Annotated in this window: 164 protein-coding genes, 2 tRNA genes and 1 other RNA gene (1 of these 167 cut by a window edge); 101 read left to right on the top strand and 66 right to left on the bottom strand. The window is 62.3% G+C overall.

What is annotated here, in order from left to right:
- Positions 1-215 precede the first annotated feature (215 nt).
- The 4 genes from mutT to K7H91_RS06735 all read right to left on the bottom strand — a co-directional run bounded on the left by mutT (position 216) and on the right by K7H91_RS06735 (position 3,675).
- Positions 216-629 carry an 8-oxo-dGTP diphosphatase MutT gene (gene mutT / locus K7H91_RS06750; protein WP_230719431.1) on the bottom strand — a complete coding sequence of 138 codons (414 nt, stop codon included), beginning with the start codon at positions 627-629 and terminating at the stop codon, positions 216-218.
- A complete protein-coding gene (locus K7H91_RS06745) occupies positions 626-1,378 on the bottom strand; it encodes a GNAT family N-acetyltransferase (RefSeq protein WP_230719430.1) in 753 nt (250 codons plus the stop codon). The genes mutT and K7H91_RS06745 overlap by 4 nt, the downstream gene beginning before the upstream one ends.
- A gap of 119 nt (positions 1,379-1,497) precedes the next feature.
- On the bottom strand, positions 1,498-2,733 hold the full coding sequence (gene argJ / locus K7H91_RS06740) for a bifunctional glutamate N-acetyltransferase/amino-acid acetyltransferase ArgJ (protein ID WP_230719429.1): 1,236 nt from the start codon (positions 2,731-2,733) through the stop codon (positions 1,498-1,500).
- Between the two features lie 78 nt (positions 2,734-2,811).
- A complete protein-coding gene (locus K7H91_RS06735) occupies positions 2,812-3,675 on the bottom strand; it encodes a peptidylprolyl isomerase (protein ID WP_230719428.1) in 864 nt (287 codons plus the stop codon).
- A gap of 335 nt (positions 3,676-4,010) precedes the next feature.
- Here K7H91_RS06735 and secA point away from each other — a divergent pair, with 335 nt between their 5' ends.
- From secA to K7H91_RS06720, 3 genes are all read left to right on the top strand, one after another.
- Positions 4,011-6,785, top strand: coding sequence for a preprotein translocase subunit SecA (gene secA / locus K7H91_RS06730; protein ID WP_230719427.1), 2,775 nt, complete (start codon positions 4,011-4,013; stop codon positions 6,783-6,785).
- A 281-nt stretch (positions 6,786-7,066) separates the two neighbouring features.
- On the top strand, positions 7,067-9,268 hold the full coding sequence (locus K7H91_RS06725; protein WP_230719426.1) for an anthranilate synthase: 2,202 nt from the start codon (positions 7,067-7,069) through the stop codon (positions 9,266-9,268).
- Between the two features lie 163 nt (positions 9,269-9,431).
- Entirely contained in the window at positions 9,432-10,346 is a 915-nt protein-coding gene (locus tag K7H91_RS06720; protein ID WP_230719425.1) for a cation diffusion facilitator family transporter, read from the top strand.
- Positions 10,347-10,398: 52 nt separating this feature from the next.
- On the opposite strand, the gene K7H91_RS06715 is transcribed toward K7H91_RS06720, so the two are convergent.
- On the bottom strand, positions 10,399-11,439 hold the full coding sequence (locus tag K7H91_RS06715; RefSeq protein WP_230719424.1) for an aldo/keto reductase: 1,041 nt from the start codon (positions 11,437-11,439) through the stop codon (positions 10,399-10,401).
- Between the two features lie 263 nt (positions 11,440-11,702).
- On the opposite strand from K7H91_RS06715, the gene K7H91_RS06710 reads away from it, so the two are divergent.
- Complete coding sequence (locus tag K7H91_RS06710; protein ID WP_230719423.1) at positions 11,703-12,284, top strand: ATP-dependent Clp protease proteolytic subunit; 582 nt, start codon at positions 11,703-11,705, stop codon at positions 12,282-12,284.
- A gap of 84 nt (positions 12,285-12,368) precedes the next feature.
- Here K7H91_RS06710 and K7H91_RS06705 read toward each other — a convergent pair whose 3' ends face one another.
- Positions 12,369-12,740: a winged helix-turn-helix transcriptional regulator gene (locus K7H91_RS06705; RefSeq protein WP_230719422.1), complete on the bottom strand. Its 372-nt coding sequence runs from the start codon at positions 12,738-12,740 to the stop codon at positions 12,369-12,371.
- Between the two features lie 54 nt (positions 12,741-12,794).
- Between K7H91_RS06705 and K7H91_RS06700 the strand changes: the two genes are divergently transcribed.
- The 3 genes from K7H91_RS06700 to K7H91_RS06690 all read left to right on the top strand — a co-directional run bounded on the left by K7H91_RS06700 (position 12,795) and on the right by K7H91_RS06690 (position 14,597).
- Positions 12,795-13,115 carry a nuclear transport factor 2 family protein gene (locus K7H91_RS06700; RefSeq protein WP_230719421.1) on the top strand — a complete coding sequence of 107 codons (321 nt, stop codon included), beginning with the start codon at positions 12,795-12,797 and terminating at the stop codon, positions 13,113-13,115.
- The gene (locus K7H91_RS06695; RefSeq protein WP_230719420.1) at positions 13,115-13,882 is read left to right on the top strand and encodes an SDR family oxidoreductase; all 768 of its coding nucleotides are present in this window, start codon (positions 13,115-13,117) and stop codon (positions 13,880-13,882) included. Before K7H91_RS06700 ends, K7H91_RS06695 begins: the two co-directional genes overlap by 1 nt.
- Before the next feature lie 166 nt (positions 13,883-14,048).
- The gene (locus K7H91_RS06690; protein ID WP_230719419.1) at positions 14,049-14,597 is read left to right on the top strand and encodes a BA14K family protein; all 549 of its coding nucleotides are present in this window, start codon (positions 14,049-14,051) and stop codon (positions 14,595-14,597) included.
- A gap of 50 nt (positions 14,598-14,647) precedes the next feature.
- Here the strand turns inward: K7H91_RS06690 and K7H91_RS06685 are convergent, their stop codons facing one another.
- The 5 genes from K7H91_RS06685 to K7H91_RS06665 all read right to left on the bottom strand — a co-directional run bounded on the left by K7H91_RS06685 (position 14,648) and on the right by K7H91_RS06665 (position 20,065).
- Entirely contained in the window at positions 14,648-15,904 is a 1,257-nt protein-coding gene (locus K7H91_RS06685) for a class I SAM-dependent RNA methyltransferase (protein ID WP_230719418.1), read from the bottom strand.
- Positions 15,905-15,910: 6 nt separating this feature from the next.
- Positions 15,911-16,678 (bottom strand): TlyA family RNA methyltransferase, encoded by a 768-nt coding sequence (locus K7H91_RS06680; RefSeq protein WP_230719417.1) that lies wholly within the window; start codon positions 16,676-16,678, stop codon positions 15,911-15,913.
- Between the two features lie 99 nt (positions 16,679-16,777).
- Positions 16,778-18,697: a 1-deoxy-D-xylulose-5-phosphate synthase gene (gene dxs / locus K7H91_RS06675; RefSeq protein ID WP_230719416.1), complete on the bottom strand. Its 1,920-nt coding sequence runs from the start codon at positions 18,695-18,697 to the stop codon at positions 16,778-16,780.
- A 149-nt stretch (positions 18,698-18,846) separates the two neighbouring features.
- On the bottom strand, positions 18,847-19,776 hold the full coding sequence (locus K7H91_RS06670; protein ID WP_230719415.1) for a pirin family protein: 930 nt from the start codon (positions 19,774-19,776) through the stop codon (positions 18,847-18,849).
- 34 nt (positions 19,777-19,810) lie between these two features.
- Entirely contained in the window at positions 19,811-20,065 is a 255-nt protein-coding gene (locus tag K7H91_RS06665; protein ID WP_018065432.1) for an exodeoxyribonuclease VII small subunit, read from the bottom strand.
- 234 nt (positions 20,066-20,299) lie between these two features.
- Between K7H91_RS06665 and K7H91_RS06660 the strand changes: the two genes are divergently transcribed.
- On the top strand, positions 20,300-20,698 hold the full coding sequence (locus K7H91_RS06660; RefSeq protein WP_018065431.1) for an acyl-CoA thioesterase: 399 nt from the start codon (positions 20,300-20,302) through the stop codon (positions 20,696-20,698).
- Between the two features lie 34 nt (positions 20,699-20,732).
- Here K7H91_RS06660 and K7H91_RS06655 read toward each other — a convergent pair whose 3' ends face one another.
- The 4 genes from K7H91_RS06655 to K7H91_RS06640 form a co-directional block, all read right to left on the bottom strand.
- Entirely contained in the window at positions 20,733-21,305 is a 573-nt protein-coding gene (locus K7H91_RS06655) for a biotin transporter BioY (protein ID WP_230719414.1), read from the bottom strand.
- Positions 21,302-21,922 carry an energy-coupling factor transporter transmembrane component T family protein gene (locus tag K7H91_RS06650; RefSeq protein ID WP_230719413.1) on the bottom strand — a complete coding sequence of 207 codons (621 nt, stop codon included), beginning with the start codon at positions 21,920-21,922 and terminating at the stop codon, positions 21,302-21,304. The genes K7H91_RS06655 and K7H91_RS06650 overlap by 4 nt, the downstream gene beginning before the upstream one ends.
- Complete coding sequence (locus K7H91_RS06645) at positions 21,922-22,599, bottom strand: energy-coupling factor ABC transporter ATP-binding protein (RefSeq protein WP_230719412.1); 678 nt, start codon at positions 22,597-22,599, stop codon at positions 21,922-21,924. Before K7H91_RS06645 ends, K7H91_RS06650 begins: the two co-directional genes overlap by 1 nt.
- 166 nt (positions 22,600-22,765) lie before the next feature.
- On the bottom strand, positions 22,766-23,287 hold the full coding sequence (locus K7H91_RS06640; RefSeq protein ID WP_230719411.1) for a hypothetical protein: 522 nt from the start codon (positions 23,285-23,287) through the stop codon (positions 22,766-22,768).
- Positions 23,288-23,325: 38 nt separating this feature from the next.
- Here K7H91_RS06640 and K7H91_RS06635 point away from each other — a divergent pair, with 38 nt between their 5' ends.
- Positions 23,326-24,525 carry a winged helix-turn-helix domain-containing protein gene (locus K7H91_RS06635; protein WP_230719410.1) on the top strand — a complete coding sequence of 400 codons (1,200 nt, stop codon included), beginning with the start codon at positions 23,326-23,328 and terminating at the stop codon, positions 24,523-24,525.
- Positions 24,526-24,640: 115 nt separating this feature from the next.
- On the opposite strand, the gene K7H91_RS06630 is transcribed toward K7H91_RS06635, so the two are convergent.
- The 5 genes from K7H91_RS06630 to K7H91_RS06610 are packed head-to-tail and all read right to left on the bottom strand — an operon-like array spanning position 24,641 to position 29,228.
- Positions 24,641-25,228, bottom strand: coding sequence for a glutathione S-transferase family protein (locus tag K7H91_RS06630; RefSeq protein WP_230719409.1), 588 nt, complete (start codon positions 25,226-25,228; stop codon positions 24,641-24,643).
- Positions 25,229-25,246: 18 nt separating this feature from the next.
- The gene (locus tag K7H91_RS06625) at positions 25,247-26,254 is read right to left on the bottom strand and encodes an MBL fold metallo-hydrolase (RefSeq protein ID WP_230719408.1); all 1,008 of its coding nucleotides are present in this window, start codon (positions 26,252-26,254) and stop codon (positions 25,247-25,249) included.
- Positions 26,255-26,264: 10 nt separating this feature from the next.
- The gene (locus K7H91_RS06620) at positions 26,265-27,578 is read right to left on the bottom strand and encodes a TRAP transporter large permease (RefSeq protein WP_230719407.1); all 1,314 of its coding nucleotides are present in this window, start codon (positions 27,576-27,578) and stop codon (positions 26,265-26,267) included.
- Positions 27,575-28,096, bottom strand: coding sequence for a TRAP transporter small permease subunit (locus K7H91_RS06615; protein WP_230719406.1), 522 nt, complete (start codon positions 28,094-28,096; stop codon positions 27,575-27,577). Before K7H91_RS06615 ends, K7H91_RS06620 begins: the two co-directional genes overlap by 4 nt.
- Positions 28,097-28,154: 58 nt before the next feature.
- Positions 28,155-29,228 (bottom strand): C4-dicarboxylate TRAP transporter substrate-binding protein, encoded by a 1,074-nt coding sequence (locus K7H91_RS06610; protein ID WP_230719405.1) that lies wholly within the window; start codon positions 29,226-29,228, stop codon positions 28,155-28,157.
- A gap of 113 nt (positions 29,229-29,341) precedes the next feature.
- On the opposite strand from K7H91_RS06610, the gene K7H91_RS06605 reads away from it, so the two are divergent.
- From K7H91_RS06605 to K7H91_RS06590, 4 genes are read left to right on the top strand one after another with little or no spacing between them, the layout of a single operon-like run.
- Complete coding sequence (locus K7H91_RS06605) at positions 29,342-30,010, top strand: TetR/AcrR family transcriptional regulator (protein ID WP_230719404.1); 669 nt, start codon at positions 29,342-29,344, stop codon at positions 30,008-30,010.
- Between the two features lie 26 nt (positions 30,011-30,036).
- Positions 30,037-31,005: a fumarylacetoacetate hydrolase family protein gene (locus K7H91_RS06600; protein WP_230719403.1), complete on the top strand. Its 969-nt coding sequence runs from the start codon at positions 30,037-30,039 to the stop codon at positions 31,003-31,005.
- 1 nt (position 31,006) lies between these two features.
- Positions 31,007-32,164, top strand: a complete 1,158-nt coding sequence (locus K7H91_RS06595; RefSeq protein WP_230719402.1) for a thiolase domain-containing protein — start codon at positions 31,007-31,009, stop codon at positions 32,162-32,164.
- Complete coding sequence (locus K7H91_RS06590; RefSeq protein ID WP_230719401.1) at positions 32,161-33,669, top strand: AMP-binding protein; 1,509 nt, start codon at positions 32,161-32,163, stop codon at positions 33,667-33,669. Before K7H91_RS06595 ends, K7H91_RS06590 begins: the two co-directional genes overlap by 4 nt.
- Positions 33,670-33,705: 36 nt before the next feature.
- On the opposite strand, the gene K7H91_RS06585 is transcribed toward K7H91_RS06590, so the two are convergent.
- Positions 33,706-34,179 carry a VOC family protein gene (locus tag K7H91_RS06585; RefSeq protein ID WP_230719400.1) on the bottom strand — a complete coding sequence of 158 codons (474 nt, stop codon included), beginning with the start codon at positions 34,177-34,179 and terminating at the stop codon, positions 33,706-33,708.
- A 115-nt stretch (positions 34,180-34,294) separates the two neighbouring features.
- Here K7H91_RS06585 and K7H91_RS06580 point away from each other — a divergent pair, with 115 nt between their 5' ends.
- Positions 34,295-35,131, top strand: a complete 837-nt coding sequence (locus K7H91_RS06580; protein WP_230719399.1) for a hypothetical protein — start codon at positions 34,295-34,297, stop codon at positions 35,129-35,131.
- Between the two features lie 44 nt (positions 35,132-35,175).
- Here K7H91_RS06580 and K7H91_RS06575 read toward each other — a convergent pair.
- Positions 35,176-35,252 (bottom strand) — tRNA-Arg (locus K7H91_RS06575).
- Positions 35,253-35,664: 412 nt separating this feature from the next.
- Between K7H91_RS06575 and chvE (K7H91_RS06570) the strand changes: the two genes are divergently transcribed.
- The 4 genes from chvE (K7H91_RS06570) to mmsB all read left to right on the top strand — a co-directional run bounded on the left by chvE (K7H91_RS06570) (position 35,665) and on the right by mmsB (position 40,833).
- Positions 35,665-36,735 carry a multiple monosaccharide ABC transporter substrate-binding protein gene (gene chvE, locus K7H91_RS06570; RefSeq protein ID WP_230719398.1) on the top strand — a complete coding sequence of 357 codons (1,071 nt, stop codon included), beginning with the start codon at positions 35,665-35,667 and terminating at the stop codon, positions 36,733-36,735.
- Between the two features lie 159 nt (positions 36,736-36,894).
- A complete protein-coding gene (gene chvE, locus K7H91_RS06565) occupies positions 36,895-37,968 on the top strand; it encodes a multiple monosaccharide ABC transporter substrate-binding protein (RefSeq protein WP_230719397.1) in 1,074 nt (357 codons plus the stop codon).
- A 140-nt stretch (positions 37,969-38,108) separates the two neighbouring features.
- A complete protein-coding gene (mmsA, locus tag K7H91_RS06560) occupies positions 38,109-39,629 on the top strand; it encodes a multiple monosaccharide ABC transporter ATP-binding protein (protein ID WP_230719396.1) in 1,521 nt (506 codons plus the stop codon).
- A gap of 7 nt (positions 39,630-39,636) precedes the next feature.
- Positions 39,637-40,833, top strand: coding sequence for a multiple monosaccharide ABC transporter permease (gene mmsB / locus K7H91_RS06555; protein ID WP_230719395.1), 1,197 nt, complete (start codon positions 39,637-39,639; stop codon positions 40,831-40,833).
- A 467-nt stretch (positions 40,834-41,300) separates the two neighbouring features.
- Here the strand turns inward: mmsB and K7H91_RS06550 are convergent, their stop codons facing one another.
- Together K7H91_RS06550 and K7H91_RS06545 are read right to left on the bottom strand one after the other, a co-directional pair.
- Entirely contained in the window at positions 41,301-42,200 is a 900-nt protein-coding gene (locus K7H91_RS06550; protein WP_230719394.1) for a ribokinase, read from the bottom strand.
- Positions 42,201-42,375: 175 nt separating this feature from the next.
- Positions 42,376-43,548 (bottom strand): DNA recombination protein RmuC, encoded by a 1,173-nt coding sequence (locus K7H91_RS06545; protein WP_230719393.1) that lies wholly within the window; start codon positions 43,546-43,548, stop codon positions 42,376-42,378.
- 156 nt (positions 43,549-43,704) lie between these two features.
- Here K7H91_RS06545 and def point away from each other — a divergent pair, with 156 nt between their 5' ends.
- From def to arsH (K7H91_RS06520), 5 genes are all read left to right on the top strand, one after another.
- The gene (gene def / locus K7H91_RS06540; protein WP_230719392.1) at positions 43,705-44,220 is read left to right on the top strand and encodes a peptide deformylase; all 516 of its coding nucleotides are present in this window, start codon (positions 43,705-43,707) and stop codon (positions 44,218-44,220) included.
- Between the two features lie 280 nt (positions 44,221-44,500).
- Positions 44,501-45,439 (top strand): methionyl-tRNA formyltransferase, encoded by a 939-nt coding sequence (fmt, locus tag K7H91_RS06535; RefSeq protein WP_230719391.1) that lies wholly within the window; start codon positions 44,501-44,503, stop codon positions 45,437-45,439.
- Positions 45,439-46,191 carry a tRNA pseudouridine(38-40) synthase TruA gene (truA, locus tag K7H91_RS06530; RefSeq protein WP_230719390.1) on the top strand — a complete coding sequence of 251 codons (753 nt, stop codon included), beginning with the start codon at positions 45,439-45,441 and terminating at the stop codon, positions 46,189-46,191. The genes fmt and truA overlap by 1 nt, the downstream gene beginning before the upstream one ends.
- 81 nt (positions 46,192-46,272) lie before the next feature.
- Complete coding sequence (arsC, locus tag K7H91_RS06525) at positions 46,273-46,686, top strand: arsenate reductase (glutaredoxin) (protein WP_230719389.1); 414 nt, start codon at positions 46,273-46,275, stop codon at positions 46,684-46,686.
- A gap of 20 nt (positions 46,687-46,706) precedes the next feature.
- The gene (gene arsH / locus K7H91_RS06520) at positions 46,707-47,399 is read left to right on the top strand and encodes an arsenical resistance protein ArsH (RefSeq protein WP_230719388.1); all 693 of its coding nucleotides are present in this window, start codon (positions 46,707-46,709) and stop codon (positions 47,397-47,399) included.
- 25 nt (positions 47,400-47,424) lie between these two features.
- On the opposite strand, the gene K7H91_RS06515 is transcribed toward arsH (K7H91_RS06520), so the two are convergent.
- The 6 genes from K7H91_RS06515 to K7H91_RS06490 form a co-directional block, all read right to left on the bottom strand.
- On the bottom strand, positions 47,425-47,889 hold the full coding sequence (locus tag K7H91_RS06515) for a hypothetical protein (RefSeq protein WP_230719387.1): 465 nt from the start codon (positions 47,887-47,889) through the stop codon (positions 47,425-47,427).
- 63 nt (positions 47,890-47,952) lie between these two features.
- Positions 47,953-48,537, bottom strand: coding sequence for a hypothetical protein (locus K7H91_RS06510; protein WP_230719386.1), 585 nt, complete (start codon positions 48,535-48,537; stop codon positions 47,953-47,955).
- Positions 48,521-49,705: a succinyl-diaminopimelate desuccinylase gene (gene dapE / locus K7H91_RS06505; RefSeq protein WP_230719441.1), complete on the bottom strand. Its 1,185-nt coding sequence runs from the start codon at positions 49,703-49,705 to the stop codon at positions 48,521-48,523. The genes K7H91_RS06510 and dapE overlap by 17 nt, the downstream gene beginning before the upstream one ends.
- A 38-nt stretch (positions 49,706-49,743) precedes the next feature.
- Positions 49,744-50,595, bottom strand: a complete 852-nt coding sequence (gene dapD / locus K7H91_RS06500) for a 2,3,4,5-tetrahydropyridine-2,6-dicarboxylate N-succinyltransferase (RefSeq protein WP_230719385.1) — start codon at positions 50,593-50,595, stop codon at positions 49,744-49,746.
- Between the two features lie 185 nt (positions 50,596-50,780).
- Positions 50,781-51,515 carry an EF-hand domain-containing protein gene (locus tag K7H91_RS06495; protein WP_230719384.1) on the bottom strand — a complete coding sequence of 245 codons (735 nt, stop codon included), beginning with the start codon at positions 51,513-51,515 and terminating at the stop codon, positions 50,781-50,783.
- Between the two features lie 112 nt (positions 51,516-51,627).
- Positions 51,628-52,320: a pyrimidine 5'-nucleotidase gene (locus K7H91_RS06490; protein ID WP_230719383.1), complete on the bottom strand. Its 693-nt coding sequence runs from the start codon at positions 52,318-52,320 to the stop codon at positions 51,628-51,630.
- A 275-nt stretch (positions 52,321-52,595) separates the two neighbouring features.
- On the opposite strand from K7H91_RS06490, the gene K7H91_RS06485 reads away from it, so the two are divergent.
- Positions 52,596-53,510: an EamA family transporter gene (locus K7H91_RS06485; RefSeq protein WP_230719382.1), complete on the top strand. Its 915-nt coding sequence runs from the start codon at positions 52,596-52,598 to the stop codon at positions 53,508-53,510.
- Between the two features lie 298 nt (positions 53,511-53,808).
- Here the strand turns inward: K7H91_RS06485 and gap are convergent, their stop codons facing one another.
- Together gap and tkt are read right to left on the bottom strand one after the other, a co-directional pair.
- A complete protein-coding gene (gene gap, locus K7H91_RS06480) occupies positions 53,809-54,810 on the bottom strand; it encodes a type I glyceraldehyde-3-phosphate dehydrogenase (protein WP_230719381.1) in 1,002 nt (333 codons plus the stop codon).
- A 212-nt stretch (positions 54,811-55,022) separates the two neighbouring features.
- Positions 55,023-57,005 (bottom strand): transketolase, encoded by a 1,983-nt coding sequence (gene tkt, locus K7H91_RS06475; RefSeq protein WP_230719380.1) that lies wholly within the window; start codon positions 57,003-57,005, stop codon positions 55,023-55,025.
- Positions 57,006-57,467: 462 nt separating this feature from the next.
- Between tkt and K7H91_RS06470 the strand changes: the two genes are divergently transcribed.
- The 5 genes from K7H91_RS06470 (at position 57,468) to K7H91_RS06450 (ending at position 59,932) form a co-directional block, all read left to right on the top strand.
- Complete coding sequence (locus K7H91_RS06470) at positions 57,468-57,749, top strand: DUF4164 domain-containing protein (protein ID WP_230719379.1); 282 nt, start codon at positions 57,468-57,470, stop codon at positions 57,747-57,749.
- 11 nt (positions 57,750-57,760) lie between these two features.
- A complete protein-coding gene (locus K7H91_RS06465) occupies positions 57,761-58,126 on the top strand; it encodes a cell division protein ZapA (protein ID WP_230719378.1) in 366 nt (121 codons plus the stop codon).
- Positions 58,127-58,223: 97 nt separating this feature from the next.
- Positions 58,224-58,385, top strand: a non-coding RNA gene (gene ssrS / locus K7H91_RS06460) — 6S RNA.
- Between the two features lie 22 nt (positions 58,386-58,407).
- Positions 58,408-59,001 carry a 5-formyltetrahydrofolate cyclo-ligase gene (locus tag K7H91_RS06455; RefSeq protein ID WP_230719377.1) on the top strand — a complete coding sequence of 198 codons (594 nt, stop codon included), beginning with the start codon at positions 58,408-58,410 and terminating at the stop codon, positions 58,999-59,001.
- A 106-nt stretch (positions 59,002-59,107) separates the two neighbouring features.
- Complete coding sequence (locus tag K7H91_RS06450; protein WP_230719376.1) at positions 59,108-59,932, top strand: TIGR00282 family metallophosphoesterase; 825 nt, start codon at positions 59,108-59,110, stop codon at positions 59,930-59,932.
- Positions 59,933-59,948: 16 nt separating this feature from the next.
- Here K7H91_RS06450 and K7H91_RS06445 read toward each other — a convergent pair whose 3' ends face one another.
- Positions 59,949-60,710 carry a glutaredoxin family protein gene (locus K7H91_RS06445; RefSeq protein WP_230719375.1) on the bottom strand — a complete coding sequence of 254 codons (762 nt, stop codon included), beginning with the start codon at positions 60,708-60,710 and terminating at the stop codon, positions 59,949-59,951.
- Positions 60,711-60,897: 187 nt separating this feature from the next.
- On the opposite strand from K7H91_RS06445, the gene K7H91_RS06440 reads away from it, so the two are divergent.
- Both K7H91_RS06440 and K7H91_RS06435 read left to right on the top strand, forming a co-directional pair.
- Positions 60,898-61,416 (top strand): DUF6790 family protein, encoded by a 519-nt coding sequence (locus tag K7H91_RS06440; RefSeq protein ID WP_230719374.1) that lies wholly within the window; start codon positions 60,898-60,900, stop codon positions 61,414-61,416.
- 163 nt (positions 61,417-61,579) lie between these two features.
- Positions 61,580-62,557: a LysR family transcriptional regulator gene (locus tag K7H91_RS06435; RefSeq protein WP_230719373.1), complete on the top strand. Its 978-nt coding sequence runs from the start codon at positions 61,580-61,582 to the stop codon at positions 62,555-62,557.
- A 27-nt stretch (positions 62,558-62,584) separates the two neighbouring features.
- Here the strand turns inward: K7H91_RS06435 and K7H91_RS06430 are convergent, their stop codons facing one another.
- Both K7H91_RS06430 and K7H91_RS06425 read right to left on the bottom strand, forming a co-directional pair.
- Positions 62,585-63,268, bottom strand: a complete 684-nt coding sequence (locus tag K7H91_RS06430; RefSeq protein ID WP_419197447.1) for a L,D-transpeptidase — start codon at positions 63,266-63,268, stop codon at positions 62,585-62,587.
- Between the two features lie 268 nt (positions 63,269-63,536).
- Positions 63,537-64,961 carry a DUF1254 domain-containing protein gene (locus K7H91_RS06425; RefSeq protein WP_230719371.1) on the bottom strand — a complete coding sequence of 475 codons (1,425 nt, stop codon included), beginning with the start codon at positions 64,959-64,961 and terminating at the stop codon, positions 63,537-63,539.
- 227 nt (positions 64,962-65,188) lie between these two features.
- Here K7H91_RS06425 and K7H91_RS06420 point away from each other — a divergent pair, with 227 nt between their 5' ends.
- Positions 65,189-66,310, top strand: coding sequence for a site-specific DNA-methyltransferase (locus K7H91_RS06420; protein ID WP_230719370.1), 1,122 nt, complete (start codon positions 65,189-65,191; stop codon positions 66,308-66,310).
- 160 nt (positions 66,311-66,470) lie between these two features.
- Here K7H91_RS06420 and K7H91_RS06415 read toward each other — a convergent pair whose 3' ends face one another.
- The gene (locus K7H91_RS06415; RefSeq protein ID WP_230719369.1) at positions 66,471-67,085 is read right to left on the bottom strand and encodes an HAD family hydrolase; all 615 of its coding nucleotides are present in this window, start codon (positions 67,083-67,085) and stop codon (positions 66,471-66,473) included.
- Positions 67,075-68,145, bottom strand: a complete 1,071-nt coding sequence (gene mutY / locus K7H91_RS06410; protein WP_230719368.1) for an A/G-specific adenine glycosylase — start codon at positions 68,143-68,145, stop codon at positions 67,075-67,077. The genes K7H91_RS06415 and mutY overlap by 11 nt, the downstream gene beginning before the upstream one ends.
- A gap of 101 nt (positions 68,146-68,246) precedes the next feature.
- Between mutY and K7H91_RS06405 the strand changes: the two genes are divergently transcribed.
- From K7H91_RS06405 to ppdK, 4 genes are all read left to right on the top strand, one after another.
- Entirely contained in the window at positions 68,247-68,756 is a 510-nt protein-coding gene (locus K7H91_RS06405) for a DUF721 domain-containing protein (RefSeq protein ID WP_230719367.1), read from the top strand.
- 120 nt (positions 68,757-68,876) lie between these two features.
- Entirely contained in the window at positions 68,877-69,539 is a 663-nt protein-coding gene (locus K7H91_RS06400) for a DsbA family protein (RefSeq protein WP_230719366.1), read from the top strand.
- A gap of 306 nt (positions 69,540-69,845) precedes the next feature.
- Positions 69,846-73,307, top strand: a complete 3,462-nt coding sequence (locus K7H91_RS06395; protein ID WP_230719365.1) for a chromosome segregation SMC family protein — start codon at positions 69,846-69,848, stop codon at positions 73,305-73,307.
- A gap of 169 nt (positions 73,308-73,476) precedes the next feature.
- Entirely contained in the window at positions 73,477-76,152 is a 2,676-nt protein-coding gene (gene ppdK, locus K7H91_RS06390) for a pyruvate, phosphate dikinase (RefSeq protein ID WP_230719364.1), read from the top strand.
- Here the strand turns inward: ppdK and K7H91_RS06385 are convergent.
- Entirely contained in the window at positions 76,134-77,036 is a 903-nt protein-coding gene (locus tag K7H91_RS06385) for an MBL fold metallo-hydrolase (RefSeq protein ID WP_230719363.1), read from the bottom strand. The genes ppdK and K7H91_RS06385 overlap by 19 nt on opposite strands.
- Positions 77,037-77,320: 284 nt before the next feature.
- Between K7H91_RS06385 and K7H91_RS06380 the strand changes: the two genes are divergently transcribed.
- The 4 genes from K7H91_RS06380 to arsH (K7H91_RS06365) all read left to right on the top strand — a co-directional run bounded on the left by K7H91_RS06380 (position 77,321) and on the right by arsH (K7H91_RS06365) (position 79,572).
- A tRNA-Gln gene (locus K7H91_RS06380) sits at positions 77,321-77,395 on the top strand.
- Between the two features lie 696 nt (positions 77,396-78,091).
- The gene (locus K7H91_RS06375) at positions 78,092-78,427 is read left to right on the top strand and encodes an ArsR/SmtB family transcription factor (protein ID WP_230719440.1); all 336 of its coding nucleotides are present in this window, start codon (positions 78,092-78,094) and stop codon (positions 78,425-78,427) included.
- 6 nt (positions 78,428-78,433) lie between these two features.
- The gene (gene arsC / locus K7H91_RS06370; RefSeq protein WP_230719362.1) at positions 78,434-78,847 is read left to right on the top strand and encodes an arsenate reductase (glutaredoxin); all 414 of its coding nucleotides are present in this window, start codon (positions 78,434-78,436) and stop codon (positions 78,845-78,847) included.
- Complete coding sequence (gene arsH / locus K7H91_RS06365) at positions 78,844-79,572, top strand: arsenical resistance protein ArsH (RefSeq protein WP_230719361.1); 729 nt, start codon at positions 78,844-78,846, stop codon at positions 79,570-79,572. The genes arsC (K7H91_RS06370) and arsH (K7H91_RS06365) overlap by 4 nt, the downstream gene beginning before the upstream one ends.
- A gap of 41 nt (positions 79,573-79,613) precedes the next feature.
- Here the strand turns inward: arsH (K7H91_RS06365) and K7H91_RS06360 are convergent, their stop codons facing one another.
- From K7H91_RS06360 to K7H91_RS06330, 7 genes are all read right to left on the bottom strand, one after another.
- Positions 79,614-80,423, bottom strand: a complete 810-nt coding sequence (locus K7H91_RS06360; protein ID WP_230719360.1) for a helix-turn-helix domain-containing protein — start codon at positions 80,421-80,423, stop codon at positions 79,614-79,616.
- Positions 80,424-80,520: 97 nt separating this feature from the next.
- Entirely contained in the window at positions 80,521-81,228 is a 708-nt protein-coding gene (locus K7H91_RS06355; RefSeq protein WP_230719359.1) for a winged helix-turn-helix domain-containing protein, read from the bottom strand.
- A 30-nt stretch (positions 81,229-81,258) separates the two neighbouring features.
- Positions 81,259-81,936 carry a phosphate signaling complex protein PhoU gene (gene phoU / locus K7H91_RS06350; RefSeq protein WP_018065832.1) on the bottom strand — a complete coding sequence of 226 codons (678 nt, stop codon included), beginning with the start codon at positions 81,934-81,936 and terminating at the stop codon, positions 81,259-81,261.
- Between the two features lie 21 nt (positions 81,937-81,957).
- On the bottom strand, positions 81,958-82,755 hold the full coding sequence (gene pstB, locus K7H91_RS06345) for a phosphate ABC transporter ATP-binding protein PstB (RefSeq protein ID WP_230719439.1): 798 nt from the start codon (positions 82,753-82,755) through the stop codon (positions 81,958-81,960).
- Positions 82,756-82,839: 84 nt separating this feature from the next.
- The gene (pstA, locus tag K7H91_RS06340) at positions 82,840-83,793 is read right to left on the bottom strand and encodes a phosphate ABC transporter permease PstA (protein ID WP_230719358.1); all 954 of its coding nucleotides are present in this window, start codon (positions 83,791-83,793) and stop codon (positions 82,840-82,842) included.
- A gap of 1 nt (position 83,794) precedes the next feature.
- Positions 83,795-84,646: a phosphate ABC transporter permease subunit PstC gene (pstC, locus tag K7H91_RS06335; RefSeq protein ID WP_230719357.1), complete on the bottom strand. Its 852-nt coding sequence runs from the start codon at positions 84,644-84,646 to the stop codon at positions 83,795-83,797.
- A 147-nt stretch (positions 84,647-84,793) separates the two neighbouring features.
- A complete protein-coding gene (locus K7H91_RS06330; RefSeq protein ID WP_230719356.1) occupies positions 84,794-85,780 on the bottom strand; it encodes a PstS family phosphate ABC transporter substrate-binding protein in 987 nt (328 codons plus the stop codon).
- Positions 85,781-86,134: 354 nt separating this feature from the next.
- Here K7H91_RS06330 and K7H91_RS06325 point away from each other — a divergent pair, with 354 nt between their 5' ends.
- The 6 genes from K7H91_RS06325 (at position 86,135) to K7H91_RS06300 (ending at position 90,562) form a co-directional block, all read left to right on the top strand.
- Positions 86,135-86,665: an arsenate reductase ArsC gene (locus tag K7H91_RS06325; RefSeq protein WP_230719355.1), complete on the top strand. Its 531-nt coding sequence runs from the start codon at positions 86,135-86,137 to the stop codon at positions 86,663-86,665.
- A 194-nt stretch (positions 86,666-86,859) separates the two neighbouring features.
- Positions 86,860-87,807, top strand: a complete 948-nt coding sequence (phnD, locus tag K7H91_RS06320; protein ID WP_230719354.1) for a phosphate/phosphite/phosphonate ABC transporter substrate-binding protein — start codon at positions 86,860-86,862, stop codon at positions 87,805-87,807.
- 64 nt (positions 87,808-87,871) lie between these two features.
- Entirely contained in the window at positions 87,872-88,693 is an 822-nt protein-coding gene (phnC, locus tag K7H91_RS06315; protein WP_230719353.1) for a phosphonate ABC transporter ATP-binding protein, read from the top strand.
- Entirely contained in the window at positions 88,690-89,490 is an 801-nt protein-coding gene (gene phnE / locus K7H91_RS06310) for a phosphonate ABC transporter, permease protein PhnE (RefSeq protein WP_230719352.1), read from the top strand. Before phnC ends, phnE (K7H91_RS06310) begins: the two co-directional genes overlap by 4 nt.
- Positions 89,487-90,296, top strand: coding sequence for a phosphonate ABC transporter, permease protein PhnE (phnE, locus tag K7H91_RS06305; protein ID WP_230719351.1), 810 nt, complete (start codon positions 89,487-89,489; stop codon positions 90,294-90,296). Before phnE (K7H91_RS06310) ends, phnE (K7H91_RS06305) begins: the two co-directional genes overlap by 4 nt.
- Positions 90,260-90,562, top strand: coding sequence for a hypothetical protein (locus K7H91_RS06300; RefSeq protein WP_230719350.1), 303 nt, complete (start codon positions 90,260-90,262; stop codon positions 90,560-90,562). The genes phnE (K7H91_RS06305) and K7H91_RS06300 overlap by 37 nt, the downstream gene beginning before the upstream one ends.
- Positions 90,563-90,946: 384 nt before the next feature.
- On the opposite strand, the gene K7H91_RS06295 is transcribed toward K7H91_RS06300, so the two are convergent.
- A complete protein-coding gene (locus tag K7H91_RS06295; RefSeq protein ID WP_230719349.1) occupies positions 90,947-92,176 on the bottom strand; it encodes an META domain-containing protein in 1,230 nt (409 codons plus the stop codon).
- A gap of 325 nt (positions 92,177-92,501) precedes the next feature.
- On the opposite strand from K7H91_RS06295, the gene clcA reads away from it, so the two are divergent.
- Positions 92,502-93,845 carry a H(+)/Cl(-) exchange transporter ClcA gene (gene clcA / locus K7H91_RS06290; protein ID WP_230719348.1) on the top strand — a complete coding sequence of 448 codons (1,344 nt, stop codon included), beginning with the start codon at positions 92,502-92,504 and terminating at the stop codon, positions 93,843-93,845.
- A gap of 24 nt (positions 93,846-93,869) precedes the next feature.
- Here clcA and K7H91_RS06285 read toward each other — a convergent pair whose 3' ends face one another.
- Both K7H91_RS06285 and K7H91_RS06280 read right to left on the bottom strand, forming a co-directional pair.
- Positions 93,870-95,558 carry a TrkA C-terminal domain-containing protein gene (locus tag K7H91_RS06285; protein WP_230719347.1) on the bottom strand — a complete coding sequence of 563 codons (1,689 nt, stop codon included), beginning with the start codon at positions 95,556-95,558 and terminating at the stop codon, positions 93,870-93,872.
- Positions 95,559-95,796: 238 nt separating this feature from the next.
- Entirely contained in the window at positions 95,797-96,750 is a 954-nt protein-coding gene (locus K7H91_RS06280) for an FUSC family protein (protein ID WP_230719346.1), read from the bottom strand.
- A 393-nt stretch (positions 96,751-97,143) separates the two neighbouring features.
- On the opposite strand from K7H91_RS06280, the gene K7H91_RS06275 reads away from it, so the two are divergent.
- From K7H91_RS06275 to K7H91_RS06225, 11 genes are all read left to right on the top strand, one after another.
- Positions 97,144-97,446: an urease subunit gamma gene (locus K7H91_RS06275; protein WP_026173120.1), complete on the top strand. Its 303-nt coding sequence runs from the start codon at positions 97,144-97,146 to the stop codon at positions 97,444-97,446.
- 10 nt (positions 97,447-97,456) lie between these two features.
- The gene (locus K7H91_RS06270) at positions 97,457-97,864 is read left to right on the top strand and encodes an urease subunit beta (protein WP_230719345.1); all 408 of its coding nucleotides are present in this window, start codon (positions 97,457-97,459) and stop codon (positions 97,862-97,864) included.
- Positions 97,865-97,900: 36 nt separating this feature from the next.
- Positions 97,901-99,619: an urease subunit alpha gene (locus K7H91_RS06265; RefSeq protein WP_230719344.1), complete on the top strand. Its 1,719-nt coding sequence runs from the start codon at positions 97,901-97,903 to the stop codon at positions 99,617-99,619.
- 147 nt (positions 99,620-99,766) lie between these two features.
- The gene (gene ureE / locus K7H91_RS06260; RefSeq protein ID WP_230719343.1) at positions 99,767-100,354 is read left to right on the top strand and encodes an urease accessory protein UreE; all 588 of its coding nucleotides are present in this window, start codon (positions 99,767-99,769) and stop codon (positions 100,352-100,354) included.
- 15 nt (positions 100,355-100,369) lie between these two features.
- The gene (locus K7H91_RS06255; RefSeq protein WP_230719342.1) at positions 100,370-101,092 is read left to right on the top strand and encodes an urease accessory protein UreF; all 723 of its coding nucleotides are present in this window, start codon (positions 100,370-100,372) and stop codon (positions 101,090-101,092) included.
- A gap of 25 nt (positions 101,093-101,117) precedes the next feature.
- Positions 101,118-101,762 (top strand): urease accessory protein UreG, encoded by a 645-nt coding sequence (gene ureG, locus K7H91_RS06250; protein WP_018062731.1) that lies wholly within the window; start codon positions 101,118-101,120, stop codon positions 101,760-101,762.
- A gap of 4 nt (positions 101,763-101,766) precedes the next feature.
- Positions 101,767-102,702, top strand: a complete 936-nt coding sequence (locus tag K7H91_RS06245; protein WP_230719341.1) for an urease accessory protein UreD — start codon at positions 101,767-101,769, stop codon at positions 102,700-102,702.
- A gap of 26 nt (positions 102,703-102,728) precedes the next feature.
- The gene (yut, locus tag K7H91_RS06240; protein WP_230719340.1) at positions 102,729-103,715 is read left to right on the top strand and encodes an urea transporter; all 987 of its coding nucleotides are present in this window, start codon (positions 102,729-102,731) and stop codon (positions 103,713-103,715) included.
- 57 nt (positions 103,716-103,772) lie between these two features.
- Entirely contained in the window at positions 103,773-105,014 is a 1,242-nt protein-coding gene (locus tag K7H91_RS06235; RefSeq protein WP_230719339.1) for an ammonium transporter, read from the top strand.
- A 470-nt stretch (positions 105,015-105,484) separates the two neighbouring features.
- Positions 105,485-107,008 carry a BCCT family transporter gene (locus K7H91_RS06230; RefSeq protein ID WP_330165990.1) on the top strand — a complete coding sequence of 508 codons (1,524 nt, stop codon included), beginning with the start codon at positions 105,485-105,487 and terminating at the stop codon, positions 107,006-107,008.
- Positions 107,005-108,849, top strand: a complete 1,845-nt coding sequence (locus K7H91_RS06225; RefSeq protein ID WP_230719337.1) for a glycine betaine ABC transporter substrate-binding protein — start codon at positions 107,005-107,007, stop codon at positions 108,847-108,849. The genes K7H91_RS06230 and K7H91_RS06225 overlap by 4 nt, the downstream gene beginning before the upstream one ends.
- A gap of 128 nt (positions 108,850-108,977) precedes the next feature.
- Here the strand turns inward: K7H91_RS06225 and K7H91_RS06220 are convergent, their stop codons facing one another.
- The 9 genes from K7H91_RS06220 to K7H91_RS06180 are packed head-to-tail and all read right to left on the bottom strand — an operon-like array spanning position 108,978 to position 116,956.
- Positions 108,978-109,715 (bottom strand): SDR family NAD(P)-dependent oxidoreductase, encoded by a 738-nt coding sequence (locus tag K7H91_RS06220; protein ID WP_230719336.1) that lies wholly within the window; start codon positions 109,713-109,715, stop codon positions 108,978-108,980.
- 12 nt (positions 109,716-109,727) lie between these two features.
- Positions 109,728-110,447, bottom strand: a complete 720-nt coding sequence (locus K7H91_RS06215; protein ID WP_230719335.1) for an NAD(P)H-dependent oxidoreductase — start codon at positions 110,445-110,447, stop codon at positions 109,728-109,730.
- 4 nt (positions 110,448-110,451) lie between these two features.
- Positions 110,452-111,384, bottom strand: coding sequence for a 3-keto-5-aminohexanoate cleavage protein (locus K7H91_RS06210; protein ID WP_230719334.1), 933 nt, complete (start codon positions 111,382-111,384; stop codon positions 110,452-110,454).
- A 17-nt stretch (positions 111,385-111,401) separates the two neighbouring features.
- Entirely contained in the window at positions 111,402-112,682 is a 1,281-nt protein-coding gene (locus tag K7H91_RS06205) for a TRAP transporter large permease (RefSeq protein WP_230719333.1), read from the bottom strand.
- Positions 112,683-113,276 carry a TRAP transporter small permease gene (locus K7H91_RS06200; protein WP_230719332.1) on the bottom strand — a complete coding sequence of 198 codons (594 nt, stop codon included), beginning with the start codon at positions 113,274-113,276 and terminating at the stop codon, positions 112,683-112,685.
- A gap of 24 nt (positions 113,277-113,300) precedes the next feature.
- Entirely contained in the window at positions 113,301-114,299 is a 999-nt protein-coding gene (locus K7H91_RS06195; RefSeq protein ID WP_230719331.1) for a TRAP transporter substrate-binding protein, read from the bottom strand.
- Positions 114,300-114,341: 42 nt separating this feature from the next.
- Positions 114,342-115,250, bottom strand: coding sequence for a DUF6282 family protein (locus tag K7H91_RS06190; RefSeq protein WP_230719330.1), 909 nt, complete (start codon positions 115,248-115,250; stop codon positions 114,342-114,344).
- A 10-nt stretch (positions 115,251-115,260) separates the two neighbouring features.
- Positions 115,261-116,166, bottom strand: a complete 906-nt coding sequence (locus tag K7H91_RS06185) for a hypothetical protein (RefSeq protein ID WP_230719329.1) — start codon at positions 116,164-116,166, stop codon at positions 115,261-115,263.
- 19 nt (positions 116,167-116,185) lie between these two features.
- Positions 116,186-116,956 carry an HpcH/HpaI aldolase family protein gene (locus K7H91_RS06180; protein ID WP_230719328.1) on the bottom strand — a complete coding sequence of 257 codons (771 nt, stop codon included), beginning with the start codon at positions 116,954-116,956 and terminating at the stop codon, positions 116,186-116,188.
- 131 nt (positions 116,957-117,087) lie between these two features.
- On the opposite strand from K7H91_RS06180, the gene K7H91_RS06175 reads away from it, so the two are divergent.
- The gene (locus tag K7H91_RS06175) at positions 117,088-117,915 is read left to right on the top strand and encodes an IclR family transcriptional regulator (RefSeq protein WP_230719327.1); all 828 of its coding nucleotides are present in this window, start codon (positions 117,088-117,090) and stop codon (positions 117,913-117,915) included.
- A 122-nt stretch (positions 117,916-118,037) separates the two neighbouring features.
- On the opposite strand, the gene K7H91_RS06170 is transcribed toward K7H91_RS06175, so the two are convergent.
- The 3 genes from K7H91_RS06170 to K7H91_RS06160 form a co-directional block, all read right to left on the bottom strand.
- Positions 118,038-119,543: a tripartite tricarboxylate transporter permease gene (locus K7H91_RS06170; protein WP_230719326.1), complete on the bottom strand. Its 1,506-nt coding sequence runs from the start codon at positions 119,541-119,543 to the stop codon at positions 118,038-118,040.
- 4 nt (positions 119,544-119,547) lie between these two features.
- A complete protein-coding gene (locus tag K7H91_RS06165; protein WP_230719325.1) occupies positions 119,548-120,063 on the bottom strand; it encodes a tripartite tricarboxylate transporter TctB family protein in 516 nt (171 codons plus the stop codon).
- A gap of 230 nt (positions 120,064-120,293) precedes the next feature.
- Positions 120,294-121,256 (bottom strand): Bug family tripartite tricarboxylate transporter substrate binding protein, encoded by a 963-nt coding sequence (locus tag K7H91_RS06160; protein ID WP_230719324.1) that lies wholly within the window; start codon positions 121,254-121,256, stop codon positions 120,294-120,296.
- Positions 121,257-121,465: 209 nt separating this feature from the next.
- Between K7H91_RS06160 and K7H91_RS06155 the strand changes: the two genes are divergently transcribed.
- From K7H91_RS06155 to K7H91_RS06085, 15 genes are all read left to right on the top strand, one after another.
- A complete protein-coding gene (locus K7H91_RS06155) occupies positions 121,466-122,689 on the top strand; it encodes an MFS transporter (protein ID WP_230719323.1) in 1,224 nt (407 codons plus the stop codon).
- Between the two features lie 104 nt (positions 122,690-122,793).
- Positions 122,794-123,699: a helix-turn-helix domain-containing protein gene (locus K7H91_RS06150; RefSeq protein WP_230719322.1), complete on the top strand. Its 906-nt coding sequence runs from the start codon at positions 122,794-122,796 to the stop codon at positions 123,697-123,699.
- A 14-nt stretch (positions 123,700-123,713) separates the two neighbouring features.
- Positions 123,714-124,604, top strand: coding sequence for a 3-keto-5-aminohexanoate cleavage protein (locus K7H91_RS06145; protein WP_230719321.1), 891 nt, complete (start codon positions 123,714-123,716; stop codon positions 124,602-124,604).
- Between the two features lie 11 nt (positions 124,605-124,615).
- A complete protein-coding gene (locus tag K7H91_RS06140; protein WP_230719320.1) occupies positions 124,616-125,065 on the top strand; it encodes a PaaI family thioesterase in 450 nt (149 codons plus the stop codon).
- Between the two features lie 87 nt (positions 125,066-125,152).
- Complete coding sequence (locus K7H91_RS06135) at positions 125,153-125,926, top strand: HpcH/HpaI aldolase family protein (protein WP_230719319.1); 774 nt, start codon at positions 125,153-125,155, stop codon at positions 125,924-125,926.
- 4 nt (positions 125,927-125,930) lie between these two features.
- The gene (locus K7H91_RS06130) at positions 125,931-126,830 is read left to right on the top strand and encodes a hypothetical protein (RefSeq protein WP_230719318.1); all 900 of its coding nucleotides are present in this window, start codon (positions 125,931-125,933) and stop codon (positions 126,828-126,830) included.
- Positions 126,831-126,858: 28 nt separating this feature from the next.
- On the top strand, positions 126,859-127,776 hold the full coding sequence (locus tag K7H91_RS06125) for a DUF6282 family protein (protein WP_230719317.1): 918 nt from the start codon (positions 126,859-126,861) through the stop codon (positions 127,774-127,776).
- 304 nt (positions 127,777-128,080) lie between these two features.
- Positions 128,081-128,650 (top strand): hypothetical protein, encoded by a 570-nt coding sequence (locus tag K7H91_RS06120; RefSeq protein ID WP_230719316.1) that lies wholly within the window; start codon positions 128,081-128,083, stop codon positions 128,648-128,650.
- Positions 128,651-128,892: 242 nt separating this feature from the next.
- A complete protein-coding gene (locus tag K7H91_RS06115; protein WP_230719315.1) occupies positions 128,893-129,849 on the top strand; it encodes a TAXI family TRAP transporter solute-binding subunit in 957 nt (318 codons plus the stop codon).
- Positions 129,850-129,925: 76 nt separating this feature from the next.
- Positions 129,926-132,043 (top strand): TRAP transporter permease, encoded by a 2,118-nt coding sequence (locus tag K7H91_RS06110; RefSeq protein WP_230719314.1) that lies wholly within the window; start codon positions 129,926-129,928, stop codon positions 132,041-132,043.
- Positions 132,040-132,417, top strand: a complete 378-nt coding sequence (locus K7H91_RS06105; protein WP_230719313.1) for a DUF1850 domain-containing protein — start codon at positions 132,040-132,042, stop codon at positions 132,415-132,417. Before K7H91_RS06110 ends, K7H91_RS06105 begins: the two co-directional genes overlap by 4 nt.
- Positions 132,418-132,451: 34 nt before the next feature.
- Complete coding sequence (locus tag K7H91_RS06100) at positions 132,452-134,029, top strand: sensor histidine kinase (RefSeq protein WP_230719312.1); 1,578 nt, start codon at positions 132,452-132,454, stop codon at positions 134,027-134,029.
- Positions 133,986-134,246: a sensor histidine kinase gene (locus K7H91_RS06095; RefSeq protein WP_230719311.1), complete on the top strand. Its 261-nt coding sequence runs from the start codon at positions 133,986-133,988 to the stop codon at positions 134,244-134,246. The genes K7H91_RS06100 and K7H91_RS06095 overlap by 44 nt, the downstream gene beginning before the upstream one ends.
- Complete coding sequence (locus K7H91_RS06090) at positions 134,243-135,571, top strand: sigma-54-dependent transcriptional regulator (protein WP_230719310.1); 1,329 nt, start codon at positions 134,243-134,245, stop codon at positions 135,569-135,571. Before K7H91_RS06095 ends, K7H91_RS06090 begins: the two co-directional genes overlap by 4 nt.
- A gap of 347 nt (positions 135,572-135,918) precedes the next feature.
- Positions 135,919-137,040 (top strand): Gfo/Idh/MocA family protein, encoded by a 1,122-nt coding sequence (locus K7H91_RS06085; protein ID WP_230719309.1) that lies wholly within the window; start codon positions 135,919-135,921, stop codon positions 137,038-137,040.
- Positions 137,041-137,324: 284 nt separating this feature from the next.
- On the opposite strand, the gene K7H91_RS06080 is transcribed toward K7H91_RS06085, so the two are convergent.
- Positions 137,325-138,029 (bottom strand): GntR family transcriptional regulator, encoded by a 705-nt coding sequence (locus tag K7H91_RS06080; RefSeq protein WP_230719308.1) that lies wholly within the window; start codon positions 138,027-138,029, stop codon positions 137,325-137,327.
- Between the two features lie 393 nt (positions 138,030-138,422).
- Between K7H91_RS06080 and K7H91_RS06075 the strand changes: the two genes are divergently transcribed.
- The 7 genes from K7H91_RS06075 (at position 138,423) to K7H91_RS25675 (ending at position 148,218) form a co-directional block, all read left to right on the top strand.
- The gene (locus K7H91_RS06075) at positions 138,423-139,442 is read left to right on the top strand and encodes a TRAP transporter substrate-binding protein (protein ID WP_230719307.1); all 1,020 of its coding nucleotides are present in this window, start codon (positions 138,423-138,425) and stop codon (positions 139,440-139,442) included.
- A gap of 147 nt (positions 139,443-139,589) precedes the next feature.
- Positions 139,590-140,354 (top strand): glucose 1-dehydrogenase, encoded by a 765-nt coding sequence (locus K7H91_RS06070; RefSeq protein WP_230719438.1) that lies wholly within the window; start codon positions 139,590-139,592, stop codon positions 140,352-140,354.
- A 70-nt stretch (positions 140,355-140,424) separates the two neighbouring features.
- Complete coding sequence (locus tag K7H91_RS06065) at positions 140,425-141,432, top strand: phosphoglycerate dehydrogenase (protein WP_230719306.1); 1,008 nt, start codon at positions 140,425-140,427, stop codon at positions 141,430-141,432.
- Positions 141,425-142,354, top strand: a complete 930-nt coding sequence (locus K7H91_RS06060; protein WP_230719305.1) for a dihydrodipicolinate synthase family protein — start codon at positions 141,425-141,427, stop codon at positions 142,352-142,354. Before K7H91_RS06065 ends, K7H91_RS06060 begins: the two co-directional genes overlap by 8 nt.
- A gap of 68 nt (positions 142,355-142,422) precedes the next feature.
- On the top strand, positions 142,423-142,923 hold the full coding sequence (locus tag K7H91_RS06055) for a TRAP transporter small permease (protein ID WP_230719304.1): 501 nt from the start codon (positions 142,423-142,425) through the stop codon (positions 142,921-142,923).
- Positions 142,923-144,203, top strand: a complete 1,281-nt coding sequence (locus K7H91_RS06050; protein WP_230719303.1) for a TRAP transporter large permease — start codon at positions 142,923-142,925, stop codon at positions 144,201-144,203. Before K7H91_RS06055 ends, K7H91_RS06050 begins: the two co-directional genes overlap by 1 nt.
- A 460-nt stretch (positions 144,204-144,663) precedes the next feature.
- On the top strand, positions 144,664-148,218 hold the full coding sequence (locus tag K7H91_RS25675) for a S8 family serine peptidase (RefSeq protein WP_330165989.1): 3,555 nt from the start codon (positions 144,664-144,666) through the stop codon (positions 148,216-148,218).
- Between the two features lie 236 nt (positions 148,219-148,454).
- Here the strand turns inward: K7H91_RS25675 and K7H91_RS06035 are convergent, their stop codons facing one another.
- Positions 148,455-149,843 (bottom strand): PLP-dependent aminotransferase family protein, encoded by a 1,389-nt coding sequence (locus K7H91_RS06035; protein ID WP_230719302.1) that lies wholly within the window; start codon positions 149,841-149,843, stop codon positions 148,455-148,457.
- A gap of 206 nt (positions 149,844-150,049) precedes the next feature.
- Here K7H91_RS06035 and K7H91_RS06030 point away from each other — a divergent pair, with 206 nt between their 5' ends.
- The 9 genes from K7H91_RS06030 to K7H91_RS05990 all read left to right on the top strand — a co-directional run bounded on the left by K7H91_RS06030 (position 150,050) and on the right by K7H91_RS05990 (position 161,124).
- Complete coding sequence (locus K7H91_RS06030; RefSeq protein WP_269066018.1) at positions 150,050-151,369, top strand: hydroxymethylglutaryl-CoA reductase, degradative; 1,320 nt, start codon at positions 150,050-150,052, stop codon at positions 151,367-151,369.
- 3 nt (positions 151,370-151,372) lie between these two features.
- Positions 151,373-152,386, top strand: a complete 1,014-nt coding sequence (locus K7H91_RS06025) for an ABC transporter permease (protein ID WP_230719301.1) — start codon at positions 151,373-151,375, stop codon at positions 152,384-152,386.
- 36 nt (positions 152,387-152,422) lie between these two features.
- On the top strand, positions 152,423-153,436 hold the full coding sequence (locus K7H91_RS06020) for a sugar ABC transporter substrate-binding protein (protein WP_230719300.1): 1,014 nt from the start codon (positions 152,423-152,425) through the stop codon (positions 153,434-153,436).
- Between the two features lie 11 nt (positions 153,437-153,447).
- Positions 153,448-155,562 carry an ABC transporter permease gene (locus K7H91_RS06015; RefSeq protein ID WP_230719299.1) on the top strand — a complete coding sequence of 705 codons (2,115 nt, stop codon included), beginning with the start codon at positions 153,448-153,450 and terminating at the stop codon, positions 155,560-155,562.
- Complete coding sequence (locus tag K7H91_RS06010; protein WP_230719298.1) at positions 155,559-156,641, top strand: hypothetical protein; 1,083 nt, start codon at positions 155,559-155,561, stop codon at positions 156,639-156,641. Before K7H91_RS06015 ends, K7H91_RS06010 begins: the two co-directional genes overlap by 4 nt.
- Positions 156,638-158,134: a sugar ABC transporter ATP-binding protein gene (locus K7H91_RS06005; protein ID WP_230719297.1), complete on the top strand. Its 1,497-nt coding sequence runs from the start codon at positions 156,638-156,640 to the stop codon at positions 158,132-158,134. Before K7H91_RS06010 ends, K7H91_RS06005 begins: the two co-directional genes overlap by 4 nt.
- Positions 158,134-159,003 (top strand): hydroxymethylglutaryl-CoA lyase, encoded by an 870-nt coding sequence (locus K7H91_RS06000; protein WP_230719296.1) that lies wholly within the window; start codon positions 158,134-158,136, stop codon positions 159,001-159,003. Before K7H91_RS06005 ends, K7H91_RS06000 begins: the two co-directional genes overlap by 1 nt.
- Before the next feature lie 227 nt (positions 159,004-159,230).
- Entirely contained in the window at positions 159,231-159,650 is a 420-nt protein-coding gene (locus K7H91_RS05995) for an RrF2 family transcriptional regulator (protein ID WP_230719295.1), read from the top strand.
- A gap of 16 nt (positions 159,651-159,666) precedes the next feature.
- Positions 159,667-161,124: a DUF305 domain-containing protein gene (locus K7H91_RS05990; protein ID WP_230719294.1), complete on the top strand. Its 1,458-nt coding sequence runs from the start codon at positions 159,667-159,669 to the stop codon at positions 161,122-161,124.
- Positions 161,125-161,477: 353 nt separating this feature from the next.
- Here the strand turns inward: K7H91_RS05990 and K7H91_RS05985 are convergent, their stop codons facing one another.
- A complete protein-coding gene (locus K7H91_RS05985) occupies positions 161,478-162,365 on the bottom strand; it encodes a LysR family transcriptional regulator (protein WP_230719293.1) in 888 nt (295 codons plus the stop codon).
- Positions 162,366-162,472: 107 nt separating this feature from the next.
- Between K7H91_RS05985 and K7H91_RS05980 the strand changes: the two genes are divergently transcribed.
- Positions 162,473-164,038 carry a proton-conducting transporter membrane subunit gene (locus tag K7H91_RS05980; RefSeq protein WP_230719292.1) on the top strand — a complete coding sequence of 522 codons (1,566 nt, stop codon included), beginning with the start codon at positions 162,473-162,475 and terminating at the stop codon, positions 164,036-164,038.
- A gap of 11 nt (positions 164,039-164,049) precedes the next feature.
- The gene (locus K7H91_RS05975) at positions 164,050-166,434 is read left to right on the top strand and encodes a YbcC family protein (protein ID WP_230719291.1); all 2,385 of its coding nucleotides are present in this window, start codon (positions 164,050-164,052) and stop codon (positions 166,432-166,434) included.
- Positions 166,435-166,452: 18 nt separating this feature from the next.
- Here K7H91_RS05975 and K7H91_RS05970 read toward each other — a convergent pair whose 3' ends face one another.
- The gene (locus K7H91_RS05970) at positions 166,453-167,406 is read right to left on the bottom strand and encodes an AraC family transcriptional regulator (protein WP_230719290.1); all 954 of its coding nucleotides are present in this window, start codon (positions 167,404-167,406) and stop codon (positions 166,453-166,455) included.
- Positions 167,407-167,591: 185 nt separating this feature from the next.
- Between K7H91_RS05970 and K7H91_RS05965 the strand changes: the two genes are divergently transcribed.
- From K7H91_RS05965 to K7H91_RS05930, 8 genes are all read left to right on the top strand, one after another.
- Positions 167,592-169,064: an alpha-glucosidase/alpha-galactosidase gene (locus K7H91_RS05965; RefSeq protein WP_230719289.1), complete on the top strand. Its 1,473-nt coding sequence runs from the start codon at positions 167,592-167,594 to the stop codon at positions 169,062-169,064.
- 144 nt (positions 169,065-169,208) lie between these two features.
- The gene (locus K7H91_RS05960; RefSeq protein ID WP_230719288.1) at positions 169,209-171,305 is read left to right on the top strand and encodes an ABC transporter substrate-binding protein; all 2,097 of its coding nucleotides are present in this window, start codon (positions 169,209-169,211) and stop codon (positions 171,303-171,305) included.
- A gap of 113 nt (positions 171,306-171,418) precedes the next feature.
- Entirely contained in the window at positions 171,419-172,432 is a 1,014-nt protein-coding gene (locus tag K7H91_RS05955; RefSeq protein ID WP_230719287.1) for an ABC transporter permease, read from the top strand.
- Positions 172,429-173,553, top strand: coding sequence for an ABC transporter permease (locus tag K7H91_RS05950; protein WP_230719286.1), 1,125 nt, complete (start codon positions 172,429-172,431; stop codon positions 173,551-173,553). The genes K7H91_RS05955 and K7H91_RS05950 overlap by 4 nt, the downstream gene beginning before the upstream one ends.
- A gap of 16 nt (positions 173,554-173,569) precedes the next feature.
- Complete coding sequence (locus tag K7H91_RS05945; protein WP_230719285.1) at positions 173,570-175,240, top strand: ABC transporter ATP-binding protein; 1,671 nt, start codon at positions 173,570-173,572, stop codon at positions 175,238-175,240.
- Positions 175,241-175,257: 17 nt separating this feature from the next.
- On the top strand, positions 175,258-176,631 hold the full coding sequence (locus tag K7H91_RS05940; RefSeq protein WP_230719284.1) for an alpha-glucosidase/alpha-galactosidase: 1,374 nt from the start codon (positions 175,258-175,260) through the stop codon (positions 176,629-176,631).
- A gap of 495 nt (positions 176,632-177,126) precedes the next feature.
- On the top strand, positions 177,127-177,888 hold the full coding sequence (locus K7H91_RS05935) for an electron transfer flavoprotein subunit beta/FixA family protein (protein WP_230719283.1): 762 nt from the start codon (positions 177,127-177,129) through the stop codon (positions 177,886-177,888).
- On the top strand, positions 177,888-178,814 hold the full coding sequence (locus tag K7H91_RS05930) for an electron transfer flavoprotein subunit alpha/FixB family protein (protein WP_230719282.1): 927 nt from the start codon (positions 177,888-177,890) through the stop codon (positions 178,812-178,814). The genes K7H91_RS05935 and K7H91_RS05930 overlap by 1 nt, the downstream gene beginning before the upstream one ends.
- A 62-nt stretch (positions 178,815-178,876) precedes the next feature.
- On the opposite strand, the gene K7H91_RS05925 is transcribed toward K7H91_RS05930, so the two are convergent.
- Together K7H91_RS05925 and K7H91_RS05920 are read right to left on the bottom strand one after the other, a co-directional pair.
- On the bottom strand, positions 178,877-179,797 hold the full coding sequence (locus K7H91_RS05925) for an NAD(P)H-dependent flavin oxidoreductase (protein ID WP_230719281.1): 921 nt from the start codon (positions 179,795-179,797) through the stop codon (positions 178,877-178,879).
- Positions 179,798-179,819: 22 nt separating this feature from the next.
- The gene (locus K7H91_RS05920) at positions 179,820-180,368 is read right to left on the bottom strand and encodes an acyl-CoA thioesterase (RefSeq protein ID WP_230719280.1); all 549 of its coding nucleotides are present in this window, start codon (positions 180,366-180,368) and stop codon (positions 179,820-179,822) included.
- A 214-nt stretch (positions 180,369-180,582) separates the two neighbouring features.
- On the opposite strand from K7H91_RS05920, the gene K7H91_RS05915 reads away from it, so the two are divergent.
- Positions 180,583-182,130, top strand: partial view of a long-chain-fatty-acid--CoA ligase gene (locus K7H91_RS05915; protein ID WP_230719279.1) — the 5' portion only. Its footprint extends 222 nt past the window's final position; 1,548 of the gene's 1,770 nt are visible here — the first part of the coding sequence; the start codon lies at positions 180,583-180,585; the stop codon falls past the right edge of the window.

The following is a 182,130-nucleotide window of genomic DNA, read 5'->3' as shown; positions in this document are numbered from 1 at the left end:
GTTTTCAACAAACAATCCTCGGGCTTGACCCGAGGATCCAATCACCTCTGACGCGAGAGAAGCTCGTAGGTTTGTCAGGCCGCGCGCTTGTCCGCCCGCTCCGCTCGTGGGGAGGCGTGCTTAGGTCCTCGGCACAAGGCCGAGGATGACGCCGAATGGGGCGATAGGCCGGTGGTTTAAGTGATATGCCGCGACAAGTGCCAAGCACGCGCCGTTCAAAGCAAATCCTGCAGGATCGGGATCAGCGGTTCGTCGGCGGGAGGCATGGGGTAGTCGCGCAGGTCCTTGGCGCGCACCCATTTGATCGCCTGTCCTTCCTGGCCTTTGGGAATGCCCTGATAGCGGCGGCAGACGAAGAGCGGCATCAGCAGGTGGAAATCGTCATAGGTGTGGCTGGCGAAGGTCAGCGGCGCGAGGCAGGCCGTCTTGGTGGCGATGCCGAGTTCCTCTTCCATTTCGCGGATCAGGCAGGCTTCGGGTGTCTCGCCCTGTTCGACCTTGCCGCCGGGAAATTCCCACAGCCCGGCAAGCGCCTTGCCTTCCGGCCGCTGCGCCAGCAATATCCGTCCGTCGGTGTCGATCAGCGCGCAGGCGGCGACCAGAAGCAGTCTTTTCGATCCATCCGTCATTGTTTCTCCCGCCAGTACCGGTAGCGATAGGCCTCGGCAAATCCGAGGCTCTTGTAAAGTGCGATTGCGGCCGCGTTTGTCGCCGTTACCTGAAGCCACGCCATGCGCGCGCCGCGTCCTTTGGCCCAGCGCAGCATGGCGGCGGCAAGCTTGCGGCCGTGGCCCTTTCCGCGGGCGTCTTCGGCAACGGCGAATGCCTCGATACCGGCCATGTCGAAATCATGCACCGCAAGGCCGACCGCATAGGGCTTGTCGTCCTCGCGGATGAACAGGCCGTGGGCGGGCTTGATGGCGGTCACAACCTCGGCAAGCCCGGCCTTTGTCAGGCCCTCGACCGGGTTGATCGCGAGCGAGGCGTCGACGAAACGCCCGACATCCTGGCTCGGCAGCAGCTCCACGGCGTCGGCGGTCTGAAATTCATTGAGGTCAAGGGTCATCACCACGCTCTCGTCGAAAGCCTCCGCGCCTTCGGCGACGAGATATGCGCCGATCTCCGGCGGCGTCAGCGGGGTTTCGCGGATCAACAGCGGGCGGCCGAAGGCGGCGTAATGGCGCTTTGCCTTTTCCAGCCGGATCTCCATGTCGGCGATATCCGATCGGTCGAGCACGGCCAGGCTGTTGAGCCGTTTCGACGGGTGTCCCGCCGTGACCCGAAGCTGCCACGCGCCGTCATAGAGCACGTTTTTTGCCGGCCAGGCGCGCAGGCCCATGGCTTCCAGTCTGCGGACAAGCGGAAGATCAACGTTCAAGACGATTCCGATTCAGTGACGATCCGTTTCGGTGGATGTAGTCGCGGGGAACCGGGCTGTAAACACAAAAGCCCGTTATGGGGTTGTCCGTGTTGCCTTGCGGCAACGCGGATGGGTTCTCAACTGCGGTAATCGCCGTTGATCGCGACATATTCCTTGGTCAGGTCGCAGGTATAGACCGTTGCCTGACCGTCCCCGATGCCGAGATCGGCGCGGATCGTGATCTCGTCCTGCCGCATCACGACGGAGGCGTGTTCTTCCGAATAGTCCGGATCGCGCTCGCCCTGAAAGGCGACGCGGATATCGCCGAACCAGATCGCCAGCCGGTCGCGGTCGGCCTTTTCGCCGGCCTTGCCGACGGCCATGACGACGCGGCCCCAATTGGCGTCCTCGCCGGCAACGGCGGTCTTGACCAGCGGCGAATTGGCGATCGATCGCGCGATCTCGAAGGCGGCGCGGTCGCTCTCGGCGCCGGTGACGTTGACGGTCACCATCTTGCGCGCGCCTTCGCCGTCGCGAACGATCTGGAGCGCGAGATCCTTCATCAGCGCGTGCAGCGCGGCGCGGAAATCATCGAGGCGGGGATCGGTCGGGTCGGTGACGGTATCCTGCCCCGGGGCCTTGCCGGTGGCGAACACCAGCACGGTGTCGGAGGTCGAGGTGTCGCTGTCGATGGTGATCGCGTTGAAGCTTTCGCCGACGCCTTCGGAAAGCACCGCCTGAAGGGCGGGCGCGGAGATCGCAGCGTCGGTGGCGATGAAGGAGAGCATGGTCGCCATGTCGGGCGCGATCATGCCGGCGCCCTTGGCCATGCCGTTCAACGTCACGGAAACGCCGTCGATCGTGGCGCCGCGGGTCGCGACCTTCGGATAGGTGTCGGTGGTCATGATCGCTTTTGCCGCGTCCTGCCAGAAATCCGGCTTTGCCTGTCCGGCCATATCCGCCAGAACGCCGGCGAATTTGGAGGCATCGAGCGGCTCGCCGATCACGCCGGTGGAGGCGAGGTAGACGTCACCCGTCGTGCATCCGGCCGCCTCGGCGGCGGTTTCCGCCGTCAGCGTGGTCGCCTCCTTGCCCTTCTTGCCGGTAAAGGCGTTGGCATTGCCGGAATTGACCACCAGCACCTTCGCCGTGCCGTTTGAAAGATTGGCCCGGCAGAAATCGACCGGGGCGGAGGGGCAGCGCGAGCGGGTGAACACGCCGGCGACGGCGGCGGGTTCATCGAAGATCATCATCATCACATCGGTGCGGCCCTTGTACTTGATCCCGGCGCTGGCGGTTGCCAGGCGTACGCCATCGATAACGGGCATGGGGGACAAGGATTTGGGCGCGAGCGGAGATACGGCAGTCGACATGATGACCCTCTCTTGGGCCGGGCGGAGACCGCCGCGGCCGGATAAGAAACCGGCCCGCAATGGCGGGCCGGAAACTGGTTATTGCTGCTGCATTTTATTGACGGCGTCGTAGCTGTCTTGCAAGTCCTTATCTTCGATAACGACGGTATCGCCCTTCTTCAGCGCGTTGACGGCTTCATTGTATTTCTCGCCGGCGACGAGTTGCTGAAGCTGCGGCTTGATCTGGTCGAAGGGAACCGGCGCCTTCTCGCGCCTGTCCTCGACTTCAATCACGTGATAGCCGAAATCGGTCTTGACCGGGGTTTCGGTGTATTTGCCGGGCTCCAGCGCGAAAGCCGCTTCCTCGAACGGCGGGACCATCTGACCCTTGGCGAAGTAGCCGAGATCGCCGCCCTCGGGACCGCTCGGGCCGGTGGAGTGCTCCTTGGCGAGCTCCGCGAAATCGGCGCCGTTGTCGAGTTCCTTGATGATTTCCTTGGCCTCGTCCTCGCTCTCGACGAGGATATGACGGGCATGGACTTCTTCCTGCTTCGGCGCCTTGGCGATCTCCTCGTCATAGCGCGCCTTCAGCATCTCGTCGGTGATCTGGGAATTGATCACCTGGTCGAAATAGGCGTTGTAGAGTTCCTGCTGTTCAAGCTGCTGCATGCGGGTCTTGAAGGCATCGGTCTGGTCCAGGCCCTCATCCTTTGCGGCATCCGCGATCAGCTTCATGTCCACAAGGCTGGACAGCGCGATCGCGCGCATCTGCTCTTCGGGCATCTGGCCGAACTGGCCCTTGAACTGATCGACGGTGCTCTGAAGCTCTTCCTCGGTGATCGGCGTGCCGTCGACGGTCGCGACCACGGTCTGGCCGGCATCGGTGTCCTGCGCGAACACCGGCGCTGCAAAGCTGACGGTCGTTGCGAGCAGCACTGCGGCTGCCAGGGTTCTTTTCTGCATAAGTTCACCTTTTCATTGTTTGAACGTAATCGTTGCGGCCCGTCGTGATGCGCCGATGATTGTGCGGGAATGTGGTCGCCGCATCTCTGTCCGTCAACGCAAAACGCTGCTTTCCGTTGCAACCTTTCCACTTTTTAATCTGAAGAGAAGCTGAACGCCGGCCGGTTTTCCTCCCGTTTGCGGTCCTTGCCGCGCGGCCTTCGACGTTGACATGGCGTGCCCCCCCTCTTATCTGTCTGCCAAGCCAGCGTCGATAGACGTCCGGGCGCGCAATGGATGCGAACAGGGCGCTACGTAGAGTTTAAATATGACAACTTTCGGAAAGAGCTATTGAAATGGTCTCACTCGGTGGCGTAGCCCGCAAATTGTTCGGTTCGGCCAACGAGCGCCGCGTCCGTGCCTACAGACCCCGCGTCGTCGCGATCAACGCGATGGAAGAGCAGATTTCGGCGCTTTCGGATGAGGCGCTGAAAGCCAAGACCGACCAATTCAAGAAGAAGCTCGAAGACGGCAAGACGCTCGACGATATTCTTGTTGAGGCCTTCGCAGTGGTGCGCGAGGCCTCCAAGCGGGTTCTCGGCATGCGGCCCTTCGATGTCCAGCTTATCGGCGGCATGATCCTGCATGAGAATTCGATCGCCGAAATGAAGACCGGCGAAGGCAAGACCCTGGTCGCGACCCTTCCGGTCTATCTCAACGCGCTCGCCGGCAAGGGCGTTCACGTCGTCACCGTCAACGATTATCTCGCCCGGCGCGACAGCGAGCATATGGGCAAGCTCTACGGCTTTCTCGGCATGACCACCGGCGTCATCCATCACGGGCTCGACGACCGTCAGCGCAAAGAGGCCTATAGCGCCGACATCACCTACGCCACCAATAACGAACTCGGCTTCGATTATCTCCGCGACAACATGAAGATGCAGCGCGCCGAGATGGTGCAGCGCGGCCACAATTACGCGATCGTCGACGAAGTGGACTCGATTCTGGTCGACGAGGCGCGCACGCCGCTGATCATCTCCGGCCCACTGGATGACCGCTCCGACCTTTATGTGTCGATGGACAAGATCATCCCGATGCTGGAAGAGGGCGATTACGAGCTCGATGAAAAGCAGCGCTCGGCCAATTTCTCCGAAGACGGGATGGAAAAGCTCGAAAAGCTTTTGACCGAAAACGGCATGATGAAGGGCGCCTCGCTCTACGACGTCGAAAACGTCGCCGTGGTCCATCATCTGAACAACGCGCTGAAGGCCCACAAGCTGTTCTCGCGCGACAAGGATTACATCGTCCGTGACGGCGAGGTCGTGATCATCGACGAATTCACCGGGCGGATGATGCCGGGCCGGCGTTATTCCGATGGCCAACACCAGGCGCTTGAGGCCAAGGAAAACGTCAAGATCCAGCCGGAAAACCAGACGCTCGCCTCGATCACCTTCCAGAACTATTTCCGCATGTACGACAAGCTCGCCGGCATGACCGGCACGGCGGCGACGGAAGCGGAGGAGTTTGCCAATATCTACGGTCTCGACGTGGTCGAGGTGCCGACCAATATGCCGATCGCGCGTATCGACGAAGACGACGAGGTCTACCTGACGGTGCAGGAGAAGTATCTTGCGATCGTCGAGGAGATCAAGGAGGCCAAGGCCAAGGGCCAGCCGGTTCTGGTGGGCACGACCTCGATCGAGAAATCCGAGCTTCTGGCCGCCGCTCTCAAGAAGGACGGCATCACCGATTTCAGCGTGCTCAACGCGCGCTACCATGAGCAGGAAGCCTTCATCATCTCGCAGGCCGGCGTGCCGGGCGCGCTGACCATTGCCACCAACATGGCCGGTCGCGGTACCGACATTCAGCTCGGCGGCAATCTGGAAATGCGCATCGAGGCCGAGCTTGGCGATACCGAGCCGGGCACCGACATCGTGACCAACGAGCAGGGCGAGCGGGTGGAAGTCGCCCGCAAGTTTACCCCGCCGGGTCCCGAACGCGACGCGAAGGAGCAGGCGATCCGCGAGGATGTGGCCCGGCTGAAGGCTGAGGCGCTGGCCGCCGGCGGCCTTTACGTCATCGCCACAGAACGCCATGAGAGCCGCCGCATCGACAACCAGCTGCGCGGTCGTTCTGGCCGTCAGGGCGACCCGGGCCGTTCGAAATTCTACCTGTCGCTGCAGGACGACCTGATGCGCATCTTCGGTTCCGACCGCATGGAGAGCATGCTCACCAAGCTCGGCCTGAAGGAAGGCGAGGCGATCGTCCATCCGTGGATCAACAAGGCGCTGGAGCGCGCGCAGAAGAAGGTCGAGGCCCGCAACTTCGACATCCGCAAGAACCTGCTGAAATACGATGACGTCATCAACGACCAGCGCAAGGTCGTGTTCGATCAGCGCAAGGAACTGATGGATTCGGAAGACATTTCCGAAATCGTCAGGGAAATGCGCGAGGACGTGGTCGAAAAGGCCGTCAAGGCCCGCATTCCCGAGCGCGCCTATGCCGAGCAGTGGGACGTCGCCGGCCTCAAGGAAGACTGCCTGCGCATTCTCAATCTCGATCTGCCGATCGAGAAATGGGCCGAGGAAGACGGCATTGCCGAGCCTGAAATCGAGGAGCGCATCAACGAGGCGGCCAAGCAGATCGAGGAAAACCGCGCCAAGCAGGCCGAGCAGTTTGGTCCCGACGTGCTGAAATATGTCGAGCGGCAGGTGACGATGCAGGCGCTGGATCACCTCTGGCGCGAGCATATCGTGAACCTTGATCATCTGCGCTCGGTCATCGGCTTCCGCGGCTATGCCCAGCGCGACCCGCTGCAGGAATACAAGGCCGAGGCGTTCGAACTGTTCCAGGCGTTGCTCGGCAATATGCGCGAGGTTGCGGTCTCGCAGCTCTCCCGCGTTCAGCTCGTGCGCGAGGCCCCGCCGCCGCGTCCGGAAATCAACCCGGCGCAGGTGCGCGCCAGCCATATCGATCCGGCAACCGGCGAGGACGAGATGGCCGGCGAGCAGGTCGCTTCCGGCGACGCCGCCACCATGCCGGAAGAGTGGAAGAACACCGGCCGCAACGAGCCGTGCCCGTGCGGCTCCGGCAAGAAGTTCAAGCATTGCCATGGCCAGCTGTTCGCCTGAGCGCGTGGCGGCATCTTAAGGATGGGCGGCGCGGAAGCCGGCCGCCCAATCCACGCTTGCCAGCGCTTTGGGGTTGCGCTACAAAACCAGCATGACGATCAAGACGAACAACGTTGCAAACTGGTGGTGGGCTCGCTAACGGCGGCCGCGATCACGCATGTTCAGTTGATCTGACGAAGCCGCCCTCCAACGAGGCGGCTTTTTTGTTACGGGCCGTCTTTGCAAGGGTTGAGAATGACCAGCATGCGGCAGCGCCGCATCACCGAGGTGGAGCAAGGAATATGAGCCTTCATGAGCGGCCCGATGGCGGCGAGAGCTATCTGACCAGAGGCGGCGTTGAGATTACGCGGACGCGGCGTTTCGTGCCCTATGACGACGCGATCTCCAGCTATATCGAGCGGCTGGATTCGCGCCGCGGGGCGGTGCTTTCCTCCAACTACGAATATCCCGGCCGCTATACCCGCTGGGACACCGCCGTGATCGATCCGCCGATGGCGATCTCGTGCAATGGCCGCAATGTCTGGCTCGAGGCCTTCAATGGTCGCGGTGAGGCGCTGCTCGAACTGATCCTGCCGGCGCTGGAAGGCCTCGAGGCCGTCACCATCCTTGCCCGCGAGGCCCGCCGCATAGATCTCAAGGTCGCCGAGCCCGACCGCCAGTTCACCGAGGAGGAGCGCTCCAAGGCGCCTACCGTCTTCACCGTGCTCAGGGCGATTACCGACCTGTTCTTCTCCGAGGAGGATGCCAGCCTCGGCCTTTACGGCGCGTTCGGCTACGACCTCGCCTTCCAGTTCGACGCAGTCCCGCTGAAGCTGGAGCGCCCGGCCGACCAGCGCGACATGGTGCTCTACCTCCCCGACGAGGTGCTGATGGTCGACAACCACGCCGCCAAGGCGTGGATCGACCGCTATGATTTCGAAAAGGACGGCATCGCGACCGAGGGTAGGGATGGCGCGATCGAGCCTGATCCGTTCCGTCCCTCCAACAGCGTTCCGCCGAAAGGCGATCACCACAAGGGCGAATATGCCGAACTGGTCACAAGGGCCAAGGAAAGCTTCGTGCGCGGCGACCTGTTCGAGGTGGTGCCGGGCCAGCAGTTCATGGAGCGCTGCGCAAGCCAACCATCGGCAATCTCCAAGCGGCTGAAGGCCACCAATCCGTCGCCCTATTCCTTCTTCATCAATCTCGGCAATCAGGAATATCTGATCGGCGCTTCCCCGGAAATGTTCGTGCGGGTCACCGGCCGCCGGGTCGAGACCTGCCCGATTTCCGGTACCATCAAGCGCGGCGAGGACCCGATCGCCGACAGCCAGCAGATCCTGAAACTGCTCAATTCGCATAAGGACGAGTCGGAACTCACCATGTGTTCCGATGTCGACCGCAACGACAAGAGCCGCGTCTGCGAGCCGGGCTCCGTCAAGGTCATCGGCCGGCGTCAGATCGAGATGTATTCGCGCCTGATCCACACCGTCGACCATATCGAGGGTCGGCTGCGGGCCGATATGGACGCCTTCGATGCGTTTCTGAGCCACGCCTGGGCGGTCACCGTCACCGGCGCGCCGAAGCTCTGGGCGATGCGCTTCATCGAAAACAACGAAAAGAGCCCGCGCGCCTGGTATGGCGGCGCGATCGGCATGGTCGGCTTCAACGGCGACATGAACACCGGCCTGACGCTGCGCACCATCCGGGTCAAGCAGGGCGTGGCCGAGGTGCGCGCAGGCGCGACACTGCTGTATGATTCCGATCCCCATGAAGAAGAAGCGGAGACCGAATTGAAGGCTTCAGCTATGCTGGCCGCGATCCGCGAGGCGGATGCGCAAACCCGCGCACCCGCCGTGCGCGCCGTCGAGAAGGTCGGCAACGGCCTGAAAATCCTGCTGGTCGATCACGAGGACAGCTTCGTCCACACGCTCGCCAATTATTTCCGCCAGACCGGGGCGGAGGTGGCGACCGTGCGGTCTCCCGTGGCCGACGAAACGTTCGACCGCGTTGCGCCCGATCTCGTGGTGCTTTCGCCCGGACCCGGTATGCCGAAGGATTTCGATTGCAAGGCGACGATCAAGAAGGCGCGCGAACGCGGACTGCCGATCTTCGGCGTCTGCCTGGGGCTGCAGGCGCTGGCGGAAGCCTATGGCGGCACGCTCCGGCAGTTGGCGGTGCCGATGCATGGCAAGCCGTCGCGCATCCGCATTCTCGAGCACGGCCGGCTTTTCGACGGCCTGCCCAATGAAATCACCGTCGGTCGCTATCATTCGATCTTCGCCGATGCGGTGGCGCTGCCGGCCGAGTTCACGATTTCGGCCGAGACCGATGACGGCATCGTCATGGGCATCGAACATGTCAGCGAGCCGGTCGCCGCCGTCCAGTTCCATCCCGAATCGATCATGACGCTCGGCGGCGATGCCGGCATGCGCATCATCGAGAATGTCGTCGGCAAGCTCGTTGGCCATGCCGATGTTTCGGGCAGGAAAGCCGTCGGCTGAGGCTTGCGGACGGGGGCGTGATTGAGTAGCAATGCGATGCGAGCCTTCTCCGGCCCGCTTTGCATTTGACCTTGGTGGTCTCGGAAAAAGTCTGCATTTTCACATCGTCATCGAGGAAACCTCCCGGTTTCCCGAACGATCGTGAACGCTATGGGAGCGCGCAATGAGCACAGGCCATGCCCATGGACAAAGCATGCCCCGCAAGCTTGCCATCGCCACGATCCCGCTCTCGCTCCTGGTGCTCGCGATCAAGCTTGCCGCCTGGCATCTGACCGGCTCGGTTGCCCTTCTGTCCGACGCGCTGGAATCGATCGTCAACGTCGTCGCCTCGGTCGCGGCCCTCGTCGCCATCATCTACGCCTCCAAGCCCGCCGATCACGATCACCAGTTCGGTCACCACAAGGCGGAATATATCTCGGCCGTTATCGAGGGCGTCGCGATCGTCGTGGCGGCGCTGCTGATCTTCAAGGAAGCCGCGGCCGAACTGCTTCACCCCACGATGCCGACCGATATCTATATCGGCCTCGGCGTCAATGTGGTGGCAAGCCTGATCAACGGCGTCTGGGCCTATGTGCTGATCAGTGCCGGGCGCGCGGCGCGTTCGCCGGCGCTGGTCGCCGATGGCAAGCATATCCGCACGGACGTGGTGACCTCGATCGGCGTGGTCATCGGGCTCGGGCTGGCGCTCGCCACCGGCTATCCGATCTTCGATCCGCTGATCGCGCTCGCGGTCGCCGCCCACATTCTCTATGCGGGCTGGGGGCTGATCAAGGATTCGCTCGGCGGGCTGATGGATACGGCGCTATCTGACGAAGAATCCGAAATGATCCGTCAGGCGATCATGGACAATGCCGCTGGTTCGTCCGGCGTCCACGATCTGCGCACCCGCAGGGCTGGGTCTGCGGCCTTCATCGATTTCCATCTGGTGGTCAGCGAGGACATGCCGGTGGGCGAGGCCCATGACATCTGCGACCGGCTGGAAGCGGCGATCAAGAAGGCGATCCCCGGCGCCTCGCTTGCCATTCATGTCGAGCCGGAAGGCGTAAAGCCGCACGGGGTGAGGGTGCGGCTTTCATGATGCCCGGTTCGATGCCGGGACGGCGTTTTGGCGACCGCCCCGCACGCAGAGACTATTTCAGCGAACGCGGCTCGGTCTTCACCTCGTTGCCGGACTGACGCTCCAGCATCCAGCCCGGATATTCGCGCGGCAGCGCCGAGACGGCATTGAGGCGCTCCATTTCCTCGGCGGTGAATTCCACCGCGGTCGATGCGATGTTGTCCTCAAGCTGTTCTCTGCGCTTGGCGCCGACGATGACGCTGGTGACGGCCGTCTGGTGCAGCAGCCAGGCAAGCGCGATCTGCGCCACCGAGACGCCCTTGGCGTTCGCGATCTCGCGCATCACGTCGATCGTCGCGAAGCCGCGTTCCTTGTCGACGGGCGGGAAGTCGAAGGCGACGCGGCGGCCTTCGCCGTCTGTCTGGTTGTTGCGGTCATACTTGCCCGACAGGAACCCGCCGGCAAGCGGCGACCAGACCATCAGCCCCACGCCTTCCGATTTCAGCATCGGCACGATCTCGCGCTCGAGGTCGCGGCCGGCAATCGTGTAATAGGCCTGCAGCGACTGGAACGAGGCGAGGCCCCTGCGTTCGGAGATACCGAGCGCCTTGGCGATCTGCCATGCCGCCCAGTTTGAGACGCCGATATAACGGACATGGCCGTGGCGGACGAGTGTGTCGAGCGCCTCCAGCGTTTCCTCGATCGGCGTCGTGTTGTCGAAACCGTGGAGCTGGTAGAGGTCGATATGGTCGGTCTGCAGCCGGGCGAGGCTTTTCTTGACCTGCTCCATAATGTGATAGCGCGAAGAACCCCGGCTGTTGGGCCCTTCGCCCATGCCGCCGAAGACCTTGGTGGCGATGACGATTTCGTCGCGGGGAACGTTCAGGGTCTTCAGCGCCTGACCGGTGATTTCCTCCGACAGGCCTTCGGAATAGACATTGGCGGTATCGAGAAAATTGATGCCGGCGTCGAGGGCGGCGGAGACGAGTTCTTCGGAGCTCTTCTGGTCGAGCTGGCCGATGGCCGTCCAGAAGCCTTTGCCACCGAAGGTCATGGTGCCGAGGCAGAGTTCGGAGACCTTGAGGCCGGAATTTCCAAGTCGATTGTAACGCAAGGGAGTGTCCTTTCGCGTATGCAGAGTGCAGCGAATGAGGGCGCGATGCTCGTCATGCGGCAGAATGGTTCAATGATGATTGGATTTGACAATGATGGCGTGGCCGTCGCCGGTCACCCCTTTGATGTGGGGTCGCGGAGGTCGTTTTTCAAGAGCCGTCGCCGAATACGGGCTTCATCGCGGCGTTTGAAGGCGGGGTCATTGTATTGCCGGTTCATTGGCATTAAGTCGGGAAGGAACAATCCTGATTCCCGGAGTTGCAGATGAACGACGAAGAAGACGACAAGAAGACCGAAATGCCCCTGGGCAAGGAAGCCGAAGCCAATCTGTTCAAGTCGCGGTCGATTTTCATTTACGGCCCGATTACCCAGGAATTGGCGCAGCGGGTCTGCTCGCAGCTTGTCGCGATGGCGGCGGTTTCCGACGAGGATATCCGCGTCTTCGTGAATTCGCCGGGCGGGCATGTGGAATCGGGCGATTCAATCCACGACCTGATCAAGTTCATCAAGCCGAGGGTGGTCATGATCGGTTCGGGCTGGGTCGCCTCCGCCGGCGCGCTGATCTATGCCGCCGCGCCCAAGGAAGATCGCATCTGCCTGCCGAATACCCGCTTCCTGCTGCACCAGCCCTCCGGCGGCACCCGCGGCCCGGCCTCAGATATCGAAATCCAGGCCCGCGAGATCATCAAGATGAACGAGCGGCTGATCAAGATCTTCTCGAAGGCCACCGGCCAGCCCGAGGAAAAGATCGCCAAGGATATCGACCGCGACTACTGGCTGTCGGCCGAGGAAGCGATCGAATACGGCCTGGTCTCGCGTATCGTGACGAGCCAGAGCGACATCTGAGCATTTTGCCAGTGATGACAAAAGAGCGGGTCCGCATTTGACCGAAATGCGGACCCGCTCTTTTTTGTGCTGATGCCGCTTGCCCTACTCAGGCAGTGTCTCGGGTTTCTGCTCCGCCCACGTCAACAGTGCGTCGAGCGCCGGACAAAGCGCCTGCCCCCAGTCGGTGAGGCGATATTCCACCTTGGGCGGCACCTCCGGGTAAACGACCCGGCGCACGATGCCGTCATTCTCCAGCGCGCGAAGCTGCTGGATCAGCATTTTCTGCGAGACGTCCGGGATCGCCCGTTCCAGCTCCGAAAATCGCATCACCCTGCCGCCGAACAGGTGGAACAGGATCACCAGTTTCCATCGCCCCTCCAGAAAGCGCAGCGCCGTCTCCACGCCTGCGGCGGCGGTCTGGCTCGTGTACTTACTTTTAGGTTCGTACCCCACTTTTTCGTCCGTACTTGTCATTTTTTCAGATTAGCCCACATTTTGCCGGTCCGCAACGAAACCAAGGAGACAATGATGCGCGACCTACCCAAGGCGATAGCAACCTATCTGGCTACCGATCCCGGCGATACCGATACGGTCGCCCACTGCTTCACGGAAGATGCCACTGTGCGTGACGAGGGCAAGACCCATACGGGACGGGCCGCGATCGGCGCATGGCGGGCGAGGACCGCGACGGAATATCAATACACCAGCACGCCGATTGCCGCCAGAAGCGAAGACGGCAGGCTCATCGTCACCGCCCATGTCGAAGGCAATTTCCCGGGCAGCCCCGTCGATCTGGACTATGCCTTTACTCTCAGGAATGACCTCATCCATACGCTGGAGATCAGCTGATGGGCGTGTTTGAGGGAAAGCGCGCGCTCGTCACCGGAGGCACGCGCGGTCTGGGCGCGGCAGTGGTCGCTCATCTGGCCGCGCGCGGTGCTGATGTGGTGACGACGGCCCGGTCGAAACCGGAGGGCGCGCCCGAAGGCGTCGCCTTTATAGCGGCCGATATCGCGACCGCCGAGGGCTGTGCAAAGGTGGCCGCCGAGACCATAAGTCTTCGCGGCGGCGTCGATATCATCGTGCATGTCGCCGGCGGTTCATCGGCGCCGGGCGGCGGCTTCGCCGCGCTGACCGACGATATCTGGAGAAGCGAAATCGACCTGAACCTGATGCCCGCGGTGCGGCTCGACCGGCAGCTTGCCCCGCAACTCAGCCAGGGCGGGGTCATCGTGCACGTCACCTCGATCCAGCGACAGCTGCCGCTGCCGGAATCGACTACGGCCTATGCCAGCGCCAAGGCCGCGCTTTCGACCTACAGCAAAAGCCTGTCGAAGGAGCTGGCGCCCAAGGGTGTCCGGGTCGTGCGGGTATCGCCGGGTTGGATCGAGACCGAGGCCTCGGTGGCCCTTGCCGAACGCATCGCCGAGAGTTCCGGCACGGACTACGAGGGCGCGAAGGCGATCATAATGAACGCGCTGGGCGGCATTCCACTCGGCCGTCCGGCCAGGCCCGAGGAGGTCGCCGATGTGATCGGTTTTCTTGCCTCGCCCGCGGCCTCGGCGATCACAGGCGTCGAATACGTCGTTGACGGCGGTACGGTGCCCACGGTCTGAATCGCGGTCGTCCGGCACTTTTTTTTGAACCTCCCGCATATTTCGCGCGTTTAGAGAAACCTAAACAAGCCGTTAATCCTGAGTTCAGGTGACAGGATTTATGGTCGTCACATAGCGTACGAGGCCAATCCGGGCTTCGGCTTTAAAGAAAGAACGGGAGATGCAGATGTTAGATCGGGCAAAGAAAATGGTGGCCGCAGCACTTGCCTCGATTGTCGTGGCGACAAGCGCCATACCTGCTCAGTCCATGCCGATTTCCGTAAACCCGGCCGGCGCGGATGCGAGAATCGAACGCGTCGATGGTCGCAATTGGAACGGCGACCGGGGCGGTCGCAACTGGGATCGCCGTCATGGCTATGATCGCCGCCCCGGCTATGATCGTCGTCATCAGGCCTATAATGGCAGGGGCGGCTACTACAATCGCGATCGCTATTACAGTTACCCGCCGGGCTACCGTCCGCCGCGTCCGGGGCCGAACTACCGTTGGGACAATGATGACAATGCATGGGTTCCGCTGGCCATTCTCGGCGCAGGTGCCCTGATCATCGGCGGTGCGATCGCGGCGGGAAACAACAACCTCCCGCAGCAGACCAATGGGCTGAACCCCAAGCATTATGCCTGGTGCGACAACCGTTATCGTTCCTACCGCAGCTACGATAACACCTTCCAGCCCTATAACGGGCCGCGCCAGCAGTGCCTGTCGCCCTACTACTGAGCGCGCGAGATGGCGTAATTTCGAACCCCGGCGGTTTTTCCGCCGGGGTTTTATTTTGCCCGGCTGAGAAGCGCTATCGCTTCGACATGATGGGACCAGAGGAACTGGTCGATCGGAATGACCCGCTCGATCCGATAGCCGCCATCCACGAGAAGCCGGAGATCCCGGACAAGCGTGGCGGGGTTGCAGGAGACCGCGGCGATCTTCGCGACTTTCGAGCGGGCCAGTTCCTCGGCCTGTTCGCGCGCGCCGGCGCGTGGCGGGTCGAACACCGCGCCGTCGAAGCCCGTCAGTTCGCGCGCAAGCAGCGGGCGGCGGAAAAGGTCGCGCCGTTCGCTCGTCACCGTCTTCAGCCCCTGGCGGTTGCGCACCGCGATATCGAGCGCGGCGAGCGCCTTCGCGTCGAACTCGACGGCATGCACCTTCGATCTCGCGGCCAGCCTCAAGGCAAATGTGCCAAACCCGCTGAAGAGATCGGCGACGTTCCGCGCGCTCTTCAGATGCTTGGTCACCAGCCCCGCCATCACCTCCTCGGCCTCTCGCGTCGCCTGGGCGAAACCGGAGGGCTGCGGGTTGACCGTGGTTCCGGCGATATTGAGGGCAGGGCGGACCGGCTCGACGATAATCTCGTCCTCATAGGTCAGGCGGGCGATGCCCTTCACCGCCATCACCGCGCGGGTTGCCGCCTGCCGGCGCTTTTCCGATGGCGGCTTGAGGCCCGAGAAACTGATGTCGAGGCCTGTTTCGGTTTCGAGGACGGCGATCCGGAACGGGTCGCTTCCGCTTGCCAGAATGCCGGCCAGAAGGCGCAGGACGGGCAGGCGGGAAAACAGCGCCGGCGAAAGCACCGGACATTCCTCGATCTCGACGATGTGATGGCTTTCCGGGCTCGAAAAGCCGAGCACGATTCCGGCCTCGGTCTTGCGCGCCGAAAAGGTCGCGCGGCGGCGCTGGCCAGGGGCGGCCGTGACCAGCGGTTCGACCGGACAGTCGAGGCCGTGGGCGGAAAGCGCGTCGATCACGACCTGTCGCTTGAAATCCTGATAGGGCGCGGGGGCCAGATGCTGGAGCGAACATCCCCCGCAGGTGCCGTTCTTGCCGTCCGGCCCGAAATGCCGACAGGCGGGCTCGACGCGCTCGGCCGCAGGCTCAAGAAGCGCGAGCATCGCGCCGGAGGACTTCTGTCGGGCGATCGTGATGCGCTCTCCGGGCAGGACGAACGGCACGAAGACCGGGCCCGCGGGTGTCTGTGCTACGCCATCGCCCTTGGCACCCAGCTTCTCAACGGTAACGGTTTCGGCCACCATGGGATTTTATTCCTTTTCTTTGCCGGGTTTACGCCCGGCGAGCAGAAATTCGCGATTGCCGTCACCGCCCTCGATCGGCGAGGGCGCGATGCCGAGGCTTTGCCAGCCCATCTCCCCGGTGAGCCATTGCTCAAGTTCGGCGGCGATGCGGGGACCAAGTGTTGCGTCCTTCAGCAGGCCCTTCTTGCCGATATTGTCCTTGCCCGCCTCGAATTGCGGCTTCACCAGCAGGACGCAGATCGCGCCGGGTTCGGCAAGTTCCAGCGCGGGCGGCAGAGCGAGTCTCAGCGAGATGAAGGAGACATCGGAGACGATCAAGTCCACCGGCCCTCCGGCAATATCGTCGCGGGTCAGGTGCCGGGCGTTCAGCCCCTCGATATTTGTGACGCGCGGATCGTCGGCGATCCGGCTTGCCATTTGGCCGTGGCCGACATCGATGGCGGTGACATGACGCGCGTCGCGCTCCAGCAGAACCTGCGTGAACCCGCCGGTCGAAGCGCCGATATCGAGCGCAAGCGCGCCTTCCGGTGACAATGCGAAATGATCAAGCGCCGCCGAAAGCTTCAGCGCAGCGCGGGAGACATAATGTTCGGCCGGGTCGTCAATCGCGATAACGGCATCCGGGCTTACCGTTGCGCCGGGCTTTGTTGCCGTTTTGCCGTTGACCGTCACCGCGCCGCGCGCGATCGCGTCGCGGGCCCGCGAACGGGTCTCGAAACGGTTCAGCGCGACCAGCAACTGGTCGAGGCGCATGGGGGTAGCGGGAGCGGTCATGGCCGCTCCATGGACGCTTTTGGCGGCCGGCGCAAGATAATCCATTGAAACGACGCATCGTGCTTTCCGAAAGTCGTACCGATTTTCGGGCCGTTGCGCTCAGCCGACCGTGCCGGTCGAAACGCCGTGACGGCCGAGTGCGCGGAACACGGTTTCCACGATGCCGTCGCGATCAAGGCCGGCCTTGGCATACATATCCTCGGGCTTGGCCTGTTCCATCCAGATATCCGGCAGCACCATCTGGCGCACGCGCAAGCCATGATCAAGCAGGCCCTCATTGGAAAGGAACTGGACCACATGGGCGCCGAAACCGCCGACGGCCCCTTCCTCGATCGTCACCAGCACTTCGTGATGGGCGGCGAGCTGACGGATCAGGTCGTGATCGAGCGGTTTGGCGAAACGGGCATCGGCAACCGTGGTTGAAAGGCCGGCGGCGTTCAGAACCGTCGCCGCCTCGCGACATTCCCCGAGCCGGGTGCCGAAAGACAGGAGCGCCACCTTGGAGCCTTCGGAAATGATCCGGCCCTTGCCGATTTCGAGTATCTCGCCGCGCTCCGGCAGTACCACGCCGGTGCCTTCGCCGCGCGGGTAGCGGAACGAGATCGGACCCTCGTCATAGGCGGCGGCGGTGCGCACCATATGCATCAGCTCCGCCTCGTCGCCGGCCGCCATCACCACGAAACCGGGCAGGGTGGCGAGATAGGTCGTGTCGAACGAGCCCGCATGGGTCGGCCCGTCGGCGCCGACGAAGCCGGCGCGGTCGATCGGGAAGCGCACCGGCAGGCCCTGGATCGCGACATCGTGGACCACCTGGTCATAGCCGCGCTGCAGGAAGGTGGAATAGAGCGCGCAGAACGGCTTGATGCCTTCGCTCGCAAGGCCTGCGGCAAAGGTCACGGCGTGCTGTTCGGCGATGCCGACATCGAAAATCCGGTTCGGATAGACTTCCTCGAATTTGTCGAGGCCGGTGCCGGACGGCATGGCGGCGGTGATCGCCACCACATCCTTGTCGTTGCGCGCTTCTTCGATCAGCGCCTTGGCGAACACGGACGTATAGCTCGGCGCGTTGGGCTTGGATTTCGCCTGATGGCCGGTGACGACATCGAACCGGCTGACGGCATGGCACTTGTCGGCGGCGGCTTCGGCGGGCGCATAGCCCTTGCCCTTCTGGGTCACGACATGAATCAGCACCGGGCCGCGGGCATTGTCGCGGGCATTGCGCAGCACCGGCAGGAGGTGATCGAAGGAGTGGCCGTCGATCGGACCGATATGGTAGAAGCCGAGCTCCTCGAACATGGTGCCGCCGGTGACATAGCCGCGCGCATGGCCGACGGCGCGCGAGATCGCGCTTTCGATCGACTTGCCGAGATAAGAGGTCAGCCGCTTGCCGAAATCGCGGACCTCGAGATAGGTCTTGCCGGAGGCAAGCCGCGCCAGATAGGCGCTCATCGCCCCGGTCGGGCGGGCAATCGACATGTCGTTGTCGTTGAGGATCACAATCTGTCGTGCGCCGAGCGCACCGGCATTATTGAGCGCCTCATAGGCCATGCCGGCCGACATCGCGCCGTCGCCGATCACGGAGATCACATTGCGGGGATGATCCTGCAGTTTCGAGGCGACCGCCATGCCGAGGCCGGCGGAAATCGAGGTGGAGGAGTGGCCGGCGCCGAAGGGGTCGTATTCGCTTTCTGCGCGCCGGGTGAAGCCGGAAATGCCGTTTTCCTGACGCAGCGTCGACATCCGCTCGCGCCGTCCCGTCAGGATCTTGTGCGGGTAGCACTGGTGGCCGACATCGAAGATCAGCCGGTCGTCCGGCGTGTTGAACACCTTGTGGATCGCGATCGTCAGCTCGACCACGCCAAGGCCTGCGCCGAGATGCCCGCCGGTGCGCGAGACGGATGAAATCATCTCAGCGCGGACTTCCTCGGCAAGCTGCGGGAGGTCGCGGTCGTGGATCTCGCGAAGGTCCTCGGGCAGCCTGATCCGGTCGAGAATGGAGGTTTTTGACGGTAGCGTCACTGTGGAGCCTCATACGCCCTGAAAGACGTTGTTCCTGCCTGAAGCATCTGCGGCACAAGCCGGAAATGCTCTCTTTTCTTGTTTTCACGCGTGACGGGCCGGAAAACCGGCAGCCATCTGGACGCGTCCTAAATCGTTTCTAGCGAATTTCAGCGTTCGGGCAAAGGAACAAATTCCTTCTCGTCGCCCGGCACCAGTCCGAACCGGCCCTGCCGCCAGTCTTCCTTTGCCTGTTCTATCCGTTCCTTCGAGGAAGACACGAAATTCCACCAGATATGGCGCGGTTTTTCCAACGCCTCTCCACCTAAAAGCATGAGGCGGCATCCGTGTTCCCCCGCTCCCTCGATTGTGATCGGATCGTTGGGGGCGAGCACCAGCAATTGCTCGGCATCGAACACGTCGCCGGCAACGCCCAACTGGCCTTCAAGGATATAGATCGCGCGTTCCTCATGCTCCGCCGGAAACGAGAGTCGGGCGCCGGGGGGCAGCGCGATATCGGCCAGAAGCGTATCGGTGTGGGTCTTCACATCGGCCTTCATGCCGCAGAAATGGCCGAGCACGAGGCGCCCGCTGACGCCGGTCTCCGAAATGATCGGAAGCGCGTTCTTCTCGGTATGGCCGAAGCTCGGGTCGATCTCCTCGTCGCGTTCCGGAAGGGCGAGCCAGGTCTGGACGCCGGACAGCGCATGCGGACGCAGGCGCAGGTCGTCGGGCGTGCGCTCGGAGTGGACGATGCCGCGCCCCGCCGTCATCAGGTTGACGTCGCCGGGACGAATGACGGTGTGGTTGCCAAGCGTGTCGCGATGGCCGATCTCGCCGGAGGTCAGGTAGGTGACGGTCGAAAGCCCGATATGGGGGTGCGGCTTGACGTCGAGCGCCTCGCCATGACCGCCGAAACGGGCCGGGCCCATGCGGTCGAAGAAGATGAACGGGCCGACGAGCCGGCGCTTGATTGTCGGCAGCGCGCGCCGCACTTCGAAGCCGCCGATATCGCTGGTGCGAGGAATGATGAGCTGTGTGACGGCATTGCAGCTTTCGGCATCGCCGAATTCGGGGTCCTTGCCGGGAAAAAACGACATGTCCGTTACTCCGGGCGCCGGTGCGCGCCGATCTCTATTGTGGGTCCAGCGGTTCAGTTCCCGCCGGCTTGCCATCGCGATCGAGGCGGATCTTCTCGACCCGGGCTTCCGCCGCGCTCAGCAGCTTTTCGCAATGCTTCTTCAGGGCCTCGCCGCGTTCATAGATCTTGATGGATTCTTCCAGTGCGACGTCGCCGCGCTCCAGCCGTGCGACGATCGATTCGAGTTCCTCGACGGCGCGCTCGAAGCTGAGGCCGGTCACATCGGTCGGTTTCGTTGCTTCCGTCATGGTCTGGCCTCTCCGATCATCGCGTTTTCGTTCCGGCAAGGTAATGCGCCCCGGCGCGATTGCAAGTCAAGCATGGTCGTCTCCGCTAACCATCAGATAACCATATCATGGCGTTTGACTTGGAAAGGTTCTATAGAGTGCTGAGCTTTTTCGCATTGCAGCGCATCTGCGTGCTTGCGAGGAGCCGGTGAAAACGTGCGTAACGGCGCCTCTTGCGCCGGGAAGGTGTGGCCGATGGATGAGCTTCATCCTGAAAGAACGGAACTTCGCGTTCCCTATCGCGATATCGACATGCATGGGCGCATGCACACCGCCGCCTATATCGAGCATGCCGAGGAAGCCCTTGCGCGGTTCTGGCAGTACCGTCCGGAAGTGGAGAACGAACCCGCCTATGTGGTGCGCAAGGTCGGCTGCACGTTTTATCGCGGGCTGAAGAACGGCGAGACGGCGGATCTGGTGGTGCGCGCGGCCAAGATCGGCGGCAAGTCGATCGGCTTCAATGTCGCGGTGCAGTCCGGTAATCACATCGCCGCCGAGGTCGAACTGCTGTGGACGGCCGTAAACCGCGTCAACGGCGAACCGGCCCCGCTGCCGGAAGCGACGCGGGACTGGCTGTTTTCGTTTCTCGACTGAAGCGGAACCGGCAGACGCCTCCGCGCTTGAGAAATCAGGCCTCGTGGGAGAGGCTTTTCGGCAGCAGCGGATAGCCGACCATCACCGCGCGCGCCGCCAGCGCCGCCAGCACCGCCTTGATGATATCGCCCGGAATGAAGCCCATCGAACCTGCGACGGCAGGGGAAATGCCCATGCCGACGCCATAGGCGAGCCAGGCGATGCCGAAGAAATAGACGACCACGATGCCGCCGGCGAACGCCGCGATGAAGAAGCCGAAGGTCTGGCGCAACGCATGATCGGTTTCCGCCGCATATTCGGCAAGCGCGCCCGCGACATAGGCAGCCGGCAGCCAGCCGATGAGGAAGCCTGCCGTCGGAGCCGCGAAACTGCCGAGGCCGCCGCGCCCGCCGGCAAGCACGGGAAGGCCGATCGCGACCAGCACGAACACCACGAGCACCGCGGCCGCGCCGCGCCTGCGCCCGAGGATCAGACCGGCGAGCATGACGCCGAGCGTCTGCGCGGTGATCGGTACGGGAATGAAGGCAAGCGGTATGGCCGGCAGCAGGCCGAGCGCCACGATGATGGCCGCGAAAAGCGACACCAGAACCAGATCACGCGAGTTCATTTGACGTTCCTTCTGTCTTCTCCGCGAATGCCGCGGGCATCGATGGCGTCGGCGATACTGTCGGCATCGCGCAGGGTCAAGATGATCAGTGGGACAATCGCGCCCCTCGGGCGAAACCGTATCCCCCGGGCCCGGTGGGCATCGCGGATCGCGCCGTAGCGGGAGAGAATATCCGGCACGAAGCGGATGACAAGCCCGACCGCAAGCCCGATATCGGCCGCGCGCACCAGCCCGGTCTTCTCGAGCGGCCGGGCGGCGCGCGTGATCGTGTCGATAAAGTCCGGCACGGAGGTCGCCGCCGTGATGGCGGCCGCCGCCAGCATCAGCGCCGAAAGCCTGAGAACGGAGACCAGCGCCTGCTCCCACGGGTTGAAGATCAGGCTGAAGCCGCCGACGAGCAGGACGGCAAACGCCATCGGCACCAGCCGGACCAGAGCCGGACGCAGTCTGATCGGCAGGGTGAAATAGACGAACGCCGCGAGGGCGGCGAAACCGGCCAGCCCCCACAGGTTTGCCGTGAAGAACACGGCGAGCGAAAAGACGACCAGCCCACCAAGCTTCACGCCCGGGGCCGCGCGATGGAGAATACTGTCTGCTTCGACATAGAGCGATTGCATCAGCGGTTCATCGCCTCGTATCGCGCGATCACGTCTTCCGGCGCGCCGTCTCCGGCAAGCCGGCCCTCGTGAAACAGCAGGACCCGCTCGTAACCACCCAGAATGGATAGGTCGTGGGAGATGATGATGACATCCTCGTCAAGCGCCGCGATCGTATCGGCGACGCGGCGACGGTTCTTGAGATCGAGCTGGTTGGTCGGCTCGTCGAGGATCACCAGCGAGGGCCGGGTGGCAAGCACGGCGGCAAGGGCTGCGAGCTGAAGCTCGCCGCCGGAAAGCTCATGGGCGCGGCGTCTGGCGAGGTGGGCGATGCCGAGCCGGGCGAGCGCGTCCTGCGCGCGTTTGGCGACCTCCGCCTTGGCAACGCCGCGCGCCTTCAACCCCAGTTCGATATCGTCCTGAAGGATTGGCAGGATGATCTGGTTCTGCGGCGACTGGAACACAAAGCCCGCATCCGCCATCACCGCTTGCGTTTCGGCAACCGTATCACGGCCATTGACCGCGACAGCGCCGGTCGTGGGCTGCGTCAGGCCGTTGATCAGCCGCGCGAAGGTGGTCTTGCCAGAGCCGTTGAGGCCGATAATACCGATACGATGCTCGGTCAGCGTCAATGTCAGCGGATGAAGCGCCGTGCGGCCCTCAAAGCGCACGCCGGCTTCGGTGAATTCGATCTTCAAGACTACGCCCCTGGTAAAGACCGCATCCTTATAACTATCGAATTCGTTTTCCGATAGGGCCTCAGAGGCTGGGCCGGAGGGCAGAGCTCAAGTGATCGTCTGTTGATGACTGCGATGACAGCGCAGGGCGCCGGATTGTGCCGGCACCCTGGAACTGCCTGTCTTCCTACGGCAAGATAAAGAGAGCGCTTGGTTGCGATGTGGCGCCGAGAGACCCCGCTGCATCGATCACAACTGCATTCGCGTAAGCCTCATCGCCCCGATAGGAAGGGATGGCCACCCTCCATGTGCCATCGCTGTTTACCTGAACGGGAGAGCCAAGCACTTCGTCTCGATCCTTATCCACGATAAGAACCTGGATGCTGTCGCCGCTCGGAAGACCGTTGAGATCCTCCACCCCGCTGATGATCGCCGCAGGCTGATTGAAGAAGGTGGTCGGCTGAATACTTGTGATTACCGGCGCGGCCGGCACGAATACGCTTGCCATTATCATGTCTCCTGATTGTTCTTGACGCGATTGATGATATGTAGATGCAATCTTAAGTTGCAATATCGCTTGTAACGCTTTTCGAGATTTTGCGCTGCTTAACCGTTCATGTAGTGCTTCAGGAGGCTTCTCGATTTTTGGGTGGAAACCGGGATCACGCCGGTCTCGATTCATTGCCCGTGAAAATCCGGCAATGAACATTTGTTCCTATTTTGTCCGAATCGTTCTACCGTTGCCTGATGGTAAGAACGATCTCCAACGCCGATGCCCGGCGCATTTTCCTCGCCCGACAGGGCCTGTCTGCGCCGCCCGGCAGGGCGATGGACAAGGCCGGGCTTCTCGATCTGATCGAGACGATCGGCTTCGTGCAGGTCGACTCGATCCGCACGGTCGAGCGCGCGCATGACCTAATCCTGTTTTCGCGCAACCAGACCTTTCGCCGCGCGCATCTGACGGCGCTTCTGGAACGCGACCGGGCGCTGTTCGAGCACTGGACCCACGATGCCTCCATCATTCCGGTGCGGTTCTATCCCTATTGGAAACACCGTTTCCGGCGCGAGGAGGAACGTCTGCAGGAGCGCTGGCGCAAATGGCACGGGGAGGACTTTGCCGCCGCGTTCGAGCACACCTATGAACAGGTGCGGGCGAACGGTCCGATCTTCGCGCGCGCGCTGAAGCAGGAAGATCACGTTTCCGGCGGCTGGTGGAACTGGCATCCCGCCAAGACCGCGCTGGAATATCACTGGCGCACCGGCCATTTCGCGATCTGCCACAGGCAGAATTTCCAGAAGGCCTACGATCTGGCTGAGCGGGTGATACCCGACCGGTATCGCCTTGGGGAGGTCGATCACGCGGAATTCGTCGACTGGGCCTGCCGCGCCGCGCTCACCCGCCTCGGCTTCGCGACCTCCGGCGAGATCGCCGCCTTTTTCGCGGTCGTCACGCCGCAGGAAGCAAAAGCCTGGGTGGATGCCAACACGGATCGGCTTGTCGAGGTGCAGGTCGAGACCGTCGATGGCGGCAGACCGCGCGCTGCGGTGGCGCTTGCCGAGGAGATGCCGGTTCTGTTCGATGTGCCGGACCCGCCCTCGCGGGTGCGCGTCTTGAGCCCGTTCGATCCGCTGCTGCGCGACCGGGCGCGGGCGGAACGGCTGTTCGGCTTTTTCTATCGCATCGAGGTCTTCGTGCCGGAGCCGAAGCGGCAATATGGCTATTACGTCTTTCCCCTGATCGAGGGCGACCGCATGATCGGACGGATCGACATGAAGGCCGACCGCAAGCGGAGCTCGCTCGATGTCCGCAGGCTGTGGCTGGAACCGGGCGTGCGGGCATCCGCCGGTCGCTTTGAAAAACTCGACGCCGAGCTTGCGCGCCTCGCCCGTTTCACCGGCGTGGACAAGGTCGACTACCTGCCGGGGTGGCGGGGTGAGGCTATTTGATCGCCGGGAGGCCTCGAGCCGAGGCGACTGAGGGATGCCTGCCGGCGGGATCATATTGACCGCGCCGGTCTCTTGCGCTTCAGCCTATGAATGCGCGCTCCGAGCCTTTTGACGCTCAGGCCGGAGAGAGCCTGGAAAGCCGCGCGTAGTAAGCCTCCAGCCGGTTTCCGAGCGGCACCTGGAATCGGGGCTGCCAGCCGAGCAGGTAATAGGCGGCCGCATCCGGCAGGGTGAAGCGCTCGCCCATCAGAAAGGGCCGGTCGCCGAGTTCCCGCTCAAGCTGGGCCAGACCTTTCTCGACCATTTGCCGGCCTGTCGCCTTGACCTCTTCCTGCGCCTCGGCGGAGGTAGCGAAGGCCGATGGCCGCATCACCAGCGCCGTGCCGCGCATGTGGAGCGAGGAGACGATGAAATCGAGGAGTTCCAGCGCTCTTGCCTCGTCGTCGGCGTCCGTCGGCAGCAGTTCGGCCTCGGGATATTTGCGGGCGAGCCAGAAGGCGATCGCCGGAAACTCGGTCAGAAGCCTGCCGTCGTCGCGCAGGAGCGCGGGAACCTTGCCCTTCGGGTTGATCGCCAGATAGTCGGGCTGGCGCTGATCGCCTTTCCTCACGTCGAGCTCGTGAATTTCGTATGGTACGCCGATGATGTCGAGGAGCAGAACGATCCCGTCGGAACAGGCGCCCGGCGCATGGAACAGCTTCATGGATATCTCCCGAATGGCTCAGTGATCGTGATGATCATGGCTGCAATATTCATGATGCACCGGCGGCTTGCCAAGGCTTTCGCGCATGTCCTTCATCTGTTCGAAGAAGGGAATGGGTACGCGGGTGGGCCGGACCGGGGCATTGTCGAAATCGTCATAGAGCGTTCGCAGCGTCACGACAACGCGTTCTGCGTCGTTCCAGTCGCGGTATTCGCCGAGATCGATCTTGTAGGCCGCATCGAGGTAGTCCACGCCCTGCTCGTAGAACGGCCGCGCCTTCTCCGTGATGTCGAGCAGGTAATCGCGCATCTTGCGCACGTCTTCCTTGGTGGAAAGCGGGCCGTGGCCGGCGACGATGATCTCGACATCCATGTCCAGCACCATATTGCAGACATTGATCCAGCGGGCGATCGGGCCGTACCAGGCGATCGGCGTGCCGGCCGAAAACAGGATGTCGCCGGTGTAGAGCACCTTGTCCTCCGGCACGTAGATCAGCGCGTCGCCCAGCGAATGCGACGGGCCGACCTCGATCAGCTCCACCGTTTTGTTGCCGACCTTGATGGTCATGCGATCCTTGAAGGTCTCGGTCGGCGGCGTCAGCTCAATGCCGGAAAAGTCGAACGGGCGGAAGCATTCGGCCATGAATTCGCCGGCGCGGCCGAATTGCGTCGGATCGTTTTGAACCGCGAGCAGAACCTTGGGGTCGAAGCGGTTGAAATCGCTGACCGTGCCCTCGGTGCCGATGATGCGCGCGCCCTTGACCAACTGGTTGCCGAAGGTGTGGTCGCCATCGGCGTGCGTATTGACCAGGATGCCGATCTTTTCCGACGCGGGCACGGCGTTGCGCATCTCGGCCAGCATGTCGCCGGTGCATTTGAGATCGAACAGCGTGTCGACGAGCAGGGTGGCCTCGCCATCGGCGATCAGCCCGGCATTGGACCAGCCCCATGAACCGTCCGGCACCAGATAGCCCCAGCAGCCATTGCCGAGATCGTGTAGACCCTTGGTATATTTCCATCTGGACATGTTTTTCTCCCTAAAGCAGTGCGGTGGCGATGGCCGGGAACAGGAACACCAGCGCGAGCACGAACAGCATCATCAGCGCGAAGGGGGCCGCGCCGCGGAAGATCTGCCCGAGCGTGATGTCGCTGTCCGGACCGAGCGTTGATTTGATGACGTAGACGGCGATGCCGAAGGGCGGCGTCAGGAGGCCGATCTCGACGGCAAGGATTGCGATCACGCCGAGCCAGATCAGGTCGACGCCGAGCCCGTTCAGGATCGGGACCGCGATCGGCAGAACCAGCAGCATGATCGAGGAGCTGTCGAGAATGGTGCCGAGCAACACCATGACAACGACCATGGCCAGCACCACGCCCTCGGTCGAGAACCCGGCTTCCAGCACCGTGCGGCCCAGCCAGCCCGGCATGCCGGTGAAGGCGAGCATGCGCGAATAGAGGCTGGCGCCGATGATCAGGAAACAGATCGATGCCGTTGTATGGCCGGTCTGGACCAGAACCTGCCAGAAATCGCGCCAGTTGAGGCGGCGCTTGACGATCGCGATCGCCAGCGCTCCGGCAGCGCCCGCGCCGCCCGCCTCCGTCGGGGTAAACAGGCCGCCATAGATGCCGCCGAGGACCAGCGCCACAAGGGCAGCGATCGGCAGCAGCTTGGCTGCGATCTCGCCCCAGCCCATATGCGGGGCGTCGAACTCGTCCGCCGCCTGGCCGCCGACGAAACCCGGCCTGAGATGCGCCATGGCGACGATGCCGATGCTGTAGGTGACCGCCAAGAGCAGGCCGGGCAGCACGCCGGCGATGAACAGCGAGCCGACCGATTGCTCCGTCAGTATGCCGTAGAGGATGAACAGCAGCGATGGCGGGATCAGCATGCCAAGCACCGAGGAGCCGGCAACCACGCCGACCGAGAATTCGGGCGTATAGCCCCTGGCGCGCATCTCCGGCACGGCGACCTTGGTGAATACGGCGGCAGATGCGATCGAGATGCCGGTGATCGCCGCGAACACGGCGTTCGCCGCCACGGTCGCGACCCCGAGCCCGCCGCGAATGCGCCGGAAGGCCTGTTGCGCGACATCGAACGTGTCGCGGCCCATGCCGGAGATCGAGACCACCAGCCCCATCAGCACGAACAGCGGCACCACGCCGAACAACTGGTCGGTGATCGAATCCTTGAAGGCGAGGACCAGCATGTTGGCGGCGAGATCGAAATTGTCCTTCAGCACCCAGACGCCGATAAAGCTGACGAGGATCAGGGCGATCGCGACATGCAGCCCGGCATAGATCAGCACCAGCATCAGGGCGACCGAGCCGAGCGCGATTTCCACGCCGCTCATACGTCTTCTCCCCTCAGGGCGGCGAGAGAGTTCGCCAGGAATTGCAGGATGGTCGCCGCCATGCCGATGCTCATCAGCCCGTAAAGCGGCCATGTTGGTATCTGGAAGAAGCCGGGATTGCCCATGAAGTGCCGTTCCGGCCTTTCCCATGCGCTGAGGAATGACGGCATGAAATGCCAGAGCGCGATCGCCAGGATGCCAGCGCCGGCTAGATTGTAGAGCGCCAGCAGGAAGCCTTTCAGCCGGGGGCTGTGGCGCTCGGCGACGATCAGCAGCAGGTCGGACCGGGTCAGCGATCCGCTGCGCAGCGTGTGGGCCAATTGCAGGAACACGATGCCGACGATGGAAAATGCCACCATTTCGGCAACGCCCGCGATCGGCGCGTTGAAGACGCCGCGCATGATGATGTCGGCGCAGATCAGCAGCATCAGGCCGAGGATCCAGACCGAGCCAAGGGCGTTGAGCCCGGCGACAACGGGGCCAAGCAGCAGGCCCGGCCGGCCGCGTGCATTTGCCATGATTTTCTCCAGATTGGTCTTTGGACGGGCCCGGCAATGCATGCCGGGCCGTGCCGGATTATTCGGCGAGATAGTCACGCGGGAAGGTGAAGCCGTCTTCGGCCAGCGTGTCGCGGTAGATTTCGAGCATCTCGTCCACCGGCTCGCCGCGGGCCAGCGCCGCCTCGCGCCATGCCGTCACCGGGTTGTCCATGCCATCGATCCAGGCCTGGCGTTCGGCGGGCTCCATCTTGATCTCCTCGCCGCCGCCCTCGAGCATGGTCTTTTCGTTCGCCGCGTATTTTGCCGACTGCTCCGCGAAGAAGGCCTCGGAATAGGCTTCCGCGCCCTTGCGGAAGGCGTCCTTGGTGTCGTCGGAGAATTCGTCCCAGACCCGTTCGGCGACGCCGAGCCCGCCGATATACATCGCGCCGAAATCGGTGCGGTTCCAGTAGGGCGCGACCTCGTAGATGCGGGCCGGAACATTGGCCGTCATCCAGCCGATATTGCCGTCATAAACGCCGGTCGAGATGTCGTTGTAGAAGGTGACGTAGCTGCCCTGGACGCCGACCGCGCCGGTGGAATTCAGCCAGGCAAGGTTGGGCCCGGCGCCGCCGATGCGCATGCCGTCCATGTCCGCGCGGGTCCGGATCGGGCGCTTGGCGGCAATATTATAGCCGTCGATCGCCACGCCGCCGCCGATATAGACGACGCCGGTTTCATCCGTGAGCTGGTCGATCAGGCCCTCGGTGCCGTAAAGCGCGTCTTCGACCGCCGAGGTGACCATCTCGGGATCGATCGGGCCGAAGGGCATGGCGTAGGTGATATTGAGGATGCCCATGCCGGCGGGATCGAACACCCCGGATGCCATCGCGACATCGGCAATGCCGGTCTCAAGCGCCTCCGCTTCCGAGCCGAGCTTCATCAGCGTGCCGCCATAGGCCTCGGTCCATTCGATCTGCAGGTCGCCCTTTTCGGCGAGCGCCGCATTGACCGTGGGAATGAAGGTCTCGTGCATGTGCTTGACCCAGAGGAATACCTCCGGGTGGCCGGACGCAATGGTGAGACGCAGCGTCTCCTGGGCCATCGCCGGCGAGAGCGCGGCGAGCGCGACGCCGCCTGAAAGCGCAAGTCTGGTGATAATTCGGTTCATGAAATCCTCCCTGATTGTCACCGTTGCCGGTGCCTCCACAAAAAAGGATAATAGGACTTGAACAACTGTTCAACCTTTTTTATTGTTTGTTCAATTCAGGACGGGAAAGCAGCGTGAACGAGCCAAAAAACCAAGAAAAACAGGGTGCGACGTCGAAAGAGAAAATCCTTTCGGCCGGCGAGGCCGTGTTCGGCAAATACGGCTATGACGCGACGACGGTGCGCAAGATCGCCGCTCGCGCCGATGTGCCGGTGGCGCTGATCAACTATCATTTCGGCTCCAAGGAAGGGCTTTACCGCGCCATTTTCGAAACCCGATCGCCGGCAATCCGCGGCCAGCGCGTGGTCGGGCTTCAACTGGCCCGGTCGGAGCCGGATTGGGACAAGCGGGTGGAACTCGTGGTCAAGGCGCTGATCGTGCCGATGTTCGGCCTGCGCGATAACGCCAATGACGGCGCATTCGGCCGTATCCTCGCCCGCGAGCTTTCCGATCCGAGTTCGGAGGGGCGTGGGATTTTCCGCGAAACCTTCGATCCGGTCGCCGAGATGATGCTCGACGCGCTTGCGGAATGTTTTCCGGACTGGACAAGGGCCGAGGTGAACTGGGCCTACCAGACCATGCTCGGCGCGATGATGATCGTGATGATGGACAATGGCCGCATGGCCCGCCTTTCCGGAGGCACCGCGGACTCGGCCGATACCGCTGCGGCGGCCACCCACATCGTCGCGATGCTGACCGCCGGTCTCAAACACCGCGACCGGAGCCAGACAGCCAATAGCTAAATCATGTTTTCTTGGGAGGAAATGCAATGAAACTGGTGACTTATGATCGCGGCGACGGCGTCGGCCGTCCCGGCGTGCTTCTCGGCGATGGCGAACGCATTCTCGATCTCGCCGCCGCCACCGACGGGGCCATCGCCTCGATCCAGGCGCTGATCGAGGGCGGTGACGCGACACTCGAACGCGCCCGGCAGGCGGAAGCCTCTGCCGCGAACGGCCATATGCTGGAGCGGAGCGCCGTCAGGCTGATGGCGCCGATCGAACCGCCGATCCAGATGCGCGACTGCCTGTGCTTCGAGACCCACCTGAAACAGGCCTTCCAGCAGGCCCGCAAGCTACGCGCCCGGCAGTTCGATAATCCGGAAGAGGCGGAGGCGGAGATGGCCCGCAAGGGCATTCTCTCGGTGCCGGAAACCTTTTACGAGCAGCCGATCTACTACAAGGCCAATCGCTTCTCCGTCGTCGGTCACGAAACCGATGTGATCTGGCCGCGCTATTCCAAATTCATGGATTTCGAGCTGGAGTTCGGGATCTACATCGGCAAGACCGCCAAGGACATCAAGGCCGCCGACGCCCGTCCCTATATCTTCGGCTACACGATCTTCAACGATTTCACCGCCCGCGATGCCCAGACCGCCGAAATGGGCGGTCAGCTCGGCCCCGCCAAGGGCAAGGATTTCGACACCGCCAACCCGATGGGCCCGTGCCTGGTGACGGCGGATGAATTCGGCAACCCCTATGACAAAACCATGATCTGCCGCGTCAATGGCGAGGAATGGGGTCGCGGCAATACCGGCACGATGTTCTGGAGCTTCGAACAGGTGATCGAACATGTCTCGGCCTCCGAAACGCTGAGGCCCGGCGAGTTCCTCGGCTCCGGCACGGTCGGCAATGGCTGCGGGCTGGAGCATATGCGCTTCCTGTCGCCGGGCGATGTCGTCGAGCTCGAGGTCGAGGGCATCGGCATCCTTCGCAACAGGCTGGTCAAGGTCGACTGAGATGGCGCGCATCATCGGTTGGGGGCATACGCCCTTTGGAAGGCTTGCCGAAACGCTGCCCGAACTCGTGGTTGCCGCCGGGCGGGAGGCGCTGGAGCATTCCGGCGTTGCCGCCGCCGAGATCGGCGGCATCTGGCTCGGACACTTCAACTCCGGCATGGTCGGCGATGCCTTCGCCTCCTCGCTGGCGCTCGACATCGATCCTGACCTGCGCTTCACGCCCGCGACCCGGCTTGAAAACGCCTGCGCCTCCGGCTCGGCGGCGCTCTGGGGCGCCATCGATGCGGTCGAGGCGGGCAGGGTGGATGCGGCGCTGGTGATCGGCGTGGAGAAGATGACCCATCTGACCACGCCGGAGGTGACCGCCGGGCTCGCCGGTGCGTCCGACCAGCGGGAGGAGGCCGGCGTCTCCTTCCCCGAAATCTTCGCCCGCTTCGCCAGGGCCTATGCCGCCCAATATGGCGACAGGACCGATGCGCTTGCCCGCATCGCGGTCAAGAACCACGCCAATGCCATGGCGAACCCGCTGGCGCAGATGCACAAGCCGCTCGATTTCGATTTCTGCCGGCAGGTGTCCGAGCGCAACCCGATGATCGCCGATCCGTTGAAGGTCACCGATTGCTCGCTGATTTCCGATGGCGCGGCCGCGCTCGTGGTCACCCGCGACGAGGCGGCGCGAGGAGCGGCGCGGGCGGTTGCCATCCGGGCGCGCTCCCAGGTCAGCGATTTTCTGCCGATGTCGCGCAGATCGTCGACGGAACTCACCGGGGCGACGATCGCGATCCGGCAGGCGCTTGAGGCGGCAGGGCTCGGCATTGCCGATATCGATGTGGCGGAGGTGCATGACTGCTTCACAATCGCCGAACTGATGGTCTACGAGGCGATGGGGCTTGCCGCACCGGGCGAGGGTCACCGGGCGATCGAAGAAGGCTGGGTCGCGCCGGACGGCATTCTGCCGGTCAATCTTTCCGGCGGGTTGAAGGCCAAGGGCCACCCGGTCGGCGCCACCGGCGTTTCGATGCATGTCATCGCCGCCCGGCAGGTTCTGGGCGAGGCGGGCGGCATGCAGCGCGCCGGCGCCGAGCGCGCGCTGGTCTTCAACATGGGCGGTTCCGGCGTCGCCAATTATGCCTCGGTGCTTGAGGCGGCGGCGACATGAATATCGCCCACTGGCTCGATCGCGCGTCCAAGCGCTGGCCCGCAGCGCCCGCCTTGCTGCTGGGCTCGGAAATGGTGGCCGATTACGCCGCGTTCAACGCGCGCGCCGGCGGCTTCGCGCGCTGGCTCGTAGAGGAGGCAGGCGTTGTTCTGGGCGATCGGGTCGTGCTGTTCATGAAGAACAGCCCGGAATATCTGATCGCTCTGTTCGGCATCTGGAAGGCGGGGGCGGCCGTGGTGCCGGTCAACGCCAAGCTGCATCCGAAGGAGGCCAACTGGATCATCGAACATTCCGGCGCGCGGCTGGCGCTGGTTTCCGAAAGCCTCGCTGCGGGTATCGAGGCCCCGGCGATACTGATCGCGCCGGGCGAGACATTCGCCCGCGCTACACAGATGCAGCCGATGACAACGGAGGAGCGCGGACCGCGCGAACTGGCCTGGCTGTTCTACACGTCCGGCACCACCGGCAGGCCCAAGGGCGTGATCATAACCCACGCCATGCTCGCCGACATGTCGCTCAGCTATCTCGCCGATGTCGATGAGGTGACGGAAAGGGATGTGGCGCTTTACGCCGCGCCGATGAGCCATGGCGCGGGCCTCTACGCGCTGGTACACGTGCTGCGCGGCGCGGGCCATATCTGCCCGCCCTCGGGCGGCTATGATGCCGATGAATTTCTGGCGATCGCCGCTGCCCACGGCTCCGTCAGCGCGTTTCTCGCCCCGACCATGGTTCACCGGCTCACCCATGCCGCCCGGGCATCCGGCAGCAGAGGGGAGGGGTTGCGCACCGTGGTCTATGGCGGCGGGCCGATGTACCGCGCCGATATCGAGGCGGCGCTTGATCATTTCGGCCCGAAATTCGTGCAGATTTATGGCCAAGGCGAATGCCCGATGGGCATCACCGCTCTGTCGCGCGCCGAGATCGCCGACCGGGATCATCCCGACTGGCCGATGCGGATTGCCTCTGTCGGGCGGGCGCAGTCGGCGGTGACGGTGAATATCCTGCGCGACGACGGCACGCCCGCCGAACCGGATGAGATCGGCGAGATCGCGGTGCAGGGCGCGCTCGTCATGCCCGGCTACTGGAACGCGCCGGAGGCGAGCGCCGAGGCCCTTGCCGATGGCTGGCTCAGAACCGGGGATCGCGGCGCGATGTCGGCCGATGGCTACGTCACCATGCATGACCGCTCCAAGGACGTGATCATCTCCGGCGGCACCAATATCTATCCGCGCGAGGTCGAGGAGGCGCTTCTGACCCACCCCGCCGTTGACGAGGTCGCAGTGATCGGCCGCCCCTCCGCCGAATGGGGCGAGGATGTCGTGGCCTTCGTGGTGACCGCGCCGGGCGCTGCCTTGAGCGCGGCCGAACTCGACGCCCACTGCCTCGCCTCGATCGCCCGCTTCAAGCGCCCGAAGGCCTATCGTTTCCTCGAGTCCCTGCCGAAGAATGCCTATGGCAAGGTTCTGAAAACCGAGTTGCGTCTGCGCGAGAGCGAGCTGGGCTGATCAGGGCTGTCTAGGTCTCCTGGCGGTGCGACCCGATCAGCCCTTGCGGGCCGCATCGATCGCCGCGACGTCGATCTTGTGCATCTGCATCATGGCCTCGAAAGCCCGCTTTGCCTCATCGCCGCCTGCCGCCAGCGCCTCCATTAGGGTCCGGGGCGTGATTTGCCAGGAGAGGCCCCATCTGTCCTTGCACCAGCCGCAGGCGCTCTCCTCGCCGCCATTGCCCACGATCGCGTTCCAGTAGCGATCGGTCTCCGCCTGGTCCTCTGTCGAAATCTGAAACGAAAAGGCCTCGCTGTGGCTGAAGGCCGGACCGCCATTGAGCCCGAGACAGGGAATGCCGCAGACGGTGAACTCGACGGTGAGCACGTCGCCCTTCTTGCCGGAGGGATAGTCGCCCGGGGCCCGGTTGACCCGCGTCACCGCGCTGTCGGGAAACACCTCAGCATAAAACCGCGCGGCCGCCTCGGCGTCCGTGTCATACCAGATGCAGATCGTGTTCTTGTGCAATGTTCTTCCTCCCGTATTTAAATAGGTTGATATCAACCTATTGGGAGATTGCCGAAATGCAAGCCCCATGGCAATACTGCTGTTGACGAAGTTCGGTGGCGCGGGGGACAGCGACATGCAGGCCGGTATTTTTCGTATTCTCTTCATTCTGACGATTGTTTTCCAGGCCGGCGCGGCATGGTCGAACTGGCTGGATTATCGCGAGGAACACGCGATCGTGCCCTATGGCGAGGTCAAGGGCTGGCGGGTTTATGCCATCGATCATTCGATGTCGGGTTTTCTGGGTTGCGGCGCTGTGAAGACCGAGCCTTCCGGGCCGCTGGTGCTCGAAAATTATCAGGATAACTGGCAACTCGTCGTGCCGACGGGGCGCGGCGATGCGGACCGCTATGACGGCGCGCTGATTTCCTTTGACGACCGCGATATCGACTCGCAGTTCGGCTTCGAGGGCGGACACGCGGTGTCCCATCTGACGCGTGACGAGATCGGATTCCTGATGCAGGCGGCTTCGCTGACGGTCGCGATCAACGATGAAAAACCGCTTCGCTTCAACCTTTCCGGCTCCACCGCCGCTGTGCTGAAGATCCGGGAATGTCTCGACCGGCAGGGCGCGTCGCCCTCCACCGGCGCGATGCCGGCCGCCGCGGACGACGAGACCGTCTATGTGCCCTCGGTCGAAGCCTGTCTCGGCGGCATCGCCACGGAAACCACCGGCGCGACGCGCAAGATCCGGTTCACCGCCGACCGCTCGCTCGATTTCCCGTTCGATCTCTACTGGATCGATTTTGACGGCAAACGGCAGCCTTACGCCCGTCTCGTCCCCGGCCAGTCGATCGACATGGAAACCTATATCGGCCACCAATGGGTCGCGGAACTGGACGATGATGCCTGCGCCTATGCCGAGATCACGCCCGGCCTTGAGACCGTGATCTTCAAATACGAGGATTTCTGAGGACCGCTGACCGCGTCGAGCGAACTATTCGAACAAAAGAAAAATGGCGCGCCCGACAGGATTCGAACCTGTGACCTTTGGAATCGGAATCCAACACTCTATCCAGCTGAGCTACGGGCGCTTCGGGCAGGCGTTAGTCGCCTGCGCGGACTGTTTAACCCAGCTTGCGGGCGGCATCAATCGCAAAAATCGCGCGATGTCAAAAACGATGCCGATCGAGGTTGCGCGGGGGAGGGAGGGCCTGGTGTCGGCGCCTGTTAGACCAAAGGATAAGGCGCCTCCGCTTCGGTCTCGTTTTCGCGCAGCCGGGCGGGCTGGAAATTCAACGGCTTAGATAATGTGCCGACCGCAAATATAGCAGAATTGGTATATCAGCTTCGTTGATCTCAATTTGACACTGACGTCGTTCTGATAACACCCTTGCGGCGCGATCTGCGTTTTGCAACCGCACGGGTTGCGAAGGGGAGGACCTGAGCGCCGGCACGCCGGCCGAGGCGCGGAGCGAACAGATATTCGCGAATTGGGAGAGAGATATGAAATTGTTAGTTTCCGCATTTGCCGTTGCGGCAGTGACGGTTGCGTCGTTTGCCGTGCCGAGCTTTGCGCAGGACAAGGGCACGATCGGGATCGCGATGCCGACCAAATCCTCGGCGCGCTGGATTTCGGACGGGGAGTCCATGGTCGAGCAGTTCCAGGAGGCGGGCTACGCCACCGATCTGCAATATGCAGAGGACAATATTCCCAACCAGCTGTCTCAGATCGAAAACATGATCACCAAGGGCGTCGATGCGCTGGTGATCGCCTCGATCGACGGCACTACGCTTTCCAACGCGCTGGCGAATGCCGCCGCCTCCGGCATCCCGGTGGTCGCCTATGACCGGCTGATCCGCGAAAGCCCGGATGTCGACTATTACGCCACCTTCGACAATTTCCAGGTCGGCGTGCTGCAGGCCGAAAGCCTGGTCGATGGCCTGGAACAGCGCTTTCCCGACACCAAGCCCTGGAATGTCGAGCTGTTTGGCGGTTCGCCGGACGATAACAACGCCTACTTCTTCTATGACGGCGCGATGTCGGTGCTGCAGCCGCTGATCGACTCCGGCGATATCGTGATCCCGTCGGGCCAGATGGGCATGAACCAGGTTGGCACGCTGCGCTGGGACGGCGCGGAGGCGCAGGCCCGCATGGACAACCTTCTGTCCGCCAACTACACCGACAAGCAGGTCCATGGCGTACTGTCGCCCTATGATGGCCTGTCGATCGGCATCCTGTCCTCGCTGAAGGGCGTGGGCTATGGCACCGGCGACCAGCAGATGCCGATCGTGACCGGCCAGGATGCCGAAATACCCTCGGTCAAGTCGATCATCGCCGATGAGCAGTATTCGACGGTGTTCAAGGATACGCGCGAGCTTGCCCGCGTGACCGTCGGCATGGTGGATGCCCTTCTTCAGGGCGGCGAGCCGGAAATTAACGACACCGAGACCTATGACAACGGCGTTAAGGTGGTTCCGTCCTACCTGCTGTCGCCGGTCTCGATCGACGCCTCCAACTGGGAGGAAATCCTGGTCGACCAGAGCGGCTACTATACTCTTGACCAGCTCAAGTAATCACCACGAGGGCGGGCGTTGCGGCGCCCGCCCTTTCCGGTGCGAAGGATTTTTCCTCGTTCTGTTTTGACTTACGTGCCTCAAATATCTCCGGCTGCGGCTGGGTGCAGAGGCGCCTTCATGGAAATGGGCCATATCGGCCTTCAACGGGAGAGAGACATGAAAAAGATTATCTCCATTTTCGCAGCCGCCTCTGTCGCGGCAATGGCTGTCGCCGCGCCGGCGATCGCCGCCGACAAGGGCTATGTCGGCATCGCCATGCCGACCAAGGGCCTTGACCGCTGGAACAAGGATGGCGCGTCCATGGTCGAGCAGTTCGAGGCGGCCGGCTACAAGACCGACCTGCAATATGCCGAGAACGAAATTCCCCAGCAGTTGTCGCAGATCGAGAACATGATCACCAAGGGCGTCACCGTTCTGGTGATCGCGGCGATTGATGGCGGCTCGCTCACCGGTCCGCTCGCCAATGCGGGCGCCGCCGGCATTCCGGTGATCGCCTATGACCGGCTGATCCTCAACACGCCCGATGTCGACTATTACGCGACCTTCGACAACTACAAGGTCGGCGTCTTGCAGGGCAACAGCCTGGTTGAGGGGCTGAAGGAGCGCTTCCCCGACACCAAACCCTGGAATGTCGAGCTCTTCGGCGGCTCGCCGGACGATAACAACGCCTATTTCTTCTATGACGGCGCGATGTCCGTGCTCCAGCCGCTGATCGATTCCGGCGATATCGTGATCCCGTCGGGCCAGATGGGCATGGACAAGATCGGCACGCTGAACTGGTCGAACGCCGCCGCCCAGGCGCGCATGGATAACCTGCTTTCGGCCTATTACACCGACAAGCCGCTGCACGGCGTCTACGCCTCCAATGACGACCTTGCCATGGGCTCCATCTCGTCACTGAAGGGCATCGGGTATGGCTCGGGCGACATGAAGATGCCGATCATCACCGGCCAGGATTCCAACCTGCCCAACGTCAAGGCGATCATCGACGGCGACCAGTATTCCTCGATCTTCAAGGATACCCGCAAGCTCGCCGGCGTCACAGTCGGCATGGTGGAAGCCATCGGCGAGGGCAAGGAACCTGAAGTCAACGACACCAGCACCTACAATAACGGCGAGAAGGACGTGCCGTCCTACCTGCTGGAGCCGGTGATCGTAACCCAGGACAACTGGAAGCAGATCCTGGTCGATGACAGCGGCTATTACACCATGCAGCAGATCGAGAATTGACCGTCTGAGGCCAGTTCAATGGGCCCGTCGCCGGCATTTCCGGCGGCGGGCTGACGCACGCGAGCCCCAGGGGCTTGTAACGCGTCGAAGGAATGGGTGGCGCTTGAGGCGCGATCCGGTGCCAAACGGTGACAGGTGTCATGACAACATTGCTCGAAATGCGAAAGATCACGAAGACCTTTCCCGGCGTGAAGGCGTTGAGCGACGTCGATCTGAAGGTCGAGGAAGGCGAGATCCACGCGCTGGTCGGCGAGAACGGCGCGGGCAAATCCACGCTGATGAAAGTGCTTTCCGGGGTCTATCCCCACGGCTCCTATGAGGGCGAAATCTACTATGCCGGTGAACTGGCGACCTTTTCCGGCATTGCCGACAGCGAAAAGAAGGGCGTCATCATCATCCACCAGGAGCTGGCGCTGGTGCCGCAATTGTCGATTGCCGAGAATATCTTCCTCGGCAACGAGGTGTCGCGGGCCGGCGTGATCGACTGGCCGGAGACCTTCGATCGCACCGAAAAACTGCTCCGGAAAGTGGGGCTGAAGGACCCTCCGGCGACGCTGGTGGAGAAGATCGGCGTTGGCAAGCAGCAGCTTGTCGAAATCGCGAAGGCGCTGTCCAAGGATGTCCGCCTTCTCATTCTCGACGAGCCGACGGCCGCGCTTTCGGAATCCGACAGCGCCAAGCTTCTCAAGCTGCTTCTGGATCTGAAGAAACAGGGCATTACCTCGATCCTGATCTCGCACAAGCTGAACGAGGTCGAGCAGGTCGCCGACAACATCACGGTGCTGCGCGATGGTTCGTCGGTCGCCGATATCGATTGCGCCGCCGAGGACGTGAGCGAAGCCCGGATCATCCAGGCCATGGTCGGCCGGACCATGGAGAACCGCTATCCCGACCGCGAGCGCAAGTTCGGCGAGGAGCTGATGGCGGTGAAGGACTGGACCGTCTGGCACCCCGAACAGGCCGACCGCAAGGTGATCAAGAATGTCGCCTTCAACGTACGCGCCGGCGAGATCGTCGGCATTGCCGGCGTGATGGGGGCAGGACGCACCGAGCTCGCCATGAGCATTTTCGGCCACAGCTATGGCCGCAATATCTCCGGCGAGGTCTGGCTCGGCGGCAACAAGGTGGATGTGTCCACCGTGCCGAGGGCCATCCATGCGGGGCTCGCCTACGTGACTGAAGACCGCAAGGGACTGGGGCTGATCCTGGACGAGCCGATCACACGGAATGTGACGCTCGCCCATCTTGGCGGGGTATCCAGATACGGCGTGCTGAACACCGCCGAGGAGACCAAGACCTCCGAGCATTACCGCAAGGCCATGAATATCCGTACGCCGACGGTGGCCCAGCGCGTTGTCAACCTTTCGGGCGGCAACCAGCAGAAGGTGGTGCTGTCGAAATGGCTGTTCACCCAGCCCGACGTGCTGATTCTGGATGAGCCGACGCGCGGCATCGATGTCGGCGCCAAATACGAGATCTATACGCTCATGAACGAACTCGCCGCAGAAGGCCGGGGCGTCGTGATGATCTCGTCGGAAATGCCGGAACTGCTCGGCATGTGCGACCGCATCTATATCATGAACGAGGGGGCATTGGTGGGCGAACTGAGCGCCGCAGAGGCGAGCCAGGAACGCATCATGTCCTTCATTGTCAGGAAATGAGAAAGCGATGAATACACCTGAGGAAACCACCGCAGACGAGCACAAGCCCTCGATCCGCTCCTATCTGACACTCAGGATGCGCGACTACGGCATCCTGCTCGCCCTGATCGTCATCATCGCATTTTTCCAAGTCGTCACCGACGGCGTGCTGATGCGGCCGGTCAACATCACCAACCTGTTCCTTCAGAACTCCTATGTGATCATCATGGCGCTGGGTATGCTGATGGTCATCGTTGCGGGGCATATCGACCTGTCGGTGGGCTCGATCGTGGGCTTCATCGGCGCGCTTGCCGCAGTGATGATCGTCCACTGGCAGGTGCCGGTCGTCGTCGCCTTCGTGGCCTGTATCTTTGCCGGCATGCTGATCGGAGCGTGGCAGGGATATTGGGTTGCCTACTGGCGCATACCATCCTTTATTGTCACGCTTGCCGGCATGCTGATCTTCCGTGGCTTGTCGCTCTGGCTCCTCAACGGCCAGTCGGTCGGACCGTTTCCCGGCTCCTTCCAGCTGCTGTCGACCGGCTTCGTGCCGGATCTCTTCGGGGTCGGGCGGCCCAACATGACGGCGCTTGTGGCCGGCATCATCGCAGCCGCCGCGATCGTCTATCTCGCCTGGCGGTCACGGGTGCGCAACGTCGCCTATGGCATCGAGGATGAGCCGCTGTCCTTCTTCCTGGGTCGCAACATCATCGTCGCCGGCGTGCTTGTGTTCGTGTCGTGGAAGCTCGCCTCGTTCCGCGGCCTGCCGAACGTGCTGATCTCGATGGCGATCCTGACGGTGATCTACACATTCATCACCGAAAGCACGACGTTTGGACGCAGGGTCTATGCGATCGGCGGCAACGAGAAGGCGGCAGCTCTTTCAGGCATCAACACCAAGCGGCTGAACTTCATCGTGTTCGTGAACATGGGCATGCTGGCCGCTCTCGCCGGCCTGGTGTTCGCCGCCCGCCTCAACATCGCCACGCCCAAGGCCGGCAACGGTTTCGAGCTTGATGTGATCGCGGCGGTGTTCATCGGCGGTGCATCGATGTCGGGCGGAGTCGGCAAGATCGTCGGCGCTGTGGTCGGCGCCTTCATCATGGGCATCATGAATAACGGCATGTCGATCATGGGCATCGGCATCGATTACCAGCAGGTGATCAAGGGCCTGGTGCTGCTCGCCGCCGTCGTCTTCGACGTCTACAACAAGAACAAGGCCTGAATTCCCACAGGAAAGGCAGGGCGGCATAGCCCTGCCGCTTCGCTCGCCATACGTGACCCCGACACGAAAAAACCCCGGCACATCGGGGGATGATGTGCCGGGGCACGGGGCGCACCCCCTTTTTCCAGACTGCCGGACGAGCCGGCACCTTGGCGCGTCTGGATAGGGCATTAACGCGTCATCTCGCAAAATGGATCAAAAGAAAAGTAAAAAATTTAACAATTGGGGTCCAGCGCACCAATATTCGGCTTCTTGCGCGCATGCCGAGCGGCAGCGACCGACAAGCGCAACCTCCTTTTGAAATAGGGCGCTGGCGCCGGGCGTCTACCTGAAAGACGAATGCGGATTTGCATTTCCGCCGTCCAGCAAGGTCAAAATGCCTCGCGCCGCCGGATCATCGGGCGGTTGGTATGAACCGCCCGATGATCTCCGGGAAATGGATGGCGTAATGCCAGGGGCCGATGATTTCAGGCCCGCGCGTCGACCGCGGCCTTTTCCGGGATCGACGGCTGGGCGCCGGGCTTGAGGCAGGCGAGCGCGCCGGCGACGGCGGCGCGGTGCGCGGCTTCCGCGAATGGCAGCCCCTGATCGAGCCCGCTTGCGAAATAGCCGCAGAAGGTGTCGCCGGCGCCGACGGTGTCGACCGGGTCGATCTTCAGAGCGTCGATGCGGTGGAAGTCGCCTTCATGCATGGCGACGACGCCCTCGGCCCCGAGCGTGATGACGATGGTCTGGCCGGTTTCGTCATGGCGGGTTTTCAGCATGGCGATCCGCCCTTCGCTGCCAAGCTCTTCGGCCCCGACAAGCCGTTCGAATTCGGTCTCGTTGGCTATCACGATATCGGCGAGTGCGCCGAGCTCGGCCGCTTCCGGCGTCAGCGGCGCGGTGTTGAGGATCGTGCGGATGCCTTTTTCGCGGGCGCTCTTGAGCGCGGTGCGGATGGCATTGGCCGGAATTTCGAGCTGCAGCACCAGCGTGTCGCCCGCCGCCATTGCGTTAACGGCGGCCTCGGCGTCCGCCTCGGTCACCTCGCCATTGGCGGCGGCGTTGATGACGATGACATTTTCCCCGTCGCCGCCGACAAGGATCATCGCCGTGCCAGTGGGGCCATCGGTGGTTTTCACGGCTGAAAGGTCGACGCCGGCCTCAGCAAGAAGGGCGGTTGCGGCGGAGGCGAACTCATCAGTGCCAACGGCGCCCGCCATGGCGACGGCGGAGCCGGCGCGACGCGCGGCAAGCGCCTGGTTTGCACCCTTGCCGCCTTGAGCCGTGGCAAAGGATGTGCCGGCCACAGTTTCGCCCGGCTTCGGCAGGCGCGGCGTGGTGGCGATGAGGTCCATATTGATGGAACCGAAAACCGTGATCATGGCATTACTCCCGTCAGCCTCGCTGGTCTACGCGAAGCCTTCCGCCGGCGGACGAGACCGTCTTCCACGCCCCGCCGATCCAGCACACTCAAACATCGCATCCAGTCAGCCGATCGCGAAACCGGCCGCCAATGCATTCCCTTGCGCTTTTATTGCGCGCAAGCGGCGATGGCAATCAGTCCTCGTCGACGACGCGCAGTTTCATGCGGCCTAGCCCCTGCTGTCCCTCATCAAGGGTGGAGGACGGCTCGGCCTCCTTTCGACCGGTCTCGAATTCCAGCGTCGCGATCCGCTCGCCGCGCTGGGCGATCTTGCCCGTCGATATCCGGATGGTCTCGACATCCTGGCGGGCCTGGTTGAAATGGCTTTCCAGCTTTGCCACGCGCTCGTTGAGGCGCGTCAGGTCCGCCAGAAGGTGGGCGACCTCGCCCTGTATCAGATGCGCCTGTTCGCGCATCCGCTGGTCCTTCATCACCGCCTGCACGACCTGGATCGACAACAGCAGCAGCGTCGGCGAGACGATCACCACGCGCATGGCATGGGCGCGCTGGACGACCGCTTCGTAATGCTCATGGATATCGGCGAAAATCGATTCGGAGGGCACGAACAGGAAGGCCGTATCCTGGGTTTCTCCGGGCAGCAGATATTTGCCGGCGATATCGCGGAGATGGGTTTCGAGATCGCGGCGGAAACGCTGGCTGGCGGCGCGCGTTGCCTCGTCGCTTTCCGCCGCGCGCATCGCGTTCCAGGATTCGAGCGGAAACTTGGCGTCGATGATCAGGGGCGGCGCGCCATTCGGCATGTCGACCACGCAGTCCGGGCGGGTCCCGTTCGACAGCGTCGCCTGGAACCGGTAGCTGCCGGCGGGCAGAGCATCGGCGATGATCGCCTCCATACGCCCCTGACCGAATGCGCCGCGGGTCTGCTTGTTGGAAAGGATTGCCTGCAGGCCGACCACGTCCTTGGCCAGCGACTGGATGTTGTTCTGCGCCGCGTCGATGACGGCGAGACGTTCCTGCAAGCGCCTGAGGTTCTCGTGGGTGGTCTGGTGCTGCTGGTGCAGCGTGGTGCCGATCCGCTGCGAAAGCCCGTCCAGGCGGGATCCGAGCGCGGCATTCAGCTCCGACTGGCGGCTGCCGAACAGTTCCGCCATCGTCGCCATGCGGCCCTGCATCTCGCTCTGCGCCTGTACCAGTTGCTGCAACTCGCGTTCGAGGCCCGTGTCCTGCCGCCCCCCGCCGCGACGGGTTATGAGAATGACGACAGCTGCAATCAGAATGCAAAGCGCGCTGGCCATGCCAAGCATCGCCGGATCCGCCGCCGCCAGTCGGGCCATCACTGCATCCATCACATCACCTCTCTTGTGGTGAGCCTAACGCAGATTCTTCTTGAAATAAAGATCAAAACGTGAACAAATTGATTTACGGAAATAATGGGAAGGGAGGTTTGAGGCAGAACGTATGAAAATATTTCCCCCGGCGCGAACTTGCGCTATGGGGAGGGCATGACCACGATGCCACTGATTATTTTGCCGGACCCTCTGCTGCGCACGGTCTCGAAACCGGTCGAGCGCATAGACGACGACCTGAAGAAATTTGCCGACGATATGCTGGAGACCATGTATGAGGCTCCGGGCATAGGCCTTGCCGCGATCCAGGTCGGCGTGCCGCGACGCATGCTGGTGCTCGATGTCGCCAACAGGGATGAGGGCGAAAAGCAGCCCATGGTGGTGATCAACCCCACCGTGCTACACACTTCCGACGAGCGCTCGGTCTATGAGGAGGGCTGCCTGTCGATACCGGAGTTTTATGCCGAGGTGGAACGTCCGGCGAACGTGCGGGTGCGTTATACCGACCTTGCCGGGAAGGAACAGGAGATCGAGGCCGACGGTCTGCTCGCCACCTGCCTGCAGCATGAGATCGACCATCTCGACGGCGCACTTTTCATCGATTATCTGTCGCGCCTGAAGCGCGATCGGGTGATCAAGAAGTTCACCAAGGCGGCCAAGCACAAGCTTTAGGGCGCGCCGCATCGAGGCGGCATGCCTGCGAAAACGCCTCGAAACGGCATGGTGAGAGCGGGCCCGCGCTTCCGTTGATTGGCGAACCCCTGATTGGCGAACCCTTGAAGGCCGGCTTGCGACATCGAAGCCCGTCGTTTCGGTCCGCCGGGAGGCCGTTGCGGTTCGGTGTATTTCCAGGTGCGGCAGATTTGTCTTTGGCAGCGCGGCGGTCGCGTTCTATCTATCCGGTTGCCGCGGTTTCGCGGTTGCCGCATTGCGTGGGCCGGAAGGAGTAATCATGACCCTCAGAATCATTTTTATGGGTACACCCGAATTCTCCGTTCCCACCCTCAGGGCGTTGAAGGAGGCGGGTCATGAGATTGCCTGCGTCTATACCCAGCCGCCGCGGGCGGCCGGCCGGCGCGGGCTGACGGAGGTCAAGTCACCGCTGCATCAGGCGGCCGAACTGCTCGGCCTGCCGGTGCGCACGCCGGAGAATTTTCGCGCTAACGAGGATCGCGCCGCCTTCGCCGCGCTTGATGCTGATGTCGCGGTGGTGGTCGCCTATGGTCTGCTGCTGCCGGAAGCGATCCTGAACGGGACGCGGCTTGGCGCCTATAATGGCCATGCTTCGCTGCTGCCCCGCTGGCGGGGCGCGGCACCCATCCAGCGCGCGATCATGGCCGGCGACAGCGAGACCGGCATGATGATCATGAAGATGGAAAAGGGGCTCGATACCGGGCCTGTGGCGCTGACCAAACGGGTCGCGATCGGCCCTGACATGACGGCGGGCGCGCTTCACGACCGGCTGATGCATGACGGCGCGCGGCTGATGGCGGAGGCGATGGCGAAGCTTGAGGCCGGCGACCTGACGCTGACGCCGCAGGCTGAAGACGGGGTCACCTACGCGAGGAAGATCGACAAGGGCGAGACCCGGATCGATTTCAGCCGGCCGGCCGCCGAGGTGCATAATCATATCCGGGGGCTCGCGCCGTTTCCGGGCGCCTGGATGGAGGTGCCGGCGGGCAAGCGGCTGGAGCGGGTCAAGGTGCATGAAAGCGCGCTCGGCGAAGGCGAGGGGGCGCCCGGCACGGTACTTGGCGGGACGGGCCTGACGATTGCCTGCGGGAATGGCGCGGTGCGGCTCCTCCGGCTGCAGAAGGCCGGCGGCAAACCGCTTTCGGCCGAGGATTTCCTGCGCGGCACGCCGCTTGCCCCGGCAACGGTGCTTGCCTGATGCCGCGTTATCGCCTGAAGGTCGAATATGACGGCACGGCCTTTGTCGGCTGGCAGCGCCAGGCCGAGGGCCGCTCGGTGCAGAGCGCGCTGGAGGAAGCGATAGCCGGGTTCTCAGGCGAGACCATTTCCATCCGCGGGGCGGGGCGGACGGATTCCGGCGTCCATGCCCGCGGCCAGGTGGTGCATCTCGATCTCGCCAAACCCTGGAGCCCGTTCACGATTCTGAATGCGGTCAATGCGCATCTGAGACTCGCCGGCGACGGTATTTCGGTGGTCGATGTGGTCGAGGCTGAACCCGATTTCGATGCCCGGTTTTCCGCACTTCGGCGGCATTATCTCTACCGCATCATCAACCGTCGCGCCCATCCGGCTCTGGAGTGGAAGCGTGGCTGGTGGGTGCCGAAACCGCTCGATCACGCGGCGATGCACGCGGCCGCACAGGTGCTTGTCGGCCGGCACGATTTCACCACCTTCCGCTCGGTTCAGTGCCAGGCGAAGTCGCCGGTGCGCACGCTCGACCGGCTCGATGTAACGCGCGACGGCGAAATCATCGAGATCCGCGCCACGGCGCAGAGCTTTCTGCACAACCAGATCCGCTCCTTCGCGGGCACGCTGAAGCTTGCCGGCGAGGGCAAGATGTCGGTGGAGAATGTGCGCGCGGCGCTGGAAGCGCGCGACCGCAAGGCTTGCGGGCCGGTGGCCCCGCCCGAAGGGCTTTATTTCATGCAGGTGGACTATCCCGGCGATTGAACGACATCCGGCCGGGGCTTGCGTCCTTCGTTCTTCCAATATATCTACATTTCCAGCTTTATGGATATGTTTGAGGTTCCGATGCCCGTCACCATCTACCACAATCCCGCCTGCGGAACGTCGCGCAATGTTCTGGCGATGATCCGGCAATCCGGCGAGGAGCCGGAGATCATCGAGTATCTGAAGACCCCGCCAACGCGCGAAAAGCTTCAGGAATTGATCGCGGCGATGGCAATTCCGGTGCGCGAACTGCTGCGCCGCAAGGGCACGCCCTATGACGAACTCGGCCTCGATGATCCGGCGCTGTCCGATGCCGAACTGCTCGGCGCCATGATGGCGCATCCGATCCTGATCAATCGCCCGATCGTGGTGACGGAAAAGGGCGTAAAGCTGTGCCGCCCGTCGGAGACCGTGCTTGAAATCCTGCCCAACCCGGCAATCGGCACCTTCACCAAGGAAGACGGCGAAGCTGTTTTGCCGCGGGGTGAAAATTGAACGCGCCGGACGCGGGGTCGATGCCTGCGCTGGATGAAACGGCCTTCCGCCCTGTCGATCCCGAACGCCTGTTTTCCGGCAACCGGATCTCGCATCCGCCAAGGGTGCTGATGCTGTACGGTTCGCTGCGCGAACGCTCCTATTCCCGGCTTTTGACCGAGGAGGCGGCGCGTTTGCTTGCGGCATTCGGCGCGGAGGTCCGGATTTTCGATCCGCATGGCCTGCCGCTGGTCGGCAGCACCGATGAGAATCATCCGAAGGTGCAGGAACTGCGGTCCGCTTCGATCTGGTCCGAGGCGCATGTCTGGTGCTCGCCCGAACGGCATGGCGCGATGAGTTCGGTCATGAAAACCCAGATCGACTGGCTGCCGCTTTCCGCGGGCGGCGTGCGACCGACACAGGGGCGCACGCTGGCGCTGATGCAGGTCTGCGGCGGATCGCAGAGCTTCAACACCGTCAATCAGATGCGTATTCTCGGCCGGTGGATGCGGATGTTCACGATCCCCAATCAATCCTCCGTTGCCAAGGCCTACAACGAATTCGACGAGAGCGGACGGATGAAGCCGTCACCCTATTATCGGCGCGTCGTCGATGTCATGGAGGAACTGGTCAAGTTCACCCTTCTGCTGCGCGGGCAGAGCGCATACCTCACGGAACGCTATTCCGAGCGGATCGAGGCGGCCGAGAAGCGCGCGCTCCAGACCGGCGCCTGACGCCGGAACGCGCGGCGACGCAGCTCTACTGTGTTGAAACGGTCTGGCCGGTGACGCAGGTGAGCTCGCCGAGCGGCGGCTGGGCGACCTGCATCTGATAGGCGGCGCGCTCTTCCTTGGTCTTGCAATAGGGTATCTCGACGCCGGAAAAGCCCTTCGCCTCCAGGCAGCGGTTGATCAGGCGCTTGCGCAGTTTTTCGTTGGTGTCGTAGCTGTAGCTTTCCACCGGCGTGGTGTAGCCGCCCACTTCGCCGCATATGGTGGTGTCGCCGTTGGTGTCGCAGCTCACAACGCCTGGATAGCTGTAGCCGCCGGTCACCTCGGTCACCATGTTCTGCGGAACATCCTTGAGCGCGGCGATGAAGCACTGGTCATAGGCTTCCTGCCGCTCTGCGCGGGTCGAGCCTTCCTTGTACAAAATCGAAACCGGCCCCGTCTGGCAGGCGACGAGCCCCAGCAGAACGGCGAGCGCCAGCGCTTTTCTGGTCATGACATATCCCCCGATGCATACAATCTTTGCGTGAGCGGCTGCGCCTGTCAAGTAAGGGCGCTCTCACCCACCCACGATATAGCGCGTGCCGATATCGGTGACCAGCAGCGCGGTGATCGCCGAGGCGATGATCGCCGCGGCGGTCGGCAGCACTTTTTCATCCATCAGCATGTAGACGATCCGGATTTCGAACAGGAAAGCGCCGAGCAGCACGGTCTGGAACACGATCAGCACGATGGTCGCCAGCGGCTGCAGCCCGGTCGCGATCAGGAAGATCGCGAGTGCCGCGAAGATGTTGATTGGCAGGCTCAGCCAGTTCGTGGCGACGATGATCTTGAGAAAGGCGCGCGGCAGGCCGGAGACCATGCAGACGACGCCGAGCACGACCAGCGGCGCCATCCAGCTCAGGCCCTGGATCAGAGTGGTGCGCAGAAGGGCGACGAGCGTGAGGTCGATCGGGGGCTGTACCAGACGGGTAAGGCTCACCAGCTCGCTCGCCACCATCAGCGGAAGGCAATAGGCGAGCGCCCAGAACGAGCGCGCCACGCCCCGTACGGTAAAATCGAGATAGCGCGCATGGGCCGGATCGGCCTTGAACAACAGCCAAAGTCCGCGCAGGTAGAAAAGGACCTCAGCAAGCAGCGGCAAGCGCGAACCACCTCCCTATGAAATGCCGGTAGATTTCGGTGAGCTTTTCGAGGTCGGCGACCGCCACCCGCTCATCCACCTTGTGCATGGTCTGGCCGACAAGACCGAACTCGACAACCGGGCAGTAATCCTTGATGAAGCGCGCATCGGACGTGCCGCCGGTGGTGGAAAGCTGCGGCGTTCTGCCGGTGACCGCCGCGATCGCTTCGGACAGGCTGCCGGCAAGCTGTTCGTCGCGGGTGAGAAACACCGGGCTGACGCGGCCGAGCCATTCGACCGTAAACCGGGTGGTGTTCTTTCCGCCGGTGCGCGCCGCGCGTCCGATCCGGTCGAGGAGTTCGGCTTTCAGCGTTTCCTCGGTCCAGAGATCGTTGAAACGGATGTTGAAGGTTGCCGTTGCCTTCTCCGGGATCACATTGGTCGCCGAGTTGCCGGTATCGACCGAGGTCACTTCCAGATTGGTCGGCGGAAACAGATCCGTGCCTTCATCCAGCGGCTTGCCCATCAGCGCATCGAGCGCGCCGGCCATGGTCCGCAGCGGGTTGTCTGCAAGGTGCGGATAGGCGACATGGCCCTGAACGCCGGTCACCGTCAACCGGCCGGTCAGCGAGCCTCTACGACCGACCTTGATCATGTCGCCGAGCGCATCCGGATTGGTCGGTTCACCCACAAGGGCCGCGTCCCAGCGCTCGCCGCGGGCCTTGGCCCATTGCAGCAGCTTGTCCGTGCCGTTCATGCCCGGGCCTTCCTCATCGCCGGTGATCAGCAGCGACACGGAGCCCGTGGGCTTTCCGTTATCGCCGATGAAGCGGGCGAGCGCGGCCACGAAACAGGCAATGCCGCCCTTCATGTCGACGGCGCCGCGACCGTAGAGAAGCCCGTTCTCGATCTCGGCGGCAAAGGGCGGATGGCTCCACGAGGCCGCGTCGCCGGGCGGAACCACATCGGTATGGCCCGCAAACATCAGATGCGGGCCGTCCGCGCCGAGCCGGGCATAGAGATTTTCCACGTCCGGCGTGCCGTCCCCGCTCGCCGTCATCCGCTCGACGGCAAAGCCGAGCGGGGCAAGCATCGCCTCAAGCGCCGTCAGCGCGCCGCCTTCCTCCGGGGTCACGGAGGGGCAGCGGATCAGGGCTTGCAGGTTCTCGACGGGATCGGTGACGCTCATCATCTCTATCTGGATATTCCTGCTGCGATTGCCAGTCCTCAGTCGCGCAGAAGCTCGTTGATGCCGGTTTTGGAGCGGGTCTTCTCGTCAACGCGCTTGACGATCACCGCGCAATAGAGGCCGGGGCCGGGCGCGCCGTTGCCCATCGGCTTTGCGGCCGGCAGCGTGCCGGCGACGACGACCGAATAGGGCGGGATTTCGCCATAGCTGATTTCGCCGGTGGCGCGGTCGACGATCTTGGTCGACTGGCCAATATAGACGCCCATGCCGAGCACCGAGCCTTCGCGCACGATGCAGCCCTCGACCACTTCGGAGCGCGCGCCGATGAAGCAATTGTCCTCGATGATGGTGGGGCCGGCCTGCATCGGTTCCAGCACGCCGCCAATGCCGACGCCGCCGGACAGATGCACATTCTTGCCGATCTGGGCGCAGGAGCCGACCGTGGCCCAGGTGTCGACCATCGTGCCTTCATCGACACGGGCGCCGAGATTGACGAAGGAGGGCATCAGCACGACGCCGGGCGCGATATAGGCCGAGCGGCGCACGACCGCGTTGGGCACGGCGCGGAAGCCGGCCGCGCGGAACTGGTTATCGCCCCAGCCCTCGAACTTGGAGGGCACCTTGTCCCACCATGTCGCGTTGTCGGGGCCGCCCTTGACCACTTCCATGTCGTTCAGGCGGAACGACAGCAGCACCGCCTTCTTCAGCCACTGATTGACCTTCCAGGCGCCGTGTTCCTGCCTTTCGGCAACACGGGCCTCGCCGCTGTCGAGCAGGTTCAGCGCCTCCTCCACGGCATCGCGCACCTCGCCTTTGGTCGAAACCGAAATTTCGCCGCGGTTTTCGAAGGCGTTGTCGATGGTTTTCTCGAGGGATGTGAGATCGGTCATGCTGGTATCCTGTGCCGGTCGCGCCGATGGGCGCAAAGATAAGCCTTGGTCTGAACCGATCTAAGCGAGGGCAGCCACCGCGTCAATCTTTGCCGACCGTTCTTCCCGGACAAGCCGCCGTCATGCCAAACGAAAATGCCCCCGCAGGGGCGGGGGCATTCCGGTGGAGGTCTGTAAGCCGCCGATCAGCGCATCGGACGGCGGTCCGGCAGATCCTCGACCGTGATCACCATGTCGCCATTGCGGTCCATGCGGGAGAACATCTTGGCGGCGAGCTGGGCGAACTCTTCCTGGCTCACCTGGCCGCTGCGGTCGGTATCGGCGCGCACGAAGAAGATGCGCTCGACATTGCCGGGGCGTCCGCCCCATTTCTTGCCGTCCCAATTCTTGCCATCTCTGTCGCGCCCATCCATGCGGTGCTGCGGGCCGTCGCCGTTCATGGCCATGCGCCGCGGGGCATTCTCGTTCATGCCCTTGGGGCCGGCTTCATTGTTTGCCATCTTGCGGCCGGGCTTGCCGTCGGGGCCGGGCATGCCATCCGGACCGCCGTTCTGGGCCGCCATCTTGCCGCCTGGACTGGGCTTTGCGGGCGCCGCGTCCGTCGCCGCCATTTTGCCCTGCGGGCGCGGATTGGCGTCGCGGAAGGCCTGCCGCTCGGCCTTGCGGAAATCGGCAAACTCGCCGGGCGTGATCACGCCGTCGCCATTGACGTCGATTTCTTCGAACCGGCCGTCTTGGAAGGCCACGACCTCGTCCTCGGTGATCTTGCCGTCCTTGTTGGCGTCGGAGGTCTTCAGCAGATAGATGAAGCCGCGCTCGGGAGCGGGGCCGCGCATGTCGCGGGCAAGGCTCGGTGTTGCGGCAGCGCCGAGCGCCAGCGTCGCGGCAAGGGCGGAGACGGTGAACTGCTTGCGATTCATGACTTCTTCCTCGTGTTGGGGGCTACGAGGAAAGAGTAGGTGAGCGCCTGCTGAAAGACGACTTAATTTACGGAAAGGTAGCCTGAATAATCGGTAATTTATACTCTGTTCATCATAGTAGACTTGTCACGAAGCCCGTCAGGTTTTCCGTCACATAATCAATGTGGCCGGTCTCGTCGCCGAGTTGCTCGAAGGCCTCCGCAAAGCCGTATTCCAGATTGGGCGGCACGATCAGCACGGTGCGCATGCCGAGCGCTTTCGGCTCCCGCAGATTGCGCGGCAGGTCCTCGAACATCGCCGCATGACTGGTGTCGACGCCGGAGCGGTCGAGGAATTTGCGATAGGCGGCAGCATCCGGTTTCGGAATGAAGCCGGCGGCGACGATATCGAAGATGTCGTCGAAATGATCGCGGATGCCGAGTGCGGCGGCAGTCTTCTCGGCATGCGGCACGGAGCCGTTGGTGAAGATGAACTTGCGGCCCGGCAGCGCCTTGATCGCCTCGCCCAGAACCGGATTGGGCTCGATCACAGTGTAGTCGATCTCGTGCGCCTTTTCGAGAAAGTCGTTCGGGTCGATCTGGTGGTTGATCATTAGCCCCTGCAGCGTGGTGCCGTGGTCGCGGTAATACTGCTTCTGCAGCACCCGCGCCTCGTCATGCGGCAGCGAGAGCAGCCGGGCGACATAGTCCGTCATGTTGCGGTCGACCTGCGAGAACAGGTTGACGTGATGCGGGTAGAGCGTGTTGTCGAGATCGAAGACCCAGTCGCGGACGGTGTCGAAATCGGTTTTCTTGGGGTGCGTCATCGGTTTTGTCATGCCTGCCTTATGGCAGAGTGCGGGCGGGAAGGGAACGGGATTTGCGATTTGCGGCAACTGGCGCGGTCGGGAGCGGCGTGATAAACAGGATCCATGTTCAGATCCATTCGCCAAAACCCGATCATCCTGCAGGACCGCAAGCGCCTGCCGGTGCGGTTCTTTGCCGATTTCTGCAAGACGGTGAACGGGCGACTTTGAAGGGCTGAGCGGCGGCTTCGACCGTCAGAGATTACCCCTTCTCATCCTCTTCAAGGTCAATTCCCATGGAAATCTGGATCGGCATCACATTCGCGGCCGCCTTCCTGCAAAATCTGCGTTCCTCGCTTCAGAAATATCTGAAGGGGCGCATGGCGACGCTTGGCGCCACCTTTACCCGTTTCGGGTTCGGGGTGCCGTTCGCCGCGCTCTATTTCGCCATTCTCGCCTATGGTCTCGACCGGCCGATACCGTCCGTCACCGGCGACTTTCTGTTCTGGTCGGTGATCGGCGCGGCCGGCCAGATCGCGGCGACTTTCCTGCTCGTCTACCTGTTTTCCTTCCGCAATTTCGCGGTCGGCACGGCCTATTCGCGCACCGAGCCGGCCCAGGCCGCCATCCTCGCCTTCCTGTTCTTCGGCGCGACGATCTCGCCGGTCGCGGTGATCGCGATCCTGATCTCGATTGCCGGCGTCATGCTGATTTCGCTGTCGCGCAGCGCCGTCAGCCTTCATGCACTGGTGGCTGGGCTGATGACCCGGACGGCGCTGATCGGCATCGCGTCTGGCACCTTGTTCGGGTTGTCGGCGGTATCCTACCGCGCCGCCTCGCTGGCGCTGGCGCCCACACTGCCGCAGCCGGACAGCATCATGCAGGCGGCGTTCACGCTGCTGGTGGTGATCGTGATCCAGGCGGTCGCGATGATCGCCTACATGCTCGCCTTCGACCGCGCGGAGCTTGGCAAGGTTATCCGCGCATGGCGTCCCGCTCTTGCCGTCGGCTTCGTCGGCGCGACCGCGTCCTTCGGCTGGTTCATCGCGATGACGTTGCAGCAGGCCTCGATCGTAAAGGCGGTGGCGCAGGTCGAGATGCTGTTCACCATCGCCACCTCGGTGCTGTTCTTCAGGGAAAAGATCACCCGCGTGGAATTGCTGGGCTGCGGACTGGTGGTCTGCGGCGTGCTCGTTCTGTTGTTCGCGTGAGGGGCTTGCTCTTACGGCTGCGCAGAGAGTGCTGCCTGGACCCTCGGGTCAAGCCCGAGGGTGACCCCGAGAGGGGGAGACGGTGTTGAAAAGCAGCCGTCGTCATGCTTCGAAAAGCCGTCGTTGCAAATGACCTCGCCCCACCTCGTGTCATGCTCGTGCTTGACACGAGCATCCGGGCCACACGAAGAGCGCTGCTCGGAAGCCCGCTGAGGTGTCGTTGCGCTTCGAGAATGCCCAAACGAAAGAGGCCGGGACGAACCCGGCCTCAATCGCATTCAAACTGGCTTCGCGAAGCTTACAGCAGCTTGCCCATGGCGACGGCGACGTCGCCCATGCGGTTGGAGAAGCCCCATTCATTGTCGTACCACGACAGGACGCGCACGAGCTTGCCTTCCAGGACCTTGGTCTGCTTGGCGGAGAAGATCGACGAGGCCGGGTCGTGGTTGAAGTCGCGGGAGACCAGCGGCTCTTCGCTGTATTCCAGAACGCCCTTCAGCTTGCCTTCGGCGGCTTCCTTGATGGCGGCGTTGACTTCTTCCTCGGTCACGTCGCGGCTCGGTACGAACTTCAGGTCGACGACCGAGACGTTCGGGGTCGGAACGCGGATCGAGGAACCGTCGAGCTTGCCCTTCAGTTCCGGCACGACGAGGCCGATCGCCTTGGCTGCGCCCGTCGAGGTCGGGATCATGGAGAGGGCGGCGGCGCGGGCGCGGTAGAGGTCCTTGTGCATCGTGTCCAGCGTCGGCTGGTCGCCGGTGTAGGAGTGGATCGTGGTCATGTAGCCACGCTCGATACCGAACTTCTCATGCAGCACATAGGCGACGGGCGCGAGGCAGTTGGTGGTGCACGAACCGTTGGAGACGATGATGTCGTCCTTGGTGAGCGTGTCGTGGTTCACGCCGAAGACGATGGTCTTGTCGGCGCCGGCAGACGGCGCGGAGACCAGAACGCGCTTTGCGCCGCTTGCCAGCAGCATCTCCGCCTTTTCCTTGGCCGTGAAGATGCCGGTGCATTCCAGCGCGATGTCGACATCACTCCAGGGGAGATCCTTCGGGTCGCGGATCGCGGTGACGCGCATCGGGCCGAGACCGGCGTCGATCGTGTCGCCATCCACCTTGACCTCATGCGGGAAGCGGCCATGCACGGAGTCGTATTTCAAAAGGTGGGCGTTGGTTTCGACCGGGCCGAGATCGTTGATGGCGACGACCTCGATATCCTTGCGGCCGGACTCGATGATGGCGCGCAGAATGTTGCGGCCGATGCGGCCAAAGCCATTGATGGCAACTTTTACAGTCATGTAAGAAACTCCCTATTCGCGAATAGTTTCACAAAGTCCCAAGGCCGCACATCTCTGGAAGCTTCCGGGGAGGGCAGCGGAGAAAACGGTCTTGCGAGGCCTCGGCCCCGATATAAACAGTTACGACCGGAATTTCAGCAAACAACTTTGGTTTACGGCAATTTCCGGCGCGCCGCCCGGCTTTGGAGCCAGGCGGCTTGCGTTTCGTCAAATCAGGCGCGCTTCTTTTCCACGGCCTTGACCACGGCATCGGCGGTGATGCCGAAATGCTCGAACAGGGCCTCGCCCTTGCCCGATGCGCCGTAGCCGGTCATGCCGATGAAGATGCCGTCGGTGCCGATGAACGCGTCCCAGCCCATGCGGATGCCGGCCTCGACGCCGACCTTGATCGGCGAATTGCCGATGATCGCCTTCTGGTAATCTTCCGGCTGATCGAAGAACAGTTCCATGCACGGCACGGAAACGACGCGGGTGGCGATGCCCTTGTCGCTCAGCTTCTTCTGCGCCTCGACAGCGAGCCCGACTTCGGAGCCGGCGGCGAAGATCGTGACCTCGGCGTCATTGGCCGGGATCAGATCATAGGCGCCGGTCGCGCACAGGTTCTTCTCGGAATAATGGGTACGCACCGCCGGCAGGTTCTGGCGGGTGAGCGCGATGCCGGAGGGGGCGTGCTTGCTTTCAAGCGCGAGCTGCCAGCATTCGGCGGTTTCCGTGGCATCGGCCGGGCGGAACATCAGAAGGTTCGGCACGGCGCGCAGCGAGGCCATCTGCTCAACCGGCTCATGGGTCGGGCCGTCTTCGCCAACGCCAATCGAATCATGCGTCCAGACATGGATGACGCGGATGCCCATCAGCGCCGCCAGACGCACCGAGGTGCGGCAATAGTCGGAGAAGATCAGGAAGCCGCCGGAATAGGGGATCAACCCGCCATGGAGCGCGATGCCGTTCATGGCAGCCGCCATGGCGTGTTCGCGGATGCCCCAATGCATGAACCGGCCGGAGAAGTCGTCCGGTTTGATCGGCGCGGTCTGGCTGGTATTGGTGTTGTTTGAACCGGTCAGGTCGGCCGAGCCGCCGATGGTTTCCGGCACCACGCCGTTGATGACTTCGAGCGCGTTCTGCGAGGATTTGCGCGAGGCGAGCGTCGGCTTTTCCTCGGCAAGCTCTTTCTTGTATTTCTGGATCGCACGGTCGAACGAGCCCGGCAGGTCGCCGGCGAAGCGGCGGGTGAACTCGGCCTTCACATCGGCCTTGGCGGCATCGAGCTTCTTTTCCCACGCGACGCGGGTCTTGGTGGAGCGCAAACCGGCGACGCGCCAGGCGTCGAGGATTTCTTCCGGAACCTCGAAGGGCGGGGCATCCCAGCCGAGCGCCTTGCGGGTTTCGGCGATTTCCTCGTCGCCGAGCGGCGAGCCGTGGGCCTTGTTGGTGCCGGCCTTCTTGGGCGCGCCGTAGCCGATCGTGGTCTTGCAGGCGATCAGGGTCGGCTTGTCGGACTTGTGGGCTTCCTCGATCGCGGCCGCGATCTCATCGGGATTATGGCCGTCGATATCGATCGTGTGCCAGTTGCAGGCCTTGAAGCGGGCGATCTGGTCGGTCGAATCGGCCAGCGAAACCGCGCCGTCGATGGTGATCGAGTTGTTGTCCCAGAACAGCACGAACTTGTTCAGCTTCAGGTGGCCGGCGAGCGAAATCGCCTCCTGGCTGATGCCTTCCATCAGGCAGCCATCGCCGCACAGCGCATAGGTGTAATGGTCCATCAGCTCGTCGCCGAATTCATTGGCGAGCTTGCGTTCGGCGATCGCCATGCCGAGCGCATTGGCAATGCCCTGGCCGAGCGGACCGGTGGTGGTCTCGATGCCGGAGGCGTGGCCGTATTCCGGGTGGCCGGCGGTCTTGGAGCCGAGCTGGCGGAAATTCTTGATGTCCTCGATCGTCATGTCCTCGTAGCCGAGGAGATAGAGCAGCGAGTAGAGCAGCATCGAGCCATGGCCGGCCGACAGCACGAAGCGGTCGCGGTTCGGCCAGTCGGGGTTCTTGGGGTCGAAGCGCATGAAGCGGGTGAACAGCACCGTGGCGACATCGGCCGCGCCCATCGGCAGGCCAGGATGGCCGGAATTGGCCTTCTGCACGGCATCCATGGAAAGGAAGCGGATCGCGTTGGCCATCCGGTTATGTTTATCAAGAGAAGTCATGTTCTTCTTCGCTTTTCTTGAGTCTGTGGGAATGACATCGGTCTTCGGGAGTGACACTGGTCGACGGATTACCGGCGAAATCGCCGGACGGCAATGCTGCCGCGAAAACTATTATGGTCCTCCGGCCAATCAGGCAGCCGTCCTCAGGCGCCCCCTTGCCCGGAAACGCCGCGACCCTACACCATTTAATACGGGCCTGCCACCGCTTAAATCGGCAAGTTTGCGGGCTTTGCGGGATTATGGCTGCAGCTTGCGGCGCGGGCGCGCGGCGGGATATTTGCGAATGCCGGGGGCAGCGAACCATGTTTCCTATTGACAACTATCAGGCTGCGTTGACCTCGGCTGTTAACTCTCCCTAAGATCATGATGAAAATTAGAGCATCTTGGCGATTCGCTTTCGACGCCGCGACGGTTTGCCGAAGATGCCGGGTCAAATTCCTGCACGGGGTGGGGTTGTAAAGAATGGTCGCAAACACTGACCGGTTGGACGCCGCGCTGGCAGCGCTCGAAAAGGCATTCTCGACACTCGAGAATGCGATCGACGCCCGCGCCGAAAACCTCCAGAACCGCGAGGAGCTCGAAAACGAGGTGCGGATCGTGCATGAGGACCGGGCGGGTCTCGCGCGCGAACTCGACCAGGCGCAGTTTCGCGCAAACCGGCTTGAGGAAGTCAACCGCGAGGTGTCCGGTCGGCTGGTGGCGGCGATGGAGACCATACGCTCCGTTCTCGCCCACGAGAAATAGGGACGGGCAGAATGGCGCAAGTCACGGTCAATATCGATGGCAAGGCCTACCGCATGGCCTGCGAGGAGGGCCAGGAGGATCACCTGCTGGACCTCGCCGCCCGCTTCGATGCCTACATCTCCAATCTGCGCGGCAATTTCGGCGAGATCGGCGACCTGCGCCTCACCGTGATGGCCGGGATCATGATCATGGACGAGCTTCACGACTTGCAGATGGCGGTGGACGCCAACGCAGCGGAGCTTGCTGAATTGCGCCGCGCCGCAGGCTCTGCCGACGAAAACCGGGCGGCCGAGGCCGATGCGCTGGCCGACAGGCTGGAGAGCCTCGCGGAGCGGATCACGACGCTGTCGCGCAAAGTCTCCGGCGTGTCGAAATAGGCGCTTGGATTTCGATGTGCCGACCGCTGCGGTTGCGGACGAAAATATCGCTATGCTTCCCCCTTCCAGCGGACGATGTGACACTCTATATAAGGGTTACGGTCTGCGCTTCTCGACAGGAATCAACGAATCCCCGGGGCCTTACTCGATCCTAAGGGAGCTGTCCCTGACCCGGCCCGTGGGCTGGGTTATATGGCGCCCACCTACTTCTGTAGGCGCCCAGGATCCAACCGATTCCATCGGTCGCCGTGGACCGCACTTCTCACCGGGGGGTAATTCTCTTGGCTCTTCCCACAAAATCCGAACTGCGCAGCGCAAGCCTGAAACGGCGCGATGCGCTGTCCGTTGACGAGCGGCAGGAGAAAAGCCTGGCGATCGCCACCCATGGCGCCGAGGCGCTCTCGCGGTTTGCCGCCGGCAAGTGCGTTGCCGCCTACCACCCGATCCGTTCCGAAGTCGATGTCGCGCTGCTCGCCCACATGCTGGAGGATGCCGGCGCGCGGCTTGCGCTGCCGGCGGTGCTCGACCGCGAGACCATCGTCTTCCGCGCCCACAGTGCGGCCGGGACGCTGGTGCCGGGTGGCTTCGGCACGATGGCGCCGGGGGAGGCGGCGGAGATCGTCGATCCGGATATTCTGCTGATGCCGCTTTCCGTGTTCGACCGGCAGGGCAACCGCATCGGCTATGGCGCCGGCCATTATGACCGCGCGATCGAACGGCTCGCCGCCAAGGGCCGCAAGCCGCTTTTGATCGCCGTCGCCTTCGATCTTCAGGAAGCGCCGGCAGTGCCCGCCGAAGCCCACGACATGCCGCTCGACGGCGTGATCACCGAGACCGGGCTTGTCTGGTTCGGCGATCCGCCGGAAGGTCTCTGAGCCGCCGCGTTCCCTCTCGCGGCACAAAATCATTGCCATGACCGCCTCAACGGCTCTAAACCGGCCGCAAAACCAATGCGCGGCGCGCGCGGCAGGATGGAATTTCATGCGTTTGCTTTTTCTGGGGGATATGGTCGGCAAGACGGGGCGCACGGCGGTGTGGGAACGTCTGCCCGGCCTTATCAGCGATCTGAAGCTCGATTTCGTGATCGTCAATGGCGAGAATGCCGCCGGCGGCTTCGGCATCACCGAGACGATCTTCCAAGACACGATCGATGCCGGCGCCGATGTGGTGACCACTGGTAACCATGTCTGGGACCAGAAGGACGCCATCATCTTCGCCGACCGGCACGAGCAGTTTCTGCGCCCCGCCAATTATCCGGCAGGCACGCCCGGTCGCGGCTCCTCGCTCTATTACGCCAGGAACGGCGCGCGGGTTCTTGTCGCCAACATCATGGGCCGCGTATTCATGCATCCGGAACTGGACGATCCCTTCAAGGCCGCCGAGACCATTCTGGAAGCCTGCCCGCTGAAAAGCGAGGCCGATGCGATCGTGTTCGATTTCCATGCCGAGGCGACAAGCGAGAAACAGGCCTTCGGCCATTTCGTCGATGGCCGCGCCAGCCTCGTCGTTGGCACCCACACCCATGTTCCGACCGCCGATTGCCAGATCCTGAACGGCGGCACCGGCTTCATGTCGGATGCCGGCATGTGCGGCGATTACGATTCCTCGCTCGGCATGGACAAGGAAGAGCCGCTCAACCGCTTCATATCGAAGATGAACAAATCCCGCTTCGAGGCCGCCACCGGCCCGGCCACCATCTGCGGCCTGGGCATCGAGATTTCGGATCGCACGGGACTGGCGGAAAAGATCGCGCCGCTCAGGCTCGGGCCGCGGCTTGAGGAGACGGTGCCGGGGTTCTGGGCGTAGCGGCGGCTTCCGGCTGTCAAACGCCCAGAAGGAATCGGCCGCCCATCCAGAGGCCCATCAGGATCATCATCAGGTTCTCGGTCAGCGAGATGAAGCCCAGTGGAACGGAGGAATTGCCGCCGACGCAGGCGCATTTCAGCTCGCGCTTGTCGATATAGACAGCCTTGAACACGCTGACCGCGCCCACCGTGCCGATAAATAGCGCCACTGGCGCGGAGAGCCAGGGCAACAGGCCGGCGGTCATCAATATGCCCGCAAGAGCCTCGCCATAGGGGTAGACCTTGCCATAGGGCACAAAGCGTCTCGCGAGCAGATCATAGTTCAGGAACATGATCGAGAACTGCTCCACATCCTGCAGTTTCTGGATCGCGAGGATCGTCATCGAAAGCGAGATGAACCAGATTACGCTCTGCCATGTCAGCACGGTGCCGTACTGGTGAAGGGCAAGCCCCAGCGCCAGCAGGGCCGCGACCGAAAAGATCGCGATCACCGGGCGATAGCTGGTGTCGGACTGCTCTTCCTCCGGCGGATCAACGCCGAGAAACACCCTGAGTTCGTCATAGCCGCCGACCCGCTCACCATCGATAAAGGTCTGCGGCGTTGTCTCGACATCATGTTCGCGCTGGAAGGCGTCGGTCTCCTCGCGGGTCTTCAGATGATGATCTTCGACTTCATAGCCGTGCCGTTCCAGCATGTCCTTGGATTTCAGGCCATAGGGGCAGATGTGATCGGGCATCACCATCCGGTAAAGTCTGGCGGTTTTCGCGGTCTCGGCCATTCCTTCCCTCCAATCCTGCAGGCGTTTGGGCCGTGTCCGTCACAGAGATATGGAAACGGCTCTTTCACGTCCAACGAAGCGCCCTCGTTTATGTTCCCGGGGCGGCGAAAGCCGATTTCCAGAATCCCCGCCTGACGCTATCATATGGGCCGGCGCCGCGCTGGGCGGCGGAGAGAGGGAGGGCCGGATGGCCGCTGCGATCACCTTTGCGCTTTCGAACTTCACATTGACCTGCTTCATCTGTGGCCTGGTCGCCGCGGCGATCGCGCTTGCCGCGCAGCGACCGCAGCGTCCGCAAGGCGCCGTGGTCGAGGCCTTGCTCGCCTGGTTCCTGTTTTTCTCGATCGGGGTCTCGCTGTTCTACAACTTCGTCATGCATGTCTTCTTCGGCAAGATGACGGCCTCGTTCATCGGTTGGGCGGATAGCCCGTTTCAGGCGGAGGTCGGCTATGCAAGCCTCGGCTTCGCCGTGGTCGGGTTCATGGCCTTTGCCGGCAATCGCGGCCTGAGGATCGCCGCGATCGTCGGCCCCACCTGCTTCCTCTGGGGCGCGGCGGTCGGCCACGTGATCGATATGGTGCGCTCCCACAATTTCGCGCCCGGCAATGCCGGCGTCGTGTTCTGGACCGATATCCTGCTGCCGGTGTTCGGACTGGCTCTGCTGGCGATGAGCCGGGAGGGACAAAACCGAAAGTCCGCGGGTTGAGAGACTTTCCGGGATATTGCGCTCTTTTGCCCCAAGGAAACGGCCGCAGCTTTTGGCCATCAGGAGAAGGTTACTGATGGGCGCACAACGGTTCTCTCGAAGCATTTGTCTAACAATGCCCTATCCGTTATGATCTCTCTGGTCTCATAACAGAGTGTTATAGATGGACATCAATGCAGCTCTCAAGGCCTTCGTTCGCACCGTCGAGCGGGGGTCGATCACCGCCGCCGCCCGCGATCTGGGCATCTCCCAGCCTGCGGTGACAAAACATATCAGAAACCTTGAGACCCGCCTGAACGCGCGCCTTCTTGAGCGGTCTCCAAAAAACGTCCGGGTGACGGCCCAGGGCGCCGAACTCTACGAATCCTGCCGGCATGCCCTGGCCTCGATCGATGCGGCGCTCGAAGGCGTCAGGCTGGACGGTGGCGCGGTGGAGGGGGCCTTGCGGATTCACGCGCCGGTCTGCATTGGAGAGAAGCATGTTCATGGCATCGTCATGGACTTTCTCGATGCACACCCGAAAACCAATGTCGAGCTTCTGCTGGAAAACAGGCAGGTCGATCTCATTCACGAGAATTTCGACATCGCCATTCGCTTTGGCAGGATCGAAGGTCAGGATGTCATTGCGCGGCGCATTGGCTGGCTTCAGCGCATCCTTGTGGCATCTCCGGAGTTTCTGGATGCTAACCCGTCTGTCGACGCGCCGGAACAGCTTTGCGACGTCGCATTGGTTGCCACCAAGAACGTTCTTGAGAAACGTAACGAACTTCAGCTTGTCGGTGACGCGAGCGAAACGGTGAATGTCAATGTTACGCCTTTGCTGACGACCAACAGTGCGCAGGTTCTTTTGAAGAGTCTGCTTTCGGGGCGTGGAATCGGCACAATTCAGACCAATCAGATCATCGACGAGATTCGCGACGGACGCCTCGTGCGGGTATTGCCGAATTACGCGCTAAAGCCGATCGCGGCATCCTTCACCTATCCCTCCACGAAGTTCATGCGGCCCGTCGTGCGGGCCTTTACCGATTTCGCGATCACAAGACTGCGCGGCATCCCCGGGATAAGCGCGGAGCCGACCTGCGCTTCCGACGCGCCCTATGCGCGGCGGGCTCCGGCGGCCGAGATCGTCGCGTCGACCTGATGGCGACGGCCAAGTGCCTGAACGGTGCTACACGGCGACCGGCTGTTGGCGGACGACGATCCGGGCGTGGTAGGGCACGCGGTCGTAGAGGTCGATAACGTCCTGGTTCAGCAAGCGGACGCAGCCGGAGGATACCGCGTTGCCGATGGAGGACCATTCCGGCGAGCCGTGCAGTCGGTAAAGCGTATCTTGGCCATTTTGAAAGATGTAAAGCGCCCGCGCGCCCAAAGGATTCATGATTCCCGGCGCCATGCCTCCATTGGCAACCGAATAGATTTCGAGCGCCGGGTCCCTCTCGATCATGTCACGCGGCGGCTTCCAGCGCGGCCAGTGCTGCCTCCAGTGGATCACGCCTTCGCCTTCCCAGGAAAATCCGGCTCGGCCGATACCGACGCCATAGCGCATGGCGCTGCCATCGTCTTCGACAAGATAGAGAAACCGCGAGGGCGTATCGACGACGACGGTGCCGGGCGGCTCGCCGGTGGGGTTCTCGACGCGTTGACGGAGCAGTTTCGGGTCCATCTGCCAATAGGGCACCGCGGGGATTTCGTGGCCACCGTCGGTCACCGCCGCATATTGCAGGTCGCGTTCGGGGCCGCGTGCGGTTAAGGCTCGGGCTTCGGGCGTCTCCTCATCTGGCTTGTTGTCCACGACGGGCTTTGTCGAAACGCAGGCCGAAAGGGATAGCGTCAGCGGGATCGCGCCCAGCATCAATGTCCTGCGGGTGATTATTGCTCGGTTCTTTGTTTTTTGCATGGAGGAGGCGATTTTCTTCCTGGTCGGCATGATGTGTCGCCGGCCAAACAAAACGATACCGCCAGGCATGTCCAGTGGTTGTGTGGTGATCTAACCCATATCCAAAAGTTATGATGGGCTCCGGTCGGGTCGCCCGGCGGCCGGAGCGCGCGTGGGAAGCCTGCAATCCTCGTGCGGCTCTTGACGATAACGCCGGCCGCTCGAAGGTGATCTACACGTTCCGTCAACCCTTGCTGGCGATGGCATGGGGCACGATCCCGGGCGGCTGCCAGTCGCCGTCGAGCACCGCCTGTTTCGGCCAGTAGATGCGCATTGCGACATAAAACGGCCCGTCGGGCGAGGGTAGCCAGTTGGCCTTTTTCGCGGGATCCGTCGGGGCGTCCTTCTGGAGGTAGAGGGTCAGCGAGCCATCGGCGTTCTTGGTCAGTTCGGGCAGCATCGGCGCGTTGATGAGGTAGCGGTCGATCGGGTTGGGCACGAGATGCTGGGTCTTGCCGTCATACATGGTGACTGACCAGAAGGCGTTGGCGGGCGGCAGTTCGCCGGGTTTGAAGGTGATCGTGTAATCCGATTTCGAGCCGTCCAGTCTGTTGTGGTCGATGTCGATATTGGTGATCGGATAGACCGCCTCGGCGGTATCATTAGCAAGAAGGCCCGCGACGGCGACGGCGGCGCGCAGGCCCCAATTGCCGTTATAGCCATCGCGGTTGCCCTGAATGCCGGTGCTCACGCTCCAGCCGTTTTCGATCTTGCCCATGGATTTGATCGCGTTGGCGATATCGGCGCGGGCGGCCTTCACGCCCTGCTTGATCGCCGCAAGTTCGGCGTCGCTGGCACCGGCCGGGGGGAAGGGCTTGCCGGCTTCCAGCCCGATGCTGGCGAATTTTTCGCGCAGCGGCTGTTCCACGACCGCCGGACCGATCGCCGGCGCGAACTGAAGCAGGAAGGCGAGATAGCCGAGGGGATTTTCCTTCGCCGTCTTGTCATCGATTGCCGGCCAGTCGATGGCGGGCGCCGGTGTGGGCGTCGGCTCGCCGAGGAAGGCGGAAAGCGGCTCGACCGTGTAACCGGCCTGAACCTTGCGGACATTGTCGATATCGGCCGGGTTGAAGAGCTGCGTGCGATAAAGCGCGGTCGCGAATTCGGTTTCCGACTGGAACACCTTGGCGATCCCCTTCGGCGCGTCGCCCTTCCAGTCGGGACCGGCAACGGCGTAACAGGCGGCGTCGTTGCCGGTGGCGCGCGAGCCGATATAGCCGAAATTGAAGGTGTAGAGCGATGTCAGCATCACCGAGTAATACCGGTCCTTGTCGACCACCGGCACGCACAGCACCAGCGGCTCCGCGCGCAGATCCATCCACAGCTCGGAATAGGGCGTGTCGCTGTTGGGCGTGACGATCGAGGTGTCGGCCGGGGTGAACACGTTGGATTCATTGTGCAGCGTGTTGAGCGGGGCCTTGAACTGCGAACCGTCCGTATCGATCGCCTGATCGTACATCAGCTTGTAGAGGTCCAACATCGGCAGGCCGTAGACGGTGGCCTGCTCGGCGATGGCGGCAGTATCATTGGGTTCGTCGGCGGCAAGGCCGCTGACCGGGGCGAGAAGAAGGCTTGCGATTGCAAAGCCTGTGATGAAGGGCTTGTACATCTGTATCTCCTGTTGCGCACAGTGCCGTCGCAAGCTGCGCGTGCCGGCGGTGGTTTCAATCCCAGCCTCTATACAACCTGAAATATGAATACAGCATGTCCATACACTTGTGATGCGGGAAAAGCAGGCCGCGACATTTTTGCGCGGGCTTCAGGCTTTGGTAACCAAACTCGCGGAGAATCCGCTTCGTCACCAGTTTTCGAGTACGTGTAAAAAGCGAGTATCACATGGTTCCGGTTTCCGCCCTTCAGGCAAAGGCGGCGCGTCCCGCGCCGTGGCTCGACACCATCATCAAGGGCGATTGCGTCGCAGCGCTTGAAAACCTGCCCGATCACTCGGTCGACGCGATCTTCGCCGATCCGCCGTATAACCTGCAGCTTGGCGGCGTGCTCCATCGCCCCGATCAGTCGAAGGTCGATGCGGTCGACGACGCCTGGGACCAGTTCGCCTCGTTCGAGGTCTATGATGCCTTCACCCGCGCCTGGCTGCTCGCCTGCAAACGGGTGCTGAAGCCGACCGGTACGATCTGGGTGATCGGCTCCTATCACAACATCTTCCGCGTCGGCGCCAAGATGCAGGATCTCGGATTCTGGATCCTGAACGACATTGTCTGGCGCAAGACCAATCCGATGCCGAATTTCAAGGGACGCCGGTTCCAGAACGCGCATGAGACCATGATCTGGGCGAGCCCCAATTCGGAAACCAAGGGCTATACCTTCAATTACGACGCGATGAAGGCGGCCAATGACGATGTGCAGATGCGCTCCGACTGGCTGTTTCCGATCTGCTCGGGCGGCGAACGGCTGAAGGATGAGGAGGGCCGCAAGGTCCATCCGACCCAGAAGCCGGAGGCGCTCTTGTCGCGCATCATCCTTTCCTCCACGAAGCCCGGCGATGTCGTGCTCGATCCGTTCTTCGGCTCCGGCACCACCGGCGCGGTCGCCAAGAGGCTCGGTCGCCATTTCGTCGGCGTGGAACGGGAGCAGGAGTATATCGATGCCGCGCAGGCGCGTATCGACGCGATCGATCCGCTTGCGGCGGACATGCTGAAGCCGCTGCCGAGCAAGAAATCGCTGCCGCGCGTCGCCTTCGTCTCGCTGATCGAGAGCGGCCTGCTTTCGCCCGGCGACCGGCTGACGTCGCCCAAGGGCGATCATGTGGCGCTGGTGCGCGCCGACGGGACGCTGGTCAGCGGCCAGACCGCCGGCTCGATCCACCGGCTGGGCGCTCAGGTGCAGGGCGCGGAAGCCTGCAATGGCTGGACCTACTGGCATTACGAGGAGGCCGGAAAGCGCCATCCGATCGACCGATTGCGCGGCGAGATACGCGCGGCGACGGCCGAAATCTGAGGCCTCGCGAAATACAACCTGTATTAGCGAGAGCGCAACTAAATATAGAATTTGTTTAGCATTATCGTTTATCGGTTGTTAGGCAAACCCTGCAAAAGGCGTCCTGACCTCCAGATAAGACGCATCCTTCGGGCCCGGTCCCTGCCGGGCCCGAAATCTTTCATACGGTGATGCCGTATTTGGCGAGATCGCGTTCCAGCTGGGCGGCGTCGATGAAACGGATGCCGTGCCAGCCGGCGGTTTTGGCGCCCTCGATATTTTCCGCCTTGTCATCGATGAAAAGCGTTGCCTCCGGCGTCAGGCCGAAGGTCTCGGCATGGCGCTCGAAGATGTCGCGGTCGGGCTTGACCATGCCGATCTCGCCGGAAACCGTGATCCCCCGGCCTTCCTCCAGAAACGGATAGCGCGCGCGGCAGATCGTGAACGTATCGGGCGCAAAATTGGTCAGCAGGGTGACGTCGTGTTCGGAGGCGGCGAGTTTGCGGAACAGGGCCACGGAATCATCATAGCAATAGGGGATCATCTCCGGCCAGTTGGCGCGGAAGGCGCGGATATTGTCGGCCTCTTCCGGATGGCGGGCAATTGCCTCGGCCTCGGCTTCTGCCCAGGGGCGACCGCGATCCTGCTCGTGGTTCCAGGCATTGGTGCAGACCTCCGCGAAGAACCGGTTCCGCTTTTCCTCATCCGGGATGATGCGCTTGAATGGGATCAGCGGGTCGTAATGCACCAGAACCTGGCCGATGTCGTAGACGATATGGCGGATTTCAACGGTCATGGGGTCTCCGTTTGAATGCATCGGGGATGGCCTTGGAAATGGCCTTCTTCATTACACTGGGAAGCGCTTTTTCGCCAAGCCCGCTTTCCCACCGTCCGCCCTCGATGGGCCGTTCCGGCGTCAGCGCGTGCCAGACGGAGAGCCGCAGTTCGAAATGGGTGAAGACGTGGGTGATCTCACCCGCATGGCTCCACTCGGCGGCAAACGGGGCGGCGTCGCTGCCGGTCTCGCCATCCTGGCGGGCCGTCCAGCCGGTGGTCGGTGGTTCCGCCATGCCGCCGAGAAGGCCCGCTTCGGGGCGGGTGCGCAGCAGCACGCGGCCATCCGGCGTTTCGGCCACGAAGGCCGCGCCCCGGCGCACCGGTCGGGCGGCTTTCGGCATCTTCAGCGGAAACCGCTCGGGATCGTCGTTCGCGAGCGCCAGACAGTGCGCGTGAAACGGACAGAGCGCGCAGGCCGGTCGCTTCGGCGTGCAGATCGTGGCGCCCAGATCCATCATCGCCTGGGCAAAGTCGCCGGGCCGTTCGCGTGGCGTCAGCTTGGCGGTCCATGAGCGGATTTCGGGCTTGGCGGCGGGCAGCGGCGTCTCGATTGCGAAAAGCCGGGTGACGACCCGCTCGACATTGCCGTCCACCACGGTTTCAGGACGGTCGAAGGCGATCGCGGCGATCGCGGCGGCGGTGTAGTCGCCGATGCCGGGCAGCGCCTTCAGCCCTTCGAGCGTGTCGGGAAACACGCCGCCATGCTCGCGCGCGACGGTTTCGGCGCATTTCTTCAAGTTGCGGGCGCGGGCGTAATAGCCGAGCCCGGCCCAGGCGGCCATGACCTCGTCTGTTTCGGCGGCGGCGAGGTCTTCAACCTTCGGCCAGCGGGCGAGGAATTTCTCGTAATAGGCCTTTACCGCCTGAACCGTGGTCTGCTGCAGCATGATTTCGGAAAGCCAGACATGGTAGGGGTTCGCCCTTTGGCCCTTCAGCCGGTCGCCGGGACCGGTCCGCCAGGGCAGGTCGCGGTGGTGGCGGTCGTACCAGGTAAGCAGGTCGTGAGAAAAATGATCCATGAAATTCCGGTGCTGCGCTTTTTCTTATGATCGCGTACAGTGCCAGACCGAAACGGGCAATATCCGTCGCCCGTTTTCATCTTCCGTGTCGAGAAAGCCCCATGCGTCCCACTCGTTCCAGAAGCGCCAGCCAGATTGCCGATGTCGCCAACAGCCTCATCGATCCGATCCTCGCAAAACGCGCCGGCATTTCCACCGCCCTTCTCAATGCCTGGCCGGAGATCGCCGGCGAGACCTATGCCGAGTTCTCCCGCCCCGAAAAGATCGCCTGGCCGAAACGGAGCGGCGCAAACGAGGATGGCGGTTTCAAGCCGGGGACGCTGACGATCGCCTGCGAGGGTGCGCGGGTTCTGTTTCTCACCCACGCCCAGGACGAGCTGATCCACCGGGTCAACGGCTTCTTCGGCTATGTGGCGATCGAGCGGGTGAGGGTGGTTCAAAAGCCGGTGCAGCCGCTCGGCGGAAATCATCGCCCGAAGCCTACGCTGTCGCCCTCCGAAACGCGCGATCTGGAAGCCCGACTCGCAGGCATCGAATCCGAGGCGCTGAGGAAGGCGATCATGCGGCTGGGCGCCGGCGTCATGAGCGAGAAGCGCAACAAGCGTCGCTAATTCAGGCGCTGTTCAGCATGCTCCGGTCACATTTCTTTGAAGCCTTGGCGTGGCGGGCGGCTTGTGGATTCTGGCCGCGGTCGCTAGTGAGAGTTACGGGAAACAGACGAGGTACAGGATATGCCTGAATTCGAGATCACAAAGCGGAACCTGCTGCGCGGCGCGGCTGTCGGCGCGGCCATCGGCACGATGGGGTTTTCCGCGGCACATGCGCAGGACCGGCCGAAGAGCCAGGGCAGCGTCGATATGGACAAGGCGCTTGAGCCCGGCAGCCTTCCCGATATCGCGCTCGGCGAGCCGGATGCTCCGGTCAAGATCATCGAATACATGTCCATGACCTGCCCGCATTGCGCGACCTACCAGGAAGAGACGTTTCCGGCGATCAAGGAAAACTTCATCGATACCGGCAAGGTCTATTATATCTTCCGCGAATTCCCCTTCGACCCGCGCGCCATGGCCGCCTTCATGCTGGCCCGCTGCACGCCCAATGACAAGTATCTGCCGTTCATCGACATGATGTTCCAGCAGCAGCGCACATGGGCAACGGCCGAAGACGGCAGCGCCGCCATGCTGCAAATGGCGAAACTCGCCGGTTTTACACAGGAAAGCTTTCAGGCTTGCTTGACGGACCAGAAGCTGCTTGATGACATTAATGCAGTCAGAACGCGCGGTGCGGATGAATTCGGGGTCAACGCCACGCCGACCTTCCTGATCAACGGAAAGAAATATGCGGGGGATATGTCGGTTGACACCATGTCGGCCCTCATTAACAGCATGCTTTGACCGCACGTTCGAAGAGTTTCGGGCGCGCGCCAGCGATGGCGCGCGCTTTTTTGCGTTTGGGCGATTGCATTTGGCCTTGCGGCTTGCTCCCAATACTCTCTCCCGCCTGCGGGAGAGATGCCCCGAAAGGGGCAGTGAGGGTGATGCAGCATATCCAATCGTGAGGGCGTTTGAGGGGATAGACTCCCCCCTCACTGTCGCTTTCGCGACATCTCTCCCCTCTGGGGCGAGAAGATTGGGTGGCTATGCGGCTACGGCGTGCGTGGTCGGCGGCGGCGCGCTGATTGACCGTAAGGGGCAGGGCGCATGAAGTTCAACCGCCTGCGCCTGATCGGCTTCAAATCTTTTGTCGAGGCGAGCGATTTCATCATCGCGCCGGGGCTGACGGGCGTGGTCGGGCCGAATGGCTGCGGCAAGTCGAACCTTGTCGAGGCGCTGCGTTGGGTGATGGGAGAAAATTCCTACAAGAACATGCGCGCCTCGGGCATGGACGACGTGATTTTTTCCGGCTCGGGCAATCGCCCGGCCCGCAATGCCGCCGAAGTCGGCCTTCATATCGACAATTCCGACCGCACCGCGCCCGCCGCCTTCAACGACAGCGATGAAATTCAGGTCACGCGCCGGATCATGCGCGAGCAGGGCTCGCAATACCGCATCAATGGCAAGGAGGCCCGCGCCAAGGATGTCCAGCTCCTGTTCGCCGACGCCTCGACTGGCGCCCGCTCGCCCTCCATGGTCGGGCAGGGGCGGATCGGCGAATTGATCCAGGCCAAGCCGCAGGCCCGCCGCCAGCTTCTGGAAGAGGCCGCCGGCATTTCCGGGCTTTATTCCCGCCGCCACGAGGCGGAACTGCGCCTGCGTGCGGCCGAGACCAATCTGGAGCGGCTGGAGGACGTCACCGGGCAGTTGACCAGCCAGATCGAGAGCCTGAAGCGCCAGACCCGGCAGGCGACCCGGTTCAAGATGCTGTCGGCCGATATCCGCGCCCATGACGCGATCCTGCTGCATTTGCGCTGGGTCGATGCCAAGACGGCGGAAGCCGAGGCGACCAGCGCGCTCAACCAGTTGACCGCGACGGTGGCCGAGCGCGCCAACCAGCAGATGGAAGCGGCCAAGGCCCAGGCGATCGCCGGCCTGAAGACGCCCGAACTGCGCGATGCGGAGGTCAAGGCCGCGGCCCTGCTCCAGCGCCTGCAGATCGCCCGCCGCCAGCTCGAGGACGATGCCTCGCGGCTGACCCAGCGCCGCGACGAACTCTCCCGCCGGCTGCTCCAGCTTGGCGAGGACATCCGCCGCGAGGAGGCGATGATCGCCGACAATAGCGCGATCCTCACGCGTCTGGATGAGGAAGAGGCCGAGCTTACCGAGCTGATCGGGTTTTCTGGCGAGGAACTTGCCGAGGCCCGGGAGAGAATGGACGAGGCTGCGGCCCGGCTTGGCGAAAGCGAGGCGGTGTTCACCACGCTGACGGCAGAGCGCGCCGAGGCGGCGGCCAACCGCAGCCAGCTTGAGCGCACCATCGCGGAACTCACCGACCGCCGTCAGCGGATCGAGCGCCAGATCGGCGATGCACAATCCGAGCTTGCCGCGATCAGCGAACGCATTGCTGGCCTGCCGGACCCGGCGGAAAAACAGGCGGCGCTGGAAGAGGCCGCGATCGCGGAGGAGGAGGCGATTGCCGCCGCCGAGGAGGCCGACGAGCGGCTTGCCGAGGCGCGCCGCAACGAGGCGCTGACCCGCCAGCCGGTGGAAGCGGCGCGCGCGCGGCTCTCGGAAATCGAGACCGAAGCCCGAACCATCGAGAAAATGCTGGCGGCGAGCGCCGCCGCCGGCGATTTCACCCCGCTTGCCGAACTGCTGAGCATCGAGCATGGCTATGAGACCGCGCTCGGCGCGGTGCTGGGCGATGATCTCGACGCGCCGCTGGAGGCCGATGCCCCAGCCCACTGGCACGGCAATGGCGATGGCGGGGGCGATGCCGCGCTTCCGGAGGGCTGCCGCCCGCTGAACACGCTTGTCGACGCGCCCGCCGAAGTGTCGCGCCGCCTGCGCCAGGTGGGGCTTGTGGCCGACGATGCCGCTCTCGCCCTGATGGCAGAACTCGCGCCCGGCCAGGAACTGGTCACCGAGGCCGGCGCGGTCTATCGCTGGGACGGCTTCATCAAGGGCGCGGACGCGCCAAGTGCGGCCGCCCTCCGGCTGTCACAGAAGAACCGGCTCGCCACGCTTGAAGAGGAGCGCCGGGAGGCCGAGGTGGCCCTGGAGGACGCCCGGGCGGTGCAGGTCGAGGCCGGCGAGGCGGTGCGCGCGCAGGAGCAGGCGGTTGCGACCGCCCGCGAGGCGGTGCGCATGGCCGGCCGCGCGGTGGCCGATGCCCGTGCAGCACTTGCCGAGGCCGAGCGCGCGTCCGGCGAACTGGTGCGCCGCCGCGATGTCGCCGCCGAAACGCTGAGCCAGTTGCAGGCGCAGGGCGAGGATATCGTGCTGAGCTTCGAGAACGCGTCGGCAGCCCTTGCCGAGGCGCCGGATTATTCCGCGCTGGAAAGCCGGCTTTCGGCGCAGGGCGCGGAGGTGTCGCGCCACCGCGGCGAACTGGCCGAAGCCCGCGCGCGCCATGACGGACTGCTGCGTGAAAACGACTCCCGCCAGCGTCGTCTGACGGCCATCGGTCAGGAGCGGGCAAGCTGGCAGAACCGCGCCAAAAGCGCGCAATCGCAGATCGAAACCTTGAAGGCCCGCGAGGAGGAAGCCCGCGCGGAGCTGGAAACCCTTGAGGAAGCGCCTGAGGAATTCGAGGAAAAGCGCCGCCAGTTGACCCGCGAACTGGAGCAGGCGGAAGAGGCCCGCAAGGCCGCCGCCGACCGGCTGGCCGAGGCGGAGACCGCCCAGCGCGACGCCGACAGGGAAGCCGCGCAGGCGCTCTCCAATCTGGCCGAGGCCCGCGAGCAGCGCGGCCGCGCCGAGGAGCGTCTGGTGTCTGCCCGCGAGCGCCGCGAAGGCGCGGAAAAACGCATTTTCGAGGTGTTGGAAGTCGCCCCCCACGAGGCCTTCCGGCTGACCGGCCTTGCCCCCGATGCCGAGCTTCCCGAGCCGGTCTCGGTCGAGCGCGCGCTGGAGCGGCTGAAAATCGAGCGCGAACGGCTGGGCGCGGTCAATCTGCGCGCCGAGGAGGAGCAGAGCGAGCTTTCGGCGCAACTCGACGCGCTGGTCAAAGAACGCGACGATATCATCGAGGCGATCCGCAAGCTGCGCGGCGCGATCCAGAGCCTGAACCGGGAAGGGCGCGAGCGGCTGCTGGCCGCCTTCGACGCCGTCAACGAGCAGTTCCAGCGGCTGTTCGTGCATCTGTTCGGCGGCGGTATGGCGGAACTGCAACTGATCGAATCGGACGATCCGCTGGAGGCCGGGCTGGAAATCCTCGCCCGACCGCCGGGCAAGAAGCCGCAGACCATGACGCTGCTTTCCGGCGGCGAGCAGGCGCTGACGGCGATGGCGCTAATCTTCGCCGTGTTCCTCACCAATCCGGCCCCGATCTGCGTGCTGGACGAGGTTGACGCGCCGCTCGATGACCACAATGTCGAGCGCTACTGCAACCTGCTGGACGAGATGGCGGCGACCACCGAAACCCGCTTCATCGTCATCACCCACAACCCGATCACCATGGCGCGTATGGACCGGCTTTTCGGCGTCACCATGGCCGAACAGGGCGTGTCGCAACTGGTCTCCGTCGACCTGCAGACCGCCGAAAAGCTGGTTGAGGAGGTTTGAGCGCCGTCGCGGCCTCGGTTATCGACCAAAGATCGGTGTTGCCTGCGCTTTTTTCGCCAGTGCCCAATTCTCATTTCGTTCGCGATGCTCTAACGTCTCGCACCAGAAGAGGAATTCGCGCCTTGCGGGAACAGTGGAGATGGTCCGTAAGGCGTGTGAAGGCGGATGCATGGCGAATTGGGTTTACGGCTTCGGCGCGGGAGATGAGCACGAGATTGACCGCGACCGGCTCGGCGGCAAGGGCGCGGGCCTTGCCGAGATGGCGCGCATGGGCCTGCCCGTACCCCCCGGCCTCACCATCATCGCCGATGTCTGCCGTTATTTCTACGATAACGGTCGCAGTTTCCCCGACGGGCTGAAGGAGGAGGTCGCCAAAGGCCTTGGCGCGGTCGAGGCGGCCACCGGCCGCCGCTTCGGCTCGGGCGAGCGCCCGCTGCTGCTTTCCGTCCGCTCCGGTTCGCGCGTCTCCATGCCCGGGATGATGGACACGATCCTGAATCTCGGCCTCAATGACGAGACCGTGCTGTCGCTTGCCCGCGACACGGGCGATGCCCGTTTCGCCTGGGACAGCTATCGCCGGTTCATCCAGATGTACAGCGATGTCGCGCTCGGGCTCGATCAGGAAGTGTTCGAGGAGCTTCTCGAGGAGCGTTTGTCCGAGCTTGGCCACCAGGCCGAAACCCAGCTGACCGCCGGTCAGCTTGAGGATATCGTCACAAGCTACAAGCAGCTTCTCAGCGAGGAACTCGACTGCGATTTCCCGCAGGACCCGTTCGAGCAGCTCTGGGGCGCGATCGCGGCGGTTTTCGCAAGCTGGACCAGCGCGCGCGCCATCGCCTACCGCACGCTGCACAATATTCCGACGGAATGGGGCACGGCGGTCAATATTCAGGCCATGGTGTTCGGCAATCTCGGCAACGGATCGGCCACCGGCGTCGCGTTTACCCGCAACCCGTCCACCGGCGAGAATGCGCTCTACGGCGAGTTTCTGGTCAACGCGCAGGGCGAGGATGTCGTTGCCGGCATTCGCACGCCGCAAAGCGTCACGGAAGCCGGCCGCATCGCTTCGGGCAACGAAAAGCCCTCGCTTGAAAAACTGATGCCGGAGGCTTTTGCGGAACTGGCCGCGATTTCCGCGCGGCTTGAGCGCCAGTATGGCGACATGCAGGACATGGAATTCACCATAGAGCGCGGCAAATTATGGATGCTGCAGACCCGCGGCGGCAAGCGCGCGGCGGGCGCCGCCGTCAAGATTGCGATGGATATGGCCGATGAGGGGCTGATCAGCCGCCGTGAGGCGATCATGCGCATCGATCCGGCGACGCTCGACCAGATGCTGCATCCGACCATCCGTCCGGAATATCGCGGCACCCAGATCGGCTCCGGCCTGCCGGCTTCGCCCGGGGCGGTCACCGGCGAAATCGTGTTCACCGCCGAGGAGGCGATTGCCGCCAAGGCGGAAAAACGCAGCGTCATTCTGGTGCGCACCGAAACCAGCCCGGAGGATATTCAGGGGATGACCGCGGCGGTCGGCGTGCTCACCACGCGCGGCGGCATGACCAGCCACGCGGCGGTCGTCGCCCGCGGCATGGGCGTTCCCTGCGTCACCGGCGCGGGCAATATGCGCGTCGACCGGTTCGACAATATCCTCCACGGCATTGGCGGGGTGATGCTCCACGCCGGCGACAAGGTGACCATCGACGGCGCCACCGGCCGGGTGATGAAGGGGGCAGCGCCGACGCAGAAGCCCGCGCTTTCCGAGGATTTCCAGCGGCTGATGGTCTGGGCCGACGAGGTGCGGCGCATGAAGGTGCGCACCAATGCCGATACGCCGGCGGACGCCCGCGCGGCGCGCGATTTCGGCGCGGAGGGGATCGGCCTTTGCCGCACCGAACACATGTTCTTCGAGGGCGGTCGCATCCACATGATGCGGCGGATGATCCTGGCTGAAACGGAAGAGGGCAGGCGCGCCGCGCTCGACCAGCTCCTGCCGATGCAACGGGACGATTTCGAGGCGCTGTTTTCGATCATGCACGGCCTGCCGGTGACCATCCGCCTGCTCGACCCGCCGCTGCACGAGTTCCTGCCGAAGACCGAAAGCGAGGTCGACGATGTCGCCGACGCGCTCGACATGGACAAGCAGGCGCTTCGGCATCGCCTCGACGCGCTTTATGAGTTCAACCCGATGCTCGGTCATCGCGGCTGTCGTCTGGCGATCTCCTATCCGGAGATCACCGAAATGCAGGCGCGGGCGATCTTCGAGGCCGCCGTTGCCGCTGCCCGCGCCACCGGCGAGGCCGTGGTGCCGGAAATCATGGTGCCGCTTGTGTCGCTGCGCGCCGAGCTCGACTATGTGAAGGAACGCATCGACGCGGTTGCCCGCGAGGTGATGACAGAAGCCGGCATGGAGATCGAGTATCTCGTCGGCACCATGATCGAGCTGCCGCGCGCGGCCCTTCGCGCCCACAAGATCGCCGAAACCTCCGCCTTCTTCTCGCTCGGCACCAACGACCTGACCCAGACGACGTTCGGGATGTCGCGTGACGATGCGCCGGGCTTTATCGGCACCTACCAGAAAAAAGGCATTATCGAGCGCGATCCGTTCGTCTCACTGGATTTCGACGGCGTCGGTGAACTGATGCGGATGGCCGCGGAGCGCGGCCGCCAGACTCGAAGCGATCTCCAGATCGGCATCTGCGGCGAGCATGGCGGCGATCCGGTTTCGATCCGCTTCTGCGAGGGGCTGGCGCTGGACTATGTCTCCTGCTCGCCATTCAGGGTGCCCACCGCCCGCCTTGCCGCCGCCCAGGCGACGATCGGGCAGTCTCAGTCAGAAAGCCTGTAACTGTTTTTCAGCATTGGCGGTCCATCCGTTTTCACCCGGCCGCGCTCGACCAGATCTTCCAGATGCGCCAGCACCGAAAGTGCTGCCGCACCATGGAGCTTCGGGTCCGTGGTGCGGTAGATCACCTTGACGATCTCGGCAATAGTCTCGTCTCCGGTCGCGATCCGCTCGAGGATCGCCTTTTCGCGCATGCGCCGGTGCGAGCGGGTGGCCCGCAACACGCCCTTGGCGTCGCGGATCGTGTCGCCGTGGCCCGATAGATAAACGGTTTCCGGGCGCTCCAGCAGTTTCTCGATCGAGGCCATGTAATCGCCCATTGAGCCATCGGGCGGGGCTACGATCGTGGTCGACCAGTCCATCACGTGATCGCCGCAAAACAGATAGGGCGTGCCCTGAAGCGCGAAGGCGAGGTGATTGGCGGTGTGGCCCGGCGTGTGCACGGCCTGAAGCGCGAAGCCATTATCGGCGGCGATTGTGTCGCCATCGCCGAGAACGATATCCGGCTGAAGCGCGCTATCGGCGCTCTCGGCAAAGGGATTGACCTCGCCGGCGAAAAGCGGGCGGGCGGTCTCATGCGGACCGAAGCCGGCGATCGGCGCCCCGGTTTCCGCCTTGAGACTGTGGGCCATCGGCGAATGGTCCATATGGGTGTGGGTGACGGCGATGAAGCGGACCCTGCGCCCGCCGATCGCGGCAAGCCAGTGCTCCAGATGCCCATCGATATCGGGCCCAGGATCGATGACGCCCACCTCGTCGCGGCCGACGAGATAGCCGTTCGTGCCGAAAAAGGTGAACGGCGAGGGGTTGTTCGCCGTCAACCGCGCAATGCCTTCCGCAAGCGGTACGGTGCGTCCATAGGCCGGATCGAATTCGGGTATGCCCATTCGCATTTCCTTCAACTTCTGTCCTGCCTGTCTGACACCATGCGCGCAAAATGCAAGGCCGGAGCGCCGGCCCGAAGATCGGTTTGAACTTCCTGCAAGCATGATGCATGGATTCGACCAGTGCGAGCGCCTGAGAGCCTCCGAACGGAGGCACGGCGCTCAATAACGCCAATTCCTGTCGCCGGCGAGAATCTCGTCAGGCGGACAGATTTAGACATTGAGACCGGGCGCGAGCTTTGCTAAGAGGCTGTGCGCACCGCCGGCCCCGGCCCGCGGGCTCATGCTGGGGTGTAGCCAAGCGGTAAGGCACCGGTTTTTGGTATCGGCATGCGCTGGTTCGAATCCAGCCACCCCAGCCAAATCTATCTCTAAGTTGCCAGTGAAGCATAAGTGTGCACGAAATGGCCATTTCTCGTGCATCCCCGAGTCAAGAAGATTTTTTGGATCGGCCCGTTTTTCCGAAAAATATAATAGATACAGATATTTGATATAGATTCGGTCCAGCGTTTTATTGGAAGCTGAGCTCCGCGCCACCGCCCGCAATACGGAGCCGCGCGCTCACCTTCTTCCAAATTTCCGTGCTCCAGCCGGCTTGGCAACTGATGACGGCGGCTTTGCGCCGCCATTTAGGTCATTCAAACTATGACTTGATGCTCCCGAAACTTGCCGTTCGCTGAACAGAGATAAGAACAACGCTAATGTTGGTCGGGGAGGGTATCCGTCGGAGGTGGAGGCCGGGCAGGAAGCTGAATTCGTGATGCGGGGCATGATTAAAGTCCGATCGCCTCGGAGAGACGAACCACCCGTGCGCGGTCTGCTAGCCGGGCTTACCGCGTTGAGCCGCTGGGGGATATCCTCGCCGAACTGCCTCCGTCGGACGAAGAGTCACCGACCTCCTGCCTTTCAAGCTCTCCAAAGCCACAACCGGCTAAGACATCGCAAACCTTCCGAAATCAAGAAGTCGAACGCGGAGTACGCCTGCAAGGCAAGTCACGCTTACGATTAATCGATTGAGCCCGGTTGCTATTCTCCATCATATCCACAATACTGGATATATGGACATAAAGAACATCACCGATAGTTTTGGCGCGCTTTCCCAAGAGACTCGTCTCGAAGCGTTTCGTCTCCTTGTGCGCCATGAACCCGAGGGACTCGCTGCCGGGGAAATCGCGCGTCAATTGTCTGTGCCGCACAACACCATGTCGGCACATCTTGCGGTGCTTTCACGGTCGGGATGGGTGATGTCGCGCCGACAGAGTCGCTCGATTATCTATCGCGCCAATCTCGATCACATGCAGGAAACCCTGCGATTTCTGGTTAGAGACTGCTGCGCAGGCCATCCGAAGGTTTGCGAGCCGTTTCGTGTTGAGTTGAATGAACAGAAGGAGTGAAAACGCTTGAGAACGACGATTTTTCACAACCCGGAATGTGGAACCTCTCGCAACACGCTTGCGATGATCGAAGCGTCGGGCGAAACCCCGACCGTGATCGAATATCTGAAATCTCCACCCGGTCGCGAACGGCTGACCGAACTGATATCGATGATGGCGATCACGCCAAGAGAGTTGCTGCGGCGCAAGGGAACGCCTTTTGAGGAACTCAATCTTGATGATCCGACGCTGAGTGATGATCAACTGATCGATGCCATGATGGCGCACCCGATCCTGATCAATCGTCCAATTGTGGTGTCAGAAAAAGGTGCGCGGTTATGCCGGCCTTCAGAGCGGGTACTTGAAATGCTGGCCAACCCGGTGGCGGTGTTTACCAAGGAAGACGGCGATGTGGTGCGCTTCGGCGGGGCAAATCAATGAGCGGGACCGAACGCCTCGATGACCTGCCGAATATCGATCCGGACAAGTTGCCTCCAGTTGACGTCGATCTGCTGGCGGGTCCGGATGCGCCTCGCCATCCCCCCAGGATTCTGGTGCTTTACGGTTCGTTGCGCGAGCGCTCCTTTTCACGCCTGGCCTCCGAAGAGGCGATGAGACTGCTGCGCTGGTACGGCTGCGAAGTGCGCACCTTCAAACCGTCGGGTCTACCTCTGCCTGACGATGCGGATTCCGGCCACCCGAAAGTCCAGGAGTTGCGCGACCTCGCCCAATGGTCCGAGGGCATGCTGTGGGTCAGCCCCGAGCGGCATGGCGCGATGACCGGCATCATGAAGACGCAGATCGACTGGATACCGCTATCGCTGGGCGGTATCCGGCCCACCCAGGGCAAGACACTGGCGGTCATGGAGGTTTCGGGCGGCAGCCAGAGCTTCAATGCCGTCAACCAGATGCGAATCCTCGGGCGCTGGATGCGTATGATCACCATCCCCAATCAATCATCCGTACCCAGGGCCTTCACCGAGTTTGACGAAGTCGGGCGCATGAAGCCTTCCCCTCTGTACATGCGTATCGTCGATGTGTGTGAGGAACTTGTGAAGTTCACCTGGCTGACGCGGGGTAGGGCTGGCTATCTCACCGACCGTTATTCAGAACGCGTCGAAAGTGCGGCAGAACTCTCTCGCCGCGTCAACCAGAACACGCACTGAAGAAAAGGTCTTTCAGCCGCCGGTTTTCGACAGTCCTCAACTCAAACCAGTTGAAGCCTTCCGATATCGTCAACCTTGTTCTGCAGGGCTGCCCGATCGAGGGCTGCGCCCTGAAGCTCGGCGAAGGGCTGAATGCGCCGGCTCATGGCCTGATAGGTCTGGCGAAACAGTTCGAGGCGTTTATCGTCGCTGAGGTCGCCCGCGGCAGGATCCGGGTGACCCCAATGCGCTGTAACCGGCTGTCCGGGCCAGACCGGGCATTCTTCATTGGCCGCCTGGTCGCACACAGTGAAAACGAAGTCCATTTGCGGCGCGGCCGGCTTCTGAAACTCGGCGATCGAGCTTGTCCCCAGTTCTGAAATCTCGTGTCCGTTTTCTTCAAGAACCTGCAGGGTCAAGGGATGGACCGCGCCATGTGACGATGTGCCTGCGGAATAGGCTGCAAACCGCTCAGGCGCGGTGTCACGCAGGATGACTTCGGCAAAGATTGACCGCGCTGAATTGCGCGTACAGACGAACAGGACATTATATCTGCGGTGATCGCTCGCGTCGAAATCTATCGTGCGATGGTCATTGTTTGTTCGGCCCCGACAACAATCCTCCGAGAGGAAGCCTATCAGCGACTTCGCGCCGGATAGATCGGCGCTGTACAACAAGGAGTTCCCGTCGCGATCCTGATGGACGAGACCCGCACGCCGCAGAACCGATAGATAGATGGAAAGCGTCGAGCGTTTATAGCCAAGTGTTTCGGCCAGTTCACCGGCTGCCACTGATTGCGGATATCGTCGAACCAGAACGCGGAATACGTGGAGCCGTCCGGCGTGCCCGAGCGCATCGAGCATCCCGACCATGTCATCTATCATTACGTGCATGCCTCTTCAGTGCAGTCATAAGTCCGATTTATGCTTATGACCGGAAGAGACAACGATTTTGTGTCAGCCGCAAGGTTTAGCCGAGGGCGTAGCCTATTCCCCTGATTGTTCGGAGCGGGTAGTTCGTTTTCTTCTGGTTGAGCACCTTGCGCAGACGGCCGATATGCACATCCACACTGCGAATATCGACATCGCCTTTGCGCCGTCCGGCGCGTTCCAACAACTGTTCCCTGGTGAAGGGGCGTCCAGGACGACTCATGAAGGCCGCAAGCATGCGATATTCGGTTGGACCGAGATGCACGGGGCGTCCTTCGATATAGACCCGCAGCGCGTCTTCATCCAGAGCGATGCGCTCAAAGGTGAGGCAGGGCCTTACCTTTCCGGAATCGATACGACGAAGCTGGACATGGAGCCGCGCCGCCAGCTCCGATGAAGAGTAGGGTTTGGACAGGTAATCGTCTGCGCCCAGTTCAAGCCCCTTGACCTTGTCTTCCTCGCCGGAACTGCCGGACAGAATGATCAGCGGCATCTGCCTCGTGGCGCTGTCCTGTTTGAAGCTGCGGCACAGGTTGAAGCCATAATCATTCGGTGCGACGCAATTGAAAAGGACGATGTCCGGCCTCTCATCTCTTGCCGCCTGCAGCGGCGTCTTGCCGTCCATCGCCACACACGCAGCATATCCGCTGTCCTGCAGTTGCCGGAACAGGGAGTCCCGTTCGACCATCCCGTTTTCGACCACGAGAATTCTGGGTTTCAGCAGATCGAGTGCTTTCTGCTTCAGCATGGCGGTTCCCGTCTTATTTGTTGACCCGTCTTATGTGTCGATCGATCCGTCTGGCGCTTCGCGTCTGCTCATGAAAATCACTTCTTCGGCAATATTCGTGGCGTGGTCACCGATACGCTCCAGGCTTTTGGCGGCAAACAGCAGATGGATATCGGACTTCAGTTTCGAGGTGTCTCGCCGGCTGCCTGCCAGAACAAGGTGAAACAGATCGTCATGGAGGACATCGATACGCCTGTCGCCGCGCACCACCTTGTGCGCCAGGTCAACATCCCGGCGCACAAGGGCATCATTGGCATCTTCCAATGCTCCAAGAACCGCGGCATGCAGCTGTCTGAACAGTTCAGCTGCATCCGCCGATATCCGGGAGTTGCGGTCCGCAATGGCGCGTTTGGCGATATTCTTCGCATGATCCGCCGCGCGCTCAAGGTTTCCCGCGCTGTGCTCGATGGCGATGACCTGGCGAAGGTCACCGGCCACCGGCTGATAGCGCACCAGTATATCCAGACAGCGGGCGCGGATTGTCTCCAATTCGCGGTCCACGACCAGATCGTTTTCAACCACTTCACCGGCGCGCACCAGATCGTTGTCGAGAAGCACGTGGGCTGCGCTTGCAACCATGGCCTGAACATGTTCCGTCATGATCAGGACGGCGGCGGACAGGTCACTCAGTGCCTGTTCAAAGGCTTGCAGCGTATGTCGCTTTTCCATTTGCTTCCTTTCGACATCTCATCAACCGTAGCGTCCGGTGATGTAGTTCTCCGTGCGGGGATGCTGGGGATTATTGAAAATCTGGCTCGTTTCGCCGAATTCAGTCAGTTCGCCCAGATACATGAATGCCGTGCGGTGCGAGATGCGCGCCGCCTGCTGCATGTTGTGGGTGACGATCACGATGGTCACCGATTTCGCGAGTTCCTGGACCAGGTCCTCTACCTTGGCCGTCGCTATCGGATCGAGCGCCGATGTCGGCTCGTCCAGAAGCAGGATTTCCGGGTTCGGAGCCAGACCGCGTGCGATGCACAGACGCTGCTGCTGCCCGCCCGAAAGGTCGTAGGCCGAGCCATTGAGCTTGTCCTTGACCTCGTCCCAGATCGCGGCGCGCTTTAATGCGCTTTCCACCGCTTCGTCGATCACCTGGCGTTTGCTGATCCCGCGCACGCGCAAGCCGGCAGCCACGTTTTCGTAAATCGATTTGGGAAAGGGATTCGGCTTCTGGAACACCATGCCGATGCGCAGTCGCACCAGCACAGGATCGGCGTCGCGGCCGACCAGGTTCTCGCCCTCCGGCTCCAGTATTACCCGTCCCTCGTAGCGGTTGCCGGGGTAGAGATCGTGCATCCGGTTGAGGCTGCGCAGAAGGGTGGACTTGCCGCATCCCGAGGAGCCGATGATCGCCGTCACCTTGCGGTCGAGGATCGGCATGTTGACATTCTTGATCGCCTGGAAACCGTCGGCGTAGTAAAAGCTGAAATCCTCAATCCGGGCGCGTAGCGCTTCGCTCTCAGCCGCAGGCTTGATCGGAGGCGGCATGGCCGCCTCGCGTTCATCTTGAAGTTTGTTTTTCTCGATCTCGGCGTCTGCTTTTTCGGCTGTCATGTTGTCATCAATCATGGTTCAGTTTCTGTGTCCTTTGCGGAGCCGATACCGGATCCAGATGGCGATGCCGTTGAGCGAAAAGGTCAACACGATCAGCACCACACCGGTTGCGGCCGCGGCGGTGTGAAAACCAGCCTGAGGTCGGGAAATCCAGTTGAACATCTGGATCGGCAGCACGGTGAAACCGTCATTGAGCCAGGCGAAGGAGATGAACGGAAACTCTCCGGTCACGGGCGGCGGCGGAAGGAAGGCGATGAAGGTCAGCGCGCCAATCGTGATGATCGGGGCGGTCTCGCCGATGGCGCGGCTGAGACCCACGATGGCACCGGTCAGGATGCCAGGCCGCGCCGCCGGTATGATGTAGTGCCACATGACCTGCCATTGATCGGCTCCAAGGCCATAAGCACTCTCCTTGATGATCGAAGGGATCGAGCGCACCGCCTCGCGGGTCGAGACGATTACGATCGGAAGGATCAGCAGTGCGAGCGTCATGCCGGCCACGAGGATCGTCTTGCCGAGGTCGAACCCGTAGACGAAGAGACCGAGCGCCAGAAGACCGTAGATGATCGAAGGTACGCCGGCGAGGTTGGACACGTTGATCTCGATGAAGTTCGAGACCCACCCCTTCCTGGCATATTCCTCCAGATAAAGCCCCGCGCCGATCCCGATGGGAATGGCGAGGAAAGCGGTCACCAACATTACCAGAAGCGAGCCGACCCATGCCGATAGAATACCTGCCCGCTCCGGTATGCGCGACGGATAACTGGTCATGAAATCGTAACTGATGCGGGTGGCGCCGCGGATGACAAGGTCGCCGATCAGCGTCAGAAGCAGCGCCATTGCGATGGCCATGACGATCAGCCCGCCGGAGGCGAAGATGATGTCTTTCTTCTTGGCGCGGACGACCGCGTCGAACGCCGCCTGGTTCGTTGAAGCACCGTTGCCCGGCATTCCTTCGGTTGTGGTGGCCATCTCAGTATGCCTCGCGGAACTTGCGGCGCAGGTAGAAGCCGATGACATTGAAGGCGAGCGTGATGACAAAGAGCAGCAAGCCCACCGCAAAGATCGATTCGTACGCGACCGATCCATGCGCCACGTCACCGAGGCTCATCTGCACGATATAGGCTGTGATTGTCGCGGCCCCCTCGCGCGGGTCCCATGTCAGGTTCGGGTTCTGGCCTGCTGCGATCGCCAGTACCATCGTCTCGCCCACCGCGCGCGACATGCCGAGGATGAAGGCGGCGGTGATGCCCGAAAACGCGCCGGGGATGACGATACGTGTCGCCACCTGCCATTTCGCCATGCCAAGCGCGTAACCGCCTTCGCGCAAACTGTTGGGCACGGCGCGCATCGCATCTTCAGAGACAGAGACAACGTAGGGCAGGATCATGATGCCGAGGATGATGCCGGGCACCAGCAGGTTGATGCCCTTGAGCCCGGGAATGAACTGTTGCAGAAATGGCGTCATCACCAGAAGCGCGAAATAACCGTAAACCACAGTGGGCACCGCCTCGAGCATTTCGAGCGCAGGCTTCACCGTCTCACGCACCGCCGGCCTGGCATATTCGCTGAGATAGATTGCCATGACCAGGCCGAAAGGCACCGCGATGATCATAGCAAGCCCCGCCGTTTGCAATGTCGCCGCCAAGAGAGGCAGGACCCCGAATTGCGGGTCGGCAAAGACCGGCGTCCACATCGTGCCGAACAGGAAGTCGAACAGCGGCACATGGGCAAAGAACCCGGCCGAATCGCGTATCAGAATATAGACGATGGCGAATGTGACGAATACCGACAGTGCCGCGCACAGGAACAGGAAAACCCTCATGCCCCGGTCGATCAGTCGCCGTCTTTTGACAAAACCGCTGTTGATGAGTTCCGCTGAACTGGGAATGGAATCTACGGGCACCGCAACCTCGCTTGACCGGAAAAAGATGCGGCGGGCGAAAAGACCCGCCGCCGAGATGAAATGCGCCTAGTTGGCAGCCTTCAGAAGATCGTCGGGCGTGACGCCGACCTTGGAGCCGCCATCGAAGAACGAGCCGGTCGAGCGGGCAACGATCTTTTCTTCGGCAAGCGAGAAGGCCTTGCTGGGCAGCGCCAGATAGCCGGTGGAGGCCACGAGTTCCGGCGCGAGTTCCGGGTTGAACATGAACTTGGCGAAATCCTCGACATTCGCCTTCGTGTCCAGGTGCTCTTTGTTCGCGTAGATGAACAGCGGACGGGTCAGTGGCTGATACGCGCCGCTGGCCGCGTTTTCGGTGGTCGGCGCAACGCAATCACCGCCGTTATAGGAGATTTCCAGCGGCTTCACGCGGCCACGGTTCTCTTCGACATAGGCCAGACCGAGGAAGCCGATGGCATCGACGTCGGTCGATACGCCCTGGATGGTGATGTTGTCGTCTTCGGTCGCGGTGAAATCGCCGCGCGAGGCGCCCTCTTCGCCGATGATGGCGAAGGTGAAGTAGTCGTAGGTGCCCGAATCTGTGCCGGCACCGAACAGGGTGAGCGGCTGGTCCGGGTATTCCGGGTTCAACTGGTTCCAGCTGTTGACGACACCCTGGGCTTTGGTCTCGTAAGCCGTCTTCAGCTCTTCGACGGTCATGCAGCTGATCGGGTTATCGGGGTTCACGATGACGGCCAGCGCGTCCATGGCGAGGGGCATTTCGAGGAACTCGATGCCGTTCTCGGCGCAAAGCTCTTTTTCCTCGTTCTTGATCGGGCGCGATGCGCCGGAGAAGCTGGTCTCGCCGCGGCAGAACTTCTTGAAGCCGCCACCGGTACCTGACACGCCGACGACGACGCGGTTGCCGGTTGCGATCTGGTACTCCTCGGCAAACGCCTCGGAGACGGGGAACACGGTCGACGAGCCGTCAACCTGGATAGCATCTTCCTGCGCAGCGGCCTGATAGGCAAGCAGGGAGGCGGCGGTGAAAACGGCGACTGAAAGTGTCTTCTTCATTGGAATAATCTCTCCTGGCTGGATCGGGTGTCGAATCCATTTCGGGTTTCAACGGGTGGTTCCCGGGAGACGGTAAAACATAGTCATGTTACAGTTTCATGAAATTGCAACATAGATAGTTTAAGGGGACTTGCAGCGGCCTGTTTGCGACCTCGCGACGTTCCAATGCAGTCGGCAAGGCGGGGAATAGGAGGCGCCGTCCAACCGAAAGCCACAGCCACGGCGCATTTGATTTGCCGATCCGCCTTGCCGTCATGGCTTTACGCAGGTTGGCGACCGGTCGCAGTCACTACGCTTTCCGGCAAACGGCGCTTCCGCGCATTTTCACACCGGTATGCAAATGAGAGTTCAGCGATGACAGACAATCACAGCTTCAACATTCTCTTTCTCTGCACGGGAAACTCGGCACGGTCGATCATGGCTGAAGCCATTCTCAGCACGGAGGGTGCAGGTCGGTTTGCGGCTTTCTCTGCAGGTAGCCGGCCGAAAGGCGCCGTTCATCCGCTCGCGCTCAAGGTGCTGGCGGCACAGGGCTACCCGGTCGAGGGGCTTCACTCGAAGAGCTGGGATGCCTTTTCGGTCCCCGGCGCGCCCGCTTTCGACTTCATCTTCACGCTCTGTGACAGCGCCGCGGGCGAGGCCTGCCCGATCGCGCGCGGAGCAGCGAAGCGGGCGCATTGGGGTATTGAAGATCCTGCCGCCGTCGAGGGGACCGAGGCGCAAAAGGAACTGGCCTTTGTGCAGACGGCACAATTTCTCAAAAGCCGGATCAACGCCTTCCTCAGCCTCCCGATGGAAAAGATCGAGCAGATGGCCCTGGAGGCAAGGCTGAACCAGATCGGGCGTATGGAAGGCGCGACGGATCTCGCGGCAAAGAGCGAGTGACCGCTGAAGGAGACGTTTCCGGTTTAACGGCCTTTGCAGCGTTATCGGCGCGGGAGCCGCCGCGGCTCTGCTTGCCGGGAACTTTATTATCGTTGGCCTGAAAGCGCTCAACCGCGCAGCAGCGTTGTATAGCTGTAATAAAACGCTGCTAAGCCCGACCCAAATGACATCCAAACATTGATCGGAGATATAACATGCGTCGTATTCTTCTTGCTGCAACCGTGCTCGCGTCCATGACTGTTCCTGCTTTTGCAGATTTTACGCTGGACAGCCGCTACACGGATGCCGACGGCGATCTGATTGCCGACATCCCGTCCGATCCGGCTGAACTCTCCGACCCTTCGGTGCTGATCTTCGCCTACACGCCGGTTGAAGATCCGGCCGTCTATGCGGAGGCATGGAAGGACTTTCTGACGCATATGGAAGAGGTTACCGGCAAGCGGGTCCAGTTCTTCCCGGTCGATTCCAATGCCGCCCAGATCGAGGCCATGCGCGCCGGTCGTCTTCATATTGCCGGTTTCAATACCGGTTCGAACCCGCTGGCCGTCGCCTGCGCCGGTTTCCGTCCGTTCACCATGATGGTCGCCGCAGACGGCTCGTTCGGTTACGAGATGGAAATCATCACCTATCCGGGCTCCGGCATTGCCGAAGTTGAAGACATCAAGGGCAAGACCCTGGCGTTTTCGTCCGAAACCTCCAATTCCGGTTTCAAGGCCCCTTCGGCCATTCTGAAATCCGAATACGGCATGGAAGCCGGCACTGATTTCGAGGCAACCTTCTCCGGCAAGCACGACAACACCATTCTCGGTGTCGCCAACAAGGATTATCCGGCCGGCGCCATCGCCAACTCCGTTCGCAAGCGCATGCTCGCCCGTGAGGTGATTTCCGACGACCAGATAGAGATCATCTATACCTCGCAGACATTCCCTACCACTGGCTATGGCGTAGCGCACAACCTGACGCCCGAGCTTCAGGACAAGATCAAGGACGCCTTCGCCTCGTTCGAATGGGAAGGCTCTTCGCTTGAGGAGGAATTCTCGAAATCCGGCGAAGCGCAGTTCATCCCGATCACCTTCAAGGACAACTGGGCCGTGATCCGCCAGATCGACGCGGCAAACGGCGTTTCGTACAACTGCCAGTAAAATCCGGTACAATCCTTGCGAACGGGCGGAGGAAATCCGCCCGTTCCGCTATTGTGGAGCCGTCATGCTCGAACTCAAATCGCTGACCAAAACATACAAGACCGGCGACAAGGCACTGAACGATGTGAGCCTGACGGTTCCCGAAGGTCAGGTCGTCGGGCTGATCGGCCCGTCCGGCGCCGGAAAATCCACGCTGATCCGCTGCATCAACCGCCTTGTCGAGCCAACGTCCGGTTCGGTCTCCATATCCGGCAGGTCGATCACGGGCCAGGGGCAGCGCGAATTGCGGGCCATGCGCCGCCGCATCGGCATGATCTTTCAGGAATATGCGCTGGTCGAACGGCTGACCGTCATGGAAAATGTTCTGTCCGGCCGGCTGGGCTATGTCGGATTCTGGACCAGCTTTACCCGCCGCTACGGCGCGGACGATATCGGTCTTGCCTATCGGCTGCTGGACCGGGTCGGCCTGATGCACCAGGCCGACAAGCGCGCGGACGCGCTCTCCGGCGGCCAGCGGCAACGTGTCGGCATCGCCCGCGCGCTTGCCCAGGAACCCGAACTGCTGCTGGTCGACGAGCCGACGGCAAGCCTTGACCCCAAGACCAGCCGACAGATCATGCGGCTCCTGATCGAAATCTGCGCCGAACGCAATCTTCCCGCCATTGTGAACATCCACGACGTGCCGCTGGCGCAGCAATTCATGCAGCGCATTATCGGCCTGCGCGCCGGCGAGATCGTGTTCGACGGTCCCGCCGACGCCCTCGGCGAGACGGTCCTGACCGAAATTTACGGCGCCGAGGACTGGAACGCGATGCGCAAGGGTGCGGAGGAAGACGAGAGCGCCGAAGCCGAACAGGCGGCTGAGCTTGCGAGACTTGGCGCATGAGTGACTATCCATCGACCTGGAAACGTCCGCCGCAGGTGTTCACCCATCGCGGCTGGCGGATAGCGCTTCAGATCGGCTTCGCGGTCTGGTTGGTTCTCGCACTCGCCACGCTTGACCCGAACTGGGCGCGCATTGCCGAAGGATGGGCGCGCGGCGCGCGTTTTCTCGGCGGCTTCCTGCAGCCCGACTTTACCAGTCGCTGGAACGATATCTCCAGAGGCCTGATCGAGAGCCTGACCATGACGCTGACCTCGACAGTGGCGGGCGTCATCATCTCCGTGCCCATCGGCATCGGCGCGGCGCGCAATGTCTCGCCCCGGATCGTCTACCTTGTCTGCCGCGCGATCATCGCCGTCAGCCGGTCACTGCAGGAAATCATCATCGCGATCTTCCTCGTGGCGATGTTCGGCTTTGGCCCGTTTGCCGGTTTCCTGACCCTGAGTTTTGCCACGATCGGCTTCCTGTCCAAGCTCCTGGCGGAAGATATCGAGGATATCGACGAGGCGCAGGCGGAGGCGATCAAGGCAACCGGCGCATCGTGGATGCAGATGATCAATTACGCCATCCAGCCGCAGGTGATGCCACGCCTCATCGGTCTGTCGCTCTATCGCCTCGACATCAACTTCCGCGAAAGCGCGGTGATCGGGATCGTCGGCGCGGGGGGCATCGGCGCAACGCTCAACACCGCCATCGATCGCTACGAGTATGACAGCGCCGGCGCGATCATCCTGATCATCATCCTGCTGGTGATGGTCGCCGAATACGGTTCCAGCTACCTTCGAAAGTTCCTGCAATGAGCGAAAACACCTATCCGGCGGTCTGGCGCCGGCGCACATCGCGGCAGTCGCTGATGACCTGGGCCGGCTGGTTCTGCCTCGTTGCGCTGACCGTGTGGTGCTGGCAGGTCATGACCGAGAACACGATCTGGGCTTTCGTGACCGATGCGCCGAAACAGGCCGCCGATATCGGCAGCCGCATGTGGCCGCCGCGTCTCTCCTATATGAATGAACTCTGGGCGCCGCTCTGGGATACCTTGAACATGGCCACGCTCGGCACCATGCTGGGTGTCGTTCTTGCCTTGCCGGTCGCCTTTCTGGCGGCGCGCAACACCACGCCGTCGGCCATGATCCTGCGGCCTGCGGCCCTGTTTATCATCGTGGCCAGCCGGTCGATCAATTCGCTGATCTGGGCGCTGCTTCTGGTTGCCATCATGGGGCCGGGCCTGCTGGCCGGCGTCATCGCCATCGGCCTGCGCTCCGTCGGCTTCATCGGCAAGCTGCTTTACGAGGCGATCGAAGAGGTGGATGCGAACCAGGTCGAGGCCATTGCCGCGACTGGCGCCAGTCACGCCCAGGTTCTGGATTACGCCATCGTTCCGCAGGTCCAGCCCGCCTTCTGGGGCATCACCGTGTTCCGCTGGGACATCAATATCCGCGAAAGCGCGATTCTCGGCCTTGTCGGCGCTGGCGGCCTGGGGCTGAAGCTGCAATCATCGCTCAATGTGCTGGCCTGGCCGCAGGTTACAATGATACTGATCGTCATCCTGGCAACGGTCATCATGTCGGAATGGGTATCGGCCAAGGTGCGGCAGGCGATCATCTAGAAGCGATTTCATGCGCCGCCGCACTTCTTCGTTGCCTACCCGCCCCCGGCGACGACCTCGAACGCGCCGCCGCCTTCATCAATCCCGCGCTTCTGCCGGAAAACCGGTTCTCCGCAATCTTCGAGGTCGGCAAGGATGTCATCGGCGTCGGCATTCTCATCGCCGCGCGCAAGGAACCGCTGGAAATCGACATCGCGCCGGAGAAATATGCAACGCTGAACGCGCAAATGAAGGCTCTGATCGATGGGCGAAGAAATGGATTGTGATGCGATGACGCCCGCTTCATCGACATGCCGCAGATCGTCGCCAGGCTGCCGGACCTGCGGAAGCTGGAATACAACGCCAATACCGGCGGCGCGGCGACTTCTGCAACCGCTTCGCCATTCACGAGCGGCTGCGCTCCACGGCCTATTCCCAGCGCGACTACACCTTCACCCGGTTCCCTCGCTGGTTTGTGAGCAATGCCGGTTCGTTGGCGAAGGTCGTTGTCAGTGCGCCGGACATGATCCCTGCGCAGGCGCTTGATCTTTCATCGATCTTGTTTCTGGTCGGGCCCGCGCGCAGTAACATTGCCTACAAAATTGGGCAGCCATGCTGCTCGCAACCTTCCCGCAGCAGGACGGCGCTTCTTCCCCCGAAAAAGTGCACGACTATCTGCGACTCGCCTCGATAAGCGTTTCGGCGCCCGACGTAAGCAACAGCGCGCCGTCCGGGCTGAAGTCGAAACTTTCGCTCGCATCCAGTGCCTCGAGGAAAGATTGCTCCTGCTTCATCAAGGCGTCGTCGCAGGCCATTCGCGTTGACGCCAGCGGGCCGATCGCGACGCCGCCCTCGCCATTGACGGAGAACGCCCCGGTGAAGCGGTTGCAGCCGGTGGTTCCGAAGATCTGGCCTTCCTCGCTGATCGAGAAGGCGGGGCGATTGGCGGTCTCGTCGAGCGCGTTGCCGTCGATCCTGTCGACGGTCCATTCGGGGCCGGTCAGCAGGTCGAGCGTATCGCCGCCGCAGCCCTTCAGCGTTCCGATTGCCGTTTCCAGTTCCACGCTTTGCGGAAACAGCCGGCCGCTCATGTCATCCTGGCACAGGCCGGCTCGTACGGTGAAGGCGAGGGCGTACTGGTCGAAACCGTAGCGATAGGCCCCGTCGACAACCGCGGGCTCCGGCAGGCGGAGATCGAGGCGGTCTTCGCCGTAATTCATGTCCAGCATAAACCGGTCGCCTGTTATGACGGCGCGCCAGCCCGGTTCATTGCCCTGCGCCGACCATGAATTTTCCGCCTCGGCCGGCATCATGACGCAATCCGGCAGGTCCTGGCCGTCGAGCGTCACCATCGCGCTGTCGCCCTTGCTCCAGAAGACGTTTCGGCCGTCCTCGGACTGGTATTTCGCGCCGTCCGCGGAGATTGCCGGGGCGAGGTGGTAAATCCCCTCATCGGTCTCGACCACCGCTTCCTCGCCCTGAAAGCCGACCTGAAGGCGAATATCGCCGCACATGAAGGCGCTGCTGAAGGCTGCGGGCGTGAACGCCGTCAGCATGATGTCTCCGATATCGGCATCATTGTTTCCCGCCGCGATCATGACCGGTTCGCTCACAAACCGGTTGGCGCCGTCGATCCGGATGGCCGCTGTCAGCTTCGCCGCGACGCCTTGCGGGATGGCCAGTTCGAACGGCCATGGCACCTGCCGGCCGTTCGACTCATTGCTGTGCGTCGCCAGCAGGGCATTTTGAAAACCGCGCGCCTCGACGACGAGTTCGGCATCATCCGGCAGCGCCATGCGCTCGCGCATGACGGCCTCGCCGGAAATCGAACGCATGTCCTGCGCATGCGCGGTCGTTGCCGCAAGGAGGCTTGCCAGAAGTGTCAGAGTTGAGCGGGACATGGTGTTTCCTTTGTCGTCTTCACGGGTGGACGGTGTGCCGCGCCGGAGACGGCTCCGCGTTTCGCCACGGAGCAGGCCGGACCAGCGGCGGAGACCGCGCAGCGCGGTCAGGCACGCGCGCCGTCGCTGCTAATCTAACACGGTATTTGTAGGTTGCCGCAACCGGCCGAACAACATGTCAGACCATACAGTTGACCCTTCGCGCGCAGGCTGACTATCAGCAGATCTGGCCTGCAAGAGCGCAGGTCCTGCCCCCCAGGCAGGACGTAGCGATCACGGAATCGTTGCTCATTCTTTTAAATTCTCCTCCGGACGATGAAGTGCCATGGACAATTCCGCAGAAGAGCTCGAGCAACCGGGAAGCCGGAACGCGCAGATCCGCTTCGTCGCCCTTGCGGCGCTGGCGGGAATTCTGACGGGGTCCGTCGGGTCCGTGTTCCATCTCCTGATCGACTGGCTGCAAGCATGGCCCCGCGTCCTCGCAACGCATGTCGATGGCGTCGTGCTTGTCGCCGCTGCCGCCCTGATCACGATGTGCGCGACATTGCTTTCGGTCTACGTCGTCCGCCGCTATTCGCCCGAGGCCGGCGGCAGCGGGGTCCAGGAGATCGAAGGCGCCATGCAGGGCTTGCGCACCGTTCGGTGGCAAAGAGTGCTGCCGATCAAGTTCCTGACCGGCATCGTCTCGATCGCGTCGGGGCTGGTGCTCGGCCGCGAGGGTCCGACGATCCATATCGGCGCTTCGTTTTCGGCGGCGATCACCGATTTCTTCAGGGTCAGCGAAACCGAGCGGCGCGGCATGCTGGGCGCCGGCGCGGCCGCCGGTCTCGCCTGCGCCTTCAATGCGCCGCTCGCCGCCATCCTGTTCATCGTCGAGGAAACCCACCGGCAGTTTCCCTATACCTTCCGCACCTATATGGGCGTGATCATCGCCGCGGTGCTGGCGACGGTGATGACCCAGATCATCGGCGGCACGGCGCCGGATTTCTCGATGGCGGTGGCGAGCCCGGAACTCTACCTGCTGCCCGCCTTCGTTGTCCTCGGGGTGCTGCTTGGTTTCCTGGGCGTCAGCCTCAACGCGGCGCTGATGTGGACGGGCTCGTTTGCCGGCCGCCTTAACGCGCGCGTGCCCTATCTCTATCCGGCGGTTGTCGGTCTCGTCGTCGGTGGATTGTTCGTGACGATGCCGCTTGCGGTGACCGGAGGCGAGCATGTGGTCACCTCGCTTGCCGCCCACAGCGCCAGCCTTCAGGTTCTGCTGGCGCTTGCCGTAATCCGCTACGTCACCATGACGGCGAGCTATTCGGCGGGCACGCCGGGCGGCATTTTCGCGCCGATCCTGGCGCTTTCGATGTGCGTCGGTCTGGCCTTCGGCGGCATCGTCGAACTGGTGACGCCCCACGGCATACCGCTCGCCTTCGGCATGGCGGCGATGGGTGGACTGTTTTCCGCCTCCGTGCGCGCGCCGATCGTCGGCGTGGTGCTGACGCTGGAACTGACCGGGGCCTATAGCATGGTGATGCCGCTGATCGTCACCTGCATGACCGCCAACATGGTCGCCGAATGGATCGGTGGACGCCCGATCTACGACCAGTTGCTGGAACGCACACTGAAACAGGCCGGCATCGACCCGGCGGCAAAGGGCGAGGACAAGACGGGTCTGGCCTGATCATCGATCCTTGGCCCGCCCGCCTCACATCATCATCACGATCACCAGGCCGAACAGGATCAGCAGCGTGGTGGAGACCGCGTACCCGACCGAAAACCCGATGGCCGGCACCTGGCTCTCCGCCTTCTCCGTCAGCATCGCCAGCGCCGGGGAAGATTTCCGCGCGCCCGCGCAGCAGCCGAACAGAATGGCGTCATCGAAGCGGAAGACATATTTCCCGAGATAGATCGCCAGCAGCGACGGGACAATGGAGGCGACCAGGCTCCAGAGCAGGAAGACAGGGCCCAGTTCCTTCAGCCCGCCGGCAAGAGCGGGCGCGGCGGCAAGGCCAAGTGCCGCGATGAACAGGTTGAGGCCGATCGAATTCATGAACCACAGCGTGGCCCCGGGCACCCGGCCGAAGACCGGGTGTACCGAACGGAGCCAGCCGAAGAAGAGGCCGATGAGCAGGATGCCGCCCGCCGTCGACAGCGTCAGCGGCACCTCGCCGACCCGGAAACTCAGCGCGCCGATCACGGCGCCGGCGACGATCGCGGCGCTGATGAAGGCGATGTCGGCGCGCTCGGTTTCCCTGTCGAGATAGCCGAATTTCTTGGCGAAGCCGGCGATGTCGGTGGGGCGGCCGATGATTCGGATGACGTCGCCGCGATAAAGCATCGTGTCAGCAAAAACCGGGATTGACACGGACAGGGCTCCGCGATGGATAGCGGTGATGAACACGCCGCGCGTCTCGGGAATGTCCGCGAGCGCCTTCAGCGTCTCGCCGGCCAACGCGCTCGATGTGATCAGCACGTCGGTGCCCTCGACCTGGACGCCGAGCAGTTCCGCGTCGTCGACTTCCTCGAGCACCTTGCTGACTTCGCTCAACAGCACGTGTCGCGATCCGGCAAGGGCGATGATGTCCCCGGCCGCGATCGTGACGGAGGTGGTGGCCTCCATGATCTCGCCGTTTCGCCGCAGCCGCGCCAGGAAAAGCCGGTGATTGTCGAAGAAATGCTCGGCATCGGCGACGTTGAGGCCGACCAGCGGGGATTTTTCATCGACGCGATAGGCGCGCGCGACATATTGATGCCAGGCGGTTCCCCGACGGGCCTTGCTGTCATCGCCGCCCATTTTTTCGACATAGGCGCGGCAGGCGGCGGCGAGATCGATTTTCAGAAGCCGGGGCCCGACAAACGCCAGCACGATCACGGAACTGAGCGTACCTATGATGAAGCTGATGGAGAAGGCAGCCGGCATGAGGTCGAGCGCGTGGGCCTTGGCCGCCGCCGCCATGGACGACTTCGCGATCGCGGTTTCGGAAAGCGGGAGAGATGGCGAAGTGGTTGCTGAGCCGGCGAAGAATCCTGCCGCCGCGCCCACATCAAGACCGGCAAGCCGGGCGACGGCATAGACGCTGAGCAGGCTCATGATACAGACGACGACCGCAAACCCCGCCTGCTTGAAACCGCCCTCGAACAGGGCGCGGACGAATTGCGGACCGGCGCTGTAACCGACGGCGAACAGATAGAGCGAGAAGAACACGAACTTCATCTTCGGCGAGATTTCGAAGCCGATCTGGCCGATGGCGAGCGCCGCAAGCAACGTGGCGGTCACTTCGCCAAGCGAGATGCCCTTGACCTGAACCCGCCCCACGGTGAAACCGACGACAAGGCAGAGAAAGAGCGGTATTTCCACATTTTCCCGCAAGGTGGCGAAGAGCCATTCAATCATTCAGGACTTTCTACCTCTCGATACGTCTTTTTGGGAGGCGCTGATATGTTCAGCCCTGTCCGACCTATCTGCGGCAGACACTAGGCGCAATGGAAGAAGGAGGAAACTGTAAGGCCTGACATCCGTGGCAAGCGCCATCGGATGCTCGAGAGATCAATAGTGTGTGGCGGGCATCCGCCCCAAGGGGCGGGCGATAGGGCACGGGCGGCAAGGGCGCCTGACCGTTTCTGCGGGTCGCTCAGGATTTCCTGGCGTTTACCAGCAGCGGCAATGTCAGCGCGGCAAGCGCGATCCCGCCGATCGTCAGCAGCACGCGGTTCGCCGTGATCTCGAGAACGCTGCCATCCGCCTGCAGATTGAAGGCCAGCGCGATCGCTGTCAGGCAGAACGACCACGGCGCATATTTCTTGGCGCCGATCATCAGCATGGTGAAAACGAGCCCGCCCACAAGCGCGGCATGGAGCCACGGGATGGGAGACAGGCCGAGGATCAGCCCGCCGGCTGCTGCGCCGAGCGTGGTGCCGAGGCCTCGTGCCTTCATCCGGTAGAGCGTCTGCTGCCGCGTCGGCTTCATCACCCTGAGGCCGGCGGCCGGAAGCCAGCACGGATGGGAGCCGGGCAGCAAGCAGGCGATGCCGCTTCCCGCAAGCGCAACGCCGACCATGCCGGCGGCAAACCGCCGCTGGCCGGGATCCGCCGCAATGGCGAGCCGGCCGCTTTCGGGCGGAGAGACGGCCAGGGGAATGGCGAGACTGACGAAAACGCCCGCCCAGAGCGTTCCGGCGAGAAAGCTCAGACCATAGGCGGGAATCCCTCCGGCCGGCACCTGACCGACTGAGAGAAAATAGGCGAGCGCGCCAAGGGCGATCGGCAGGCGAAGATAGCCGCCTTTCAGTTCGCCGAGGCATTGCGCCAGCGCCGCGATCACCGCACCGGCGAAAAACAGACTTGACCCCAGCGAAACCGAAGCGCCCAGCGTTGCGAACAGGCTGATGGCTACAGCGGAGACGAGCAGCAGCGGAACGCGGCCGGACGGCGGAAGACGAGGAAACGAGACGCCAAGCAGATAGGCCCCGAAGGAGGCAACCATGCCGTGCGCGGTTTCGCCTGCGGCCATGCCCGCAACCCAGGGTGCGATGATGGCCAGCGCCATTATGGCTGCGCTTCGACCTTTTCCGCCAAAATCGATCAAGCGCATTTCCAGTCGAGAACCTGCTTTAACGCGTGGAAAACTTGGTTGGCGGTCGCAGGCCGCGTCGCCCGGGGAGGTCGCGTCGGGCGCGTTCGCAAAACGACATGCCGGTCACAGATTATCAAGCATGCCTCCGTTCCCAAGACCTTACAACTGTCAATCCTGACAGTTTATCGCGCAATATCTTACTCATATCCTTCTTACCACAAAGCGGGACTTCAGATCGAAGCGGCTCCTCCTCGGCTTCTGGACTCTGGAAACGTCTCCGGAACCGGGCGGAAAATATAAAGTCGATACTTTTCAGTTATTTACCTTGGCGGGTATCGTCGACGAAGACGTTTTTCTGAAGATCACGCTGGTGCGCATCCAGCCTTTATGACAGGGGAGACCTATATGCATTTCACGCCTCGAGAGATCGACAAGCTGATGATCTACACGCTCGCGCAGGTCGCGCAGCAGCGCAAGGATCAGGGCCTGAAGCTCAACCATCCCGAAACCGTCTCGCTCATTTCCGTGGCCGCGCTGAACGGCGCGCGCGCCGGCAAGACCGTTGAGGAGGTCATGGAAATCGCGCGCAAGGAAATCACGCGCGACGATGTGATGGAGGGGGTCGTCGACATGATCCCTTACGTGCAGGTGGAGGCCGTCTTCACCGATGGCAGCCGTCTCGTCACCATCCACGATCCGATCCAGTGAGGGCTTGAACATGGCGAATGAAAAGAAAACCCCGGTCGGCGGACTGGTCCTCGGCAAAGGCGACATCGAAATCAATGCGGGCTATCCGACGACCACGCTCAAGGTGCGAAACACCGGCGACAGGCCGATCCAGATCGGTTCGCATTTTCACTTCTTCGAGGTCAACTCCGCACTGGAATTCGACCGCGAACAGGCGTTCGGCAAGCGCCTGAACATTCCTGCAACCACCGCCCTGCGTTTCGAGCCGGGCGATGAGAAAGAGGTCACCCTTGTTCCCTATCAGGGCAAGCAACGGGTGCTCGGCTTCAACGGTCTGGTGAACGGCTGGGTCGGAGACGAGAGCTACAATGACAGCCGCCCGCGGCTGGTCGACGCGATGGAGCGCGCGGAACGCTACGGCTTCAAGTCGTCCAAGTGACCGCCCGGCACAACCTCATTCGACAGGATTTCTGAAATGGCCAAGATTTCAAGACAGCAGTATTCCGACCTCTACGGTCCGACGACCGGCGACAAGATCCGCCTCGGCGACACCGATCTCTACATCGAGATCGAAAAGGACCTCCGGGTCTATGGCGAGGAAGCCGTCTATGGCGGCGGCAAGACGCTGCGCGACGGCATGGGCTACGACAACGAGCTCACCAATGCCGCTGGCGCCCCGGACCTCGTCATCACCAACGTGACCATCCTCGACCCCGTGCAGGGCGTCATCAAGGCCGATGTCGGCGTCAAGAACGGCAATATCTGCGCGATCGGCAAGGCCGGCAACCCGTCCACCATGTCGGGCGTGACGCCGGGGCTGGCGCTTGGACCGGGCACCGACGCGATTTCCGGCGAGCACCTGATCCTGACGGCGGGCGGCATCGATGCCCACGTCCACTTCATCTCGCCCCAGCAGGCGGAAGCCGCGCTTTCCAACGGCGTCACCACGCTGTTCGGCGGCGGCATCGGCCCGACCGACGGCACCAACGGCACCACCATCACCCCCGGCACCTGGAATGTCGAGATGATGCTGCGTTCCTTCGACGGCTGGCCGGTCAATGCCGGCGTGCTGGGCAAGGGCAATGTCTCCGCCCGGCTTCCGATCGAGGAGCAGCTCCGCGCCGGCGTCATGGGCCTGAAGATCCACGAGGACTGGGGCAGCACGCCGGAAGCGATCCGCACCTCGCTGCGCGTCGCCGATGAGTTCGACGTCCAGGTCTGCATCCATACCGATACGCTGAACGAGGCCGGCTTCGTCGAAAACACGATCGCCGCCTTCGAGGGCCGCACCATCCACACCTACCATACGGAAGGTGCGGGCGGCGGACACGCGCCGGACATCATCCGGGTCGCCGGCCAGTCCAACGTCATTCCGAGCTCGACCAATCCGACGCTGCCCTATGGCATCAATTCGCAGGCCGAATTGTTCGACATGACGATGATCTGCCACAATCTCAGCCCCAAGATCCCGACCGACGTCGCCTTCGCCGAGAGCCGCGTCCGCCCGGAAACCATTGCCGCTGAAAACGTGCTGCACGATCTCGGCGCGATCTCGATCCTGTCCAGCGACAGCCAGGCCATGGGCCGCGTCGGCGAGAACTGGGCGCGCACGATCCAGACCGCGCATCTGATGAAGGACCGGATGGGCGCCTATGATGGCGATACGTCGGGCAATGACAACGAGCGCGTGCTGCGCTTCGTCGCCAAGGTCACGATCAATCCGGCGATCGCGCAGGGCGTCAGCCATGTGATCGGCTCGGTCGAAGTCGGCAAGATGGCCGATCTCGTGCTCTGGGAGCCGGCCTTCTTCGGCGCCAAGCCGAAAATGGTGATCAAGGGCGGCCTCATTTCCTGGGCGCTGATGGGCGATCCGAACGCCTCGCTGCCGACGCCGCAGCCGGTACTCTACCGTCCGATGTTCGGCGCCTACGGCTCGGCGCTGCCGAAGACCCGCGTCACCTTCACATCGCTGGCAGGCTATGAGGACGGCATCGTCGACCGCTATCAGCTCCAGTCGCATGTGGTGCCGGTCTATGGCACGCGCACGATCAGCAAGAGCTCGATGGTGCGCAACAGCGCCCTGCCGGAGATCGAGGTCAACCCGGAGACCTTCGCGGTGACCGTCAACGGCAAGCACGCGACCGTCGAGCCGGCGACCACGATCCCGCTGAACCAGCTTCACTTCTTCAGCTGATTGCGATGCCGGGCGAAGCAAACCTTCGCCCGGCCCGTCCAACAACAACGACGCCGGGGACGTTCAGCCGAAGGCGGCATCGCGGGCCAGACAGGCCCCGGTGCGTTTCGGCTCTTCTTTCAAGGCGTACAGAATGCGGCGAACACCATGATCCTTGTCGAAAAAATCCTTGGCAACCTGAGGGATGCCGACTGGCACAAACGCTCCCACGAGGCGACGGTCGACTACCTCGCGCTCGAACAGTGGGAAGCGCCGAAGAACCGCCTGCGCAAGGCGAGCGAGGGCGGAACCGAACTCGCGATCTCGCTGCCGCGCTCGGAGCATCTCCACAATGACGATGTCCTTTATTACGATGAGGCCAGCAACACCATCATCGCTGCCCGCATCGCGCTGAAGGAGGTCATGGTGATCGAGCTCGAAGGGCTCGAAACCCTGTCGCCGCAGGAAATCCTCAGGGTGTGCTTCGAACTGGGCCACGGCCTCGGCAACCAGCACTGGCCGAGTGTCATCAAGGGCAGCACCGTCTATGTGCCGCTCTCCGTCGACCAGAAGGTCATGGCCTCGGTGATGAAGACCCATGCGTTCGAGGGCGTGAAGAGCCATTTCGCGCCCGGCGAGGAAATCGCCGCCAAGCTCGACGCGCGCGAGGTGCGGATGCTCTTTGCCGGGGCCGACGCGACGCCGCATCACCACCATGACCATGGTCACGGCCATGGCGACCATCACCACCACTGATCGCGAGGCAGGGGCATGGCAGATGAGAACAGCAGCAGGACAGGCTCGGCAGACGACATGATCCTGCTTGCACGTCTTCTGCAGTTTTCGGATTCGACGTTGCCCGTCGGCGCGTTCGCCTTTTCCAACGGACTGGAATCGGCGATCCAGACCGGCGTCGTCGCCGATGCGGCAAGCCTGGAACGCTTCGTCGAAACGGTGGTGCGGCAGGCCTCGGGCATGGACGGCATCGCCTTCCTCCATGCCCATCGCGCAGCCCGGCGCGGTGCCTATGACGCCGTGCTGGAGGCGGACCGGGAATTGTGGAACCGACGCGTGGGCGAGGAGCAGCAGATGATGCTCGCCCGCATGGGCCGGAAATTCGCGGAGCTTTCCCTGAAGATCAGCACGTTTCCCGATCTCGAACGCTGGCTGGCCGATATCAAGGCCGGTGCGACGCCGGGCTGCTTTCCGATCGGCCAGGCGGTCGCGCTGGCGCATATGGGGGCAGATGAGAAGCAGGCCTTTGTCGTGCACCAGTATGGCGTTGCGGCGATGATCATGAGTGCTGCGGTGCGGCTGATGCGGATCGATCATCTCGATACCCAGCGCATTCTGTTTGCCGTGCAGGCCCGCGTCGAGGCCGATTACGAGCGCGTCCACGGACTGGACCTCGACGAAATGTCCGGCTTCGCGCCGGTCTTCGATGTCCTCGTCGCCCATCACACCAGAACCCATGTCCGGCTGTTCATGAACTGACCGGCGGAAAAAAAGGATTGGCACAATGAAGAAAATCACGCGTATCGGCATTGGCGGCCCGGTTGGGTCGGGCAAGACGGCCGTGATCGAAACCATCACCCCGCGGCTGATCGAACTCGGCGTCAAGCCGCTGATCATCACCAATGACGTCGTCACCACCGAGGACGCCAAGCAGGTGCGTCGCACGCTGAAGGGTGTGCTGGTCGAGGAAAAGATCGTCGGCGTGGAAACCGGGGCATGCCCGCACACCGCCGTGCGCGAAGACCCTTCCATGAACATCGCCGCGGTCGAGGAGATGGAGGAGAAATATCCCGACAGCGACGTCATCCTGATCGAATCGGGCGGCGACAATCTGACGCTGACCTTCAGCCCGGCGCTCGCCGATTTCTACATCTACGTCATCGACGTCGCCGCCGGCGACAAGATCCCGCGCAAGAACGGCGCCGGCGTCTGCCAGTCGGATATCCTGGTGATCAACAAGACCGATCTCGCGCCATATGTGGGGGCTGATCTCGGCGTCATGGACCGGGATTCCAAGCTGATGCGCGGCAAGAAGCCGTTCGTGTTCACCAATTGCAAGACCGGCGAGGGCGTGGACGAACTGATGAAGCTGATCATGGATATGGCGCTGTTCGACGTGACGCCCGCCTCCGGCCAAGCCGCCGAGTGATCTGATGAGCCTGCATGAACGTCTGCGCCGGATCGACGAGTACCGGGAACTGAGCGGGTTCAAGGCGGAACCGGCGCAGATGCGCGCGGCCGGCCCCGGCAAGATCGGGGCGTTGCGCCTCGGCTTCTCGCAGCGTGGCGGCCGCTCCGTGCTGTCCGATCTCTACCGGGTCACGCCGCTTCTGGTGCAGCAGGCCCTCTACTGGGACGAGGCAATGCCGGAACTGCCGATCTGCTCGATCATCTCGATCGGCGGCGGCATATTGCAGGGCGATCGCTACACGATCGATATTTTGGTGGGCGAGGGGGCCTGTGCCCAGGTGACCTCGCAGGGCGCGAACCGCATCCATCAGATGGACGCCAATTACGCCTCGCAGCACCAGACGGTGACGCTCGCAAAGGACGCCTATCTCGAATTCCTGCCGGACTTCACCATTCCCTATCGGGACTCGCGCTTCATCAACGACACCGATCTCGTGGTCCATGAAGACGCGACGCTGCTCTATGGCGAGATGATGATGACCGGCCGCAAGCATCACCACGCAAGCGAACGCTTCGGCTTCGACCTCCTGTCGATGACCGTCAATGCCCGCCGGCCGGACGGCCGCAAGCTGTTCACCGAGAAGGTGCTGATCGAGAAGGGCAACGAGACGATCGATTTTGCCGCGGTGATGGGCGGCTACGATGCCTTTGCCAACATTCTGTGCATCACGCCGCCGGCTGTTGCCGAGCGCATCCGGGAGCGGGTGAACGTCAATTTCGGCGACGAACGGCCGCGCGCGATATCCGGCGTCTCGACGCTTCCGAACGGCGCCGGGTTGATGCTGCGCGTGGTCGGGATCGAAAGCTACGACGTGCGCGCGGAGGTCAGAAATTTCTGGAAGGTCGTCAGGGAAGAAGCCCGCGGCAAAACGCTGCCGGAGGAATTTCTCTGGCGTTGATCAAGGGCCAAGAAGGGGGTGCGGATATGACGGAGAAGCGGAAAGATTTTGGAACGCAATGCCTGAGGGGCGCGGGGCAGGTGTTCTTCATGGAGAACGCGCTCACCGGCGCGCTGTTCATCGTCGCGATCGCCTATGCAAGCTATGCTGGCGGAAACTGGTCGACCACGATCGGCGCGCTTGTCGGCCTCATCGTCGCCACGCTCACCGCGCGGCTTCTCGATTGCGACGAGGATTCGATCACCTCCGGCCTGTTCGGCTTCAACGGCATTCTCGTGGGCGTCGCGCTGCCGACCTTCATCAGCGTCTCGCCACAGCTCTGGTTTTACGTGGTCATCGGCGCGGCCATGAGCACGGTGGTGACGGCGGCGCTCGGGGCGATGATCACCAAAAGCTGGGGGATCCCAGGCTCCACAGGTCCTTTCGTGCTGACCGGCTGGCTGCTGGTGGCGGGCGCCTACACGTTTGGCGCGCTCGATGTTTCCGGCGACCATCCCGAACTGGCCTCCGACTACATCAAGGGCGTGACGATGATCCCGTCCCATGTCGAACTGGTCCAGATCTTCTTTCGCAATATTGGCCAGGTCTATCTTCTCGGCAACGAGATCAGCGGCGCGATCATCCTGCTCGGCATTCTGATCGCCTCGCGCGTGGCCGGCATTGCCGCCATTTGCGGCTCGCTGATCGCCATAGCGACGGCGATCGCGCTTCGGGCGGAGCCGCATTTGGTGGTGCAGGGGCTTTACGGCTTCAGCGCGGTGCTGACGGCGATGGCGGTTGGCGTCATCTTTCTGAAGCCGTCGCCGCGGGTGGTCGTCTACGCGCTGCTGGCCACGATCGTCACCGTGTTCCTGCAGGGCGCCTATGACGTGCTGACCGAGCCGCTCGGCCTGCCGTCCTTCACCGCGCCCTACGTGCTGACGATGTATCTGTTCATCGCGCCGAAGAAGCTGCTCGCGCCGCATCCGCACAGCGCGGTCGGCGAGCATCTGGTCACCGATACCAACAACTAAAGAGCGGCGCGACCGGGGCGGTCGCGCCAAAAAACAAGCTTTTCAAAGGAGAAGGTTATGCAAGCGATCAATGCGGGGGACACCGCGTTTGTTCTGATCTGCACGGCGCTGGTCTGCATGATGACCCCGGCCCTTGCACTTTTCTACGGCGGCCTGGTCAAGCAGCGCGATGTGCTGTCGATCATGATCCAGAATTTCGTCTGTATCGGGATCGTCAGCATCATCTGGGTGTTCGGCGGTTTCAGCCTGGCCTTCGGTCCATCCATTGGCGGGATCATCGGCGATATCCGGCCCTATTTCGGCATGTATCATGTGGGCATCAGTCCGAATGACACCTACGCGCCGCACATTCCCTTCATGATGGTCTTCGCCTATCAGATGATGTTCGCGATCATCACGCCGGCACTGATGACCGGTGCCTTTGTCGGTCGTTTCAAATTCGGTGCCTATCTGTTCTTCGTGGCTTTGTGGACGATCCTGGTATACCTGCCGGCGGCGCACTGGATCTGGGGCGGCGGATTTCTTTCCAAGATGGGCGTTGTCGATTTTGCAGGCGGTATCGTGATCCACACCGCCGCGGGTTTCTCAGCCCTTGCCGCCGCCAGATTCCTTGGCAAGCGCAAGGTCGCCGTCGGCGATCCCGAAAGCCAGCCGGCGAGCCTGCCGCTGGTGGCGCTTGGCGCGGGGCTGTTGTGGTTCGGCTGGTTCGGCTTCAATGCCGGCGGCGCCTATGCGGCGGATGCGCTTGCGGCCTACGCCTTCACCAACACCATGCTCGCCGGCGCGATCGCCATGCTGGTCTGGATGTTGTGGGAGTGGCGCGAGCACAAGCGGGTCTCCTTCTCCGGCGTTCTCGTCGGCGCGGTGACCGGCCTTGCCACGATCACGCCCGCCGCCGGCTATGTCGAGCCGATGGCCGCGCTGCTGATCGGCGCGATCGGCGCGACCGTCTGCTACAATGCCAAATATGTTCAGGAATGGCTGAAGATCGACGATACTCTGGAAGTCTGGCGCGCCCATGGCGTCGGCGGCATGACCGGCGCGATCCTGATCGGCTTCATGGCCAGTTCGCATATCAACGCCGTTTCGGCGAGCGTGAAGCAGCTTGGCGTGCAGGTGCTGGCCGTCGTTATCGTCGCCGCCTATTCGTGGATCATCACGACGATCCTGCTGAAGATCCTCGCGGGCTTCGGACATCTGCGGGTGGCTGAAGATGTTCAGGAGGAAGGCGTCGATGAGGCCATGGTTGGCGAACGCGCCTTCAACCTCTTCAACATGAAGAACGACATTAACAAGTAAGCAAAAGCCACGACAGCCGGGCGGTCTCAAGGCTGCCCGGCTATCGTTTTGTATTTCCCGTCAACCGCCGGAGCTATCCTTGATATCACCGTTATCGGTTTCGGGCGGATCACCGGCAGGCAGGCCTGGGACGCGATCGATTGCCAGACGATGCATGATGCTCGCGCTCGTCTGGATCGCACTGCTCTCCTGACAGCGGTCCTGACCCGAGAAAATGCACGGCGATCAGCGGCTTGCCTCGACAAGCGTTTCAGCGTCCGACGTCAGCAATAGCGGAATCGTTTGGATTGAGACCATGCATTCTGAAGAATCGCAGTGAAGAGCGGGAAGCTCTGGATAGCGGGATTGCTGATTTCGGCACGTGCCGGTGATCGGTTGACTCATGCTGATGCCCATGTTGCACAATGGCTAAAATATGGCATCGCAAATACCGCCAACATCTTCTGACCAAGCCGAGGGGGCACTTAAGCGTGCAGGTCAACAAAGTCGTTATCATCTCATTGCTTTTATGCTTGCCGATCGGTGCATGGGGCGTGATTGCCCCGGACCAGATGGCGGCGAGCGTTCTGGGTTTTACAGGCTATTTCATGGTCGGGGCCAGTTGGTGGTGGCTTCTGCTGTGCTCGTGTTTTGTTATTCTCGCCGCCTTTCTCGCACTCGGTCCCTATGGTTCGATTCGCCTTGGCAAGGACGACGAGAAGCCGGAGTTTTCCTTTGCCTCGTGGATTGCGATGCTGTTCGCCGGCGGGATGGGGGCAGGGCTTCTGTTCTGGGGCGTTGCCGAGCCGGTGACCCATTTCGAAAACCCGCCCGCTGGCGTTTCGCAATCGGCCGAGGCGGCCAGACAGGCGCTGGTCATCACCAATCTCCATTGGGGGCTTCATGCGTGGTCGATCTATGGCGTCTGTGCACTGGTGATTGCCTATTTCACTTTCCGGCTTGAGAAGCCGCCGCTGATTTCGACGCCGCTCAGAGGCTTGTTTTCAGGCCGCTCTTCCGAGGTTGCGGCGACAACGGCGGATGTCCTCGGCGTTGTCGCTGTGGTCTTCGGCCTTGCCGGATCGCTGGCCATGGGAGCGCTGCAGGTGCGCTCGGGCCTGACATCCCTGTTCGATGTTCCGGCGGTCAACAGCGTGTCCTTGATGGTGCTCGCCGCGCTCTTCGTGATGTACATGATTTCGACGCTCACCGGCGTCGAAAAGGGCATGAAACTGCTGTCGGACATCAATATGGCGCTCGGTCTTGCGATGATGGGCTATATCCTCGTGATGGGCCCGACGAGTTTCATCATGGAAACCTTCGTGACGACGCTCGGATCGTATGTTTCGCAGTTCGTGAACATGTCATTCCGGCTGTTTCCGTTCGAGGGCCTTACCGACTGGTCGGCAAACTGGACACTGACCTATCTGATCTGGTGGCTGGCATGGGGGCCGTTTGTCGGCGTCTTCATCGCGCGCATTTCGCGCGGGCGGACGATCCGGGAATTCTGCATGGGGGTTATTCTGATCCCGACCGTGTTTTCCGTCCTGTGGTTTGCGGTCTTTGGCGGCGCCGGCATCTATATCGAGCTTTACGGCCCGGGCGGGCTGGCGTCGGTCATCACCCAGGACGTGGCGGCGGCCCTGTTCACCTTCCTCGACTATTTCCCGTTTTCGTCGGTGCTGAGCATTGCGGCATTGTTGCTGATCGTGATCTTCCTCGTGACCTCGGCCGATAGCGGCACCTTCGTGCTGTCGATGATGACGACCAACGGCAATCTCAATCCGCCGTCGTCTGCGAAGGTGTTGTGGGGCACGCTTGTCGCGATCATCACCGCGGCAACGCTGATGGCCGGTTCCGTCGATGTGGCGCGCGCGATGTCGACGCTTGGCGCGATCCCGTTTTCGGCAATCCTGATCCTCCAGATCGTAAGCTTCCTGCGCCGCCTCAGAAAAGACCCGTCACGCGAGAAAACCGCGCCCAAGGACGAAAAGCCCGCCGAGGTGACACCATGAGAGCCATTCTGTCCCTGCTGATCGTCGTCCTGCTGACCGGCTGCTCCTCTGAGACAGTGCGGGTCGGTTCCAAGGACCTTGTCGAAAATCGGATCGTCGCTGAAATGTTCGCGCTGCTTCTTGAGCAGGAAGGCGCGAAGGTGAAGCGGGTGCCGTCTCTCGGTTCCACGGAGATCGTCTTCCAGGCGCTTCGCGACGGCGATATCGATCTTTATCCGGAATATACCGGAACGGCCCTGGCTATGATGGGAACACCGCGCTCGGGAAGCGCGGACGACGATTACGCGGCTGTTTCCGCCGTTCTCGAAGACAGCGGTCTGGTTATGCTGGAGCGTCTTGGCTTCGATACCGGCTATGCTGTGCTGACACGCCCGGCCATTGCCGCTGAAAATGGCCTTGTGACCGTTTCGAGCCTGTCACGCGCTGCGCCACAGCTGCGTCTCGGCATCACCCAGTCGTTCGCCGAACGTCCGCGCGACGGGCTCGAGCCGTTTCTTGACCGTTTCGGCCTGAATTTCGAAGACATCGTGGTGTTCGGCGAAGCCAACCGCGAAGGTCTTTACGATGCGCTTCTCGAGCGTCGTGTGGATGTCATCGTCGGATTTACCACCGATCCGGAAATCGAAGATTATGAACTGGTGGCGCTTGAGGACAGCACCGGATTCTTCCCGATTTACGAAGCCGCGCCGCTGACGTCGCGAAAGGCGCTGGCGCAGTCGCCGGTGATTGAAACGGCTATGGCCAAGCTCGCCGGAAAGATCGACGGCGCGATGATCCGGGATCTGAACGCGGCCGTGCGCCTCGACGGTCGTCCGGTCAACCGGGTGGCACGGCGCGCGCTGTTCGATATGGGTCTGGTCGACAAACCGCCCCGCGAGCGCACGCCGGTTCTGGGTATTGCCATGCAACCGGAAACGCTGGGCACCGATGCCGGCATCGCCACGCTCAGGGCCGTGCGCAAGGCAATGCGTGGCCGCGATGTGAATATCGTTGACTTCAACGTGCCGCTGGAGGCCATGGCTGTCGGTGACGCGCGGCTGGCACTGGCGCCGGCGCCCGCCGCATTTGCCTGGGTCGACGGTACGATGGTGCGCGATGAACGCGTTGAGGCCGTCGCCGCAGTCGGGTCAACCTTTCTGCATGCCCTGTCCTTGTCGGACGCGCCGGTCGAGCCTGTCGACGCGCGGGTGATCGCATCGGGGCCGGAAGGCACGGCATCCTACAAGATGGCGACATTGATCGCGGCCACAGGCGATGGCGACGTGACGGTCGTGCCGCTGGAAGACGCCAGCGCAGTGACGGCGGCGGAAGCCTTGAACAATGGCGAAGCAGAGGTCGCACTGGTCTTTTCCGAGCCGGGTCGCAAGGATCTCCAGGATCTGTTCGCGTCTTCCGATGGTATCACGCTCGTTGATGCCGATGCGTGGTGGAAAAGTGCGGCGCGCCTTGCCCTGCCGGTTATGCGGGAAGCCCAGATCAACCGTGGCGTTTATGAAGGGATTGACCGCCCGGTGGCGACATTGTCGACGCAGCTCATCCTGTTCGGTCCGGCAACGCCCGAAGGCTTTGTGCTCGGTCAGCAGGGCCCGAGTTCCTTCTTCGAGGAAGTGCGACCGTTGCAGGGCAGGAATGTCGAGGCCATCAATCAGAATCTCGGCCTTCATGCCGCGGTCGACCCGCATCTGCGGCGGGCGGCGGCACTGACACCCGACGTCAATATCCGGGACGACCGGATCAATCCCTATCCCGGCCGTGCGGTTCTCATGATTGTAATCCTGGCCTTTGTGGTCTGGGCGTTCTGGCTGTTTCTGCGGCCCGAGAAGAACGACCCGAAGGGTTAGTGTGTCCGTCTTGGTCAACAAGCCAGCTTGACCAGGACGGATACTTGTCTCGGTTGGAACGCAAACGCCGGCCGTTCTATCAATGCCTATGAAGAACCGTGGTCAACTTCGCGCCGCGCGTGGCGGGGTTACACGATCCCGCCGTCGGCGCGGATGGTTCTGCCGGTTACCCATCTGGCGTCCTCGGACACCAGCATGGCGATCACGCGGGCGATGTCCTCGGGCTGGCCGACGCGGCCGAGCGGGGTCTGGGCGGCGACCGCGTCGCCCCGTTCGGCAATCGCCTGTCGTGTCATGTCGGTCTCGGTCAGGCCGGGGGCGACCGAGTTGACGCGGATGCCGCGGCCACCCAGTTCCTTGGCGAACCCTTCGGTCAGCGCGATCACCGCCGCTTTCGAGGCCGCATAGAGCGCGACGCCCGGCTGAACATTCTGTGCAAACCGCGACGAGAGCGTGACGATCGAACCGCCGTCAGTCATCCTGGCGGCGGCGGCGCGAATTGCCTGCAAGGTCCCGCCGACATTGACGTCCATCACGGCCGTCACGTCCTCGCCGCTGATACCCTCAAGCTTCGACCAGTGGTTGACCCCGGCGGCCGTCACCAGAATGTCGAGCCTGCCGAAATTGTCGATCGCCGCGTCGACGGCCGCATCCGCAGTCTCGCTCTCGCGGACATCGCCGCCCGATATCACGGCCCGCCCGCCGGCACGCGCGATTGCATCGGCCACGGCCTCGGCTTCGTCGCGCGCATTGCCGTAGCCGACGACCACCGAAGCACCCCGTCGGGCGAGAAGCTTCGCCGTTTCGGCACCTATTCCGCGCGAGCCGCCGGTGATCCATGCGACCTTTCCATCAAGCGTTTCCATCGTCATTGCCTCCTACCTGTTGGCGGTGATTGCGCTGTCGGGCACATGCGACAGCGGATCGGTGATGCCTTGCCCGTGATCGACCGGCCGCGCCGCGGCTTCGAGCAGACGGCCGGCGAATTCGTCGAGATAGGCGGCGCGGCGGTCGGCACCAACGCGGGGCGCGCCGTAGGCGACGAAGGGCCGCTCGAGCGTGTAGCCCATATATTCGAGAACCAGATGCTGGAGCTGCCAGAGGACCTGGTCCTCGAGTTCGCCATAGGCTGCGCCGCGCCCGAAACGCTGCGGCAGGCCGCCGGTGGTCATCGACACCATGGCCCGGCGTCCGCGAAAGACGCCCTTCTCGTAGCGCAGCCCGTCCGCATAGGCGAAACCATAGGCCAGAACACGCTCGATCCAGCCTTTCAGGACCGCCGGCACGCCGCCCCACCAGAGCGGAAACTGGAACACCAAAAGATCGGCCTCCATCACCCGCGCCTGTTCGCGGGCGATCTCGTCGCAAAACCCTCCGGTGCGCACCGCATGGGCCTGTTCGCTCTGGTAGTGGAAGCGCGCCGCATCCGCAGCGCCGGTAAAGTCGTGCCGTCCGGCGCGGGGATCGAAATCCTGCGCGACGAGATCGGAGATCGTCACCGCGTGACCTGCTTGCCGAAGGGCCGCGGCGCCACGGGCGGCAAGCGCCGCGTTGAACGAGGCGGGTTCGGGATGGGCGAGTATGATCAGGACGTTCATGGGATCAGAAATCCACCCGGTCGGCGCCCTTCAGTTCCAGGATCGCGCGCGCCTCATCCGGGGTCGCGACCTCCATGCCAAGCGATTCCACCATCTGCCGGGCGAGGGCGACCTGCTCGGCGTTCGATTTGGCGAGCCGGCCCGGGCCGATCCAGAGCGAATCCTCGAGCCCCACCCGCAGGTTTCCGCCCATCAGCACCGATTGCATGGCGATCGGCATCTGGTTCCGGCCCGCCCCCAGCACGGACCATTGATAGTCATCTCCGAACAGGCGATCGGCGGTTCGCTTCATGTGGATGACATCTTCCGGGTGTCCGCCAATGCCGCCGAGAATGCCGAACACGCTCTGGATGAACACCGGCGGCTTGATCAGCCCGCGCTCGACGAAATGGGCGCAGGTGTAGAGATGTCCGATGTCGTAGCACTCCACCTCGAAGCGGGTCCCGTGCTCGGCGCAGGTGGTCAGGATATTCTCGATGTCGCCGAACGTGTTGCGGAAGATGCGGTCGCGCGAGCCTTCGAGATAGTCGCGTTCCCAATCGTGCCGGAACTCGGTGAAGCGCTCCAGCATCGGATAGAGCCCGAAATTCATCGACCCCATATTCAGGGAGGCGATCTCCGGCTTGAATTGGGCGACCGGACGCAGACGTTCCTCGACCGACATGGTGGGCGCCCCGCCCGTGGTGATGTTGATGACGCAATCGGTGCGTTGCTTTATCACCTGCAGGAATTCGGAATAGCGTTCGGGCGACTGGTCGGGCGCGCCGGTTTTCGGGTCGCGTGCATGAAGATGAACGACGGAGGCGCCGGCTTCCGCCGCCCCGATGGCGGCATCGGCGATCTCCTGCGGCGTGACCGGAAGATGCGGCGACATCGAGGGCGTGTGGATCGACCCGGTGACCGCGCAGGTCACGATTACTTTGCGGCGCTTTGCCATGGTGGCCTCGTTTCTTTCTAATTGACTGGGATGAGCGCGTTCGGCAGCGCGAGCGTCAGGGCCGGGATGAAGGCGACCAGCATCAGCACAACCAGGCAGATCGCGATGAGCGGCAGCGCCTCGCGGATGATCCGCGGCAATGGTTCTCCAGACGCCCCCGCGACGATGAACAACTGGATCCCGACCGGCGGCGTGGCCATGCCGATGACGACATTGAGGACAACCATCGCGCCGAACTGAACCGGCTCCATGCCGATCAGACCGCTCATTTTCAACAGGATGGGCATCGCCAGAATCAGGATGGAAATCGGATCGAGGAACATGCCGAGAAGCAGCAGGAACAGGTTCAGGAGAAGCAGGATCGCGATCTTGTTGTCGGTGATCGCAAGAATGGATTCGGTGATCCGCGTCGGCACTTGTTCCAGCGTGAAGACGAAGGCGACGATCGACGCCATCGAGGTGATGAACAGGATCGAGGCGGAGATGATCGCCGTCGACACCAGCGCGTTCCATATCAGGGACGGCGTGAGATCGCGGTAGATCAGGCCGACCACCAGCGCATAGGCGACCGCAACGGCGGCGGCTTCCGTCGGGGTGAAGATGCCGGCCTTGATGCCGACGATGATGATCAGCGGCAGGAACAGCGCGGGCAACGCCCGGAAGATGGCGGCGCCGCGTTCGGCCATCGGCACGCGCTCGGAAACCGGGAAATTGTCCCGCGCGGCGCGCCATGTCGCATAGGCCAGAAAGCCGCAGATCAGCAACACGCCCGGCACCACGCCGGCCATGAAAAGCTGTCCGATCGACGTTCCGGACAACACGCCGTAGATGATCATGGTGATCGAGGGCGGGATGATTGGCCCGACGATCGAGCACACCCCGACCAGCGCCGCGGCATAGGCCGCCGGAATGCCCTGCTTTTTCATCGTCGGGATGAGGATCGACCCGAGTGCGGCCGCCTCGGCGTTGGCGCTGCCGGAAATGCCGGCGAAGAAACCTGCCGAAAGCACCGTGACATTCGACATTCCGCCCCGGCGGTGGCCCACGCAGACCTTGGCGAACGTCACGATGCGGTCGGTAATACCGCCGACATTCATCAGGGCGCCGGCCAGCAGAAACAGCGGGATGGTCAGCAACACGAACTGATCGACCCCGGCCATCATCCGCTGCGGTAGCGACAGCATCATCGCGCCATTGCCGGACAGCCAGAGAAAGGCCATGCCGCCGATCCCGAGCGCCAGCGCGATCGGCACGCCCGTTACCAGAAGCAGGGCGAATATTCCAAAAAATCCGGCCATTTAAAGCTGTTCCCCCATGTCGACGACGGGCGGCGGGTCATCGATGCCCCGGCGATGGCGAATGGTCGACACCACAAGATCGGCGATGACGTGCAAGGCAAGGAGCGCCGCGCCGATCGGCACGCAGATATAGACCCATTTCACTGAAACCCCGGCGTTTGCGCCAGTGAGCGACGACCAGATGAAGTCGAGCGCCGGAATCTTCTGACGCTCGAAGCGCGAGGCGTAATCGAACCCCTTCAGGACGATCACGGCGAGAAAAATCAGCACCGGGATGGCCGTCGCATATTTGAGGACAAGCCTTGCCCGCGAACTCAGCATGTAGGGCAGGAGATCCAGCATCACGAATTCGCCGCGCTGGTAGGCGACGCCGAGCAGGAGAAAGGTCTGCCACAACAGGAGATAGCGGCAGGCCTCCTCCGCCCAGATGATGGAGCCGGAGAAAAGGTAGCGCGCAGCGACCTGAACGATCATGATAACGAGTATGACGGCCATGCTGACCCCCGCGACGCCCTCGATGGTGCGGGTATATATCCCGAACCATCGGAACCAGCGCGGGAGGTCCGAAGGACCAGCGATTGACTGCGCTTGCATTTTTCCTCCCCTTCTCGCAACGGCCTAGGACGGCTGCTGCGCGACGCTCACGAAGTCGGCGATCAGAGGCGATTTCCCGCTCCACTGCTCGACGATCGGAGCAACCTTGGCCTTCATCTGATCGAGCCCCTCCAGCTGGAGGATTTCCACGCCCTTGGCCTCCAGCTCCGCGCGACCATCCAGGTCCTGCTTGGCGGTGTATTCGAGGGTCGGAATCACCGATTCCCGCCCGGCCGTCAGCACTGCCTCCTGCAGTTCGGGCGACAGGCCCTCGAAGAAGGCGGCGTTCACGCAGGTGACATTGTGCCACGGATAGTGCCCCGTCAGCGTGAAATGCTTGGCCACTTCCCAGAGGTTTTCGCCCAGCATCGACGACACATTGATTTCGCACGCGTCGATGGTTCCGGTCTCGAGCGCGCCGTAGACTTCCCCGTAAGGCAGGCCGACGGGGTTGACGCCAACGGTTTCCCAGATGACCTTGTGCAATTCGAGCGGAACGATGCGGGTTTTCAGCCCGGCGAAATCGGCAAGCGTTCTGACCGGCTTGCTCACGGTCGCGAAGTGGCGCTGACCGATGTCGGTGGTCTGCAGACCCAGTATGCCGCCCACCATGAGGCTCTCGTTGATCGCTTCGCCCTCAGGGCTGAGCGCCATGCGCGCGAAGTGGTCGTAGTCCCTGATCAGGAACGGCAACTGGTAGGCGTCCAGCGCCACCTGGCCGGTGACGATCGAGATCGTCGAACCGCTGCCGCCGCAGAATTCCAGCGTGCCGGCAACACAGCTTTCGACGTTCTGCCGGTCGTCGCCCAATTGCCGGTTGGGAAAGATCTGCAGGTCGAAGGCACCGGGGACAAGGGTTTCCAGCGACTTCTTGAATTCGAGCGAGGCAATGTGGCCGGGGTGAATTTCATTGGCGGCATGGCCAAGGCGCACCGTCATCGGCTGCGCCCGCGCCAGGTTCGGGGCCGCCAGTGTCGCCGCAACGGCGGCGCCGGTCTTCATCAATGTACGTCGTGTAATCATGTCTTCCTCCCAGTGGTTGATTACCCGCGCCTCCGACAGGCGTCAGGTCAGGTTCAACAGTTTCGCGGCGTTGTGTCCGATCAGTGTGCGGATGTCGTCGTGCGAGAACTGCAGGTCCAGCAGCATCCGGACGATGGTGCGGTACCCCTCGATGGGGCGCGGCGAACCGCGCAGGCCGAGATCGGAAGACAGCACGGTGTGATCCACACCGGCCACCGCGATGTAATGGGCCAACTCCTCCGGCCCGAAAATCTTGCCAGACCCCTCGCTCCACATCGCAATCGAATGTTCCATGTAGGCGCCGAGCTCCATCATGGCGCGCATGTCGTCATCGCTGGCGCCGACGATATAGGTGGGGTGGTTGACCAGCATCTTGGTGACGCCGCGCTTTCCGGCCTCCTCGAAGATCAGGATCAGCTCGCTGGCAGGCAGATGCCCGCCGGCGAGGATGATGTCGCCCTCGGCGATCAGGTCCAGCACCTGCTTGACGGAATCGAGCAGTTGGCCCGAACCGTCCAGCGCGGAAAGCCCTTCGGGCGGCAGCATCCGCTTCGCCGTCTTGGGAAATGTCTTGCCCTGCCCCTCCTGCTGGTCGAGGTGGTTCTGAGCCGACAGCGTCGGCAGCCAGACGATCTTCGCGCCGATATTGATGGCGTGGTTGACCGCATGCGGGTTTATTCCGCCGCTGGCATTGTTGAGCGCGATCCCGGAATAGAGCTTCACATCGGTCGGGACCAGTTTCTCCAGCATCGCGCAGTGGGACACGCCGAGATAGAAATGGTCCTTGTAGAGCAGGGCGCGGAAGCCGGCTTCGGCGGCATCCAGCAAGGCCTCGTGGTGGTCGAGAATGCGCGGCATCGCCGCGGGTCCCGAGTGGCAGTGCAGGTCAATGGCGCCTTTCAGCAGTTCGGCGATTTCAGCATCGCGATTATCTTGAACAACGTCTTGCATTTTTTTCTCCCTACGCGTCCTCGGGCATCGGATAGTCTTTGGCGTTCAGCACCCAGCCCGGCTTTTCGGAGAAGTCCGTGCGGGGCGGGCAGAAGATGTCCACGAGCTGGTTGCGGCCCGGCTCCATCGCGCGGGTGGTGTGAATGACCGGAGGCGGGATCACATAGGCCGAGGGCGACTGGACGTGATCGGCCCGGTCGTCGCGCCAGTCGTCCATGTCGATGGTCCAGGTCCAGCGCAGATAGTGGATGAACGACCCCGATACCGCCAGCGAACACTGTTCGAAGTCGTCGTGATGGTGCGGCGACAGGTTATGCGGATCGCGCGGACCGTCATTCGGCTCGAGATAGTTCACCATGAAGGTGGTGCAGCGGAAGATCCGCCCGAAACGGCCTTCCTGCTTCGGCACGTCGAGCGAGTAGTGCCGCACCTTCCAGCCCGCCGGCGGCTCGGGCCAGGGCTTGAATTCCGGGATATGGGTGCGCTTGCGCGCATAGGCGTCGCGATTGGTGCACAGCGGAACAAGGTCCCTGGAGTTGATCGAGAACAGCCGGCACAGTTTCCCGCCATCGGGCAGTTCCACCCGGCTGTCGCCGTGCGGCACGAAGGCAATCGAGAAACCCGGAACATCGACCGTCTCGCCGTTCCAGGTGATCCTTGCGCCGGCTTCGGGCAGCAGAACCACATATTCGTCCGGCTGGTTCCTGCGTTCGAAGACCGCGCCTGCCTGGGCTTCGCTCCAGGACAGCACGAAGTTGTGCCCGCGCGTGTACCAGCTCTTGCTGTGCGGGCCCGTCTCTGCGGGTTCTTCCTGGTAGAACAGCCCCAGCTGAGGCTCGGCGACGAGGCCCTTGGGCGCCGGCCCGGCTCCTGATTTCTGCGCCAGTGCGGAGCGCGGATCATTCTTGTCGTACATTATGTCACTCTCCCGAAAATCAGTTCAGAACGCCGGCAAAACGGGCCAGCGTGTCCTTTGCGCCCTGACGCAGGAAACCCTGGTCGGACGCCATGATGAAACCGGTAGCGCCCTGGTCCGAAAGCGTCCTGGCGTCGTCGGGAGCGCCGGACATCACGAAAACCTTGCGCCCCGCGCGCGCTGCCGCGGCCGTGATCGCCTCCACCGCCCCGACCACCTCGGCGGCGGCCTGGCTCTCGGCCTCGAAGGCAACCGTCAGGTCGCCGCGACCGATGAAGAATGCGTCCACGCCTTCCACTGCGGCGATCTCGTCAAGCCGGCCGATGGCCGAGCGGTCCTCGATCATCGCGATCACCGCAACGCCGTTATCCTGCGCCGCGATATGCTCGGCCATTGCGATCGAACCGTAGCGGCCGGCCCGCGTGGTATTGGAGAAGCCCCGCGCCCCGCCCCGGTAGCGTGCGGAGGCGACGACCGCCTTTGCCCGCTCGGCGCTGTCGACATGCGGCACGAGAACGCCGTCGGCGCCGCTATCGAGAACCCGGAGAATGTCTTCGATCCGCGACACGCGCACAACGCCGGCGATGCCGGCGTGGTGGCAGGCCATCAGAATGCGGTCCGTGGTTTCCGGATTGAAGGGCGCGTGCTCCTCGTCGATGACGACGAAATCGTAGCCCTCCTGCGCGAGTATTTCGGCGGCGTGCGTGGTCGGCGTCTTCAGGAAGGTGCCGAACAGCCGGTCTCCGCCCAGTACGCGATGACGAAATCCCCTGGCCAGATCCTGAGCCATCTCCACCTCCCATTTTTCTCTTGCGTATTGCTGATCGCAACATTATATTGCTTACCGAAACACGGTTACTGCGACCTGTCCCGATTGTCAAGCGGGTGAATTCCAGGCGTATCGAAGGATGAATTTGCAAGATGCCGAAGATCAGCGGTGAAGGAAGCGATGGGATTCAGGGCGTGGTGCTCACTTTGCGAACGCTGGAGGCGCTTGCGCGCGCAAGGGGGCCGATTGGCGTTACCGAGCTGGCCGAAAAGCTCGGCACCACGAAAACGCGTGCTCACCGCCATCTTCGCACCCTCGTGCAAGAGGGCTATGCGAGCCAGCACGACGAAACCGGAAGATACCGGGCGGGCGGGCGCCTGATCTCGCTCGGCCGCCTTATGACCGAAGCGTCCAATCTGGTGGACCTTGCGCAAAATGACCTGCGTCAGTTGCGCGACACGTTGGGCCAATCCTGTGTGCTCTCCCAGTTCGAACACAGCGGAGCGCGGATCGTGATGGCGCTTTCGGGCCGGTCGCCGATCGAGATCGGCGTGAAGCCGGGCTCGCTTCTCCTGTTCCACAACTCCGCCCAGGGCCGGGTCATGCTGGCCCATGCCGACTCCGAGTTCCGGGAGACGATACTGGCCCGTCCGATGTCCGCGCCAACCGCGGAGACGATCACCACGGTGGAAGGCGTCAACGCCGAACTCGAAAAGATCCGCAAGCAGGGTTGGGCGACGGCGGCAAACCAGACCGCGATCGGACTGAACACCCTGGCCGCCCCGCTGTTCGACGCCACGGGAGGCATCGTGGGCGCCGTCGGCATCGTGGACCTCGTCCAGTTCCTGCCGCCTCAGCCCGACCAGACAAAGATCGACGCCGTCATGCGCGCCGCCCGCCAGATTTCTAGGAAACTCGGCTATGAGGGCGACCGCGAAGAAACCGACGCTTCAGACGCTTCCCCACCGCCCGCGCTCTGATATCCGCGACCCGCATAGCGAGGGCGTTCTCTTTCATCCGCATTCTTGTCGGCGTTTTTCAGGGTTAGATCACGGACCATCAACATCCAGGTCTTGTGAGCAGCGGCGGTCGTTTCGGCATGTCAGTCTTCCTCGACAAACACTTCGGCGCGGCGCCTGCTGATTGCGGGAAGGAAGACCACAGCGAGCACGAAGGCTGACGCCAGAAGCAACATGGCGCTGATGGGCCGGGTCAGGAACACCGAGAAATCGCCGTCGGACAGGATCATTGCTCGCCTGAGGTTCTCTTCCATCATCGGGCCGAGCACGAAACCGAGCAGAAGCGGCGCGGGTTCGCAATCCAGCTTGCTGAGGCCGTAACCGACACAACCGAAGAACGCCATGGCAAACATGTCGAAACTGTTGTTCGAGACGCTGTAGACCCCGATGGCTGAGAAGCCGAGAATGGTCGGAAACAGGAAATGGTTCTTCACCCGCAGCAGCTTGACCCATAGGCCTACCAGCGGCAGATTCAGCACAACCAGCATCAGGTTGCCGATCCACATGGAAACGATGAGGCCCCAGAAGAGCCGCGGCTGTTCGGTGACAAGATTCGGCCCGGGCGCGAGGCCCTGCAGGATCAGCGCGCCGGCCATCAGCGCCATGATCGGGTTTGAGGGAATGCCGAGGGTCAGCATCGGGATGAACGAGGTTTGCGCCCCGGCATTGTTGGCCGATTCAGGTCCGGCCACGCCCGCCAGCGCGCCGTGGCCAAATTTTTCGGGGACACGCGAGATTTTCTTTTCAATTGCATAGGAGGCGAAGGAGGAGAGCATCGCTCCCCCTCCCGGCAGCACGCCGAGCAGCGAGCCGAGCGCCGTGCCTCGCAGAATCGGGCCCGCCGATTCCCGCATGTCCTTGCGGCTGGGAAAAAGGCTTGTCACCTGGGCGTGCGCCGCAGGCTGGTCGGTTTCATGTTCCAGTCCGCGCAACACCTCGCCGATGGCATAGAGCCCGACGCCGAAGGCCAGGATCGGGATTCCGTCGGCGAGATTCATCGTTCCAAAGGTGAAACGCATATCGCCGGTGTAGACATCCGTACCGACGGCGCCGAGAAGGACGCCAAGGACGATCATGGTCAGTCCCTTCAGGACGGAGCCATGGGCGAGCGCGATCGAGGCGACGAGGCCCAGAACCATCAGCGAGAAGTAATCGGGCGGTCCGAATTTCAACGCCATCGAGGTCAGAGGCACGGCAAAGATGGCCACCGCCAGCGTGGCGATGGTGCCGGCAAAGAAGGAACCGATCGCCGCCGTTGCAAGCGCGGTGCCGGCCTTTCCCTGTCGCGCCAGCTGATAGCCATCGATGGCGGTCACCGCGGAAGAGGCTTCTCCGGGCAGATTGATGAGAATGGCCGTGGTGGAGCCGCCATACTGCGCGCCGTAGTAAATGCCAGCCAGCATGATCAGCGATGACGCGGGCGAAAACGAGAATGTGACTGGCAGCAGGATCGCGATGGTGCCCATCGGTCCGATTCCCGGCAGAACGCCAATCGCAGTGCCTAGAAAGCAGCCTATGAAGCAGAAGAGCAGATTGGATGGCTGGAAGACTGTCTCGAAGCCGAGCGCGAGATGGGAAATCAGATCCATGAATTCAACCTTCGAACAGATTTCCCCACAGGGGAATCGGCAAGCCCAGGAGATAGTGGAACACCAGCGCGCAGAAGAGCGTGAAGCCGGCGGCGAGCAGCAGGGCGTTCTGAAGACGCGCGAACCTGCTGGCAAACGACACTTCGAACACCGTCAGGAACATTGTCAGCACCAGGCCGAGAGGCCTGATCCCGAGCCCGAAGATGATCGGGGCCAGAATGACCGGAACGAACCGGCGCAGCGGAACGAAAACGATCGGCTCTGCCTGTCCTGCCGGCTGCAGGATGCCAATAAGCAGGGCCAGGATGGCGAGCACGACCGAGAGGACCATGGGGAAAAATCCGGGTCCCATCTCACTTGGCGTTCCCATATCCAGTGTCAGGTAGGCGTAGAGGCCGGTGCTGAACGCAAGGCACATCAGCAGACAGGCAAAGACATGGTCGCGGGTTACCGCGATGGATGCCGGGCGCGGCCGATCCTGCCGCTTGCGTGCCGGACGCCCGGCCATTTCTTCGGTCATTGTGTTCTCCCCGGCAACGGCAAGCTGCGTCATGAACGCACCGGATTGCCCGACTTTGTTATCGATTGCTTCACCAAGTCCTGGCGGCATTTGCGCAGAACCTCGCGTTCTTCCGTATCGGAAAACCCGCTTGAGCCATTTGCGGCCGCTCGCATCCCGTCTTTGGGAGGGGCTGAACGATCAGGACAGGCGCGATCGCGAGGGTTGTCCCGATCGCCCGCGCCCGCTCGTTACTTGATGTTGTATTTCTTTATGATCGGCCGCCAGAATTCTTCTTCCCCGATCACCATGTCGTGGAATTCCTGGGGCGTCGTCCAGGCTGCGACCTGCCCGATGGCGGCGAATTTGCTGATCGTTTCCGGCTCGGAAAGGTACGACTTGAGCGCCGCGCTGATCTTCTCGATGACCGCATCTGGCGTTCCCGCCGGCGCCATCAATCCGCCCCAGGGAGCAGAGACGATATCGACGCCGGATTCCTGAAAGGTCGGGGTATTCGGCAAAAGCGGCGAGCGCGCTTCCGACGCGATTGCGATCGGCTTGAGCGTTCCGGCCTGAAGCTGCTTCATATAGACATCGCCGAGATAGTCCACCGTCATGTCGAGGTTGCCCGACAGCATGTCTGTGGCGATGGCGTTGCTGCCGTTATAGGGCACGGTCTTGAAGTCGAGGTCCTGCATATCGCGCAATGCGAGCGTGATCATGTGACCGTAGGAGCCGACGCCGTTGTTGCCAGCGGAGACCTCGCCCGGATGTTCCTTCATGTAGGCGATCAGCTCCGGCAGCGTGTCGGCGGGAAAATCCTTGCGCACGGCCAGAACAATGTTGCCGTAGGAAATGCGGGAAATATAGGTGAAATCCTTCTGGGGATCGTAGGGCAGGCTGTTGCGCGTATTGATGAAATTCGCGGTGGGCCCGGGATAGGCGGTGGCGAGCGTGTAGCCGTCGGGGGCCTGGCGGGCCGCATATGCCGTGCCGATGGCCCCGCCGGCTCCCGGCCGGTTGTCGAAGATTACAGTCTGGCCGAGCGACTGTTCCAGCCCGGCCGCGGTCATACGCATCAGCGCGTCGGAGCCGGCGGCGAAGGGATGAACGATCGTGATTGGCCTGTCCTCGGGCCATTCAGCCCGCGCGCTGCTGGCGCCCACGAGAAGGACCGCATAAAGGGCAAGCGCCAACGTCTTCATGAATGTCATCGTATGTCTCCTCCCAAAGACAATTCCCGAACGCCAAGCTAGGCGTGAACACGGGAAGAGTCACTTTCTAAACAGAAGGGTTTCATTCACAGAAACGGTATTGTTTCCTGCTGGCTTCCTCCGAGTGGCGGGACGAGGCTTGCGAGGCAATCGGATCCTGCGGGTGCGCGGAATCCCTCGACATCTCCATCGGCAGGCGCCACTCCGACATGCGAAGCATCATCATCAGCGCTTTCAAGCTGCGCACATACCGGGTTCTGGCCATCGGGAACACGGTCTCAATGCTGGGCGTATGGATTCAGAAGGTCGCCGCTGGATGGCTCGCATGGGATATCAGCCATTCCACTGTGTGGCTTGGCCTTGTCACAGCGGCTGACTTAATCCCCGCCGTTCTGTTCAGTTCATTCTTTGGCGTCATGGCCGACAATCACGACAAGGTCAGATTGCTGCGGATCGCGCAGGTCATCGCCATCCTGGAGGCCCTTCTGGTCAGCGCGCTGGTCTTTGCGCAACTGATGACGGTCGAAATCCTGTTCGTTCTGACGCTCGTGCTGGGAGTCGCCAACAGTGTCGATCAACCCTCGCGGCTTTCGCTGCTGCGCGAGGTTCTGCCGGCCGACTATATCCCGGCGGCCGTTGCCTTCAACTCGCTCAGCTTCAATATCGCGCGCTTCGTGGGTCCCATGCTGGCCGGGCTGACGATCGCTCTCGGCAGCATCGGCTTCACTTTTCTTCTGTCGGCGGTGATGCTCGGTTGGTTCCTGGCCGGCCTGCTAACGCTTCCTGTCGCCGCGCCGTCCGCAAAAAGGCCCAAGGCCAGTCTCCTTGGCGACATGGCGGAAGGCTTCGCCCACGTCCTGCGCAATCGCATACTTGCCCAGACCATGGTCATCGTCATTCTGTTCGGGTGTACTGTCGGCGGCATAAACCAGATGCTTCCGGCTCTGGCGGCAAAGGTGTTTTCGCGCGGGGTCGAGGGCTTCCTGCAACTGACCGTGGCTGCAGCGCTCGGCGCGGTCGCCGCCGGCATGGTGGTCTTTCTTCTTCCGGAACGGCGCAGCGTGTCCTTCGGTCAACCGGCGTGCTTCGCGCTTGCCTCGCTTGCGCTTGCCGGCCTTGCCGTGACCGATCATTATCTCCTGGGCGCCGGTTGCCTGTTCCTGGCCACATTCGCGTCCACTCAGTCCGCGATTCAGGCGCAGTCTGCGCTCAACAGGGTCTCCCCCTCCAACGCGCTCGGCCGTGTCATGGGCATATATGGTGCGGTCGTTCGGGGCGCGCCGGCCCTCGGTGGGGTTGTGATCGGGTCTTTTGCCTCGTTTGTGCCTTTTGCGCCGATCCTCATCGCTTGCGCCGCGCTGATGGGTCTGTTTTACCTCTGGCTCCTTCGCGAGAAGGGTCGAAGCGCGTCACCCTCCCGTTTCAGCGACTGAAATGCCTGCGGTTCGGTGTTTTGCTTTTCAACAAACCGGCTTAGTTTTCTTATCGACGGTCGAACATCCCGAAGATGAGGAGCCGTCGCGGGGAGGAGGGCCGGATGAGCATGGACATGCAATCGAGGCTGAGGGAGCGACGACCGGCTCCAGCGCAGGACAAAGGGCTTTCACGCGAGAAGCCGACGCGAGGGGGACTCGACAGCGTGATGTCATATGTCCCCGTGGAGGCCGTCCAGCGCGCATTTCAGGTGCTCAGAACGCTTAACGAACTGCGTTTCGCTTCCGTGGGCGAGTTGCACCACCGAACGGGCATTTCGAAATCCACCATCATTCGTATGCTCGAAACCATGATCAACGACGGATATGTGGTTCGCGACAGCTTTCTCGGCGGCTACCGGCTGACGTCCGAAGTGCAGGCATTGTCCTGCGGCTACGATGGCACGCCGATGCTGATCGAGGCGGCCCGCAACGCCACTGTCGATCTAGCCCACCAGATCAAATGGCCTATCAGCATCGCCACGCCCTGCGACGGTCTGATGGTGATCAAATACACCACCAATTCGATCAGCCCATGGGCGTTCCCATTCGCAGTGCTCCATATGCGTTTGCATATGACAGTCAGCGCGCTCGGGCGCTGTTACCTGGCCTTTTGCAGCGACGAGGAACGGGAAGAACTGATCAGAAAACACCATGAGCAGCACTTCGTCGATGGCGCGCCGTATGGGCTGGAACGGCTAAGGCGGTCGGTCGAGCAGGTAAGATGCAGCGGGTATGCGACGCCGGACGCGCTCTACCACCCCAAGCGTCTGCAATTCGTCGCCGTTCCGATCCTGCTTCGCGGGCGGGCGGTCGCTGCCATGGGCACCGGCTATTTCCGTCGTGCCGTGCCCGGTGACCGCGTCGAGAAGACCATTGTCGAACCGATGAGGGAAGCCGCGGCCAGGATCAGCGTCGAACTCGAACGTATCTATCCGGATGAGGCGGGAGTTGAAGCCCGCAATCCCTGACAGGAAACAGCAAGATGAAACGTAAAGTCATTCTCACCTGCGCGCTCACGGGAAGCGGGGTTCTCGGGTCGAACAGCACCTATGTTCCGATAACCCCGAAACACATCGCCGAAGAAGCCGTTGCCGCCGCAAGGGCTGGCGCATCGGCTTGTCACGTGCACGTGCGGGATCCGGAGACGGGAGCCGCCTCGATGAAGCGCGAGCTCTACCGCGAAGTGGTGGAACGCATCCGCGAGAACGGCGTCGACATGATCCTGAACCTGACGTCGGGGCTCGGCGCGCGTCATGAGCCGGCGTTCGAAGAAGATGCCATGCCCGGCATCTCCGTCATGCCGCCGCTGCGTCGCGTCGAGCACATCCTGGAGCTGCGGCCGGAAATGTGCACGCTTGACCTCAACACCATGAACACCCCGAATTATGCGATCGTCAATGCGCCGAGCCACCTGCGGGCGCTGTCCCGCATGATCCAGGACGCATCGGTCAAGCCCGAACTGGAAGTCTTCAACCCCGGCGACATCGATATCGCCAGGCGGCTGTTGCAGGCCGGAGACCTTCCATCGCCACCCTATTTCCAGTTCTGCCTCGGCCTGCCCGGCGGCGCGCCGGCGACGCCGGAATCGATGATGCTGCTGAAATCGATGCTTCCGCCGGATGCGATCTGGTCCGCGTTCGGGATCGGCCGGTTCCAGATGCCGATGCTGGCGCAATCGGTCATTCTCGGCGGCAACTGCCGCGTGGGGCTGGAGGACAATCTCTATCGTGAATACGGTGTGCTCGCCAAAAGCAATGCCGAGCTCGTCGAGCAGGGCATCGCGATAATCGAGGGCCTGGGCTGTGGCGTTGCCAGCCCCGACGAGGCGCGCGCGATGCTCTGCCTGCCGGATGCCAGAAAAACCGCCGCCTAGGGCCGAAAACCATGACAGACGTAGCCTTTGACCCGGCCGCACATGGCTGGTCCCCTTCGCGCGAGCAGCGTTTCCCGGCACCCCTCGTCACGCTCTGGCACCGTCAGGCCAGCGGTTTGCCCAGTATCGGCATTTTGTGCACGGCCGCGCATGGCAACGGCAATGGCGCAATGCATGGCGGGCTTCTGGCAACGCTTGCCGATATCGGTCTGGGCCGCGCAGTCGGGATGCACCGCAATGCCCACCTGAAGGAAGGCGAGCCGAGGATCGTCTCCGCCACCATCCAGCTCGATATCAGCTATTGCGGCCGCGTCGAGATCGGCGAGTTTGTCTGCAGCACGGCGCGGATCGAACGCACAACACGGTCGCTGACCTTCGCTTCGGGCGAGCTGCGATGCGGCGAACAGACCGTGGCAATGATGCAGGGCATCTTCAAGATCATACGCCGCGCTGCCGGCTGATCGCAGTTTTTCAACCCGTGAAACGACCTTCGAAAAAGGCTCCCCGTTGGCCGGGTACCGGTCTATCCAGAGGTGAGGAGATTTTCCATGTCCACACAATTCGCCGAGCGGTTTCGCGGAAAAGAGCGGTTACTCGGAACCTTCGCGAAATTCCCCACGAGCCATGCCTGCGAGATACTGGGGGAGGCGGGGCTCGATTTCGTGATTATCGATCAGGAGCACGCCCCGCTCGGGCGCTCGGCGCTGGACCAGATCCTGCTCGGATGCAAGGTCTCGGGCCTGGCTGGCCTGGTGCGCGTGCCCGATTTTTCAGATGTGCTCTGCGCGCTTGATACCGGAGCGGCCGGCATTCTCGTCCCGCATGTCTATGATCTCGAACGGGCGCAAAAGCTGGTTGCCCTTGCCCGTTACCGCGGCGGCGAGCGAGGATTTTCAAATACCAATCGCGCCGGCGGATATGGCCGCGTCGGCATGCATGACCATATCGCGCGGCAGGACAGGGACGTACTTGCCCTCGCCATGATCGAGGACCAGGCGGCGATCGAGAATGTCGATACCATTCTTCGGCTTGACGGCCTTGACGGCATCTTTGTCGGCCAAGGAGACCTGACTGTTTCCATGGGTGCGGAAAGCCCAAGGTCGCCCGAAGTCCGCGACGCGGTTTCAAAGGTTTTGGCCGCGGCGCGCAATGTCGGCAAACCTGTCTGCATCATGGCGGCCGATGCCGAGGGGGCCTCCTTCTTCGAAACCCTCGGCGCAAGCGCCTTTGTTGTTTCCAACGATCAGGGCCTGATGCGACAGGCCGCGCTGCGCCTCGTCGACGCGTTCAAAGCCATACCGGCGCCCGCATTGAAGGAGTGAGACAATGTATCCCAAGGATGATCCCCGTTCCACGCTTGCAGGCGGTTCCGCCGCCGGCAGGGGCGCGACCGCATTCAAGGCTGCCCAATACGCCCGTTTCTACGCCACCGAACCGGTCGAAAGCGGAGACAATGTCAGGACCTGGTACGCGCGCGGCCAGAATCTCGTCATCGCTTACAGTGAGGGACGGGAAGGGCTGGTGCTCGAGCGCGAAAGTCAGGTGGACGAATATGCCGTCCTGCTGCCGGATGCCGGAACCCGGATCGCCATTGTCGCCGGTCGATACAGCAAAACCGTGGAAGGGCCGGCGATCGCCTTCGTCCCCGGGGGCCCCAGCACGGTGCGTCTGCTGTCCGGCGGGCTGGTTATCCGGCTGGTCACGACGCGCAACGAGGATATGGCGTCTCTCTGCGACAATGCGGCCGCGTATGATACGCCGGACCCCAACGTCGCGCCGTTCCAGCCTTGGCCTGGGCCGATCGAGCCCGGCATCCACGCCTACAGTCTCGACGTCCCCGACGAAGCCGGGCGCTTCGGCCGCATTTTCCGCGGTTCGACGGTAATGGTGAACGTCTTCAGGGAGAGCCCGCCGCGCGATACGCGAGCCATGTCGCCGCATCACCATGACGATTTCGAGCAATATTCCCTGTGCCTGAAGGGATCCTACATCCACTATCTGCGCTGGCCCTGGACCACCGATCTGTCGAACTGGCGGCCCGACGATGCCGAGCAGTGCGATGCGCCATCCGTGGCCGTGATCACGCCGCCGGCCACCCATACATCGAGAAGCATGGACCCAGCCGGCAATCTCCTTGTCGATATCTTCAGCCCGCCGCGCTCCGATTTCTCGGCGAAGCCCGGCTGGGTGCTCAATGCCGCGGATTACCCGCTTCCAAACGCCTGAAAACCAACCTGAACGGAGGTACTTTCAGATGATGACGCTTGACCAACAGCCGCCGCGCACGCAGGAACGCGAAGAACAAATCAGCGACCTTCTTCAGGGAGCGGTGGACCTGCACTGCCACTCCGGTCCTGCCGCGTTCCCGCGCAGGATCAACCACCGTGAAGCAATGGTCGATGCCGGCTCTGCCGGGTTCGACGCCATTGTGTTCAAGGACCACTTCTATCCTGGTATGGCCCATGCGGAACTTCTGAACCAGCTCTATCCCGACAGCCGGGTGAAGACCTATTCCGGCGTCGCGCTCAACAATGCTGTCGGCGGCATCAATCCCTATGCGGTGGATCACGCCGTCAAGCTCAACGGCAAGATTGTCTGGATGCCGACCTTTTCGGCCAGGAACCACATCGAGAAAAGCGCCACGGAAACAAAGAACTATCCGAAGAGCAAGGCTCCCATGCTCGAGCAGGCGCCGCTCACCGTGCTCAATGATGACGGCAGGCTCACCCAGGAGGCCCAGGACGTGCTCGATGTCATCGCCGCCGGCGACATCATCCTTGCGGGCGGACATCTCGGCGTTGCCGAACTGAAGATCCTGTTTGCCGAGGCAATCAGCCGCGGCGTCAGGAAAATGCTCGTAAACCATCCGACCTACGTCATCGGCTGCGACGAGCAGGACATGAAGGACATGGCACGCATGGGTGTTTTCATGGAGCATTCGATCTGCATGTTTATCGAGTGCCGGGGCCGCAAGCATCAGCCGGACGAATTCGCCCGTCTTGTCGACGTGGTCAGCGAGGACAGCACGATTCTCGGTTCGGATCTCGGTCTCGTCAACATGCCTCTTCCGGTCGAGGGATATCGCGAGATCGTCAACACCATGCTCGACCTGCAGTTTTCCGAAAGCCGGATCCGCAAACTGGTGGGCCGCAACGCAGCCAGCTTGATCTGACGACCCGGCCGCTCCGCGGACGCCGCCGTCTCCAGGGCGTGTGAGATGCCTTGAAGCCCGACCACGGCTGTATTGCCGCGACGGCGTGATGCGCTGTGCGCGAAAGGTCGACTTCCCGGCTATTATTGGTCTGCCTCGATGGTTCCCAGCGCGGGAAAAACCACCGTTTCATCCGGCGTTTCCCTTCCATCACGGCGCATCTGCAATCAGGCCCGCGGGCCGGCTTGGCGGAACCCGATTCAAATGGTTATGCTTCCGCCGCCGCCCTGGACTGGGGCGGGTGAGCTTGAAACGGGTAGCGGACATGGATGCGTATGGACATTTGCGGATATTGGTCAGCCTCATCCTCGGCCTGGCGATCACGCGCGTGCTGTCCGGTCTTTCCCGCCGCCTGCAGGAGCCGATCAAGACCAACGGCATGCATGTCCAGATCGTCTGGTCGCTGGTGCTTCTTCTCGGCGCCGTGCACTTCTGGTGGTGGGAGTTCGCCCTTCGCCTGATCGCCCAATGGAATTTCTGGATCTACATATTCGTTCTGTCCTACGCCTCGCTGTTTTTCCTGATGTCGACCCTGCTTTATCCCGACCACATTCAGGGGCAGGTTGATCGGGAGGATTTCTTCTTCCGGCGGCGGTCCGCGTTCTTTGCCCTGTTCGCGATCTCCTTTGCTTTCGATCTGGTCGACACGCTCATCAAGGGACGAGAGCACCTGACGTCCCTTGGCGTCTGGTATGGCTTCCGCCTCGTTGCCGGAACCGTGGTCGCCCTGATCGCGATGAGAACCGAAGACAACCGGAAACTGATGTGGCTTGGACTGGGCTGGCTTGCAGGCAACACCGTCTGGATCACCGTGCTCTACGGCGCTCTGAACTGAGCGGCGCGTTTTGCGACATTCAAACAGTTTTTTGTTCCGGCACTGCGGGACTGCACTTGCTTATCAAGTTGGCAGGTTTCCGCCAGTTTCCCTGTTTTGTCGGCGGATTGTTGCCGAAGTGAAATTGCGGAATTCGTGTAAGCCATTGTAATTAATATTATTTCTTATAAAAGACCGCCTCCGCTAAAATCATTTGCAGCGCTGAACTTGGGAGACGGCGCTTGCACAATTGGAGGAGAAAAATGTCTTACCGTTTCCACAGATATGCTTTCGCCGCTGCAACCGCGCTTGCGGTCTCAGTTGCCTCGACATCGGCGAAGGCGGATGAATTCATCAATATTCTCACCGGTGGCACCTCGGGTGTATATTATCCGCTCGGCGTGAGCCTTTCGAAGATCTATGCAGAGAATATCCCCGGGGTCCGGACGCAGGTGCAATCGACGAAGGCGTCGGTCGAAAACCTCAACCTGCTGCAGCGGGGCAAGGGCGAACTGGCGTTCGCGCTCGGCGATTCCGTCCAACTTGCCTGGGAAGGCGACGCGGAAGCCGGCTTCAAGGAAAAGCTCGACAAGCTTCGCGGCGTCGCGGCGATATACCCGAACTATATCCAGATCGTTGCCGCCAAGGAGAGCGGCATCACCGATTTCGAGGGCCTGAAAGGCAAGGCGCTCTCGGTCGGGGCGCCCAAATCCGGCACGGAACTGAACGCGCGCAAGATTTTCGAAGCCGCGGGCATGAGCTATGATGACCTCGGCAAGACGGAATACCTGCCTTATGCCGAATCCGTGGAGCTGATCAAGAACCGCCAGCTGGATGCCACGCTGCAGTCGGCGGGACTGGGCGTTGCGTCCATCAAGGATCTTTCGACCTCTGTCGACATCACTGTCGTGGCCGTCCCAGAGGATGTCACGGCGAAGCTCGGACCGCCCTATATCGCGGGCACGATTCCGGCCGGGACCTATCAAGGGCAGGATGCTGATGTCGCAACGGTCGCGGTCGTCAACTTCCTCGTCACGAGCGAGGACGTGTCTGAAGAGACGGTCTATCAGATGACCAAGCAGATGTTCGAACACCTTGGTGAACTGCAGTCGGCGCACGCGGCCGCAAAGATGATCAAGTTGGAAAACGCGACCCAAGGCATGCCTGTGCCGCTTCATCCGGGCGCCGAGCGTTACTACAAGGAAAAAGGCTTGCTTTGAGCCTCCCTTGGAGAGCAAGCCGGGGCCGACTTTCGCAGCCGGCCCCACCCGGACTGAATCGCTTTGGGAGGACGCGATGCCGCACGATTCCATGAAACATGAAATGCCGGAGGAGGCCGGTGACCTCGGATTGCACGATCCGTTGGCCGAATCCTTTCCCCTATCATTTGAAGGCCGCCTGCTGTTCTGGATAGCCATCGCGTTTTCTGCTTTCCAGATCGCGACCGCGGCCCATTTTATCGATTTTGCCAGCCAGATCGTAAGGGCGATCCATGTCGGCTTCCTGATGTTGCTGACCTTTCCCCTGATGGCTCTGGCGCGGCGGAAATCCGGCGCATGGAAGGCGGTTGCCTGGGTATTGGCGCTGGCGGGCGTCGCGGTCGCCCTCTACCAGTATGTGGAGTATCTGCCGCTGACCCTTCGCGCCGGCGATCCGCTGCCGCGCGACATCGTCTTCGGTGTCGTGGCGCTGACGACTGTGTTCGTGGCGGCCTGGGTGGTGATGGGCCCGGCGCTGCCGATCATCGCAGGCCTGTTTCTGGCCTATTGCTTCTTCGGCCAATATTTGCCGTCGCCGCTCAACCATCGCGGCTATGATTTTTCGCAGGTCATCGACCACATGGCCTATGGAACGGAGGGGATTTACGGCATTCCCATCTATGTTTCCTCGACCTACATCTTCCTTTTCATCCTCTTTGGCGCGTTCCTTGAAAAAGCGGGGATGATCAAACTGTTCACCGACGTCTCACTCGGCCTGGTGGGGCATCGGACAGGCGGACCTGCGAAGGTCTCCGTCATTTCCTCCGGGCTGATGGGAACGATATCGGGCTCGGGCGTCGCCAATGTGGTCACCACCGGTCAGTTCACCATCCCGCTGATGAAGAAGTTCGGCTATCGTCCGGCCTTCGCCGGCGGGGTCGAGGCGACGGCATCGATGGGCGGACAGATCATGCCGCCGGTCATGGGGGCGGTCGCCTTCATCATGGCCGAAACGCTCGGCGTCGAATATCACGAGGTCGTCAAGGCCGCGATCATTCCGGCCATTCTCTACTTCGCATCCGCCTTCTGGATGGTGCATCTGGAGGCCGGAAAGCACGGTCTGGTCGGCATGGGCAAGTCTGAACTGCCATCCGCCGTCAAGGCCCTGAAGGATGGCTGGTTTCTCGTTCTACCCCTGATCGTTCTCGTCTATTTTCTGTTTTCGGGTTACACGCCGCTCTATGCCGGCACCATCGGCCTTGCGCTCACCGTGATGCTCATCCTCGGCGGCTCCATTGCGCTCGGGCTTCCGCAAGGCATTATCCGGCTTATCTTCTGGGTCGGCCTCGGCCTGGTCGCTGCCGCCTTCCTCGCCTACGGGAACCGGGTGATGCTTGTCGCGGTCGCCGGGCTGATCGCCTGGAACGTGCTCACGAAGGGCGGACGCGAATCCCTCGTCATATGTCGCGATGCCTTGGCGGACGGGGCCAAGACGGCGCTTCCCGTCGGCGTTGCGTGTGCGGTTGTCGGCATCATCATCGGCACCATGACCCTGACCGGCGCCGCCAACACATTCGGGCAGTTCATCGTGTCCGTGGGTGAAAGCAACCTGTTCCTGTCGCTCGTGCTCACCATGATCACCTGCATCGTGCTGGGCATGGGAATACCGACCATACCGAACTACATCATCACGTCGTCGATCGCGGGACCGGCCTTGCTGGAACTGGGCGTGCCGCTGATCGTCAGCCATATGTTCGTGTTCTATTTCGGCATTCTCGCCGATCTCACCCCGCCGGTGGCGCTGGCCTGTTTCGCGGCCTCACCGATCGCGAAGGAAAACGGCCTCAAGATCTCGCTCGAAGCCGTCAAGGTCGCGGCCGCCGGCTTTGTGATCCCGTTCATGGCGGTCTATACCCCCGCCCTGATGTTGCAGGATGGCGGTCCGCTGGCGGAAACGATCGGCTACGCGCCGGCGGTCGCCTACATCGTCTTCAAGGCGGCGCTTGCGATCGGCCTTTGGGGAACCGCCGTCATCGGATATGCGGGAACGCGTCTGAACCCGTTCATGAGGCTTATGGCCGCGGCGGCTGCGGGAACCCTGATCGTTTCCTTGCCGATAACCGACGAGATCGGCCTTTTCCTGGCGGTCGTCTTTGCATTCCTGGTTTATCGCAAGATCAGGCGCAGCAGCGTTTCGCAGGCGGCGGGCACATGAGCCTGTGCATTCTCGCTGGCGGCAAGGTGACCGTCATCGCCGCAACCGCGTTCTCGCTTTCCTGGGTTCACTCGGTCGAAAAGATCGAGTGGCAGGAGGACTGGGCGATCGTCGACGCTGAGCTCGTGCTGACCGAGGCGAGGGTCAAGGGGTCGGGCGCGGGGATGGACCCCGGCGCCGGCGCCCGCCTCGTCGGCGGATGGTGGACGTGGCATCCCGAAGCGCCGCCGGTCGGCACGCTTCATCTTGCCGCCTCCGGCGCCACCGTTTCGGGGTGGAAAATCTGCTACGGGCGGCAAAACGATTGCATCTTGCTTGGCGAAGCGGAGGGGGACACGATTGCTCTTGCCGAGTGCGGGCCTGAAGACGGATAAATAGCCTGGAGCAATGCTTGGCCCGGTACTGTCGATGAAACGCTACAAGATTTCCCTGGTTTCGCTCGCCGTCGTGTTCGTGTCGGCCGTCGTCGTGTGGTTTCTTGTCGAGGACAGGGAGAAGAAAACCATCCTGGTCCGGCTGGAGCAATCCGCCTTTCTCGCAGCCAGAAGCGTGGAAGCCGAGATCGACCGCTTCAGATACCTGCCGACGATTGCAGGCGAAGACGAGCGGGTGAGGGCGCTTCTGCGCGCGCCGCAGGACCCGGAACGTATTGCCGCGGCCAATGCCTATCTTTCGACCGCGGTGGCCGCTTCCGGCGCGACCTATCTTTACCTGCTCGACAGCGAAGGCCTGACATTGGCGTCCAGCAACTGGGATCAGCCCGATAGCCTGGTCGGCAGGAATTACGGTTTCAGGCCGTATTTCAAGGACGCGATGAAAGAAGGCGATGGCAGCTATTACGGGATTGGCGTGACTACCGGGAAGCCCGGCTATTTCATGTCCCGGCGGATTGGCGCAGGGCCTGGCGGCCAGCCCGGGGTCGTGGTCGTCAAGATCGACCTGCTCCCGCTTGAGGCAAGCTGGAAATCGGCAGCGCAGAACCTCTCGCTCGCGGATCGCTACGGGATCGTGTTTCTCACCGGCAACAGCGACTGGAAATATCGGCCGATTGCCCGGCTCACGCAGGCTGCGCTCGACACCCTGATCGCCTCGCGCACCTATGAAGGCATCGATCTGGGCACCCGGCGGCCGATCGCCGCCGGCGAAAATGCCAGTGACCTCCTCGTAAGCGGTGAAGACCTGTTCGAGAGGATCGACGACAGTCTTCTCTCCGCGTCGGTAAGGCTGCCGAGAGAAGGCTGGACGCTTTTCGCCAGCACCGATCTGGCGCCGGCCAGAGACAGTGCGACCGTCTGGAGCCTGATCACGGTACTCGTCGGCATGCTTCTCACCGGTGCGCTTCACTTTCTGCTGCAGCGCCGCCAGCTCGTGGCACTGCGGCTCCAGCAGAGCGAGATGCTTGAGCGCAAGGTCGAGGAGAGAACCCGCGATCTGGCGCATGAGATCGAGGTGCGCAAGGCCGCGGAACACGATCTCAAGGTCGCGCAGGACGGGCTTGTCCACGCGGAAAAAATGGCCGCCCTCGGCCGCATGTCGGCGGCCATCGTGCATGAGGTCAGCCAGCCGCTCGCCGCGCTGGAGACGACGCTTGCGAGCACCAGCCTGCTGGCGCGCTCGGTTGAGGAAAAGGGCGTCGCCAGCAGGATCGAGTCGGCGCGCAATCTTGTCCGGCGAATGCAGAAGACGGTGAAGCACCTCAAGACATTTTCGAGAAAGGACCGGGCGGAAATCGAGGCCTTCGATTGTGTCGAAAGCCTCAGGGCCGCCGTCGAAATCGCCGGAGCGCGGGCGGAAAGGATCGGCGTGAAGCCGAAGATCCAGGCCGCTGATGCAGTGTATGTCTCCGGATCGTCCATCCGGCTGGAACAGGTTTTCCTCAATCTGCTGTTGAATGCGATCGATGCTCTGGAGGAAAGCCGCGTCACCGCGGATCACGATCACCGTGAGCGCATCCGATGCTTATGTGGATATTGCGGTCGCCGATAATGGCCATGGCATCAGTCCGGAGGATTTCGACCAGGCCATGGAGCCGTTTTTCACCACCAAGGCGGGGAGCGAGGGGCTGGGACTCGGCCTCTCGATCTCTGCCGCCATCGTCGAGGATCACGGCGGTGAGCTGCGCCTTTCGCCCGATCCGCAAGGTGGAACCATAGCGACGGTCCGGCTGCCGCTGCATGTCCAGAAAGTGAGGGCCGCTGAATGAAGAAGGACCATGTCTTCCTTGTCGACGACGACCGTGACCTGCTTGCATCCGCATCCGACTGGATCGAAATGAACGGGTTTCAGGTCACCGGCTTCAACAATGCGATCGACGCATTGAAGCAGCTCGACAACGTCGTCCCCGATGTTCTCGTCTCGGATATCAGGATGCCCGGCGTCGATGGCATGACATTGCTTTCGACCGTCAGGAAAAGCCATCCGGGCTTGCCGGTCGTACTGTTGACGGGACACGGCGAGACCCAGCTTGCGGTTCAGGCGATGAAGGCCGGCGCGGAAGACTTCCTGGAGAAACCCTATGACGCCGACCACCTCATCGCGGTGCTCAACAGGGCCATCAAGCGCAATACGATGAGCGCCGAGATCAGGCGTCTGCAAAAGGTGGTTCTCAGTTCGCCGGAGGGCGTGGGTGAGATTATCGGCAACCATCCCTCGATCGTCCGGTTGAGAGAGAGAATTGCGACGGTTGCCTCGCTGGATGTCAATGTCCTCATCGTCGGCGAGACAGGAACCGGCAAGGAGCTTGTCGCCAGAACCCTTCACGAACAGAGCGACCGTGCGGCGCGGCCGTTCGTGCCGATCAATTGCGCCGCCATACCCGACGCGGCATTCGAAACCGAGCTGTTCGGCTTTGCCAAGGGCGCGTTTCAGGGCGCAGACAAGGATCGTTCGGGCAAATTCGAATATGCCTCCGGCGGCACTGTGCTGCTGGACGAGGTCGATGCGCTGGCCCCGCCGCTCCAGGCAAAATTGCTGCGCGTCCTGCAGGAGAAAATGGTGGAGCGGTTGGGGGAAAACCGTTCGCGCCCGATCGATGTCCGGATCGTGGCGACGTCCAAAACCGATCTGCAGAGCGCGATCGCGAACAATGAATTCCGCGCGGACCTGTTCTATCGGCTGTCGGGCGTCACCATCTCTGTACCGCCGCTCAGGGACCGCGCCAGCGACATCCTTCTGCTTTACGCCCATTTCGCGCGCCTGGCCGCCAGACGCTATGGCTCAAAGCCCAATGAGATCGAGCCCGAGCACGGCTTTCGTCTTCTCGCGGAAGCGTGGCCAGGCAATGTCCGCGAACTCAAGAACAGGGCCGAAGCACAGGCGCTCGGGGTCGACTGGGCTCTCGAATCCGCATCGCGCGGCGATGCGCAATCGGCGCCGTCCGCCGGCCTGAATGACGAAATCAGGCAATATGAAAAGTCCCTGATCCAGCGCGCGCTGACGACCTCCGGCAACAATGTCGCGGAAGCCGCACGGATTTTACAGATTCCGAGACGGACCCTGAGCGAAAAGATTTCCAAGTTCGGTTTATGACGATCCGCGTTCTCCCCAAGAGTAGGAGCGCCGCAGCATAGGCCCATTGTCGGTCGCGCCGCTACAGCTCATTCAGGAAAAGCCGGCGCGCTCGATCTCGGCCACCGGTATGCGGCGATCGTGGAATCGGGGTCCGACGGTTCGCGCCAGGCACGAGATCGAGACGCCCACCGCGCCGCATCGGCAGCGTCACCGCATTCCGGTCCGCGACCCGCTCGAAGGCCAGGGGGGCGGATAATTTTTATTCTATTATTTGGACTAAATGAAACAAAACAATTATTCTTCGGTCCGACATCATTCGACACGTAGTCGGGACAATGCGCCGCGACGGCGCGGGAGGCTTGCACATGAGGTCTATTGGTATTGGCCTGATCGGAACCGGCTATATGGGCAAATGCCATGCTCTGGCATGGAATGCCGTCGGGCCGACCTTCGGCGATTGTCCGCCGGTTCGGCTCGCGCATCTGGCCGAGGTCGATCGGGATCTCGCGCGCGAAAAGGCGCGGGCCTTCGGCTTCGAAAAGGCCACTGCGAACTGGCGCGATCTCGTCGCCGACCCCGACGTCGATGTGATTTCGATCGCCGCGCCGAATGCCTTTCATCCGGATATGGCGATTGCGGCGCTGGAGAGCGGCAAGCACGTCTGGTGCGAGAAGCCGATGGCGCCGAAATTCGACGACGCGCTCAAGATGCGGGACGCCGCGCGGGCCGCGGGCCGCGCCGCGGTGCTTGGCTATAATTACATCCAGAACCCGATGATCCGCCAGATCGCGGGCTTTTTGAAGCAGGGGGCGATCGGTGCGGTCAATCACATCCGCATCGAGATGGACGAGGATTTCATGGCCGATCCCGACCAGTTCTTCTACTGGAAGAGCGAGGCGAGTTCCGGCTATGGCGCGCTGGACGATTTCGCCGTGCATCCGCTTTCGCTGATCCGGATGCTATTCGGCCGGCTTGCAAGCGTCACCACCGACATGGCCAAGCCCTACGCCGAACGCCCGCTGAAGGCCGGCGGGAAGCGCGCGGTGGAGACCCATGATATCGCCAGCGTGCTGTTTCGCATGGAAAACGGCGCGTCCGGCGTGCTGATGGCCAACCGCGCCGCCTGGGGTCGCAAGGGCCGGATCGCGATCCAGATCTTCGGCTCGGCCGGATCGATCACCTATGATCAGGAGCGCATGAACGAGGTGGAGCTCTTCCGCGCCGGCGGGGCGACCGAGGAGGCCGGCTATACTCGGATTCTCGCCGGGCCGGCGCACCCGCCCTATGGCCAGTTCATTCCCGCCCCGGGCCACGGCCTGGGTTTCAACGACCTCAAGGTGATCGAGTGCCGCCATTTGATCGCCGCGATGGCTGGAGAGCCTGCCCATGTGATCGACTTCGAGAAAGGCGTCGAAATCGAACGCGCGGTCCACGCCATGGCCGAAGCGCATGAAAAGCGCGGCTGGGTCGATATCGGTTATGATTGAGGGTGCAATCGCCGCCCGAGGCCGGGAGGCTCCAGCGGGAGCCGCCAAACCTCGAAGGAAAAGACTGGTTTTCCTTCTTAACCGGCTTTGGAAGCAGAGCCGTTCTCCACGCCTGAACGGGCTTTCGGGACGGGGCAAATGCATTGATGAGGACTTGGCTTCGCTCGCTCAACTTTTCCACGGGCCGGTTAACGGGACGGAAGGCGGAAATTGGCTTGCCAGTTTGAATGCTTGCGTCAAATCGCCTGCTCGGTGGCGAAACGTTCCACAGCGTGTGCTCGGAATCAGGCGATCGTGCCGCCCAGAGCGAGGGTCAGCGAATTGTCTATATGCTGCTGCAAGGCGCTTTTGGCCGCCTCCGCACGCCCTTCGCGCATCGGGATGAGGAAGGCGAGGTGCTCGCGTCTGACGCGTTCGGCGTTGAACGGCGTAACGCGCAACCGGTATTGCACGGCCATCCGGATCTTGATCGCCGTGACCCGATAGACGTTGAGAAACAGCTCGTTATGCATGCTCCCGATCAGCGCGTTGTGCATCGACCAGTCCAGTTTCTGTAGCGCATCCGCGTATTCCTGCTCCTGGCCGGGTGCGGCGTCCTCTGCCCGTTCAAACTCTCTGATCCAGAATTCGAGCGTATCCTTCGGAATGTTCCGCATCGCAGCGTCGACGGCGGCCAGTTCCAGCACGCTGCGCAACTCGTAAGCCTCACGCACGAACTGGATATCCATGCTCGGCACCATAAGGCCGCGCTTCGGCAGCGGGATCAGCAAGCCTTCGGTCTGAAACCTTGCAATCGCCTCGCGAACCGAGCCAAGCGTGGTATCGGTGAGCTTTACCAGCTCGCGCTGGGAAACGAGTTGTCCGGGCTTCAGTGCGCCGGAATTGAGCAGTGCCTCGATCCGCTCATAGGCCTTTTCGCGCATCATCTGTTCAGGCGGTTCGGAGCTCGGTTCGGGGGAACCCGAATTCGGGTGCGTTTTAGCGGGCATGTCGTCTCTTTTGATGATCAAGCGGATTGCAAGAGGCTGCGGCAAATCGAATCCGATCTTAACATGTCAGATGCATGTCAACAATTGCGGTGCCGCTTGGAATGAGACGCGGAATTGAACAGGTGAGGGGGAGACAGGGCAGTGCATGGCTGGCATGCGTCTGAGTGTTGACTAACATGTCAGTTGCATGTAGTGGTTTCCGGACATTTTTGCATGTCGTGATTTCCGGCGTTTTCGCCGGCCCCAGCATCAAAAATGGCACGGCTCGATTTTGAGGGCCGGAACTAACGATTGAGCGGGGCGGCTTCAGAAATGTCCGGTCGTCGTCGGGAGGTTTGGAGAGAGGTTCCGGCCTGCCCGCACCCGCCATAAACAAGTCTAAGGGAGGCTTCTATGAACAAGATTTTGGCTGCTGCCGCCGGCGGCATTTTGATCGCCACATCGCATGTTTCACTCGCGCATGCGGCGGACTACAACATGGTCCTGTCGATGCAGGTCACCGATCCCGACAGCCCGATCTATCAGGCCTTCGAATATATGGAATCGGAGATCAACAAGCGGAGCGACGGCCGCATTTCCGCGAAGCTCTATGGCGGCGGCGCGCTCGGCGGCGACCGTGAAGTGGCCGAGAGCATCGCGCTTGGCGATGTCCAGCTCACCACGATGAGCACGTCACCGCTGGTTCCCTTCGTCGAACAGCTGGCTGTCTTCGACATCCCCTATATCTTTCCGGCAGACCCGGAACTGCAGAAGCAGGTTCTGCTCGATAGCGAATTCTCCAAGGGCCTGGAGAAATACATGGAGCCGAGCGGCTTCCGTCTCGCGGGCTTCTTCAACATCGGCTTCCGTCAGTTGACCACATCTGATGTTCCCGTTCACTCGGTCGAGGATATCGAGGAGGCCAAACTGCGCATTCGCGTGCAGGAAAACCCCTATCACATCGAGATGTGGAGCCTTCTTGGCGCCGCGCCGACCCCGATTGCCTACACCGAGCTTTACGGCGCGTTGCAGCAGGGCGTTGTCGATGGTCAGGAAAACCCCTACCTCAACATCCTGTCGGGCAAGTTCTATGAAGTTCAGGACTACCTGACCGAAACCAACCACATCCTTCTGGCAAACCTCATGCTGATGGATAACGCCTGGTACCAGAACCTGCCGGAAGACCTGCAGGACGTCGTCGACGGTGTTCTCGATGATGCCATCGCCCATCAGTGGGACGCGCAGAACGCGGCACTCGCGGATCAGCGTGCCGAGTTGGCAGAGCATATGGAAATCATCGAGCTGACGCCGGAGGCGCTGGCCGAGTTCCAGGAGCGCACCGCGCCGATGATCGACCAGATTCGCGCCGATGTCGGCGACGATATCGTCGATGGTCTGCTGAACGCGATCGATCAGGCGAAATCCGCCAACTGATCTGTCTTGACGACAAGGGACGCGCGCACAGCGCGTGTCCTCGCCCCGATGGCGGGCGGAAAATGCGCCGCGCTCCTGCTTGCAGGCGGCGCGCGCAGCCGGGCCCGTGATGCGGCTTCGGGTGTGCCACTCTGGAGAAAATTCATGATCAAGGAAATGTTCGACCTCAGCGGCAAGACGGCGTTTGTCAGCGGCTCCAGCAGAGGGATCGGATTTGCAATTGCCGAGGCTTTTGCCGATGCCGGCGCAACGGTCGTCATCAATTCCAGAAAGCCGGAAAGTCTGGCCAAGGCGCAGGCGAAGCTTGCGGACAAGGGCTACGCCGTCCACGCCGTGCCTTTTGACGTGACGGACAGCAAGGCAGTGGCCGCCGGCATCGAGAAGATCGAAACCGAAATCGGCCCCATCGATATCGCCGTCAACAATGCAGGCATCCAGCGCCGGTCGCCGTTTACCAAAATCACGGATGAACTCTGGCGCGATGTGATGGAAACCAATCTCAACGCCGTGTTCTTCGTTGCACGCGCGGTCTCTGAACGCATGACGGAGCGCAAGCGCGGCAAGATCATCAATATCTGCTCGCTTGCCAGCGAAGTCGGCAGGCCGAGCATTGTTCCCTACACCACCGCCAAGGGCGCCGTACGCATGCTGACCAAGGGCATGTGCTGCGAGCTGGCAGGCCACAACATTCAGGTCAACGGCATCGGCCCCGGCTATTTCCGCACCGAACTCAACACCGATCTGTTCGAGAACAAGGAATTCAACGACTGGGTCTGCGCGCGCACGCCCGCCGGTCGCTGGGGAGAGCTCGACGAGTTGAAGGGCGTTGCCGTGTTCCTGGCCTCCGAAGCCGCAAGCTTCATGAATGGCCAGGTGATCTATGTCGACGGCGGCCTGCTGAGCGGCATGTAAATGTCGCCGGCCGCCGCGCCGGGTCGCTCGCCCGCAGCCGCAAATTCCAACCAGAATGCCTGGAAGCATCATGACTGAACACAAGAAAATACTGGTCAATACCGAGCAGTTCAAAAACGGCGATGCCCTGTTTGATCCGCTGAAGGAGGCGGGCTTCACGGTCGAGGTCAACGAGACCTTCCGTCTTCCGAGCGAAGACGAACTGATCGAAAAGCTTCAGGGCGGCGTGGTGGCCACCATTGCCGGCGGCGAACCCTACACGGCGCGCGTGCTGCAATCGGCGCCGTCGCTGCGCATCATCGCGCGCTGGGGCGTGGGTTATGACAAGGTCGATGTCGAGGCGGCGAGCGCTGCCGGCGTTCCAGTCGCCATGGCCTTCGGCGCCAATCACGAAAGCGTGGCCGAATATGCCCATGCCATGGCGCTGACGCTGGCCTGCCGCATCATTCCGCGCGACCGGATGGTCAAGTCCGGCCAGTGGTTCTTCGACGGTTTCCACCCCGGCCTGTGGGGTCGCACCGCCGGTATCATCGGCCTTGGCCGGATCGGCGGCGCCATGGCGCGGCGTTGCGTGGCGAGCCAGATGAAGACGCTTGTCTACGATCCCTTCGCCAGCGACGAGCAGATCGAAAGCCTCGGCGCCAGGCGGGTTGAAAGTCTGGAAGACCTGTTCTCGCAGTCCGACCTGATCTCCGTTCATGCACCCTCGACGCCGGAAACCCGCCATCTGGTCAATGCCGAGCGGCTGGCATTGGTCAAGTCGACGGCCATTCTGGTGAACACCTCGCGCGGTCCGCTGATCGACGAGGCCGCGCTTACGATGGCGCTTGAGGAGGACCGCATCGGCGGCGTCGGGCTCGACGTTTTCGAGACCGAGCCCCTGCCGGCGTCTTCGAAGCTGCGCGAATTCTCCAATGTTCTTCTGTCGCCGCACGTTTCGGGCATGGACAAGATGGCCGAACGCCTCGTCACCGAGCGCTGCGTCTCAAACATTCTCGACTATCTGTCCGGCGACCACCAGAGAATCCGTCCTTATGTGGTCAATCCCGGCGTACTGAAAGGCGAAAGCAATGACTAAGCGTATCGAGGGCATCATCCCGGTGATGATCACGCCGTTCAAGGACGACGGCACGATTGACTATCCGGGACTTTCTCGGCTGATCGAATGGTATATCGCCAATGGCTGCGACGCGCTTTTTGCCGTGTGCCAATCGAGTGAAATGCTGTTTCTGAGCCTCGAAGAACGCGTTGCCCTTGCAAAATTCGTCGTCGAAGCCGTGGGCGGCCGGATTCCGGTCGTCGCGTCCGGCCATGTCAGCGACAAGCTGGAAGACCAGGAACGCGAACTCAATGCGGTGGCCGAAACCGGCGTCGACGGGCTGGTGCTCGTCACCAACCGCCTTGACGCAGGCCAGAAGGGCGGGACCGCCTTCATCGACGATCTTGGCTCGCTGATCGAAAAATTGCCGAAGGATCTGCCGCTTGGCCTTTACGAATGCCCGGCTCCATACCGGCGGCTTTTGAGCGATGAAGAGCTGATGTTTTGCGCGCGCTCGGATCGCTTCGGAATTCTGAAGGATGTCTCCTGCGACCTCGAAACGGTCCGCCGGCGCGTGGCGTTGACCGCGGATACCTCGCTTGCCATCGTCAATGCCAATGCAGGCATTGCGCATGAAGCGATGCTCTCGGGCTCGAACGGTTTTACCGGCGTGTTCACGAATTTCCATCCCGACCTCTATAAATGGCTGCTGACCAAGGGACCGCAACACAGCGACCTCGCTGGCGAGCTGGCCGTTTTCCTCGCGCTTGCCGCCATGGCAGAGCCGATGGGCTATCCCAAGCTCGCCAAGCTCTACCACCAGCGTCTGGGGACCTTCGACGGCATCGGCAGCCGGGCCATTGACTTCGATATCGCCGAAAAATACTGGGCGGTGGAAGCGCTTCTGGGGCACATCGAAACCGGCACGGCGCAATTCCGCGAAAAAGTGGCAAGAGCCTGATGAAATTGCCGACGGCGCGGCTGTCATGGCCGCGTCCGGCTTCCCCGTGAAGAGATTGGGAGGTGAGCATGAAAGCCCTGCGTTTTCTGGAACGCTATTTTGAGCGCATCCTTTTGACGGGCGCGTTGCTCGTCATGTCCGTGGTCCTGTTTGCGCAGGTGATCATGCGGTACTTCCTGCGTTCGCCGTTCACATGGTCGGAGGAACTGGCGCGCTATGTGCTGGTCTGGTCGGCGATTGTCGGCGTCAGCCTCGCCGTGCGGGAAAGACGGCATATCAGCGTCGATTTCCTGCCGTTGCTGTTCGGCGAGAAAAGCTATCGGGTGTTTGCGATTATCGCCCATATCGGCATGCTCGTCTTCAGCTTCATCATGATTTCGGCCAGCCTTCCGTTGATCGAGCGCCTTGCCATGCTGGGCCAGACGTCGCCGGCGCTCGGCATTCCGATGTGGACTGTCTATGCCGCCATTCCGGTAGGCTTCAGCCTCACCATGGTCAGAACGATCCAGGCGCTGATCGTCGACTTTGTCGCCAGGCAGATCCCGCTAAACGAGCATGGAGACATCTGATGTATCCGGCGCTGTCCATCATTTCATTTTTTGTTCTTCTGCTGCTGACCGTACCGGTTGCCATTGCGCTCGGCTATGGCGCGATCATCCCGGGGTGGTTCGGCGCGCCGGTCAACACCGGGCAGACCGTGCGAACGATCGTCACCGCGATCGATTCCTTCCCGTTTCTTGCGGTCCCGCTGTTCATGATGGCGGGCGACCTGATGACCAAGGGCGGTCTTGCGCGCCGGCTGTTCAGCTTCGCCGATGCCTTGATCGGCGGGCTGAACGGCGGTTTGGCGATCGCGACCGTGATGGCCTGCATGCTGTTCGGCGCAATTTCGGGTTCATCGCCCGCAACAGTCGCCGCCATCGGTGCCATGGCAATCCCGCTCCTGACGAAGCAGGGTTACGATCTCAGATTCGCGACGGTGCTGGTGACGACGGCCGGCACGCTCGGCGTAATCGTGCCGCCCAGCATCCCGATGATCATCTACGGCATGTCGGCGAATGTCTCCGTCAGCGCTTTGTTCATCGGCGGCGTGTTTCCGGCGCTGCTGATCGGCGGCCTTTTGATGTGCTACGCCTTCTGGTACGGCACGCGCCACAAGGACAGGATCGAAACCGATGCGGGCCGGGTGTCGAAGTTCAGGGCCTTTATCGACAGTTTCTGGGCGCTGCTGGCCCCCGTTATCGTGCTTGGCGGCATCTATTCCGGAGTCTTCACGCCCACTGAAGCGGCCGCGATCGCGGTTGCCTACAGCGCCTTCGTTTCGATCGTCGTGTTCCGCGAGTTGACGCCACTGGGCGTGGTTCGGACCGTCGCCGGAACCGCGCTGACGATCGCGCCCATCCTCATCCTGGCCGGAACGGGAGCGGCGATCGGGCGGACGCTCAACCTGCTCGGCGTGCCGACCATGCTCGGCAATCTGATCGGCGGGAACGTCTCGAATGAGCTGGTTCTGCTGCTGTTGATCAACGTGATGCTTCTGGTGGTCGGCATGGTCATGGAGACGCTTGCCGCCATCATCGTCCTCACCCCGATCCTGTTGCCGCTCATTGCCCAGTACAACGTCGATCCGATCCATTTCGGCTTGATCATGACGGTCAACCTGGCGATCGGCTTCATCACCCCGCCCGTGGGTTCCAATCTTTATATCGCCAGCGGCCTGACCGGTCTCAGCGTCGTCAAGATCGTGCAGGGCCTGATGGTGCCCCTCTGCCTGCTTCTCGTCGGTCTTCTTGTCATCACCTTCTGGCCCCAGCTCACGCTCTGGCTGCCTTCGGTGGTCGGCAACTAGCTGTAAAGCCGCAAGACGTTGCCGGTTGCCGCAGCCTTGGCGGCGCCGTCAGCCAGCCGAGTCCGGAGGCCTCGTCACGCTGAAACAACCTCTGGGCGTAGCAGGCATTGGGCGAGTGCCTGCGCAAAGAAGCAAGTGTCGATGCTGATAGGGCGTGCCTGTTTGCTGGCAAGCGGTGAGAATTGAACTCGCTTTGAGCCGGCAGCAATGTAAACGCCGCAAATGCCAGCGTATTCCCTGACCAGAAACCGTTTCTGTACATTCAGCACATCATTTGGGACGTGTGGGCGATACAGAGTCTTTTTCTTCCTCTAGACGGAAATTAGGTTCGTCTAATGGCGAGAACCGCAAAATACGCCGTATCGATACAAGGAGCGCGGGCTGAGCGCCCATGTTGCATCGATCTTTGGACTTGCCATTTGAAAACCTGAAATGAAACCGGATATTGAGGTGGATTTCCATGGCACTCGGCCTGTTCAATTCGAAGCGCCAGTCAGACAAGCGTGCATCTCGTTCTCTGGTCCTGCTGTTAACAACAGCAATGGCCGCGGTTCCATCCTTGACGACTGCAGCGCTCGCGAAGGAAACGTCCCGGCCAGAAGAAAACGCCCGAATATTGCAAGGTGGCGCGATATCCAGCGCACTCGAACAGGCCAGCGGATACGGGAAGCAATCCTTTCTGGCGAGCATCGTCGAGAACGCGCGGCTGACGCCGGAACGTGCCGGTTTGATCTATGAAAGCGCGAGAAAGTTGCGGCCCGAACTTGTACACAGTATTGCGCGCGCGGTTCAGTCCGGACAGCACCTGGCCCGTCTTTATCCGTCATCGTCTCTTTCTGGTCAGAGCATCGCTTCTGCCAACACCTATCCGGCTGCTCTGCCCTATCCCGGCGGTAATCCAGATATCCCGAAAAACGCACTCAGCGAGTATCAACGGAATTACTCGCTCGATGCCATTCGGGCAGAAGCCGCACGTGAAAGAGGGCTGACCGGCAAGGGCGTCGTTGTCGGCGTCATCGACTCCGGCATTGACCGCAGCCCTGATGGAACCGTTCATCCTGAATTCGCGGGACGCGTCGATTCCCGTTCCACAAGTTATGTTCACTGGTTCGACAAGTCTCTGGATGGACAGACCCTGACCATCGAAGAGTTTGAGAAGGGCTTTATCCAGGGCCCTGCGGATACCGAAGCGCTCGTCGCTCACGGAACACATGTTTCCGGCATCATCGGCGCAGGTCACAATGGATTCGGCATGGAAGGCGTGGCGCCCGATGCAACCATAATTTCCGCCAAGGCAATTACCGGGGCGGGCGGCGCCGTCAGGGTGGATATGGGTGACGGTACCTATCAGACATTCGATATCAGAGCACTCGAGGTGTGCGGCGCGGATGTTCTGAACGATGTGTGCAAGGCCGTCCCGGCCCCTTTCGTGGATCCTGAAAAGGTCAGTCCGTTTGTGATCCCCGACATTAACGCAAGCCTTTATCTTGCTCAGTTTTCCGACGTTAAAGTCATCAATATGAGCTACGGTCCGGGCGTTAGTCCGGGCGCCAAGACCTGGAACCTCGCGCCGGAAGGTCAACCGGACATGCTGGTCGGGGCAAAAGCGATGCGCTCCAATCTGGACGCAGGCCAGATCCTGGTCATCTCGGCTGGCAATTCTGCCGGCGATTATCCGAAATCAGCGCCCATTGTTGCCGAAAATCCGCTTGGCGGTGGCCTCTATCCGTTCATTCAGCCAAAGAACGAAGGGGTGACGAATTCCTCCGGAAACCTCGTTTATGACGATCATGGCACCGGGTTTGACCTGAGCTTTACATCCGCCGAGGCGCTGGCCGCAGCCGAGAAAAACGATGGGCTGAAGCGCGGGCGGATCGTCGTCGTCGTCGCGCTCGATGCCTATAACCAGATAAGCAGCTACTCCAACCGATGTGGCGTGGCGAAAGAATGGTGTGTCGCTGCTCCAGGCGGCGGGAGTCCCTCTCATCGCGATACCGGCATCTACTCAACCGTCCCTGTCGATGACGGAAGTTATGGAAACATGAGCGGCACATCGATGGCAGCGCCGAATGTGTCCGGAGCAGTTGCCATTCTGACCGAAGCTTACCCGACATTCTCTCCGGCGAAAATTGTCAGGATCCTGTTCATGACCGCCGAGGATCTCGGCGCTTCAGGCGTTGATGAAATTTATGGCTGGGGTCTCGTCAGGCTGGATCGCGCCTTGTCGGTCGCTCCCGTCGGCATGACCGGAGACGGCGTTTACACCGTCGGCGCTGATAATGGCGACACAACCTGGATCGTATCCTTTGAAAGCGACGGCAGCCTGGAAAAACAGGGTGCCGGGACGCTGGCCATCGCCGGGGACGCAACATTCAGGAAAGGCGGCGCGGTTGATGGCGGTTTGCTGGCTGTGGATGGCTCCCTTACCGGAGCCGCGTTGAAAATCGGCGAAGACGGCGCCCTTGGCGGCACCGGATTTATTGTTTCCGACGTCAGTGTTTCAGGAAGACTGTCCCCGGGCAGTTCGCCCGGTACGCTGACCGTTTCAGGTAATGTGACGCTGGACGCAACGGCCACCACGACGATTGAAGTCGATGGAACCGGGACACAAAACGGCGCGGGCAATTATGACCGCATCGTCCTTTCCGGCAGCGGCAACCAATTCACCGCGGGAGGCACGCTGACACCGCAACTGCGTGGCATTAGCGGATCCGCAACCAATAGATTCGTGCCTCAGCCTGGCCAGCTTTTCACATTCGTCTCCGCGCCTGAAGGCAGCGTGACCGGTAGCTTTGACGTGCTGACACAGCCCGCGGCCGGCCTGCCGGAAGCCACGCGTTTCGATGTTCTTTACTGGGACAATGCCTTGTCGCTGGCCGCAACGCCCGAGCGTTACGGCAACCTCGAAGCACTTGGAATTCCTGCCGGCGTCAATGAAAAAGCGCTGGGCCGCGCCATCGATGCGACGCGACCGGTGGCCGGGCAGAGACCTGATTCAGCCTATAATAGTGGTTATAATACGCTCTATGCGGCAAGTCTCGCTGAGCTCGCTGCGGGCCTTCCCTCGATGACCGGACAACTGCATGCGGAAATGGCCACGGCGTCAGTCCGGGCCATCGGTCGCTTCGCAGATACGATCAACGAACGGCAGACCGATCCGTCTGTCGACTGGTTTTCGCCAAACGAGACGGCTTATGGCGCCGGCCGGGCCTGGATTGCCGGCAACACGATTGCAACCGATGTCGGCGCGTCCGGCGGGCTTTCCGGCTATGACACCACCGCCAATAACGCTGTTTTTGGCCTCGACTGGACGTTTGGTCGCGGCATCGCAGGTGTTGCGGCCTCTTACGAATATGCCAAAGTTTCCGCCAATGCCAACGGATCCGGCAATATCGGCACCTATCAGGGTGCACTCTACGGCACTTTCGACACTGGCATGATCGCTGTTGCAGCCCGGGCGGGCCTTTCCTACGGCGACCTTTCCACCAGCCGGGAAACGTCACTTGGCTCCTACCATGCCATTGCAAACGCCAGTGGTCATGGTACCGGCGGGTTTATAGAAGCCACGGCATTCCATCCGTTTGAAACCACGGCCTTGACGCTGACGCCGTCGGCGACATTCGGTTACAGAGCCTTTCATCGCGACAGCATGCAAGAGACGGGAAGCAATCTCGGCCTCTCCCTGCCTTCTGAAACCTTCGAAGAAACCCAGACCACGATTGCCATGGCCTTTTCGAAAGACATTGCGTTCGATAGCGGTCTGCAGCTCCAGCCGCTTGTCAGTCTCGGTTGGCGCCACGATTATGGGGATGTCAAACGCGCCACGGACCTGGAAGTTTTCGGCGGCAGTTTTTCCGCACAAGGGGCCGACATCGGGGCCGATGCGTTTGTCGGACGTGCAGCGTTGACAGCCAGAGCAACAAACCGTCTTTCCTTCGAGGCGGCCTATGAGGGCGAGTTTCGCGAAAACCTTCAGAGCCACGTCTTCTCGGCAAAGGCAAGTCTCCGCTTTTAAAGCTTCGATTGGAATGGAACCAAAAGCGGGCAGACGTGCTTGAGCGTGTCTTTTAACGACATCGAATTCAAGATGCCGCTCTCAGCAGTTGATCTTGCGCCTTGTTTTGGAGGCAGATCGTCCGCCGAAATGTCTGAGCTTTGATGGGTAAGCGGTGTTTTGGCTCCTGAACCTCACGTCTGAGGCTCAAAGGACATCCTGCCACCGGCGGGTGTCCTCGTCGGGCGGTAGAACCGTCAAAGGCTGCGCAAAAGAAAATCGTAGAAGCGCTGGTCGTCGGCACGGGAGATGTTGATACGGATGCCGCGCGCCAGCGGCGAGTGCTTATCCACGCAGAAAACGCTGCCCGGTGCTATGAAAATGCTTTCCCTCGCGCCCTTGCGGGCAAGCTCGATGTCGCTGACCCCTTCGGGCAGGAGCAGATATTGATAGTAACCGCCGATCATGTCGGCATAGGTTTGCCATCCGGCTTGCCGGAGCTTTTCCTGCACGGTTTCCGAGGCATTGCTGATCCGTTGCCAGAGGCGCCTGAGGTGACGATCATAATGGCCGTCCGCCAGAAGCCTGTGAAGCAGCATCTCTACGTGACCCGAACTGTTGACGGTGGTCAGCATCTTGAGCTCGGCCAGCGCCTGGATCCGATCGCGGCGCGCCAGGATGAAGCCGGAGCGCAGGCTGGCGGAGAGGGTTTTGGCGAATGTTCCAACCGAGATCACGGTTCTGAGCTGATCCAGGGTCGCCAGGCGATGGCTGGATGAGGCGGGGAGGTCGGCGAAGGGATCATCCTCGATGACCGTCAGATTGTGCTGAGCCGCCGCCGTGAGCACGGCGTGGGCGACGGAAAGGGAAATCGAGCCGCCGGTCGGGTTATGCCCCAGCGATTGCGTGAAGAAAAGCTTGGGCCGTTCGCGCGCGAGTTTCGCGTTGAGGTCGGCGATGTCCGGCCCGTCCGGATTGCGGCGCACGCCCACCACCCTGACTTGCGCCAGCGCAAGCTTTGCGAATAAAGGGTAGTAGCCCGGCTCGTCGACCAGTACCGTATCGCCGGCGCGGAGCATGCTGCGGATGATCAGATCGAGCGCATGGTTGGCGCCGAAGGTCATCAACACATTGTCTTCCCCGGCCTCGATCTGTCGGTCCGCCAGCCGGCGCGCGATCTGCTGTCGCAGCGGCCTGAAGCCCGAAGCCGCGCCATATCCGTCGGTTTCGATTGAGGCAGGTCTCCCATAGGCGCCGAGATGCCGCCTGATCTCGGACTGCTCTGTCCAGGAGGGCGGAGGGCGGCCATCGCCAACCCTGATCGCGAAGCTCTGTTCAAGCTGGGCGCCGAGCAGCGAGGCGATGTCGATTGCCTCGGCGACGTGGCGCGGCCGGCCCGCGCCATCGGCGTCGACAGCCTGGGCCACAACGAAGCCCGATCCCTTGCGGGCAGCGATCAGGCCAGCGGCCACGAGGCGATCATAGGCCTCGACCACTGTATTCTTCGAGACTCCGTAATGCTCGGATGCCTTGCGGATCGAAAGAAGCCGGCTTGCGGCCGGCCGGGCGCCGGAAAAGATTTCCTCGCGAATCTGGCTGACGATGGTCTCCACCAGGGTCGCGCCTTTCGCCGGCGGCGGCGCCATCCCGCTTGCCAAAGAAGCGGCCGCTTTCCTCGAAAACGCACCTTTCCCGGTTTCCAAGCTTCCTCACTTTCGCGCGCGCCATGGGGCACGGTTTTATCGGACAGGGACAGTTTCAGACAATTATCTCAAACTGTACCTTTTCATCATGGTAACAAACTCGCAATAAACATTTCAAGAGGATCATGAATGTCACGTGGGAGGCGGCCTTGGCCGACGTGAAACAGGGCGCATCGCGCCCAGCCATCAATTCGCGCCTGGAAAACATGCGCAACCTTTCGCCCGCGGAGCGGCGCGCAAAAGTCGCTGACGCGGTCTCACTCGACGAGAGCGAAGCGGAGGTCTTCGTCAAGGGCGGCCTGCCGCTCGCAACGGCGAACGGGATGATCGAAAACGTCATCGGTACGTTTGAACTGCCCGTCGGCATCGCCACCAACTTCACCGTCAACGACAGGGACTATCTCGTGCCCATGGCGGTCGAGGAACCGTCGGTCGTGGCGGCGGCTTCGTTCATGGCCCGCATCGCCCGGTCCTGTGGCGGCTTCAAGACGTCCAGCACGGGGCCGATCATGCGTGCCCAGGTCCAGGTCCTCGGCCTCGGCGATCCGCACGGCGCCCGGATGCGGGTCTTGCGTGAACGCGAGGCAATCATCGCCGCGGCGAATGCGAAGGACCGGATTCTCAATGCGCTCGGCGGCGGCTGCCGCGATATCGAGGTGCATGTCTTCGAGCATACCGCCGTCGGCACGATGATCGCCGTTCACCTGATCGTCGACGTCCGCGACGCGATGGGGGCCAACACGGTCAACACAATGGCGGAGACCGTTGCGCCGATGATCGAGAAGATTACCGGGGGCACGGTCCGCCTGCGCATTCTGTCCAATTATGCCGACCTGCGTCTCGCCCGAGCATCTGTCACGCTGACGCCCGAGGCACTGAAGACCGAGGAATACGCGGGCGAGAGGGTGGTCCAAGGCATCGTTGAGGCTTGTGCCTTCGCGGTCGTCGATCCCTACCGCGCGGCAACCCACAACAAGGGCATCATGAACGGCATCGACCCGATCGTGCTCGTCACCGGCAATGACTGGCGCGCGATAGAGGCCGGCGCCCATGTCTGGGCCTCCCGATCCGGCCGTTATACCTCGCTTTCCAACTGGGAAATCGATGCCAAGGGCAACCTGACGGGCACGCTGGAGATGCCGATGGCGCTGGGCCTTGTCGGCGGCGCCACCAAGACCCATCCTGCCGCCCGCGCCGCGCTCAACATTCTCGGCGTCGAAAGCGCGCAGGAACTGGCTGAAGTCACGGTCGCCGTGGGGCTGGCGCAGAACATGGCGGCCCTTCGCGCGCTTGCCACTGAGGGTATCCAGAAAGGCCACATGGCGCTTCATGCCCGCAACATCGCCATCGTTGCCGGCGCAGTCGGTGCGGAAATCGAAAAGGTCGCCGGGGCGCTTGCCGCCGATCACGACGTTCGGGCAGACAGGGCCAGAGAGCTGCTGGAAGCCATGCGCATGGGCGGAGACTGAGGCATGGAAAACCCCGCCGCGCGCCATGAGGCAGCCCAACCCTTCTACCTCAGCCTTCTCAGGAGCCAGGAAGGCATCGTCTTCGCGCTCGCCGTCATGGCCTTCGTGTTCTTTTCGGTGCTGCTGCCGGGATTCCTGACCGCCGGCAACCTTCTGGTGCTGGTGCGCAGCGTCTCGATCCTCGGTATACTGGCGCTCGGCATGGCGCTGGTGGTCATAGCCCGCGGCATCGACGTCTCGATGATCGCGATCATGGTGGTTTCGGTCTGCTGGGCCTTCGTGATTGCCGGCGCCGGCTATTCGCTCGTGCTTGCGCTTCTGATCGGCGCGGGTTTTGCCATACTCTGCGGTGTGGTCATCGGCGTCATCATCGCATTCGGCGATGTGCCGCCAATCTTTGCCACGCTCGCCGCCGGCTCGGTGATCTATGGCACCGGCCGCACCTTCTTCTTCACGCTTGAGATGCAGAATGTGCCGGCGGACGCCAGTTGGTTCGGAGCGATCGGACAGGGCAATATCCTCGGCATTCCGGTCACTGTCCTTGCCTTTCTGGCGTTGTGCGCCCTGTTCCACTTTGTCCTTTCGCGCACGGGCTTCGGGTGGATGGTCTATGCGATGGGCAACAATCCCGACGCGGCGCGCACGACGGGCATACCGATGCGGCCGATGATCATGGCCCAGTATGCCATCAGCGCGCTCATCGCCTTTCTGGCCGGACTCATTCTCGCCTCATCGGCCAATGCCATCAACGCCCGGCTTTTCAACTCGACGATGATCTACGACATCCTGCTTGTCGTCGTGCTTGGCGGAATCGGCCTAAACGGCGGCCACGGCAGCATTCGCAACGTCATTCTCGGCACGGTTTTCGTCGGCATCCTGCTGAACGGAATGACAATCATGAATATCGACTACACGGTCCAGAACCTCGTCAAGGGCGTGGTGCTGCTGCTGGCGATCGTGGCTGATTCCATTGTGAACCCGCGCGACGAACAGACGTCGCAGCAGGGCGACCTCTGACGATTGCATCCACATTGTTCTAACTGGGAGGAGAACATGAAAACTGCATTGAGGACTATGACCCTGACCGCCGCCATGGTTGCCGCCGGTCTGACTTGTTCGGTCGCGCAGGACAAGGGACTTGAAAATCCCCGCAGCACCGCCTTTCACTCGGCGATGCAGGACAAGACGGTGGTGTTCGTACCGCTTTCCATGGGCTTCGATCTGACCGAGGGCTGGGCCGCGCAGATGCGCAAGCAGGCCGATCGTCTCGGTTACAGCTTCGAAATCCGCGACCCCGCCTGGAGCACCGACGCCGGCACCAAGGCGATCCAGTCGCTGATCAGCGAAAAGCCGGATTTGATGGTGATCCACAATCCGGATATCCAGTCCTATGCGCGGCTTCTGAAACAGGCGCAGGCGGCCGGAATCAAGATCGTTCAGATCAATCTGGAGTCCAACACCACGACCGATTCCTATGTCGGGGCCGACTGGACCGAGATCGGCCAGAAGGCCGCCGAGGCGATCGTCGAGAAATGCGACGCCGGCAAGGGCGTATCGACCAAGGTCGCGATCGATACCGGCGTGCCGACCGCGGCTTCCGACGTGTTCCAGCTCGACGGCATCTACAAGGTGCTCAACCAGCATCCGGACATCCAGGTGGTGTCGCAACAGGCGACGGAATACAATCCGGAAAAGGCCCGCTCGATCATGGCCACCGTGCTGCAGCAGCATCCGGATCTATGCGGCGCGATCGGCATCTGGGACAATCAGGACACAGGAACGGCCTCGGCGATCAAGGAAGCCGGCAAAAGCGATCAGGTCTTCCTCGTAACGTCCGGCGGCGGCAACGAGGTTGGCTGCGAGAATGTCGCCAACGGCCTGTTCAACCTCTACATCAGCTACAATGTTCCGCTTCAGGGCGACTTGCTGAACCAGGAGATCGCGCGCCTGCTGATGTCCGACAGCCCCGCAGGCGAGACGAAGTCGATGTACTTCAACCCGCTGACGCTGATCACCAAGGACAACGTGAACCAGCGCAACTGCTGGGCACTTGACGACCTCAAGTAAGGCTGCCGGGCATGGTCAACAGCAAAGCGCTGACCCGTTTGCGCTACAGGTTCTTTTCCGGCCGTCTGGTCGGGGAAGTCCTGTCCAAGAGCTGGATCGACAGCGCTATACCGGTTGCCGCCCTTCTGGTGGTGGTCGCCATCATGGCCCTGGCCATTCCCGGTTTCATCAGCGCCGCCTATCTCGCCGATCTGTCCCGGCAACTGGCGGAGTTCGGACTGGTGGCGCTGGCGCTCACCATCGTCATCATGTCCGGCGGCATCGACCTCTCGGTCGGATCAATGTTCGCGCTCAGCGTTCTTGCGGCCCTTGTCGGCATGAACGTGCTCGGACTTCCGCTCCCCGCAGCGCTGGCAATGACGCTCGCCACGGGTTTCGTATGTGGCCTGCTCAATGGCGTGCTGATCGGCTATCTTCGGCTGCGCGCCTTCATCACCACGCTTGTGACTCTGGTCATTTACCGGGCGATCTACGACATCATCTTTCCCCGGCTTGCCAGCGCGATCGTCGGCAATATGCCGGATTCGCCGGCATGGGATTATCTCGCCTTTGGCGCCTTGTACGGCTTTCCGGTGTCGTTCCTGATCTTCGCAGCCATCGCCATAGCCCTTCACATCGCCCTGTCGCGGCTTCGGCCCGGCTGGCGGCTGAGAGCCGTGGGCGGCGCGCGCAAATCTGCCTACAACGCCGGCATCAACGTCAAGCTCACCGTGTGCATGGCCTATGTCTCATCCGGCCTGTTGACGGCGATCGCGGCTTTTCTATTTTCCGCCCGGCTCGGCAGCACCGGGGCCGACACCGGCATCGGCCTTGAAATACAGGTGCTGACAGCGGTGGTGCTTGGCGGGGTGTCGCTTGGCGGCGGACGTGGCTCGGTGGGCAGCGCGATTGTCGGCGCGATCCTCGTCCTGATCCTGACGAACGGTCTCATCCGGATGTCAACGCCCGGCTCCGTCAACCAATTGGTGCTCGGGGCAACGCTTATTCTCGCCGTGCTCTTCGACGCCAAATGGGTCAAGCACCGCGGCAAGCTCCTGAGCAAGGTCTATGTCTCGCCAACCTATCTCGATCTGCCCGTGCGGGAGAAATCCGCTGCTGATCCGTTCCGCATGAATGACCGGCTCGCCGATGTCGAGATCATCGGCCTCGGCGATGTTGAAGGGCCGGAGGACGTGGTGCTCGACGGCGATGACAATCTCTATACTGGCACGCGCCACGGCAACATCGTGCGTTTTCTCGCTCCGGACTACAAGAAAAGCGAAATCTTCGCCCGGATCGGCGGCCATCCGCTTGGCCTTTCCTTCGCCGAAAACGGTGACCTTCTGACCTGCGTCGGGGGCATGGGCGTCTACAAGGTGAGCCCGGACGGGAAGGTCGATCGTGTGACCGACGAGACCAACAGAGGCTGGCTCTCGGTCATAGACGATTCCCGTCTGAGGTTGCCCGACGACCTCGATGTCGCGCCGGATGGCCGCATCTTTTTCAGCGAGGCGACAATCCGCTACGAAATGGCGGACTGGGTGGTCGATGCCTTGGAGGGCCGCGGCAATGGACGATTGCTCTGCCACGATCCCGCAAGCGGCAGAACGCGGACACTGTTGCGCGGCCTGATCTTTCCGAACGGCATCACCATCTGCCGCGACGGCCAGTCGCTGCTGTTTGCCGAGACCTGGGCATGCCGCATCTCGCGTTACTGGTTCGACGGGCCAAAGAAGGGAAGGCGCGAGGTTGTGGTCGGCAATCTTCCAGGCTACCCCGACAATATCAATCGCGGCTCCGACGGGACCTACTGGATCGCGCTTCTCGGTCTCAGAACCCGGACTTTCGATCTTGCCATGCGCAAGCCCGGCTTCCGCCGCCGCATGGCCAAGAGAATAGCATCTGACGAATGGCTGTTTCCGAATGTCAATCGCGGCTGCGTGGCGCGGATGTCCGAGGCCGGAGATATCCTGGACGTGCTTTGGGACCGAACGGGTCATAATCACCCCTCGATCACCTCGACCTGCGAGCACAAGGGTTATCTCTATATGGGGGGTGTATCGAACAACCGGATCGGCCGGATTCGCCTGCCGGATGCGGATCCGGACTGGACGTCCCGCGATGACTACTGGGGGAGGCGCCGATGAGCCTGCTTTCACGTATTTTCGCGTTCTTGGCCAGAGACGACGAGGACGCGCTCAGCGTTCCGCCGATGGATGGCGTCTACAAGCCAAACAGCCTGCTCGACGCCGCCGAGCGCGTAATCACGCTGCCCGCGATCGACAACCTCGCTGTCTCGCCTTCGGGTCTTTATTGTTCGAGCGGCGGCAAGGTGCTGCGCGTCGACCCGCGTGGCGGCTCCCATACCCTCGTCCACGCTTTCGATGGCCAGGTATCGATGCTTGCCGCCGCCGCGAACGGCGACCTCGCCGCAGCAGTGGAAAATATCGGCGTCATGCTTCTCCGGCCGTCCGGAGAAACCGTTGTGCTTGACCTGCCGGACGATTTCCGTTCCTGCGTAACCGCCGGTCTGTTCGAGAGCGACGACCAGCTTCTGCTTGCCATCGGTTCGCTGAAAAATCCGGTATCGGACTGGAAGCGGGATCTGATGAGCCATGGCGACAGCGGGCAGATTGTTCGCCATACGATCTCGAGCGGCGCGACCGACGTGCTTTCGACCGGCTTGCGCTTTCCCTACGGGATCGTCCGTCTTGACGACGGTGCGATTGCGGTCACTGAGAGCTGGCGGCACAGGATCGTCAGGATTGATGACGCGCGCACTTTGCTCGACGAACTGCCCGCCTATCCGGCGCGGCTCACGGTCGCTTCCGGCGGCGGCTTCTGGCTGGCGCTGTTCGGGCCGCGCCGCCAGTTGACCGAATTCGTGTTGCGGGAAGACGACTATCGCAGGGAGATGATGGCAACGATTGCGCCGGAAGCCTGGATCGGCCCGGATTTTGCCGACGCCAGTGATGAGGAACAGCCGCTTCAGTCGGGCTCGGTGCGGCAGATGGGTGTCATGAAACCCTGGGCGCCGTCGCGTTCCTATGGGCTGGTGGTCCGGCTGGATGCCGACATGCGGCCGGTGGCGAGCTATCATTCCCGCGCCGACGGAACCGTCCACGGCATTGCGTCGATCGCCGAGTATGAGGGCGCACTGTACGCCGCCTCCCGCGGCGGCGGGGCGCTGGTCCGCCTCGATCTGAAGGCGGGAGCCAAGTCATGAGCAATATCGTCGAATTCAGAAACGCCACCAAGAAATTCCGCAGCGTCGCGGCATTCAGAAATGTCGACTTCACGCTTCGAAAAGGCGAGATTCACGCGTTGCTGGGTGAGAATGGCGCCGGAAAATCGACGCTGACGAAGGTGCTGGCCGGGCTTTATCCGCTGAGCGAAGGCGAAATGCTGGTGGAAGGCAAGCCGCGCAGCTTCGGGTCTCCTGCAGAGGCGCTCTCCCACGGCGTCGCCATGGTGTTCCAGGAGACCAACCTCATACCCTCCATGACCGTGGCGCAGAACATATTTCTCGGCGAGGAAAATTTCTTCAACCGCCTGCGGGGCGTCAACATCCGGGCGCAGCAGCAGTTGCAGCGTCTGAGTTTTCATGTGGAGCCCACCGCTCTGGTCTCCTCGCTCGGCGCCGCCAAGAAGCAGATGGTCGAGATCGCTCGAGCTGTGCAGCACAATGCCCGAATTTTTATCTTCGATGAGCCGACCGCCACGCTGACGCCGGAGGAAAAGCAGCATTTCTTCGCGCTCATCGAGCGGCTGAAAGCCGATGGCGGCTCGATCATCTTCATCAGCCACGCGCTGGAGGAGGCTTTGGCGGTCGCAGATCGCATCTCGATCCTGCGCGACGGCGAGCTTGTGGTGACCGATGAAACCCGCAACTTCACCCGCCAACGCATCGTCCAGTCCATGGTCGGCCGGCAACTGGAGAACGAACTCTACGGCGGGGCGGAACGGCGCGTGGCGCGGCCGGCCGGGCGAAAGGTTCTGGCGCTCGAGAACGTTTCCATGGGCAAGACGGTCCGCAGCGCCACCATGTCGGTCTTTGCGGGTCAGATCACCGGCATGTTCGGCCTTGTCGGCGCTGGGCGCACTGAAATGATGAAGATTGCAGCCGGCGTGCTCAAGCGTGATTTCTTTCATGGGGGGCGCATCCGGCTCAATGGCCGCGCCGTCCGCTTCAGCCAGCCGCGCGGCGCCGTGAACAACCGCATCGCCTATATTACCGAGGATCGGAAGCTCGATGGCCTTTTCGATACGATGGACATCGCGCAGAACATTTTCTACGGCAAGCTTGCCAAACGCGCCAACCCGGTCTCGGTGGTAACGATGTCGGAGGCGCGCCGCGAAGCCGCCGAATGGATCCGGCGGCTCGGGATCCGCACCATCCGGGAAAACGCCAGGGTCGTCGAGCTGTCCGGCGGCACCCAGCAGAAGGTCGTGATCGCCAAGAGCCTGATCCAGGCGCCGGACCTCATCATCTTCGACGAGCCGACGCGCGGGGTTGATGTCGGCGCCATCGCGGAAATCCACGAACTGATCCAGGAGCTTGCCGATGCGGGCGCGGCGGTGGTCGTGATCTCATCCTACCTTCCGGAAATCCTTGCCATTTCCGATCGCATCCTCGTCGCCCGTCAGGGCCGCATCGTGGAGGAAATGTCGGTCGAGGAGGCAAGCGAGGAAAAGATCATGTATGCGGCGGTCCACTGATGGAAGAAAGCCGCAAGGTTACCATCGTCGAGGTCGGGCCGCGCGACGGACTGCAAAATGAAAAGGCGAAGATATCGACGCGGGACAAGCTTGCGCTGATCCGCATGCTGTCCGAGGCGGGCTTTTCCCGCATTGAGGCGACGGCGTTCGTCTCGCCGAAATGGGTGCCGCAGATGGCTGATCACGATGCCGTCATGCGCGGGGCGCAAAGACGCCCCGGTCTGTTGCTGTCAGCGCTGGTTCCCAACGAGAAAGGCGCAGTTGCGGCGATTGCCGCCGGCGCTCAGGAGCTAGCGGTCTTTGCCAGCGCCTCGGAGACTTTCGCCGAGAAGAACACCAATTGCACGATCGCCGAGAGCATCGCGCGTTTCCGGCCCGTCCTTGCGCTGGCCGGGCAGCACGGCCTGCCGGTGCGGGGCTATGTCTCCTGCGCCGTCGATTGTCCTTATGAAGGGGCGGTCGCGCCCGAAGCGGTCCGCGATGTTTGCGAACGGCTACTTGAAATCGGCTGCAGCGAAGTGGCGGTCGCCGATACGATTGGCCGGGCAACGCCCGCGCGGACCGACCGCATGCTCTCGACGGTAATGAAATCGGTTGTGGCAGAGCGGCTCGCCTGCCATTTCCACGACACTTCGGGGATGGCGCTTGCCAATATCGATATCGCGCTTGCCGGCGGCATCCGCGTCTTCGACAGCGCCGCCGGCGGGCTCGGCGGGTGTCCCTATGCGCCCGGCGCCGCCGGCAATCTCGCCAGCGGCCGTCTAGTGCGGCATCTGTCCGATCGCGGCTTTGTTCACGGCGTCAACTCAGAGGCCCTGGAGCGGGCGGAGCAATTCGCGGCTCGTCTGCGCTTGGCCGCTCGTGATTGAGGCAGGTGAACGGCGGACCAAGGCTTTTATCGGGATGCGCTATCGCTATCATCAGATGCCTTGCCCGTTTAGCAAAGCGTGTCGGGCAGAGACTGCTCGGGGCATTTCCATTTCCTTGGAGAGGCATGTCTAAGACACATAGCAGAACTGCTGCAGCGCCTTGTTGCCACCAAGCAAAATAACCTTTAATTGGTATTTTAAATGCCAATTAAAGGTTATGACGGGTCATGCGTCTGACGAGTTTCACGGACTACGGGCTTCGGGCCCTGATGCGGATTGCGAGCGATCCCGAACGGGTGTTCTCGACGGCGGAGATCGCCGAGGAGTTCAAGGTCTCCCGCAATCACCTCAACAAGATCATGCAGCGGCTTGCCCATCACGGCATTGTCGATACCCGCAGAGGGGCGGGCGGCGGAGCGATCCTTGCGCGTCCTGCTGCCGAGATCGGGCTTGGCGAGATCATTCGGCTTCTCGAGGAGGGGCAGTCCCTCGTCGAGTGCTTTTCACCGGTCGGCGATTGCAGCGTCACGCCGGTCTGTCGCCTCAAATATACACTTGCTGCTGCTGAAGCAGCCTTTCTGGCCGAGTGTGATCGTAAGACACTCGCCGACATTGCCCTGCCGGCAGAAAAGCCGGCAATTGCCTGACCAAAGGAGGCACCTCATGTTTTCCCTCAACCAACGAACGAACCGTGCCCTCGCCGGGTTCCTCGGCTTAGGGGCCGCCCTGGCCCCGATCTCGGCCTCCGCCCATGTGAAGTGGTTTGCGCCCTATATCGTCGACGCCGCGCCTGCGCCGCTCACGCGCACGCTGAGTGATCCGTATTTCTGGACCGGCATCGTCCTGGTTCTGGTCTTCTTCATCGCCGCACGACTGATCGAGCGCAGCACGGCCGGTACCGCCACGCTGGACGCGATGGACCGGGTGACCGATCCGCTGTGGCGACATCTTGACACCTTTATGCGCATCGTCGTTGCCGGGTTTTTCGTGGCGATCTTCGCGGTCGGCGGCATTTACCTGACGCCCGACCTGCAGACGCCCGCCGAATGGGTCAGTTGGCTGCAGCTTCTGATCGCCGCCGGCATCGTGTCGCGCAAGACCATGCCGCTGTCTGCAGCCGGCATCATCTTCCTGTGGGTTCTGGCGCTGCGCGATTACGAGTTTTTCCATCTGCTCGACTATCTGGCGCTTGGCGTTGCGGTCGCGGGCTATCTGGTGCTTGAAAGCTCCAACCGCCCGGAATGGCGCAAGCATCGCTTCGAACTGCTGCGTTGGGGCGTCGCCATCGCGCTGATGTGGTCGAGTCTTGAAAAATTCGCCTATCCGGAATGGTTCTATCCGCTGGTGGTCGAAAAGCCCTTCCTGACATTCGGCATCCCGCGCGACATGTTCATCCCGATGGCGGGTGTCGCCGAATTCACCATGGGCTTCGGCCTGCTGGCGACGCCGCTCATCCGCAGGCTTTCGGCAATCGCGCTTTTCGTGATCTTCAATGCCGCCGTTTATCCCTTCGGCCGGATCGACCTGATCGGCCATGCGCTGATCATGGCCATTATCGTCGCCATCGCGGTCGACCATACAAGGGAGCTGCATTTCTGGGGCTGGATCCGGCGCTCGCTTGTCGGCGTGCCGCTCGGCCTTGCCTCGGCGCTGGTGATCTTTGCGACCGCCTATTGGGGCCTTCATGCCGCCTTCTTTGGTCCGGACGCCCAGACCATGGCCGAGTTGCGCACCGAGCAGACCGAGATGGCCACCCACACCTTCTCGCTTGAGTACCCGCATGGGCCGATCGCTTCCCCCGGTATGAGCGGCGACAATAACGGGCAGGGAGCAGAAGCCCCGGATGCCGGCACGCTGACGGTGACCGAAGCCTATGAACAGTCGATGATGGGCATGCATGAAGAGATGATGGAAGGTCTGCGTCACGACAATCCCGACGTGGCCTTCGTGCTCGGCATGATCCCGCATCACCAGGGCGCAATCGACATGGCCCGCATCCAGCTTGCCGCCGGGTCGGATCGCACCAATATGGCGCTGGCGCAGCATATCATCGCCGAGCAGCAGAAGGAGATCGAGGCCATGCGTGCATGGCTCCGTCAGCGCGGTATTGAAAGCGAGTGATCGCCGGGTCACACATAGGTTATTGAAGGGGCGGGCGATGCTTCGCCCCTGCAGCCGCAGGGCGGCAAGACGGATTTGAAAGCCGCCTTGCCGCCTCGCCTTATGACGGAGAGGGTAGGGGCTGTGACACCGGTCCGAATCCCGTTGCACGCGACAGAATGGAAACCGGCATCGCCATGGAGGGCTGGCGAAGTCATTCCGGATTTCGGTGATCTGCTGACCTATAGCAAAGTGCTGGCGAAGGGGCAGGGCCTTCTTTCGGCGCAATCGCAGGAATAGCGGCCGCCTTCCGCAGCGGCAGGCCTGCCGCTGGCTGACCTTTCCTCTATCGAGGACAGCTTGTTCCGGAGCCGTCAATTTGAAGCGCCACGAGCCTCATAGGCGCTCAGCAACTCGGCAACCAGCGGGTTCGGAAAACGGCGATGCAGGGTGATGGCGAAGAATTCTTCCCTGAGGCCCTCCAGCCTGCCGAGTTCGATGAGACGGCCCGAGGCGAGTTCGTCTCTCACGACAATCGGCGGGATGACCGCAAGACCGGCATTGGCGCGGGCCAGCAGGCGCAGCATGGCCATGTCATCGGCTTCGGCGGCAATGCGCGTGGAAATGCCACGTTGCTCCACCAACGCATCGAAGGAGGCACGCAGCGCCGATTCCGGCGTTGGCAGGATCAGGGGATGCGCAGACAGGAGCTCCGGTAACGGCCGCCCCACGAGTTCGGACGCTGTCGGAGGCCCAATCAGGCTGACCGGTTGCGCCGACAGGGCGTGCACCAGATAGGGGCTGGATGCATCGCGCGCCGGCACGAGATTTGTCAGCACCACATCGATCGACAGCGCTTCGAGCGCGCGTAACAGCTCCGGCTGAGCGCCTGAGCGTAGCACCACCTCGACATCGGAGCGGCCGATCAGGGGGTCGATGAACCCGATCTGGAAGTTTCTGGAAAGCGTTGCCAGCGCGCCGACGCGCAAGGCCCGGCGCGCCGTTCCCGCATTCCTCAGCGTGGCCGTCAGATCTTCCGCCGCCCGGAAGATCGCTTCGGCATGATCCAGCGCGATCCGGCCGGCCTCGGTCAACACAAGCCCCCGGCCGCGCCGTTCGAAAAGGTCATGACCGAGAGCCGCTTCCAGCGTCCTGATCTGTGATGACAGGGCCGATTGCGAGAGGTTCAGGGCCCGTGCCGCCCCGGTCAGCGTGCCATCCCGGGCGACAGCCCGGAACAGTCTCAGGTGGTGGAGGTTCAACGCCTTTCACTTTCATAAAACAGAACGTTTTCGAAGAATATATGTAATTTTTTCAATGAAAGCGAGGCGCTATATCGGCGGCATGTTCAATCGCCCGTGAGGTTTCCATGTCGCATCTCGTTTTCTGGCCGCTCCTGGCGCCGATCGTCTTGCTGGCCGCCGCCGCCATCTCGATCGTCCGTCCCGGCCGCCGCCCGGGACGGTATCCCATGATCGCCGAGGCAAGCGCGCTCGCAGCTTTCGGTTTCGCCCTGGCCGGCCTGGCGCAGCTTCTGTTCTCCGGCCCCGCCACGGCGAGCCTTTTCAAGGGCCCGTTCACGCTTGCCGTCCGGCTCGATCCCGTCAGCGTGACGATGACGCTGCTGGTGGCCTTCATCGGCTGGGTGGTGATGCGTTATTCCCGCCGCTATCTCGACGGCGAAGCGCGGGAGGGCCGGTTTCACGGCCTTATGCTGGCCGCTCTGGCCGCGGTTCAGATCGTTGTCCAGTCCGGAAGCCTGACGCTGCTTTTCCTCGGTTTCGTCGCCATCGGCATCTGCCTGAAGAGGCTGCTGCTGTTCTATCCGGAGCGTCCTGCCGCCAGGCGGGCCGCGGCGAAATTCGCGCTCGTCTGGCATGCCGGCGATGTGGCGCTTTTCTGCGCCGCCGCCCTGTTCTTTGCCGGCATGGGGACGGTCGAACTCGGCGCGTTGTTTCAGGCCGTCGGACCGCATTTGTCATTCACCGGGCCTCTGGCCGTCGGTTGCCTCGTGCTGGCGGCAGCCCTGAAGGCTGCAACCTTCCCGCTGCACGGCTGGCTGACCGAGGTCATGGAGGCGCCGACGCCGGTTTCCGCCCTGCTTCACGCCGGCATCATCAATGCGGGCGGGTTCCTGCTGATCCGGACGGCCGATCTCGTGCAGGCGAGCCCCGGCGCGATGGGCGTCGTCGTTGCCCTTGGCGGGTTGACCGCACTTTTCGGCGCGGTGGTGATGTTGACGCAGAGCGCGGTCAAGACGGCGCTCGCCTGGTCGACGATCTCGCAGATGGGCTTCATGCTGCTGCAATGCGGTCTCGGCCTGTGGCCGCTGGCGCTTTTGCATATTGTCGCCCACTCGCTCTACAAGGCCCATGCCTTCCTGTCGTCGGGCGGGGCCATCGCGGCGGTCGCCAATCTGCGCCGGCCGGGCCCGATCGCCATCCCGGGCGTTGCCAACGTCCTGCGATCCTTTGCCATCGCGCTGGTCCTCTACGGTCTTGTGTCCGTCGTCTTCTCGCTGGCTGCGGGCCCGAAAACGCCGCAGGCGCTCGCAATCGGCGCGATGCTGATCTTCGGCGTCGCCTATCTGGTGGCGCAGGGGCTGGCCGACGCCGCGCCCGCGGAACTGACATGGCGCACGTCGCTTTCGGCGCTGTTCGTCGCGCTTGCCTATTTCACCTTCCAGCAGATCGCAAAGCTGATGTGGGGCGCAAGCCTGCCGCATGCGCCGGTCGCGGGCCCGCTTGAATGGGCGTTGATCGTGCTGGCCGTTGTGTCCTTCGGCCTTGTCGCCTTTGCCCAGGCTCTGTTCCCGCTCTGGGCGCACCACCCGTCTACGGCAGGGCTCAGGGTCCACATCGCGAACGGCCTTTATCTCAACGCGCTGCTCGACCGCTTCATCGGCGGCTATCGGCAGGCGAAATCCAGACAGTGAAAGGAATTTCCATGTTTATCGATCACGGCCACCGCGCCCCTCTGGAGGCGACGGACATTATCGAGGCGGGCAGGCGGGCGATCCGGGCCGTGCCGCCGGCCTTCCCGCTGGAAGCGACGGTTGCGGTCAATCCGTTTCTCGGTCAGACCGGGCAGGATTTCGCCACGGCGTCCGCGCGCCTCGCGCGGTGCGCAGGCGTAAGTCTCACCCAGACAAGGCGGTCCTACCAGGCGAACATCGCCTCGGGCTGCATCCGCGATGAAGATCTCCTCGCCGCGCTTCAGGCGAGCCCGGCCGCCGGAAAGCCGCACAGCCTCGCTCAACTGAAGGATATGGCGAGCAAGGAGCGGCCCTTGCCGAGGCCCGTGCCGACGATCGCCGATCTGGCCGCCGAACTTTCCGGTACCGACTGGCCGGCGATCATTGAAAAGACGATCGGACTGTGGGCCGCAGGCTATTTTGATCGCGGACAGGCGCCCTGGTCGCCGGCGCCGAACCAGCGCGCATTCTCTGCCTGGCGGACCTGGGCGAGCCGCGACCTGACCCCGGAGATCGCCGGGCTTTCCGGCTTTTGCGCGCATGTGTCCGCAGCACCCGATACGCCGGAGCAGGCGATCCTCAGGGCCTGTGGCCGGCTGAAGGTCAATCCGCGGGCGGCGGAGTTTCTCTTCCATCGGCTGATCATGGACCTCGGCGGCTGGGCGCAGCATGCCCGCTGGCTGCTGTGGCGCGCCGAGCAGGACGGAGCGTCCGACGAGACGCTGGGCGACCTGCTGGCCATTCGGCTGATCTGGGAAGATGCGCTGCTGGAGCGGTATCCGGAACTCACCGAAGGCTTTCAGGCAACGCTTTCGGCGCATGCCGCGCCGCTTGCGCCCACGCAGGACCAGGTAATCGACGAGATCCTGCAGGACGCTTCGGAGCGGGCATATCTGCGCGCGCTCTCCGCGAGCCTTGCCGCGGCGAAGCCGCAGGCTGGCAACCGTCCGGCGCTGCAGGCGGCGTTCTGCATCGACGTGCGCTCGGAAGTCTTCCGGCGGGCGCTGGAAAACCAGAGCCCGGATATCGAGACGATCGGCTTTGCGGGCTTTTTCGGCCTGCCGGTTGCCCACCGGGACCATGGTTCGGATATCGAGGAAAGCCATCTTCCAGTGCTGCTGAAACCGGCGCTGCGATCGACCGGCCACGGCACTGCGGAGAGTGAAAACAACACCCGCATCAAGGCGCGGACGATCCGGGCTCTCGGACGGTTCCGCCAGGCGGCGGTCTCGTCCTTTGCCTATGTGGAAGCTGCCGGACCGTTCTATGCCGGCAAGCTGGTGAAGGACACGCTTGGCCTGGGCGGCAAGGGGCCTGCATGTTGCCGCTCTGCCCCGAAACTGGATCCTGAACTTACCGCAGAGGCGAAGGTCGCCACGGCCGCCGCCGTCTTGAAGGCGATGAGCCTCACGCGCGGTCACGCCCAAACGGTTCTGCTGGTCGGCCATGGCGCCAATGTCACGAACAATCCGCACAGGAGCGCCTATCACTGCGGGGCTTGCGGGGGCTATTCGGGCGAGGTCTCGGCAAGGCTGCTGGCCAGCCTGCTGAACGATGACGAGACCCGCGCCGGCCTGCCCGGCCACGGCATCGACCTGCCGCAAGACACCCGTTTTGTTGCCGCCTTGCACGATACGACGACGGATGAGATCACCGTGTTCGACACAGATTGTCCGTCCGCAAAGAACGAGATGGGACCTGTGCGGGCATGGCTGCAGCGCGCGGGCGCGCAGGCGCGCGCCGAAAGGGCCATCCGCCTGCCGGGCGCCAGCGCCAAGTCGATTTCGGCCAGGGCTGCCGACTGGTCGGAGATCAGGCCCGAATGGGGCCTTGCCGGATGCGCTGCCTTCATCGCCGCGCCGCGCCATGTGACGGCCGGGGCCAGCCTTGACGGACGCACCTTTCTGCACAGCTATGACTGGCGGGCGGATGAGGACTTCAGGACGCTGGAACTGATCCTGACCGCGCCGGTGGTCGTCGCAAGCTGGATCAGTCTGCAATATTACGGCTCCACGGTTGCGCCGGAGACTTTCGGCGGCGGCAACAAGCTGATCCACAACGTGGTCGGCGGCATTGGCGTGGTGGAGGGCAATGGCGGCCGCCTGCGGCCCGGCCTGCCGTGGCAGACCCTTCACAATGGCGAAAATCTGGAGCATGCGCCCCTCAGGCTATTGGTGCTGATCGAGGCCCCGGAGGAGGCGATCGCCCGCGTCCTCGATACCCACCCCGAAGTCAAGGAACTGTTCGACAATCGCTGGCTTCATCTGTTCGCCCTGAAAGACGGACAGATTGCAAAGCGGTATCACGCGGAGGGCGATTGGAAGGAGGAGCGGCCGACCGAACTGGCGTCCCAATAAACTACGGGCAAATAGTCCCTAGGCCATGTCCGTTTCCGGATACTCGACCGGGTGCTTTTGCAGCGCGGGGGCGGCGGTTTCGGTGTTCATTGTCATGATGCTGGCGGCAAGGCCGATCTTTCTGAACTCCGTGGGGCTGACGCGGAAATAGCGGCGGAACACTTTGGCGAAATAGTTCGGGTCGGCGAAGCCGGCCATGCCGGAGACTTCTTTGACGGTATGGTCGCCGCTTGCCAAAAGCCGGGTCGATTGCTTCAGGCGGCGCAGGAGCACGTATTCTGCGGGCGGCATGCCCTCCGACTGGGCGAAAAGCCGTGAGAAATGCGAGCGGCTGAAGCCTGAAATCTCGGCCAGCCTGTCCACCGGCAACGGCTTATCGAGATTGGCATCGATATAATGGATAACCCGCTGCATCGCCCGGCTTTCCACCGGCGGCATGGTGTGAACCCCGAAAACGTCATCATAAAGCAGCATGGTCACCTGATAGGCGACGGCGGAAGCCCGGGCCGGGGTGTCGGTTTCCGACGAAAGCAGGCGTGAGAGACAATCGGCAAGCTGGTTGACTGTCTCCTCCTTGAGTTTCAGCACCGGGCCGGTGGTCGCCAGAACCGCTCTTTGGATGCGCATCGCCTCCTCGCCATTGAGCGAGATCCAGAAGAACTCCCACATGCCGTCCGCTTCCAGCCAATATCGGTGGTTGTGCGGGATCAGGGTGAGCATGGTTTCACCCGGACGGATACGATAGGTCTGGTTTTCAAAACGCAGGTTTCCCGCACCGGCAATCGTGTACTGGATCACCGAAAACGGGCTCTGGCCGCGACGCCTTCCATCCCACTGATAATCCGGCTTGGTTCGGATTTCATAGCCGGCGCTGACCGGCATGGCATGCAGGTCCTGATGGCCGCGCGGCAGCGAAATCAGCCGCCCGATCGGTGCTTTTGCCCGCATTTCCCGCAGCACAGAATTACCCATGAAAGCACAATCCCTCTCTGTGATGTCCTCCTGACTGCTGCATAATGCGGTTCGGGAGTTTGAAACACAAGCGCTACAGTCAGAACGTATCGACCTGGGGCACGCCCTTCGTTGCGCCCTGCCGGTTGGTCCTCTGTTGCGTTGGATTTTACCCTGCATGTTGGTCTTAGTTCAGGGAGGCGGCTATGAGCGCTTTCAAAATAGCCATTATCGGCGCTGGCAGCGTCGGTTTCACCAAGACGCTGTTCAAGGATATTCTGTGCGTTCCGGAGTTCGCGGACATCGAAGTGGCGCTGACAGATATCAGCGAGAAAAATCTGACGATGGTGAAAACGATCCTCGAGAAGATCGTTGAGGCCAACGGCCTGCCGACCACCGTCACCGCGACCACAGACCGCCGCAAGGCAATCGAGGGCGCGCGCTATGTGATTTCCTGCGTGCGCGTCGGCGGGCTTGAGGCCTATGCCGACGATATCCGCATTCCGCTGAAATACGGCGTCGACCAGTGCGTCGGCGATACGATCTGCGCCGGCGGCATTCTTTACGGCCAGCGCAACATTCCGGTCATTCTGGATTTCTGCAAGGATATCCGCGAAGTGGCCGAGCCCGGCGCCCGCTTCCTCAACTATGCCAATCCGATGGCGATGAACACCTGGGCCGCGAATGAATACGGCAAGGTCGATACGATCGGCCTGTGCCATGGCGTCCAGCACGGCGCGGAGCAGATCACCGAGGTACTCGGCGCAAAACCGGGCGAGCTCGATTATATCTGCTCGGGCATCAACCATCAGACCTGGTTCACCGATCTGCGCGTCAACGGCCGCAAAATCGGTAAAGACGAGCTGATCGCCGCCTTCGAGGCCCATCCGGTGATCTCGAAACAGGAAAAGGTCCGCATCGACGTGCTGAAGCGGTTCGGCGTCTACTCGACCGAAAGCAACGGCCACCTGTCCGAATACCTGCCCTGGTATCGCAAGCGCCCGGAGGAAATCACCCGCTGGATCGACATGTCCGACTGGATCCATGGCGAGACCGGCGGCTATCTGCGCTACACCGCGGAAAACCGCAACTGGTTCGAGACCGAATATGACGGCTTCCTTGAAGATGCGGCAAAACCCATCGACCCGAAGAAGCGGTCGAGCGAACATGCTAGCTACATCCTCGAAGGGCTGGAGACCGGCCGGGTCTATCGCGGCCATTTCAACCGCAAGAACAACGGCGTGATCACCAATCTGCCGGATGACTGCATCATTGAATCGCCCGGCTTCGTCGACCGCTTCGGCCTCAACATGGTTGCCGGCATCACCTTGCCGGAGGCCTGTGCTGCAACCTGCATGGCCTCGATCAACGTGCAGCGCATGTCCGTTCATGCCGCCGTGACCGGCGACCTCGATCTTCTGAAACTGGCCGTCCTGCACGATCCGCTGGTCGGCGCCGTCTGCACGCCGGAGGAGGTGTGGCAGATGGTGGACGAGATGGTCGTCGCCCAGGCCGAATGGCTGCCGCAATATGCCCACGCCATCGACGGCGCGAAAGAGCGGCTTGCAAAGGCAACGGTCAAGACCCGCGAATGGGAAGGGGCGGCCCGCCGCCAGATCCGTTCGGTGGACGAAATGCGCGAGGAAAAGGAAGCCGAGCGCGCGGCGGCCAACGCCTGACGTTTTTAATCTCGACCGGTCCGGCGGCATGCCGGTCTGGTCTTTCCTGTTCCGGCGGTCTTGTGGGTAGGAGCCTTGCCGTCGGAACAACCGGCGAACGGCCATGCGCCTTCGCAATCTGTGTCAAAACGGGAGGACGACACGATGACATCGCACCTTTCTGCCCGGCATCTGGCCAGTGTCCTGGCCGCCGGGATTTCAACCCTCGCATTCGTCTCCGGAGCGCTCGCATCGGAAATGACAGTGGTCCCGCCGCAGCCGGATTTCCCGGCCCAGGCCAAGATCACCTATGTACCGCGCAACGCGATCGAGGAATTTAGATCGCTGCCATCCTATTCCGAGCCGGAATGGGTGACGGAGCAATTTGTCGAGACCGGCGCGCTGCCGCCGGTCGAGGAACGGCTGCCGAAGGAACCGCTGGTCTTCAAGACCGGCAACATGCCGGACGGCATGGGCGTTTACGGTGGCACGCTGCGCCATGTGATCGGCGGACGCCCGGAAGGCTGGAACTATCAGGCCGGCCAGTCCCAGGGTTGGGGCGGCATCGATATCGGCATGTATGAGTGCCTCACCCGCACCGCGCCGCTCTATCAGGTTGAGGCGAGCGACATGGAACCGCTGCCGAATCTCGCGAAGAGCTGGGAATGGTCGGAAGACGGGCACACGCTCACCATGCACCTGATCGAGGGGGCGAAATGGTCCGACGGTGTGCCGTTCACGTCCGAAGATGTGATCTTCATGTGGGAAGACAATATCGTCGACCCGAATGTGTCGCCGCTCAATGGCGCAAGCAAGGAGACCTTCGGCTCGGATACCTCGCTGAAGGCGATTGACGATTACACCGTCGAGTGGACCTTCGCCGAGGCCTTCCCACGACAGTATCTCTTCAATATGGCCTATGGCAATTTCTGCCCCGGCCCGGCGCATATCCTGAAGACCAAGCACCCGCGCTATGCCGACACGACCTATGATCAATACAAGAACGCGTTTCCGCCCGAAATGCTGAATTGGCCGGTCATGGGCGCCTGGGCGCCTGTGGAATACCGCTCGGACGACATCATCGTTCTGCGCCGCAATCCCTATTACTGGAAGGTCGACGAGGATGGCCGTCAGCTGCCCTACATCGACGAGCTGCAATACAAGCTCTCTACCTGGGCCGACCGCGATGTGCAGACGATTGCCGGCTCTGCCGATCTGTCAAACCTGGAGCAGCCGGAAAACTTTGTCGTGGCGCTGCGTCGCGCCGCCGAAGAAACGGCCCCGGCCCGTCTTGCCTTCGGCCCGCGCCTGATCGGCTACAACATGCGCATGAACCTCTCCGGGAATGGCTGGGGCGATCCTGACGAACGTGCCCAGGCCGTGCGTGAGCTCAACCGCAATCCGGACTTCCGCAAGGCCGTGACCATGGCGCTCGACCGTCAGGCGATTGGGGATTCGCTGGTGCGCGGCCCGTTCACCGCCATCTATCCCGGCGGCCTGAATTCCGGCACCAGCTTCTATGACCGGGAATCGACCTATTACTATCCCTATGACCCCGAAGGGGCGAAGGCACTGCTTGCCTCCATCGGACTTGAGGACACGGACGGCAACGGTTTCGTCAACTGGCCTGCCGACACGCTGAATGGTGCGGATGTGGACATCGTTCTGCTGGTCGGATCGAACTACACGACCGACCTCAACCTTTCGGAAGCCGTGATCGGCCAGCTCCAGCAGGTCGGCCTCAGGGTCATTCAGAACGCGCTCGAAAACAATCAGTATGACGCGATGCGCTCAGCCGGCGATTTTGACTGGCAAATTCTGCGCAACCCGTCTTCGCTTGCATCCGTGGTTCAGGGCACAACCGAGCTTGCGCCGGTCGGTCCTCGCACCAGCTGGCATCACCGCGCAGGTCCCGACGGAACCCTCGACCTGATGCCTTATGAAGAGGAGATGGTCGATATCGTCGAAAAATTCATCGCGACTGACGATGACGATGAACGCGCCGAACTGATGAAACAGTATCAGACCGTCGCCACGCAGAACGTCGATATGGTCGGGCTGACGGAATATCCCGGTGCGCTGATCGTGAACAAGCGCCTCGACAATGTTGCCGCCGGCGCGCCGATCTTCATGTTCAATTGGGCCGAGGATGCCATCATCCGTGAACGTATGTTTGTTCCGACAGATGAGCAGCAGGACTACGAACTGTTCCCGAAAACCCTGCCGGGTGAACGGGGCGGCGACGGCCCGGTCAGCGGCTGACACCCGAAAGCGTCGCGGCGGCTCTTGCGAAAGCGCCGTCGCCAACCTCGCGGACCGGCAACCCTGTTCTCCTCCAGTTGCCGGTCCGCACAGACAAGGGACGCAAGGATAAAATGGCGCGATTTCTGTTCAACCGGATCATGTCGGGGCTGATGCTGCTCTTCGTGCTCAGCATCGTGACCTTCGCCATCATCCAGGCCCCGCCGGGCGACTACAGCGATTATATCCGCTCGCAGGCGATCAATCAGGGCGGAGCCTCATTCGAGCAGGCAGATGCACAGGCTCAGGCCTATCGGAAAGCCCATGGTCTCGACGATTCGATGCCGGTCCAGTATCTGAACTGGGTAAAGGGCATCGTCTTTCACGGCGATTTCGGACAGAGCCTCTATTACAACAAGCCGGTTTCCGACGTCGTCGCCGAACGGCTGCCGCGCACGCTGGCGCTGGCGCTGACGTGCCATATCCTCGCTTCCATTCTCGGCATCGGCTTCGGCATTGTCGCGGCGACGCGCCAATATAGCTGGATCGACACGGCGCTGTCGGGGGTCGCCTTTCTCGGCATGACGGTGCCGCGCTTTTTGATGGCGCTGATCATCGTCTATGTCCTCGTCTTCCATTTCGACGTCAACGAGGTGGGCAGTTTCTTCTCGCCGCAATATGGCGGCGCGCCCTGGTCCTGGGGCAAGTTCGTCAATCTCGTGCAACACGTCTGGCCGGTCGTCGCGATCGCCACCTTCGGCGGGCTCGCCTACAATATGCGGGTGATGCGCGGCAACCTGCTCGACACGCTGAACATGCAATATGTCGAAACCGCGCGCGCCAAGGGGCTTTCGGAGCGCAAGGTGATTATGCGCCATGCCGTGCCCAATGCGCTGCATCCCCTCGTCATGTATCAGGGGGTGGTTCTGCCCTACATGCTGACCGGCGAAATCGAGGTCGCCATCATCTTCGCGCTGCCGACCGTCGGCCCGGCCATCGTCGGCTCGATGCAGGTGGGCGACGTCTATGTCACGGCGACCTTCATGCTGCTGCTTTCGGCCATGCTGCTGATCGGCAACATCATCGCCGACCTTCTGCTCGTGGCCCTCGATCCGCGTGTCAGACAGACCGGGAGGGCCGCGGCATGACCGACAACATCCTTCAAACCGTCGATACCGTCAAAGAACCGGAAGCCAACAAGAACGAAACCTATCTGGCGCTGGTCTGGCGCAGGCTGAAGCGGTCATTTTCCGGCATGATGGGCCTGATCCTGGTGGTCTTCCTGCTGTTCGTCGCCGTGTTCGCCGATTTCCTGTCGCCCGCTGATCCGCGAGCCACCGGCGATTCCTACCAGCCGCCGCAGATGGTCACTGTGTTTGGCAAGGACGGCGGATTCGTGTTTCCGCCGCGCGTCTATCCGCTTGGCGATACCGGCGAACTGGACCCGATCACCTTCCAGCCGCTCGTCGGCAAGGATTACGACAACCCGCAGATCATCGGCCTGTTCGTGAAGGGCGCGCCCTACAAGCTGCTCGGCTTCATTCCCGCCGATCGCCATTTCATCGGCGCGACCGATGGCTCGGTGATCCATTTTCTCGGCACCGACAAGCTCGGCCGGGACGTGCTGTCGCGCATTCTCTACGGCTCGCGGATTTCGCTTCTGATCGCGCTCACTGTGGTCACCGTCGTCACCATCGTCGGAACATCCGTCGGCATGACCTCGGGATATTTCGGCGGGCCGGTGGATTCGTGGATCCAGCGCTTCGTCGAACTGGTGCTCGCCTTTCCGCAACTGCCCTTCTATCTGGCGCTGGCCTCGCTCATTCCCGTCACCGCGCCGACCAAGGTGTTCTTGGGCTTCGTCATCGCGGTGATGTCGGCGCTTGGCTGGGCACAGATGTCGCGCGAGGTGCGCGGCAAGACGATGGGGTTGGTGCGCATGGATTATGTGCGCGCGGCGATCGCCGTTGGCGCCACCGACAAGCGCATCATCTTCCGCCATATCCTGCCCAACGTGATGAGCCACGTGATCGTCGCGGTCACGCTTGCCATCCCCACGGTCGTGCTGCTCGAGGCCTTTCTTGGCTTCCTCGGCTTTGCTGTGAAGCCACCGATGATTTCCTGGGGGCTGATGCTGCGCGACACCTCCAATTATGCGGTGATCGGCGCCTATCCCTGGCTGCTGTCGCCCGTCGCCTTCGTGCTTTTGACCGTCTTCGCCTTCAACGCGTTCGGCGATGGTCTGCGCGATGCCATCGACCCCTATTGAGAAGGAGACGCTTTCGATGACTGACGACCTCAGACATGACACGGCGCCTTCCACCCGGCGCGACCATGGCGAACAGCAGGGCGAGCCGATCATCGACGCCCGCAATGTCGCCGTCGATATCGCGGTCGAGGACGGCACGGTGAATGCCGTGCGCGATGTCTCGTTCCAGCTCTATCGCGGCGAGACCATCGCCATCGTCGGCGAGAGCGGTTCCGGCAAATCCGTCACGGCCAGAACGGTGATGGGGCTTCTTCCCAAGCGCGCGAGCGTCGGCAAGGGAGCCACGATAAATTATAACGGAGAGGACGTTCTCAAATTCTCTGAACGCCGGCGACGGGACATGCGCGGATCGCGGATTTCGATGATCTTTCAGGAGCCGATGAGTTCGCTGAACCCGATCTACACGATCGGATCGCAGATCATCGAAGCGATCCAGACCCATCGCCGCGTGAGCCGCAAAGATGCGGAAGCCGAAACCCTTGAGCTTCTGAAACAGGTTCAGATCCCAGAACCGGAGGCGCGCCTAAAACAATATCCGCACCAGCTTTCCGGCGGGCAGCGCCAGCGCGTGATGATCGCCATGGCGCTCGCCAACAAGCCGGACGTGCTGATCGCCGACGAACCGACCACGGCGCTTGACGTGACGGTGCAGGCGCAGATCCTCGGCCTCATCCGGGACTTGCAATTGGAACTCGGCATGGCCGTCATCCTGATCACCCACGACCTGACGGTGGTCCAGCATTTCTCGGATTATGTCTATGTGATGAGCGAAGGCGTGGTGCGCGAGCACAACACGACCAGGGCGCTGTTCGCCGACCCGCAGCACCCCTACACGAAAAAGCTCCTCAGCTCCGAACCCTCCGGCGAGGCCAATCCGCTGCCGGAAGGATCGCAGACCATTCTGGAGGGCCGGGACGTTCGGGTCGCCTTCACGCTGAAGACCGGCACCTTCTTCAAATCCAGCTACAGCCAGCTTGTCGCGGTCAACGATCTGTCGATCACACTCAAGAAGCACGAAACGCTGGGGCTGGTGGGCGAAAGCGGATCGGGAAAGACCACCTTCGGCCAGGCGCTGATGCGGTTGATCCATTCCGACGGCGGCACGGTGCTCTTCGACGAGAAGCACATCGAGGGGCTCTCCCGCGATCAAATGCGGCCCTTGCGCTCACGCATGCAGGTGGTGTTTCAGGATCCGTTTTCATCGCTCAATCCGCGCATGACCATCGGCCAGATCATCGAGGAAGGGCTGATCGTCAACAATATCGGCTCGTCCGGCAAGGACCGCAACGAACGGGTGCGCGATGCGCTGGTCGATGCCGGCCTGCCGGGCTCGATCACCCACCGGTTTCCGCACGAGTTTTCCGGCGGCCAGCGCCAGCGCATCGCCATCGCCCGCGCCGTGGCGCTGGAGCCGGAGTTCATCCTGCTCGATGAGCCGACCTCGGCGCTCGACCTCTCCGTGCAGGCGCAGATCATCGAACTCCTGCGCAAGCTCCAGAGCGAGCGCGGCCTCAGCTACCTCTTCATCTCGCATGACCTGAAGGTCGTGCGGGCGCTATGCCACCGCGTCTGCGTCATGCAGCACGGCAAAATCGTTGAACAGGGTCCGGTGCGCGATGTGCTGGAGAACCCGCAGACAGACTACACGAAGCGGCTGGTCAAGGCCGCCTTCGAAGTTGCCGCCTGAATTTGAGGAATTTTACCATGGCAAGACAACCCAAGATCACCTTCATCGGCGCCGGCTCCACGGTTTTCATGAAAAACATCATCGGCGACGCTCTACAGCGTCCCGCGCTGAGGGATGCATCCATCGCCCTGATGGACCTCAACCCGGAGCGGCTTGCCGAAAGCGAGATCGTTGCCGGCAAGCTCGCGCGCACGCTCGGCTCGAAATCGGTGATCACCACCCATACCAGTCAGCGCGAGGCGCTGGAGGGCGCCGATTTCGTCGTCGTGGCCTTCCAGATCGGCGGCTACGAACCGGCCACCGTGACCGATTTCGAGGTGCCGAAGAAATACGGCCTGCGCCAGACGATCGCCGATACACTGGGCGTCGGCGGCATTATGCGCGGCCTTAGAACCGTGCCGCATCTCTGGTCGATCTGCGAGGACATGACGCAGATCTGCCCCGACGCCATTCTGTTGCAATATGTGAACCCGATGGCGATCAACACCTGGGCGATCACGGAAAAATATCCGCAGATCAAACAGGTCGGCCTCTGCCATTCGGTGCAGGGCACTGCGGGCGAACTGGCGCGTGACCTCGATATCCCCTACGAGGAAATCCGTTACCGCTCGGCCGGCATCAACCACATGGCCTTCTTCCTGAAATTCGAACATCGCCAGGCCGATGGCAGCTATCGCGACCTCTATCCGGATCTGGTGCGCGGCTACCGCGAGGGCCGGTTCCCGAAACCGTCAAGCTGGAACCCCCGCTGCCCCAACAAGGTGCGTTACGAAATGCTTACAAAGCTCGGCTATTTCGTCACCGAAAGCTCCGAGCATTTTGCCGAATATACGCCCTATTTCATCAAGGAAGGCCGCGAGGACCTGATCGAGAAATTCGGCATTCCGCTCGATGAGTATCCCGTCCGCTGCGTCGAGCAGATCGCAAGGTGGAAGGATCAGGCGGAGGAATACAGGAAGGCCGACGAGATCAAGGTCGAACAGAGCAAGGAATATGCCTCGTCGATCATGAATTCGGTCTGGACCGGCGAGCCCTCCGTCATCTACGGCAATGTCCGCAACAATGGCTGCATCACCTCGCTGCCGGAAAACTGCGCGGCGGAAGTGCCCTGCCTCGTCGATGCCTCCGGCATTCAGCCGACCTATATCGGCGACCTGCCGCCGCAACTGACGGCGCTGATCCGCACCAATATCAACGTGCAGGAGCTGACCGTTGCCGCACTGGTCAACGAAAACCGCGAACATCTCTATCACGCCGCGATGATGGACCCGCACACGGCCGCCGAACTCGACCTCGACCAGATCTGGTCGCTGGTCGACGACCTGCTGATCGCCCACCACGACTGGATCCCGGAATGGGCGCGCCTTGCCCGGCAGGCGCGCACGGCCTGAGGCGCGCGGCTGTCGTGGCCCGGAGCCAATAAGGGGGCCTCCTGTATCATAAGGGGCGCCCTGATTTGGCTATAACATCCACGTTGTTCGGTGAGAGCTATTGACTCCCTGAAGAATCGTTTGAGACGGGAGTTTCGCGTCTGCCGAACACCACGCGCGAGGCTATGCAGGTCGACGACCGCTGCGTGACCGGCGGGTGCTTTCATGGTCGCAGGGACGGCTGCCGCTGGGCGGCCTGCCAACCGCCTTGATAGAGGCCGGCTGACGATCGCGCAATTGATCTTTCGAACGGAGTTCCTCCACGATTGGGTTCAGTCGTTTGACGGCTTTGGCGCAAGCGGCGCGTCACGCTCGAAAGGGCTTGCAAAGTCCACGCGTCCTGTAATATGCCCTATACGTCATATAGTTTACCTATATGTAATTTCGGCGTGGGAAGCTATTGGCGCCGATGGGATAGATTTCTATCCGTACTGGGAAAACGGAGGATGTGCGGCCATGAAAGTGCTTGTGCCCGTCAAGCGGGTGATCGATTACAATGTGAAGGTGCGGGTGAAGCCGGACGGGTCCGGTCCCGACCTCGCCAACGTCAAGATGTCGATGAACCCCTTCGACGAGATCGCCCTGGAAGAGGCGATCCGGTTGAAGGAGAAGGGCGTGGCGCAAGAGGTGATCGCTGTGTCCATCGGCGTTCGCCAGGCGCAGGAAACGCTGCGCACCGCGCTCGCCATGGGCGCCGACCGGGCGGTCCTGATCGTGGCCGCCGAGAGCGCTGCGACCGATATCGAGCCGCTCGCCGTCGCCAAGCTGCTGAAGGGCGTCATCGAGGCCGAGAAGGCCGATCTGGTGATCGCCGGCAAGCAGGCGATCGACAATGACATGAACGCGACCGGCCAGATGCTGGCGGCGCTGCTTGACTGGCCACAGGCCACCTTCGCCTCCAAGGTTGAGATTGCCGATGGTCGGGCGGAGGTTACGCGCGAGGTTGATGGCGGGCTGCAGACGATCTCGGTGGCGCTGCCGGCGATCATCACCACCGACCTGCGCCTCAACGAGCCGCGCTATGCCTCGCTGCCCAATATCATGAAGGCCAAGAAGAAACCGTTGGAGGAGAAGACTGCGGCGGATTACGGCGTCGATCTCGCCCCGCGTCTGGAAATCGTGGGCACGCGCGAGCCGGAAGGGCGCAAGGGCGGCATCAAGGTCGACACCGTCGATGCGCTGATCGAAAAGCTGAAAACCGAAGCGGGGGTGCTGTGATGTCTGTTCTGCTGCTTGCCGAAACCAGCGGCGACGCTCTGGTTCGCGATGCGACCGCGCGGGCGGTCAAGGCCGTCTCCGGCCTCGGTGATGTCACCCTGCTTGTTGCCGGCGCGGGCCTTTCCGCCGCCGCCGACGAGGCCGCGCGGATCGACGGCGTTTCGAAGGTGCTTGTGGCCGATGCCGATGCGCTCTCCCATCGGCTGGCGGAGGCGACCGCCGAGCAGATCGTCGCGCTTGCGGGCGATTACGACGTCATCGCCGCGCCCGCGACCAGCGACGGCAAGAACATCCTGCCGCGCGTTGCCGCCCGTCTCGATGTCATGATCATTTCGGATGTCACCGCCATTCTCGACGCCGAGACCTTCGACCGGCCGATTTATGCCGGCAACGCGATCCAGACGGTGAAATCGCGCGATCCGGTGCGGGTCGTGACCATCCGCACGTCCGGTTTCGAGGCGGCGGGCGAGGGGGGCGCGGCTCCTGTCGAGCAGGTGAGCGCGCCGGATGCGACGGTTGACGCCAGATGGGTCGCGGACAAGGTTGCCGAAAGCGACCGGCCGGAGCTGACCTCGGCCCGCATCGTGGTTTCCGGCGGGCGCGGCCTCGGCTCGTCTGAACAGTTCGCGATCATCGAAAAGCTGGCCGACAAGCTCGGTGCGGCCGTCGGCGCCTCGCGCGCCGCCGTCGATTCCGGTTACGCCCCGAACGACTGGCAGGTCGGCCAGACCGGCAAGGTGGTGGCCCCGGATCTCTACATCGCCTGCGGCATTTCCGGCGCGATCCAGCATCTGGCCGGCATGAAGGATTCGAAGGTGATCGTCGCGATCAACAAGGACGAGGAAGCGCCGATCTTCCAGGTCGCGGATTACGGCCTTGTCGCCGATCTTTTCGATGCGGTGCCGGAGCTGACCGGAAAGCTCTGAGTATTGAGATACCAAGCCGGCCGGAGCGATGGTTCCGGCCGGCTTTTCTGTCTTGGCGGGCCTCAGAGCCGCGCGCAGGCGGCCCGGTATTCGCCGTCAAACCGGTCGACGAGCGTTGCCACCGTCGGGATGTCGTCAATCGCGCCAATCCCCTGACCGGCCGACCATACCGTCTTCCAGGCCCTGGCCTCGGAGGCGAAATTCATCGCGCCATGCGGCGGCAGATTGTCCGGGTCGAGTCCGGCGGCCGTGATGCTGGACTTCAAAAAATTGGCCGGAACGCCCGATATCGCCGGCGTGTAGACGATGTCGCCCGCCCGCCCGTCAACGATCATCTGCTTGTGGGCCTCGGGGGCGATTGCTTCGCTTGTCGCCAGAAAACGGGTGCCGATATAGGCGAAATCGGCCCCGAGCGCGCGCGCTGCCGCGATATGCGCGCCGGTCGAGATCGCGCCGGAGAGCGCCAGCGGGCCGGAAAAGAACGAGCGGATTTCTGATACCAGCGCGAACGGGCTCAGCGTGCCGGCATGACCGCCGGCCCCGGCGGCAACCGCAATGATGCCGTCGACGCCGGCCTCGACCGCCTTTTCCGCATGCCTTCGGTTGGTGACATCGTGGAAAACCAGCCCGCCATAGGAATGGACGGCGTCCACCACGGCCTTGACCGCGCCGAGCGAGGTGATTACCAGCGGCACCTTGTGCGCGACGACGATCTTCAGATCGGCCTCAAGGCGGGCATTGCTCTTGTGAACGATCAGATTGACGCCGAAGGGGGCAGGATTGTCGTGATCGGCGAGGTCCGCCTCGATCGCGCGCAGCCAGTCGGCAAAACCGTCGCTGGTGCGCTGGTTGAGAGCGGGAAAGGTGCCGCAGATGCCGGTGCGGCAGCAGGCGGTCACCAGTTCCGGCCCGGATGCCAGAAACATCGGGGCGGCGATCACCGGAAGGCGCAGGCGCGCCGATAGCGATGTCGGGTTCAGCATTATGTCCTCCTCCTCGGAAAGGTCATCCGAGCCGTGCGTTTCGCGCGTTTGCGTCCTCGGCGCCGCGCGCCCTTGCCCGTTCCTCCGGCGACATCAGCAGCGCATAGGCTTCCGGCAGTGGCGGGCTTTCCGGCAGCGGGCCGAGCGGGGAGAGCATTTCCGTCGCGGGCAGCTTTCGGCCATCCTTCAGCATTACCGCGCGCACTGTCGCCGTCACAGCGACTTCACCCTTGTGCCGGCCGCTGAGAGGGATGATCCGGTGCTCCATGAACAGCGAGTTCTCTGTCCAGCCGGCGAGCCTGGTTTCGAGCCGGAACCGCTGAAAGACCCCAAGAGAGCGCCGGTAACGCGCGTTCACCCCGGTCAGAACAGGCTGCCATTTCTCGCGCAAGACCTTTGCGCCGAGCCCGGATCGTGCCAGCAGATCGAACCGGCCAATATCCATGAAGGCCAGATATCTGCCATTGTTCACATGCATGTTGATGTCGAGGTCCTGGGGCCAGACGCTCAGGGTAATCGAGGAGATATCTTCAGGCGGGTGGATCGCAGGTGCGAATTTCGCTTTGATCATGGCCCTGATCAGTCTTCCCCAAACATACATGATGATGCCCCAAACCCTTCTGTAACCGTGGGAATACACTGTCTTCAAGGTCCGTGCCAGATCCGTTAACATCGGTCTTGAATTATATGACGTATACGTTTATAGGGTATCGTAATGGTCATGTCGAAGGAAAATTGTGCGGACAGAAGCCTTGAGGAGGGTGTCCGCGCAAGAAGGAGGAGGCGTGCAAGAGGATTTCGATACCGAAACCCCGGGCGGCGGGGCAGATACGCTCAACAGCGCTGAGGCCGGCGCGGCCAATGGCGCGGCGGACCGGAACGCCGATACGCTGACGGCGTTTCTGGCTGAAGCGGTCGCGCGCTTCGCCGATAAAACGGCCGTGGAGTTTTTTGATCGCACCTGGACATATGGCGAGATTGACGCCCTGTCCGACCGGTTTGCCGCGGGGCTTGCGTCCATCGGGGTTCGCAAGGGTACGCGCGTTGGTCTCTTCCTTCCAAATTGTCCGTATTCGGTCATTAGCTTCTTTGCCGTGCTGAAGGCGGGCGGCATCGTCGTCAACTTCAATCCTCTCTATACCAGCCGCGAAATTCGCGATCAGATTCGTGATTCCGGAACCGAGTTCATGATCACGCTCGACCTGGAGGCGGTTTACAAGAATCTCGGTCCCGTTGTCGGCGAGACGGATCTGAAGCAGGTGATCGTCTGCCCGATGGCGCAGGTTCTGCCGCCGCTGAAGGGGTTGCTGTTCCGCCTGTTCAAGCGCTCCGACCTGGCGCGTATTCCTGACGATCGCACGCATCTGCGGTTCGATGCGCTGATCCGGGATGCCGAAAACGCGCCCGTTCCGGCAATCGAAACCGTCCCGTCCGATATTGCCGTCCTGCAATATACCGGCGGCACGACCGGGGTGCCGAAAGGCGCGATGTTGTCGCATGGCGCGCTGGTCGCCAATGCGCGCCAGTTGGTTCATCAGGGTGACCAGTGCGGTCTGCTGGTGGAGGGCGAAGAGATGGTGATGTGCGTGCTGCCGTTCTTCCACGTCTTCGCCATGACCGTCTGCATGCTCTATGCGGTTGAGATCGGCGCCTCGATGCTTCTGGTGCCGCGTTTCAATCGCGATGAACTGATCCCGCTGATGGAACGGCGCAAACCGACGCTGTTCCCGGCCGTTCCGACAATCTATGGCGCGATCAATGCCGTTGCGCAGACGCGCAAGGTGCATCTGGAGTCGCTCAAACTGTGCATCTCGGGCGGCGCGCCGCTGCCCAATGAAGTGCGCGTCGACTTCGAAACGCTGACCGGGTGCCGGCTTGCGGAAGGTTACGGCCTGACGGAATGCTCGCCGGTCGTCTCCGTCAATCCGCTGGACGGCAGTTCAGGCCGTCCGGGGTCTGCCGGCCTTCCCATGGCGGGAACGACGCTGGAAATCCGGGATTCTGAAAATCCGGCCGTGCTGCTGCCGAAAGGCGTCAAGGGCGAGCTCTGGGTGCGCGGTCCACAGGTCATGTCGGGCTATTGGAACCGTCCGGATGAGACTGCCCATGTGCTGCGCGACGGGGCTCTTCGAACCGGCGATGTCGGCTATCTGGATGAAGACGGCTATCTCTATCTCGTTGACCGGCTGAAGGATCTGATCATCTGCTCGGGCTACAATGTCTATCCCCGCGTCATCGAGGAGGCGCTTTACGAGCATGATGCGGTGGCCGAAGCGATCGTGATCGGCGTGTATGACGCGTATCGCGGCGAGCGGCCGAAGGCTTTCGTTTCG

The sequence above is a fragment of the Martelella mediterranea genome (assembly GCF_021021415.1).
Classification (GTDB): domain Bacteria; phylum Pseudomonadota; class Alphaproteobacteria; order Rhizobiales; family Rhizobiaceae; genus Martelella; species Martelella mediterranea_C.
Note: the sequence above shows the minus strand (reverse complement) of the source record. Positions and strands in the feature narration are given on the sequence as shown.

Coding starts and splice junctions, on each gene's coding strand:
- K7H91_RS06275 (WP_026173120.1), top strand. CDS start 97,144: ATGCATTTCACGCCTCGAGAGATCGACAAGCTGATGATCTACACGCTC.
- K7H91_RS06285 (WP_230719347.1), bottom strand. CDS start 95,558: ATGATTGAATGGCTCTTCGCCACCTTGCGGGAAAATGTGGAAATACCG.
- K7H91_RS06085 (WP_230719309.1), top strand. CDS start 135,919: ATGAGGTCTATTGGTATTGGCCTGATCGGAACCGGCTATATGGGCAAA.
- K7H91_RS06445 (WP_230719375.1), bottom strand. CDS start 60,710: ATGGCCGAGACCGCGAAAACCGCCAGACTTTACCGGATGGTGATGCCC.
- pstA (WP_230719358.1), bottom strand. CDS start 83,793: ATGGCCACCACAACCGAAGGAATGCCGGGCAACGGTGCTTCAACGAAC.
- K7H91_RS06680 (WP_230719417.1), bottom strand. CDS start 16,678: ATGACCGCTCCCGCTACCCCCATGCGCCTCGACCAGTTGCTGGTCGCG.
- K7H91_RS06710 (WP_230719423.1), top strand. CDS start 11,703: ATGAACGACGAAGAAGACGACAAGAAGACCGAAATGCCCCTGGGCAAG.
- K7H91_RS06185 (WP_230719329.1), bottom strand. CDS start 116,166: ATGTACGACAAGAATGATCCGCGCTCCGCACTGGCGCAGAAATCAGGA.
- K7H91_RS06685 (WP_230719418.1), bottom strand. CDS start 15,904: ATGGTGGCCGAAACCGTTACCGTTGAGAAGCTGGGTGCCAAGGGCGAT.
- K7H91_RS06270 (WP_230719345.1), top strand. CDS start 97,457: ATGGCGAATGAAAAGAAAACCCCGGTCGGCGGACTGGTCCTCGGCAAA.
- K7H91_RS25675 (WP_330165989.1), top strand. CDS start 144,664: ATGGCACTCGGCCTGTTCAATTCGAAGCGCCAGTCAGACAAGCGTGCA.
- K7H91_RS05930 (WP_230719282.1), top strand. CDS start 177,888: ATGTCTGTTCTGCTGCTTGCCGAAACCAGCGGCGACGCTCTGGTTCGC.
- dapD (WP_230719385.1), bottom strand. CDS start 50,595: ATGACCGATCTCACATCCCTCGAGAAAACCATCGACAACGCCTTCGAA.
- K7H91_RS05945 (WP_230719285.1), top strand. CDS start 173,570: ATGACTGACGACCTCAGACATGACACGGCGCCTTCCACCCGGCGCGAC.
- K7H91_RS06550 (WP_230719394.1), bottom strand. CDS start 42,200: ATGATCACGGTTTTCGGTTCCATCAATATGGACCTCATCGCCACCACG.
- gap (WP_230719381.1), bottom strand. CDS start 54,810: ATGACTGTAAAAGTTGCCATCAATGGCTTTGGCCGCATCGGCCGCAAC.
- truA (WP_230719390.1), top strand. CDS start 45,439: ATGCCGCGTTATCGCCTGAAGGTCGAATATGACGGCACGGCCTTTGTC.
- K7H91_RS06295 (WP_230719349.1), bottom strand. CDS start 92,176: ATGTCCCGCTCAACTCTGACACTTCTGGCAAGCCTCCTTGCGGCAACG.
- K7H91_RS06165 (WP_230719325.1), bottom strand. CDS start 120,063: ATGACCGAAGAAATGGCCGGGCGTCCGGCACGCAAGCGGCAGGATCGG.
- K7H91_RS06075 (WP_230719307.1), top strand. CDS start 138,423: ATGAACAAGATTTTGGCTGCTGCCGCCGGCGGCATTTTGATCGCCACA.
- K7H91_RS06195 (WP_230719331.1), bottom strand. CDS start 114,299: ATGATTACACGACGTACATTGATGAAGACCGGCGCCGCCGTTGCGGCG.
- phnE (WP_230719351.1), top strand. CDS start 89,487: ATGAGCGAAAACACCTATCCGGCGGTCTGGCGCCGGCGCACATCGCGG.
- K7H91_RS06225 (WP_230719337.1), top strand. CDS start 107,005: ATGAGAGCCATTCTGTCCCTGCTGATCGTCGTCCTGCTGACCGGCTGC.
- K7H91_RS06080 (WP_230719308.1), bottom strand. CDS start 138,029: ATGCCCGCTAAAACGCACCCGAATTCGGGTTCCCCCGAACCGAGCTCC.
- arsH (WP_230719388.1), top strand. CDS start 46,707: ATGCCTGCGCTGGATGAAACGGCCTTCCGCCCTGTCGATCCCGAACGC.
- K7H91_RS06395 (WP_230719365.1), top strand. CDS start 69,846: ATGAAGTTCAACCGCCTGCGCCTGATCGGCTTCAAATCTTTTGTCGAG.
- K7H91_RS06465 (WP_230719378.1), top strand. CDS start 57,761: ATGGCGCAAGTCACGGTCAATATCGATGGCAAGGCCTACCGCATGGCC.
- K7H91_RS05990 (WP_230719294.1), top strand. CDS start 159,667: ATGTTTTCCCTCAACCAACGAACGAACCGTGCCCTCGCCGGGTTCCTC.
- K7H91_RS06235 (WP_230719339.1), top strand. CDS start 103,773: ATGCAAGCGATCAATGCGGGGGACACCGCGTTTGTTCTGATCTGCACG.
- K7H91_RS06145 (WP_230719321.1), top strand. CDS start 123,714: ATGAAACGTAAAGTCATTCTCACCTGCGCGCTCACGGGAAGCGGGGTT.
- K7H91_RS05950 (WP_230719286.1), top strand. CDS start 172,429: ATGACCGACAACATCCTTCAAACCGTCGATACCGTCAAAGAACCGGAA.
- K7H91_RS06655 (WP_230719414.1), bottom strand. CDS start 21,305: ATGAACTCGCGTGATCTGGTTCTGGTGTCGCTTTTCGCGGCCATCATC.
- K7H91_RS06700 (WP_230719421.1), top strand. CDS start 12,795: ATGCGCGACCTACCCAAGGCGATAGCAACCTATCTGGCTACCGATCCC.
- K7H91_RS06420 (WP_230719370.1), top strand. CDS start 65,189: ATGGTTCCGGTTTCCGCCCTTCAGGCAAAGGCGGCGCGTCCCGCGCCG.
- K7H91_RS06435 (WP_230719373.1), top strand. CDS start 61,580: ATGGACATCAATGCAGCTCTCAAGGCCTTCGTTCGCACCGTCGAGCGG.
- phoU (WP_018065832.1), bottom strand. CDS start 81,936: ATGGAAAAGCGACATACGCTGCAAGCCTTTGAACAGGCACTGAGTGAC.
- mutY (WP_230719368.1), bottom strand. CDS start 68,145: ATGGATCATTTTTCTCACGACCTGCTTACCTGGTACGACCGCCACCAC.
- K7H91_RS06545 (WP_230719393.1), bottom strand. CDS start 43,548: ATGGATGCAGTGATGGCCCGACTGGCGGCGGCGGATCCGGCGATGCTT.
- ureG (WP_018062731.1), top strand. CDS start 101,118: ATGAAGAAAATCACGCGTATCGGCATTGGCGGCCCGGTTGGGTCGGGC.
- K7H91_RS05920 (WP_230719280.1), bottom strand. CDS start 180,368: ATGATCAAAGCGAAATTCGCACCTGCGATCCACCCGCCTGAAGATATC.
- ureE (WP_230719343.1), top strand. CDS start 99,767: ATGATCCTTGTCGAAAAAATCCTTGGCAACCTGAGGGATGCCGACTGG.
- K7H91_RS06405 (WP_230719367.1), top strand. CDS start 68,247: ATGCGTCCCACTCGTTCCAGAAGCGCCAGCCAGATTGCCGATGTCGCC.
- K7H91_RS06355 (WP_230719359.1), bottom strand. CDS start 81,228: ATGCTGAAGCAGAAAGCACTCGATCTGCTGAAACCCAGAATTCTCGTG.
- phnC (WP_230719353.1), top strand. CDS start 87,872: ATGCTCGAACTCAAATCGCTGACCAAAACATACAAGACCGGCGACAAG.
- K7H91_RS06100 (WP_230719312.1), top strand. CDS start 132,452: ATGAAACGCTACAAGATTTCCCTGGTTTCGCTCGCCGTCGTGTTCGTG.
- K7H91_RS06590 (WP_230719401.1), top strand. CDS start 32,161: ATGAATATCGCCCACTGGCTCGATCGCGCGTCCAAGCGCTGGCCCGCA.
- K7H91_RS05940 (WP_230719284.1), top strand. CDS start 175,258: ATGGCAAGACAACCCAAGATCACCTTCATCGGCGCCGGCTCCACGGTT.
- K7H91_RS05970 (WP_230719290.1), bottom strand. CDS start 167,406: ATGGGTAATTCTGTGCTGCGGGAAATGCGGGCAAAAGCACCGATCGGG.
- K7H91_RS06640 (WP_230719411.1), bottom strand. CDS start 23,287: ATGTTCATTGCCGGATTTTCACGGGCAATGAATCGAGACCGGCGTGAT.
- K7H91_RS06665 (WP_018065432.1), bottom strand. CDS start 20,065: ATGACGGAAGCAACGAAACCGACCGATGTGACCGGCCTCAGCTTCGAG.
- K7H91_RS06490 (WP_230719383.1), bottom strand. CDS start 52,320: ATGACGCACCCCAAGAAAACCGATTTCGACACCGTCCGCGACTGGGTC.
- K7H91_RS06160 (WP_230719324.1), bottom strand. CDS start 121,256: ATGACATTCATGAAGACGTTGGCGCTTGCCCTTTATGCGGTCCTTCTC.
- K7H91_RS06210 (WP_230719334.1), bottom strand. CDS start 111,384: ATGGCAAAGCGCCGCAAAGTAATCGTGACCTGCGCGGTCACCGGGTCG.
- K7H91_RS06450 (WP_230719376.1), top strand. CDS start 59,108: ATGCGTTTGCTTTTTCTGGGGGATATGGTCGGCAAGACGGGGCGCACG.
- K7H91_RS05980 (WP_230719292.1), top strand. CDS start 162,473: ATGTCGCATCTCGTTTTCTGGCCGCTCCTGGCGCCGATCGTCTTGCTG.
- K7H91_RS06180 (WP_230719328.1), bottom strand. CDS start 116,956: ATGGCTCAGGATCTGGCCAGGGGATTTCGTCATCGCGTACTGGGCGGA.
- K7H91_RS05925 (WP_230719281.1), bottom strand. CDS start 179,797: ATGCTGAACCCGACATCGCTATCGGCGCGCCTGCGCCTTCCGGTGATC.
- K7H91_RS06035 (WP_230719302.1), bottom strand. CDS start 149,843: ATGGCGCCGCCGCCGGCGAAAGGCGCGACCCTGGTGGAGACCATCGTC.
- K7H91_RS06140 (WP_230719320.1), top strand. CDS start 124,616: ATGACAGACGTAGCCTTTGACCCGGCCGCACATGGCTGGTCCCCTTCG.
- arsC (WP_230719389.1), top strand. CDS start 46,273: ATGCCCGTCACCATCTACCACAATCCCGCCTGCGGAACGTCGCGCAAT.
- K7H91_RS06595 (WP_230719402.1), top strand. CDS start 31,007: ATGGCGCGCATCATCGGTTGGGGGCATACGCCCTTTGGAAGGCTTGCC.
- K7H91_RS06155 (WP_230719323.1), top strand. CDS start 121,466: ATGCGAAGCATCATCATCAGCGCTTTCAAGCTGCGCACATACCGGGTT.
- K7H91_RS06360 (WP_230719360.1), bottom strand. CDS start 80,423: ATGGTCGGGATGCTCGATGCGCTCGGGCACGCCGGACGGCTCCACGTA.
- def (WP_230719392.1), top strand. CDS start 43,705: ATGACCACGATGCCACTGATTATTTTGCCGGACCCTCTGCTGCGCACG.
- K7H91_RS05995 (WP_230719295.1), top strand. CDS start 159,231: ATGCGTCTGACGAGTTTCACGGACTACGGGCTTCGGGCCCTGATGCGG.
- pstC (WP_230719357.1), bottom strand. CDS start 84,646: ATGAGGGTTTTCCTGTTCCTGTGCGCGGCACTGTCGGTATTCGTCACA.
- K7H91_RS06630 (WP_230719409.1), bottom strand. CDS start 25,228: ATGAAGCTGTTCCATGCGCCGGGCGCCTGTTCCGACGGGATCGTTCTG.
- K7H91_RS06135 (WP_230719319.1), top strand. CDS start 125,153: ATGTCCACACAATTCGCCGAGCGGTTTCGCGGAAAAGAGCGGTTACTC.
- secA (WP_230719427.1), top strand. CDS start 4,011: ATGGTCTCACTCGGTGGCGTAGCCCGCAAATTGTTCGGTTCGGCCAAC.
- mmsB (WP_230719395.1), top strand. CDS start 39,637: ATGAATACACCTGAGGAAACCACCGCAGACGAGCACAAGCCCTCGATC.
- K7H91_RS06105 (WP_230719313.1), top strand. CDS start 132,040: ATGAGCCTGTGCATTCTCGCTGGCGGCAAGGTGACCGTCATCGCCGCA.
- K7H91_RS06170 (WP_230719326.1), bottom strand. CDS start 119,543: ATGGATCTGATTTCCCATCTCGCGCTCGGCTTCGAGACAGTCTTCCAG.
- pstB (WP_230719439.1), bottom strand. CDS start 82,755: ATGCCGCCTCCGATCAAGCCTGCGGCTGAGAGCGAAGCGCTACGCGCC.
- K7H91_RS06440 (WP_230719374.1), top strand. CDS start 60,898: ATGGCCGCTGCGATCACCTTTGCGCTTTCGAACTTCACATTGACCTGC.
- K7H91_RS05975 (WP_230719291.1), top strand. CDS start 164,050: ATGTTTATCGATCACGGCCACCGCGCCCCTCTGGAGGCGACGGACATT.
- K7H91_RS06200 (WP_230719332.1), bottom strand. CDS start 113,276: ATGCAAGCGCAGTCAATCGCTGGTCCTTCGGACCTCCCGCGCTGGTTC.
- fmt (WP_230719391.1), top strand. CDS start 44,501: ATGACCCTCAGAATCATTTTTATGGGTACACCCGAATTCTCCGTTCCC.
- K7H91_RS06625 (WP_230719408.1), bottom strand. CDS start 26,254: ATGTCCAGATGGAAATATACCAAGGGTCTACACGATCTCGGCAATGGC.
- K7H91_RS06400 (WP_230719366.1), top strand. CDS start 68,877: ATGCCTGAATTCGAGATCACAAAGCGGAACCTGCTGCGCGGCGCGGCT.
- chvE (WP_230719397.1), top strand. CDS start 36,895: ATGAAAAAGATTATCTCCATTTTCGCAGCCGCCTCTGTCGCGGCAATG.
- K7H91_RS06010 (WP_230719298.1), top strand. CDS start 155,559: ATGAGCCTGCTTTCACGTATTTTCGCGTTCTTGGCCAGAGACGACGAG.
- K7H91_RS06650 (WP_230719413.1), bottom strand. CDS start 21,922: ATGCAATCGCTCTATGTCGAAGCAGACAGTATTCTCCATCGCGCGGCC.
- K7H91_RS06175 (WP_230719327.1), top strand. CDS start 117,088: ATGCCGAAGATCAGCGGTGAAGGAAGCGATGGGATTCAGGGCGTGGTG.
- K7H91_RS06000 (WP_230719296.1), top strand. CDS start 158,134: ATGGAAGAAAGCCGCAAGGTTACCATCGTCGAGGTCGGGCCGCGCGAC.
- K7H91_RS06325 (WP_230719355.1), top strand. CDS start 86,135: ATGACAGACAATCACAGCTTCAACATTCTCTTTCTCTGCACGGGAAAC.
- K7H91_RS06705 (WP_230719422.1), bottom strand. CDS start 12,740: ATGACAAGTACGGACGAAAAAGTGGGGTACGAACCTAAAAGTAAGTAC.
- K7H91_RS06615 (WP_230719406.1), bottom strand. CDS start 28,096: ATGGCAAATGCACGCGGCCGGCCGGGCCTGCTGCTTGGCCCCGTTGTC.
- K7H91_RS06725 (WP_230719426.1), top strand. CDS start 7,067: ATGAGCCTTCATGAGCGGCCCGATGGCGGCGAGAGCTATCTGACCAGA.
- K7H91_RS06150 (WP_230719322.1), top strand. CDS start 122,794: ATGAGCATGGACATGCAATCGAGGCTGAGGGAGCGACGACCGGCTCCA.
- K7H91_RS06120 (WP_230719316.1), top strand. CDS start 128,081: ATGGATGCGTATGGACATTTGCGGATATTGGTCAGCCTCATCCTCGGC.
- chvE (WP_230719398.1), top strand. CDS start 35,665: ATGAAATTGTTAGTTTCCGCATTTGCCGTTGCGGCAGTGACGGTTGCG.
- phnE (WP_230719352.1), top strand. CDS start 88,690: ATGAGTGACTATCCATCGACCTGGAAACGTCCGCCGCAGGTGTTCACC.
- K7H91_RS06385 (WP_230719363.1), bottom strand. CDS start 77,036: ATGGGCATACCCGAATTCGATCCGGCCTATGGACGCACCGTACCGCTT.
- K7H91_RS06720 (WP_230719425.1), top strand. CDS start 9,432: ATGAGCACAGGCCATGCCCATGGACAAAGCATGCCCCGCAAGCTTGCC.
- tkt (WP_230719380.1), bottom strand. CDS start 57,005: ATGACTTCTCTTGATAAACATAACCGGATGGCCAACGCGATCCGCTTC.
- K7H91_RS06050 (WP_230719303.1), top strand. CDS start 142,923: ATGTATCCGGCGCTGTCCATCATTTCATTTTTTGTTCTTCTGCTGCTG.
- K7H91_RS06415 (WP_230719369.1), bottom strand. CDS start 67,085: ATGACCGTTGAAATCCGCCATATCGTCTACGACATCGGCCAGGTTCTG.
- mmsA (WP_230719396.1), top strand. CDS start 38,109: ATGACAACATTGCTCGAAATGCGAAAGATCACGAAGACCTTTCCCGGC.
- K7H91_RS06515 (WP_230719387.1), bottom strand. CDS start 47,889: ATGACCAGAAAAGCGCTGGCGCTCGCCGTTCTGCTGGGGCTCGTCGCC.
- dapE (WP_230719441.1), bottom strand. CDS start 49,705: ATGAGCGTCACCGATCCCGTCGAGAACCTGCAAGCCCTGATCCGCTGC.
- K7H91_RS06485 (WP_230719382.1), top strand. CDS start 52,596: ATGGAAATCTGGATCGGCATCACATTCGCGGCCGCCTTCCTGCAAAAT.
- K7H91_RS06580 (WP_230719399.1), top strand. CDS start 34,295: ATGCAGGCCGGTATTTTTCGTATTCTCTTCATTCTGACGATTGTTTTC.
- K7H91_RS06215 (WP_230719335.1), bottom strand. CDS start 110,447: ATGAACGTCCTGATCATACTCGCCCATCCCGAACCCGCCTCGTTCAAC.
- K7H91_RS06670 (WP_230719415.1), bottom strand. CDS start 19,776: ATGTCGTTTTTTCCCGGCAAGGACCCCGAATTCGGCGATGCCGAAAGC.
- K7H91_RS06245 (WP_230719341.1), top strand. CDS start 101,767: ATGAGCCTGCATGAACGTCTGCGCCGGATCGACGAGTACCGGGAACTG.
- K7H91_RS06330 (WP_230719356.1), bottom strand. CDS start 85,780: ATGAAGAAGACACTTTCAGTCGCCGTTTTCACCGCCGCCTCCCTGCTT.
- K7H91_RS06430 (WP_419197447.1), bottom strand. CDS start 63,268: ATGCTGGGCGCGATCCCGCTGACGCTATCCCTTTCGGCCTGCGTTTCG.
- K7H91_RS06090 (WP_230719310.1), top strand. CDS start 134,243: ATGAAGAAGGACCATGTCTTCCTTGTCGACGACGACCGTGACCTGCTT.
- K7H91_RS06265 (WP_230719344.1), top strand. CDS start 97,901: ATGGCCAAGATTTCAAGACAGCAGTATTCCGACCTCTACGGTCCGACG.
- K7H91_RS06695 (WP_230719420.1), top strand. CDS start 13,115: ATGGGCGTGTTTGAGGGAAAGCGCGCGCTCGTCACCGGAGGCACGCGC.
- K7H91_RS06255 (WP_230719342.1), top strand. CDS start 100,370: ATGGCAGATGAGAACAGCAGCAGGACAGGCTCGGCAGACGACATGATC.
- K7H91_RS06610 (WP_230719405.1), bottom strand. CDS start 29,228: ATGAACCGAATTATCACCAGACTTGCGCTTTCAGGCGGCGTCGCGCTC.
- K7H91_RS06735 (WP_230719428.1), bottom strand. CDS start 3,675: ATGCAGAAAAGAACCCTGGCAGCCGCAGTGCTGCTCGCAACGACCGTC.
- K7H91_RS06020 (WP_230719300.1), top strand. CDS start 152,423: ATGAAAACTGCATTGAGGACTATGACCCTGACCGCCGCCATGGTTGCC.
- K7H91_RS06125 (WP_230719317.1), top strand. CDS start 126,859: ATGATGACGCTTGACCAACAGCCGCCGCGCACGCAGGAACGCGAAGAA.
- K7H91_RS06060 (WP_230719305.1), top strand. CDS start 141,425: ATGACTAAGCGTATCGAGGGCATCATCCCGGTGATGATCACGCCGTTC.
- K7H91_RS06065 (WP_230719306.1), top strand. CDS start 140,425: ATGACTGAACACAAGAAAATACTGGTCAATACCGAGCAGTTCAAAAAC.
- K7H91_RS06205 (WP_230719333.1), bottom strand. CDS start 112,682: ATGGCCGGATTTTTTGGAATATTCGCCCTGCTTCTGGTAACGGGCGTG.
- clcA (WP_230719348.1), top strand. CDS start 92,502: ATGGACAATTCCGCAGAAGAGCTCGAGCAACCGGGAAGCCGGAACGCG.
- K7H91_RS06115 (WP_230719315.1), top strand. CDS start 128,893: ATGTCTTACCGTTTCCACAGATATGCTTTCGCCGCTGCAACCGCGCTT.
- K7H91_RS06015 (WP_230719299.1), top strand. CDS start 153,448: ATGGTCAACAGCAAAGCGCTGACCCGTTTGCGCTACAGGTTCTTTTCC.
- K7H91_RS06690 (WP_230719419.1), top strand. CDS start 14,049: ATGTTAGATCGGGCAAAGAAAATGGTGGCCGCAGCACTTGCCTCGATT.
- K7H91_RS06190 (WP_230719330.1), bottom strand. CDS start 115,250: ATGCAAGACGTTGTTCAAGATAATCGCGATGCTGAAATCGCCGAACTG.
- K7H91_RS06025 (WP_230719301.1), top strand. CDS start 151,373: ATGGAAAACCCCGCCGCGCGCCATGAGGCAGCCCAACCCTTCTACCTC.
- K7H91_RS06375 (WP_230719440.1), top strand. CDS start 78,092: ATGGACATAAAGAACATCACCGATAGTTTTGGCGCGCTTTCCCAAGAG.
- ppdK (WP_230719364.1), top strand. CDS start 73,477: ATGGCGAATTGGGTTTACGGCTTCGGCGCGGGAGATGAGCACGAGATT.
- K7H91_RS05955 (WP_230719287.1), top strand. CDS start 171,419: ATGGCGCGATTTCTGTTCAACCGGATCATGTCGGGGCTGATGCTGCTC.
- K7H91_RS06055 (WP_230719304.1), top strand. CDS start 142,423: ATGAAAGCCCTGCGTTTTCTGGAACGCTATTTTGAGCGCATCCTTTTG.
- mutT (WP_230719431.1), bottom strand. CDS start 629: ATGACGGATGGATCGAAAAGACTGCTTCTGGTCGCCGCCTGCGCGCTG.
- yut (WP_230719340.1), top strand. CDS start 102,729: ATGACGGAGAAGCGGAAAGATTTTGGAACGCAATGCCTGAGGGGCGCG.
- argJ (WP_230719429.1), bottom strand. CDS start 2,733: ATGTCGACTGCCGTATCTCCGCTCGCGCCCAAATCCTTGTCCCCCATG.
- K7H91_RS06600 (WP_230719403.1), top strand. CDS start 30,037: ATGAAACTGGTGACTTATGATCGCGGCGACGGCGTCGGCCGTCCCGGC.
- K7H91_RS06130 (WP_230719318.1), top strand. CDS start 125,931: ATGTATCCCAAGGATGATCCCCGTTCCACGCTTGCAGGCGGTTCCGCC.
- arsH (WP_230719361.1), top strand. CDS start 78,844: ATGAGCGGGACCGAACGCCTCGATGACCTGCCGAATATCGATCCGGAC.
- K7H91_RS05935 (WP_230719283.1), top strand. CDS start 177,127: ATGAAAGTGCTTGTGCCCGTCAAGCGGGTGATCGATTACAATGTGAAG.
- K7H91_RS06620 (WP_230719407.1), bottom strand. CDS start 27,578: ATGAGCGGCGTGGAAATCGCGCTCGGCTCGGTCGCCCTGATGCTGGTG.
- K7H91_RS06635 (WP_230719410.1), top strand. CDS start 23,326: ATGGTAAGAACGATCTCCAACGCCGATGCCCGGCGCATTTTCCTCGCC.
- K7H91_RS06425 (WP_230719371.1), bottom strand. CDS start 64,961: ATGTACAAGCCCTTCATCACAGGCTTTGCAATCGCAAGCCTTCTTCTC.
- K7H91_RS06300 (WP_230719350.1), top strand. CDS start 90,260: ATGGGTATCGGCCAAGGTGCGGCAGGCGATCATCTAGAAGCGATTTCA.
- phnD (WP_230719354.1), top strand. CDS start 86,860: ATGCGTCGTATTCTTCTTGCTGCAACCGTGCTCGCGTCCATGACTGTT.
- K7H91_RS06005 (WP_230719297.1), top strand. CDS start 156,638: ATGAGCAATATCGTCGAATTCAGAAACGCCACCAAGAAATTCCGCAGC.
- K7H91_RS06110 (WP_230719314.1), top strand. CDS start 129,926: ATGCCGCACGATTCCATGAAACATGAAATGCCGGAGGAGGCCGGTGAC.
- K7H91_RS06495 (WP_230719384.1), bottom strand. CDS start 51,515: ATGAATCGCAAGCAGTTCACCGTCTCCGCCCTTGCCGCGACGCTGGCG.
- K7H91_RS06220 (WP_230719336.1), bottom strand. CDS start 109,715: ATGGAAACGCTTGATGGAAAGGTCGCATGGATCACCGGCGGCTCGCGC.
- K7H91_RS05960 (WP_230719288.1), top strand. CDS start 169,209: ATGACATCGCACCTTTCTGCCCGGCATCTGGCCAGTGTCCTGGCCGCC.
- K7H91_RS05965 (WP_230719289.1), top strand. CDS start 167,592: ATGAGCGCTTTCAAAATAGCCATTATCGGCGCTGGCAGCGTCGGTTTC.
- K7H91_RS06660 (WP_018065431.1), top strand. CDS start 20,300: ATGGATGAGCTTCATCCTGAAAGAACGGAACTTCGCGTTCCCTATCGC.
- K7H91_RS06470 (WP_230719379.1), top strand. CDS start 57,468: ATGGTCGCAAACACTGACCGGTTGGACGCCGCGCTGGCAGCGCTCGAA.